Origin of the sequence: Streptomyces sp. NPDC006314 (genome assembly GCF_040613075.1) — a bacterium.
GTDB lineage: Bacteria > Actinomycetota > Actinomycetes > Streptomycetales > Streptomycetaceae > Streptomyces.
In genome coordinates, this window is record NZ_JBEXRL010000005.1 from 1 (window position 1) to 230686 (window position 230686).

The 230686-nt window shown below is 71.5% G+C and carries 200 protein-coding genes, 1 tRNA gene, 2 rRNA genes and 8 pseudogenes (1 of these 211 cut by a window edge); 132 read left to right on the top strand and 79 right to left on the bottom strand.

The window, feature by feature from the left end; all coding sequences use genetic code 11:
* From ABZ079_RS10360 to ABZ079_RS10370, 3 genes are all read left to right on the top strand, one after another.
* Positions 1-90 (top strand): 23S ribosomal RNA (locus ABZ079_RS10360); the annotation flags it as partial.
* 104 nt (positions 91-194) lie between these two features.
* A 5S ribosomal RNA gene (gene rrf / locus ABZ079_RS10365) occupies positions 195-311 on the top strand.
* Positions 312-1662: 1351 nt separating this feature from the next.
* Positions 1663-2448, top strand: coding sequence for a hypothetical protein (locus tag ABZ079_RS10370; protein WP_356939401.1), 786 nt, complete (start codon positions 1663-1665; stop codon positions 2446-2448).
* Positions 2449-2567: 119 nt separating this feature from the next.
* Here the strand turns inward: ABZ079_RS10370 and ABZ079_RS10375 are convergent, their stop codons facing one another.
* Positions 2568-3851 (bottom strand): DUF1015 domain-containing protein, encoded by a 1284-nt coding sequence (locus ABZ079_RS10375; protein ID WP_356939004.1) that lies wholly within the window; start codon positions 3849-3851, stop codon positions 2568-2570.
* Between the two features lie 75 nt (positions 3852-3926).
* On the opposite strand from ABZ079_RS10375, the gene ABZ079_RS10380 reads away from it, so the two are divergent.
* The 4 genes from ABZ079_RS10380 to ABZ079_RS10395 are packed head-to-tail and all read left to right on the top strand — an operon-like array spanning position 3927 to position 7973.
* Positions 3927-4955 (top strand): HAD hydrolase-like protein, encoded by a 1029-nt coding sequence (locus ABZ079_RS10380; protein WP_356939005.1) that lies wholly within the window; start codon positions 3927-3929, stop codon positions 4953-4955.
* A 59-nt stretch (positions 4956-5014) separates the two neighbouring features.
* Positions 5015-6058: an iron chelate uptake ABC transporter family permease subunit gene (locus tag ABZ079_RS10385; RefSeq protein ID WP_356939006.1), complete on the top strand. Its 1044-nt coding sequence runs from the start codon at positions 5015-5017 to the stop codon at positions 6056-6058.
* Positions 6055-7101 carry an iron chelate uptake ABC transporter family permease subunit gene (locus ABZ079_RS10390; RefSeq protein ID WP_356939007.1) on the top strand — a complete coding sequence of 349 codons (1047 nt, stop codon included), beginning with the start codon at positions 6055-6057 and terminating at the stop codon, positions 7099-7101. Before ABZ079_RS10385 ends, ABZ079_RS10390 begins: the two co-directional genes overlap by 4 nt.
* Before the next feature lie 59 nt (positions 7102-7160).
* A complete protein-coding gene (locus tag ABZ079_RS10395; protein ID WP_356939008.1) occupies positions 7161-7973 on the top strand; it encodes an ABC transporter ATP-binding protein in 813 nt (270 codons plus the stop codon).
* Here ABZ079_RS10395 and ABZ079_RS10400 read toward each other — a convergent pair.
* A complete protein-coding gene (locus ABZ079_RS10400) occupies positions 7957-8304 on the bottom strand; it encodes a sterol-binding protein (RefSeq protein ID WP_356939009.1) in 348 nt (115 codons plus the stop codon). The genes ABZ079_RS10395 and ABZ079_RS10400 overlap by 17 nt on opposite strands.
* Before the next feature lie 42 nt (positions 8305-8346).
* Between ABZ079_RS10400 and ABZ079_RS10405 the strand changes: the two genes are divergently transcribed.
* The 6 genes from ABZ079_RS10405 (at position 8347) to ABZ079_RS10430 (ending at position 14556) form a co-directional block, all read left to right on the top strand.
* Positions 8347-8658 carry a hypothetical protein gene (locus tag ABZ079_RS10405; protein ID WP_356939010.1) on the top strand — a complete coding sequence of 104 codons (312 nt, stop codon included), beginning with the start codon at positions 8347-8349 and terminating at the stop codon, positions 8656-8658.
* A gap of 58 nt (positions 8659-8716) precedes the next feature.
* Positions 8717-9532, top strand: coding sequence for a TlyA family RNA methyltransferase (locus tag ABZ079_RS10410; protein ID WP_356939011.1), 816 nt, complete (start codon positions 8717-8719; stop codon positions 9530-9532).
* On the top strand, positions 9529-10446 hold the full coding sequence (locus ABZ079_RS10415) for an NAD kinase (RefSeq protein WP_356939012.1): 918 nt from the start codon (positions 9529-9531) through the stop codon (positions 10444-10446). The genes ABZ079_RS10410 and ABZ079_RS10415 overlap by 4 nt, the downstream gene beginning before the upstream one ends.
* 39 nt (positions 10447-10485) lie before the next feature.
* On the top strand, positions 10486-12228 hold the full coding sequence (gene recN / locus ABZ079_RS10420) for a DNA repair protein RecN (RefSeq protein WP_356939013.1): 1743 nt from the start codon (positions 10486-10488) through the stop codon (positions 12226-12228).
* A 101-nt stretch (positions 12229-12329) separates the two neighbouring features.
* Complete coding sequence (locus tag ABZ079_RS10425) at positions 12330-13031, top strand: hypothetical protein (protein WP_356939014.1); 702 nt, start codon at positions 12330-12332, stop codon at positions 13029-13031.
* A 352-nt stretch (positions 13032-13383) separates the two neighbouring features.
* The gene (locus tag ABZ079_RS10430) at positions 13384-14556 is read left to right on the top strand and encodes a glycosyltransferase family 4 protein (RefSeq protein ID WP_356939015.1); all 1173 of its coding nucleotides are present in this window, start codon (positions 13384-13386) and stop codon (positions 14554-14556) included.
* 167 nt (positions 14557-14723) lie between these two features.
* Here ABZ079_RS10430 and ABZ079_RS10435 read toward each other — a convergent pair whose 3' ends face one another.
* From ABZ079_RS10435 to ABZ079_RS10450, 4 genes are all read right to left on the bottom strand, one after another.
* Positions 14724-15245: a hypothetical protein gene (locus ABZ079_RS10435; RefSeq protein ID WP_356939016.1), complete on the bottom strand. Its 522-nt coding sequence runs from the start codon at positions 15243-15245 to the stop codon at positions 14724-14726.
* A 250-nt stretch (positions 15246-15495) separates the two neighbouring features.
* Positions 15496-17178, bottom strand: a complete 1683-nt coding sequence (locus ABZ079_RS10440; RefSeq protein ID WP_356939017.1) for a PucR family transcriptional regulator — start codon at positions 17176-17178, stop codon at positions 15496-15498.
* A 385-nt stretch (positions 17179-17563) separates the two neighbouring features.
* Positions 17564-18946, bottom strand: coding sequence for an FAD-binding oxidoreductase (locus ABZ079_RS10445; RefSeq protein ID WP_356939018.1), 1383 nt, complete (start codon positions 18944-18946; stop codon positions 17564-17566).
* 69 nt (positions 18947-19015) lie between these two features.
* Entirely contained in the window at positions 19016-20818 is a 1803-nt protein-coding gene (locus ABZ079_RS10450) for a glycoside hydrolase family 15 protein (RefSeq protein ID WP_356939402.1), read from the bottom strand.
* A 505-nt stretch (positions 20819-21323) separates the two neighbouring features.
* Between ABZ079_RS10450 and ABZ079_RS10455 the strand changes: the two genes are divergently transcribed.
* The 11 genes from ABZ079_RS10455 to ABZ079_RS10505 all read left to right on the top strand — a co-directional run bounded on the left by ABZ079_RS10455 (position 21324) and on the right by ABZ079_RS10505 (position 33921).
* On the top strand, positions 21324-22973 hold the full coding sequence (locus tag ABZ079_RS10455; protein ID WP_356939019.1) for a CTP synthase: 1650 nt from the start codon (positions 21324-21326) through the stop codon (positions 22971-22973).
* Between the two features lie 98 nt (positions 22974-23071).
* A complete protein-coding gene (locus ABZ079_RS10460; protein ID WP_356939020.1) occupies positions 23072-23698 on the top strand; it encodes an NUDIX hydrolase in 627 nt (208 codons plus the stop codon).
* A gap of 164 nt (positions 23699-23862) precedes the next feature.
* On the top strand, positions 23863-25929 hold the full coding sequence (locus tag ABZ079_RS10465) for a tetratricopeptide repeat protein (protein ID WP_356939021.1): 2067 nt from the start codon (positions 23863-23865) through the stop codon (positions 25927-25929).
* A 140-nt stretch (positions 25930-26069) separates the two neighbouring features.
* A complete protein-coding gene (ald, locus tag ABZ079_RS10470) occupies positions 26070-27194 on the top strand; it encodes an alanine dehydrogenase (protein WP_356939022.1) in 1125 nt (374 codons plus the stop codon).
* Between the two features lie 414 nt (positions 27195-27608).
* On the top strand, positions 27609-28742 hold the full coding sequence (locus ABZ079_RS10475) for a ParA family protein (protein ID WP_356939023.1): 1134 nt from the start codon (positions 27609-27611) through the stop codon (positions 28740-28742).
* Positions 28727-29275 (top strand): hypothetical protein, encoded by a 549-nt coding sequence (locus tag ABZ079_RS10480; protein WP_356939024.1) that lies wholly within the window; start codon positions 28727-28729, stop codon positions 29273-29275. The genes ABZ079_RS10475 and ABZ079_RS10480 overlap by 16 nt, the downstream gene beginning before the upstream one ends.
* An 18-nt stretch (positions 29276-29293) precedes the next feature.
* Positions 29294-30370 carry a segregation/condensation protein A gene (locus ABZ079_RS10485; RefSeq protein ID WP_356939025.1) on the top strand — a complete coding sequence of 359 codons (1077 nt, stop codon included), beginning with the start codon at positions 29294-29296 and terminating at the stop codon, positions 30368-30370.
* Positions 30367-31017 (top strand): SMC-Scp complex subunit ScpB, encoded by a 651-nt coding sequence (gene scpB / locus ABZ079_RS10490; protein WP_356939026.1) that lies wholly within the window; start codon positions 30367-30369, stop codon positions 31015-31017. Before ABZ079_RS10485 ends, scpB begins: the two co-directional genes overlap by 4 nt.
* Positions 31018-31030: 13 nt before the next feature.
* Positions 31031-32092, top strand: coding sequence for a pseudouridine synthase (locus ABZ079_RS10495; protein WP_356939027.1), 1062 nt, complete (start codon positions 31031-31033; stop codon positions 32090-32092).
* 67 nt (positions 32093-32159) lie between these two features.
* A complete protein-coding gene (locus ABZ079_RS10500; protein WP_356939028.1) occupies positions 32160-33167 on the top strand; it encodes an ADP-ribosylglycohydrolase family protein in 1008 nt (335 codons plus the stop codon).
* Between the two features lie 4 nt (positions 33168-33171).
* The gene (locus ABZ079_RS10505; RefSeq protein WP_356939029.1) at positions 33172-33921 is read left to right on the top strand and encodes a nucleotidyltransferase domain-containing protein; all 750 of its coding nucleotides are present in this window, start codon (positions 33172-33174) and stop codon (positions 33919-33921) included.
* Here ABZ079_RS10505 and ABZ079_RS10510 read toward each other — a convergent pair.
* Together ABZ079_RS10510 and ABZ079_RS10515 are read right to left on the bottom strand one after the other, a co-directional pair.
* Entirely contained in the window at positions 33847-34599 is a 753-nt protein-coding gene (locus tag ABZ079_RS10510; protein ID WP_356939030.1) for a nucleotidyltransferase domain-containing protein, read from the bottom strand. The two genes, ABZ079_RS10505 and ABZ079_RS10510, sit on opposite strands and share 75 nt — an antisense overlap.
* A 22-nt stretch (positions 34600-34621) precedes the next feature.
* Positions 34622-35026 carry a Rieske (2Fe-2S) protein gene (locus tag ABZ079_RS10515; RefSeq protein WP_356939031.1) on the bottom strand — a complete coding sequence of 135 codons (405 nt, stop codon included), beginning with the start codon at positions 35024-35026 and terminating at the stop codon, positions 34622-34624.
* A gap of 157 nt (positions 35027-35183) precedes the next feature.
* Between ABZ079_RS10515 and aroH the strand changes: the two genes are divergently transcribed.
* The 5 genes from aroH to der all read left to right on the top strand — a co-directional run bounded on the left by aroH (position 35184) and on the right by der (position 39638).
* Positions 35184-35546 (top strand): chorismate mutase, encoded by a 363-nt coding sequence (gene aroH / locus ABZ079_RS10520; RefSeq protein ID WP_356939032.1) that lies wholly within the window; start codon positions 35184-35186, stop codon positions 35544-35546.
* On the top strand, positions 35543-36628 hold the full coding sequence (locus tag ABZ079_RS10525) for a prephenate dehydrogenase (protein WP_356939033.1): 1086 nt from the start codon (positions 35543-35545) through the stop codon (positions 36626-36628). Before aroH ends, ABZ079_RS10525 begins: the two co-directional genes overlap by 4 nt.
* 99 nt (positions 36629-36727) lie before the next feature.
* Positions 36728-37423 carry a (d)CMP kinase gene (gene cmk, locus ABZ079_RS10530; RefSeq protein WP_356939034.1) on the top strand — a complete coding sequence of 232 codons (696 nt, stop codon included), beginning with the start codon at positions 36728-36730 and terminating at the stop codon, positions 37421-37423.
* On the top strand, positions 37420-38088 hold the full coding sequence (locus tag ABZ079_RS10535; protein ID WP_356939035.1) for a lysophospholipid acyltransferase family protein: 669 nt from the start codon (positions 37420-37422) through the stop codon (positions 38086-38088). Before cmk ends, ABZ079_RS10535 begins: the two co-directional genes overlap by 4 nt.
* Positions 38089-38156: 68 nt before the next feature.
* The gene (der, locus tag ABZ079_RS10540) at positions 38157-39638 is read left to right on the top strand and encodes a ribosome biogenesis GTPase Der (protein WP_356939036.1); all 1482 of its coding nucleotides are present in this window, start codon (positions 38157-38159) and stop codon (positions 39636-39638) included.
* 62 nt (positions 39639-39700) lie between these two features.
* On the opposite strand, the gene ABZ079_RS10545 is transcribed toward der, so the two are convergent.
* Together ABZ079_RS10545 and ABZ079_RS10550 are read right to left on the bottom strand one after the other, a co-directional pair.
* Positions 39701-40111, bottom strand: coding sequence for a hypothetical protein (locus ABZ079_RS10545; protein ID WP_356939037.1), 411 nt, complete (start codon positions 40109-40111; stop codon positions 39701-39703).
* Positions 40112-40235: 124 nt separating this feature from the next.
* Positions 40236-41027, bottom strand: a complete 792-nt coding sequence (locus ABZ079_RS10550; protein WP_356939038.1) for a hypothetical protein — start codon at positions 41025-41027, stop codon at positions 40236-40238.
* A 540-nt stretch (positions 41028-41567) separates the two neighbouring features.
* On the opposite strand from ABZ079_RS10550, the gene ABZ079_RS10555 reads away from it, so the two are divergent.
* Together ABZ079_RS10555 and ABZ079_RS10560 are read left to right on the top strand one after the other, a co-directional pair.
* A complete protein-coding gene (locus ABZ079_RS10555; RefSeq protein WP_356939039.1) occupies positions 41568-42230 on the top strand; it encodes a transglycosylase family protein in 663 nt (220 codons plus the stop codon).
* Between the two features lie 79 nt (positions 42231-42309).
* Positions 42310-43350, top strand: coding sequence for a YafY family protein (locus tag ABZ079_RS10560; RefSeq protein WP_356939040.1), 1041 nt, complete (start codon positions 42310-42312; stop codon positions 43348-43350).
* Here ABZ079_RS10560 and ctaD read toward each other — a convergent pair.
* A complete protein-coding gene (gene ctaD / locus ABZ079_RS10565) occupies positions 43232-44923 on the bottom strand; it encodes a cytochrome c oxidase subunit I (protein ID WP_356939041.1) in 1692 nt (563 codons plus the stop codon). The genes ABZ079_RS10560 and ctaD overlap by 119 nt on opposite strands.
* 458 nt (positions 44924-45381) lie before the next feature.
* On the opposite strand from ctaD, the gene ABZ079_RS10570 reads away from it, so the two are divergent.
* Positions 45382-45597, top strand: coding sequence for an I78 family peptidase inhibitor (locus ABZ079_RS10570; RefSeq protein ID WP_356939042.1), 216 nt, complete (start codon positions 45382-45384; stop codon positions 45595-45597).
* 112 nt (positions 45598-45709) lie between these two features.
* Here ABZ079_RS10570 and ABZ079_RS10575 read toward each other — a convergent pair whose 3' ends face one another.
* Together ABZ079_RS10575 and ABZ079_RS10580 are read right to left on the bottom strand one after the other, a co-directional pair.
* Positions 45710-46732, bottom strand: coding sequence for a phosphatase PAP2 family protein (locus tag ABZ079_RS10575; protein ID WP_356939043.1), 1023 nt, complete (start codon positions 46730-46732; stop codon positions 45710-45712).
* Positions 46733-46969: 237 nt separating this feature from the next.
* Complete coding sequence (locus tag ABZ079_RS10580) at positions 46970-48328, bottom strand: glycosyltransferase family 39 protein (RefSeq protein ID WP_356939044.1); 1359 nt, start codon at positions 48326-48328, stop codon at positions 46970-46972.
* Positions 48329-48588: 260 nt separating this feature from the next.
* On the opposite strand from ABZ079_RS10580, the gene ABZ079_RS10585 reads away from it, so the two are divergent.
* Positions 48589-50214, top strand: a complete 1626-nt coding sequence (locus tag ABZ079_RS10585; protein WP_356939045.1) for an MFS transporter — start codon at positions 48589-48591, stop codon at positions 50212-50214.
* A 100-nt stretch (positions 50215-50314) separates the two neighbouring features.
* Positions 50315-51505 (top strand): acyl-CoA dehydrogenase family protein, encoded by a 1191-nt coding sequence (locus ABZ079_RS10590; protein ID WP_356939046.1) that lies wholly within the window; start codon positions 50315-50317, stop codon positions 51503-51505.
* Between the two features lie 36 nt (positions 51506-51541).
* Here the strand turns inward: ABZ079_RS10590 and ABZ079_RS10595 are convergent, their stop codons facing one another.
* Positions 51542-51979: a cell division protein SepF gene (locus ABZ079_RS10595; protein ID WP_356939047.1), complete on the bottom strand. Its 438-nt coding sequence runs from the start codon at positions 51977-51979 to the stop codon at positions 51542-51544.
* Positions 51980-52290: 311 nt separating this feature from the next.
* On the opposite strand from ABZ079_RS10595, the gene ABZ079_RS10600 reads away from it, so the two are divergent.
* Positions 52291-53559, top strand: a complete 1269-nt coding sequence (locus tag ABZ079_RS10600) for a DUF5685 family protein (RefSeq protein WP_356939048.1) — start codon at positions 52291-52293, stop codon at positions 53557-53559.
* Between the two features lie 60 nt (positions 53560-53619).
* Here ABZ079_RS10600 and ABZ079_RS10605 read toward each other — a convergent pair.
* A pseudogene (locus ABZ079_RS10605) lies at positions 53620-53738 on the bottom strand (DNA mismatch repair protein MutT); the annotation flags it as partial.
* 20 nt (positions 53739-53758) lie between these two features.
* On the opposite strand from ABZ079_RS10605, the pseudogene ABZ079_RS10610 reads away from it, so the two are divergent.
* The 3 genes and pseudogenes from ABZ079_RS10610 to ABZ079_RS10620 form a co-directional block, all read left to right on the top strand.
* Positions 53759-53935, top strand: a pseudogene (locus ABZ079_RS10610) (tyrosine-type recombinase/integrase); the annotation flags it as partial.
* Positions 53936-53943: 8 nt separating this feature from the next.
* On the top strand, positions 53944-54645 hold the full coding sequence (locus ABZ079_RS10615; RefSeq protein WP_356939049.1) for a hypothetical protein: 702 nt from the start codon (positions 53944-53946) through the stop codon (positions 54643-54645).
* Positions 54646-54714: 69 nt separating this feature from the next.
* Positions 54715-55074: pseudogene (locus tag ABZ079_RS10620) on the top strand (tyrosine-type recombinase/integrase); the annotation flags it as partial.
* Positions 55075-55216: 142 nt separating this feature from the next.
* Here ABZ079_RS10620 and ABZ079_RS10625 read toward each other — a convergent pair.
* The gene (locus tag ABZ079_RS10625; RefSeq protein WP_356939050.1) at positions 55217-55567 is read right to left on the bottom strand and encodes a hypothetical protein; all 351 of its coding nucleotides are present in this window, start codon (positions 55565-55567) and stop codon (positions 55217-55219) included.
* 5 nt (positions 55568-55572) lie between these two features.
* A complete protein-coding gene (locus ABZ079_RS10630) occupies positions 55573-62412 on the bottom strand; it encodes a polymorphic toxin-type HINT domain-containing protein (RefSeq protein WP_356939051.1) in 6840 nt (2279 codons plus the stop codon).
* A 408-nt stretch (positions 62413-62820) separates the two neighbouring features.
* Here ABZ079_RS10630 and ABZ079_RS10635 point away from each other — a divergent pair, with 408 nt between their 5' ends.
* The 4 genes from ABZ079_RS10635 (at position 62821) to ABZ079_RS10650 (ending at position 70798) form a co-directional block, all read left to right on the top strand.
* Positions 62821-63891 (top strand): twin-arginine translocation signal domain-containing protein, encoded by a 1071-nt coding sequence (locus tag ABZ079_RS10635; RefSeq protein WP_356939052.1) that lies wholly within the window; start codon positions 62821-62823, stop codon positions 63889-63891.
* Between the two features lie 1033 nt (positions 63892-64924).
* Positions 64925-65827, top strand: a complete 903-nt coding sequence (locus ABZ079_RS10640) for a S1 family peptidase (protein WP_356939053.1) — start codon at positions 64925-64927, stop codon at positions 65825-65827.
* A 484-nt stretch (positions 65828-66311) separates the two neighbouring features.
* Positions 66312-69827, top strand: coding sequence for a DNA polymerase III subunit alpha (gene dnaE, locus ABZ079_RS10645; RefSeq protein ID WP_356939054.1), 3516 nt, complete (start codon positions 66312-66314; stop codon positions 69825-69827).
* On the top strand, positions 69824-70798 hold the full coding sequence (locus ABZ079_RS10650; protein ID WP_356939055.1) for a hypothetical protein: 975 nt from the start codon (positions 69824-69826) through the stop codon (positions 70796-70798). The genes dnaE and ABZ079_RS10650 overlap by 4 nt, the downstream gene beginning before the upstream one ends.
* Before the next feature lie 15 nt (positions 70799-70813).
* Here ABZ079_RS10650 and ABZ079_RS10655 read toward each other — a convergent pair whose 3' ends face one another.
* Positions 70814-71188: a cupin domain-containing protein gene (locus ABZ079_RS10655; RefSeq protein ID WP_356939056.1), complete on the bottom strand. Its 375-nt coding sequence runs from the start codon at positions 71186-71188 to the stop codon at positions 70814-70816.
* Between the two features lie 95 nt (positions 71189-71283).
* On the opposite strand from ABZ079_RS10655, the gene ABZ079_RS10660 reads away from it, so the two are divergent.
* Both ABZ079_RS10660 and ABZ079_RS10665 read left to right on the top strand, forming a co-directional pair.
* A complete protein-coding gene (locus tag ABZ079_RS10660) occupies positions 71284-71730 on the top strand; it encodes a MarR family winged helix-turn-helix transcriptional regulator (RefSeq protein WP_356939057.1) in 447 nt (148 codons plus the stop codon).
* A 169-nt stretch (positions 71731-71899) separates the two neighbouring features.
* On the top strand, positions 71900-72766 hold the full coding sequence (locus ABZ079_RS10665) for an alpha/beta fold hydrolase (RefSeq protein WP_356939058.1): 867 nt from the start codon (positions 71900-71902) through the stop codon (positions 72764-72766).
* 65 nt (positions 72767-72831) lie between these two features.
* On the opposite strand, the pseudogene ABZ079_RS10670 reads toward ABZ079_RS10665, so the two are convergent.
* A pseudogene (locus ABZ079_RS10670) lies at positions 72832-73023 on the bottom strand (lytic polysaccharide monooxygenase); the annotation flags it as partial.
* 161 nt (positions 73024-73184) lie between these two features.
* Between ABZ079_RS10670 and ABZ079_RS10675 the strand changes: the two are divergent.
* The gene (locus ABZ079_RS10675) at positions 73185-73643 is read left to right on the top strand and encodes a GNAT family N-acetyltransferase (protein ID WP_356939059.1); all 459 of its coding nucleotides are present in this window, start codon (positions 73185-73187) and stop codon (positions 73641-73643) included.
* Positions 73644-73714: 71 nt separating this feature from the next.
* Here ABZ079_RS10675 and ABZ079_RS10680 read toward each other — a convergent pair whose 3' ends face one another.
* On the bottom strand, positions 73715-73849 hold the full coding sequence (locus tag ABZ079_RS10680) for a hypothetical protein (protein ID WP_356939060.1): 135 nt from the start codon (positions 73847-73849) through the stop codon (positions 73715-73717).
* A gap of 138 nt (positions 73850-73987) precedes the next feature.
* Between ABZ079_RS10680 and ABZ079_RS10685 the strand changes: the two genes are divergently transcribed.
* Complete coding sequence (locus ABZ079_RS10685) at positions 73988-74608, top strand: class I SAM-dependent methyltransferase (protein WP_356939061.1); 621 nt, start codon at positions 73988-73990, stop codon at positions 74606-74608.
* A gap of 19 nt (positions 74609-74627) precedes the next feature.
* On the opposite strand, the gene ABZ079_RS10690 is transcribed toward ABZ079_RS10685, so the two are convergent.
* Together ABZ079_RS10690 and ABZ079_RS10695 are read right to left on the bottom strand one after the other, a co-directional pair.
* Positions 74628-75128 carry a DUF402 domain-containing protein gene (locus ABZ079_RS10690; RefSeq protein WP_356939062.1) on the bottom strand — a complete coding sequence of 167 codons (501 nt, stop codon included), beginning with the start codon at positions 75126-75128 and terminating at the stop codon, positions 74628-74630.
* Entirely contained in the window at positions 75109-76038 is a 930-nt protein-coding gene (locus ABZ079_RS10695; RefSeq protein WP_356939063.1) for a GNAT family N-acetyltransferase, read from the bottom strand. Before ABZ079_RS10695 ends, ABZ079_RS10690 begins: the two co-directional genes overlap by 20 nt.
* A 71-nt stretch (positions 76039-76109) precedes the next feature.
* Between ABZ079_RS10695 and ABZ079_RS10700 the strand changes: the two genes are divergently transcribed.
* Positions 76110-76481 carry a GntR family transcriptional regulator gene (locus tag ABZ079_RS10700; protein WP_356939064.1) on the top strand — a complete coding sequence of 124 codons (372 nt, stop codon included), beginning with the start codon at positions 76110-76112 and terminating at the stop codon, positions 76479-76481.
* Positions 76482-76573: 92 nt separating this feature from the next.
* Here ABZ079_RS10700 and ABZ079_RS10705 read toward each other — a convergent pair whose 3' ends face one another.
* Complete coding sequence (locus ABZ079_RS10705; RefSeq protein ID WP_356939065.1) at positions 76574-77344, bottom strand: DUF72 domain-containing protein; 771 nt, start codon at positions 77342-77344, stop codon at positions 76574-76576.
* Positions 77345-77359: 15 nt separating this feature from the next.
* Positions 77360-78454: a DUF5925 domain-containing protein gene (locus tag ABZ079_RS10710; RefSeq protein ID WP_356939066.1), complete on the bottom strand. Its 1095-nt coding sequence runs from the start codon at positions 78452-78454 to the stop codon at positions 77360-77362.
* A 130-nt stretch (positions 78455-78584) separates the two neighbouring features.
* On the opposite strand from ABZ079_RS10710, the gene ABZ079_RS10715 reads away from it, so the two are divergent.
* Positions 78585-80000: a xylan 1,4-beta-xylosidase gene (locus tag ABZ079_RS10715; protein ID WP_356939067.1), complete on the top strand. Its 1416-nt coding sequence runs from the start codon at positions 78585-78587 to the stop codon at positions 79998-80000.
* Between the two features lie 15 nt (positions 80001-80015).
* On the opposite strand, the gene ABZ079_RS10720 is transcribed toward ABZ079_RS10715, so the two are convergent.
* The 5 genes from ABZ079_RS10720 to ABZ079_RS10740 all read right to left on the bottom strand — a co-directional run bounded on the left by ABZ079_RS10720 (position 80016) and on the right by ABZ079_RS10740 (position 87202).
* Positions 80016-83786, bottom strand: coding sequence for a polysaccharide biosynthesis C-terminal domain-containing protein (locus tag ABZ079_RS10720; protein ID WP_356939068.1), 3771 nt, complete (start codon positions 83784-83786; stop codon positions 80016-80018).
* Positions 83779-84579 (bottom strand): polysaccharide deacetylase family protein, encoded by an 801-nt coding sequence (locus tag ABZ079_RS10725; RefSeq protein ID WP_356939069.1) that lies wholly within the window; start codon positions 84577-84579, stop codon positions 83779-83781. The genes ABZ079_RS10720 and ABZ079_RS10725 overlap by 8 nt, the downstream gene beginning before the upstream one ends.
* Entirely contained in the window at positions 84572-85561 is a 990-nt protein-coding gene (locus ABZ079_RS10730) for a glycosyltransferase family 2 protein (RefSeq protein WP_356939070.1), read from the bottom strand. The genes ABZ079_RS10725 and ABZ079_RS10730 overlap by 8 nt, the downstream gene beginning before the upstream one ends.
* Complete coding sequence (locus ABZ079_RS10735) at positions 85558-86379, bottom strand: glycosyltransferase family 2 protein (RefSeq protein WP_356939071.1); 822 nt, start codon at positions 86377-86379, stop codon at positions 85558-85560. The genes ABZ079_RS10730 and ABZ079_RS10735 overlap by 4 nt, the downstream gene beginning before the upstream one ends.
* Positions 86380-86770: 391 nt before the next feature.
* Positions 86771-87202, bottom strand: a complete 432-nt coding sequence (locus ABZ079_RS10740) for a hypothetical protein (RefSeq protein ID WP_356939072.1) — start codon at positions 87200-87202, stop codon at positions 86771-86773.
* A gap of 276 nt (positions 87203-87478) precedes the next feature.
* Between ABZ079_RS10740 and ABZ079_RS10745 the strand changes: the two genes are divergently transcribed.
* A complete protein-coding gene (locus tag ABZ079_RS10745; RefSeq protein ID WP_356939073.1) occupies positions 87479-88285 on the top strand; it encodes an SGNH/GDSL hydrolase family protein in 807 nt (268 codons plus the stop codon).
* 17 nt (positions 88286-88302) lie between these two features.
* Here ABZ079_RS10745 and ABZ079_RS10750 read toward each other — a convergent pair whose 3' ends face one another.
* From ABZ079_RS10750 to ABZ079_RS10765, 4 genes are all read right to left on the bottom strand, one after another.
* Positions 88303-89931, bottom strand: a complete 1629-nt coding sequence (locus tag ABZ079_RS10750) for a protein kinase (protein WP_356939074.1) — start codon at positions 89929-89931, stop codon at positions 88303-88305.
* Positions 89932-89975: 44 nt separating this feature from the next.
* Positions 89976-91583 carry a sulfite exporter TauE/SafE family protein gene (locus ABZ079_RS10755; protein WP_356939075.1) on the bottom strand — a complete coding sequence of 536 codons (1608 nt, stop codon included), beginning with the start codon at positions 91581-91583 and terminating at the stop codon, positions 89976-89978.
* Positions 91580-93223: a tetratricopeptide repeat protein gene (locus ABZ079_RS10760; protein WP_356939076.1), complete on the bottom strand. Its 1644-nt coding sequence runs from the start codon at positions 93221-93223 to the stop codon at positions 91580-91582. Before ABZ079_RS10760 ends, ABZ079_RS10755 begins: the two co-directional genes overlap by 4 nt.
* 98 nt (positions 93224-93321) lie before the next feature.
* Positions 93322-94863, bottom strand: coding sequence for a DUF4331 domain-containing protein (locus tag ABZ079_RS10765; protein WP_356939077.1), 1542 nt, complete (start codon positions 94861-94863; stop codon positions 93322-93324).
* Positions 94864-95071: 208 nt separating this feature from the next.
* On the opposite strand from ABZ079_RS10765, the gene ABZ079_RS10770 reads away from it, so the two are divergent.
* The 3 genes from ABZ079_RS10770 (at position 95072) to ABZ079_RS10780 (ending at position 96819) form a co-directional block, all read left to right on the top strand.
* On the top strand, positions 95072-95614 hold the full coding sequence (locus tag ABZ079_RS10770) for a sigma-70 family RNA polymerase sigma factor (RefSeq protein ID WP_356939078.1): 543 nt from the start codon (positions 95072-95074) through the stop codon (positions 95612-95614).
* On the top strand, positions 95611-96423 hold the full coding sequence (locus tag ABZ079_RS10775) for an anti-sigma factor (protein WP_356939079.1): 813 nt from the start codon (positions 95611-95613) through the stop codon (positions 96421-96423). Before ABZ079_RS10770 ends, ABZ079_RS10775 begins: the two co-directional genes overlap by 4 nt.
* A 126-nt stretch (positions 96424-96549) precedes the next feature.
* Positions 96550-96819: a hypothetical protein gene (locus ABZ079_RS10780; protein WP_356939080.1), complete on the top strand. Its 270-nt coding sequence runs from the start codon at positions 96550-96552 to the stop codon at positions 96817-96819.
* 88 nt (positions 96820-96907) lie between these two features.
* Here ABZ079_RS10780 and ABZ079_RS10785 read toward each other — a convergent pair whose 3' ends face one another.
* Positions 96908-98107, bottom strand: coding sequence for a CaiB/BaiF CoA-transferase family protein (locus ABZ079_RS10785; protein ID WP_356939081.1), 1200 nt, complete (start codon positions 98105-98107; stop codon positions 96908-96910).
* Positions 98108-98283: 176 nt separating this feature from the next.
* Between ABZ079_RS10785 and ABZ079_RS10790 the strand changes: the two genes are divergently transcribed.
* Positions 98284-98553 carry a hypothetical protein gene (locus ABZ079_RS10790; RefSeq protein ID WP_356939082.1) on the top strand — a complete coding sequence of 90 codons (270 nt, stop codon included), beginning with the start codon at positions 98284-98286 and terminating at the stop codon, positions 98551-98553.
* Here the strand turns inward: ABZ079_RS10790 and ABZ079_RS10795 are convergent.
* The 3 genes from ABZ079_RS10795 to hmgA are packed head-to-tail and all read right to left on the bottom strand — an operon-like array spanning position 98535 to position 101820.
* A complete protein-coding gene (locus tag ABZ079_RS10795; protein ID WP_356939083.1) occupies positions 98535-99686 on the bottom strand; it encodes a type ISP restriction/modification enzyme in 1152 nt (383 codons plus the stop codon). The genes ABZ079_RS10790 and ABZ079_RS10795 overlap by 19 nt on opposite strands.
* A gap of 25 nt (positions 99687-99711) precedes the next feature.
* Positions 99712-100461: a GntR family transcriptional regulator gene (locus tag ABZ079_RS10800; protein ID WP_356939084.1), complete on the bottom strand. Its 750-nt coding sequence runs from the start codon at positions 100459-100461 to the stop codon at positions 99712-99714.
* Between the two features lie 48 nt (positions 100462-100509).
* Positions 100510-101820: a homogentisate 1,2-dioxygenase gene (gene hmgA, locus ABZ079_RS10805; RefSeq protein WP_356939085.1), complete on the bottom strand. Its 1311-nt coding sequence runs from the start codon at positions 101818-101820 to the stop codon at positions 100510-100512.
* A 160-nt stretch (positions 101821-101980) separates the two neighbouring features.
* Between hmgA and ABZ079_RS10810 the strand changes: the two genes are divergently transcribed.
* The 10 genes and pseudogenes from ABZ079_RS10810 (at position 101981) to ABZ079_RS10855 (ending at position 112804) form a co-directional block, all read left to right on the top strand.
* Complete coding sequence (locus tag ABZ079_RS10810; protein ID WP_356939403.1) at positions 101981-102532, top strand: hypothetical protein; 552 nt, start codon at positions 101981-101983, stop codon at positions 102530-102532.
* 64 nt (positions 102533-102596) lie between these two features.
* Positions 102597-103214: a TetR/AcrR family transcriptional regulator gene (locus tag ABZ079_RS10815; protein ID WP_356939086.1), complete on the top strand. Its 618-nt coding sequence runs from the start codon at positions 102597-102599 to the stop codon at positions 103212-103214.
* Between the two features lie 124 nt (positions 103215-103338).
* Positions 103339-105570: a molybdopterin oxidoreductase family protein gene (locus tag ABZ079_RS10820; protein ID WP_356939087.1), complete on the top strand. Its 2232-nt coding sequence runs from the start codon at positions 103339-103341 to the stop codon at positions 105568-105570.
* A 124-nt stretch (positions 105571-105694) separates the two neighbouring features.
* The gene (locus ABZ079_RS10825; RefSeq protein WP_356939088.1) at positions 105695-107128 is read left to right on the top strand and encodes a CitMHS family transporter; all 1434 of its coding nucleotides are present in this window, start codon (positions 105695-105697) and stop codon (positions 107126-107128) included.
* A 27-nt stretch (positions 107129-107155) separates the two neighbouring features.
* Positions 107156-108474, top strand: a pseudogene (locus ABZ079_RS10830) (MFS transporter).
* Positions 108462-109220, top strand: a complete 759-nt coding sequence (locus tag ABZ079_RS10835) for a hypothetical protein (RefSeq protein WP_356939089.1) — start codon at positions 108462-108464, stop codon at positions 109218-109220. The pseudogene ABZ079_RS10830 and the gene ABZ079_RS10835 overlap by 13 nt, the downstream one beginning before the upstream one ends.
* Complete coding sequence (locus ABZ079_RS10840) at positions 109207-109920, top strand: class F sortase (protein ID WP_356939090.1); 714 nt, start codon at positions 109207-109209, stop codon at positions 109918-109920. The genes ABZ079_RS10835 and ABZ079_RS10840 overlap by 14 nt, the downstream gene beginning before the upstream one ends.
* A 66-nt stretch (positions 109921-109986) precedes the next feature.
* Positions 109987-110162: pseudogene (locus tag ABZ079_RS10845) on the top strand (sugar ABC transporter ATP-binding protein); the annotation flags it as partial.
* A gap of 155 nt (positions 110163-110317) precedes the next feature.
* Positions 110318-111706 (top strand): aldehyde dehydrogenase family protein, encoded by a 1389-nt coding sequence (locus ABZ079_RS10850; protein ID WP_356939091.1) that lies wholly within the window; start codon positions 110318-110320, stop codon positions 111704-111706.
* Positions 111707-111721: 15 nt separating this feature from the next.
* Positions 111722-112804, top strand: a complete 1083-nt coding sequence (locus tag ABZ079_RS10855) for a Zn-dependent alcohol dehydrogenase (RefSeq protein ID WP_356939092.1) — start codon at positions 111722-111724, stop codon at positions 112802-112804.
* Between the two features lie 3 nt (positions 112805-112807).
* On the opposite strand, the gene ABZ079_RS10860 is transcribed toward ABZ079_RS10855, so the two are convergent.
* The 3 genes from ABZ079_RS10860 to ABZ079_RS10870 all read right to left on the bottom strand — a co-directional run bounded on the left by ABZ079_RS10860 (position 112808) and on the right by ABZ079_RS10870 (position 115344).
* Positions 112808-113746, bottom strand: coding sequence for a DMT family transporter (locus ABZ079_RS10860; RefSeq protein ID WP_356939093.1), 939 nt, complete (start codon positions 113744-113746; stop codon positions 112808-112810).
* 188 nt (positions 113747-113934) lie between these two features.
* On the bottom strand, positions 113935-114648 hold the full coding sequence (locus tag ABZ079_RS10865) for a winged helix-turn-helix domain-containing protein (protein WP_356939094.1): 714 nt from the start codon (positions 114646-114648) through the stop codon (positions 113935-113937).
* A gap of 54 nt (positions 114649-114702) precedes the next feature.
* Complete coding sequence (locus ABZ079_RS10870; protein ID WP_356939095.1) at positions 114703-115344, bottom strand: TetR/AcrR family transcriptional regulator; 642 nt, start codon at positions 115342-115344, stop codon at positions 114703-114705.
* An 89-nt stretch (positions 115345-115433) separates the two neighbouring features.
* Between ABZ079_RS10870 and ABZ079_RS10875 the strand changes: the two genes are divergently transcribed.
* From ABZ079_RS10875 to ABZ079_RS10885, 3 genes are all read left to right on the top strand, one after another.
* Entirely contained in the window at positions 115434-116585 is a 1152-nt protein-coding gene (locus ABZ079_RS10875; RefSeq protein WP_356939404.1) for an acyl-CoA dehydrogenase family protein, read from the top strand.
* Positions 116586-116644: 59 nt separating this feature from the next.
* Entirely contained in the window at positions 116645-116890 is a 246-nt protein-coding gene (locus ABZ079_RS10880; RefSeq protein WP_356939096.1) for a YiaA/YiaB family inner membrane protein, read from the top strand.
* Between the two features lie 92 nt (positions 116891-116982).
* Positions 116983-117606 (top strand): TetR/AcrR family transcriptional regulator, encoded by a 624-nt coding sequence (locus ABZ079_RS10885; protein WP_356939097.1) that lies wholly within the window; start codon positions 116983-116985, stop codon positions 117604-117606.
* 13 nt (positions 117607-117619) lie between these two features.
* Here ABZ079_RS10885 and ABZ079_RS10890 read toward each other — a convergent pair whose 3' ends face one another.
* Positions 117620-118081, bottom strand: a complete 462-nt coding sequence (locus tag ABZ079_RS10890) for a MaoC family dehydratase (protein ID WP_356939098.1) — start codon at positions 118079-118081, stop codon at positions 117620-117622.
* A gap of 105 nt (positions 118082-118186) precedes the next feature.
* On the opposite strand from ABZ079_RS10890, the gene soxR reads away from it, so the two are divergent.
* The gene (soxR, locus tag ABZ079_RS10895) at positions 118187-118645 is read left to right on the top strand and encodes a redox-sensitive transcriptional activator SoxR (RefSeq protein ID WP_356939099.1); all 459 of its coding nucleotides are present in this window, start codon (positions 118187-118189) and stop codon (positions 118643-118645) included.
* 196 nt (positions 118646-118841) lie between these two features.
* Here soxR and ABZ079_RS10900 read toward each other — a convergent pair whose 3' ends face one another.
* Positions 118842-119942 carry an RNA ligase (ATP) gene (locus ABZ079_RS10900; protein WP_356939100.1) on the bottom strand — a complete coding sequence of 367 codons (1101 nt, stop codon included), beginning with the start codon at positions 119940-119942 and terminating at the stop codon, positions 118842-118844.
* Positions 119943-120108: 166 nt separating this feature from the next.
* On the opposite strand from ABZ079_RS10900, the gene ABZ079_RS10905 reads away from it, so the two are divergent.
* A complete protein-coding gene (locus ABZ079_RS10905; RefSeq protein WP_356939101.1) occupies positions 120109-120843 on the top strand; it encodes a hypothetical protein in 735 nt (244 codons plus the stop codon).
* Here the strand turns inward: ABZ079_RS10905 and ABZ079_RS10910 are convergent.
* Both ABZ079_RS10910 and ABZ079_RS10915 read right to left on the bottom strand, forming a co-directional pair.
* A complete protein-coding gene (locus tag ABZ079_RS10910; RefSeq protein ID WP_356939102.1) occupies positions 120813-121517 on the bottom strand; it encodes a 3-keto-5-aminohexanoate cleavage protein in 705 nt (234 codons plus the stop codon). The genes ABZ079_RS10905 and ABZ079_RS10910 overlap by 31 nt on opposite strands.
* Before the next feature lie 104 nt (positions 121518-121621).
* Entirely contained in the window at positions 121622-122224 is a 603-nt protein-coding gene (locus tag ABZ079_RS10915) for a hypothetical protein (RefSeq protein ID WP_356939103.1), read from the bottom strand.
* A 208-nt stretch (positions 122225-122432) separates the two neighbouring features.
* Here ABZ079_RS10915 and ABZ079_RS10920 point away from each other — a divergent pair, with 208 nt between their 5' ends.
* Positions 122433-125219 (top strand): penicillin acylase family protein, encoded by a 2787-nt coding sequence (locus tag ABZ079_RS10920; RefSeq protein ID WP_356939104.1) that lies wholly within the window; start codon positions 122433-122435, stop codon positions 125217-125219.
* An 18-nt stretch (positions 125220-125237) separates the two neighbouring features.
* On the opposite strand, the gene ABZ079_RS10925 is transcribed toward ABZ079_RS10920, so the two are convergent.
* Both ABZ079_RS10925 and ABZ079_RS10930 read right to left on the bottom strand, forming a co-directional pair.
* Positions 125238-126539, bottom strand: a complete 1302-nt coding sequence (locus ABZ079_RS10925) for a serine-threonine protein kinase (RefSeq protein ID WP_356939105.1) — start codon at positions 126537-126539, stop codon at positions 125238-125240.
* 82 nt (positions 126540-126621) lie between these two features.
* Entirely contained in the window at positions 126622-127851 is a 1230-nt protein-coding gene (locus ABZ079_RS10930; protein ID WP_356939106.1) for a DUF1343 domain-containing protein, read from the bottom strand.
* A 165-nt stretch (positions 127852-128016) separates the two neighbouring features.
* On the opposite strand from ABZ079_RS10930, the gene ABZ079_RS10935 reads away from it, so the two are divergent.
* From ABZ079_RS10935 to ABZ079_RS10945, 3 genes are read left to right on the top strand one after another with little or no spacing between them, the layout of a single operon-like run.
* Positions 128017-128790 (top strand): SDR family NAD(P)-dependent oxidoreductase, encoded by a 774-nt coding sequence (locus tag ABZ079_RS10935; protein ID WP_356939107.1) that lies wholly within the window; start codon positions 128017-128019, stop codon positions 128788-128790.
* On the top strand, positions 128787-130466 hold the full coding sequence (locus tag ABZ079_RS10940) for an AMP-binding protein (RefSeq protein WP_356939108.1): 1680 nt from the start codon (positions 128787-128789) through the stop codon (positions 130464-130466). The genes ABZ079_RS10935 and ABZ079_RS10940 overlap by 4 nt, the downstream gene beginning before the upstream one ends.
* A 26-nt stretch (positions 130467-130492) precedes the next feature.
* Positions 130493-131086: a TetR/AcrR family transcriptional regulator gene (locus ABZ079_RS10945; protein ID WP_356939405.1), complete on the top strand. Its 594-nt coding sequence runs from the start codon at positions 130493-130495 to the stop codon at positions 131084-131086.
* Between the two features lie 531 nt (positions 131087-131617).
* On the opposite strand, the gene ABZ079_RS10950 is transcribed toward ABZ079_RS10945, so the two are convergent.
* From ABZ079_RS10950 to ABZ079_RS10960, 3 genes are all read right to left on the bottom strand, one after another.
* A complete protein-coding gene (locus tag ABZ079_RS10950; RefSeq protein ID WP_356939109.1) occupies positions 131618-132832 on the bottom strand; it encodes an acyl-CoA dehydrogenase family protein in 1215 nt (404 codons plus the stop codon).
* Positions 132833-132838: 6 nt separating this feature from the next.
* Positions 132839-133861, bottom strand: a complete 1023-nt coding sequence (locus ABZ079_RS10955) for a phosphotransferase family protein (RefSeq protein ID WP_356939110.1) — start codon at positions 133859-133861, stop codon at positions 132839-132841.
* A 170-nt stretch (positions 133862-134031) separates the two neighbouring features.
* Positions 134032-134331 (bottom strand): hypothetical protein, encoded by a 300-nt coding sequence (locus ABZ079_RS10960; protein ID WP_356939111.1) that lies wholly within the window; start codon positions 134329-134331, stop codon positions 134032-134034.
* A gap of 112 nt (positions 134332-134443) precedes the next feature.
* Between ABZ079_RS10960 and ABZ079_RS10965 the strand changes: the two genes are divergently transcribed.
* Positions 134444-135394: an NADP-dependent oxidoreductase gene (locus ABZ079_RS10965; RefSeq protein ID WP_356939112.1), complete on the top strand. Its 951-nt coding sequence runs from the start codon at positions 134444-134446 to the stop codon at positions 135392-135394.
* A gap of 212 nt (positions 135395-135606) precedes the next feature.
* Here the strand turns inward: ABZ079_RS10965 and ABZ079_RS10970 are convergent, their stop codons facing one another.
* Genes ABZ079_RS10970 through ABZ079_RS10985 form a run of 4 tightly spaced genes read right to left on the bottom strand, consistent with a single transcriptional unit; the run spans position 135607 to position 137790 of the window.
* Positions 135607-135927, bottom strand: coding sequence for a DUF202 domain-containing protein (locus ABZ079_RS10970; RefSeq protein WP_356939113.1), 321 nt, complete (start codon positions 135925-135927; stop codon positions 135607-135609).
* Positions 135915-136307 carry a DUF202 domain-containing protein gene (locus ABZ079_RS10975; protein WP_356939114.1) on the bottom strand — a complete coding sequence of 131 codons (393 nt, stop codon included), beginning with the start codon at positions 136305-136307 and terminating at the stop codon, positions 135915-135917. The genes ABZ079_RS10970 and ABZ079_RS10975 overlap by 13 nt, the downstream gene beginning before the upstream one ends.
* Positions 136308-136328: 21 nt before the next feature.
* Complete coding sequence (locus ABZ079_RS10980) at positions 136329-136844, bottom strand: NUDIX domain-containing protein (protein WP_356939115.1); 516 nt, start codon at positions 136842-136844, stop codon at positions 136329-136331.
* Positions 136845-136893: 49 nt separating this feature from the next.
* A complete protein-coding gene (locus ABZ079_RS10985) occupies positions 136894-137790 on the bottom strand; it encodes a DMT family transporter (protein ID WP_356939116.1) in 897 nt (298 codons plus the stop codon).
* 384 nt (positions 137791-138174) lie between these two features.
* Here ABZ079_RS10985 and ABZ079_RS10990 point away from each other — a divergent pair, with 384 nt between their 5' ends.
* The 3 genes from ABZ079_RS10990 (at position 138175) to ABZ079_RS11000 (ending at position 140644) form a co-directional block, all read left to right on the top strand.
* Positions 138175-139185, top strand: coding sequence for a hypothetical protein (locus tag ABZ079_RS10990; RefSeq protein ID WP_356939117.1), 1011 nt, complete (start codon positions 138175-138177; stop codon positions 139183-139185).
* 120 nt (positions 139186-139305) lie between these two features.
* Positions 139306-140034: a molybdopterin-dependent oxidoreductase gene (locus ABZ079_RS10995; RefSeq protein ID WP_356939118.1), complete on the top strand. Its 729-nt coding sequence runs from the start codon at positions 139306-139308 to the stop codon at positions 140032-140034.
* Positions 140018-140644 carry a cytochrome b/b6 domain-containing protein gene (locus ABZ079_RS11000; protein ID WP_356939119.1) on the top strand — a complete coding sequence of 209 codons (627 nt, stop codon included), beginning with the start codon at positions 140018-140020 and terminating at the stop codon, positions 140642-140644. Before ABZ079_RS10995 ends, ABZ079_RS11000 begins: the two co-directional genes overlap by 17 nt.
* 185 nt (positions 140645-140829) lie before the next feature.
* Here the strand turns inward: ABZ079_RS11000 and ABZ079_RS11005 are convergent, their stop codons facing one another.
* Positions 140830-142227, bottom strand: a complete 1398-nt coding sequence (locus tag ABZ079_RS11005; RefSeq protein WP_356939120.1) for a gluconate:H+ symporter — start codon at positions 142225-142227, stop codon at positions 140830-140832.
* 40 nt (positions 142228-142267) lie between these two features.
* On the bottom strand, positions 142268-142786 hold the full coding sequence (locus ABZ079_RS11010) for a gluconokinase (protein ID WP_356939121.1): 519 nt from the start codon (positions 142784-142786) through the stop codon (positions 142268-142270).
* Between the two features lie 140 nt (positions 142787-142926).
* Between ABZ079_RS11010 and ABZ079_RS11015 the strand changes: the two genes are divergently transcribed.
* Positions 142927-143628: a FadR/GntR family transcriptional regulator gene (locus ABZ079_RS11015; RefSeq protein WP_356939122.1), complete on the top strand. Its 702-nt coding sequence runs from the start codon at positions 142927-142929 to the stop codon at positions 143626-143628.
* On the opposite strand, the gene ABZ079_RS11020 is transcribed toward ABZ079_RS11015, so the two are convergent.
* Entirely contained in the window at positions 143625-144017 is a 393-nt protein-coding gene (locus tag ABZ079_RS11020; protein ID WP_356939123.1) for a YchJ family metal-binding protein, read from the bottom strand. The two genes, ABZ079_RS11015 and ABZ079_RS11020, sit on opposite strands and share 4 nt — an antisense overlap.
* Positions 144018-144129: 112 nt before the next feature.
* On the opposite strand from ABZ079_RS11020, the gene ABZ079_RS11025 reads away from it, so the two are divergent.
* Genes ABZ079_RS11025 through ABZ079_RS11035 form a run of 3 tightly spaced genes read left to right on the top strand, consistent with a single transcriptional unit; the run spans position 144130 to position 146899 of the window.
* Positions 144130-144441: a dsRBD fold-containing protein gene (locus tag ABZ079_RS11025; RefSeq protein WP_356939124.1), complete on the top strand. Its 312-nt coding sequence runs from the start codon at positions 144130-144132 to the stop codon at positions 144439-144441.
* Between the two features lie 12 nt (positions 144442-144453).
* Positions 144454-145758 (top strand): phosphoribosyltransferase family protein, encoded by a 1305-nt coding sequence (locus ABZ079_RS11030; RefSeq protein WP_356939125.1) that lies wholly within the window; start codon positions 144454-144456, stop codon positions 145756-145758.
* A gap of 10 nt (positions 145759-145768) precedes the next feature.
* Positions 145769-146899, top strand: coding sequence for a CapA family protein (locus ABZ079_RS11035; protein ID WP_356939126.1), 1131 nt, complete (start codon positions 145769-145771; stop codon positions 146897-146899).
* Positions 146900-146908: 9 nt separating this feature from the next.
* Here ABZ079_RS11035 and polX read toward each other — a convergent pair whose 3' ends face one another.
* Both polX and ABZ079_RS11045 read right to left on the bottom strand, forming a co-directional pair.
* Positions 146909-148636 carry a DNA polymerase/3'-5' exonuclease PolX gene (gene polX, locus ABZ079_RS11040; RefSeq protein ID WP_356939127.1) on the bottom strand — a complete coding sequence of 576 codons (1728 nt, stop codon included), beginning with the start codon at positions 148634-148636 and terminating at the stop codon, positions 146909-146911.
* A gap of 66 nt (positions 148637-148702) precedes the next feature.
* A tRNA-Leu gene (locus ABZ079_RS11045) sits at positions 148703-148790 on the bottom strand.
* 261 nt (positions 148791-149051) lie between these two features.
* Here ABZ079_RS11045 and ABZ079_RS11050 point away from each other — a divergent pair.
* The 3 genes from ABZ079_RS11050 to ABZ079_RS11060 all read left to right on the top strand — a co-directional run bounded on the left by ABZ079_RS11050 (position 149052) and on the right by ABZ079_RS11060 (position 151829).
* Positions 149052-150377, top strand: coding sequence for a M20/M25/M40 family metallo-hydrolase (locus ABZ079_RS11050; protein WP_356939128.1), 1326 nt, complete (start codon positions 149052-149054; stop codon positions 150375-150377).
* Between the two features lie 146 nt (positions 150378-150523).
* A complete protein-coding gene (locus tag ABZ079_RS11055; protein WP_356939129.1) occupies positions 150524-150757 on the top strand; it encodes a chaplin in 234 nt (77 codons plus the stop codon).
* 148 nt (positions 150758-150905) lie between these two features.
* Entirely contained in the window at positions 150906-151829 is a 924-nt protein-coding gene (locus ABZ079_RS11060; RefSeq protein ID WP_356939130.1) for a chaplin family protein, read from the top strand.
* 113 nt (positions 151830-151942) lie between these two features.
* Here the strand turns inward: ABZ079_RS11060 and ABZ079_RS11065 are convergent, their stop codons facing one another.
* Positions 151943-152131: a DUF5703 family protein gene (locus ABZ079_RS11065; RefSeq protein WP_014671721.1), complete on the bottom strand. Its 189-nt coding sequence runs from the start codon at positions 152129-152131 to the stop codon at positions 151943-151945.
* A 47-nt stretch (positions 152132-152178) separates the two neighbouring features.
* Here ABZ079_RS11065 and ABZ079_RS11070 point away from each other — a divergent pair, with 47 nt between their 5' ends.
* Positions 152179-152865: a hypothetical protein gene (locus ABZ079_RS11070; protein WP_356939131.1), complete on the top strand. Its 687-nt coding sequence runs from the start codon at positions 152179-152181 to the stop codon at positions 152863-152865.
* Between the two features lie 141 nt (positions 152866-153006).
* Here the strand turns inward: ABZ079_RS11070 and ABZ079_RS11075 are convergent, their stop codons facing one another.
* Entirely contained in the window at positions 153007-155346 is a 2340-nt protein-coding gene (locus tag ABZ079_RS11075) for a helix-hairpin-helix domain-containing protein (RefSeq protein ID WP_356939132.1), read from the bottom strand.
* Positions 155343-156326, bottom strand: a complete 984-nt coding sequence (locus ABZ079_RS11080; RefSeq protein ID WP_356939133.1) for an aldo/keto reductase — start codon at positions 156324-156326, stop codon at positions 155343-155345. The genes ABZ079_RS11075 and ABZ079_RS11080 overlap by 4 nt, the downstream gene beginning before the upstream one ends.
* A 244-nt stretch (positions 156327-156570) precedes the next feature.
* Here ABZ079_RS11080 and ABZ079_RS11085 point away from each other — a divergent pair, with 244 nt between their 5' ends.
* The gene (locus ABZ079_RS11085) at positions 156571-157626 is read left to right on the top strand and encodes an LLM class F420-dependent oxidoreductase (protein ID WP_356939134.1); all 1056 of its coding nucleotides are present in this window, start codon (positions 156571-156573) and stop codon (positions 157624-157626) included.
* A 202-nt stretch (positions 157627-157828) separates the two neighbouring features.
* Positions 157829-158617: a ferritin-like domain-containing protein gene (locus tag ABZ079_RS11090; protein ID WP_356939135.1), complete on the top strand. Its 789-nt coding sequence runs from the start codon at positions 157829-157831 to the stop codon at positions 158615-158617.
* Between the two features lie 7 nt (positions 158618-158624).
* Here ABZ079_RS11090 and corA read toward each other — a convergent pair whose 3' ends face one another.
* Positions 158625-159620, bottom strand: a complete 996-nt coding sequence (corA, locus tag ABZ079_RS11095) for a magnesium/cobalt transporter CorA (RefSeq protein WP_356939136.1) — start codon at positions 159618-159620, stop codon at positions 158625-158627.
* Between the two features lie 61 nt (positions 159621-159681).
* On the opposite strand from corA, the gene ABZ079_RS11100 reads away from it, so the two are divergent.
* The 4 genes from ABZ079_RS11100 (at position 159682) to mshC (ending at position 163192) form a co-directional block, all read left to right on the top strand.
* A complete protein-coding gene (locus tag ABZ079_RS11100) occupies positions 159682-160368 on the top strand; it encodes a histidine phosphatase family protein (RefSeq protein WP_356939137.1) in 687 nt (228 codons plus the stop codon).
* A 92-nt stretch (positions 160369-160460) separates the two neighbouring features.
* A complete protein-coding gene (locus ABZ079_RS11105) occupies positions 160461-161051 on the top strand; it encodes a DUF3090 domain-containing protein (RefSeq protein ID WP_356939138.1) in 591 nt (196 codons plus the stop codon).
* Positions 161015-161854, top strand: coding sequence for an SCO1664 family protein (locus tag ABZ079_RS11110; protein ID WP_356939139.1), 840 nt, complete (start codon positions 161015-161017; stop codon positions 161852-161854). Before ABZ079_RS11105 ends, ABZ079_RS11110 begins: the two co-directional genes overlap by 37 nt.
* A gap of 108 nt (positions 161855-161962) precedes the next feature.
* Entirely contained in the window at positions 161963-163192 is a 1230-nt protein-coding gene (gene mshC / locus ABZ079_RS11115; RefSeq protein WP_356939140.1) for a cysteine--1-D-myo-inosityl 2-amino-2-deoxy-alpha-D-glucopyranoside ligase, read from the top strand.
* An 80-nt stretch (positions 163193-163272) separates the two neighbouring features.
* Here mshC and ABZ079_RS11120 read toward each other — a convergent pair whose 3' ends face one another.
* The 6 genes and pseudogenes from ABZ079_RS11120 to ABZ079_RS11145 form a co-directional block, all read right to left on the bottom strand.
* Positions 163273-164268 carry a PAC2 family protein gene (locus ABZ079_RS11120; RefSeq protein ID WP_356939141.1) on the bottom strand — a complete coding sequence of 332 codons (996 nt, stop codon included), beginning with the start codon at positions 164266-164268 and terminating at the stop codon, positions 163273-163275.
* Between the two features lie 129 nt (positions 164269-164397).
* Positions 164398-164839 (bottom strand): annotated as a pseudogene (locus tag ABZ079_RS11125) (GntR family transcriptional regulator).
* A 208-nt stretch (positions 164840-165047) separates the two neighbouring features.
* Positions 165048-166664, bottom strand: coding sequence for a glycerol-3-phosphate dehydrogenase/oxidase (locus tag ABZ079_RS11130; RefSeq protein WP_356939142.1), 1617 nt, complete (start codon positions 166662-166664; stop codon positions 165048-165050).
* Between the two features lie 48 nt (positions 166665-166712).
* On the bottom strand, positions 166713-168251 hold the full coding sequence (glpK, locus tag ABZ079_RS11135; RefSeq protein ID WP_356939143.1) for a glycerol kinase GlpK: 1539 nt from the start codon (positions 168249-168251) through the stop codon (positions 166713-166715).
* A gap of 72 nt (positions 168252-168323) precedes the next feature.
* Positions 168324-169118, bottom strand: a complete 795-nt coding sequence (locus ABZ079_RS11140) for an MIP/aquaporin family protein (protein ID WP_356939144.1) — start codon at positions 169116-169118, stop codon at positions 168324-168326.
* A gap of 346 nt (positions 169119-169464) precedes the next feature.
* Positions 169465-170229, bottom strand: coding sequence for an IclR family transcriptional regulator (locus tag ABZ079_RS11145; protein WP_356939145.1), 765 nt, complete (start codon positions 170227-170229; stop codon positions 169465-169467).
* A 329-nt stretch (positions 170230-170558) separates the two neighbouring features.
* Between ABZ079_RS11145 and metH the strand changes: the two genes are divergently transcribed.
* The 4 genes from metH (at position 170559) to ABZ079_RS11165 (ending at position 178760) form a co-directional block, all read left to right on the top strand.
* A complete protein-coding gene (metH, locus tag ABZ079_RS11150; RefSeq protein WP_356939146.1) occupies positions 170559-174074 on the top strand; it encodes a methionine synthase in 3516 nt (1171 codons plus the stop codon).
* A 200-nt stretch (positions 174075-174274) separates the two neighbouring features.
* A complete protein-coding gene (locus tag ABZ079_RS11155) occupies positions 174275-175015 on the top strand; it encodes an HAD family phosphatase (RefSeq protein ID WP_356939147.1) in 741 nt (246 codons plus the stop codon).
* A gap of 460 nt (positions 175016-175475) precedes the next feature.
* On the top strand, positions 175476-177080 hold the full coding sequence (locus ABZ079_RS11160) for an ABC transporter substrate-binding protein (RefSeq protein ID WP_356939148.1): 1605 nt from the start codon (positions 175476-175478) through the stop codon (positions 177078-177080).
* Positions 177081-177179: 99 nt separating this feature from the next.
* Positions 177180-178760 carry an ABC transporter substrate-binding protein gene (locus tag ABZ079_RS11165; RefSeq protein ID WP_356939149.1) on the top strand — a complete coding sequence of 527 codons (1581 nt, stop codon included), beginning with the start codon at positions 177180-177182 and terminating at the stop codon, positions 178758-178760.
* Positions 178761-178820: 60 nt separating this feature from the next.
* Here the strand turns inward: ABZ079_RS11165 and ABZ079_RS11170 are convergent, their stop codons facing one another.
* Both ABZ079_RS11170 and ABZ079_RS11175 read right to left on the bottom strand, forming a co-directional pair.
* Positions 178821-179492, bottom strand: a complete 672-nt coding sequence (locus ABZ079_RS11170) for a response regulator transcription factor (RefSeq protein WP_356939150.1) — start codon at positions 179490-179492, stop codon at positions 178821-178823.
* An 83-nt stretch (positions 179493-179575) separates the two neighbouring features.
* On the bottom strand, positions 179576-180694 hold the full coding sequence (locus tag ABZ079_RS11175; protein WP_356939406.1) for a RecB family exonuclease: 1119 nt from the start codon (positions 180692-180694) through the stop codon (positions 179576-179578).
* Positions 180695-180988: 294 nt separating this feature from the next.
* Here ABZ079_RS11175 and ABZ079_RS11180 point away from each other — a divergent pair, with 294 nt between their 5' ends.
* From ABZ079_RS11180 to ABZ079_RS11190, 3 genes are all read left to right on the top strand, one after another.
* The gene (locus ABZ079_RS11180) at positions 180989-182500 is read left to right on the top strand and encodes a site-2 protease family protein (protein WP_356939151.1); all 1512 of its coding nucleotides are present in this window, start codon (positions 180989-180991) and stop codon (positions 182498-182500) included.
* 38 nt (positions 182501-182538) lie between these two features.
* Complete coding sequence (locus ABZ079_RS11185) at positions 182539-183441, top strand: tRNA (adenine-N1)-methyltransferase (RefSeq protein ID WP_356939152.1); 903 nt, start codon at positions 182539-182541, stop codon at positions 183439-183441.
* A gap of 232 nt (positions 183442-183673) precedes the next feature.
* Entirely contained in the window at positions 183674-184255 is a 582-nt protein-coding gene (locus ABZ079_RS11190) for a hypothetical protein (protein ID WP_356939153.1), read from the top strand.
* Positions 184256-184262: 7 nt separating this feature from the next.
* Here the strand turns inward: ABZ079_RS11190 and ABZ079_RS11195 are convergent, their stop codons facing one another.
* Positions 184263-184565, bottom strand: coding sequence for a ferredoxin (locus tag ABZ079_RS11195; protein ID WP_356939154.1), 303 nt, complete (start codon positions 184563-184565; stop codon positions 184263-184265).
* A 521-nt stretch (positions 184566-185086) separates the two neighbouring features.
* Here ABZ079_RS11195 and arc point away from each other — a divergent pair.
* The 6 genes and pseudogenes from arc (at position 185087) to prcA (ending at position 190900) form a co-directional block, all read left to right on the top strand.
* Positions 185087-186853, top strand: coding sequence for a proteasome ATPase (gene arc / locus ABZ079_RS11200; RefSeq protein ID WP_356939155.1), 1767 nt, complete (start codon positions 185087-185089; stop codon positions 186851-186853).
* Positions 186854-187085: 232 nt separating this feature from the next.
* Positions 187086-188597: a depupylase/deamidase Dop gene (gene dop / locus ABZ079_RS11205; protein WP_356939156.1), complete on the top strand. Its 1512-nt coding sequence runs from the start codon at positions 187086-187088 to the stop codon at positions 188595-188597.
* A 172-nt stretch (positions 188598-188769) separates the two neighbouring features.
* Positions 188770-188988 carry a ubiquitin-like protein Pup gene (locus ABZ079_RS11210; protein ID WP_030608326.1) on the top strand — a complete coding sequence of 73 codons (219 nt, stop codon included), beginning with the start codon at positions 188770-188772 and terminating at the stop codon, positions 188986-188988.
* A gap of 126 nt (positions 188989-189114) precedes the next feature.
* Positions 189115-189307: pseudogene (locus ABZ079_RS11215) on the top strand (endonuclease domain-containing protein); the annotation flags it as partial.
* On the top strand, positions 189259-190104 hold the full coding sequence (prcB, locus tag ABZ079_RS11220) for a proteasome subunit beta (protein WP_356939157.1): 846 nt from the start codon (positions 189259-189261) through the stop codon (positions 190102-190104). The pseudogene ABZ079_RS11215 and the gene prcB, both read left to right, overlap by 49 nt.
* A 58-nt stretch (positions 190105-190162) precedes the next feature.
* On the top strand, positions 190163-190900 hold the full coding sequence (gene prcA, locus ABZ079_RS11225) for a proteasome subunit alpha (RefSeq protein WP_356939158.1): 738 nt from the start codon (positions 190163-190165) through the stop codon (positions 190898-190900).
* 65 nt (positions 190901-190965) lie between these two features.
* Here the strand turns inward: prcA and ABZ079_RS11230 are convergent, their stop codons facing one another.
* The gene (locus ABZ079_RS11230; RefSeq protein ID WP_356939159.1) at positions 190966-191982 is read right to left on the bottom strand and encodes a LacI family DNA-binding transcriptional regulator; all 1017 of its coding nucleotides are present in this window, start codon (positions 191980-191982) and stop codon (positions 190966-190968) included.
* A gap of 248 nt (positions 191983-192230) precedes the next feature.
* Between ABZ079_RS11230 and ABZ079_RS11235 the strand changes: the two genes are divergently transcribed.
* The 16 genes from ABZ079_RS11235 to ABZ079_RS11310 all read left to right on the top strand — a co-directional run bounded on the left by ABZ079_RS11235 (position 192231) and on the right by ABZ079_RS11310 (position 208887).
* The gene (locus ABZ079_RS11235; protein WP_356939160.1) at positions 192231-193490 is read left to right on the top strand and encodes an MFS transporter; all 1260 of its coding nucleotides are present in this window, start codon (positions 192231-192233) and stop codon (positions 193488-193490) included.
* Positions 193491-193499: 9 nt separating this feature from the next.
* Positions 193500-194861, top strand: a complete 1362-nt coding sequence (gene pafA, locus ABZ079_RS11240; RefSeq protein ID WP_356939161.1) for a Pup--protein ligase — start codon at positions 193500-193502, stop codon at positions 194859-194861.
* A 143-nt stretch (positions 194862-195004) separates the two neighbouring features.
* Entirely contained in the window at positions 195005-196003 is a 999-nt protein-coding gene (locus ABZ079_RS11245) for an FKBP-type peptidyl-prolyl cis-trans isomerase (RefSeq protein WP_356939162.1), read from the top strand.
* Between the two features lie 87 nt (positions 196004-196090).
* Positions 196091-196462, top strand: coding sequence for an FKBP-type peptidyl-prolyl cis-trans isomerase (locus tag ABZ079_RS11250; RefSeq protein WP_356939163.1), 372 nt, complete (start codon positions 196091-196093; stop codon positions 196460-196462).
* A gap of 136 nt (positions 196463-196598) precedes the next feature.
* Complete coding sequence (locus tag ABZ079_RS11255) at positions 196599-197600, top strand: WYL domain-containing protein (RefSeq protein WP_356939164.1); 1002 nt, start codon at positions 196599-196601, stop codon at positions 197598-197600.
* A gap of 14 nt (positions 197601-197614) precedes the next feature.
* Positions 197615-198643 carry a WYL domain-containing protein gene (locus ABZ079_RS11260; RefSeq protein ID WP_356939165.1) on the top strand — a complete coding sequence of 343 codons (1029 nt, stop codon included), beginning with the start codon at positions 197615-197617 and terminating at the stop codon, positions 198641-198643.
* Between the two features lie 150 nt (positions 198644-198793).
* Positions 198794-199087 (top strand): hypothetical protein, encoded by a 294-nt coding sequence (locus tag ABZ079_RS11265; RefSeq protein ID WP_356939166.1) that lies wholly within the window; start codon positions 198794-198796, stop codon positions 199085-199087.
* Between the two features lie 20 nt (positions 199088-199107).
* A complete protein-coding gene (locus ABZ079_RS11270; protein ID WP_356939167.1) occupies positions 199108-199302 on the top strand; it encodes a hypothetical protein in 195 nt (64 codons plus the stop codon).
* 249 nt (positions 199303-199551) lie between these two features.
* On the top strand, positions 199552-199836 hold the full coding sequence (gene tatA / locus ABZ079_RS11275) for a Sec-independent protein translocase subunit TatA (protein ID WP_356939168.1): 285 nt from the start codon (positions 199552-199554) through the stop codon (positions 199834-199836).
* Positions 199837-199884: 48 nt separating this feature from the next.
* Positions 199885-200826: a twin-arginine translocase subunit TatC gene (gene tatC, locus ABZ079_RS11280; RefSeq protein ID WP_356939169.1), complete on the top strand. Its 942-nt coding sequence runs from the start codon at positions 199885-199887 to the stop codon at positions 200824-200826.
* A gap of 83 nt (positions 200827-200909) precedes the next feature.
* Positions 200910-203762: a DEAD/DEAH box helicase gene (locus tag ABZ079_RS11285; RefSeq protein ID WP_356939170.1), complete on the top strand. Its 2853-nt coding sequence runs from the start codon at positions 200910-200912 to the stop codon at positions 203760-203762.
* 517 nt (positions 203763-204279) lie between these two features.
* A complete protein-coding gene (locus tag ABZ079_RS11290) occupies positions 204280-205950 on the top strand; it encodes an ATP-binding protein (protein ID WP_356939171.1) in 1671 nt (556 codons plus the stop codon).
* Positions 205947-206351 carry a roadblock/LC7 domain-containing protein gene (locus ABZ079_RS11295; RefSeq protein ID WP_356939172.1) on the top strand — a complete coding sequence of 135 codons (405 nt, stop codon included), beginning with the start codon at positions 205947-205949 and terminating at the stop codon, positions 206349-206351. Before ABZ079_RS11290 ends, ABZ079_RS11295 begins: the two co-directional genes overlap by 4 nt.
* Positions 206348-206758, top strand: coding sequence for a DUF742 domain-containing protein (locus ABZ079_RS11300; protein WP_356939173.1), 411 nt, complete (start codon positions 206348-206350; stop codon positions 206756-206758). The genes ABZ079_RS11295 and ABZ079_RS11300 overlap by 4 nt, the downstream gene beginning before the upstream one ends.
* Positions 206739-207359 carry an ATP/GTP-binding protein gene (locus tag ABZ079_RS11305; RefSeq protein WP_356939174.1) on the top strand — a complete coding sequence of 207 codons (621 nt, stop codon included), beginning with the start codon at positions 206739-206741 and terminating at the stop codon, positions 207357-207359. The genes ABZ079_RS11300 and ABZ079_RS11305 overlap by 20 nt, the downstream gene beginning before the upstream one ends.
* Positions 207360-207405: 46 nt before the next feature.
* Positions 207406-208887: a cytochrome P450 gene (locus ABZ079_RS11310; protein WP_356939175.1), complete on the top strand. Its 1482-nt coding sequence runs from the start codon at positions 207406-207408 to the stop codon at positions 208885-208887.
* 7 nt (positions 208888-208894) lie between these two features.
* Here ABZ079_RS11310 and ABZ079_RS11315 read toward each other — a convergent pair whose 3' ends face one another.
* Entirely contained in the window at positions 208895-209845 is a 951-nt protein-coding gene (locus tag ABZ079_RS11315) for an RluA family pseudouridine synthase (protein WP_356939176.1), read from the bottom strand.
* A 65-nt stretch (positions 209846-209910) separates the two neighbouring features.
* Between ABZ079_RS11315 and ABZ079_RS11320 the strand changes: the two genes are divergently transcribed.
* Together ABZ079_RS11320 and ABZ079_RS11325 are read left to right on the top strand one after the other, a co-directional pair.
* Positions 209911-210492, top strand: coding sequence for a GNAT family N-acetyltransferase (locus ABZ079_RS11320; protein WP_356939177.1), 582 nt, complete (start codon positions 209911-209913; stop codon positions 210490-210492).
* A 77-nt stretch (positions 210493-210569) separates the two neighbouring features.
* A complete protein-coding gene (locus ABZ079_RS11325; protein ID WP_356939178.1) occupies positions 210570-211508 on the top strand; it encodes a 5'-nucleotidase in 939 nt (312 codons plus the stop codon).
* A gap of 60 nt (positions 211509-211568) precedes the next feature.
* Here the strand turns inward: ABZ079_RS11325 and ABZ079_RS11330 are convergent, their stop codons facing one another.
* Together ABZ079_RS11330 and ABZ079_RS11335 are read right to left on the bottom strand one after the other, a co-directional pair.
* The gene (locus ABZ079_RS11330) at positions 211569-212414 is read right to left on the bottom strand and encodes a siderophore-interacting protein (RefSeq protein ID WP_356939179.1); all 846 of its coding nucleotides are present in this window, start codon (positions 212412-212414) and stop codon (positions 211569-211571) included.
* Between the two features lie 113 nt (positions 212415-212527).
* Complete coding sequence (locus ABZ079_RS11335; protein WP_356939180.1) at positions 212528-213448, bottom strand: 5'-3' exonuclease; 921 nt, start codon at positions 213446-213448, stop codon at positions 212528-212530.
* 207 nt (positions 213449-213655) lie between these two features.
* Here ABZ079_RS11335 and ABZ079_RS11340 point away from each other — a divergent pair, with 207 nt between their 5' ends.
* The 4 genes from ABZ079_RS11340 to ABZ079_RS11355 all read left to right on the top strand — a co-directional run bounded on the left by ABZ079_RS11340 (position 213656) and on the right by ABZ079_RS11355 (position 218352).
* The gene (locus ABZ079_RS11340) at positions 213656-214732 is read left to right on the top strand and encodes a glycine betaine/L-proline ABC transporter ATP-binding protein (RefSeq protein WP_356939181.1); all 1077 of its coding nucleotides are present in this window, start codon (positions 213656-213658) and stop codon (positions 214730-214732) included.
* On the top strand, positions 214725-216539 hold the full coding sequence (locus tag ABZ079_RS11345) for an ABC transporter permease/substrate binding protein (protein ID WP_356939182.1): 1815 nt from the start codon (positions 214725-214727) through the stop codon (positions 216537-216539). The genes ABZ079_RS11340 and ABZ079_RS11345 overlap by 8 nt, the downstream gene beginning before the upstream one ends.
* Before the next feature lie 385 nt (positions 216540-216924).
* Positions 216925-217497: an XRE family transcriptional regulator gene (locus ABZ079_RS11350; RefSeq protein WP_356939183.1), complete on the top strand. Its 573-nt coding sequence runs from the start codon at positions 216925-216927 to the stop codon at positions 217495-217497.
* Positions 217498-217632: 135 nt separating this feature from the next.
* The gene (locus ABZ079_RS11355) at positions 217633-218352 is read left to right on the top strand and encodes a helical backbone metal receptor (RefSeq protein ID WP_356939184.1); all 720 of its coding nucleotides are present in this window, start codon (positions 217633-217635) and stop codon (positions 218350-218352) included.
* Here the strand turns inward: ABZ079_RS11355 and ABZ079_RS11360 are convergent.
* Positions 218264-219433 carry a TDT family transporter gene (locus ABZ079_RS11360; protein WP_356939185.1) on the bottom strand — a complete coding sequence of 390 codons (1170 nt, stop codon included), beginning with the start codon at positions 219431-219433 and terminating at the stop codon, positions 218264-218266. The genes ABZ079_RS11355 and ABZ079_RS11360 overlap by 89 nt on opposite strands.
* Before the next feature lie 70 nt (positions 219434-219503).
* Between ABZ079_RS11360 and ABZ079_RS11365 the strand changes: the two genes are divergently transcribed.
* Together ABZ079_RS11365 and ABZ079_RS11370 are read left to right on the top strand one after the other, a co-directional pair.
* Positions 219504-220427, top strand: a complete 924-nt coding sequence (locus ABZ079_RS11365) for a LysR family transcriptional regulator (protein WP_356939186.1) — start codon at positions 219504-219506, stop codon at positions 220425-220427.
* Between the two features lie 342 nt (positions 220428-220769).
* Positions 220770-221366, top strand: a complete 597-nt coding sequence (locus ABZ079_RS11370; protein ID WP_356939187.1) for a phosphotransferase — start codon at positions 220770-220772, stop codon at positions 221364-221366.
* On the opposite strand, the gene ABZ079_RS11375 is transcribed toward ABZ079_RS11370, so the two are convergent.
* Positions 221350-222036 (bottom strand): gamma-glutamyl-gamma-aminobutyrate hydrolase family protein, encoded by a 687-nt coding sequence (locus ABZ079_RS11375; protein WP_356939188.1) that lies wholly within the window; start codon positions 222034-222036, stop codon positions 221350-221352. The genes ABZ079_RS11370 and ABZ079_RS11375 overlap by 17 nt on opposite strands.
* A gap of 52 nt (positions 222037-222088) precedes the next feature.
* The gene (locus ABZ079_RS11380; RefSeq protein ID WP_356939189.1) at positions 222089-222841 is read right to left on the bottom strand and encodes an FCD domain-containing protein; all 753 of its coding nucleotides are present in this window, start codon (positions 222839-222841) and stop codon (positions 222089-222091) included.
* Positions 222842-222936: 95 nt separating this feature from the next.
* On the opposite strand from ABZ079_RS11380, the gene ABZ079_RS11385 reads away from it, so the two are divergent.
* Genes ABZ079_RS11385 through ABZ079_RS11395 form a run of 3 tightly spaced genes read left to right on the top strand, consistent with a single transcriptional unit; the run spans position 222937 to position 226471 of the window.
* Complete coding sequence (locus tag ABZ079_RS11385) at positions 222937-224307, top strand: glutamine synthetase family protein (protein ID WP_356939190.1); 1371 nt, start codon at positions 222937-222939, stop codon at positions 224305-224307.
* A gap of 11 nt (positions 224308-224318) precedes the next feature.
* Positions 224319-225692 (top strand): aldehyde dehydrogenase family protein, encoded by a 1374-nt coding sequence (locus ABZ079_RS11390; protein ID WP_356939191.1) that lies wholly within the window; start codon positions 224319-224321, stop codon positions 225690-225692.
* Positions 225689-226471, top strand: a complete 783-nt coding sequence (locus tag ABZ079_RS11395) for a 3-oxoacyl-ACP reductase (RefSeq protein ID WP_356939192.1) — start codon at positions 225689-225691, stop codon at positions 226469-226471. Before ABZ079_RS11390 ends, ABZ079_RS11395 begins: the two co-directional genes overlap by 4 nt.
* 165 nt (positions 226472-226636) lie before the next feature.
* On the opposite strand, the gene ABZ079_RS11400 is transcribed toward ABZ079_RS11395, so the two are convergent.
* Positions 226637-227839, bottom strand: coding sequence for an amino acid deaminase/aldolase (locus ABZ079_RS11400; RefSeq protein ID WP_356939193.1), 1203 nt, complete (start codon positions 227837-227839; stop codon positions 226637-226639).
* Between the two features lie 1292 nt (positions 227840-229131).
* Here ABZ079_RS11400 and ABZ079_RS11405 point away from each other — a divergent pair.
* Positions 229132-230037, top strand: a complete 906-nt coding sequence (locus ABZ079_RS11405) for a hypothetical protein (RefSeq protein WP_356939194.1) — start codon at positions 229132-229134, stop codon at positions 230035-230037.
* Positions 230034-230686, top strand: the 5' portion of a protein-coding gene (gene mycP, locus ABZ079_RS11410) for a type VII secretion-associated serine protease mycosin (protein WP_356939195.1). The gene runs 535 nt beyond the window's last position; 653 of the gene's 1188 nt are visible here — the first part of the coding sequence; the start codon lies at positions 230034-230036; its stop codon lies off the right edge, out of view. Before ABZ079_RS11405 ends, mycP begins: the two co-directional genes overlap by 4 nt.

Here is a 230686-nt window from a genome sequence, read left to right on the forward strand (position 1 = left end):
TCCCAGTAGACGACTGGGTTGATAGGCCAGATATGGAAGCCTGGTAACGGGTGGAGTTGACTGGTACTAATAGGCCGAGGGCTTGTCCTCAGTTGTTCGCGTCCACTGTGTTAGTTCTGAGGCAACGACCGTTGCCGGCTTTGAGTAGAACGCATAAAAGAAAAGTGTGCTTGTTCGCTCGAAACCATTAGGGTTTCGGTGGCCATAGCGTGAGGGAAACGCCCGGTTACATTTCGAACCCGGAAGCTAAGCCTCACAGCGCCGATGGTACTGCAGGGGGGACCCTGTGGGAGAGTAGGACGCCGCCGAACAATCTTTGGGAGGACCCCTGGTCACCAGCGTTCAGCTGGGACCAGGGGTCCTTTCGTTTTTACAATGCTTGCGGTACCGATGACAGGAGTCACCATGTCCACCAACTCTCCCGACGACCGACCGGAGCGCGACCAGCGGCGACGGGACAGTGGTGACCGCGGTGGCGACCGCGGCGGCTTCCGTCGCGACAACGACCGTCGCGACAACGACCGTGGTGGTCACGGTCGGCGTGACGACAACCGCGGTGGGTTCGGCCGGCGTGACGACCGGCGTGACGACCGTGACCGTGGTGAGCGCGGCGGTTTCCGCCGTGACGACCGTCGGGATGACCGGCGTGACGACAGCCGTGGTGGCGGGTACCGCCGTGAGGGCGACCGGGGTTCGCGTCCCGGGTTCCAGCGTGACGACCGTGACCGTGGTGAGCGCGGCGGTTTCCGTCGCGACGACCGTCGGGACGACCGTGGGGACCGCGGCTTCCGTCGCGACGACCGCGGCGGCGACCGCCCGTCCTACAGGCGTGACGACGACCGGCGTGACGACCGTGACCGTGGTGAGCGCGGCGGTTTCCGCCGTGACGACCGTCGGGATGACCGGCGTGACGACAGCCGTGGTGGCGGGTACCGCCGTGAGGGCGACCGGGGTTCGCGTCCCGGGTTCCAGCGTGACGACCGCGGGGACCGCGGCTTCCGGCGCGATGACCGCAGCGGTGGTGACCGTCCTGCGTTCCGTCGTGATGACCGTCGTGATGACCGTGGCGGTGACCGTCCCGCGTTCCGTCGTGATGACCGGCGCGATGACCGCAGCGGTGGTGACCGTCCCGCGTTCCGTCGTGATGACCGTCGTGACGACCGTCGTGGTGACCGTCCCGCGTTCCGTCGTGATGACCGTCGTGACGACCGTGGCGGTGACCGTCCCGCGTTCCGTCGTGATGACCGTCGTGACGACCGTGGCGGTGACCGTCCCGCGTTCCGTCGTGATGACCGTCGTGACGACCGTGGTGGTGACCGTCCCGCGTTCCGTCGTGACGACCGTCGTGACGACCGTGGCGGTGACCGTCCCGCGTTCCGTCGTGACGACCGCGGTGGTGACCGTCCCGCGTTCCGCCGTGACGACCGTCGTGACGACCGGGGTGGCTTCCGGGGCCGCGACGACCGCGGTGACCGCGGTGAGCGCGGGGGCTTCCAGGGTCGCGACGACCGCGGCGGCCGTGGGCCCCGTCGGGACGACCGTGGCGGTCGACCCGGTGGCTTCCGTGGGCGTGACGGGCGTGACGGGCGTGACGACCGCCGTGGCGGTGGCCGCTTCCGCGACGACCGCGACCGCGACCGTGACCGGGAGCCGATCAAGCGGCTGCCGATCCCGGAGGACGTCACCGGCGAGGAGATCGACAAGGACGTCCGGCAGGAGCTGCAGAGTCTGCCCAAGACGCTCGCGGACGATGTCGCGAAGAACCTGGTGATGGTCGCCCGGCTGATCGACGAGGACCCCGAGGGCGCGTACGGCTACTCCAGGGTGGCCCTGCGCCTGGCGTCCCGCGTGGCCGCCGTACGCGAGGCCGCCGGCTTCGCCGCGTACGCGAACCAGAAGTACAGCGAGGCCCTCGCCGAGTTCCGGGCCGCCCGGCGTATGACCGGCGGCGTGGACCTGTGGCCGGTGATGGCCGACTGTGAGCGCGGGCTCGGGCGGCCGGAGAAGGCGCTGGACATGGCCGGCGCCCCGGAGGTGCAGAAGCTGGACAAGGCCGGGCAGGTCGAGATGCGGCTCGTCGCGGCCGGCGCCCGGCGTGACATGGAGCAACTGGACGCGGCCATCGTGACCCTGCAGAGCCCCGAGCTGGCCTCCAACTCCGTACAGCCGTGGACCGCGCGTCTGCGGTACGCCTACGCCGACGCCCTGCTGGCCGCGGGCCGGGAGCGCGAGGCCCGGGAGTGGTTCGCGAAGGCCGTCGAGGCCGACCGGGACGGCAGCACGGACGCGTCCGACCGGCTCGCCGAGATGGACGGTGTGGAGTTCGTCGACGCCCTCGACGAGAGCGAGAGCGAGAGCGAGAGCGAGAACGAGGGCAACGGCGAGGGTGAGTCCCCGAGCGCCTCCCAGGAGGACGGCGCCTCCCAGGAGGACGGCGACGAGGACTGACGTCAGCCACAGACAAGAAAGAGGGCAGGCCCCGCCCGGGGCCTGCCCTCTTTCTTATCTGTCTCTTGTCTGTCTCTTCGGTGTCCGTATCGGGTCTCGAGCACACGGTTCTCCGGCGCTCAGATCTCCAGCGCCCGCAGCACCAGACCCGACGCCGGCTTCGGTCCGAAGGACGTCGACTTGCGCGGCATCGTGACGCCTTGGCGGGCCAGTTCGCGTACGACCTCCTCGCGGACCGGGTGCATCAGGACCGCCGTTCCGCCGTCGCGTTCGGCCTTCTCCACCGTGGCGGCCGTGTCATGGATGTAGGCGACATGGGCGGGGGAGTCCTCGGGGATGTGCCAGACATGGTCGAGGAGAGCGGCGTGCAGGACCGTGGCGTCCAGGGAACGCCAGGCGGCCGGGCGGTCCGCCGGGATCGTCCGGGCCAGCAGGGCCGGGTCGGGGCGGTCGAGCAGGTGGAAGGCGCCGTCGCCGGCCAGCAGGAAGGCGTTGCCCGCGCAGGACGCGTCCGCCAGTGCCTCCAGTGCCTCGGCCAGCGGCGCGTCGAGGCGCCGTACCCGGAACAGGCCGTGCACGGCGGCCAGCGCGTCCGCGACCGGCAGGCCGTGCAGCAGCCGGTGGATGGCGCGGACGCGCAACGGGTAGCGGGCGGTGTCGACCAGCAGGACCAGGCCGTGGTCCCAGGGGCTGGGGGAGGGGTGTTCCGCGCGCAGCCGGCGGTAGGTGGCCCAGCGGTGGTGGCCGTCGGCGATCAGCGCCTGGTGATGGGCCAGCTCGGACTGGATGAGCGACATGTCGGCCGGCTCGGTGACCGACCACAGGCGGTGCCGGAAACCGTCCTCGGTGGTCGTGGCCAGCAGGGGCGGGCGTTTCGCCGTACGTTCGACGACCTCGGCAGCCGTGCCGTTGCCGCGGTAGGTCAGCAGCAGCGGTTCCAGGTTCGCCCGGGTGGCGCGCATCAGGGCCGCACGGTCCGCGACCACCGGCGGCATGATGTCCTCGTGCGGCAGCACCACGCCCTCCTCGGGCTCCGAGACGCGCAGGGCGCCGATGACGCCGCGCTGGATCATCCCGTTGCCGTCCCGCTGCTCGTACACGTACAGCCCCGGCTCGGGGTCCGCGGTGAGGATGCCCTCGTCCAGCCAGCGGCGCAGGGTGTCCGCCGCCTGTTCGGTGCGGGCACTGGGGGTGCCGGCCTGGGGCAGGATCAGACGGACGATGTTGTGCGGGTCGGCCGACTGAAGATGGTGCACCCCGTCGGGACGTACGACGACGTCGTACGGCGGAGAGGTGACGGAGGCCAGGCTGCCGACCCGGTCGGGGTCGTAACGGAGGCCGCGGAACGGGGTGAGTTCCAGGCCTCGGCGCTCCGTTGCTTCCGAGTGACCTGCAGTGTTCATCCCGGCATCGTACGTGTGTCGGTGGCATGCGGGATGATCGGGGGAAAAGGCGAGTCAGCGAGGAGCGATGTGGACATGAGCCAGGGCGTCAGGACGAGGCCCGAGGGTAGTGGGCAGCCCCTGAGCGAGGCGTACGACACGGCGCTGCTCGATCTGGACGGGGTGGTGTACGCGGGCGGGAACGCGATCGCGCACGCGGCGGACTCGCTGGCGGTGGCGCGCGCGGGCGGGATGCGTCTCGCGTACGTCACCAACAACGCTCTGCGGACGCCGGACACCGTGGCCGGGCATCTGACGGAGCTGGGCATACCGACGGGGGCCGAGGACGTCATCACCTCCGCTCAGGCCGTGGCGCGGCTGATCAGCGAGCAGATACCGACCGGAGCGCGGGTGTTGGTGATCGGCGGTGAGGGCCTGCGGGTGGCGCTGCGTGAGCGGGGCCTGACCCCGGTGGAGTCGGCGGACGACGATCCGGCGGCGGTGGTGCAGGGGTTCGGCGGACCCGATCTGCCCTGGGGACGGTTCGCGGAGGCGTCGTACGCCGTCGCGCGTGGGGTGCCGTGGTTCGCGTCCAACACCGATCTGACGATTCCGAGCGGGCGGGGCATCGCGCCGGGCAACGGAGCGGCCGTGGAGGTCGTACGGATCGCGACCGGCGCCGAGCCGCAGGTGGCGGGCAAGCCGCTGCCGCCCATGCACAAGGAGACGATCATCCGGACGGGTGCCAAGCGGCCGCTGGTCGTCGGGGACCGGCTGGACACGGACATCGAGGGCGCGTTCAACGGCCATGTCGACTCGCTGCTGGTGCTGACCGGGGTCACCGACGGGCCCCAGCTGCTCGCCGCGCCGCCGCGGCACCGGCCGACGTACGTGGACGCGGATCTGCGCGGGCTGCTCACCGCGCAGCCGGAGGTCACCCAGGAGGGTGAGGGGTTCCGCTGCGGTGGGTGGACGGCGACCGCCGGTGCGGACCGGCTGGAGCTGGACGGCGACGGCGGGACGCTGGACGGGCTGCGGGCGCTGTGTGCGGCGGCCTGGACGGCGGCGGGGCAGGACTCCTGCCGGCTGGACGGGGGGAAGGCGCTGGCCCGGCTCGGACTGTGAACCGCACTGCGGGTACCTGGGGATCGAGATTCGATGCGAGGGTAGGCTAACCTAACCTGGTGTTGGTCGACAGTCCTCCAGAACAGCGCGCGGAGAGCGCCCCCGCGCCCCCAACCCGCCGGGCGGTCAGGGCCTTTGGGCTCCTGCTCGCCGTCGCGATGCTGGTGCTCGTCGCCCTGGCGAGCATCGCGATCGGGGCGAAAGCGCTGTCGTATGACCAGGTCTGGCACGGCCTGTTCCACGACACGGGTACGTACGGTGACGTCGTCGTGAACGAGCGGCTCTCACGCACGGTCCTCGGACTGCTGGTCGGTGCCGCCCTCGGCCTGTCGGGCGCGGTCCTGCAGGCACTCACCCGGAACCCCCTGGCCGACCCCGGACTGCTCGGGATCAACGCCGGCGCCTCCGCGGCCGTCGTCACGGCCGTCACCTGCTTCGGCGTCACCAGCCTCACCGGCTATGTGTGGTTCGCCTTCCTGGGAGCCGCGGCGGTCGGCGCGCTGGTGTGGTTCCTCGGCGGCGGCAGGGGCGCCACCCCGGTACGGCTCGCGCTCGCCGGTACGGCGATCAGCGCGGCCCTCTACGGCTATCTCCAGGCCGCGATGATCCTGGACGACGCGGCGCTGGGCAAGATGCGCTTCTGGACGGTGGGTTCGCTGGCCTCGGCCACCGACACGACCATCACGCAGGTGCTGCCGTTCCTCGCGGTCGGCACGGTCCTCGCGCTCGCGCTGGCCCGGCCGCTGAACGCGGTGGAGATGGGCGACGACACCGCCCGCGCCCTCGGCGCCAACCTCAACCGCACGCGCGCCCTGGCCATGCTGGCCGCCACCGTGCTGTGCGGTGCCGCCACCGCCGCCTGCGGCCCGATCATGTTCGTCGGCCTGATGATCCCGCACGTGGTGCGCTCCTTCACGGGCCCCGACCTGCGCTGGATCCTGCCGTACGCCACGGTCCTGTCGCCCGTGCTGCTGCTCGGCGCCGACATCATCGGCCGGGTCGTGGCCCGCCCCGCGGAGCTCCAGGTCGGCATCGTCACCGCGATCATCGGCGGCCCGGTCTTCATCTTTCTCGTACGACGGCGGAGGACGGCCCAGCTGTGAAGACACACTCCAGGAGCCGTGCCGTACGCACTCCCGGTGGGCTCTCCCTGCGCCTGGACCTGCGTGCCCTGATCGTCGTCGGGCTCCTCCTGGCCGCCGCGCTCGCCGCCGGTGTCGCGCTGATCGGCACCGGCGACGCCGCGATCCCCGCGGCCGACGTGCTCAGGACGCTCGCCGGGAACGGCACCGCGTACCAGGACTTCATCGTCAACGAGCTGCGGCTGCCGCGCGTCCTCGTCGGCCTGCTGGTCGGCGCCTCGCTCGGCCTCGGCGGCGCGCTGTTCCAGACCATCTCCCGCAATCCGCTGGGCAGTCCGGACGTGCTCGGCCTGTCACAGGGCTCGACGGCCGGCGCGCTGATCGTGATCGTGCTGATGTCCGGCGGCTCCACGCAGGTCACCGTCGGCGCGCTGATCGGCGGACTCGCGACCGGTCTCGCGATCTATCTGCTCGCCTGGAAGCAGGGCGTGCACGGCTACCGGCTGGTCCTGGTCGGCATCGGTGTCTCCGCCGTCGTCACCGCGGTCAACGGCTATCTGCTCACCAAGGCCGACCTGGTCGACGCGGCCCGTGCGGTCGTGTGGATGACCGGCTCGCTCAACGGCCGTGACTGGGAGCAGGTCTGGCCGCTGCTCGCTCTGTGCGCGGTCCTCGTCCCGCTGGTCCTCGCCCACGCGCGCGGCCTGAGGATGATGGAGATGGGCGACGACATCGCAGGCGCGCTCGGCGTGCGCGTCCAGCGCGTCCGGCTGGTGCTGATGGTCTGCGCCGTGCTGCTCACCGCGGCGGCCACCGCCGCCGCCGGACCCGTCAGCTTCGTGGCCCTCACCGCCCCGCAGCTCGCCCGGCGCCTGACCCGCTCGCCGGGCCCGAACCTGGTGCCCTCGCTCTGCATGGGCGCCGCCCTGCTGGTCGCCGCCGACTGGGCTTCGCAGCGCGTCTTCGGGGCCGACCAGCTGCCCGTCGGCGTGGTCACGGGCGTCGTCGGCGGCGGCTATCTGCTGTGGCTGCTGGTCACCGAGCGCAGGGCGGGCCGGATATGAGGCGCACACAGGCCGGGCCGGACACGAGCGGCACGAACCCGAACACGACGAGGAGCACTGTGAACCGCCTGTCCGCCGAGAACGTCACCCTCGCCTACGACCAGCGCGTGATCGCCGAGCAGTTGTCGGTGCAGATCCCCGACAACTCCTTCACGGTGATCGTCGGCCCGAACGCGTGCGGCAAGTCGACTCTGCTGCGGGCGCTGTCGCGGATGCTCAAGCCCCGCCGGGGCCGCGTGCTGCTCGATGGGCAGGCCATCCAGTCGATGCCCGCGAAGGCGGTTGCGCGGACCCTCGGCCTGCTCCCGCAGTCGTCCGTCGCGCCCGACGGCATCACGGTCGCCGACCTGGTCGGGCGGGGCCGCTACCCGCACCAGGGCCTGCTGCGGCAGTGGTCCGCGGAGGACGAACGGGTCGTCCAGGAGTCGATGCGGCAGACCGGGGTCGCCGAGCTGGCCGACCGGTACGTGGACGAGCTGTCCGGCGGACAGCGGCAGCGCGTGTGGATCGCCATGGCACTGGCCCAGCAGACACCGCTGCTGCTCCTGGACGAGCCGACCACCTACCTCGACATCCAGCACCAGATCGACGTCCTGGACCTGTGCGCCGAGCTGCACGAGACCCAGGGCCGCACCCTGGTCGCCGTCCTGCACGACCTGAACCACGCCGCCCGCTACGCCACCCACCTCGTCGCCCTGCGCGGCGGCGAGGTGATCGCCGAGGGCGCGCCGAACGACATCGTCACGGCGGAGCTGGTCGAGGAGGTGTTCGGGCTGCGCTGCCAGGTCATCGACGACCCGGAGACGGGGACCCCGCTGGTGGTGCCGGCCGCGCGCAAGGCACGGGCGGAGAAGGTCACAGCAGCTTCCTGAGCCGGAACAGGTCGACCAGGCTCGCCTCCAGCCTCACCCGGCCCCTGCCCCAGGCGGTCGCGAAGTTCAGTTCGCCGTCCACCAGGGCCACCAGGTCGTCACCGGCCAGGGCGAGCCTGATCTGCGCCGTCTGGCGCGGTGGCCCCGGACGGGTCTCGTCGACCTCGATCCGGCCGCCGGTCATACGGCCCGCGAAGGTCACGTCGAGATCGGTGATGTGGCAACTCACCGAGCGGTCCAGGGCGGCGGCCGAGCGGACCTCGCCCTCGGCCCCCTGCATGTTGTCCGAAAGCTTCCCCAGCGCGGCGCGGCACTCCTCGATCGTGGCCATCGCCACCGACGGTACCCCAGTGGTTCGGGGTAGCGTCTGGGCATGAGCGAGTCCGTGTCCGAGGCCGAGATCGTCCCGCAGGCCGCCGCGTTCGCCGCAGGGCCCGAGCGCGAGCCCGAGCCCGCGGACGACCCCGCCGCCCCGGCCCCCCTGAACGTCCCGCGCACCCCGACCGGCAACGCCGAGGTCGACGCCCAGCTGGAGCGGCTGGCCGACGCCGACCACCTCGCCACCGACGGACACGTCGAGGTGTACGAGGATGTACACCGGGGGCTGCGCGACGCGCTCACCGCGCTCGACGCCCGCCCGGGACCGCCGGTTCCCACCCGTCACCCGACCGCCGCCCCTCGATGAGACCCTTCGGGTCGCACCATTCGATCGCCGTACCACCAGAGCAGGAGCTGAACCGAACGTGGCAGGAGTCGCACGCCGCCGTCTGGACGCGGAGCTGGTCCACCGGAAGCTCGCGCGCTCGCGCGAGCACGCCAGCCAGCTGATCGCCGCCGGACGGGTCACCGTCGGCAAGATCGTCGCGACCAAGCCGGCCACCCAGGTGGAGACCGCCGCGGCGATCGTGGTCCAGGCCGACGACAGCGATCCGGGTTACGTCTCCCGGGGCGGGCACAAACTCGCCGGCGCGCTGGAGGTCTTCGTACCGCGGGGGCTCGTCGTCCGGGGCCGGCGCGCGCTGGACGCCGGCGCGTCCACCGGAGGCTTCACCGACGTCCTGCTGCGTGCGGGCGCCGCCCATGTCGTCGCGGTGGACGTCGGATACGGACAGCTCGCCTGGTCTCTCCGGAGCGATGAACGCGTCACCGTCAAGGACCGTACGAACGTACGCGAGTTGACACTCGAGGCGATCGATGGGGAACCTGTGGATCTTGTCGTGGGCGATCTGTCCTTCATCCCGCTCGGGCTGGTGCTGCCCGCCCTGAAGCGGTGCGTGAAGCCGGACGCCGACCTGGTGATGATGGTCAAGCCGCAGTTCGAGGTGGGCCGGGAACGGCTCGGCAGCGGGGGTGTCGTACGGAGTCCGCAGCTGCGGGCGGAGGCCGTACGGGGAGTGGCCGAGAAGGCCTGGGAGCTGGGGCTCGGGGTGCGTGGCGTCACCGCGAGCCCACTGCCCGGGCCCTCGGGCAATGTCGAGTACTTTCTCTGGCTGCGGTCCGGGGCCCCCGCACTGGCCCCGGCCGACGTCGACCGTGCAGTGACGGAGGGGCCGCGTTGACACAGAACCTGGCGCGTACTGTTTTCCTGCTGGCCCACACCGGGCGGCCCGCGGCGATCCGCAGCGCGGAACTCGTCGTCAAGGGGCTGCTGCGGCACGGCATCGGAGTGCGGGTGCTGGAGGAGGAGGCGCGCGATCTGCCGCTGCCGGACGAGGTGCAGCTGGTCAAGGAGGCGACTCCGCAGTGCCTCGACGGCTGCGAGCTGCTGATCGTCCTCGGCGGCGACGGCACGCTGCTGCGGGGGGCCGAGTTCGCGCGGGCCTCCGGGGTGCCGATGCTCGGCGTCAACCTCGGGCGCGTCGGGTTCCTCGCGGAGGCCGAGCGGGACGACCTCGACCGGGTCGTGGACCGGGTGGTGGCGCGGTCGTACGAGGTCGAGGAGCGGATGACCGTCGACGTCGTCGTGCACCGCAACGGGGACATCGTGCACACCGACTGGGCGCTGAACGAGGCGGCCGTACAGAAGGCGGGCGCCGAGAAGCTGCTGGAAGTCGTGCTGGAGATCGACGGACGCCCGGTGACGGGGTTCGGGTGTGACGGGGTCGTCCTGTCCACGCCGACCGGTTCCACGGCGTATGCGTTCTCTGCCGGGGGGCCTGTGGTGTGGCCCGAGGTGGAGGCGCTGCTGATGGTGCCGATCAGCGCGCACGCGCTGTTCGCGAAGCCGCTGGTCACGTCTCCGGATTCGGTGCTCGCCGTGGAGGTTCTGCCGCATATTCCGCCCGGGGTGCTGTGGTGTGACGGGCGGCGGACCGTGGAGTTGCCGCCCGGGGCGCGGGTGGAGGTGCGGCGGGGGGCTGTGCCGGTGCGGCTTGCCCGGCTGCATCACTCGTCCTTCACCGACCGGCTCGTGGCGAAGTTCGCGCTGCCGACCACTGGGTGGCGGGGGGCGCCGCACCACTCGGCGGAGTGACATGGGCGGGCCATGTGCGCTCCCCGCCCCGGACCTCGTATGGTCTGTTCCGTGTTGGAGGAGATGCGGATACGGTCGCTCGGGGTCATCGACGATGCCGTCGTCGAGCTGTCGCCGGGGTTCACAGCCGTCACCGGTGAGACGGGTGCGGGCAAGACCATGGTGGTCACCAGCCTGGGGCTGCTGCTCGGTGGCCGGGCGGACCCGGCGCTCGTGCGGATCGGGGCCGGGAAGGCGGTCGTGGAGGGGCGGATCGCCGTGCCCGCGGACGCCGCCGCCGTCGTACGCGCCGAGGAGGCCGGGGCCGAGCTGGACGACGGGGCCCTGCTGATCAGCCGTACCGTTTCCGCCGAGGGCCGCTCGCGGGCACACCTGGGCGGACGCAGCGTGCCCGTGGGGCTGCTCGCCGAGCTGGCCGACGATCTGGTGGCCGTGCACGGGCAGACCGACCAGCAGGGGCTGCTGAAGCTGTCCCGGCAGCGGCAGGCGCTCGACCGGTACGCCGGGGACGCGGTCACCGGGCCGCTCGCCAAGTACACGGGGGCCTACCGGCGGCTGCGGGCCGTCTCCGCCGAGCTGGAGGAGATCACCACGCGTGCGCGTGAGCGGGCGCAGGAAGCCGACATGCTGCGGTACGGGCTCGACGAGATCGCCGCCGTGGAACCTCGGGGCGGGGAGGACGCCGAGCTGGCCGAGGAGGCGGAGCGGCTGGGGCACGCCGAGGCCCTGGCGTCCGCCGCGACGGCCGCGCACGCCGCTCTCGCGGGCATTCCCGAGGACCCCGAGGGCATCGACGCCTCGACCCTCGTCGCGGGCGCTCACCGGGCCCTGGAGACCGTGCGCTCGCACGATCCGGCGCTGGCCGCGCTCGCCGACCGGATCGGGGAGATCGGGATCCTGCTGGCCGATGTCGCCGGTGAGCTGGCGGGGTACGCCGACGATCTCGACGCCGATCCGCTGCGCCTGGCCGCGGTGGAGGAGCGGCGGGCCGCGCTGACCGCCCTCACCCGCAAGTACGGGGAGGACGTGGGCGCCGTCCTGGCCTGGGCCGAGCAGAGCGCCGCGCGGCTCACCGAGCTGGACGGCGATGACGAGCGGATCGAGGAGCTGACCGCCGAGCGGGACGCGCTGCGCGTCGAACTGGGCGGTCTCGCACAGGCGTTGACGGACGCGCGGACGGAGGCCGCCGAACGGTTCGCCGCCGCCGTGACCGCCGAGCTGGCCTCCCTCGCCATGCCCCACGCCCGCGTGTCGTTCGACATCCGGCAGACCGAGGACCCCGAGGGCGTCGAGGTCGGCGGACGTACGGTCGCGTACGGATCCTCTGGTGTCGACGAGGTCGAGCTGCTGCTCGCCCCGCACCCCGGCGCCCCGCCCCGGCCCATCGCCAAGGGCGCGTCCGGCGGTGAGCTGTCCCGCGTGATGCTGGCCGTGGAGGTCGTGTTCGCGGGCACCGACCCCGTGCCGACGTACCTCTTCGACGAGGTCGACGCCGGTGTCGGTGGCAAGGCGGCGGTCGAGATCGGGCGGCGCCTGGCGAAGCTCGCCAAGACCGCGCAGGTCGTCGTGGTCACCCACCTGCCCCAGGTCGCCGCCTTCGCCGACCGGCAGCTGCTGGTCGAGAAGACCGACGACGGCTCCGTCACCCGGTCCGGTGTGAAGGTGCTGGAGGGCGAGGACCGCGTCCGCGAGCTGTCCCGCATGCTTGCCGGCCAGGAGGACTCCGAGACCGCCCGCGCGCATGCGGAGGAGCTGCTGGCCACGGCTCGGGCGGACGGGTAGGAGTGCGGCCGGCCGCCGGGCGGGCGCCCTGGCTGGGCCTCCAGGGTGGGCGCAGGATCAGGGGTGCGGGCAGGAAGACCGGCTTCGCCCTCGCTGCCGGTGTGACGCGTGCGGGCGTGGCCGTCCTGCGGAGGACCGCGCCCGGCGGGCGGGCGCGGTGGGAGCGGAGGAACTACGCCGGGCGGACGGTCGGGATGTATGCCGGGCCGGCGTCGGCCGCGGCGGCGGCGGTGGGGGCCGCGCGGGTTCACCCCGGTGCCGGGCTCGCGGTGCTGGCGGCCGGGGTCTGCGGGGCGTACGACGATGTCGCCGGCGATCACCGGCGCGGTTTCCGGGCGCACCTGGGGGCGCTGCGGGACGGCGAGGTCACCAGCGGCGCCGTCAAGTTGTTCGGGATGTCGGCCGCGGGGCTGGTGGCGGGGGCCCTGATGAAGGAGCGGCCGGTCGACAAGGTGCTGGCCGGTGTCGTGATCGCCGGGGCCGCGCACGTCGTCAATCTCCTCGACGTACGCCCCGGGCGTGCGGTGGGCGCGGTGCTCGCGCTCGGGGCTCCCGGACTGCTGCGGAAGGGGCCGGGCGGCGAACTGACCGCGGCCGCCATGGGTGCCGCCGCGGCCGTGCTGCCCGACGACCTCGGCGAGCGCGTGATGATCGGAGACACGGGGGCGCACGCGCTCGGGGCGGCGCTCGGTACCGCCGTGGTCGCGTGCAACCGGCGCGCGGGGCTGCTCGCGCACGCCGTCGCCGTCGTGGCCGCCGCCGTGTACGGGGACCGGGTGACCGCGTGGGCGCGGGCGTTGTGAGGGACCGCTCCGGCGGTACGGGCGCCGTGAGGGACTGAGCCGGTCGTATGTGGGTGCCGCGAGCGTCCGACCTCACCGGACCGGTCGCGCAGCACTCGGCCGCGCCGGGAATGCTCTCACCCGTGTGGGTGACGTGCTCCGGCGCATTGCCCCGGGCCGCCGCACGGTGCGCCCACCGGGGTTTCCCGGAACGGCCGTACGTCCTGGCATGCTTGGCAGGAACCCGGGGTGGGCGGCGGCTCGGGACGGTGCGCGCCGGAGGCGCGGGGCACGTCCTTTCACCCCGCTGACCCCGCTACCTTCTGTACGTTTCCTCGTGACCACACCACGCCGAACCAGGAGCCCCGGCCCCGTGAGCCCCGTGAGCAGCAGCGCACCGCACGGCCAGTGGCCGCTGCGCACCGTGCAGGTGCTGGGCGGAGGCAACGCCGGCAGCAGCGCGCACGTACGTTCCCTTACCGAGGGGCTCGTGGCGAGGGGCGTACGGGTCACGGTCTGCGCCCCCGTCGAGGCCGATCGCGCCTACGACTTCACCGGGGCCGGCGCCGAGCACGTACACGTGCCACGCAGCAGCGACCCGGCCGCCGTGGCCGCACTCCGGGCCGCCTGCGCCGACGCCGACCTGGTGCACGCGCACGGTCTGCACGCCTCCTTCCGTGCCGTGCTCGCACTCGGCGGGCGCACCACCCCGCTGGTCGTCACCTGGCACAACCGGGCGCGGGCGGAGGGGGCACGGGCGCATCTGCTGCGGCTGCTGGAGCGGCGGGTGGTGAAGACGGCGGCCGTCGTCCTCGGCACCAGCTCCGACCTGGTCGACCGGGCCCGCCGGAGCGGCGCGCGGGACGCCCGGCTCGCGGCCGTCGGCCTGCCCGGGCAGCGCCGGCCCTCCCTCACTCTCGGCTGTGCTCGAGCGGGGGGACCCCCGTCCCACGACGACCCCGACCGGCTGCGGTCCAAGGTCCGGGCCGAACTCGGCACCATCGGCCGCCCGTTGCTCATCGCGGTCGGCTCCCTCGACCGGCACCGCGGCTACGACGTCCTGCTCGACGCGGCCCGTGCCTGGCGGGAGCTGGACCCCCTGCCGCTGGTCGTCGTCGCCGGGGAGGGCCCGCTGCGTCCGGTGCTGCAGCGTCGGATCGAGGACGAGGAACTGCCGGTGCGGCTCATCGGCCACCGCGAGGACGTGCCGGAGCTGCTGGCCGCCGCCGATCTGGCGCTGGTCACCAGCAGTTGGGAGTCGCGGTCCGTCCTCGCCCAGGAGGCGCTGCACGCGCGCGTGCCGCTCGTCGCGACCCGCGTCGGCGGCATCCCGGACCTCGTCGGCGACGCCGCCGACCTCGTCCCGTACGGCGATGCGCAGGCGCTCGCCGAAAGCGTCGTACGACTGCTCGCCGATCCGGAGCGGCGCGAACTGCTGCGGGAGCGGGGCGCACGGCAGGCCGCCACCTGGCCGACGGAGGACGAGACCGTCGCCCAGGTGCTCAGCGTGTACGACGAGTTGACCCAGCCCCGGCCGCTCGCCTAGGCGGCCTTCTGGATCAGGTCGGCGGATGGCCGGGGTGCCTGACCGGCCCGCCCGCGCGGCCGGCGTCGATCGTCGCTCGGACGCCTCTACCGCTCCAGACGGTGTGTGGTGAGGGCCCGGAGGCGCCGGAAGGAACCGTTCGTGAAACGGCGAGCGGCCTGACCTACTCAGCGGATGAGGTGAACGGTGAGCTGTGTTTCGGCGGAATTGGTGTTGACGGCGTGGATGAAGCCGTGGGCCGTGCGGTAGAGCCCCGTGCCTCCGGTGATGGCCAGGGTGATGTCACCGGGGCCGGCACTGCCGATGGCGAACACGCCCTGCACGGTGATCTGTCCCCCGGGCAGCGAAAGGGTGAGCTGACACTGCAGGTCGCTCGTATCGGTGGGGCCGGTGCGGGTTACGGTGCAGACCTCGTCGAACCGACCCACCGTGGCGCTGGACCGAATGAGGTCCCCTGTGACGATGAGCTCGTCCCCTTGGCTGTTGCCAGGAGGCGGCACATCAACGTTGTTGATCTGGGTCGGCCTCGCCGTCAGACCGAAGACCTCTTCGCTCTGCTGGGGATGGGGAGGCGGGGGGTTGGTAGCGCCGACGGTCGCTGTGGCGGCCGACGCCACAGAGGCGCAGCAGAGGGCAGTGGCCAGGCCGGTGACCGCGCTCAGACCAAGACGTTTGACGTGCTTCATCATGCGTCTCCTGGGAGGGATACAAGGCGGTTAAGTGACCTTGTGTCACTTAAGGTGCCGCTTGCCAGGCCAGCATCCGGTGGACGGCGCGCCACAGCCACCCCAGCCGGGCATCCAGGTGAGCGGCACGGCGCGTGGACGAAGTCGCGGTGGCCGTAGGGCATCCCGGTCACCCGTGGGCACCGGGCGGCCCGTCATGGCGTGGTGAAGATGACGCCGACGAGGGCCGGCCCGCTTGCGGTGGCCCTCGGGGCTAAGGGACGTGGCGGCGGGCGCGGAGGGCCAGGCTCAACGCCAGGACCGTCTGCGGGTCGTCGAGGTCGGTCCCGAGCAACTCCCCGATGCGGGCGAGGCGGTTGTAGAGCGTCTGGCGGTTGAGGTGCAGTTCGCGGGCCGTCTCGGCCTTGCGGCCGGCGTGTGCCAGGTAGGTCTCCAGGGTCGGCAGCAGCGGTGGCCTGGAGCGGTGGTCGTGGTCACGCAGCGGGCCGATCGCGCGGTCCACGAAGGCCGCCAGGTCCGGGTGGCCGCGCAGCCGCCACAGCAGCAGGTCGATGTCGAGACGGCGGGCGTCGTACCAGGGCCGGTCGGTCAGGCCCTGTGCCGCCGTCGCCGTCTCCGCCGCGTGCCGCAGCCCCGCCGACGCGGCCGCCCAGCCGCCCGCCACGCCGACGACCACCACCGGCGGCGAAGAGCCCGCCCGCCGCACCCCGGCCCGCTCCACACCCGCGCGCAGCGCCGCCGCCACCCGGTCCGCGACCGCCGGCCGCTCCGACTCCGAGCGCAGCCCCAGCAGCACCAGCACCCGGCCCTCCACCGGCCGCACACCCAGCAGCACCGGTACCCCCACCGCGGCCAGCTCCTCCGAGACCGCCCTGGCCAGTACCGCCCAACCGCCCCCACGCTCGGCTCCGCTCGCACGGGCGGCACCCCCCTCGGGGGAGAGGGAGTCGCCGACCCGCATCACCACGGGCAGCAGTCTGCCGTCCCCGGGCTTGAAGCCGAGGACGCGGGCCTGCGCGGGTGCGTCCTCCGCCGTGACGCGGCCCTCGGCGAGATCGGTGAGGAAGTCACCGCGCCCGCGTGCCGCCAGCTCCTCCTCCTGCCGGGCCTGCATCAGCACCACGGCCAGGATGCCCGCCGCCCGCTCGGTGGCGATCCGGTGCACCGGAGCCAGCGGTGAGCGGACCGGCAGAAGGACGAGCCGGGCGCGTACCGAGCCCGCCGTACCGGGTCCGCCGCCGGGCACGTCCACCAGCATCGAACCGGCCGGCGGCGGCGCGTCCTTCTGCGGGCCGCGCAGCCCCTCCCACACCTGCAGCGGATCGGCGCCCTCCGGGCCGGACCCGGCGGCGTACAGCAGCCGGCCGTCCGCCGTCTCCAGGAACACCGGATTGGCGCTGAAGTCGGCCAGGATGCCCAGCACCTGCGGCACCCCGCCACCGCTCAGCAGGGCCTCGGTGCAGCGCCGGTGCACCTCCTCAGCCCGCTGCAGCAGCGCGTAGTGGCCGTTGACGATCTCGGTGTGGATCTCCTCGGTCACCGTCACGAACGGCACCTCGCGGTGCAGCTGGACCAGCGGCAGCCCGGCGCTGCGGGCGGTGTCCACCAGGGCGGCGGGCAGCCGGTCGAAGCGCGGTCCCAGCTCCACCACCAAGGCGGCGATCCCGCGCTCGGCGAGGGTCCGTACGAAGGCCCGCTGTTCTGCGGGGCGGGTGCCGAGGCCGTAGCCGGTGGTCAGCAGCAGCTCGCCGCCCTTGAGCAGCGAGGCGATGTTCGGCACCTCGCCCGCGTGCACCCAGCGCACGGTGCGCCCCAGCCGGTCGGCGCCCGCCAGGATCTCCGGCAGCCCACTGCGCAGGCCGGGCAGCTCCAGTGCCCGCTGAACGGTGATCCCCGCGCCCTGGGTGTCGAATCGGTGGTCCGTACGGCTGTCCATGCAGCGGACGCTACCCGCGGAAACGTTCCGGCGACATCTCCGCGCATGATCGCACCATCCACCTCCTGCTTGGAGCCGAAGAGCGCGAACACTCCGCTCTTGCTCAGCTCCAGCTGCCCCGTTCGGCGCGGCTCACCGTCACCGCCCCTCCCCGACCACCGGCGGCCGCCGCAACGTTTGCCCCGCGTCAGCTGCACGGCACGCTCCACGTCGTCGCCCGGGGCCACGGTGACCAGCTCGCTGCTGCACGCCTCGGCCACCGTCCGCCCGGTGACGTCTCCCCCCTCGGCCAGGATCCGCACGGTCAGATACCCGGTCCGTGACCAGCCCGCGCTCAGCGGTGAGGCGGTGCTCGCAGGAGTTCCGGGGCTGACGGGCGGCCGGCTCAGACGGGCCTGATGTTGTGGTTGAAGCGGAACACGTTGTCCGGGTCGTACCGCCGCTTCAGCTTCTCCAAACGCAGGGTGTTCCCCTCGCCCAGGCCCGCCCTGACCCGCTCCGGGCCCTCGTCGCCGATGAGGTTCAGGTGCACGGCGCCGGTGCTCCACGGCCGGACGTCGGCGCGGACGTCCCGCACCCAGGCGATCGCCCGCTCGTCGTCGGCCGGGTCCTCCCAGACGGCGAACGGGTGCGCGGCCCAGGCCGCGTCCCGGTACGCCACCGGGTAGGCGTGCGGGCCGGCGGCGATCGCCCCGCCCTGCGGGAACAGCAGATGCCGGGTGCTGGTCGGCACCGGCATGCTGTCCGCGCGGGTGCAGAACACCTCCACGAGGTCGTCCGGGAGGCCGGCCAGGGCCTCCGCCGACCAGTGGTTCCGCATCCCGGGCGGCTGGTCGAGCATGCACTGCAGGTCGGCATACGGCACATCGCCGGCCAGCTCCACCTCGTGCGGCAGCGCGAGCATCGGCTCGGCGAGCTTGCGCAGGTCGTCCTCGCCGCCCACGTACGTCAGCAGGCCGGCGCACAGCAGCCTGCCCACCAGCTCCGGGGGCGTGAACTCCTCGGGCGGACCGGTCAGGTACAGCACCGCGCCGCTCACCTCGTCCGGTCCCATACGGATGATCTCGCGGAAGGTGCGGATCACCTCCGGCCCGAACTCCGGCAGGAACATCAGCAGGACGATCGAGAACTCGGGCACCTCGTGCAGCCGCAGGGTCAGCGCGGTGGCGATGCCGAAATTGCCGCCCCCGCCGTGCAGGGCCCAGAACAGTTCGGGGTTCTCGTCGGCGTTCGCGTGCACCCGCTCGGCGTCGGCGGTCACCAGTTCCACACCCAGCAGATTGTCGGCGGCGAGGCCGAAGGCCCGGTCCAGCCAGCCGGTGCCGCCGCCGAGGACGAAGCCGCCGACCCCGGTGGTGGAGGCGCGTCCACCGGTGGTCGCGAGGCCGTGGGGCTCGGTCGCCCGGTCCAGATGGCTCATCGTGGCGCCGCCCTCGACCCGGACCGCCTCGGCCGCCGGGTCCACGGTCACCCGGTGCATCCGGCGCAGGTCCACCACGAGCGCGCCGTCGCCCAGCGCCGTCCCTGCCACGCCGTGCCCGCCACCGCGCACCGCGATGTGCAGATCCAGCTCCCTGCCGAAGCGCACGGCGCGCACCACATCGGTGGCGTCCGCGCACTGGGCGATCACGGCCGGCCGCCGGTCGATCATCGCGTTGAAGACGGTCCGGGCCTCGTCGTAGCCCGGGTCGCCCGGGGCGAACACGTCGCCGACCAGATCCTCGCGCAACGCGGCGAGGGCCGCGGCCGCCTTCGATGGGGGAGCCATGGCCGCCCCCTTCCGTGCAGGGGCTGGGTGACTCTCCCAGCGTAGGCGCGCGCGGTCCGCTGCTCCCGCTCAGCCGCCGTACGCCCCGGAGGCCGTCAGCCGCAGCGCGGTGTCGATCAGTGGAACGTGGCTGAAGGCCTGCGGGAAGTTGCCGACCTGGCGCTGCAGGCGCGGGTCCCACTCCTCGGCGAGCAGACCGAGGTCGTTGCGCAGCGCGAGGAGCTTCTCGAACAGCCTACGGGCCTCGTCCACCCGGCCGATCATCGCCAGGTCGTCCGCCATCCAGAACGAGCAGGCCAGGAAGGCACCCTCGTCGCCGGGCAGGCCGTCGACGCCCTCGTCCTCGCCCTCCGTCGGGTAGCGCAGGATGAACCCGTCCGAGGTGGACAGCTCGCGCTGGATCGCCTCGATCGTGCCGATCACCCGCTTGTCGTCCGGTGGCAGGAAGCCCATCTGCGGAATCAGCAGCAGCGAGGCGTCCAGCTCCTGGGAGCCGTAGGACTGGGTGAAGGTGTTGCGCTCCTTGTCGTAGCCCTTCTCGCACACGTCCCGGTGGATGTCGTCGCGCAGCTCCTTCCAGCGCTCCAGCGGGCCGTCCGCGTCACCGGACTCGATCAGCTTGATGGTGCGGTCCACCGCCACCCAGGCCATCACCTTGGAGTGCACGAAGTGACGGCGCGGGCCGCGCACCTCCCAGATGCCCTCGTCCGGCTCCTGCCAGTGGTCCTCCAGGTAGCGGATCAGCTTCAGCTGGAGGAGGGAGGCGTAGTCGTTGCGGGCCAGACCGGTCATGTGGCCCAGGTGCAGGGCCTCGGTGACCTCGCCGTACACATCCAGCTGGAGCTGGTGCGCGGCGCCGTTGCCGACCCGGACCGGGGCGGAGCTCTCGTAGCCAGGCAGCCAGTCCAGCTCGGCCTCGCCCAGCTCGCGCTCGCCGGCGATGCCATACATGATCTGCAGGTTCTCCGGGTCGCCGGCGACCGCGCGCAACAGCCACTCACGCCAGGCGCGGGCCTCCTCGCGGTAGCCGGTGCGCAGCAGCGAGGACAGGGTGATCGCCGCGTCCCGCAGCCAGGTGTAGCGGTAGTCCCAGTTGCGCACACCCCCGATGTCCTCCGGCAGGGAGGTGGTGGGGGCCGCGACGATGCCGCCGGTGGGGGCGTACGTCAGCGCTTTCAGGGTGATCAGGGAGCGGACCACCGCCTCGCGGTACGGGCCGTGGTACGTACAGTGCTCGACCCACTCGCGCCAGAAGTCCTCGGTCGCCTCCAGCGAGGCCTCCGGCTCGGGCAGCGGCGGCGGCTCCTTGTGCGAGGGCTGCCACGAGATGGTGAACGCGATCCGGTCGCCCGGAGCGACGGTGAAGTCGGCGTAGGTGGTCAGCGACTTGCCGTAGGTCTCGGCCTCCGTGTCGAACCACACCGAGTCGGGACCGGCGACCGCCACCGTCCGGCCCTCGTGCCTGTGCACCCACGGCACGACCCGGCCGTAGGAGAACCGCATCCTGAGGGCCGAGCGCATCGGCACGCGCCCGGTGACGCCCTCCACGATCCGGATCAGCTGCGGGGCGCCGTCACGCGGGGGCATGAAATCGGTCACGCGGACGGTGCCGCGCGGGGTGTCCCACTCCGACTCCAGGATCAGCGAGTCGCCGCGGTAGCTTCGCCGGGCGGCGGTGGGAGGCTTGGCATCGACGGCGTGCGCCGGGCCGAGCCGCCAGAAGCCGTGCTCCTCGGTGCCCAGCAGGCCGGCGAAGACGGCATGCGAGTCGAAGCGGGGCAGGCACAGCCAGTCCACCGTGCCGTCCCGGCAGACCAGCGCGGCGGTCTGCATGTCTCCGATGAGTGCGTAGTCTTCGATGCGCCCGGCCACGTGCAACTCCAGTCGAACGGCCACGTCGCCCCCGCACAGGGGGCTGTCGCTAGTGCGGTCAAGGGGTCGTTGTTATGCGTCGTTGAGCTGTGAAGCAAAGCAGCCCGCCGAGCCCTGAGGCAACACGACAGTCCTTGCTCAACGAACTGCCGCGCTCTCGTTGTTCCGGGTGATGGTGGCGGGGGTGTGCCGTCGTTCCGGCCGGGCTCGGCAGCGAGTGTCCGAGCAGGATACGACGCACGTAGATGATGTGCGTGCCGCTCCGGACAACCTGTGTGGGCCGAACGAGTGAGCAGCGGGTGATAGCCCTGTGTACTCCACACACCCGTGCCGAGGCCAGTGCGGAGCGTGGCCGGAAGCCATCTCGTCCGGGCGCTGATACCCTGGTAGCCCGTGGACCGGTGGGAGACAAACCCCCGAACCGCAGCGACGGCACCCCCGGAAATCTCCGGGCGGGAAGCCGCCCGGCATCACAGACAGCGACCACGGGAGCCCCCTCTTGGCCATGCCGCCCAAATCCTCGACGACCAAGCACATCTTCGTCACCGGGGGTGTCGCCTCCTCTCTCGGCAAGGGCCTCACCGCCTCCAGCCTGGGCATGCTGCTCAAGGCCCGCGGTCTGCGCGTCGTCATGCAGAAGCTCGACCCGTACCTGAACGTCGACCCGGGCACGATGAACCCCTTCCAGCACGGTGAGGTGTTCGTCACCAACGACGGCGCCGAGACCGACCTGGACATCGGCCACTACGAGCGCTTCCTCGACCGGGACCTGGACGGCTCCGCCAACGTCACCACCGGTCAGGTCTACTCGACCGTGATCGCCAAGGAGCGGCGCGGCGAGTACCTGGGCGACACCGTGCAGGTCATCCCGCACATCACCAACGAGATCAAGCATCGCATCCGGCGCATGGCCACCGACGAGGTGGACGTCGTCATCACCGAGGTCGGCGGCACCGTCGGCGACATCGAGTCGCTGCCGTTCCTGGAGACCGTCCGCCAGGTCCGCCACGAGGTCGGCCGGGACAACGTCTTCGTGGTGCACATCTCGCTGCTGCCGTACATCGGCCCCTCCGGCGAGCTGAAGACCAAGCCGACCCAGCACTCCGTCGCCGCGCTGCGCAACATCGGTATCCAGCCCGACGCGATCGTGCTGCGCTGCGACCGAGAGGTCCCCACCGCCATCAAGCGCAAGATCTCCCTGATGTGCGACGTGGACGAAGCCGCGGTGGTCGCCTGCCCCGACGCCCGCTCGATCTACGACATCCCGAAGACCGTGCACGGCGAGGGCCTGGACGCCTACGTCGTCCGCAAGCTCGACCTGCCCTTCCGGGACGTCGACTGGACGACCTGGGACGACCTGCTCGACCGCGTCCACAACCCCGACCACGAGATCACCCTCGCCCTGGTCGGCAAGTACATCGACCTGCCCGACGCCTACCTGTCGGTCACCGAGGCGCTGCGCGCCGGAGGATTCGCCAACAAGGCCCGCGTCAAGATCAAGTGGGTCACCTCCGACGACTGCAAGACCCCGGCCGGCGCCAGGGCCCAGCTCGGGGACGTCGACGGCATCTGCATCCCGGGTGGTTTCGGTGACCGCGGTGTGCTCGGCAAGGTCGGCGCCATCCGCTACGCCCGTGAGAACAAGATCCCGCTGCTCGGCCTCTGCCTCGGCCTGCAGTGCATCGTGATCGAGGCCGCGCGCAACCTGGCCGACATCCCGGACGCGAACTCCACCGAGTTCGACCCGGCCACCGCCCACCCGGTCATCTCCACCATGGCCGAGCAGATGGACATCGTCGCCGGTGAGGGCGACATGGGCGGAACGATGCGCCTGGGCATGTACCCCGCCAAGCTGGCCGAGGGCTCGATCGTGCGTGAGGTGTACGACGGCAAGGAGTACGTCGAGGAGCGGCACCGCCACCGCTACGAGGTGAACAACGCCTACCGCGCGGAGCTGGAGAAGAAGGCGAACATCCTGTTCTCCGGCACCTCCCCGGACGGCAAGCTCGTCGAGTACGTGGAGTACCCGCGTGACGTCCACCCGTACCTGGTCGCCACGCAGGCGCACCCCGAGCTGCGCTCGCGGCCGACGCGTCCTCACCCGCTGTTCGCCGGCCTCGTGAAGGCCTCGGTCGAGCGGAAGAATTCCAAGTAACACACCGGTTGTACGGTGGCCGGGGTGCATACCTTCAAAGGTGGGCACCCCGGCTTTCGTATGGGCCGGTTTTTTACGCGCACGTGGAAGGACAGGGCATGACGATCAAGGACACCCCCGAGGGCTGGGAGATCCGGGCGACCGAGACCCCCTTCGTGGGCAACAAGACCTCCGTGCGCACGGACGACGTGGTCATGCCCGACGGCTCGGTGGTCCGCCGGGACTACCAGGTGCACCCGGGCTCGGTCGCCGTCCTCGCCCTGGACGAGGAGGACCGCGTCCTGCTGATCAACCAGTACCGCCACCCCGTGCGGCACAAGCTGTGGGAGATCCCGGCCGGCCTGCTCGACGTGCCCGGCGAGAACCCGCTGCACGCGGCCCAGCGGGAGCTGTACGAGGAGGCGCACGTCAAGGCCGGGGACTGGCGGGTGCTGACCGACGTCTACACCACCCCCGGCGGCTGCGACGAGGCCGTACGGATCTTCCTCGCCCGCGATCTGTCCGAGGCCGAGGGGGAGCGCTTCGAGGCGGAGCACGAGGAGACCGACATGGAGCACGCGCGCGTGCCGGCCGACGAGCTGGTGCGCCGGGTGCTGGCCGGTGACGTGCACAACAACTGCCTGGTGGTGGGCGTGCTGTCCCTGGTCGCCGCCCGCGGCGGGGACGGGCTGGACGCCCTGCGGCCCGCCGACGCGCCCTGGCCGGCGCGCCCGTTCGAGTCCTGAGCCACCCCGTCCGGCGTACTGGTGTGACCATCGCCTGATCCGATCGGGCGATGCGCCCGCCGCGCTCCTCACGGAACGTCGCAGAGCGTGAACTAGGCTCTGGAAAACGCCCGTACCGGAAGATCCGGCGGGCTTGCGCGTGCGGTGGGACGGGAGTGTGGCCCGTGACGGATCAGGCGGTGGACACAGACGATGTGCGGCTGTCCGCACACCCGGCCGCGAACGGTCATTTCCTGGGCCGCACGCGGGAGTTGAAGGAGCTGCGTGCCGACATCGAGCGCGCGGGCCTGGACACCCTCTCCGGCCGCAAGGTGCCCCGCGCGCGTGTGCTGCTCATCGCCGGCCGCCCCGGTTCCGGCCGGACCGCGCTCGCCGAGGAACTCGTCCGGCAGGTCGCCGAGCGTTACCCCGACGGGGTGCTGCGGGCCCGGCTCAGCGAACCCGACGGCACTCCCGTCCCGGTCGAGCGCACCGCCCGCGAGCTGCTCGCCGCGCTGGATCTGCCCGCCCCGGCCGGGGCCGCCGAGGACGAGCTGACCGAGGCGCTGCGCACGGCCCTCGCCGGCCGGCGGGCGCTGCTCCTGCTGGACGACGCGGCCGGCACCGACCAGGTCGACGCGCTGCTCCCGGAAGCCCCCGACTGCCTGGTGGTGGCCGTCTCCGGTGGCCCGCTCACCGGTATCGCCGACGTCCGCCCCTGCACCCTGGGCGGTCTCGACACCAAGTCCGCGGTGGAACTGCTCACCGGTTTCACCGGCTCGGTCCGCGTCACCGTCGACCCGCGCTCCGCGGAGACCCTGGTCGAGGCCTGCGGCGGCCACCCGGCCGCACTGGTCCTGGCCGGCGGCTGGCTTGCCGCGCGCCCCCAGGCCGCCGTCTCCGACCTCGCCAAACGGCTGCGCGCCGGCACCGACGACAGCAACGACGGCACCCCGCTGGCCCGCGTCCTCCGGCTCGTGTACGCCCAGCTGCCCGGCTCGGCCGCCCGGCTACTGCGCCTGCTCTCCCTCGCCCCGGCCGGCCTGGTCGACCCGCACACCGCCTCGTCCCTCGCCGGCTGCTCGGTCGACGCCGCCCGCGCCATCCTGGACGACCTCGTCGCCCTCGGCCTGCTGCGCGCGATGGACTCCCCGCTGCCCCAGTACGACGTCCCCGGCTGCCTGCACCCGCTCCTGCGCGCCCTCGCCGAGAGCCAGGAACGGCCCGCGGAGCTGCAGCTGGCCCGGGCCCGGATGCTGGAGCGGACGGTACGGCTCCTGCAGTCCTGCCGGGCGATCACCGAGACGGACAGCCCACAGGCCCGGGAGAAGCTGAGCGCGATGCCCCGCGAGGTGCGCTTCCCGACCCCCAGGGCCGCCGCCGACTGGCTGCGCATCCGGCGGCCCGCCCTGCTGGCCTCCGCGCGTCTCGCGGTGGCCGACGGAGAGCTGGACACCCTGGCCAGGCGGCTGCTGTCACAGCTGGTCAGGGCCATCGTGGCGCACGTCGGCACCCAGGCCGCGGCCCCCGATCTGTACGGCGTCCACGGCCTCGTGCTCGATGTCGCCGAGCGCCGCGGCCTGCCCCGGGAGAAGGCCGCGGCCCTGCTGAACCTGGGCGATCTGGACGCGCAGACCGGCCGTACCCGGGACGCGCTGGCCCGCTACCGGGCCGCGCTGGACGCCGGACGCGAGGCACACGACCCGTACGCGACCGGCCGCGCGATGGAATCCGTAGGCGGCGCGTACCAGGAGCTGGGGGACTACGACCGGGCCGCCGACTGGTTCGGCCGGGCACTGGCCGAGCGGCTGGCCCGGGGCGAGCGTGGACAGGCGGCCCGGCTGTACGGCCGGATCGCCACCGCCCACACCTACGCGGGCCGCTACGGCGAGGCGCTCAGGAACTGGCGGGCCGCCGTCGCCTGCCACCGCAAGGGCGGCGATGTCCCCGCCCACGCGCGGGCGTTGAGCGAACTGGCCCGGGTGCAGGAGTACGCGGGGCGGCCCGAGGAGTCGCTGCGCACCTGCCGGGAGGCGGTGGAGTGGGCGCGGCGCGCCGAGGACGCCCGCCTGCAGGCCGCGCTCCAGCTGCGGCTGGCCGACACCCTGGAGCGCCTCGGCGACCCCGCGTCGGCCCACCTGCACCGCGCGGCGGCCGCGCGCATGCTGGAGGAGGAGCCACCGGAGAGTGACGAACGGCTGGAAGGCGACGTGAGTGCCTGCGAAATCCGCAGTACATCCAACGAAGATTGATGCAATGAAAGGCTAGACAGTCGGAACGCCTTCATTAAACTGGCTCTGCCGCACGTTCTCCTGCGGTGTCTCCCGGTGTGCCCATGCATGCCTGGGTATGTCACGCAATGACACCCCCCATACCCTCTGAGCCAAGGACCGTGATCGACGTGAAGGTCGGCATCCCCCGCGAGGTCAAGAACAACGAGTTCCGGGTGGCCATCACCCCCGCCGGCGTGCACGAGCTGGTGCGCAACGGCCACCAGGTCGTCATCGAGCGGGGTGCCGGTCTCGGCTCCTCGATCACGGACGAGGAGTACGTCTCCGCCGGTGCCGCCCTCCTCGACACCGCCGACGAGGTGTGGGCCACCGCCGACCTGCTGCTGAAGGTCAAGGAGCCCATCGCGGAGGAGTACCACCGCCTCCGCAAGGACCAGACCCTCTTCACCTACCTGCACCTGGCCGCCTCCAAGGAGTGCACGGACGCGCTCATCGAGTCCGGCACCACGGCCATCGCCTACGAGACGGTGGAGCTGCCGAACCGCGCGCTGCCGCTGCTCGCCCCGATGTCCGAGGTCGCGGGCCGCCTGGCCCCGCAGGTCGGCGCCTACCACCTGATGCGCGCGGCCGGCGGCCGTGGCGTGCTGCCGGGCGGCGTCCCGGGCGTGACCCCGGCCAAGGCCGTGGTCATCGGCGGCGGTGTCTCCGGCTGGAACGCCACCCAGGTCGCCGTCGGCATGGGCTTCGACGTGACCCTGCTCGACCGCGACATCAACAAGCTGCGCGAGGCCGACAAGATCTTCGGTACGAAGGTCAAGGCGATCATGTCCAACTCCTTCGAGCTGGAGAAGGCCGTCCTCGACGCCGACCTCGTCATCGGCGCGGTCCTCATCCCGGGCGCCAAGGCCCCGAAGCTGGTCACCAACGAGCTGGTGTCCCGCATGAAGCCCGGAAGTGTCCTTGTCGACATCGCGATCGACCAGGGCGGCTGCTTCGAGGACTCCCGTCCCACCACGCACGCCGAGCCGACCTTCCGCGTGCACAACTCGGTCTTCTACTGCGTCGCCAATATGCCGGGCGCGGTACCGAACACCTCCACCAACGCCCTCACCAACGCCACGCTGCCGTACATCGTCTCGCTGGCCAACAACGGCTGGGTGGAGGCGCTGCGCCGCGACCCCGCGCTCGCCAAGGGTCTCAACACCCATGACGGCAAGGTCGTTTACAGGGAGGTCGCCGAGGCGCACGGCCTGGAGCACGTCGAGCTGGACTCGCTGCTCGGCTGACCCCTGTGACCTGGTGAGTCGCTAAGTCGCCCACCGGCAAAAGGTGATTCGTCAACACGACTCGTCAACATCGCGCGTCCGGCCGGACCTTGCCCGACAAGGTCCGGCCGGGTGTGTGTATGGTCACTTTGCGACTCTCGGTCAACTCGCCTCGAACGTGACCCTTCGACCGATTCGCACACCGGTGAAACCTGCTGCGCGACGGCCGTACGCCCTTGACAGCGAGATGTTTCATTGCCGACACATCCTGCCGGGTCCAGCGGATTGTGTTGCTGCGGACCGCTGACACGCCATAGAGTCGCCAACCGTCGGCATGGTGCCACGCTGACCTTGTCTAGAAGTTTCCTGGTCACCAAGGAGGTAAGACGACTTGTGAATGAGTCGACATTTTCTCCCGGGGGTGGTCAACCAGGAATGCCGGTACGGGGCCAGGACCCCACGGGATTCGAGGCTGTCGGCTCCGTAGCTGTGCGCACCTTCGCAGCCCACCAGAGTCCGGGGCCGCAACCGGCCCGGACAGCACACCAGAGCATGGATGGCCATCACGTGAACGCCATGGCCGGCGACGGAAGTGGCGCGCCCCACAACCAATTCGCCGACTACGACGAACTGCCCGAGGGGCACTTCTACGACCCCGACGCCGAGTACGAGCCCGATCCCGAGTACGCGGCCACGCTCGCGCCCGACGCTGCCCGCCAGCGCCGTGAGCGCGTCGGTCCGACCGGACGCCCGCTGCCGTACTTCCCGATCCCGGGCCCGCTGACCGACCACGGCCCCGCGAAGATCATCGCGATGTGCAACCAGAAGGGCGGCGTCGGCAAGACGACGTCGACCATCAACCTGGGTGCCGCGCTCGCGGAGTACGGCCGGCGCGTGCTGCTCGTGGACTTCGACCCGCAGGGCGCGCTGTCGGTCGGTCTCGGCGTCAACCCCATGGAGCTGGACCTCACCGTCTACAACCTGCTCATGGAGCGGGGCATGTCCGCGGACGAGGTGCTCCTCAAGACGGCGGTCCCCAACATGGACCTGCTGCCCTCCAACATCGACCTGTCGGCCGCCGAGGTCCAGCTGGTCTCCGAGGTCGCCCGCGAGTCGACGCTGCAGCGCGCCCTCAAGCCGCTGATGGACGACTACGACTACATCGTGATCGACTGCCAGCCCTCGCTCGGCCTGCTCACGGTCAACGCGCTGACGGCCGCGCACAAGGTGATCGTGCCGCTGGAGTGCGAGTTCTTCGCCCTGCGCGGTGTGGCCCTGCTGACCGAGACCATCGAGAAGGTCCAGGAGCGGCTCAACCCCGAGCTGGAACTGGACGGCATCCTCGCCACGATGTACGACTCGCGCACCGTGCACAGCCGTGAGGTGCTCGCGCGTGTCGTCGAGGCGTTCGACGACCACGTCTACCACACGGTCATCGGGCGCACGGTCCGCTTCCCGGAGACCACGGTCGCCGGTGAGCCGATCACCACGTACGCCTCCAACTCCGTCGGTGCCGCCGCCTATCGCCAGCTCGCCAGGGAGGTGCTCGCCCGGTGTCACGCCGAGTGAGTCTGCCCGGGGCCGACGAACTGTTCCGTACGACGGGGGGGACGGCGCTCCAGCCGTCCAGTCCCCGGCGCGGGACCAACGGTGAGGCCCGGGTGCCGGCTCCCGCGGGGGAGAGCGACGATGTGGCCGCCGCCGAGGACGCACCCCAGGCGGTGCCCGTCCAGGGCGGTGACGGAGAGGGCGCGGAGCATGCCGCGGCGGAGGCCGGACAGGCCGAGGCCGGCGAGTCCCGCACCCGCCCGGCGCGCCGGCAGGCGGCGCAGGAAGGTTCTGCCGCGGCCCAGCCGCGCAAGCGCGGGCGGGCGGCGTCCCGGCGGCCCAGCGGGCGTGAGCGGCACGACGAGAAGATCACGGTGTACGTGTCGGCCGAGGAGCTGATGGACCTGGAGCACGCCCGTCTCGTGCTCCGCGGCGAGCACGGTCTGGCCGTCGACCGCGGTCGGATCGTCCGCGAGGCGGTGGCCGTGGTCCTGGCCGACCTGGAGTCCCGCGGGGACGCGAGCATCCTCGTACGACGGCTGCGCGGGCGGTAGCGGTAGCCTGCGGGGGCCATGACCTCGAACGACGTTCCCGCACCTGCCCCCGGCGCCGGCGCCGGTCGCCGGCGTGCGCTGGGGCGGGGGCCGGGGGCTCCGCGGGTGGCTCCGCCGGTTGAGCCGGCTGTGGAGGTTCCGGAGCCGGCGCCGGAGGTCGCCGGGCCCGCGACTCCCGAGATCGTGGTCCCGGAACCCGAAGCCGCTGAACCAGAGCCGGAGCCGGAGCCCGAACCAGAGCCGGAGCCGGAGCCCGAACCGTCCCCCGGTGACCCGGCCCCGTCCGACGGCGTCTTCAAGGTCCGCCTCGCCAACTTCGAGGGCCCCTTCGACCTCCTCCTCCAGCTGATCTCCAAGCACAAGCTGGACGTCACCGAGGTCGCCCTGTCCCGGGTCACCGACGAGTTCATGGCGCACATCCGGGCCATGGGGCCGGACTGGGACCTGGACCAGACGACCGAGTTCCTGGTCGTGGCCGCCACCCTGCTCGACCTGAAGGCGGCCCGGCTGCTGCCCGCCGCCGAGGTCGAGGACGAGGCCGACCTCGCGCTGCTGGAGGCGCGGGACCTGCTGTTCGCGCGGCTGCTCCAGTACCGCGCCTACAAGCGGATCGCGGACATCTTCAACGAGCGCCTCGACGAGGAGGCCCGCCGCTGGCCCCGTACCGTCGGCCTGGAACCCGAGCACGCCGAGCTGCTGCCCGAGGTCGTCATCAGCATCGGCCCCGAGGGCTTCGCCAGGCTCGCGGTCAAGGCGATGCAGCCCAAGCCCAAGCCGCAGGTCTACGTCGACCACATCCACGCCCCGCTGGTCAGTGTCCAGGAGCAGGCGGGGATCGTGGTGGCACGGCTGAAGGAGCTGGGCGAGGCGAGCTTCCGGGCTCTCGTCGAGGACACCGACGACACCCTGACCGTCGTGGCGCGGTTCCTCGCGCTGCTGGAGCTGTACCGGGAGAAGGCCGTCGCCCTGGAGCAGGAGGCCGCGCTCGGGGAGCTGACCGTGCGCTGGACGGGCGGCGACACGGACGCGGCGCCGATGGTCACCGACGAGTTCGACCGGCCGCCCGAGGAGCCCAAGGAGGACGAGAAGGCATGAGCGAGGAGACAGCGGAACGGCCCGGGGGGCTCCATGCCGTCGCCGGCCTCGACCTCAAGCCCGCCCTGGAGGCGATGCTCATGGTCGTGGACGAGCCCGCGACCGAGGAGCACCTGGCCAGGATCCTCGAGCGGCCCAGGCGGCAGATCGCGGACGCGCTGCGCGAGCTGGCCGACGAGTACACCGTGCAGGGCCGCGGCTTCGAGCTGCGCTTCGTCGCGGGCGGCTGGCGTTTCTACACCCGTGCCGCGTACGCGCCCGCCGTCGAGCGGCTCGTCCTGGACGGCCAGACGGCGCGCCTCACCCAGGCCGCGCTGGAGACGCTCGCGGTCGTCGCCTACCGCCAGCCGGTCAGCCGCAGCCGCGTCTCCGTGGTGCGCGGAGTCAACTGCGACGGCGTCATGCGCACCCTCCTGCAGCGCGGTCTGGTCGAGGAGGCGGGCACGGAACCCGAAACAGGTGCGATCCTGTACAGGACGACGAACTACTTCCTGGAGCGGATGGGCCTGCGCGGCCTGGACGAACTCCCGGAACTCGCGCCCTTCCTCCCGGAGGCGGAGGCGATCGAGGCCGAGACCCAGGAGGGAGTCCCGTCGTTCGACCCGGACGCGCCCGACGCGCCCGGCGGTCAGGACGCAGACGACTAAGACGGAAACCTTGATGCGAAGCAGCGGCAGCGGCAAGAGCGGCGGGCGCGGTAACTACCGCGGTGCCGGCAACGACAGGGACCAGAAGCAGGGGCAGGGTCGTCCCCGCAAGCCCCGCCCCGAGGAGCGCCGCTACGACGTGGGCCCCGGGGCCACCAAGGACGGCCCCAAGGCCGGACGCGGCGGTGCCGCGCGGGGTGGCGCCAAGGGCGGGCCCAAGAAGCCCCAGCAGAGCGGCCGTACGGCCCCCGCGCGCTCCCGCGAGTACGAGACGCGGGTGGAGGAGCGCAACCGGGAGCGGTACGCGGGCAAGAAGGACGTCAAGCTGCCCAAGACCTTCCCGGGCGCCGAGCAGGAGGGCGAGCGGCTGCAGAAGGTCCTCGCGCGCGCCGGCTACGGCTCCCGGCGCGCCTGCGAGGAGCTGATCGAGCAGGCCCGTGTGGAGGTCAACGGTGAGATCGTGCTCGAGCAGGGCCGCCGCGTGGACCCCGAGAAGGACGAGGTCAAGGTCGACGGCCTGACGGTCGCGACCCAGTCGTACCAGTTCTTCTCGCTGAACAAGCCCGCCGGTGTCGTCTCCACCATGGAGGACCCGGAGGGCCGTCAGTGCCTCGGGGACTACGTCACCAACCGTGAGACGCGGCTCTTCCACGTCGGCCGGCTGGACACCGAGACCGAGGGGGTCATCCTGCTCACCAACCACGGCGAGCTGGCGCACCGCCTCACGCACCCGAAGTACGGCGTGAAGAAGACCTACCTCGCGCACATCGTCGGCCCGATCCCGCGTGATCTCGGCAAGCGTCTGAAGGACGGCATCCAGCTGGAGGACGGTTACGCGCGCGCGGACCACTTCCGGGTCGTGGAGCAGACCGGCAAGAACTACCTGGTCGAGGTGACCCTGCACGAGGGCCGCAAGCACATCGTGCGGCGCATGCTCGCCGAGGCCGGATTCCCGGTCGACAAGCTGGTGCGCACCGCCTTCGGGCCGATCACCCTGGGCGACCAGAAGTCCGGCTGGCTGCGGCGCCTGTCGAACACCGAGGTCGGCATGCTGATGAACGAAGTCGATCTCTAGAACGCACTTGCCGTGATCGCCACCCCCCTTTATTGTCAAGGTGACGATAAAAGGGGATGGTGATCGCGTGTCCAAACGTGCCGCAACGGGAGCCCTGTTCGGTCTCGCCCTCGGGGACGCCCTCGGCTACCCGACCGAGTTCAAGACCGTGCCGTCGATCCTCTCGACGTTCGGGCCCTGGCGGGAGAGGGAGCTGCCCCAGCGGGCCCGTGTCTCCGACGACACGCAGATGACCCTCGCCCTAGGGCGGGCGCTCCGGACGGCCATGGAGCGCGGAGACCTCGCGCCGCAGCGGCTGGGGCGGCCGCTGCGCGAGGAGTTCGTGGACTGGTACCAGTCGCCGGAGAACAACCGGGCCCCGGGCAACACCTGCCTGACCGCCTGCGGTCTGCTCAAGGAGGAAGGGCGGGCCTGGCAGGACGCCAGCCGGCTCGGCTCCAAGGGCTGCGGTGCCAACATGCGCGTCGCCCCCATCGGGCTCGCCCCGGGCCTGAGCGAGGAACAGCGCGCCGGCGCCGCCCAGTTGCAGTCCGCGCTCACCCACGGCCACCCCACCGCGCTGGCCGCCTCCGACCTCACCGCACGCGCCGTCCACCTGCTCGCGCGGGGCGTCGACCCGACGGGCCTGGTCGGCCGTTTGCGGTCCTACGCGCTGGACCACCGCACCCGCTACGACCACACCTGGCTCGGCGACCTCTGGACCCGCTCCCAGGACCCCAGCCCCGAGCACTTCATCGCGCGCGGCTGGGACGAGTGCCTGGTGATCCTCGACCGCCTCCAGGAGGCCGTGCGGACCGCCTCCCCGGAGACCGACCCGTGCCGGGCCACCGGGGAGGGCTGGATCGCCGAGGAGGCCCTCGCGACCGGACTGCTGTGCTTCCTGCTCTTCCCGGACGAACCCGTCACCGCCCTGCGCCGGGCCGCCTGCACCGCCGGCGACTCCGACTCCATCGCCTGCCTCACCGGCGCCTTCGCGGGCGCCTGGCTGGGCGCGGACGCCTGGCCCGCCGACTGGACCGAGCGGATCGAGTACCGGGGCGACCTGTCGGCCCTGGGATCGCTCTGGGACGCTTAGGCCCATGATCGAAGACCTCGACATCGACCTCGCACCCGTGGTCGCGGAACAGCCCGACCCCCTGCTGTTCGCGACCGTCTCCGGAGCCCACCTGTACGGCTTCCCCTCGCAGGACTCGGACGTGGACCTGCGCGGCGTCCACCTGCTGCCGACGGCCGAACTCGTCGGGCTTCGCGAACCGGAGGAGACCCGGTCCCGGGCCTGGGTGCGGTTCGGTGTCGAGCTGGACCTCGTCACCCACGACTTGCGCAAGTTCGCACGGCTGATGCTCCGCCGCAACGGCTACGTCCTGGAGCAGCTGCTCTCCCCCCTGGTCGTGCACAGCACTGAGGCGCACCGGGAACTGGCGTCGCTGGTGCCGGGCGTCCTCACCAGTCACCATGCCCACCACTACCGCGGATTCGCGGTCACCCAGTGGCGGCTGTTCGAGAAGACCGGCGAACTCAAGCCGCTGCTCTACACGTTCCGGGTGCTGCTCACCGGCACCCACCTCATGCGCAGCGGTGAGATCCAGGCCCATCTGCCCACGCTCCTCGAGGAGGTGGACGCGCCCGGCTATCTGCCCGAGCTGATGGCCGCCAAGGCGAAGCGGGAGCACGGGGCGGCCGATGTCGACCCCGCACGCGTGCGGGCCGACGTGGAGCGGCTGCACGTGCTGCTCGACGAGGCGCAGGCCACCTCAGCCCTCCCCGACGCGCCCACCGCCTACGACGCCCTGCACGACTTGGTCGTACGGCTGCGCCGACAGGGCTGAGGAGCGGCGCACCCGGAAGAGGAAGGCCGCCACGCGCGCGTGGTCCGGCTCCGGCGGCAGGGGGGTGCCCCGCACGGCTTCCTCCGTCTCGCCCGCCAGCCGGACCATCCACGCCTCTGCCTCCGCCCACGGCACCTCGCCGCGCTTCACCGCGAGCAAGGGCTCCCGCCGGTCTCCCACGTCGATGCGCAGTTCCCCGGTGCGCAGCAGGTCACGGGCGCTCATCAGCAGCCGCAGCAGGTGCATCGCGTGCTTCCAGCGCGGGGCCCCCGTCGTGCGGACGTCGGCCTCGAGCTTCTTGCGCTGGCCGAGGGCGTAGCGGGTGAAGGTGTCGTGGACCTGGCGGGAGAGGAAGGCGCCGCGCAGGGACAGCAGCTCGCGGCCGGTGTCGTCCAGGTGTTCCACCAGCGGGGAGTGCAGGCACTCCAGGATGTTCGGGTTGCCTCGCAGCGCCAGCTCGCAGAACCGCTCCAGCTCCCAGGAGAACCGCTCCTCGCCGGGCCCCTCCACATGGGTCGGTGGCTTCTCGAACCGCCAGTAGAGGGGAGTGGGGGCGAGGAACACCCCCCGCCGGTCGGTGTCGCTCGTGTCCGTCGCCAGGCCGAAGGCCCGGGAACCCATGACACAGGCGTAGATCGTGTGGTCGCGTACCAGGTGCTCGGGGTTCTCGGGCTGCATGCCCGGAGCGTACGCGGGCGCCTCACGCCAGACGGATCGAATTTCCCTCCACCTTGATCGTCTCGGCGGGCAGCGGCCTGGTCGCCGGGCCGTGCGCCACCGAGCCGTCGGCGATGTGGAACCTGCTGCCGTGGCAGGGGCAGTCGATGGTGCCGTCCGCCACCTGGTTCACCGTGCACCCCCGGTGTGTGCAGACCGCCGAGAACGCCTTGAAGTCACCCTTCTTCGGCTGGGTGACCACGATCTTCCGCTCCTTGAAGACCTTGCCCCCTCCCTCCGGGATGTCACCGGTCTTCGCCAGCTCCTTCTTGTCGGAGGAGCCGGAAGCCGAGGAACTCTTGTCGTTGCCGCCGCATCCCACACAGGGCGCGGCGAGCGCCACAGCGCCCGTCGCCAGAACCGTGCGCCGCGTCGCGGGCTGGGTCATGTCACCACTCCGAACAGAGTTTGGGGGCAGGGATCAAACCGGTGGATACCGGTACGTTCGCATCGTCTCAGTGATCGGGCGCCGCGCGCCCCGGCCGCGCGGGCTGACTACGCTGGACGGGCCAGCACAGACACACATGTCAGCGAGGAGCAGCGCCGTGGCGGTACGAGCGGTCCGGGGGGCCGTCCAACTGGATCGGGACGAGGCCGGACACATGGACGAGCAGGTCGGGGCGCTGCTCACCGCCATCCTGGAACGGAACGGGCTGACCACCGACGACCTGATCAGCATCTGGTTCACGGCCACCCCCGACCTGCACAGCGACTTCCCGGCCGCCGCCGCCCGCAAGCTCGGCATCGTCGACGTCCCCCTGATCTGCGCCCAGGAGCTCGACATCGAGGGCGCCCTGCCACGGGTCGTGCGCGTCCTCGCCCATATCGAGTCGGACCGGCCCCGCGCCGACATCGCCCACGTCTACCTCGGCGCCGCGGCCGCCCTGCGCAAGGACATCGCCCAGTGAGAACCGCCCTCGTCATCGGAACCGGCCTGATCGGCACCTCCGCCGCCCTCGCCCTCACCCAGCGCGGGGTCACCGTGCACCTCGCCGACCACGACCCCGAGCAGGCCCGTACGGCCGCCGCGCTGGGAGCCGGCACCGACGAGGCCCCCGAGGGCCCCGTCGACCTGGCGATCGTGGCCGCCCCGCCCGCGCACGTGGCCGGCGTGCTCGCCGACGCCATGAGCCGGGGCCTGGCCCGCGGCTACCTGGACGTGGCCAGCGTCAAGGGCGCCCCGCGGCGCGAGCTGGAGGAGCTCGGCCTGGACCTCACGGCGTACATCGGCACGCACCCCATGTCCGGCCGCGAGAAGTCCGGCCCGCTGGCCGCGACCGGGGACCTCTTCGAGGGCCGCCCCTGGGTGCTCACCCCGAGCCGGGACACCGACACCGAGGTGCTGAACCTCGCCCTGGAACTGGTCTCGCACTGCCGGGCCGTCCCGGTCGTGATGGACGCCGACGCCCACGACCGCGCCGTCGCCCTGGTCTCCCACATGCCCCACCTGGTCTCCAGCATGGTCGCCGCACGCCTGGAGCACGCCGAGGAGGCGGCCGTACGGCTGTGCGGACAGGGCATCCGGGACGTGACCCGGATCGCCGCCTCCGACCCGCGCATGTGGATCGACATCCTGTCCGCGAACCCGGGCCCGGTCGCCGACCTGCTCTCCGACGTCGCCGCCGACCTCGACGAGACCGTGCGGGCCCTGCGCGCCCTGCAGTCCTCCGACGAGGCCAAGCGGAACGAGGGCAGCGCCGGCATCGAGGACGTGCTGCGCCGCGGGAACCTGGGACAGGTGCGGGTACCCGGAAAGCACGGCACCGCGCCGCGCGTGTACGAGACCGTCGCCGTGCTCATCGACGACCAGCCCGGCCAGCTGGCGCGGATCTTCGCGGACGCGGGCCGGGCCGGCGTCAACGTCGAGGATGTACGGATCGAGCACGCGACCGGGCAGCAGGCCGGTCTGGTGCAGCTGATGGTGGAGCCGGAGGGCGCACCGGTCCTGAAGGAGGCGCTGCGCGAGCGGGGCTGGGCCCTGCGGCAGTAATGCACGGCGAGGGCGCCTCCCGCGAGCCAGTAACCTTGTGCGGGGCGCCCTCGCGTCCCACACCCCGCCCACCACCCTTCACCAGGAAGGTGCCCTCCCGTGGAAAACGGCGCCGCCCCGACCGCCAAGCCCGTGATCGTCGCCATCGACGGTCCCTCCGGCACGGGCAAGTCGAGCACGTCGAAGGCCGTGGCCGCGCAGCTCGGCCTGAGCTACCTCGACACCGGTGCCCAGTACCGGGCGATCACCTGGTGGATGGTGAACAACGGCATAGACCTCGACGACCCGACCGCCATCGCCGCCGTCGCCGGCAAGCCGGAGATCGTCTCCGGCACCGACCCGGCCGCCCCGGCCATCACGGTCGACGGCGTGGACGTGGCCGGTCCGATCCGCACCCAGGAGGTCACCTCCAAGGTCAGCGCGGTCAGCGCGGTGCCCGAGGTGCGCGCCCGGATCACCGAGCTGCAGCGCTCGCTGGCCACCGGCGCGGAGAACGGCATCGTGGTCGAGGGCCGTGACATCGGTACGACCGTGCTGCCGGACGCCGACCTGAAGATCTTCCTCACCGCCTCCCCGGAGGCCCGGGCGGCCCGCCGCAGCGGCGAGCTGAAGGGCGCCGACATCCACGCCACCCGTGAGGCACTGATCAAGCGGGACGCGGCCGACTCCAGCCGCAAGACCTCGCCGCTGGCCAAGGCCGACGACGCGGTCGAGGTGGACACCACCGAGCTGACCCTCGCCCAGGTCATCGAGTGCGTCGTCACCCTGGTCGAGGAGAAGCGGGCCGGGAAGTGACCCAGCCGTCCCTCCCCTCGGAGCGGGGTGCCGAGGTCGGTCGGCGCATCGGCGTCGGCCTGATGTACGGGCTGTGGAAGCCGCGTGTGTTCGGCGCCTGGAAGGTGCCCGCGACCGGCCCGGTGATCTTCGCCGTGAACCACTCCCACAACATCGATGGCCCGATGGTCATGGGCGTGGCGCCGCGGCCGACACACTTCCTGATCAAAAAGGAGGCGTTCGTCGGCCCGCTGGACCCCTTCCTGACCGGCATCGGGCAGCTGAAGGTGGACCGCGCCTCCGCCGACCGCACCGCCATCACCCAGGCCCTCGGCGTGCTCGCGGCCGGGGGAGTGCTGGGCATCTTCCCGGAGGGCACCCGGGGCGAAGGCGACTTCGCCTCCCTGCGCGCCGGGCTCGCCTACTTCGCGGTCCGTAGCGGGGCGCCGATCGTGCCCATCGCCGTACTGGGAAGCTCCCGGCGGCCCGGACGGTTGATAAAGGCGCTGCCCCCGCTGCGCTCCCGCGTGGACGTCGTCTTCGGCGACCCCTTCGACGCGGGCGACGGCAGCGGGCGGCGCACGCGCAAGGCGCTGGACGAGGCGACCGAGCGCATCCAGAAGCAGCTCACCAGCCACCTGGAAAACGCCAGGCGCCTGACCGGGCGCCGGGCGACACTTGAGTAGTGGATCAGCCGGGAGAAAACCGGACCGATCCACCGACCACCACGAATGAACGACGAGGTACGCACTTCATGAACGACGACATCCAGCCCGACGGCCCGGCCGAGCACCAGTACGAGCACGGGGCTCTCGGCGACGTCGAGTACGCGGAGTTCATGGAGCTCGCCGCGGAAGAGGGCTTCGACATCGAGGACGTCGAGGGAGCCATCGAGGCGGCGGGTCACGGCCCGCTGCCCGTGCTCGCCGTCGTCGGCCGCCCCAATGTCGGTAAGTCGACCCTGGTGAACCGGATCATCGGCCGCCGCGAGGCGGTCGTCGAGGACAAGCCGGGCGTCACCCGCGACCGCGTCACCTACGAGGCCGAGTGGGCCGGCCGCCGTTTCAAGGTCGTCGACACCGGTGGCTGGGAGCAGGACGTCCTCGGTATCGACGCCTCCGTGGCCGCCCAGGCCGAGTACGCGATCGAGGCGGCCGACGCGGTCGTCTTCGTCGTGGACGCCAAGGTGGGCGCGACCGACACCGACGAGGCGGTCGTACGGCTGCTGCGCAAGGCCGGCAAGCCGGTCGTGCTGTGCGCCAACAAGGTCGACGGCCCGAGCGGTGAGGCCGACGCTGCCTACCTGTGGAACCTCGGCCTCGGTGAGCCGCACCCCGTCTCGGCCCTGCACGGCCGCGGCACCGGCGACATGCTGGACTCCGTCCTGGACGCGCTGCCGGACGCGCCCGAGCAGAGCTTCGGCACCGGCGTCGGCGGCCCGCGCCGCATCGCGCTGATCGGCCGCCCGAACGTGGGCAAGTCCTCGCTGCTGAACAAGGTGGCCGGCGAGGAGCGCGTCGTCGTCAACGAGATGGCGGGCACCACCCGCGACCCGGTCGACGAGATGATCGAACTCGGTGGCACGACGTGGAAGTTCGTCGACACCGCCGGCATCCGCAAGCGCGTCCACCTGCAGCAGGGCGCCGACTACTACGCCTCCCTGCGCACGGCCGCCGCCGTGGAGAAGGCCGAGGTCGCGGTCGTCCTGATCGACGCCTCCGAGAACATCTCCGTGCAGGACCAGCGGATCATCACCATGGCCGTCGAGGCGGGCCGCGCGCTGGTCATCGCCTACAACAAGTGGGACACCCTCGACGAGGAGCGCCGCTACTACCTGGAGCGGGAGATCGAGACCGAGCTGGGCCAGGTCGCCTGGGCGCCCCGCGTCAACGTCTCGGCCCGCACCGGCCGTCACATGGAGAAGCTGGTCCCGGCGATCGAGACCGCCCTCGCCGGCTGGGAGACCCGCGTCCCCACCGGCCGCCTCAACGCCTTCCTCGGCGAGCTGGTCTCGGCCCACCCGCACCCGGTCCGGGGCGGCAAGCAGCCGCGTATCCTCTTCGGGACCCAGGCCGGCACCAAGCCCCCGCGGTTCGTGCTCTTCGCCTCCGGCTTCATCGAGGCGGGCTACCGCCGCTTCATCGAGCGCCGGCTGCGCGAGGAGTTCGGCTTCGCGGGCACCCCGATCCACATCTCGGTGCGGGTGCGCGAGAAGCGCGGCGCCAAGAAGAAGTAACAGCCGTACGACGTGAAGGGCGGCCTCCGGTTCTCCGGGAGGCCGCCCTTCACGTTTGTCCGTCAGGCACCCCGGCGCGGTCCCGGCGGCAGCGGCAGCGCCGCCGGGACATGGTGCATCCCGGTGTCCTGCTGCCGCCCGAGCGTGCCGACCCGCTGCCACTGCGAGGGCGACTGCTGTCGCGCGCTGTACGCCCCGGCGCTGTAGGCGCCGTACGAGCTGCTGAACGACCCCGCCCGATGCCCGCCGTACGACTCGGCACCGTCCGGGATATCCCCGAAGGCGCTGAACCGCAGGTCCTCCTCACCGCTGCGGTCACCCGGCAGCGTACGGAAGGTCCTGACCCACTCCGCGTAGAGCGTGTCGTAGATCGGCGTGGCCGATGGCCCGTCCGAAGACTCGTGTGCCGACCTGGCGGACGGCACGGAGGAGAAGGCGGACCGGCGGGGAGAAGGAGTGTCGTATGCGTGCACGTATGTCCAAACGACCGGGGCCCCGAAGAGATGCGGTCACCGCGTCAGGGGCGCGGGGAACTGCGCGAAGGGCCACGGCGAACCCGCAACCGCCCGCCTACGCGCAGCCCCCCGACAGGTGAACTCACGTACCGGCGAGAGGAAGTGCCGCGGCCACCAGCATGCCGTTCGCCGCCGCCCTGTCCAGTGCGTCCCGCAGCAGATCCTCCCGCGGCTGCCGCCCGATCGATCCCACCGGCGCCGCGAACAGCAGCACCTGCTGGTGCTTGTTGGCCGCCGCCCGCCAGCCGTCCGTCACCTGCAGCGGCTGATGCGCCTGCCACCAGGCGACCGACTGTCCCCCGTGGGCGCTCGGCTGGAGCACCGCATGCAGCTGGCCCACCGCGAGCAGTACCGACCAGCCGTGCAGCACCGGCGGCACCGAGGCCAGATCGGTCACCGGCGTGTAACCCTGCTCGATGAGCAGCGGGAGGAAGTCGTCACCGGCCCCGGTGGTGCCCGGGCGCACGATCGGCGAGGTCGGCTCGACCACGAGCGCGGGGTGCAACTCGCCCTCGATCAGGACGAGTCCGCTCGTCACACCGAGCACCGCCTGCTCGGGCACGGCCTTCGGCGGGGCGGCGCCGGCGAAGTCACCGCCGGCGCCGCCGATGGATCGGACGGCACCCTGCAACTGCTCCTCGGTGACCTGGACGACCTGCGAGGGCAGGCAGCCGGCGTGGGCGAAGGCGAGGACGGCGGTCTCGTCGCCGACGAACAGAACGGTGCTGGTGCGCTCCTGCTCGGAGTCGCCCGGGGTGCGACAGGACGTGCAGTCGTAACTGCCCGGGGCGTTCTCTCCGGCGAGCAGCCGGTCGGCTTCTTCGTCGCCGATCTCGGCGCGTACGGCGTCACTGACGTCGAGCATGCGCGGCACGGGTGGCTCCCTCGGGATGCGGTGCTGGGTCGGCCGGGTGGCTCCCGTCCGATGAGCCCCGGGGTTCCGGGCTCATGAAGAAGACAACGGACGTCCTGTGGTGGGAGTCACGCCCCGAACCGATCCGGTTCGAACCTTCCACCGCACAGCGTCACCTTCGGTGCGGCACTGGCAACTCACCGTCAACTACCTTGCCGGTCAAGGGACTTGAGTGCGTGAAGTGGGTCACAGATCGCTTGACCCGTTGGTCGACAAATACTGAAATCGCTGGATGAAATGGGTGGCCGAAAATCGTCGATACTCGCGGTAACCGGCAACTGGCCTGGAGGGACGAGCGGTTGGTTGATTCCGGCCGCTCCCCCTCCTTACATTCCTCCGCCGTGTGCAACGAGCACCGCTCGGGTACGTTCGCCGGCCGGCAAGGCAGAGCACGATCGCCGACTCCGGTCGCGGTGGACGGGGCGGACGCGAGGAACCGCGGTCATCCGCGGCGAGGCGCGTTCCGCCTGGGGGAGCCCGGGTTCGTGGAGAGGGAATCACATGTCCGAGTGTGCCGATACCACCCGCACCACCGCCCGTCCCGACAGCGCCCGCAAGGGCCGTACGGCGGCCGCGCTCGCCGGGGCCGCTCTGCTGGCCCCGCTGGGACTGCTGGCCGCGACCGGCAACGCCACCGCGGCGGACAACGGAGTGTGGGACCGCATCGCCCAGTGCGAGAGCGGCGGCAACTGGCACATCAACACCGGCAACGGCTACTACGGCGGACTCCAGTTCTCCGCCGGCACCTGGCGCGCGTACGGCGGCACCGCCTACGCCCCGACGGCCGACCAGGCCTCCAGGAGCGCGCAGATCGCCGTCGCCACCAAGGTCCAGCAGGCCCAGGGCTGGGGCGCCTGGCCGGTCTGTTCGGCCCGCGCCGGAGCTTCCGGTGCGGCACCTGCGGCGACTTCCACGGGCTCTTCCGGCGGCACCGCGTCGAAGGGCGTGACGACGAAGTCCGCACCGGCGAAGACGCCACCACGCCCCCCGGTACACGCCGACCGCAGTGCCTCCCGCGGTGACTACACGGTCCGTGAGGGCGACACACTGAGCATCATCGCGGCCCGGCACGGGACCACCTGGCAGCGGGTCTACGCCGCCAACAAGGCCGTCATCGGCGGGGATCCCGACCTGATCGTGCCCGGCCAGCGCCTGACACTCTGAGCGACGGTCGTCCAGCACCGGACAGCCGCTGTTCCGACGAGGACAGCGGCTGTCCGCATCCGCTGGCAGACTCGGGCCCATGTTGGAGACCTCGGCACGACTGCTGCGCCTGCTCTCGCTGTTCCAGGCCCACCGTGAGTGGTCCGGCGCCGAACTCGCCGAACAGCTCGGCGTCACGGCGCGCACGGTCCGCCGGGACGTGGACCGGCTGCGCGAGCTGGGCTACCCGGTCAACGCCAGGCCCGGGACCGGCGGCGGCTACCAGCTGGGCGCGGGCGCCGAACTCCCGCCGCTGCTGCTGGACGACGACGAGGCCGTCGCGGTGGCCGTGGGCCTGCGCACCGCCGCCGGGCACGGCATCGAGGGCATCGGGGAGACCTCCGTACGCGCCCTCGCCAAGCTGGAGCAGGTGCTGCCCGGCCGGCTGCGCCGCCGGGTGAGCGCCCTCAACGCCTTCACCGTGCCGATGCTGCGCGGCGGCCCGCCGGTGGCCCGCGTCGACCCGGCCGTGCTCACGGAACTCGCCCACCTGTGCCGGGACGCCGAGCGGCTGCGGTTCGCGTACGAGAGCCACGAGGGCACATCGAGCCGCCGTACCGTCGAGCCCTACCGGCTGGTGTGCACCGAGCGGCGCTGGTACCTGGTCGCCTGGGACGTCGACCGGGCGGACTGGCGGACCTTCCGCGTCGACCGCATCACCCCCACGCCCCCGCACGGCCCGCGCTTCACCCCGCGGGAGCCTCCCGCCGAGGACCTCGCCGCCTATGTGTCGAAGGGCGTCTCCACGCGCGCGTACGCCACGCACTCCGCCGTCCGGCTGCTGGTGCCGCTGCACCAGGCCGCCGAGCGGATCTCACTGTCCGCCGGGACGCTGGAGGCCGACGGGGAGGAGGCGTGCATCCTGCGCAGCGGGGCCACGAGCCCGGACATGATGGTCGTGCACATCATGATGCTGGGCTTTCCCTTCGAGGTGCTGGAGCCCGCCGAGCTGACCGAGGCGGTCAGGAGGATTCGCGATCGGCTTGATGCCGCTCTGGCTCGGGCTGGGGAGCCTGGCCCGCGTACTCCGGGTGGTGCAGGTCGAACGCCGGGGACTCCGAGCGGATCCGGGGCAGGGTGACGAAGTTGTGCCGGGGCGGTGGGCAGGAGGTCGCCCACTCCAGGGAACGGCCGTAGCCCCAGGGGTCGTCGGTCCCGACCTTCTCGCCGTGCTGGGCGGTCTTCCAGACGTTGTACAGGAACGGCAGCGTCGACAGGCCGAGCAGGAAGGCGCCGATCGACGAGACCGTGTTGAGCGTGGTGAAGCCGTCGGCCGCCAGGTAGTCGGCGTACCGGCGGGGCATGCCCTCGGCGCCCAGCCAGTGCTGCACCAGGAACGTGGTGTGGAAGCCCACGAACAACGTCCAGAACTGGATCTTCCCGAGCCGCTCGTCGAGCATCTTCCCGGTGAACTTCGGCCACCAGAAGAAGAAGCCGCCGAAGACCGCGAAGACGACCGTGCCGAAGACGACGTAGTGGAAGTGCGCGACGACGAAGTACGAGTCCGTGACGTGGAAGTCCATCGGCGGCGACGCAAGGATCACTCCGGTCAGCCCGCCGAACAGGAACGTCACCAGGAAGCCCAGTGCCCACAGCATCGGCGTCTCGAAGGACAGCGAGCCCTTGATCATCGTGCCGGTCCAGTTGAAGAACTTCACGCCCGTCGGCACCGCGATCAGGAACGACATAAAGGAGAAGAACGGCAGCAGCACCGCGCCGGTCGCGAACATGTGGTGCGCCCACACCACGATCGACAGACCGGTGATGGCCATGGTCGCGCCGATCAGCGTCAGATAACCGAAGATCGGCTTGCGGCTGAACACCGGAATGATCTCCGTGACGATCCCGAAGAACGGCAGCGCGATGATGTACACCTCGGGGTGCCCGAAGAACCAGAACAGGTGCTGCCACAACAGCGCCCCGCCGTTGCCCGCCTGGAACACCTGCGAGCCGAAGCGCCGGTCCGACTCCAGCACCAGCAGCGCCGCCGCCAGCACCGGGAACGCCATCAGGATCAGGATCGACGTGAACAGCGTGTTCCAGGTGAAGATCGGCATCCGGAACATCGTCATGCCCGGCGCGCGCATCCCGATGATCGTGGTGATGAAGTTGACCGCGCCGAGGATCGTCCCGAAGCCCGCCAGCGCCAGCCCCGTGATCCACAGGTCCGGACCGATGCCGGGGGAGTGCGCGGTGTCGTTGAGCGGCGCGTAGGCGAACCAGCCGAAGGCGGCCGGCCCGTCGGGCATCAGCAGCGAGCCCAGCACGATCAGCCCGCCGAAGGCGAACAACCAGTACGACAGCATGTTCAGCCGCGGGAAGGCCACGTCCGGGGCGCCGATCTGCAACGGCATCAGCTCGTTGGCGAAGCCCGCGAAGCTGGGGGTCGCGAACAGCAGCAGCATGATCGTGCCGTGCAGGGTGAACAACTGGTTGAACTGGTTGTTGTCCAGGAGCTGCAGTCCCGGCCGGGCCAGTTCGGCCCGCATCAGCAGCGCCATGATCCCTCCGGCCAGGAAGAAGCCGAACGCCGTGACCAGGTACAGATGGCCGATCTTCTTGTGGTCGGTGGTGGTGAGCCAGTCGACGACCAGCCGGCCGCCCCGGCTGCCCCGCACCGGTCGTGCCGCCGCCCCTAGGGTCTGGGTCCCCATCGCTCGCTCGCCCCTTCGCTCGTCGCGCCCGGGACCGCCACAGCCCGCACCACGCCTCCTCGCGAGCGCCGTCAGGATGCTCGCGGGGCCGTGGGCTCCGGCAGGTGGCGTACGGCGGTGGTGTGCTGAATCCGTGAAATTCCTCTGCGGCGTCAGCTGCCGGGACACCGCACCGGATTGCCGGGGGAATCGCGCCCCGGGCCCGCCCCGATCCCCACTGCGGCACTTTCCGCCGGGCAATTCGAGGAGGCACTCCGACACGCGTGAATTCTGTTCGATTACCCCGGTAAGCCGTACGGAAACCCCCGTACGTGTGACGGCGCTTCGACGGCAGTTGATGACATGGCGGCGGAAAGAGGGCCGGGAAGCTGTGACAGAAGTGTGACCGGGGGCGGATGCTTCTCTTACCCGGCCGTGCCCGGCTTCCGTCGCCGCCGGATGCGGCCTAGCGTGGCGGCATGGCACCGATTCCCACTCCGCCAGCGGAGCCCCAGGACAGTCCGGACGGGTACGTCGGCCTCGACGCCGCGCACGCCGAGCGGCTCGCCCGGCAGCGGGGGTGGTCGACGGTACGGTCGCTGCCGCCGGGCGCGATCATCACCATGGAGTACCGGGTCGGGCGGCTGAACTTCGAGGTGCGGGACGGCCGGGTGGCCCGCGCCTGGAAGGGCTGACCGCCGCACTCGGGCGTGTGCGCGACGAAGGCCCCGCTCCCGGGAGGGAGACGGGGCCTTCGTCGTGGCGCGGGCCGGCTGTGCGTACCGGGGCCCGCTGCCTCTCCCGCCGTCAGCCGCCTGTCAGGGGGCGGGCCGGCTGGGACGTGCCGCGCGGGAGGCGGTCGGCGTGCGGTGGGCGACGGCTGCCCACGGGGGTGACCGGGGTGCGTTCGGAGCGGGTCGTGTGCGGTCCGGGAGCCAGGTGTATCGGGCCCCGGGAGACGCGCGTCAAGGAGACCGGCTCGCGTACCGGTGCCGCCTCGGGGGGCACGCCGCGCGGCTTGAGCACCACCGGTGTGACGGGGACGAGCGGTTCGGCGACGGGCCGGCTGCGGCGGTCGCGCCAGCGGTCGCGCAGGTCGAAGAGCCATCCCTCCGCCCTGGCGATCAGCGGCTCGAACCACGGCAGGGCCAGCAGGATCAGCAGGCCGGCGGCCCAGCCCAGCAGTACGTCGCTCAGCCAGTGCGTACCGAGGTAGACGGTGGTGAGGCCGACGCCGAGCGAGGTGACCGCCGACAGCGCCGACAGCCAGCGGCGCGCTCTCGCAGTGGAGGCCAGATAGGCCAGGATGCCCCAGGTCACCACGGCGTTGGCGGTGTGGCCGCTGGGGAATATATCGCCGCCGAGACCCATCTCGTTCGAGCCGATCACGGTCGCGTAGTGCGGACCGAGCCGCCCCATGCCGATCTTGGCGGCGCCGACCGTGATGTTCAGCAGCAGCAGCGAGGCGGCCAGGGTCAGCAGCGGGCGGAGGGTGTGCTGCCGCCAGGAGCGCCAGCCGAGCCAGGCGGCGACCATCACGGCGGTGGGGCCACGCTGGCCGAGCACCACGTAGTAGTCGAGGAACGCGTGGATCTGCGGCCACTGCTGGTACGGCCGGAAGAACATGACCTGCCAGTCCAGCCGGACCAGCCAGGAGGTGGTCACCACGGCCCACACGATCGCCAGGTAGAAAGCCAGGGTCGCGGAGAACAGAACGACCCGGTGCCGGCTCATCCTCGGCACATCGATGTGGGCCGGTCGTTCCGGCTCACGGTCCAGCCTGGCGAACACCCGGTCCAGACGCCGGGTGAGGTTTCGTTCGGTACGCACCCAATCGACGTTACAGCGAGTGAGCTGGGGTCCCGGTCGAAACAGGGGCTTTGTGATGACGATGTGATGTGGGAAACCTCTCAAGGCCGGTACGAATTACCGGGATTCCGCAATCCTGCGACGCCCCTCTCCTCAATTCCTCTGATCATGCCGGGTGTTGTTTATATGGCGCTTATGAATGCGTTAACCCGGTCCTGGTGCGGAATTCTCCGGAGCGTCATCGGGCGGCGAAATCGATCACGGTGGACCGGAGCCGTTCAGCCAGAACGCCCCGTAGACCGCCGACGCGACCGCCAACCCCGCCACCACCGGCACGGATCGGGACGTGCGCAGCCGGGCGAGGGCACAGGCGAGCGGCAGCAGCACCGGGAAGGCGGGCATCAGCAGCCGCGGCTTGGAACCGAAGTAGCTCGAGGCGCACAGGGCGAGCGCGAGCACGACACCCGTGTACACCAGCAGTTCGACCGGCTGACGTCCGCGGACACCGGTGACGTACAGCCAGATCAGCAGAGCGACCCCGGTGACCAGTCCGGCGCCGGCGAAGGCGGCCGGGAAGGAGGTGAACTTGTCGGCCACGAAGCGGGCGAAGGCGTACCCGCCGTCGAAGCCATTGCGCCATCCGGCCTGGACGTCCAGGTATCCGAGCGGCCCCTTGCCGGTGTGACGGCCGACCCAGAGGACATAACCGGCGGTACCGAGCGGAGCGAGCGCCAGCCCGAGGGCGCGGCGCCAGCAGGGGGCGTGCGGGGTGGGGCGTGCGCCGGGGGCGGGTGGGGGGACAGGTGGGGTGCAGGGAACGTATGTGCCCGAGGCGAGCGAGGGGGCTTCCGGTGCCTGGGGGGCGTACGCCTTCTGATGAGCGCTGCCCGTTGCCTCCTCGCTCCCCGAGTGTGCGTTGCGCTCCTGCGCCGGGGCGTGTTCGTCGTGACGCGCGCCGTGCGTGCCGTGCGCGCTTCGGTCCCGCACGAACGAGGCCACGCCCGCCACCCACACCGCCGCGACCACCGCCGCCCCGACCGGCCGGGTCAGCCCCGCGAGCGACGCCAGCAGACCCGCGCTCACCCACCGCCCGGTCAGCACCGCGTACAGCGACCAGGCCGCCAGTGCCGTGAACAACGACTCGCTGTACGCCATCGACTGCACGATTCCGACCGGCAGCACCGCCCAGAGCAGCACCGCACAGATGCCCGCCCGGAACCCGTACACCCGGTCGGCGACCGCGAAGATCCCCGCCGCGGCGGCCAGTGAGGCGAGCAGGCTGACGACGAAACCGGCGTCCGCGTACGACAGCGGTGCGACCGCGTGCAGCAGCCGCTCCAGCCATGGCAGCAGCGGGAAGAACGCCAGATCGGAGTGGACGTCCCCGTTCGGCAGCCGCACCTCGTGGCCGTACCCCGGCCCGGCGACCCGGGCGTACCACAGCGAGTCCCAGCGCGCGGTCAGCAGCGTGTACGCGCTCTTGCCGCGCGCGGCGCTCCATGCCGCCAGCACGAGCAGCCCCAGGACGCGGACCGCCGCGTAGCCGAGGAGGGCCGGCACCGCCCGGCGCGGGAGGGGGACGCGGGAGGGGGCCACGCGCGTTTCAAGAGCGGTCACGGGCTCGATTATCGACCGGGCGGGGAACCGCACCGGTCGCCGGGTCATGCTCGGGAAGGGGCGACGTGGCGTACGCCACACGGGTTCCGTCACACGTGTGAGAGGTCCGCCACGTGTCCGCGCGGTGAACTCGCGTACGCTGACGAGTCACCCGCGTGGGTTTGCGCGGGCCGGAGACACCGCTCCTCTCCGGCCGTACGACAGGGAGTCCCCACCCCGTCGCTCCGCCCCACGCGAGGGATCATCTGGGAGGTACGTACATGTCCGGGACGACCACGGCTGCCGTACGGCCGCGCCGTCGGACGGCCGGGGCCGGTGCCAACCGCTGGGTCGTCCTCGTCGTCCTCTGTGTGAGCCTGCTGCTCGTCGCCCTCGACGCGACCGTGCTGCACGTGGCGGTCCCCGCCGTCACCGAGGACCTCAGGCCCGGAGCCGTGGAGCTGCTCTGGATCGTCGACGTCTACCCCTTGGTCTGCGCCTCGCTGCTGATCCTCTTCGGTACCCTGGGCGACCGCGTCGGCCGCAGACGCGTCCTGCTGCTCGGCTACGCCCTCTTCGGTGTCGCCTCCGCCGTGGCCGCCCTCGCGCCCAGCGCCCAGACGCTGATCCTCGCCCGCGCGCTGCTCGGCGTCGGCGGCGCCATGATCATGCCCGCGACCCTCTCGATCCTCCGCCAGGTCTTCCCCGACCGGCGCGAGCGCGCGCTCGCCATCGGCATCTGGAGCGCGGTAGCCGCCGTCGGCGCGGCTGTCGGCCCGCTGCTGGGCGGCTTCCTGCTTGAGCACTTCTGGTGGGGCGCGGTCTTCCTGGTCAACATCCCGCTGATGCTGGTCAGCCTGCCGGTGGGCCGGATCCTGCTCCCCGAGTCGCGGGGGGACGGCAGCGGCCCCTGGGACGTGACCGGCGCCCTGATGGCGGCGGCCGGACTCTTCGGCGTCGTCCTCGGGGTGAAGCGGCTCGGTGGCGGCGAGGGGGCTGGGAGCCCCTTCACCGTGCTGCCGCTGCTGGTGGGCGCGGCCCTCCTCTTCTTCTTCGTACGGCGCCAGCGCCGGCTCCCGCATCCGCTGGTGGACCTGCGGATGTTCCGCAGGCCCGCGTTCAGCACCTCCGTGGGCTGCATCGTGCTGGCGATGCTCGCGCTGGTCGGCCTGGAGCTGATCGCCGCCCAGTACCTGCAACTGGTGCTCGGCCTCTCGCCCCTGCAGACCGGTCTCAGGCTGCTGCCCCTGACCATCGCCGCGATGGCGGCGGGCCTGGCGGGCGCGCGGATGCTGCGCCGCTTCGGACCGCGCCGCATGGTGTGCTCCGGCTTCTGCCTGACGGCGGCCGCGGTGCTGACCCTGACGGCGATGGGCGGCGCCGACAACGCGACGCTGCTGGTGACCGGGTTCGTGCTGCTGGGCTTCGGCCTGGAGACCACGCTCTTCGGCGCCTATGAGTCGATGCTCAGCGAGGCCCCGGCGGACCAGGCCGGCGGTGCGGCGGCGATCGGCGAGACGTCGTACCAGCTCGGTGCCGGCATCGGCATCGCGCTGCTCGGCAGCGTGATGAACGCGGTCTACGCGCCGGGGCTGCGGTCGGTGCCGGGCGTTCCGCGCCCCGCGTCGGACGCGGCGGGACACTCGCTCGGTGAGGCCTACGAGGTTGCCGGACGCCTCGGCGGGTCCGCCGGTGACGCGCTGCGCCGGGCGGCGCGGGACTCTTTCGTGCACGGGCTGCATATGACGCTGCTGGTGAGCGCGGGGCTGTTGCTGCTGGGTGCGGTGATGGCGCTGCGGCTGCCGTGGATCATGCAGTGCGGCGAGGAGCCGGCCGGGGCCGAGGTGGGGCTGCCGGCGCCGCGGGAAGCGCATGCGGCGGCCGGGAAGCGGCGGGTCTCCGCCTGACCTCCTCTGGACGTGCGGAACGCTGCGCCGTAACGTCGGCTGGAGAGTCGTAACTAGCGCTGCTAGTTTTGCTGCGTTCCCGTGTCCCGGAGGGTGTCCCATGTCCGCGTCCGCGAAGCTGCCCCCGTTCGATGCCGCCGACCCGCTCGGGGTCGACGACCTGCTGGACCCGGAGGACCTGGCCGTCCGGGAGACCGTCCGCGGCTGGGCGGCCGACCGGGTGCTGCCGTACGTCGCCGACTGGTACGAGAAGGGCGAGCTGCCGCAGATCCGGGAACTCGCGCGGGAGCTGGGCGGCATCGGCGCCCTCGGGATGTCCCTCACCGGATACGGCTGCACGGGGGCGACGGCCGTGCAGTACGGGCTGGCCTGCCTGGAGCTGGAGGCGGCCGACTCGGGCATCCGGTCCCTGGTCTCCGTGCAGGGCTCCCTCGCCATGTACGCGATCCACCGGTTCGGCAGCGAGGAGCAGAAGCAGGAGTGGCTGCCGCGTATGGCCGCCGGCGAGGTGATCGGCTGCTTCGGCCTGACCGAGCCCGACCACGGCTCCGACCCCGCCTCCATGCGCACCCACGCCAAGCGTGACGGCGACGACTGGGTGCTCAACGGCCGCAAGATGTGGATCACCAACGGGTCGGTCGCCGGGGTGGCCGTCGTCTGGGCGCAGACCGAGGAGGGCATCCGCGGCTTCGTCGTCCCCACCGGGAGCCCCGGCTTCTCGGCGCCCGAGATCAAGCACAAGTGGTCCCTGCGCGCCTCCGTCACCAGCGAACTCGTCCTCGATGACGTACGGCTGCCCCGGACGGCCGTCCTGCCGGAGGTCACCGGACTGCGCGGACCGCTCAGCTGTCTCTCGCACGCCCGCTACGGCATCGTCTGGGGCGCGATGGGCGCCGCGCGCAGCAGCTTCGAGGCGGCCGTGGAGTACGCGAAGACACGGGAGCAGTTCGGGCGGCCCATCGGCGGCTTCCAGCTCACCCAGGCCAAGCTCGCCGACATGGCGGTCGAACTGCACAAGGGAATCCTGCTCGCCCACCATCTGGGGCGCCGGATGGACGCCGGCCGCCTGCGTCCCGAGCAGGTCAGCTTCGGCAAGCTCAACAATGTCCGCGAGGCCATCGAAATCTGCCGTACGGCGCGCACGATCCTCGGCGCCAACGGGATCTCCCTCGAATACCCCGTGATGCGGCACGCGACCAATCTGGAGTCGGTGCTCACCTACGAGGGCACCGTCGAGATGCACCAGCTCGTGCTGGGCAAGGCGCTCACCGGGCTCGATGCCTTCCGGTGAGCCCCCGAGGGGGCGGGGCCGGTGAGCGGCCCTGCCTCAGCTCTGGTTGAAGAATCCGTCCTCGCGGCGTGAGGCCGGCTCGCCGCTGATGATCTCCGTGTTCGCGGGCGTCAGCAGGAAGACGCGGTTCGCGACCCGCTCGATGGTGCCCCGCAGACCGAAGGTGAGCCCCGCCGCGAAGTCCACGACGCGCTTGGCGTCGGCGGGCTCCATCGCCGTGAGGTTCATGATGACCGGGACCCCGTCCCGGAACAGCTCGCCGATGGCGCGGGCGTCCCGGAAGCTGTCCGGGGTGACCGTGCCGATCCGGCGGCCCTTCTCCTCGGCCGTGTCCGTGGCCACCTTCACCCGGGGGTCCGTGACCCAGGCGTCCCCGGACTCGGTGCCCTCGGAGTAGTCGTCGTCGTAGTAGCGCTCGTCATCGTTGTCGTCGACGAGGCCGAGCCACGCACTCGCCTTGCGTACCGATCCCATGGACGCCTCCTCTCACAGCGGTCTTCTTGCTTTCCGTATCCCTATGGTCATCCATGATGCGGACGGCGCGCCAAGTGGATAGACGCCGCGCGGGGGGTTTGTGACGGTACTGGTGCACGGGGGATCCGTCGAGAGACCTTGTGCCCCAAGGGTCGTGACTCATACGGCTGCTGACTGTGAGTGAAATATGATTGTCAGCTGCGGATGGGTGATGCGTCGTGCGTACGGGTGAACGGTGACCTTGATACGAACCGACAGTCGGCCGATACGATGCCGCAGCTCAACGTCGCATCACGGCACGGGGGATCATCGTGTTCGGAATCGTCAGACCCTGCTCCCACCGGCTCGGGGAGAACCTCAAGACCCAGTGGATGGCCCACTTGTGCGGGCTGTGTCTCGCCTTGCGCCGGGACCACGGGCAATTCGCACGAATCGTGACGAACTATGACGGATTGCTCATATCGGTTTTGACGGAGGCTCAGGCCGGTGTGGTGAGCGGGGCGCGACGTACGGCCGGCCCGTGTGCCCTGCGCGGGATGCGAACGGCGTCCGTCGCGCAGGGCGAGGGTGCGCGGCTCGCCGCCGCGGTCTCGCTGGTGCTCGCCTCGGCCAAGGTGCGGGACCATGTCGCCGACCGGGACGGGCTGCTGGCGCGGAAGCCGGTGGCGGCCGCGGCGCGCCGGGTCGCGGCGGGCTGGGGGCGGGCCGGGGCGCGTGGCGGATCGGCGGTCGGATTCGACACCGGTGTCCTCGTCGATGCCGTGGACCGGCAGCTCGGCCTGGAGACCCTGGCCGGGCCCGGAACCCCGATCCTCACGGTCACCGAGCCGACCGAGACCGCCACCGCGGCCGCCTTCGCGTACACCGCCGTGCTGGCGGGGCGGCCGGGCAACGCCGAGCCGCTCGCCGAGGCGGGCCGTCTGTTCGGGCGGCTGGCGCACCTGCTGGACGCCGTGGAGGACAGGCACGCTGACACCGTGTCAGGCGCCTGGAACCCGCTCACCGCCACCGGGACATCGCTGACGGAGGCCCGCCGGCTGGCCGACGACGCCCTGCACGGCATCCGGCTGGCGCTGCGGGAGGCGGAGTTCGCCGACGGCAAGCTGGTCCATCTGCTGCTGGTGCACGAACTGCGGCGCTCGGTGGACCGGGCGTTCGGGACGGTACCGGGGTGCGCGGCGCACCAGCCGGGGCCGGGGGCGGCACCGGGGCCGGGGCCGTACGGGCCGCCCCGGCAGGAGGCGCCGCACGGGCCGTACGCCGGTGGGAACCCGTACGCGGGAGACAATCCGTACGCCGGTGACGGGAGTGGCGGTTACAGCGGTGGGGGTGGCGGCTTCGGACCCCCGATCCCCTTGCCGCCCAAGGGCAGGCGCGGGTTCTGGGCGGGCTGTGGGGTGTTCCTCACGCTGTGCTGCACCTGCAAGATGTGCTGCGCCGAGGAGTACGAGGGGCCCTGGTCGCGGAAGAAGCGCAACGGCTGCTGCCAGTACTGCGACTGCTGTCCGAGCGGTGGCTGCGGGGGATGTGACTGCGGCTGTGACGGCTGCGACTGTTGCTGCCCTTGCGACGGTTGCTGAGCGGCCGAACACACAGCCGACAGCCGGTTGAGCCCAGGTACGGTTTCTCGCGTTGTCTAGGTGCATCGGCAGTTGCTCCATGTCTTCCGGGGCTCGAACCGAAGCTCGGTGAACCCGTCGGACATCTCCAGCCGGCCGCCGGCGATACGGGCGGTGAAGCAGACGTGGAACCGTCGCCGGGGAGCGCCCACAGATCGTTGTCGTCTTCACCACGCCGGCTGGACGGCCTCTCGATCCGGCGAATCTCCCCCGCCGCTTCCGCAGCTTCCTCCACCGGGCCAGGCTCCGGCGCTTCCGCTTCCACGACCTCCGCCACTCGACCACTACCCTGCTCCTGGAACATGGTGTCGACCTCGCCGTGATCAAGGAACTCCTCGCATCCGGGTGATCGACCGGGCCCTGTGCGACCTCGCCGGGCAGGAGGCGCGTCGTCCGGCAGGCGTTGAGGCGGTGCGGGGCGTGATGCAGTTGCGGGCTGCGGTGATCGCGGGCCGGATGAAGGACCGGAACCATGCGGACGCCCGCCTGGCCGAAGCCCGGGCCCTCGCCCGGGTCACGGGTGAACTGCCCGACTTCGGCGTCACCTGGGGGCCGACCAATGTCGGTGTGCATGCGGTGGCCATCGCCGCCGAGATGGACGACTTCGGGCGGGCGATTGAACTCGCCGAGGACGTACACATTCCGCGCGGTTGGACCCGTTCCCGGGCGGGGCATCACTGGATGGATCACCGGGCGAACGGTCCGGGGGCATGGCCAACGCCGACAAGGAGCGTCGACGTGCCGCACTGTATCGTCCGCATCTTCGAGCCGCTGCTGCGGCCGCTGTGGCCCGCGCCGGGCCGCCATCGCAGCCCCGATCAGCCACCCGGCCTCTGTGTGGAGGCGCCGACCGTGTGTCCGTCCCGCGCATCGGCTCCCCCGGTACTGCGAGGTGAGGAGATCGGGCTGGTTCGCCCGTACCTGGTCGCGCACGAGCGCCGGGAGCAACAGCGCCGACGGGCACGGCGACGCGTGGTGCGGCTGGCCGTGCACGGCATCGACATCGATGCCCGGCTGGTCGGCGGAGTGGAGGTACGGGCATGGTGAGCCCGGCGGATCAGCTGCGTCTGCTGCCCTGGGCCGGGCCGGAGGGCAAGCCGTGCTACCTCGGGGGCGAAGGAAGAACGCCTGATCGCCGGAACGGCCTGGACGGACCGCGGGCTCGTCTTCACCACCGCGACAGGCAGCCCCCTCGACCCCAGTGATCTCACCCGTCGCTTCAACCGACTTTTCGGCGGGGCAGGGCTCCGCCGCATCCGCTTCACGACCTCCGCCACTCGACCGCCACTCCCTTGTGATCAAGGAGCTGCTGGATCATGCCGCATCGTCACCGCCGGCGTCTACGCCCACGTCCGACTCCGCCTCCAGGGTGAGGCCATCGACACCCTCAGCACCGCACTCGACAGCCCGGAGAACACCAAGACGGCACGCTCCGAAGGCGACGAACCGCCACCCTGCACCACACTCGTCCGCTGACGTTGCCGTCAACTACTGCCGTCACCCACCGCAGAAGCCCCGCCAGGACGCACCTGACGGGGCTTCATTTTTGCTGAGGCTATCTGAGTTGCGCTGAAACCGCTCTGCGCAACCACGTCTTGCGACGCAGCATTCGCAGGGATTAACGCTCCGAAAATATCCTGCGGAGATTCCCCGTCAAGTGCTCATGAATTCGGAAACCCTCTTGACCAGAGTAAGGCAGGTTTTCAACAAACGAAACCCTGATCAATTCCCTGACTGCGCAATCGCCATGAACGTACGCACCCTCGATGAAGTTGATCAACCGAAGCCCGATGGCCTCCTCAGCCAAACCCTGGCCAGCCTCGCCGAACAAACTCACCGTCCATCGGACGACGTCTGCGAGGAAAACATGGGAGAGGAACTCCTCATAGAACTCCACATGCTCGGCACACAAGCTCTCAAGCTGTGGAAATTCCTGGAGGATGCCCTGAAAAAACTGCTCTTCGTCCATCTCCATCAATTCCCTGCGAGGGCCGACTTAAGGTCGGCAAGTAGACTTCTCGCCACTATCAAGTCGTGCGGGTCGCCGTCTCTATGATTTCTTCCTATCCACTTATTCAGCGCCTTAGCGTACTGATTTCCCTTGGCTACGTGGTTACGGCCGTGCACGAGTTGACCTGAGCTGAGCTCATCGCGAATCGCCGACATCGTCGTACCATCTCCAGTTCGGGCCGGATTGGTCGTCCCCTTATAGAGGTCGTTAACCAAGTTCTGAAGCTTGGAATCAGAGACGCTTGGCGTTGGCAGGATGCAGCCGTTGCTGTTGTGAACGAGTACCGGCGTCGCCCCCGCCAGCACATAGTACGTGTGCACGTTCTCGATGGTGAGGTTGTACGTGCGCGCCCGGTCGGTGAAAGGCCGGTTGCCCGTGACGATGACCGTGTGGCCGTCGTCCGTGCGCAGGGTCATGCCCGCCTTGAGATTCCCGGCCTGGACCCAGTCGTGCTGTGATGGTGACCAGAAGGGGTGTTCGTGCGTCGCGGTGAGCTTGTCGATGCCCTTGTCGGTGGCGATCGACAGCTCGTTGAAGTACTTGTCCCTGTCCGTGGTGATGAGGCGGGTCACCCGCTGGGCGGACGTCCTGCCGGTTTCCGGGTCGGTGGCGAGGACCTTGTCTCCGACCTTGATGTCTTCGATGCCCTTGGTCTTGCCGTCGGACATCAGGACGTCGGTGCCGGCGAGGAAGCAGTTGCAGCCCTTGGTGAGCTTCGTGATCCATTCCTCGGCGGCCTTGGCCCCCTTCTTGAGAACGGAGTGGGGGACCAGCTTCAGGGCCTTGCCCCATGGGAGGTCGGTTCCAGCGATGAGGCAGCTGGACACTCCTGAGCCGGAGAGGCAGTCCTTCCAGGCCTTCGGGTCGGGGAGGAAAGCAGAGGCGAGAGCCTTGATGACCGTCTTCTGAACGGTGAGGTCGTAGGGCTTGTACACGGTCTTCTTGCCGAGTGCCGGCAAGTCGCTACCCCACCTGATGACGCTGTGAACGTCCCCCTGTGCGTCATACAGGTACTGGGAGTTCTCGTAGTGGTAGGACCAGGTGCCGTCGCCGTTCGGGGACATCCAGTCCCGATAGCTCTCGCCACCGCTGTCACAACCGTATTCGCACGGAGTGATCGGCCTGAGGCCATCGGGGTCGCTGTAGAGGATGGGATTGTTGGCGGAGTACGAGTAGGCGTTGAGGTTCTGCGGGGCGTACGGAGTGGCCAGCGGGTCCGGGCTGAGGAATCGGCCGAGTTTCGCGTCGTACATACGGGCGCCCAGCACCGACAGGCCCGTCGCGTCGTCCTCGGTCTGGCCCAGGAAGCCTCGGTCCGTGCCGGCGGGCAGGGACGTCTTGCCGTTCTGGGCTCCGAAGGGCAGGTAGTGGCGGCGCTGCGCGGTACCCGTGGCGGCGTCGATGGTCACCTGGGTCGATGCCTGGTTGTCCGACATGAGCCAGCTCAGCTTGCTGCTGGTCTTGTCCACGGCGGTGCGCATGGCCACGGTCGAGGTGCCGTCGCTGTAGTAGCGAGTGGCCTTCGGGGTGGCACCGGGTGCCTTGTGGATCTCCTGACCCGACAGGTACAGGACGGTCTCGTCCGCGGACTTGCGCTCCAGGAGATCACCGGTGGCGTCATACACGTAGGCGGTGGTCACGGCGCCGCTCGCAGCCGTCACCTGGTGCAGTTCGTTCCAGACGAGAGTGGTCGTCTTGCCGCTGACGATGCGGCTCTTCATCTGGCCGACGTCGTCGTAGTCGTAGCTGTCCGTGCCGGTGGGAGTCTTCACCGAGGCGACGGCGTGCGGGCGTGGGGCGCCGGCGGTGTAGGTCGACTGGTCGGCGGAGTAGCCGGGGTAGACGTAGTCGTCGACCTGGGCGCCTGTGGCGGTGGTGTTGGTGACCTTCTGCAGGTTGCCGATGCCGTCGTAGCTGTAGTCGAGCTGGTAGGCGTCCTGGCCGGTGGCCAGGTCGGGTGCGAAGGGACCGGAGCAGCCGGTGGTGGCCGCTGTGGTCCAGGCGCGGCTGATGCGGTCCAGCTCGTCATAGGTGTAGCACTGGTGCTGGCCGGTGACGCCATCCGTCAGGTCGGTGGTCTGACCGGCGTTGTCGCGGAGGTAGTCGTCGTTCTGGACGGGGCCCTTCGTGCTGCTGGTGGTGGTGATGTTCTTCAGCCAGCCCGAACCGTTGGTGTCGTCGTAGGTGTACGCGCGGCGCGCCGTCGTTGCGGTCGTGGCTGTGGTGCCGTAGGTGCGGTCGATCAGCCGGCCGAGTCTGTCGAAGCCGGTGGAGTCGACGTAGACCGTGTTGTTGAGGTCGCTGGTGAGCCTCTCCGGCTTACCGAAGGTGTCGTACTGCGCGGTGACGGTCTCTTCCGGTAGGTCCCCGACAGCCGGGTACGTGATGCTGATCGGCTGGCCGGCGGCGTTGTAGGTGGACTTCGTCCTGTAGGTGCCCTCGAAACCCGTGCCGTCTGCCGGGACGGTCGTCTGCTGCTCGGTGACGTTGCCGTCGGCGTCGTAGGAGTTGACCTTGTCGGTGTAGGCGTAACTGCCCACGTACGAGGTCGCGGTGGCCAGCTGGCCGATGCCGCCCGGGGCGGTGTCGTAGGTGTTGCGGGTCAACACCTTCGATCCGTTCTGCACGGTCAGCGGGCGGTCGAGGTTGTCGTAGGTGTAGGTCAGGACCGTGCCGTTGGCGTCCTTCGTCGACTGGATGTTGCCGTTGCCGTCGTAAGTGGTGGTGCCTGTGCCGGTCAGGTCGGTGTCGGGGTCCTTGCCACCGGTGCGCTCGCCCAGCCAGTTGTAGGTGTAGGTGGTGATGTTGCCCTTCGAGTCCGTGATCTGCTTGAGCCGGCCACTGCGGTCGTAGTCGTACGAGGTCGTGTAGGTCGAGGGACCGAATTCGACGACCTTGGTGACCTGGCCGAACACGTCGGTGTAGGTGTTGCTGCGCTCACCGACGGCGGGAATCGTGGTGGTGTAGTCGCCGTGGTAGTTGGTGCTCGTCCGGCCCTGCGCCTGGGCGTCGCCCTTCACCAGGATCTGGGACTCGGTGGTGCGGCCCGCGTAGTCGATGACCAGGTCGGTGTAGGAGGGCAGGGTGTCAACGGTGGGCAGGACCATGCCGTCCGTCTTGGGGTCCCCGGAGTTGTAGAAGGCGCCGCTGGTGCCGGTGACATTGCCTGAGGTGTCGTAGCGGGTCGAGACGACGGTCCGACCGGTGCCGGTCGGGGCCGGGGTCTGGGTCTCGCGGGCGCGGCCGAGACCGTCGACGTAGTTGTAAGTGGTGACGAACGTGCCGCTGGACTGCAGCGTGGTCGTGGTGGTCTTCGGCGGCGTGTTGGTGACCAGGTCGGGAACGCCTTCGCTGTTGTCCGACGTGATGACCTCGTACTTGTATTCGATCGAGGGAGTGCCGTCGGGGTAGGCGGCGATCTGCGAGGGCCTGAACACCTTCGACATGCGGCCCACGGCGTCCAGGACGATTCGGGTCGTCCGACCGTTGACGTCCTCGGTCCGGTACGGGGTCCCCCACAGGCGGGAATACCAGGTGGTGGTGGACTGAGGCGTGGCCGGCCCGCCGTCGTCCGGATCCGGCGTGGTCACCTTGACGCCGTCGATCGGCCAGGAGGTGGCCGGCTGGTACGTCGTGGTGGTGGTGTGGTGTCTGCCGTCGGTCGCGGAGATCTGTCGACCGGCCCCGTCGAACTTGGCCGTCGACTCCCGGTAGTTGTCCTTGTCCGTGTAGGCGCGCACGGTGGTCGGGTGGCCGTCGGTGGGCTTGTTGGTGTCGACCGAGGTGGCGTCGTCGTACAGGGTGACTTCGTAGGAGTCCTGGTTGTCCGACGTGCGCTTGGCGCAGTCCTCGGCGTAGTGCCGGGTCTCGTCGGGAAGCACCATCCAGCGCTGGACGGGGGAGTCGGTGAAGTAGTCGGTGTTGTAGGCGCGGCCGTAGGTGGTGCACCGGTTGTCGAGCCCGTAGTCCTTCAGACCCCAGTCGTTGGTGCGCATCGGCAGGCCGTACTTGGTGCTGGCCGGCTCTGCCTCGTCGTACTCGTCCTTGACGGTGTGCTCGCGCCAGCCGCTGGACGTCAGCTCGTCCGTGGTGGTCTGCGAGTCACGTACGAACCGTGCGTCGGGCAGGCCCACGTACTGGGCGGTGTCGTAGACCCAGTACTTGTGCCAGGTCCGCTTGTGTGACTGGCCGGAGCCGTCGCGGTCGCTGGATTCGAGGATCTTGCCGTTCAGCCAGGCGGAGTCGGGCACCGCCGCACTGCCGCTGTCACCGTCGTCGACCGTGACGCTGCGGGTCTTGGACGGGTCGTCCTTGTCCGTGCGGTCGCCGTCCATGCCGCGGTAGAGCCAGTAATAGGTCGACGCGGCGTTGGACTTGGTACCGGTGTGTACCTCGACCTGCTGGTAGCCCCGCCAGTCCGTCCAGGACTCGTCCTTGTCCTTGGCCAGCGGGTCGTTGGGGAACGCCCAGGCCGGCTTGCCAACGTAGTCGTACGTGGTGGTCATGACCGGGTCGCCGTCGTTGTTCGCGCCCGCGCCGGGGCCCGGATCGACGCTGACCTTGGCGACGACGTACTTCTTGAACCAGCCGGTCTTCTCGTCCGTGGAGCCCTCCGGCACCCAGCGCTGCTTGAAGCAGGCCTGGGTGTTGTTCGACTCCGTGGGCGGGTTGTCGATGTCGCAGGTGTCCTGCGTGTCGTAGTCGCGGTAGGTGACGTTGACGAACGAGCCCAGGTCCCCGTGGATCTGGGTGACCCGGCGGAAGTTGAGGGTGCCGCCGCCGAGCTGGTTGTCCCGCCACTCACCGTTGATGTTGATGGTGGGCAGGGTGATGTCGTCACCGTCGCCGTAACCCCGGCGCTGGACGTAGTCCAGCCACAGGGTGTTGTCGACGGTGCCCTCGGGATTGGGCAGCCCGTACTTCATCTGGTACTGCATCGCCGGGTCCCACGCCGAGGAGTCGTTGTCCCGGACGAAGGTCTTGACGTCCCACAGCATCTTCGTGGCGAAGAACGTCGGGGAGTACGTCTCACCCTTGATCGTCTTGCAGCCGTCGTCGGCGGACGTGCCGTCGCACATCAGGTCCGTGGGCACATCCGGATACGAGTCCGGGTGATCTGAGATCGACGGGCACGGATCGGGCTCCTTGGCCAGCGGATCCGTGTCCGACATCCGTTCCACACACCGGCCTACATAGCGCAGGTCCACCTTCGCGGGCAGCTGCGCGCCGGATATCTGCGCGGCCCAGCCGTACTCGACGCGCACCGGGTAGGCGGCCGAGTCGTAGGAGCGGGCCTGGTCGCTCAGCAGCACCGAGCGGTAGTGGTTCCGCTCCTTGTCGTAGAAGTAGGAGGTCTCCACCTCGTCCGGGTCCACGACCCGGTCCAGGCCCCAGCGGTAGGCCTGGGTGCTCACGCCGACGCCGTTGTCGTAGCCGGGCTCACCCGGGTTGTTGCCGAAGACGGGCACCGTCAGCACCGAATCCGTGGCGGCGTTGGTGCGCTCGGAGCGGCCCCAGCCGAAGTAGTAGCGCATACCGTCCTGGGTGGAGATCACCCAGTACTCGTCGTCCGAGCCGTGACCGCCGGTCAGGTGCTGCACCCGCCAGCCCGGGTCGTCCTGCACGTGGTACGAACCGGTGCCGTTGTTGTCCTGGACGAGCGTGGAACTGATGCCGTTGAAGTTGATGACGTAGACGGCGCCGTCATGTTCCTTGTCGTAGTTCGGCGAGGCCCAGCAAAGGTCACCGACCCAGCCGGTTCCGGTGCCGTCGTCCTGGCAGCCCCGGTAGCGGCGCTCGATGAAGCCGGTACCGCCCAGCTCCCAGCCCAGACCCGCCCAGCCCGCCTGGGTGTTCTGGGCCGAGGTGAGTGCGTCCACGGACTGCGAGTTGTATGCCAGCGACAGCGAAGGCGCACTGCCCGTGGGCGGCTTGGGCGCCTGGATCGGCAGGTTGTAGGAGAAGGCGCCCGAGCCGATGGAGACGTTCCAGGAACCGGACGGCTTCAGCGAGGACGCCCGGTAGTCGCCGGCGTCGGAGGAGGCGGTGGCCGCCAGCGCGTACACCGTTCCGTCCGACGTTGCTGCAGCGGTCAGTGCCGACGACTGGAAGGAGGACTTGGGCTGCTGGTCGGGCTGGATGACCGAGATCTCGGTCTTGGGGTCGCCGTCGGCCTGGACGGTCGCGGTGATGGTGCCCCTGGCCTGGTCGTTGGTGACCGGCACGGGGCGGGGGTTGGCCGTCGAGCAGCCCTTCGCCTTCGGCGTGGTCAGGGCGCAGGCGGGCAGGGCCACCACTCGCAGGCGGGAGGCGAAGTTGCCGCCGTAGGCGTACCTGAACTTGGAGTAGTCGAAGGAGACGTTCACCGGGCCGGGGGTGCCCCGGCCGTCGCGGCGGGTGAGCTGAGCGCCCACTCCGATGCCGCCCACGCGCTTGAGCTGGGTGCGGTCCAGGACCTTGACGTCGACGTCCGTGGGCGCCGGGGTGGCGATGGCGGAGCGCTGCTTGGCCAGGGCCGTTGCGGGAGCCGGGCCCACCTGGACGGTGGCCTTGCCGCCGCCGGACGGTGTCACGGGCAGCTTCCCGCCCGGCTTCAGGCCGGACAGAGCCAGACGCGCGTGGGCCGCCTTCGGCCACACCGGGCGTATCGGTTTGGTCTGCGTCGGCTCCGCGCCGTCACGCGGAACACCGCCGGCCGCCTGCGCGGGCACGTTCACCGGCTGCTTGCGCCCCGCCGAGACGGCCTCCGCCGTACCCGCGGCCTCGGCCACCGGCGCGGCCAGCAGTGACGCGGCCAGCGCCATGGCCAACGTCCATGACGCGCTTCTTCCTTGTCTGTGCGCGAGTCGCACGGACCATCCCCAACCCAAAGAAGGCCGGGACCCGGTCCCGGCACATGTGCAAGGCAAAGGCCGTGGCTCGCGGCTGTCGGTGAAGTTGAGAGACGCATGAAAACCAGACCAACGCCGGACGGTAAGCGGAATCTGCTCTCCGGGACAGCCCCTCAAAAAGGACCATGGACGACAACCGTCTCTTCACGTCACCTTTACGTAAGTGTTGTGCGTCACATTCGCTGTCTGGTCGCGGTCAAATCGCTGAGCTGGGCAAACGAGTCTGGCGCCCGGGGCGGTTGAGGTGATTCAATCCTGCGTCGCACACACCGTGAACACATCGATGCCCGTCTCGGGTCGACGAAAGGTCCCGGAGAACAGATGAAGCGTGAGACGCCCGGCCACCTGAGCCGACGACAGGTCCTGCGGCGAGCGGGGGGACTGACGGCGGCGGCACTCGTCGGGTCCGCGGCCCTCACGCAGGCGGGTACGGCGTCCGCGGCCGTGGCCGCGTCCAAGCGCTTCGACCTCACCGACCCCTCCGACGAGTGGTTCCGGGAGATCCCGCTCAACGAGACCCGGATCCTGCAGTCGTTCGCGTTCGACAACACCAACAAGCACCTGTACACAGCCCAGTTGGTGCAGGACGGGCGCGTCCTGCCCGGTGAGACGCGGACCTACACCGGCACCGAGCGTGCCACGAACGGTGATCTGTGCATCACCCGCCTGGACTGGCAGGGCTACATCATCGGCCGGATGTACCTCAAGGGCTTCGGGCACGGTGTGTCCATCGGTGTGGAGCCCTCCGGCAACAGCGCCTACCTGTGGACCGAGAGCGACTCCGTCCCCGACAGCAAGAACAACGGCTACGGCACGAAGATCGCCCGCTTCAAGTTCGCCAACGGCGCCGTCATCCGGCCCGACTCACCCCAGGTCACCCGCTACACCCCGGTGGCCGGCTCGGACCACAACACCGTCGCCATCGACCCCGTCACCAACCGCATCGCGCACCGCTACCGGATCAACGGCACCACGTGGAAGTACAGCCTGTACGACCTGGCCACCTTCAAGGCCGGCACCTTCACCCCGCTGGCCACCATCACCCAACCGTCCGTGCTCACCGGCCCGACCTTCCAGGGCTACACCAGCATGGGCCAGTACCTCTACACGCTCGACGGCGACGCCTACACCTACGACGACACCGGCAAGCAGACGAGCACCGGCAACACCTACGTCACCTCCATCGACTGGAACACCGGCACCGTCTACGAGCGGCGGCAGAGCAAGGCCGGCGAAAGCCTTTTCTACCGCGAGCCGGAAGGCCTGGCCATCCAGATCCCTGACATGAGCACCCCCACCGTCGCCCGCCTCCACCTCGGCTTCGGATCCGAGGAAAGCCTCTCCCAGACCGACAAGAAGGCCAGCTTCTACTACAAGGACCTCCTCGTCTGACGACTCGGCGAAGGGGCTCGGTCCTTGAGTTCCGGCGGTGACACACCCGACGCGTGGAAGCAGGGGCACGAGAAGGGCGTGGAGATGGTCTCGGCTCCCCACAGTCCGTTCGCGCGATCGCCACGCACTGGGACGAGGGCTATCCGGAGAGGCGACTTCCGGACATTCCCGGGATCTGGGTGGCGGATGGTGCGGGAATCGTGCTCACCGCCGCCGAGGCCGCCGGCCTGACCGTGGTCGACCGGCTCTTGCCGGCGAAGTCCGCCTCGCCGCCGACCGCGGCCCGGAGGCGAGGACGTGTTTCCCGCTCGGCGCGAAGCGGCTGTTCGTGCTGGTCCGTGAGGGCGTCCGGGCGTACGGGGCTACGCCCCCGAGTCCGCGGCCCGCCGTGCCTTCCGGGGCATCGAGGCCGCGCGGTACGAGTCGCGCTGGTCGGTGCCGGGGCGTGTCACATCGTGCGGCGACACGCGCACCGTCCGGGCCGGCCGGCCACGTGGACGGCCGCGAACGCGGGCTCGCCCGCGCCGGCGAATCTTCCTTCATCCTCGCCGCGCAGGAGCGGACACCGCGGGTAGCAGGGCGACGGGCTGCTGTGGGCGGTGTTCGACGACACCGCCGGCTGCGCCACCGGCCTCCGGTTCCGCTCTCCGTTTCCGCAGGCACCGGATGTCGAGGACCGCGCACCGCCGACTGCGACCGCGCCGGCTCGCACCGTGCGCCTTCGCCGGTCACTTCACCCTGCCCCGCCCCACCACCCGGCAACACGCTGGACGTGGCGATCGATGCGGGGGGACGTGCGCTGAGCTAACGTCAGGACGCCACCGTGCGGGGTCGGGTGTGCTACGAGGCGCACCGAGGTAGTTCAAAGTCCGACGGCCGAAAGGCACCCTTGTGTCGATCGGCCGTTCGGCCGAATACTCCCCCTCAGCGCTTGTCAGGGGCATGCGTGTTCGGATTCCCGCGGCACCCCTGGCTGCGCCTCACGGGCCCCGACCCCACGCGGGCCCCCGACTTCCCTTGGAGGGAACGAAACGTGAGGATCAAGCGCACCACTCCCCACCGCGGCACCGCCAGACAGACCCGGCTGATCGCCGTGGCCACCGGCTTCCTGGCCGCAGCGGCGTTCGCCGCCCCCACCGCGAACGCCGGCGACACCGACACGTTCAGCGCCGCCCAGCTCGCCAAGGCGAGCGACTCCGTCCTCAAGGCCGACATCCCCGGCACCGCCTGGGCGGTGGACAGCAAGACCAACCGCGTCGTCGTCACCGTCGACAGCACGGTCTCCCGGGCCGAGATCACCAAGATCAAGAAGCAGGCCGGCGCCAACGCCGACGCGCTCACCATCAAGCACACCCCCGGCAAGTTCAACAAGCTGATCTCCGGTGGTGACGCCATCTACGCGAGCAGCTGGCGCTGCTCCCTGGGCTTCAACGTCCAGGACTCCAGCGGCAACTACTACTTCCTGACCGCCGGGCACTGCACCGACGGCGCGGGCACCTGGTGGTCGAACTCCTCTCACACGACCACGCTCGGCACCACGGCCGGCTCGAGCTTCCCCGGCAACGACTACGGCATCGTGCGCTACACCAACGGCTCGGTGACCAAGTCGGGCGCCGTGGGCGGCCAGGACATCACCGGTGCGGCCACGCCCTCCGTGGGCACGACCGTCTACCGCCGCGGTTCCACGACCGGTACGCACAGCGGCCGTGTGACCGCGCTCAACGCGACGGTCAACTACGGCGGCGGCGACATCGTCTCCGGCCTGATCCAGACCACGGTCTGCGCCGAGCCCGGTGACTCCGGCGGCCCGCTGTACGGCGGCACCACCGCGTACGGCCTCACCTCCGGCGGCAGCGGCAACTGCAGCTCCGGTGGTACGACGTTCTTCCAGCCGGTCACCGAGGCGCTGAGCGCTTATGGAGTCCACGTCTACTGACGCACTCCGCCACGTCCTCGGCCGGTGACGGCACCACGCCCCCGCACGCGACCCGCGTGCGGGGGCTTCCGCTTCTCCTCGGCGGACGCGGCGGCATTCGGACCGGGGTGCAGTTCGGTGCCGTCGGTGGTGCGGGCGTAGACGTCGGCGGGGTGGTGCCGCGCGGTCGATCGGCAGGGCACCGTCGATGCCCCGGTTCAGGACCCGGTGGCGCGCCGCCGCCTCGGCGGCGGTGTGTGGGGGTCGAGGGGTGTGCCGGGCAGCTGCTCGAGGTCCGGGTCGGCTCGGCGAGGAGGAGGGGTGGGAGGGCCGGCCCGGGTTGTCCGTGCCCTGTCCTCACGGCCCGGGTTACAGGATGTTTGCGCAGGTGGGACGCGGCCGAACGGGGATCGTACACATGTTCGGAAATGGGGGTATGGTGGGTGAGGAAGTAGGGAACTGATGTTCGAGAGCCGTTCGGGGCTCACGAGTGCGGGAGGTGCGTGTGCCGGGCTTCGCGCATCTGCACACCGTCTCCGGGTTCTCCCTGAGGTACGGGGCCTCCCACCCGGAGCGGCTGGCCGAGCGCGCCTCGGAACGGGGCATGGACGCCCTCGCCCTCACCGACCGCGACACCCTCGCCGGTACGGTCCGCTTCGCCAAGGCCTGCGCCAAGGTGGGCGTCCGCCCGCTGTTCGGGGTGAACCTGGCGGTGGAGGCGGCGGAATCCGTACGGCGTGAGAGGCGTCGTACACCGGTGCGGGGCGGTGCCTTCGTGGACGAGTCGGCCCCCCGGGTGACCTTCCTCGCCCGGGACGGTGCGCGGGGGTGGGCCGGCCTGTGCCGGATCGTCACGGCGGCGCACGCGGGAGAGGGCACACCGCTGCTGCCCTGGTCCGACCACCAGGGCGATGGCCTGCTCGTGCTGCTCGGCCCCGGCTCCGATGTGGGACGCGCGCTCGCCGCGGGGCGTCCCGACCGGGCCGCGACGCTTCTCGCCCCGTGGCGCGAGGTCTACGGCGACGCCCTGCGGCTGGAGGCCGTCTGGCACGGTCGTACGGGTACGGGGGCCGGCTCCCTGCGGCTCGCCGCCCGTACCGTCGGCTTCGCCGCCGAGCACGGGGTACGGCCCGTGCTGAGCAACGCCGTGCGGTACGCCGATCCCGGCCAGGGGCCCGTGGCCGACGTGCTGGACGCCGCGCGGCGCCTGGTCCCGATCGACCCGCGCGGGGAGCTGGACTCCGGCGAGGCCTGGCTGAAGGACGCGCAGGCCATGCTCCAGGCCGCCGAGCGGGTGGTGGAGGCGGCCGGCTACCGGCGCGACACCGCCCACCGGCTGCTGGAGCAGACCCGGGCCACCGCCGCCGAGTGCCGGGTCGACCCCGAGGACGACCTCGGCATCGGCACCGTCCACTTCCCCGAACCGCACCTCGTCGGCGCCGGCCGCCGCACCGCACAGCGGGCACTCGCCTCGCGGGCGGCGGCGGCGATGATGCGGCTCGGCTACGGCGGCCGGCGCGCGTACTGGGAACGGATGCATCACGAGCTGGACATCATCGCCCACCACGGCTTCGCCTCCTACTTCCTGACGGTCGCCCAAGTGGTGGACGACGTAAGGGAGATGGGGATCCGGGTGGCCGCGCGCGGCTCCGGTGCCGGCTCGCTCGTCAACCATCTCCTCGGCATCGCGCATGCCGATCCGGTCGAGCACGGGCTGCTGATGGAGCGCTTCCTGTCCAAGGAGCGCGTGGTGCTGCCCGATATCGACATCGACGTGGAGTCCGCGCGCCGGCTCGAGGTGTACCGGGCGATCATCGACCGGTTCGGCGGTGAGCGGGTCGCCACCGTCTCGATGCCGGAGACCTATCGGGTCCGGCACGCGATCCGGGACGTGGGTGCCGCCCTGTCCATGGCCCCGGCCGAGATCGACCGGGTCGCCAAGTCCTTTCCGCACATCCGGGCGCGGGACGCCCGTGCGGCCCTGGAGGAGCTGCCCGAGCTGAAGGAGCTGGCTGGGGAGCTTCAGCGGAAAGGTGCGAAGTACGGCAGGCTCTGGGAACTGGTCGAGGCGCTGGACGCCCTGCCGCGCGGGGTCGCCATGCATCCGTGCGGGGTGCTGCTCTCCGACGCCTCCCTGCTCGCCCGTACGCCGGTGGTGCCGACCAGCGGCGAGGGGCTGCCGATGTCGCAGTTCGACAAGGAGGACGTGGAGGACCTCGGACTGCTCAAGCTGGATGTGCTGGGCGTGCGGATGCAGTCGGCGATGGCGCACGCGGTCGCCGAGGTGGAGCGGGCGACGGGCGAGCGGGTCGACCTGGACGGACTGGCGCCGGGCGACCCGGCGACGTACGGGCTCATCCGGTCCACCGAGACCCTGGGCTGCTTCCAGATCGAGTCGCCGGGCCAGCGGGACCTGGTGGGGCGGCTGCAGCCGAGCACCTTCCACGATCTGGTCGTCGACATCTCCCTCTTCCGGCCCGGTCCGGTCGCCGCCGACATGGTGCGGCCGTTCATCGAGGCGCGGCACGGACGGGCGCCGGTGCGCTATCCGCACCCGGACCTGGCGGAACCGCTGAAGGGGACGTACGGGGTCGTCGTCTTCCACGAGCAGGTCATCGACATCGTCGCCCTCATGACCGGCTGCGGTCGGGGCGAGGCCGACCGGATCCGGCGCGGGCTGTCCGACCCGGAGTCGCAAGCGCAGATCAAGGTGTGGTTCGCGCAGCACGCGGCGGCCAGGGGATACAGCGCGGAAACGATCCAGCAGACCTGGGAGATCGTCGAGGCCTTCGGATCGTACGGCTTCTGCAAGGCGCACGCGGTCGCCTTCGCGGTGCCGACGTACCAGTCGGCGTGGCTGAAGGTCCATCACCCCGCCGCCTTCTACGCGGGGCTGCTCACGCACGACCCCGGGATGTATCCGAAGCGGCTGCTGCTGGCGGACGCGCGGCGGCGCGGGGTGCCGATCCTGCCGCTGGACGTGAATGTCTCCGGAGTCGCACACAGGATCGAACTGGTGTCTGAATCCCCCGCGGTGTGGGGGCTGCGGCTCGCCCTCTCCGACGTGCACGGCATCAGTGAGGCGGAGGCGAAGCGGATCGAGGACGGTCAGCCGTACTCCTCCCTGCTGGACTTCTGGGAGCGGGCCCGGCCGAGCCGGCCGCTCGCCGGGCGGCTCGCGCAAGTGGGCGCGCTGGACGCCTTCGGCGCCAACCGGCGTGATCTGCAACTGCACCTGACCGAGCTGCACCGGGGCGCCCGGAGTGGCGGCGGGGGCCAACTCCCGCTGGCGGGAGGCCGGAAGACGGCACCGGCCGGTCTGCCGGATCTGTCGCCGGCGGAACGGCTCAGCGCCGAGCTGAGCGTGCTGTCCATGGACGCCTCGCGCAATCTGATGGACGACCACCGGGAGTTCCTCAAGGAGCTGGGCGTGGTCTCGGCGCGGCGGCTGCGCGAGGCCCGGCACGGCGAGACCGTGCTGGTCGCGGGCGCCAAGGCGGCCACCCAGACCCCGCCGATCCGCTCCGGCAAGCGGGTCATCTTCTCCACGCTCGACGACGGCACGGGCCTGGTCGACCTCGCCTTCTTCGACGACTCCCACGACGCCTGCGCGCACACCGTCTTCCACTCCTGGCTGCTGCTGGTGCGCGGAGTGGTGCAGCGGCGCGGCCCGCGCAGCCTGAGCGTGGTGGGCTCCGCCGCCTGGAACCTCGCCGAACTGGTGGACGTGCGCCTCACGGAGGGGCTCGACGGGGTCGCGGCCCGGCTGGCCGAACCGTCCGGCACGGCCGGGGACGGATCCACACCGGGGGGTGACGGCGGCCCGTCCCGGGCTCGGCTCACCGGGTCCGACGGGCTTCCCCCACCGGCCGGCTCCGCGGCCCGCGACCCGATGGAGGGCCGGACGATCCGCATGCCCACGGGATACGAGATGCACCCCTGGGCGGATCTGCGCCCCGCGGGCGAGGGGCCCGCGGTGGGGAGGAAGTTGTGGCACCAGAGTCCGGGGAGTGCGGGATGACCATCCTCTGCGTACGTTTCCAGCTGCCGCCGATGGACGAGGCGGCCCTGCCGGGGCTGCTCGGACTGCTGGAGGAGTTCACGCCGGTCGTCGAGGCGCTGCCACCCGACGGGGCGCTGGCCGATCTCCGGGGCGCCGAACGGTACTTCGGGCGCACCGCCGTGGAACTGGCCTCGGTGATCCGGGTCCGCGCCCTCGCCCGGTACGGCGTCGACTGTGTGATCGGCGCCGGTCCGGGCCCGATGCTGGCCCGCATGGCGCTGCGTGACGCCCGGCCCGGGGTCACCTGCGCGGTGCCCGGGGACCCGGACGGCATCGCGGGGTTCCTCGCCGAGCGGCCGGTGTCCGCGCTGCCCGGCGTCGGCACGGCGACCGCCCGCACCCTGTGCGAGTACGGCCTGGACACCCTCGGCCTGGTCGCCGCCGCGCCGCTGTCCACGCTCCAGCGGCTGATCGGCGCGAAGGCGGGCCGCGAGCTGCGCGAGAAGGCGAGCGGTGTCGACCGGGGCCGGGTCGTCCCGAACGCCGTCTCGCGTTCTCTGGTCGCCGAACGCCCCTTCCACCTCGACGAGTTGGACCCCGACCGGCACCGCAGGGCGCTGCTGTCGGCCGCCGAGGAAATCGGCGCCCGGCTGCGCGCGGTGGAGAAGGTCTGCCGCACCCTGACCCTCACCGTGCGCTACGCCGACCGCTCCTCCACCACCCGCAGCCGTACCCTGAAGGAGCCGACCGCCCACTCGGCGGCCCTGACCGAGGTGGCCTACGGCATGTACGAGGCGCTCGGCCTGCAGCGCGCCCGGGTCCGCGCGCTCGTCCTGCGCGCCGAGGGTCTGACCCCGGCCGACCAGGCCTCCTACCAGCTCACCTTCGACCCCCTGGACGAGAAGGTCCGCCGCATCGAGGAGGTCGCGGACCGTGCGCGGGCGAAGTTCGGGCCACGGGCGGTGATGCCGGGGGCGCTGGCGGCGTAACGCGGTCCTCGTACGTCAGTTGGCCCACGGTGGAGTGATGCGCGTGCCGTCGGCGAGCTGTGCCTCCAGGCCGACGGAGGTGGTGACCCAGGAGATCGCGGTGTGGTCGGTGGGATTCTCGACGGCCAGGGTCGCACCGGGGTTGACGATCACCGTGTCGCCCGCGGAGATCCGCTCGGTGTGACCGTCGAGAGTCATCAGCAGCTCGCCGACGAGCAGATGGAAGATCTCCTCCCGGTTGACCGTGTGGGCGGGTGCCCTGGTGCCGGGCGGAATCTCGCCGCGCCAGGCGCACAGCTCCTTGCTGCCGGTGAGCGGGGTGGCGTACGAGACGAACCGGGCGCCGTGGATCTCGTGGGCGACGGCTTGTGAGGAGCGGACGACGGGCATGGTGGTGATCTCCGTCCATGAAGGAAAGTGGTCAAGTAACTTGACTATATGGTCAAGCCGCTTGACCGGTTCGTCAAGGGTGTTTCAATGCCTCCGTGCAGAACTCCGAAGCCATGGCCCTGTCCGCCGCCCTGCTCGCCGTAGCGGGTGACCTCACGCAACGCATCCATGACGGGGTGGTCGCCCGTGGCTTCGCGGATCTCCGGCCCGCCCACGGCTTCGCCTTCGCGCGACTCGCCCCGGACGGGGCCACCGCCACCGACCTCGCCGCGCACCTCGGGGTGACCAAGCAGGCGGCGAGTCAGCTGGTGGACGAGGTCGTACGCAAGGGGTACGCCGAGCGCCGGCCGCATCCCGAGGATGCGCGGGCCCGGCTGATCGTGCTGACCGAGCGCGGCTGGGCCTGCACCCGAGCGGCGGAGGAGGCGGCCACCGAGGTGGTCGGGCGATGGGCCGACCTGCTGGGCGAGGGGGAAGTGCGCGCGTTGCGGGACCGTTTGGCGCGGATCGCCCCCCATGGTCCGATCCGGCCTGCCTGGTGACGCTCCGTCAGGCTTCCATGAGGCGCTGGTTATCACTGGAAGTTTTTACTGACACGTAACTTCACACTTGCACTACCCGCTCGTAACTTGACGAGTGAACAGCATCCTCGTGATCCGGATCACAGGGTTAGGCCGTCGCACCTCCCTTGAGCCGCAAGGAGATCACACGATGCTGCCCTGGAAGCGAGTGCTCAGACCCCTCGCCGCGCTGCTCCTGACAGCCGCCGTCGCCGCCGTGCCCGCCGCCACCGCCCACGCCTCCGACACCGCCGCTCCCAGCCGCGGCTGGAACGACTTCTCCTGCAAGCCCTCCGCCGCCCATCCCCGCCCCGTCGTCCTGGTCCACGGCACCCTGGGCAACTCCATCGACAACTGGCTGTCCCTCGCCCCTTATCTGAAGGACCGCGGGTACTGCGTCTACTCCCTCGACTACGGCCGGCTGACCGGCGTTCCGCTCTTCCACGGTCTCGGTCCCATCGACAAGTCGGCCGAGCAGTTGTCCGCCTACGTCGACACGGTGCTCGCGGCCACCGGAGCCGCCGAGGCCGACCTGGTCGGACACTCCCAGGGCGGAATGATGCCCCGCTACTACCTGAAGTTCCTCGGCGGGGCGGACAAGGTGAACGCCCTCGTCGGCATCGCCCCCGACAACCACGGCACCGACCTGGACGGCCTCACCCACCTGCTGCCGTACTTCCCCGGCGCCGAGGCCCTGATCAAGGCCACCACCCCCGGCCTCGCCGACCAGATCACCGGCTCCGCGTTCCTCACCAAGCTCAACGCGGGCGGCGACACCGTCCCCGGGGTGCACTACACGGTCCTCGCCACCAGGTACGACGAGGTCGTCACCCCGTGGCGCAACCAGTACCTGAACGGCTCGGACGTCCGCAACGTCCTGCTGCAGGACCTGTGCCCGCTCGACCTCTCCGAACACGTCGCGATCGGCCTGTTCGACCGGATCGCCTTCCACGAGGTGGCCAACGCGCTCGACCCGGCCCACGCCACCGCCACCACCTGCGCGTCGGCCTTCAGCTGACCACCGCCGGGGCCTGTCCGGCCTGAGCCGCCGGACAGGCCCCGGAACCCTCACCGGCGGTGGCCGCCGGCCGCCACGGCCGCCTTGCACGCGGCCGAGCCGGGGCTCTCCGGTCCCTCCGCGTAGCACTGCGAGACACGGCTGACCGGGTCGCCCATCGAGCCGTGCGCGGACGCGGGGGCGGTGGCGAGCGCGGCCAGGGCGAGCGGCGTCAGACCGAGTACGGCGGCGGCCTTGCGGCGGGCGCGAGCGGGCATGCGGAACTCCTCCGAACGGTCCGTGGGGTGGACTGGATCCCGCGGGGTGATCAGAAACTAGCCCCAAGAAACCGTGGAATCGCCTGCTGGAGGCGGGTGGGAGAGATCCTTATGGTGCCGTTAAGGGGGTGCTCAGACTGCGCTCAGGTAGCGTGCGCAGCATGATCGACGAGGACACGGAGCGCGTCCGGGCGGCCGTCGCCGACGACGTACCGGCCGTGCGAGCGGTCACGGACGCCGCCTACCAGCCCTACATCGAGCGCATCGGCGTGGTGCCGCAGCCCATGGAGGCCGACCACGCGGCGAACGTGGCCGCCGGGAAGGTGTTCGTCACCGAGGAGCCCGTCATCGGGCTTGTGGTGATCGAGGCGTTCTCCGACCACCTCTTCCTGGACAGCATCGCCGTCCGTCCCGACGCCCACGGCACGGGCGTCGGACGGCGGCTGCTGCACTTCGTCGACGCACGCGCGCGTGAGCTGGGCCTCGATGAGATCAGGCTCTACACGAACGCGATGATGTGGGAGAACCAGAAGATCTACCCGAGGTACGGGTACGAGGTGGTGGAGCGCCGCGTCGACGGCCCCTACGACCGGATCCACTACCGCAAGCGGCTGGACTGACGGATCCGGACTGACGGATCCGGACTGGCGGATCCGGACTGGCGGATGTGGGCTGGCGGATCCCGGCGGCGTCAGCCGTCGGGCCACCAGGTGCGTGCGATGTCCTTGCGCACTTCCGGACGCCCCGAGGGGCGCTCCTCCACCTCTTCGCGGATCCGGCGGCTGTCCGTCCTCTTCAGGGGCTTCTGCACGGTGGTGCGGCGCATGGCTGCCTCCTTCAGGGTCTACCGAGTTCCGCGTTGTCACGGAGATAGACGCTTTTGGGGAGAGTTCCTCATCGGTGCCGGTCTGTCAGTGGTGGCTGTCACGTCCGCACTGTCAGTGGTCCGTGTCACTCTCTGGGGATGACGAGGGACAGTGAACACATCGTTGCGGTTGCCCCGATCGAGGACTGGGATGCACGGGCCTCCGCCTTCGACGACGAGCCGGACCACGGCCTGCGCGACCCGGAGGTCCGCGCGGCCTGGGCCGGCAGGCTCCGGACCTGGTTGCCGGAGCACCCCGCCGATCTCCTGGACGTCGGCTGCGGTACCGCAAGTCTGTCGCTCCTCGCGGCCGAGCAGGGACACCGAGTGACGGGTGTCGACTCCTCCCCGGCCATGGTCGAACGCGCCCGCGCCAAGCTCGCAGGACGCGACGCCGTGGTGCTGCGCGGGGACGCCGCCGCCCCGCCGGTGGGGGATCGGTGCTTCGACGTGGTCCTCGTACGGCATGTCCTGTGGGCGCTGCCGGATCCCGCCCGAGTCCTGCGGCGCTGGCGGGACCTGCTGCGGCCCGGCGGCCGTTTCGTGCTGGTCGAGGGCGTCTGGGGGGCACTGAACCCCGTCGGCATGCCCGCCGGCCGGCTCACCGCCCTGCTGGAGCCGCTGACGGCCGATGTGCGCGTGGAGCGACTGACCGGTGACTCACTGCTGTGGGGGAAGGCGGTGAACGACGAGCGGTACGCGGTGGTGGCGACGGTGTAGCCGGCGGGCGGCGAAGGCCTCAGTCCAGCAGGTCCTCGAAGCCGCCCTCGCGGGCCAGCGACTCCAGCCCGTCCAGGGCGGCCACGGCGGCGGACGCGGCTTCCGGATCGGTCTGCGCCAGCCCGCTCTCGGCGAACTCGTCCTCGTCCAGGCGCCGTACGTCCGAGCCGTCGGCGGAGCGCCACAGATCCAGGTCGAGGTCCTCCACGACCACTTCCGTCCCGGAAACGACCGCGGGCCGGGTGATGTCGCAGTACCAGCCCTTGACGGAACCGTCCGCGGCACGGACCTCCTTCACCGAGTACCAGCGGTTCCGCCAGTAGTACTCGGTGAACACATCACCCGGTTCGAAGCGCACGAAGCCGAAGTCGCGGACCCCCTCGCCCGCCCACGGGGCGCGGACCGAGACGCGGACGCCGTCGTCGCTCAGCAGCTCCGCCGGGTAACGGATCTTCGTGCGGCCGCCCTTGACCAGGACCACCTCCACCCGGGGCCCGGGCTCAGCCGAGTTCGCGGACATAGCGCACCTCCGTGGCGCAGGTCTCGTACCCGAGCCACTTGTTGATCGCGATCATGGGGTCGTTGCTGGCGTCGTTGCCCGTGAAGGCCTCGGTGACGCCGGCGGCGCGGGCCCGGTACAGGGAGTGGATCTTGGCGAGTTTGGCCAGGCCGCGGCCGCGGTGGGCGCGGGCGGTTCCGGTCATCGCGGTGGAGTAGCGGGTGCCGCCGTCGGTGTAGGCCACGCTGAAGGCGACCGGACGGCCGTCGACACACGCGGCCACCGTCAGGTCGCGGTCCAGCAGCGGATGCTTCCAGTTCTGTTCGACCCAGGCGTCATAGTCCGTGAACTCGGAGCCGATGTCGCCCGGTTCGTCCAGCAGCGTCTCGGCGTCCAGCTCGAACAACGGGCGCGGGTCGTCCGCGAAGTCCGCCGCGGTGCGCAGCTCGACGCCCGGCGGGGGCGCAGGGAGCGGCGGGAGGGGAGCGTTCGCCAGGTCGAGACGGAGGAAGTGGGCGCAACGGCTGCTGCGGTAGCCGTGCCGTTCCGCGAAGGCGCGGTTGCCCGGCTCGTCGAGGACCCAGCTGAGCAGCCTGGTCGCCCCCTGCGCGGCGAGGTGCTCCTCGGCTGCCCGCCGCAGCAGCCCGCCGGCGCCGCGCCGGGTCCGGTCCGGCCGGACGTAGATGTTCAGCAGGCCCTGGCCGGGCTCGGGGCTCTCGTGGGCCAGATGGACCTGGGCCGTGCCGATCACCTCCCCGTCCTCCTCCGCGATCAGCGGCCGGTAACGGGCATCGGGGTGCGTGTGGGTGGCGTGGTGACGGACCGATTCCGCGGTGAACAGGATGTACGGAAGGGCGAGCTGGCGGACCCGGGCGAAGCCCTCGGTGTCGGCCGGGGCGTCGGGGCGGAGGTCACGCACGATCACTGTCATGGGCAGGCACCGTACGCGGCGGCGACACCGGAGTGCCTCTCATTTTCCGGCGGGTGCGGGACAATCGCCCCGTGAGCCTGAAGATCCGCATCGATGACAGCGCGCCCCCGTACGAGCAGGTGCGGGCGCAGATTTCCGAGCAGGCACGGTCCGGGGCGCTGCCGGTGGGGTACCGGCTGCCGACCGTGCGGGGGCTGGCCGAGTCCCTGGGCCTCGCGGTGAACACGGTGGCCAAGGCCTACCGGGCGCTGGAGAGTGACGGGGTGATCGAGACGCGGGGGCGCAACGGCACGTTCGTGGCTGCCGCCGGCTCGGCCGCGGAGCGTGAGGCATCCTCGGCTGCGCAGGCCTATGTCGAGCGGGTGCGGCGGCTCGGGCTGGGGGAGCCGGAGGCGCTGGCCGCGGTGCGGGAAGCCCTGCGGGCGGCTTACGGGGACGGCTGAGGAGAGTTCGGGACCTCCCCCACTGCCCTCAGGGCGTGCGGCGACCGCCGGCTGAGCCGTCGTGGCTGAGCGCCGTCGCCGCGGAAAGAAAGCTACGGGAGTCCGGCAGGCTCGGGCGTACGGGTCACCGCCAGTCCCGCCCGCCGTGCCGTCCGGCCGAACACCACCGCGTCCTGTACCGCCGCGCCCCCGGGATCGTTGTTGAAGTACGCGTACACGTCCTCCGCTTCGGCCCAGGTCGTCGCGATGCGGTCCACCCAGGTCTCCAGGGAGCGGCGGCCGTAGCGCGGCCAGGGCCGGGCGCGGCCCTGGTGGAAGCGGACGTAGCCCCAGTCGGCGGTGCGCCACAGCGGGGTGACCGGGCGGGCCAGGACGTCCGCCCAGCACAGGGCCGCGCCACGGGATTCCAGGACCTGCCGGACCTCCGGCGTCCACCAGGAGTCATGGCGGGGCTCGACGGCGACCCTCGTACCGGGCGGGAAGCAGGCCAGGCAGGCGTCCAGCAGGGGCGGGTCGGCACGCAGGGTGGGCGGGAGCTGGAGGAGGACCGGGCCCAGCCGGTCGCCGAGGGCCGCCGCGTGGGTCATCAGGCGGTGGACGGGTTCCTCGGGCTCCTTGAGGCGCTTGATGTGCGTGAGGTAGCGGCTGGCCTTGACCGTGACCACGAAGTCCGGCGGGACCCGCTCGCGCCAGGCTTCGAAGTTCTCCCGTGAGGGCAGCCGGTAGAACGCGTTGTTGATCTCCACGGTCGCGAAGAGCCGGGTGTACTCCTCCAGCCACAACCGCGCCGGGACCCCGGCCGGGTAGACGAGGTCCCGCCAGTCCTTGTACTGCCACCCCGAAGTGCCGACGAACAAGGTCATAGCACCATCAAAGCACTACAGATACAGGCCCGCGTCCGCCCCGTCCCGGGCGCCCGGCACCGAGGTCGGTGTCGTGCCCCGGCGCAGCGCGTACAACTCGGCGAGGGTCGCTCCCTCCCGGCCGACGCCCTCCTCGGTGCCGAGCCAGTTCACGGCCTCCTGGCGGGTCAGCGGGCCCACCTCGATACGGGCCAGGCAGCGGCCGGGCCGGACCACGGCCGGGTGCAGGCGCTCCAGGTCCTCGTTGGTGGTGACGCCCACCAGGACGTTGCGGCCCTGGCCGAGCAGGCCGTCGGTGAGGTTCAGCAGCCGGGACAGGGCCTGGCCCGCCGTGTGCCGGGCCTCACCGCGGATCAGCTCGTCGCAGTCCTCCAGCAGCAGAAGCCGCCAGCGGCCCTTGCCGGCGCCGTCGTCCTCGCCGATCGCGATGTCCATCAGATAGCCGACGTCGGAGAAGAGGCGTTCCGGGTCGAGCACACAGTCCACCTGGCACCAGTCCCGCCAGGAGCGGGCCAGGGTGCGCAGCGCCGAGGTCTTGCCGGTGCCGGGCGGTCCGTGCAGCAGGAGCAGCCGGCCCGCGATGTCCTCGGGGGTCGTCTTCATCAGGCTGTCCATCGCGTCCGCCACCGGCGCGGTGTAGTTGGGCCGGACCTCGTCCCAGGTGCCCGCGGAGATCTGCCGGGTGGTGCGGTGCGGGCCGCGCCTCGGGGAGACGTACCAGAAGCCCATCGCCACGTTCTCGGGCTGCGGTTCGGGCTCGTCGGCCGCGCCGTCCGTGGCCTGGTCGAGGATCCGCTTCGCCAACTCGGCGGTGGTCGCGGTGACCGTGACGTCCGCGCCACGGTTCCAGCGGGAGACCAGCAGGGTCCAGCCGTCGCCCTCGGCGAGGGTGGCGCTGCGGTCGTCGTCGCGGGCGACCCGCAGCACGCGGGCGCCGTCCGGCACCAGGGTCGCGCCGGAGCGCACGCGGTCGATGTTCACCGCGTGCGAGTACGGCTGCTCGCCCGTCGCGAAGCGGCCGAGGAACAGCGCGTCGACGACGTCGGACGGCGAGTCGGAGTCGTCGACGTGGAGCCGGATCGGCAGAGCGTCGTATGGGTTCGCAGACATGCCGCCATGATCCGGCACGGACGCGCTCCGCGCACGGCATTTCCGCCGCTTGTCCCGGGTGTTCCAGGACTGTTCCGGGTGTTCCCAAGACCTGCCCGCTGCCCGGCTTCCCCCATTACTGTTGTCCTCGATGGGACGTCATGGGTGGGATGTGCGGACTCGGCGGTGGCGGCTCACCGCCCTGCTCGGTGTGGGCGTGGCCGCGCTGGCCCTGGCCGTGACCCTGTTCAGCACGCTGTCCGGCGGCCCCAGTACCGCCGGCACCACACGCGACGGCGACAAGGTGCACGGCACCCCGGCGACGCCCGCCACCACCCCGGAACCGTACGTCGGCTGGGGCTTCACGCACACCCAGTACAGCGCGGACCAGGGCGCCACGGCCGCCGTCCGGCGGGTGGAGCGACTGCTCGGGCAGAGCCCCGGCCTGCCGCAGAACCACCACATCATGGGCTGGGGCGCCGACAACCCCGAACCGGTCGAGGGGCACTACGACTTCGGCGCGCTGGACCGCCGTATCGATTTCGTCCGCGCCTCCGGCGGCACCCCGGTGATCACACTGTGCTGCTCCCCGGACTGGATGAAGGGCGGCAAGGCCGGGGCGGGCTCCACGGACTGGAGCCAGGCCGCCCTGGAGACCGCCCCCACCCCCGGCCACTACCAGGACTTCGCCGACCTCGCCGCGACCGTCGCCCGGCGCTATCCGGACGTGAAGCACTTCATCGTCTGGAACGAGTTCAAGGGATTCTGGAACGACGCCGAGTCCCGCTGGGACTACGAGGGCTACACAAGGATGTACAACCTCGTGTACAAGGCACTCAAGAAGGCCGGCAAGGACCTCATGGTCGGCGGCCCCTACCTGGTGATGGACAGCGTCGACCCGCGCGATCCGAACGCCTCCACCGTGCTCAAGGGCCCCTGGGGCGCCATGGACCAGCGGGTCCTGGACGCCTTCGCGTACTGGAACGCCCACAAGGCGGGCGCCGACTTCGCCGTCGTCGACGGCTCCAGCTACACCCGCGACGACGACCTGCTGCCGAACGAGTTCGCGGCCACCGGCAAACTCACCGCGGTCGGCGAGTGGGTACGGCGGCAGACCCACGACCTGCCCCTGTGGTGGGCCGAGTACTACGTCGAGCCCGGTGACGGCGACGACGACCGCAAGGGCTGGTCGGAACCGCACCGCGTGGCCGTCCAGGCCACCGGGATGATCGCCATGGCGAAGGGCGGCGCCGACTCCGGCTTCTACTGGAACCCGGAGGAGAAGACGGGCGCCTGCGCCGGCTGCCTGTGGACACCGACCGACAGCGCGGGCGGCGGCCGGAAGCTGCCCATGTACGACCTGGTCTCCAGGTTCGCGAAGGCGTTCCCGCCGGGGACGAGGTACGCGTCCGTGTCCGTCGCCGCGGACGACAGGCCCAACGTCCGCGTCCTCGCCACCGACAGGACGGTCCTGGTGGTCAACACCCTCGACCGGACGATCAGCGCCCAGGTCGACGGCAAGCGGTTCGACATGCACGCCTACGAGGTGAAGTGGCTCGACCGCTGAGCCGGCCCACACCCGTCACTTCATGGTCAGGAACCGCTGCACCAGAGAGGCCAGCACCACCGCGAGCAGCGGCAGCGAGAACCAGAAAGCACCCTGCAGCAGCCGTAGTCGGCGCACGCTCGGCCGCACCGCGACCCGCACGACCTCACGGGCGGCCAGCAGCAGGATCAGGACGACGGCGGCCAGCGCGCCGACCATCGACCACGGCGTCCACGTCACCTGCGGACCGATCGGCCCCGGATCGGGCTCCGGCACCGGGCCCGCCGGCTGCTGGCGCAACGCGTACACGGTGACGTCGTCGTTGACCAGGACCTTCGTCAGCTGCTGGCGGTGGTCCAGGTTCTCGATCAACCGGGACTCCCAGGCCGCGGAGTAGCCCGCGTCCAGCTCCAGGTAGGTCACCTGGCTCCGGTTGATCATCAGGTACGAGTGTGGGCCGGCGTCCTTGAGCGCCTTGACCAGGCCGGACACCAGCACCGGGTCGGTCGGCGCCAGGGTGGGCACGTAGTTGACCCGCTCCATGTCCCGCGCGCCCCACGGCATCGCCGGGGTCACGTCGTTGACCGGGTCCTGGCTCAGCCACAGCAGCCGTACGGTCGGCTCGTCGTGGGCGTACACCCAGTCCATGGCCGCGACCTCGCCCGGCCGGATCCGTTCGAACGGCTCGTTGCCCCAGCGGGCCAGCAGGAAGCCGCCCATCAGCAGCAGCCCGGCGAGCAGTGCGGCCACCGGGGCGAGACTCACCCGTTCTCCGGCGCGTTCCCCGGCGGTGGCGCCGGTGCGCGGGAAGAGGGCGAGGGCACCGAGCAGGGCAGCCCCCGGTACGGCGAACATGAAGACGCGCAGCGCCATCTCACCGCCGTACGACTGCATGCCGAAGCCCAGGAAGGGCACGAAGGTGAGGATCAGCAGGGACCGCTCGCGGTACTTGTGGAAGCGCCGCCGCCACCAGCCCCAGCAGGCGAGACCCAGAACCGAGCCGGCCAGCAGCACCCGGGTGTACAGGACCAGTTTGTGCGTCGAATTCCCGCCCTCGATACGGCCGGAGACCGAGGTCGAGACGTTGCCGCCGACCCCGCCGACCCCGCCGAAGAGGTCGTCGAAGTGCCCGGACCAGTACGGCTCGGCCATGAAGCCGACCCAGACCGCGACCAGCACCGCGAACAGCAGCGGCAGGCCGCGCAGATCGGACCGGCCGCACAGCACCAGGGCGGCCAGCACGCCGAGCATCACGAACGGGGTGAGCTGGTGAGCTGGCACGCTCGCCGCGTACAGGCCGACCAGCACCAGCAGCAGTACGGCCTGCTGACGCCGGTCGGTGGGCTCCACCTCGGCCTCGCCGGGCCGGAACCTGCTCCAGATGACGCGTGGCGGCCGGAACCAGACCAGCAGGATCGCCACGAAGACCAGGTACAGCAGATAGGTGAAGCCCTGCGGGGAGAAGTAGTCCTGGCCGACCCAGCCGCTCAGTACGAAGATCCAGACACCGGTCCACTTCGCCCGCCAGCTCGCCCGCAGCGACCTGGTGAGCAGGAACATCGGGGCCAGATAGGCGAGTTGGATGACGGTCGGCCACCAGCGGATGATCTCCGTGAAGTCGGTGATCCCGCATGCCCTGCCGACGAACGCGGCCACGGCGAAGAAGCCCGGCCAGCTCCAGCGGGCGTCCAGGTCCGGCACGGCGGAGCCGGTGCGGTCGATGTGGTCGATGAAGCCGAGGTGCTGCCAGGCCGTGGGGAACCGCGGCACGGTCTCGATCACCGCGGGCAGCGCGTGCAGGGACACCACGGTCGCCAGCAGGGAGACCAGCAGCAGTGTCCGGTGCTCGTGGCGCAGCCAGAGCAGCGAGGCGAAGACCGCGATCAGCAGCGCCGCACCCAGCAGGGTGGGCAGCGGCAGCACCGAGATCAGCCCGAGGCCGCCCATCCGGTCCAGGTCGGCCTCGCCGAGCCGGAGCGCGGGCACCCAGTACAGCAGCAGCGCGGTGATCAGCAGACAGCCCAGGACGACACCCGAGCGGGTGGGCAGCAGCCGCTCCCGCAACGGCACGGGGGCCGGCGGCTCCTCGGGCACGAGGTCCTCCGCCATGGCCTCGTCCAGTGCGACGGCTTGGGGCGCGGCCTTGGTGAAGCGGGTGCGGACCTCGGCGAAGGGCGCGTCGATCTGCGCGAAGGGGAGTTCCCCCTCCGCGAAAGGTGCGTCGACCTCTGGCGCCTCCGCCCCCGGCGCGGGCACCGGTGTGCCCGCGGGTGGTGTGCCGGGGCCCGGCCGGACGTCCGGCCGCCGCTCCACATGGTCGAAGTCCACGTGGATGCCGAGGGCCAGGGTGTCGGAGTCCCGTGCCCAGGCCGGGCCGTGCCCCCGCGCCGGGGAGGCGGCCGGGACCTCGTGCGCCCCGAGGTCGGCGAGGTCCCCGTCCGGTGCCGCCGTCTCGGGTACGGCGGCGGGCGCGGAGCGTACCGTCTTCCACAGCTTCCGCGCGGCGATCGCCACGAGCACCGCGAGGCTGGAGACCTCGGCGACACCCGCGCCGGTCAGCCCCATCCGGGGCAGGAGCAGCAGGGTCAGACCCAGCACCAGTACACACAACAGGCCCTGCATCCAGGCGAGTCCGGCGGTACGGCTCTGCGCGCGCAGCACGGCGAAACAGGTCTCCATCACCACGCGCAGCACCGCGCCGACCGCGAACCAGCGCAGTAGCGGGGTGGCCGCGTCCGCGTAGCCGTCGCCGAACACGCCCAGGATCCAGGGGGCGCCGATGAACAGCAGGCCCGCGATGGGCAGCATGATCCGGGCCATCCGCCTGAGCGCGGCCCGGGTGTTGGCGGCCAGCCGGGCCGGGTCGTGCGAGCCCTCGACCGTGAGGGACGCGCCCATGTTGATGGCAAGCAGGTTGGTCGTGCCGCCGATGGTGGTGGTGATGTAGAAGTAGGCGTTCTCCTCGGCGCTGACCTGCGCGGCGATGATCACCGGCACGAGGTAGACCACCGCGAGGGAGAACAGGGAGCCGGTGTAGTCCCCGGCCAGGAACCTGCCGATCTGCTTGAGGGCCGGCGGGTCGGCGTGGCCCTCGGTCGCCTCGATGTGCCGGGGCACCAGCCGGCGGAACACCAGCCAGCCCAGCGGCACCACCGAGGTGGCGATCGCGGCCACCCAGGACACGAACACACCGGTGGTCGGGATGGCGACGGCGAACGCGACGAGCAGGGCCAGCTTCACCGCCGAGAACACGGTGTTGCCGACCGGCACCCAGGGCGCGCTGCGCAGTCCGGTCAGCACGCCGTCCTGCAGGGTGAGCAGGTTCCAGGCGGCGACGGCCACGATGAAGCCGAGCCCGTTGAGCGTGCCGTGCAGGAACCGGTACGACGGCCCCCACACGTCCAGCGTCAGCAGAAAGACACCGGCGGCCAGCGCGACGATCAGCGAACTGCCCGCATACGTACGGAAGATGAGCCGGCCGGTGCGCTCCCCGCACACCGGGATGAAGCGGGCCAGGGCGCCGGTCAGGGTCACCGCGGTGAGCCCGGCGAGCAGCTTCATCGCGGCGATGGCGGCCGAGCCCTGGCCGACCGCCGACTCGGAGTAGTAGCGCGCCGCGGCCAGCCAGAAGCCGAGCCCGAGGACGGCGGAGATGCCGGTGTTGAGCATCAGCGCGTAGGCGTTGCGGAACAGCGGGCTGCCGCCGGAGGGCCGGCCCGTCCCGGGCAGCCGCAGCCGGCGCGGGGTCTTCACGGGCGCCTCGGCGTCGGGCGTCTCGGCCTCGGTTGTGGTGGTCGTGTCAGACACGGGAACGGATGGCCTTCCGGCGGACCTGACGGGCTCTGCGGACCAGGGCGTACCCCTTGGTGAGGGCGCGGTCCCCGGCGAAGGTGCGGGCGACGGCGCGGCCTTCGAGCAGCCGCCCGAACTCCTCGACACCCGTGTCGCGGCGGACCGTGACACGCTGCAGCGCGTACGGTCCCTGGCGGCGGCGGGCAAGACCGTTGCCGACGGCGAGCGCCTGGGCGTACCCGGTCGCACGCACGGCCTGGCGGACCCGGCGGCTGGAGTAGCCGTACGGGTAGGCGAACGACACCGGGCGGGCACCGAGTTCGTCCGCGACGATCCGCGTGCAGCGGGTCAACTCCGTGCGCAGCTCCCCGTCGCCGAGCTGGTCGAGCTGCGGGTGGGTGTGGCTGTGCCCGCCGATCTCGACACCGGCGGAGGCCAGTTCGCTCACCTGCCGCCAGTCGAGCATGGTGTCGAGGCCGCCCCCGGTGTCGTACGCGCCCCTGATCCAGCCGGTGGAGACGAACAGCGTGGCCGCGAAGCCGTGCTCGGCGAGCACGGGCAGGGCGTGCCGGTGCACGCCCTCGTAGCCGTCGTCGAAGGTGATCAGCACGGGGCGGACGGGCAGCGGGCGGCCGGAGCGCCAGCGGGCCGCGAGATCGGCGGTGGTGACCGGGGTCAGGCCCAGGTCGCCGATGAGCGCCATCTGTTCCGCGAACGCCTCCGGTGCGACCGACAGGGCACGGGTGGCGTCGTTGGGGGCGGCCGCGACGGAGTGGTACATGAGGATGGGCACGGGCGCGTCACTCATGCGCGTCCCCCTGGAGCGGAGCGATGGAGAACGTGGCCGCTCCCCGCCGCGCCCGCACGCTGCCCACCACGTATCCGCCGGCCGCCGTGAGCACGCCCGCGACGATCGCGCCGGCGCGTCCGGCCCCGCCCGGCCGGCCGAGCAGGGTGTCCCGCAGGCCCCGGGCGACGCCGGCCGGCAACACCCGGGTGGTGTAGCGGCGTTCGGACTCAAGGCCCCTACCGGCGCCGACGCTGCACGCCACCAGGGCCTTGGACAGGCCCTCGGCGTAGGTGCGGGTGCGGAAGTAGGCGAAGCGCTCGCGGGGGCCGGGCACCCGGTGGTGGATCACCGCGCGGTCGTCGATGAGCAGGACGGCGTCGGGGCGGGCCCGGGTGAGGCGGATGCACAGCTCCGTCTCCTCGCAGCCCAGCGGGCGGCGGTCGCCGTCGCGGCCGATGCCGGTGGCGAAGCCGCCCGCCGCCTCGAACGCCGTACGCCGGAAGGAGGCGTTCCCGCCCAGGACGTTGCGGACCCGGACCCGGCCCGGTGGCAGCCCCTTGTAGGTGCAGCCCACCACCCAGTCGAACTCCTCCGGGAACCACACGGGCCGCCGGCCCGAAGCCCACACCGGCACCGTCCGGCCGCCGACCGCCATCACGCGCGGGTCGGCGTACCCCTCGGCGAAGCGGCGCAGCCAGTCGCGTTCGGCTACGGCGTCGTCGTCCAGGAAGGCGATCACCTCGCCGTGGGAGGCGGCGATGCCGGTGTTGCGCCCGGCGGACAGGCCGCGCGGGCCCGCGTTGGTCAGGACCCGGACGGCCCCGGTCTCCTTGTACTCCCGGGCCAGCCGGTCCTTCAGGGCCGGGTTGTGGTCCACGACCAGGAGCGTCTCCAGCGCCGGATACGACTGCGCGCGCACCGAGGAGACCGCCGCGAGGATGTCCTCCCAGCGGTCCTCGGTGTACACGCAGATCACGACGGAGATGCCGGGATCTCTCAAGACACCTCTCCCCGCCCGGTGTGCAGCAGCGGCGAGCGGTGCGTGCGCCGGCGCAGGTCACGCCGGTTGGAGCGCTCCTTGAGGATCACCCTCAGCACCCGCAGCCCGTCCCGGACGGCCCGCAGGTTGCTCGTGCCGTGGATGCGCAGGTACTCGTGGCTCGGGATCTCCTGCACCTTCAGCCCCGCCTTGACCACTCTGATGTTCATCAGCGTCTCGACCTCGAAGCCGGTGCAGTCGAGGTCGATCTTGTCCAGGCAGTGCCGCCAGAAGGCGTTGTATCCGTAGCAGAGATCGGTGTAGCGAGCGCCGAACTTGCGGTTGACGACGGTGCACAGCGCCCAGTTGCCGAGCTTGCGGATGAAGGTCATGTCGTCCGTGCCGCCGCCGTTGGCGAAGCGTGAACCCTTGGCGAAGTCGGCGCCGGAGACCAGCGCGGAGACGTACGACACGATCTCGTTGCCGTCGGCCGAGCCGTCCGCGTCGACCATCACGATGATGTCGCCGCTGCACGTCTCGAACCCGGTGATCAGGGCATCCCCCTTGCCCTTGCCACGCTGTTCGACGACCTTGACGTCCGGCCGCAGGGAACGGGCCACTTCGACCGTGTCGTCCGTGGAATTGCCGTCCACGAGCACGACTTCGTGGATCCAGTCGGGAAGCGTCTTGAAGACGTAGGGCAGGTTCTCCGCCTCGTTCAGGGCGGGAATCACCACGCTCACCGGCGGTCTGATCGCCAGGTGGGAGGAGATGGGCCGGTAGTGGGCGGCGATCAAGGGATCTTGGCCCGAACTCGGCGGGCGCAGAACGGAACTCATGAGTCTTTTCCCTCTCGTCCGGTGGACCGCCCGCCCCCGGGCGGCCCGGCTGTGGGTCCGGTTCGAAAGGGGGGTTCTCATCTTCGGTACGGTGCATTGATCTCCGTGCCCGGAGACGAGCTGGCAAAGCTGGCCGGCCCGCCGGAGAGCAACGGCAGCCGGTCGCGCGGCACGGCTCGGTCACCGTTGCGGTCACCGAGCACGGCACCCCCCTACCGCGCCCCGCGCCGGAAACGCCGCGGCCCTGAGCCCTCCCCTGGAGCCGTGGTTCGACGTGCCGATGCGGGTGAGATGTATGACGGTATTGACGATTGAAGCCGAAAGGCAAGACCTGGAAGGCTGCCTCACGTTTTTGTTGGTTTGGCCGTTACACAACTTTGGCCCAGGTCGTTCACTCCTGTGTGTGTTTTCCGTAAATCCGTTCCCGGATCAGGACCAGGAGCAGAGCAGCCAGGCTCAGCACGGTGACCGCGACCACCCCACCGCGGACCGACCAGCGGTGCACGGCCAGCATGCCCTGCGCCACCAGCATGTTGACGACCACCGCGCCCGCAAGGGCGCAGAGTGCCCGACCGAAGGGATCCAGCCCCCGCAAGGCTGCGGCGATCGCCATGGCCGGCGCCATGAGCAGGAAGAACAGCGTGCATGGGCCGCGCACCGGAGAAGTGGAATCGATGAACGCGAGCAGTGCGCCGACCGATCCGACGGCGGTCGCGGCGCCCGCGAGCAGCGGCGACAGGCCCCTCCCCGGACCCGGCCGCGCGCCCTCGGCATCCGCTGCGGCGCCGCCGGGTGAAGGTGTCTTGATGCCTAAGGTCTGCATTGGCGACTTTGCCCCCCGACGCGCCGGATGTCGGGCTTCAATGTGGCGCAGGCCGCTAGGGGCCGTCAAGACGACGGTCTCCCCTTGAACCTTTGTTCCCCCCGGGGGCTCTTGTGACGGAGCGTCAGCACATATGTCATGTGCACGCAATACGGGAACCGTGAACGTCTCGGGTCGATCCTGTTGAGGCCGCAAAAGTTTTGGCATGGACACTTCCCGTCAACACGCGTAGTTGCTACGACAGTTGTGGCAGAGATCCTGCTAAAGGGAGGTTCCATGAGACGTTCCCGACTTACCGGATTCGTGACCTCGCTCCTCCTTGCCGCCGGCCTCGGTCTCACCGGGGCCGGCTCGGCACAGGCGTCCTCGACGGCCGCGACCGGTGGCTATGTGGCTCTCGGCGACTCCTACTCCTCCGGAGTGGGCTCGGGCAGCTACATCAGCTCCAGCGGCAGCTGTAACCGCAGCACGAAGGCGTACCCGTACCTGTGGAACGCCAACCACGGCCCGTCCTCGTTCGCCTTCAACGCCTGTTCGGGCGCCAAGACGGGCGACGTGCTCGCAAACCAGCTCGGCTCGCTGAACTCCTCCACCTCACTGGTGTCCCTCACCATCGGCGGCAACGACGCCGGCTTCGCCGACGTCATGACGACCTGTGTGATCCAGTCCGACAGCACCTGCCTCTCCAAGATCAACACAGCGAGGGCGTACGTCGCCAACACGCTCCCCGGCAAGCTGGACACCGTCTACGACACGATCAGCGCCAAAGCCCCGTCAGCCCGGGTGGTCGTCATCGGCTACCCCCGCTTCTACCTGCTCGGCCAGAGCTGCCTCGGCCTCTCCGAGACCAAGCGGTCCGCGATCAACGACGCGGCCGACTACCTCAACGCCACCATCAAGACCCGCGCCACCGCGCACAACTTCGTCTTCGGCGACGTCCGCACCCCGTTCTCCGGCCACGAGATCTGCTCCGGAAACTCCTGGCTGCACAGCGTCAACTGGCTCAACATCGGCGAGTCGTACCACCCCACCGCGGGTGGTCAGTCCGGCGGCTATCTGCCGGTGCTCACGAACGCGGCATGACCCGTACGGCTCACCCGTCAGGGTGAACTGCCGGGCGAGCCCGAGGCGGAAGCGGAGGCCCCGTCCGACGGGGTCTCCGTCGGCGCGCAGGTCACCGAGAACGGCACGGAGTCCGTCGTGGTCCGCAGCGGGCTGCGCACCTCCACGCCGACCTCGTTCTCGATCGTCCCGCCGGCCGAGCCCTCGGGGTATGCCGTCACGGTCACCCGCACCTGCTTGGTCCTTCCGCCGCCGGCCGGAAAGGACAGCGTCTTCCACCCCGGGTCCGGCACCGACCCGTGCGCCAGTACCCATCGGTACTCGACTTCCGCCGGCACCCGCCCCACGGTGAACGTCGCCGTGAAGGCGGGCGCCTGGGCGGTGGGCGGCGGACAGGTCCCGGCGTACGTCGTGTGCGCGCCGGTCAGGGTGACGTGCACGGACTGGGCCGGCGCGCTGCTCGCCGACGCGCCGCTGGGCGTGGGCGAGGGCGCTCCGGTTTCCGGCCCGGCGGAGCCGCTCGCCGAGGGGGAGTGCGCGCCACCGCTCGCCCGGCCGGTGCTCGCGGTGCCCTTCCCCTTGTCGCTCCCGCTGTTCCGGTGCAGCAGCGCGTACGTCAGCCCGGCCAGCGCCAGGACGACCGCGAGGACACCCGCGACCAGGACGAGGGCCGCACGCCGGCCGCGCTCCGGCCGTGGACCCGGCTCCGCGGCCGTGGTCCCGGGGTGCGGGTAACCCGTGGGCAGCGGCATCGCAGGCGTCCGCGACGGCTGCGGCGACCGGGCCGCCACCGTCGGAGCGTACGGCGACCCGGCGGCCGGCGTGTCCGCCCCGAGCGCCCCACCCGCCGCGACCACCCGCAACTCCCGCTCCGCCCGCTCGGCGGACAGCCGTTCGGCCGGGTCCTTGCGCAGCAGCCCGGCGATCACCGGCGCGAGCGGCCCGGCCCGGCGCGGCGGCGGCAACTCCTCGTCCACCACGGCCCGCAGGGTGCTCAGCGGGGTGTCCTGCCGGAATGGGGAGACCCCCTCGGCCGCCGCGTACAGCAGCACACCCAGCGACCACAGATCCGACTCGGGCCCCGGCGTACGCCCCAACGCCCGCTCGGGCGCCAGGAACTCGGGCGAACCGATCACCTCGCCGGTCATGGTCAGAGCTGAGCTGCCCTCGACCGTGGCGATCCCGAAATCGGTGAGGACCACCCGGCCGTCGTTGGCGAGCAGCACATTGGCCGGCTTCACGTCCCGGTGCAGCACCCCGGCGGCGTGGGCACCGCGCAGCGCGGACAGCACCTCGGCACCGATGTGCGCGGCCCGTTGCGGGGGCAGGGGGCCTTCCGCCTCCAACTGGTCGGCCAGGGACAGCCCGCGCACCAGTTCCATCACGATCCAGGGGCGGCCGCCCTCCATCGCCACGTCGTACACGGTGACCACGTTGCGGTTCGCGACCCGGGCCGCCGCCCAGGCCTCGCGCTCCAGACGCGCGTACATCCGCTCGACGTCCGCGGCGGGCAGCCCGGCCGGGGCCCGCACCTCCTTGACGGCCACCTCGCGGTGCAGCACCTCGTCACGGGCGCGCCACACGGTCCCCATGCCGCCCTCGCCCAGCGGGGACAGCAGACGGTAGCGGCCCGCGATCACACGTTCACGGCCCGGCTCTTCGGACACGGGCGCCCCCAAGGCATCTCGCGTGAATTCTCCACAAAAGTAGCTCAGCCGAGCACGGATGCGGCCCCCTTGAGCACCAATCCGGTACCCAGGGCGACGACGATCAACGCGGAGGCGAGCGGCAGCGTCCGGCGCATCAGGGTGGCCACCGGATGCGCGGTCCAGCGCGGGCGCCGCTCCAGCACCCGGGTCACCCCCGAACCCAGCCGGACGACGGCGAACCCGGCCGCGGTGAGTGTCAGCGCGAGACCGGCCCCGTACGCCACGACGAGGAGCAGCCCGAACCAGGCCTTGCCGAGTGCCGCCGCGCCGACCAGGACGACCACGGCGGACGGGCTCGGCACCAGACCGCCGGCGAACCCGAGCAGGATCGTGCCGCGGAGCGTGGGCGCGGTGGCGTGCGTGTGGGTGTGGCCTCCGTGGGTGTGGGTGTGGCCTCCGGTGTGGGTGTGGGTGTGGGGATGCTCTTCCTGGGAGTGGGGAGGGGTGGCGGTGTGGCCGTGGTCCCCATGGGTGTGCTCCACACCGTCGTGGTGGTGACGGTGGTGGCTTGATCCATGGGGTGCGCCCACACCGGCCAACTGGCGCTGCTCGGCCTCCTCCGGCGCGTGCGCAGGCGCGTGGGCGGTCTCGTGGGCACGGTTGGGCCAGGCCCGGCGTACGAGGCCGGCGCCGGCCAGCAGCACCAGGGCGCCGCTTGCGATGCCCAGCCAGGCGATCACCGAGGGCGTGGCGGCGGACCCGGCCGTGACGAGCAGGCCCAGGGCGACCACGCCGAGGGTGTGGGTCACCGTGACCGAGGCGGCCAGGGGCAGCACGTCCCGCAGCCGGGCCCGGCCCCCGCGCGCCGCCGCGGTCGCGGCCATCAGGGTCTTGCCGTGGCCCGGAGCGAGGGCGTGCATCGCGCCCAGACCGACCGCGATGAGCAGCGCGAGCGCGGCGAAACCGACGGTGAGGTCATGGCGGGACACCAGGTCGTCCAGGGCCCGGGTCCAGCGGTCGGCACCCCGGGGCAGCACTCCGGCACCCGGGGCGTGCCGCCGTTCCTCGGCGAGTGCCGGGCCGCCGGGGCGCACCCGCAGGGAGGCGGCTGTGGCGTCGGTGGGGGAGGACAGCAAGTCCGCCGGATATGTGGTCAGTTCGCGCGAGACGGACTTCTTCGGTACGTCCGTCGCGGTAAGCGTCATCCGGTCGCCGCGCGCGGTGATCTCCCGCCAACCGGGCCCACCGGTCGCGCCCGCGCTGCGGAAGCCGAGCGTCACGGGGCCCCGGGGGAGCGGAGCGGTCAGCCGGCACTCCACGCGGAGGGTGTGCAGGCCGGCCTGACCGGCGCGCAGGTGCGCCGTGCCACCGGCGGCGGTCAGCGGGGCCGGACGTCCGCCGACGGTGAGCCTGCTGTCCTCGGCGGCCCTGGCGCACCGCTGCCGGGCCCACGCGGTCAGGCCCAGCCGCTCCAGCTCGGGCCTGGCCTGGGTCGCCGGGATCTCGGCGAGGTCCTCCACATGGTCGACGCGAAGCTGACCAGGAGCGGCTACCAGGCCGTCATAGCGGTTGACGGTGAAGTTGCCGAGGGGGTGCGCGCTCGCGGTGCCGGCCGGCAGGAGCGCGAGGGCGCACACGGCGAGGAGGACGAAGAGCGCACGCGGCTTCACTTCGCGCCCCCCAGAGCCTTGCGGGCCTGCACGGCACCGAGCGGGGAGAAGCCGGGGTTCAGTTCCAGCGCGGCGGCCAGTGAGGCGCGGCCGGCCGTGCGGTGGCCCGTGGCCAGCTCGATCACGCCGCGGTGATAGAGGAAGGCGGCACTGCGGTAGCCGGTGGCCGTGGCCCGGCGGGCGTACGACAGGGCCTCGGCGTCGCGGCCGTTGACGTGGAGCGCCCAGGCGAGGGCGTCCGCCGTGTGCACGGTGTGCCGGCGGGTCCACTCGGCGCGGGCCGCCCGCAGCGCGGCCGCCCTGTCGCCGTGGTCGGCGGCGGCCAGCGCCGTGTCCAGGTCCGCGTTGACGCCGTTGGCGCGGGCCAGAGCGATCCACGCGTCCACCAGGGCGTACTGCCGCCTGGCCCGCGCCCGGTCGCCGGCCGCGCCCCGCGCCTCGTACAGCTCGCCCAGTTCGACGAGCGGGCCGGGCAGTGGATACCGGGAGACCACCGCCTCCAGTCCCTTGATCGCCGCCGCACGGTCACCGCTCGCCGCCTGCGCGCGGGCCCGGCCCTCCAGCGCCGGAAGGTAGCCGTCGTCCGCGGCGAGGGCGCGGGCGTAGTAGGTGAGCGCCGACTTGTGGTCTCCCTGGTTCCAGGCGAGCTGACCGAGCTGCGCGGCCACGTAGGCCGTGTCGCCCGGCGAAGTGGCCACGGACAGCGCCTGCTCGAGAACCCGGCGTGCCGTGGTCCCGTCCCCGCGCAGCTCGCGCACGTACGCGTACCGCGTGAAGACCGGCACGCCCGGCTTGCGGGCGTCGGCGGTCTCGGCGGCCTTCGACGCCTCGGCGTACCGGCCGAGTTCGACCAGAGCGTCGATGCGGGAGGACAGCGCGCGCTCGCTGTACGGGTTCTGCCGAAGGGCCTGCTCCGCGTAGGCCAGGGCGCCCGTGAAGTCGTGCCGGGCCGCGGCGAGGGCGGCACGGCCGGCCAGCGCCTGGTCGTTGTCCGGAGCGAGGGACAGGGACCGCCGCAGCGCCTTCTCCGCCTGCTGGTACCGGGAGGGGTCGCCCTTGGTCCGCGCCTGTTCGACGTAGGCCAGCCCGAGGGTGGCCCAGCTGCCGGAGTCCTTGGGCTGGGACCGCAGATGCGTTTGGAGGGCGGCGATGCTCGCGTCCAGGTTCCCGCCGCCGAGGACACCGGGGTCCACGGCACTGGAGACGGCCGGCACCGCGGCCGGCGCCGGGCCCGTGCCGAGGGCGACCGCACCCCCGGTCAGCGCGATCGCCAGCAGCACCACGGAGCCGGCGAGTCGCCCGGCCCGCCAACGCCGCCCGGCCGTACCGACCCGCCGCACGGCGGCCACGCGGTCGTCGGAGCCGCAGGGCGCGCGGTGGTCCGAGGGGGAGGGTGCGCGTTCCTCCGGGTGGGAGGCCGCGCGGAGGCCGGAGCCGGAGGGCGCGTGGTCGGCGGAGTGGGTGAGGGCGTGTTCGCCGGTGCCGGAGTCAGCGGACTTCTCCGCCGGCTCGGTCTCGCTCATGACGTCGCCCGGAGCCGCGGCCGGGGTGTCCGATGTGCCAGGCACCCCGGTCTCGTCCCGCTCCGCGCTGCTCACCCGCCGCTCGCCGGTCTCGTCGTCATTCGTACGCGGGGACATGCCCTCTCCTCGGTCGCCTGGTGATGTCGAAAGGGAAGGCGCGGCCCGCCGTGGGGGAGGGGAGTACGGGCCGCGCCGGTCTCGGTGGGGGTGCGGTGTCAGTACGCGCGCTGCATGCGCCGGCGCCACCACGCGAAGGCGGTCCCGATCAGCAGGATGCCGGCCGCGCCGGAGGCCGCCGAGGCGGCGATCAGCATGGTGTCGTTCGAGCCGCCCGAGGAGGAGCCGGCCGGCTGCAGGGCGTCACCGAGCTGGCTGCGCACGTCCGCACCCGCGGTCGTACCCTTGGCGAGCCGGCCGCGCGAGCCGGCCGTGGGCTCCGCGACGTACGGGAAGTACTTCTCGAACTTCTTGTCGTTCTCGTCGACCGCGTCACCCAAGTCGTTCTTGGCGCCGACCAGTTCGCCCTCGACGACCTGCAGCGCCTCGTCGATCACGTCGTCGGTGAGCCGGCGTCCGTTCGGGAAGCCCGCGTTGTCGCCGTCCAGCACGCCCAGCCGCTTGGGATGCATGCTCGGCTTGATCGAGGTGTTCAGCCGCAGCTCCTCCGAAGGCTTCCCGTTGGGCGGCTGGTTGAGGCCCTTGACGCCCTTGAGGAAGACGTCGACGAGGTCGTTGCGCGGCTCGGCGGGCGCCTTGATCTTGTAGATGGACTCGATGAGCTTCGGCAGCTCGGGGTTGGTGACGTTCTTCAGGAACTGCCCGTCGTAGGCCGGCTGCGACGCGTTGAACTTGTCCTTGTCCTTCTGCGGGTTGACGACCTCGTTGACCAGCGGGTTGCCGAGGCGCGAGACCTGCGCGTAGTAGCCCTGCGCGTTACGGCGCTGGGTCGTGGACCAGATGCCGACGACGGGCTGGTGGGAGGACTCGCGGATCAGGTCGTTGGGCACCTGGAGGGCGATGGTGTTGACGTTGTAGCCCTTGAGGGTGTCCCGGCCGACCTCGCTGAGGTTCCCTCCGTACAGCAGGTCGAAGACGCGCAGGTCCAGGAAGAACGGGTCGTCGGCCTGCCCGGCGAAGGTCGTGGTGCCGCCCGCCGTCTTGTAGATGGCCTGCCGGCGCAGCTTGCCGTAGTCCGGCATGGAGGCCTTGCCGACGTTCGACGGCGCCACCGGCACGTCGTCGGCGAGCTTCGTCTTCGACACCTCGTGCTCGTTCTTCAGCCGGATGAGGTCGAGGTCGTAGGTCTGCGTGACGTTGAGATCCGGGTCGGCCAGGTTGGTGACCGGGCCCGTGTTGTACAGGAACGTCTCGCCGTTCTTCGTCTGCGTCTTGAAGGTGTAACGGAACACCAGCTCGCCCTGCGCGTCACCGTTGTTGTCGATGTGGAGGTCGTACTGGGCGTCGTCCGCGAACGTGTAGAAGTTCGGTCCGCCCGCGGGTTCCTCGAACGGGATCCAGTTGGCCACGATCGTCGTCGTGTCGGGCTTGTCCGGGCTGACGAACGCGTACAGGTCCGTGTTGTCGTACTGCGGGGTGCCCGAGATCAGCGGGGCCTCGCGGTGGGAGGAGGCGGAGGCCGCCCCGGGTGCCAGCGTGGTGACGCCGGCGGCCGCGAGCCCCCCGGCGGCCAGCGCCCCGCAGATGAGCGCGATCAGGCCCGAGCGCCCCGCGCCGCTCCTGGAGTTAAGAGGTGTCATGCCGTCCGTCCTCAATGCCGACTTGCCTTTGACGGACGGGTATACGGAGCGGACCCGCCGATCGGTTTGGTCGGACGGAAAAAAACTTTTCACAGCCCGCGACCCGCGTTTTCGGCCCGCTGATCCGTAAGTCCTCGGGGAGGTGTGTGCGGTGCGGATGCGCGGTGCGCGGGGAAGGGCCGGCTGCGGTCACGGAGAGGGGGCCCGGATGGCGGCCGACGAGCTGCTGGTGCTCGTGGCGGGCGGCGATCAGCGGGCGTTCGAGGAGCTGTACGGACTGGTGTCCGGGCCGGTGTACGGACTCGTACGACGGGTGGTGCGCGACCCCGCCCAGTCCGAGGAGGTCGCCCAGGAGGTGCTGCTCGAACTGTGGCGCTCCGCCGCCCGGTTCGACCCCGGTCGGGGCAGCGCCCTGTCCTGGATCCTCACCCTCGCCCACCGCCGCGCCGTCGACCGGGTGCGCAGCGCCCGCGCGGCCGGCGAACGCGAGCAGCGGGAGGCGCTGCGGGCCGGGGAACCCGCGTTCGACCAGGTCGCCGAGGAGGTGGAGGCGGGCCTGGAACGCGAGTGGGTGCGCCGCTGCCTGAACCGGCTCACCGCCCTGCAACGCCAGTCGGTGACGCTCGCCTACTACGACGGCTACACCTACCGCGAGGTGGCCGAGCGGCTGTCACTGCCGCTCGGTACGGTCAAGACGCGGATGCGCGACGGACTCACCCGGCTGCGCGAGTGCCTGGGAGGTGCCGCATGAGCATGCTCGGTAGACTCCTGCGCCGCGAGGACCTGCACTCCCTCGCCGCGCCCTACGCGCTCGACGCCCTCGAGCCCGCCGAGCGGCGCCGTTTCGACAAACATCTGCAGGGCTGCGGCCGTTGTGCCGCCGAGGTACGGGCCCTGGCCGAGGACGCGGTGCGCCTCGCCTGGTCCGCGGCGGCTCCCGCCCCCGTCGCCCTGCGCGACCGGGTGCTGGCCGCCGTCCGCGCCACCCCGCAGGAGCATGCGCCGGCCCGGGAGCGCACGCCCCGGCTGCCGCCGCACGTCTGGGGCGCCCAGCCCCCGCCGGGCCGCGGCCGCCGGCCCCGGACACGCCCCCTCTTCGTGCCGTTCGCCACGGCCACCGCCGCGGCGGCCCTCGTCGTCGCCTCCCTCTTCGCGGTCCAGGCGAACCGCACCCAGGACCGGCTCGACGCGGAGCAGGCCCGGGCACGTGAGATCGCCCACGTTCTCGCCGCGTCCGACGCCCGCGCCACGAACGGCAAGGACGCACAGGGCCGCAGAATCGGAGTGATCGCTTCCGCGTCGGAGGGGGAAGCCGTCGTCACCCTCCGCGGATACGGCACCCCGTCCGGCGGTCGCGTGCACCAGCTCTGGCTCATGCGCCCCGGTGTGCAACCGCGCTCCCTCGGGCTTTTCGCGGGCGACACACCCTTGGTCGCGAAGGGGCTCGACATGTCCTCGTCGTCACTCGCCGTAACCGTGGAGCCTGACGGGGGATCAGCTCGTCCCACCGGCCAGCCCCTTGTCCAACTCACCCTGAAATCGGTCGGATTCGGAGAGTAGTCAACGTGGGATGGTCAACAGCCTTACGGGGAAGGTGAATCCTGTGGCCGAGATACACGCGTGCCCCGCTGGGGCGATAGGGTTACGCTGCCCGGGCCGGGTGGACTCGTACGGGTGGGGAGTGACATGGAGCAGATAACAGTGCGCAGCAGGGCCAGGGTCCCTGCGATCACCTGCGGGAGCAGCGCGACCAGTTCGCGCCTCGACCGCCATCTGTCGGTACTGGCGGGTCCCGCCATACCGCAGCGGGAGACGGTCGAGGCGACCTCGCTGATGCTTGAGCTGACGGCGCGTGACTCGGTGCACGAGCGCAGCGCCCGGGGCGCCCGGGTCAGCCGTGTCTCGCTCTTCGCACCGCTGCGCCGGCTGCGGCGCTCGCTGTTCGGCGGCCACTGAGGCTCACTCAGCGGTCACCGAGCACCCTCACCGACCACCGTCACCGAGCGAACCGGCGCCCCCGGAGCCCTGTCCGGGGTGCCCGTGCTCAGGCCGCCACGCCGTCCCGGCGTAGTGCTGCGATCTCGTCGCCCGTCATCCCCACGGCACGCAGCAGCGCCTCGGTGTGCTGCCCGAGCGCGGGCACGTCGCCCATCCGCGCCTCGTCCCCGCCCGGCAGTGTGATGGGTGGCAGCAGCGCCTTCAGCGGCCCGACCGGCGACCCCACCTCACGCCACCGCTCCCGGGCCGCCAGCTGTGGATGCTCCGCCAGGTCGTGCAGATCCCTGAGCCGTGCACAGGCGATGCCCGCCTTCTCCAGCCGGGCCAGCGCCTCCTCAACGCCCAGCGCCCCCAGCGCTTCCGCGACCAGCTCGTCGGTCCGCTCCCGGTGCGCCACCCGCGCCGCGTTCGTCGCGTATGCCGGATCCGTCCCCAGTTCGGGGTCGCCTATCACCTGTTCGGCCAGTCGCCGCCACTCCCGGTCGTTCTGCACCGACACCAGCACCCGCCCGCCGTCCGCCGTCGCATAGGCGTCGTACGGCGCGATGACGGCGTGCGCCAGCCCGGTGCGCGCCGGGGGCTCACCTCCGTGCATCGCATGGTGCAGCGGATGTCCCATCCACTCGGCGAGCGCCTCCAGCATGGACACCTCCACCGGGCCGCCCCGCCCGGTCGTCCCGCGCCGGACGAGAGCCGCCAGCACACCCGAGAACGCGTACATGGCCGCAGCGATGTCCGCCGCCGGAACCCCCGCCTTGACGGGCTGCTCGGGCGTCCCCGTCACCGACACCAGTCCCGCCTCGCACTGCACGAGCATGTCGTACGCCCGTTTGTCCGCGTACGGGCCCGAGCCGCCGTAGCCCGAGATGTCCACGGCGATCAGCCGTGGGTGCGCGGCGCACAGGGTGACCGCGTCGAGCCCGAGCCGGGCGGCGGCCCCGTGGGCCAGGTTCTGCACGAACACGTCCGCGTCCGCGATCAGCCGCTGCACGACGTCCAGGCCGCGCGGGTCCTTGAGGTCCAGGGCGAGGGACTCCTTGCCCCGGTTGCACCATACGAAGTGCGAGGCGAGCCCGCCGGCGGCGGTGTCGTAGCCGCGCGCGAAGTCGCCGCCGTCGACCCGCTCCACCTTGATGACCCGGGCGCCCAGGTCGGCGAGCTGCCGGGTCGCGAAGGGCGCGGACACGGCCTGTTCGACGGCGACGACGGTGATGCCCTCCAGGGGCAGGGGCAGGGGATGATCCATGGGTGGATCATGTCCCGTGGCCGGCGGGTTTGTCAGTAGCCGGTCACCGCGGCCACCGGCCAGGCGGCGCCGTCCGGTACGGGCGCGTTGCCAGAGAGGTCCAGCAGGAGGTCGTCACGGCGGACAGGATCGCCGGGCCGCGCCGTCGGGCCGGCCTGATCGGAACGGGGGTTGTGGTGGACCAGAAGCGTGCTCGACGCCAGCTCGACTTGATCGCAGGGGTCCTGGAGGCCGCACCTGTCCATGGCGTGCCGCTGTGGCTGCGCGGTGGCTGGGCCATGGACTTCTTCCTCGGCGAGGTCAGCCGGGATCACGAGGACATCGACTGGTTCGCCTGGGCGCCGGACGCGGCCGTCGTCGCCGATGTCCTCACCCGGCTCGGTCACACGCCCCTGCCCGGACGTCTGGAGGCCGCCCTGCACCGCCGTCAGAGCAGCGCGAACTGACCGTCCGGGCCCTCCTCGGGATGGTCCAGGACCGAGGCGGGACGACGGGACGGCTCCGGTGCCGGAAGGACGCCCGCACGCCGCAGGTCGCCGAACGTGACCGACGACGACACCTGCAAGCGGGCCCGCAGGGGCCGCAGCTCCGCCAGCAGGGCCAGGACCGTGATCAGCTCCAGCAGCTCCGACGTCCAGGTCTGCGGCCAGGCCGCCGGGCGGATCGCGGTCAGCGTGCCCGGCTCGGCCGGGGCGGTGCGGAGAGCGAACCAGGCCGCCAGGACCCGGACTCCGGCCACCTCGTAGTCCCAGGCCTCCGGCGGGACGGGGGAGATACGGCCCTCGTCGAGGTGCAGGGTCTCCTCGTCGCGGTCGTAGTGGAGGGTCACGGGGCGGCTCGGCAGGGGCGCGCGGACGTAGGGGCGGCGGCCGCCCGGCAGCTTGGGGCGTTCGCCGTCGCGGCGCATCAGCCAGAGCATCCGGCGACCCCACTCCACCCCGGAGGACCACAGTTCCCGGTCGTCGGTGAGCGGGACGGTGAGGTCCGGGCGGACCGTCGCCAGGACCCAGGCCAGTACGTCCGGGGCCGTCAGGTGGTCGCCCAGGCGGGCGGACAGGTGGTCCAGCAGGCCGGGAGCCAGGTTCGGCTCCGTGCCGCCGGGGCGCCGGTAGAGCGGGCGGATGCGACCGGCGCGCAGCGTGGGCAGGAGCGATGTCGCCAGCAGCGGAGCGTCGTCGCCCGTCTCCACCGTGAACACCTGGTGCGCGTCCGCCACCCGCCACAGCTCCGGGCGGGCCGTGTCGATCAGCCGGTGGTCCGGGATGAGCCACTGCTCGTCGAAGGGCGCCGCCAGGACCCGTACCGGCTTGGCGCAGGCGCCCTCGGCGCGCGCGAGTCGTTCCGTGCCGGTGGACTGGCCGGGCAGCTGGCCCACGGCCGAGTTCGGAGTACGGGCGCGGGTCGGCTCGAACAGGGCTTCCCGGTCCGGCCCCTCGGCCTTCAACAGGGTGTCCCAACGGGCCTTCAGCGAGGCCGGGTCGGGTGCCGTCGGCCAGGCGCGGCCGGGCCGCAGCGGTGCGACGGACCACGGCATGAGGTCCGCCAGCGGCGGAGCGTCGTCGTGCGTCACGCAGGGCATCGTACGGCCTGACCGGAACCCGGGATCAGGTCGCGTCCAGCGTGACGGTGAACGAGAAGCGGTCGCCCCGGTAGTTGATGACCGCCACGTCCAGCACCCGGCCCTCGGCGTCGTACGTCACGCCCGTGTAGTGCAGGATCGGGCTGAGCAACGGAACCTGGAGCAGCCGTGCGGTCTCCGGGTCCGCGAGCCGGGCCTCCACGGTGTCCGTGATACGGCTGATGTCCGCCTTGACGACGTCCCTCAGCACCTTCGTCATCGGCCAGCGGATCAGATCGTCCGGGTCGATCCCCGCGGCGAGTTCCGGGCGGATGTGGTTGACGGCGTGGTTGGTCGGCTCGCCGGTCTTCTCGTCGCTGCGGAGGCGGTGGTAGGTGGCCACCTCCGTGAGGTCCGGGAAGTACTCGGCGACCCCGGGAGGCACCGGCGCCCGGCCGTGGCCCAGCAGCTCGGTCGTCATGCCGGACTGCTGGGCCACGATCGCGTCCACCGAGCCCAGCAGCCGCACGGGAGCCCCGCGCCGGACCCCGGGCTCGATGAACGTGCCGCGCCGCCGGTGCCGGGTGATCAGCCCCTCGTCCTCCAGCTCCTTCAACGCCTGCCGCATGGTCAGCACGCTGACGCCGTAGTGATCCGCCAGTTGTTCCTCGGTGGGCAGGCGCAGCGGGTCCCGGGGCGAGCGGCCGAGTATCGACGCGCGCAGCGACTGCGACACCTGATACCAGAGCGGCAGCTTGCGGTTCAGGACGATCGAATCCGGAGCGAAGGAGGTCACGCGGCTATCCGTACCTGTCGGGGCCTGTTCGGCGCAACGGAGTCGTCGCTACACCCGGAAGTGGCGCTCCAGACCTTGCCACACGTCGTCGTAGCGCCGCTGGAGATGGTCCGCGCCGGCCGCGTGCGGGGTGAGCGTCACCGGCCAGCGGGTCTCGAACATGAACGCCAGCCCGTCGTCGACCTTCTGCGGCCTCAGCTCGGCCGCGCTCGCCCGGTCGAAGGTCTCCCGGTCCGGGCCGTGCGCCGACATCATGTTGTGCAGCGAGCCGCCGCCGGGCACGAAGCCCTCCGCCTTCGCGTCGTACGCGCCCTCGATGAGTCCCATGTACTCGCTCATCACGTTCCGGTGGAAGTACGGGGGACGGAAGGTGTCCTCGCCCACCAGCCAGCGCGGCGCGAACACCACGAAGTCGACCCCGGCCAGGCCCGGGGTGTCCGACGGGGCGGTCAGGACCGTGAAGATGGACGGATCCGGGTGGTCGTAGGAGATGGTGCCGATCACATTGAAGCGGCGCAGGTCATAGACATAGGGCACATGGTTGCCGTGCCAGGCGACCACATCGAGGGGGGAGTGGTCGTAGGTCGCCGTCCAGAGGTTGCCGCAGAACTTGTTCACCACCTCCACCGGGCCCTCGACGTCCTCGTACGCGGCGACCGGCGCCCGGAAGTCCCGGGCGTTGGCGAGGCCGTTGGCGCCGATGGGCCCGAGATCGGGCAGCTGGAAGGGTGCCCCGTAGTTCTCGCACACATAGCCCCGGGCGGACTCGTCCAGCAGCTCCACACGGAAGCGCACCCCACGTGGAATCAGCGCGACATATGCGGGCTCCACATGGAGCCGGCCGAACTCCGTGTGCAGCAGCAGCCCCCCGCGCTCCGGCACGATCAGCAGCTCCCCGTCGGCGTCCGAGAAGACCCGCTCCATGGAGGCATTGGCGTGGTACAGGTGCACGGCCATGCCGGTGCGCTGGGTCGCGTCGCCGTTGCCGCCCAGGGTCCACAGGCCGGCCAGGAAGTCCGTACCGGCCCGCGGTTCGGGCAGCGGGTTCCAGCGCAGCCGGTTGGGGTCGGGCACCGTCTCGGTGAACGGCGCCGTACGGATCGCGCCGTTGCCGGTGCGGGTGAACGCCGGGTGCGCGGCCGACGGGTGGATGCGGTACAGCCAGGAGCGGCGGTTGTGCGCCCGCGGCTCGGTGAACGCCGTACCGCTCAGCTGCTCCGCGTACAGGCCGAGCGGCGCGCGCTGCGGCGAGTTGCGGCCCTCGGGCAGGGCGCCGGGCACCGCCTCCGAGGCGTGTTCATTGCCGAACCCGGTCAGATACGGCAGTCCCTCGGCGGTCTTCCGCGCGTCCGCGCTCATGCTCGCTCCCTTGCGGTCCTTATTCCTATGCAACACCGTAGGAATGCGCGGGGTGGTGCGCAAGAGGGCTCCGCGTCCTCCGTCTGGGGGACGAGGAGAACCAGACTTCAGGGGGATTCGGGCGCCGGAGCGTTGTCCTAGTGTCCGGAGCATGTCGTGGATGTCGTGGACGCGCAGATCTCTCACCGCGCTCGCGGCCTGTGTTCTGCTGCCCTGTGCAGTGGCGGGCTGCGGGACCGGGGAGGCGCACGAGCGCGGGGGTACGCTCTCGCCGTCGCCGGTGGGCAAGGTCCTGGACGACACCGATGACACCGGCCGCCATCTGCGCGAGGTCGCCCAGACGGACGCGCCGGAGGTCGGCGTCGAGGTCACCCCGGATTCCGGCGGCTGGGACGTCCGGCTGACCTTCCGCCGCTTCCGCTGCTCCGCCCCCGGCACCGAGCCGGCGGCGGTCACCGGGCGCGGGCTCGCCCACCTCTTCGTCGACGGCCGCCGGGTGGCCCGGCTGCGCGCGCCCGACTACCACCTGCCCGACCGCCTCGTCCCGCGTGGCACGCACCACGTCACCGCGCGCCTGTACGCCGACGACGGCACCGTGTGGGCCGTGCGCGGCAAGCCCGTCCAGAGCACCGCCGACATCACGGTGTCGGACGCGGACGTGGAGGTGGGGGAGTCTTCGGCCCGAACCGGGACCCTCGTCGCCGGCGAATGAGTGCAACGGCCACCCTTCTCCGTACTGGCGGGTGAGGTTCACCGGATTCCGGCGGAGAGGCATCATGAAGCCCGTGCCCCACGCGACATCCCTCCGCCGCGCGCCCGTCCAACGGCGCAGCGCCGAACGGCTGACCAGGATCCTCGACGCGTGCGCCGAGCTCCTCGACGAGGTCGGCTACGACGCCCTGAGCACCCGCACGGTCGCCCTCCGCGCCGGCGTGCCGATCGGCTCGGTCTACCGGTTCTTCGGCAACAAGCGGCAGATGGCCGACGCCCTCGCCCAGCGCAACCTCGAGTGGTACACCGAGCGCGTCACCGAGCGGCTGAAGGAGGTCCGCGAGGGGGACTGGCGAGCCGCCATGGACGCCGTCCTGGACGAGTACCTCGCGATGAAGCGCACCGCGCCCGGCTTCTCCCTGGTCGACTTCGGCAACCAGATACCGGTCGGCGCGCGCCAGGCCCAGCCCAACACCCGGGTCGCCGACCGGCTCACCCACCTGCTCTCGGGCCACCTCGGTCGCACTCCCGACGAGGATCTGCGCCGGGTCTTCCTGGTCGCCGTGGAGAGTGCCGACACCCTGGTCCAGCTGGCCTTCCGGATGGACCCGCAGGGGGATGAGGCCATCATCGGCGAGACGCGGGCACTGCTGCGGGCGTACCTCGGCCGCGTGCTCGACTGAGTCCGTGGGTTCTCCTCCGACGCCAAGGGGCTCCCCTCCATGCATACCGGTCGGTATGCTCGCCCTGAGTTCGTCGTGTCCGTCCGCGCTCGCCCGGCGCCCCGCCGACCCTCCAGGAGGACCCGTGTCCCGCACCGCCCTGCGTATCTGCCCCCTGTGCGAGGCCACCTGCGGGCTGACCCTCACCATCGAGGGCACCCGCGTCACCGGTGCCCGCGGCGACCGCGAAGACGTCTTCAGCAAGGGCTTCATCTGTCCCAAGGGTGCCTCCTTCGGCGCCGTGGACGGCGACACCGACCGGCTGCGCACCCCGCTCGTCCGGGAGAACGGCACCCTGCGCGAGGCCACCTGGGAGGAGGCCTTCGACGCGGTCGCCGCGGGCCTGCGCCCGGTCGTGGAGCGGCACGGCCCGAACGCCGTCGGCGTGGTCCTCGGCAACCCCACCGTGCACACCATGGCCGGCGCCCTCTATCCGCCGGTCCTGCTCGGCGCGCTGCGCACCCGCAGCCTGTTCACCGCCTCCACGGTCGACCAGATGCCCAAGCACGTTGCCAGTGGGCTGCTGTTCGGCGACGCCCACGCCATACCGGTGCCCGACCTGGACCGCACCGATCATCTGCTCCTCATCGGAGCCAACCCCCTGGAGTCCAACGGGAGTCTGTGCACCGCCCCCGACTTCCCCGGCAAGCTCAAGGCGCTCAAGGCCCGCGGCGGCCGGCTCACCGTCGTGGACCCACGCCGCACCCGCACCGCCCGGCTCGCCGACCGGCACCTGGCGATCCGCCCCGGTACCGACGCCCTGCTGCTCGCCGCCATGGCGACCGTGCTGTTCGAGGAGGACCTGGTCGACCTCAAGGACCTCGCCCCGCACGTCCAAGGGGTCGAGGAACTCCGGGACTCCCTCCTGGATTTCACCCCCGAGGCCGTGGCCGCGGCCTGCGACCTCGACGCCGGTGTCATCCGCACCCTGGCCCGCGAACTCGCCGCCGCGCCCACCGCCGCCGTCTACGCCCGTATCGGCAGCTGCACCGTCCCGCACGGCACCCTGGCGAGCTGGCTGGTCGACATACTCAACATCCTCACGGGCAACCTCGACCGGCCCGGCGGAGCCCTCTTCCCGCAGGCCGCCACCGACAGGACACCCCGTCCGGCGGGCCCAGGCCGCGGCTTCGCCCTCGGCCGCTGGCGCTCCCGGGTACGGCGACTTCCCGAGGCGAAGGGCGAGTTGCCCCTGTCGGCGCTAGCCGAGGAGATCGACACCGCGACCGACGAGGGAGAACCGGTCCGCGCACTGATCGTCGTCGCCGCCAACCCGGTGCTCTCCGCACCCGACGGCGACCGCCTCGACAAGGCCCTGGACTCCCTGGACTTCATGGTCAGCGTCGACCCGTACCTCAACGAGACCTCGCGCCACGCCCACGTCGTCCTGCCTCCGCCGCCGCCTTCCCAGAGCCCGCACCACGACTTCGCCTTCAACACCCTCGCCGTGCGCAACCAGGTCCGCTACACCCGTCCCGCGGTTCCGCTGGAGCCCGGCCGTATGGCCGAGAGCGAGATCCTCGCCCGGTTGATCCTGGCGGTCACCGGTATGCACGGCGCCGACCCGGCCGCCGTCGACGCGATGGTCATCGACCAGACCCTCGGCAAGGCCGTCCAGGAAGAGCACTCGCCGGTGTACGGCCGCGACCCGCGCGAACTCGCCGCGCTGCTCACCGGCGACAACGGCCCCGAGCGGCGGCTCGACATGATGCTGCGCCTCGGCCCGTACGGCGACGGCTTCGGCGTACGGCCCGACGGGCTGACCCTGGCCAGGCTGCTCGCCCACCCGCACGGCATCGACCTCGGCCCGCTGCGCCCGCGCCTGCCGCAGCCGCTCAGAACCCGCAGCGGCAAGGTCGAGCTGCTGCCCGATCCCATCGCCGGCGACCTGCCCCGGCTCCGCCGGGCCCGTGACGAGCGCCCCGAGGGGCTCGTCCTCGTCGGCCGCCGCCATCTGCGCTCCAACAACAGCTGGATGCACAACGTGCCCGCCCTCACCGGCGGCAGCAACCGCTGCACCCTGCACCTGCACCCCGAGGACGCCGACCGGCTCGGCATACGGGACGGGGCGGACGTACGCGTCAAAGGTGCCGGGGGAGAGGTCGTGGCCCCCGCCGAGGTCACCGACGGCGTCCGGCCGGGAGTGGTGAGCCTGCCGCACGGATGGGGCCACGACCGCCCCGGCACCCGGCTCGGCCACGCCTCCGCGACCCCCGGCGTCAACGTCAACCAGCTCCTCGACGGCAGCCTGCTCGACCCGTTGTCGGGCAACGCGGTCCTCAACGGCGTACCGGTCGAAGTCAGCGCAAGCCTGTGACCTGGAATTTCGCGCTTATTGCTCGCACGTCGACATCTTGTTAACGCCAGACGACGGGACCTAACGTCAACGCACCGCCGACACCCAGGTGGGATGTTCAAGGGCGAACGTTAGGTATCCACTCATGCTGACCATCCTCGGCTTCGCCATGATCGCGACCTTCCTGGTCCTGATCATGCTGAAGAAGATGTCGCCGATCGCGGCGCTCGTGTTGATTCCCGCGCTGTTCTGCGTGTTCGTCGGCAAGGGCGCCAAGCTCGGTGACTACGTCATCGACGGCGTCACCGGCCTCGCCCCCACCGCGGCGATGCTCATGTTCGCGATCGTCTACTTCGGTGTGATGATCGACGTAGGCCTCTTCGACCCGATCGTGCGGGGCATCCTCAGGTTCTGCAAGGCCGACCCGCTGCGCGTCGTCGTCGGCACCGCGGTCCTCGCGGCGATCGTCTCCCTCGACGGCGACGGCTCGACCACCTTCATGATCACGGTCTCGGCGATGTACCCGCTCTACAAGCGCCTGAAGATGTCCCTGGTCGTGATGACCGGCGTCGCCGCCATGGCCAACGGCGTGATGAACACGCTGCCGTGGGGCGGCCCGACCGCCCGTGCCGCCACCGCGCTCAAGGTCGACGCGAGCGACATCTTCGTGCCGATGATCCCGGCGCTGGCCATGGGCCTGCTGTTCGTCCTCGCCCTCTCCTACGTCCTCGGACGCCGCGAGCGCGACCGGCTCGGCGTGCTCACACTGGACGAGGCGCTGGTGGAGGAGCCTGCCGAGCAGGAGACGGTCCTGGCCGGTGCCGGCATCGGCCACGGCACGACGAGCGGCACGGGTTCCGGCAAGGGGACCGACGGCACCGGCGGTTCGGGTTCCGGCACCGACGCGGACCTCCCCGAGGCGTCCGAGGACGACGGATTCCAGGGTCTCGACCCCCACCGCCCCACCCTGCGCCCCAAGCTGTACTGGTTCAACGCACTGCTCACGGTCACGCTGCTCACCGCCATGATCATGGAGTGGCTGCCGATCCCGGTGCTGTTCCTGCTCGGCGCCGCGCTCACCCTGACCGTCAACTTCCCGCACATGCCCGACCAGAAGGCCCGTATCGGCGCCCACGCGGAGAACGTCCTCAACGTCTCCGGCATGGTCTTCGCCGCCGCCGTCTTCACCGGCGTCCTGCAGGGCACCGGCATGGTCGACCACATGGCCACGTGGCTGGTCGACAACATCCCCGACGGCATGGGCCCGCACATGGCCTTCGTCACGGGCGTGCTGAGCATCCCGCTCACGTACTTCATGTCCAACGACGGCTTCTACTTCGGCATCCTGCCGGTGCTCGCCGAGGCGGGCCAGGCGCACGGGATCTCCTCGCTGGAGATCGCCCGCGCCTCGATCATCGGCCAGCCCCTGCACATGTCCAGCCCGCTCGTCCCCGCCGTCTACGTCCTGGTCGGCATGGCCAAGGTCGAGTTCGGCGACCACACCAGGTTCGTGGTGAAGTGGGCCGCGCTCACCTCGCTGGTGGTCCTCGGCGCGGGAATCCTGTTCGGCATCATCTGATCCCGCGGTGCGCGGGAGGATTCGACCATGGCGCCCGGTGGGAACCGCGGCTGGCTGCTCCGCCTCGTCATTCGCCTTCGGCTTCGCGCAGGGGCGGTGTCCTCGGCCCGGCCCGCCGTCTCCTACCGGGCGCTCGCGCTGGGCGCCGACGAGCGGGCGGCCGGCGTCCTCGCGGGCGTGTCCGCCCTGCTCCCGCTCTTCGCCGCCGTGCCGCTCGGCCACCGCACCGACCACGGCCGCTGTGCACCGCTGCTGCCCGCGGGCGTGGTCGTCATCTCCGGTGGCTGCGCCCTCGGCGGACTCGCGACTCCCCCCGGGTGATGGCCCTGTGGAGCGGAGTATGGGACTCGGCCGCCTCTGCTTCGTGATCGGCGCCCAGTCCCTGGTGGCCCGCCGGTCCGCCCCGCACGAACAGGACCGCCACTTCGGGCACTTCACCGTCGGCGCCTCCCTCGGTCAGCTCGTCGGCCCGATCGCCGCGGGCGCCCTGGTCGACGGCCCCGACATGGCCGGCAGCAGCGCCCTCGCCCTCGTCGTGGCGGGCGCGGCGGCCGCCCGCACCTCGCTGTGGAGCATCGAGGACCGTGCGGCCGTCAACTCCCGCCCACGGCAGGGCGAGCGGGTGCCGGCCGGCGGGATCCCGCGCGCACGGGGCGTGCCCGCGGGCATGCTCATCAGCCTGTCCGTGTTGTCCGCCACCGACATCCCCACCGCCTATCTCCCGGTCGTCGGCGAGCACCGGGGCATCCCGCCCTGGGTGGTCGGAACCCCGCTCAGCCTGCCGGCTCGTCCTCACCCCGCTGCTCCCACTGCTGGGCCGGCCGGCACTGCTCACCGTGACCTGCTTCCCGGCGGCCGTGCGGTGCGCCGGGGTCGCGGTGCCGGTGCCGGTGTGGATGCTGGGTCTGATGCTCACCGTCCTCGGCCTCTGCCTCGGCGCCGGGCAGCCGCTGTCGATGACGACGGTCGTCCAGGCCGCCCCGGCGGACACCCGTTCGACCGCGCTCGCACTGCGCCTGACCGGCAACCGGCTCGGCCAGGTCGCCGCCCCGGCCACCGCGGGTCTGGTCGCGGGCCTGGCGGGTGTGGCCGCGCCGGTCGTGCTGGTCGGCGCGCTGCTGCTGTCGTCGGGGGTGGCGCTGCGCTCCCCGGGGTGGCCTGCGAGTGCTCCGGGACGGGCGGCGCGGGAGGGACCCAAGCGCTCGGGCTGCGCCGCACGGGCGATATCTGACGACGCGCCGGGTGTCGATGCCGCGGGCTGCGCGGCTCATGAAGGAGAGTCCAGGCGAAAGAGCGATTTGTATGAAAATCGTCTGACTTCGGAGGATTGCGCATGCCCACCCTGACACCCCCACGTGCCGTCGGTTCCCGCGCGGGCGCCACAGTCGTCCTCACCGCCCTCGCCGCGGCGGGCGCGTCATGGGTAGCGGCGCCGAACGCGGCTGCCCAGGGCGAGAACGGCGACATCAGGATCCACCGCGCCGAGGCCTTTCCCGCCTTGGGCGGCAAGGACGACCCGCTGGTCTGCAGGTTCTACCTCGACGCGGTCAACTTCGACATCCTCACCAGCATCGGGTACACCATCACGCCGCAGCCCCCGCTGCCCAGCGCGGCCACCGTCACCGGCACCATCCAGCTCGCCGGGGGCGCCGGCCACACCGACCCGCTGGGGCTGGCGGACGGACAGTACAAGATCACCTGGGTCGCGGGGGGTGCCACCAAGGAGAAGATCTTCCGGGTCAACTGCCGCGACGGCCGGCAGGACGGCCGGTACGACGGCCGGCAGGACGGCCGGTACGACGGCCGGCAGGACGGCCGGTACGACGGCCGGCAGGACGGCCAGCACGACGGCCGGCAGGACGGGGCGCATGGTCCGGGCGGACAGATCGAGGACCACCAGCAGGACAACGGGGCCTGGGGCCACAACGACCACGACGGCCCGAAGGGCGGTGTGCACGCGGGCGGCGGTGGTCTCGTCGACACGGCGGCCGCCTACTCGCCGGTGACCGCCGCGGCGGCGGTGGGCCTGGTCGCGGTCTGCGGTGCCGTGTACTTCCGGCTGATCCGCCGGCGGCCCCATGGTGCCGCGTAGGCGCAGACGCAGGCCCTGGTACCGGACCCGTGCCTACCGCCTCACCAGGACGGCCCTGCTCGTGGTCGTCCTGGTGACGGTGGGGACGCGGTGCGGCGGACGCGGCACGCCGACCGTGCCCGGCCGGCCGGGTGGCCCGGGCGCCGAGGCGGCCGCCGACCCGCACTCCGCCCGTGCGGACGGACGCGGTCCGAGCCTGGGGGAGCCCGGCGCGGCTCCCGCCCCGCCCCCGCCCCGCCCGCTGCCCCGGTCCCGGCCCACGTCCTTCCGTATTCCCTCGCTGGGGGTCGACGCCCCGATCACGGGTATCCGGCTCGACCGCGGCCAGCAGTTGGAGACCCCGCCCGTCGACAAGCCGAAGCTGGTCGGCTGGTACCAGGGCGGTCCCACACCGGGCGAGTCCGGCACCGCGGTCGCCGTCGGTCACCGCGACACCACGACCGGCCGTGCGGTGTTCGCCGCGCTCCCCCAGATCAAGCCCGGCAAACCCATCGAGGTCAAGCGGGCGGACGGCCGTACCGCCGTCTACACCGTGGACCGGTTGCAGGTCTTCGACAAGGCGGGCTTCCCCGACAAGGAGGTCTACGGCCCGACCCGGCGCCCGGAACTCCGCGTGATCACCTGCGGTGGTCTCTTCAGCCGGCGGACCGGCTACACCAGCAACGTGGTGGTCTTCGCCCACCTGACCGCGACGAAGTGACCGGGCGGTGCGGGCCCCCCCGCACCGCCCGTCCCACCCGGCCCGCCCTCCCAGGCGGCGTCGTCCGCTTCGCCCCGGGGGCGGCTGCCGGGCGACCTGGTCGTGCGCACCGCCCCGGACGTCCGGCTGCACCGCGATGTGCGGGTCCCGCTCCTCGTGGCCTGGCCCGCCTGTTCGTCTTCGACCGGCGTGGCGACCGCATCTGCCCGTCTTCCGGCCGGCTGCCCGACCTGGACGAGTGAGCACCCGCCGGGGCGGCGATGATGTCCCGGTGCGCCTGGCGCCCACGGCTGCCTGACGCCCGGCTATCTCTGATGGCCAAAGGTATGTCTGGCGCGCGAAAACTAACACCGCTAGTTTGTGTTGGACGACGCAGCCCCGCCGGGAGGAAAGCAGCATGAAGGCACACGACGGCCTGTACATCGACGGCGCCTGGCGCCCCGCCGGGAGCAGGGACGAGACCGAGGTGGTGAACCCGGCCGACGAGCAGGTCATCGCCCGGGTCCCGGCGGGCGGCGCCCTGGACGTCGACACCGCCGTACGCGCCGCGCGCGCCGCCCTTCCCGCCTGGTCCGCCACACTTCCGGCCGAACGCGCCGCGCGCCTCACCGCTCTCCGGGACGTCCTCGTGGCCCGCAAGGACGAGATCGCCGAGACGGTCACCGCCGAACTCGGTTCCCCGCTCGCGTTCTCCCAGGCCGTGCACGCGGCCGTGCCGATCGCGGTCGCGGGCTCCTACGCCGAGCTGGCCGCCACCCACTCCTTCGAGGAGAAGGTCGGCAACTCCACCATCCTGCACGAGCCGATCGGCGTGGTCGGCGCGATCACTCCCTGGAACTACCCCCTCCACCAGATCGTCGCCAAGGTCGCCCCGGCACTCGCCGCGGGCTGCACCGTCGTCCTCAAGCCGGCCGAGGACACCCCGCTCACCGCCCAGCTGTTCGCCGAGGCGGTGCACGAGGCGAACGTACCGGCGGGCGTGTTCAACCTGGTCACCGGCCTCGGCCCGGTCGCCGGGCAAGCCCTGGCCGAGCACCCGGGCGTGGATCTGGTCTCCTTCACCGGTTCCACGGCGGTCGGCCGGCGGATCGGCGCGGTGGCCGGTGCCGCCGTCAAGAAGGTGGCCCTCGAACTCGGCGGCAAGTCCGCCAACGTCATCCTGCCGAGCGCCGACCTCGCCAGGGCGGTGGGTGTCGGCGTCGCCAACGTGATGTCCAACTCCGGCCAGACGTGCAGCGCCTGGACCCGCATGCTGGTCCACCGCGACCAGTACGACGAGGCGGTGGAACTGGCCGCCGCGGCCGCCGCCAAGTACGGCGACCGCATCGGTCCGGTCGTCAACGCCAAGCAGCAGGCACGGGTGCGCGGTTACATCGAGAAGGGCATCGCCGAGGGCGCACGCCTGGTCGCAGGCGGCCCCGAATCCCCCCGCGGCCAGGGCTACTTCATCAGCCCGACCGTCTTCGCCGACGTCACCCCGGAGATGACCATCGCCCAGGAGGAGATCTTCGGCCCGGTCCTCTCCCTCCTGCGCTACGAGGACGAGGAGGACGCCCTGCGCATCGCCAACGGCACGGTGTACGGCCTCGCCGGTGCGGTCTGGGCCGGTGACGAGGCCGAGGCGGTCGCCTTCGCCCGCCGCATGGACACCGGCCAGGTCGACATCAACGGCGGCCGGTTCAACCCTCTCGCGCCCTTCGGCGGCTACAAGCAGTCCGGCGTCGGCCGGGAACTCGGCACGCACGGACTCGCCGAGTACCTCCAGACCAAGTCCCTCCAGTTCTAAGGAAGTCCGTCAGTCATGGCCGTACGAGCCGCCGTCCTGCCCGCCATCGGCGCCCCCCTGGAGATCACCGGCATCGAGCTGCCCGAGCCGGGCCCCGGGCAGGTCCGTATCCGCCTCGCCGCCGCCGGCGTCTGCCACTCCGACCTGTCGCTGTCCGACGGCACCATGCGGGTTCCCGTACCGGCCGTCCTCGGTCACGAGGGCGCCGGTACGGTCGTCGCCGTGGGGGAGGGCGTCACCCACATCTCACCCGGCGCCCCGGTCGTCCTCAACTGGGCGCCCTCCTGTGGAAGCTGCCACGCCTGCACGCTCGGCGAGGTCTGGCTGTGCGCCAACGCCCTGGGCGGCGCCGCCGACGTCTACGCCCGCACCACCGACGGCACCGAACTGCACCCCGGTCTCAACGTCGCCGCGTTCGCCGAGGAGACGGTGGTCTCCGCCTCCTGCGTGCTGCCCCTCCCGGAGGGCATCCCGCTCACCGACGCGGCCCTCCTCGGCTGTGCCGTCCTCACCGGCTACGGGGCGGTCCACAACTCCGCGAAGGTGCAGGCCGGTGAGACGGTCGCCGTGTTCGGCGCCGGCGGAGTCGGCCTCGCCACCCTCCAGGCGGCGCGGATCGCGGGCGCCTCCCGGATCATCGCCGTCGACGTCTCGCCCGAGAAGCAGGAACTGGCCCGCGCGGCCGGCGCCACCGACTACGTCCTCGCCTCCGAGGGCACCCCCCGCGAGATCCGCGCCCTCACCGGCAAACAGGGCGTCGACGTCTCGATCGAGTGCGTGGGCCGGGCCGTGACCATCCGTGCGGCCTGGGAGTCCACCCGCCGGGGCGGCCGTACGACGGTGGTCGGCATCGGCGGCAAGGACGAGCAGGTCACCTTCAACGCCCTGGAGATCTTCCACTGGGGCCGCACCCTGTCCGGCTGCGTCTACGGCAACACCGACCCGGCCCGCGACCTGCCGGTGCTGGCCGAGCACGTCCGTGGGGGACGCCTGGACCTGTCCGCGCTGGTCACCGAGCGGATCGCCCTGGAGGGCATCCCGGCCGCCTTCGACAACATGCTCGCGGGCAGGGGCGGCCGGGCACTCGTCGTCTTCTGACGCTCAGGGCACCTTCTCGGGTCGCGGCTCCACAGCCGCGACCCGGGCCGTGCGTGCGCCGCGCGCCCGGGACCGCGACACCGCCACACCCGCGAGACACAGCGCCCCGCCCACCAGCGTGAGCGCTCCGGGCACCTCGCCGAGCACCAGCCATGACATCAGCACCACCAGCGCGGGCACGGCGTACGTCGTCGCCGCCATCCGGCCGGCGGTGGTGCGGGTGAGGGCGTAGGCCCAGGTGGTGAAGGCGACGGCGGTCGGAAAGACGCCCAGGTAGACCATGTTCAGGGTGGCCGGCACGGGCGCGTGGGCGGCCTCGCGCACCAGCTGCCCGGTGAACGGCAGGCAGGCCACGGCACCGACCAGACACCCGAACGTCGTCACCTGCAACGTGCTCGCCTGCCCCAGGGCGGGCTTCTGAGCGACGACCCCGGAGGCGTAGGCGACGGCCGCGAGCAGACACAGCACCACGCCGAGCAGGGAGGACCCGCCTCCGCCCGACATCGACAGTCCCACGGTCACCGCGCCGGCGAAGGACACGGCCATGCCCGCCAGCAGCCTCGGCGGCATCGGATCACCGAGCAGCCGGGCGCCCAGCAGGGCGATCAGCAGCGGGCCGACGTTCACGACCAGCGCCGCCGTGCCCGCGTTCACCTGCTGCTCACCCCAGTTGAGAACGACCATGTAGAACCCGAACCACAGCAGCCCCGAGAGCAGGATGCCGCGCCAGGCGGCCCTGGGGGGCATTCCTTCACGGCGTATGGCCCAGATGACTCCCAGAGCGAGCAGACCCGACGCGAGCCGGCCGAGGGCCAGCGCCCCGGGGGAGTAGGCCTGCCCCGCACTCCGGATCGACACGAAGGCGGAGGCCCACAGGAGCACGGTGACGGCGGCGGCAGCGGTGGCGAGTGCGTGAGGTCGGTTCCGAGTGGCGTTCATCATGTCCTTCGAGGTAGGCGGCGTTCGGGCGCGGGCCGGCGGAAATCGGCCGCGGCGCGCGGGGCTGCGGCCGCGGTGGGATGCGAGTGCGGTGACGGCAGCGACCCACGGGCTGCGGGGAACCGCGCGACCGGCCGCCGACGGACCCGCACCCCGCACCCGACCGCCGTACCCTCCCCCGTGGCCGAAGTTCAGCGCAGAGCACTGGGCGGGATGCCCAGCAACGACGACAGCGTCCGCTCCCCCGACGGGGTCACCTTCACCGCACGCCGCGAGCCGATGCGAACGCACCACCCCGCCTCCAGCGCATGCCGGCACAACGCCGCCCCCGCCGCACCCGCGAGGTGAGCGCGCCGCTCCGTCCAGTCGAGGCACGCGCGGGCCAGTGGACGCCGACTCGAGAGGTCCAGGGAGATACCCGCCGTGCCGAACCACTCAAGCCCCGCGTCCGTCAGCGCGAACCCGGTGTCCTGCCGCAGCAGCCCCCGCTCGGTCAGCGCGTCCGTGACCGCGATGCCCAGCCGCCCGGCGAGATGGTCGTAACAGGTACGGCCCCGGGCCATCGCGGCCTCGGTGCTCGACTCCCGCAGGGTACGAGGAGCGTGCCGTACAGCCGCCGCGGGCACCCCCGCCGCGAGATCCTCGACGAGCTGTGCCACGCGCGCGTCGGCCAGCCGGACGTACCGGTGTCTCCCCTGGCGCTCCTGTGTGAGCAGGCCGCCCGCGACCAGCTTGCCGAGGTGCTCGCTCAGCGTGGACGCGGCGACCCCGGCGTGCCGGGCCAGCTCCCCGGCGGTCCAGGCCCGCCCGTCGAGCAGTGCCAGCAGACACGCGGCCCGGGTCTCGTCCGCGACCAGCGCGGCGAGGGAGGCGAGTCCGGCGGCCCGGGCGTCCTTGATGCTCATGCACCCAGCATGCGCCATCGACACTTCGGTGACGGCCGAAGCGTCGACGCGGCCTCACGCACTCTGCCGCACCTGCTCGTACTGCTGCGCCAGCCCGTCCAGCAGCGCCGAAAGGCCGGTCTCGAAGGCCCGTTCGTCGATCTTCCCTTGCTGCTCGGCGAGCAGATGGGCCTGGCCGAGGTGGGGGTAGTCGGCGGGGTCGTAGGCACTCGCGTCGTCCACGAAGCCCCCGGCGAACGAACCGAGGGCGGAGCCCATGATGAAGTAGCGCATCAGCGCGCCGATGGAGGTCGCCTGCGGCGGCGGCCAGCCCGCGCCGACCATCGCGCCGTACACCGCGTCGGCCAGCCGCAGCGCGGCGGGGCGGCGACCGGGGCCGCGGGCCAGGACGGGGACGATGTTCGGATGGTCGCGCAGCGCGGCCCGGTAGGAGACGGCCCAGTCGTGCAGCGCGGTCCGCCAGTCCCGGCCGTCCTCGAACATCGACAGGTCCACCAGCCCGCTCACCGAGTCCGCGACCGCCTCCAGGATCTCGTCCTTGGTGCGGAAGTGGTTGTAGAGGGAGGGCCCGCTCACCCCCAGCTCGGCGGCGAGCCGGCGGGTGGAGACGGCCGCCAGACCCTCTCGGTCCACGAGGTCCCGGGCCGTCTCGACGATCCGGTCGGTGCTGAGGAGGGGCTTGCGCGGTCGGGCCATGGCGCACATAGTAGGGCTGCGCCTGGAAACTAGCAGTGCTAATTTAAAGGTACGGCTTTCAAGATTTATCTGTGTGGGGTGATCTCGTGGTGAACCTGGGGCTCAGCGACGAGCAGGCGGCCGTACGGCAGCTCGCCCGGGACTTCGTGGAGCGCGAGATCGCCCCGCACGTGGTCGCCTGGGACCGCGCCGAGGAGGTCGGCCGGGGCATCGTCAAGAAGCTCGGCGAGGTCGGCTTCCTCGGTCTGACCGTCGACGAGGAGTACGGCGGCTCCGGCGGCGACCACCTCGCATACTGCCTGGTCACCGAGGAGCTGGGGCGCGGTGACTCCTCGGTCCGCGGGATCGTCTCCGTGTCCCTGGGGCTGGTCGCCAAGTCGATCGCCGCCTGGGGGAGCGAGGAGCAGAAGCGGCACTGGCTGCCGGGGCTGACCGCCGGCGAGTACGTCGGCTGCTTCGGCCTCACGGAGCCGGGCACCGGCTCCGACGCGGGCAACCTCACCACCCGGGCCGTGCGCGACGGCGACGACTACGTCATCAGCGGCACGAAGATGTTCATCACGAACGGGACCTGGGCCGACGTCGTCCTGCTCTTCGCCCGCTCCACCGAGGCCCCCGGCCACAAGGGTGTCTCCGCCTTCCTCGTGCCCACCGACACCCCCGGCCTGACCCGCCGCACCATCCATGGCAAGCTGGGCCTGCGCGGCCAGGCCACCGCCGAACTGGTCCTGGAGGGCGTCCGCGTCCCCGCCTCGGCGATGCTGGGCGAGGAGGGCAAGGGCTTCTCCGTCGCGATGTCCGCGCTCGCCAAGGGGCGCATGTCGGTGGCCGCCGGATGCGTCGGCATCGCCCAGGCCGCGCTGGACGCGGCCGTCGAGTACGCCGGTGAGCGCGAGCAGTTCGGCAAGCCGATCGCCCATCACCAGCTGGTGCAGGAGCTGATCAGCGACATCGCCGTCGACGTCGACGCGGCCCGGCTGCTGACCTGGCGGGTCGCCGACCTCATCGACCGCGGCCGGCCGTTCGCCGTCGAGTCGTCCAAGGCCAAGCTCTTCGCCTCCGAGGCCGCCGTCCGCGCCGCCAACAACGCCCTCCAGGTCTTCGGTGGCTACGGCTACATCGACGAGTACCCGGCCGGCAAACTCCTGCGCGACGCCCGCGTGATGACCCTGTACGAGGGCACCAGCCAGATCCAGAAACTGCTCATCGGGCGTGCCCTGACCGGGGTTTCGGCGTTCTGAGTATCCCCTGAGTATCCCGGCGGATGTGGCAGGGGCCGCGTCCGCCGATCCTGGACGGCATGAGCGAGACATCGGGCAAGCCCCAGAACACGGCGGCCTTCTACGGCCAGGCCGTCGCCTCTTTCTCCGTCGCCATGGCCGCGACGGCCATCGGCATCTTCAAGCTCCACGCCGACGCCTGGGTCCGGTCCTTCCTGGGCATCGCCGTCCTGTACCTGGTCACGTCGGCCTTCACCCTGGCGAAGGTGATCAGGGACCGGCAGGAGGCGGCGCGGCCCGCGTACCACCCGTTCGAGAAGCTCTGAGCCCGGACGCACCTCGATGAGCGGCCACGCTAAGCGCCCGCTCACCGTCGGCGGTATGGTGGTGGTCCTGTCACGAGAGGGGCCAACAAGCGATGAGTACGGCGGAGGAGACGACCGGCGGCGAAGTGGAGCCGTGGGAAGAGGTCACCCCTGACGCGGCCCGGCGGCTCCTCGTCGCCGCCGTGGAGGCCTTCGCCGAGCGCGGCTACCACGCGACGACGACCCGCGACATCGCGGGTCGCGCCGGCATGAGCCCGGCCGCGCTCTACATCCACTACAAGACCAAGGAAGAGCTGCTCCACCGGATCAGCCGGATCGGCCACGACAAGGCCCTCGGGATCCTGCGCACGGCGGCCCGCCGCGAGGGCAGCGCCAAGGAGCGGCTGGCCGACGCCGTCAGCTCCTTCGTCCGCTGGCACGCGGGGCGGCGCACCACCGCCCGGGTGGTGCAGTACGAACTCGACGCCCTCGGCCCCGAGGCCCGCGCCGAGATCGTCGCGCTGCGCCATCAGGTGGACGCCGAGGTGCGCGGGATCGTCGAGGACGGCGTGGCCGCGGGCGAGTTCGACGTGCTGGACGTCCAGGGCACCACGCTCGCCGTACTGTCGCTGTGCATCGACGTGGCCCGCTGGTTCAACGTGGACGGCCCGCGCACCCCCGAGGAGGTCGGCGCGCTCTACGCCGACCTGGTGCTCCGGATGGTGGGCGCCAAGTAGGACGCCCCGGCGTTCAGAGGTAGTACCGGGCGACCGACTCCGCGACGCACACCGGCTTGTCGCCGCCCTCGCGCTCCACGGTGAAGGCGACCGTGACCTGGACACCGCCGGTGACGTCCTCGACGCCGGTGATCTTCGCGGTGGCGCGCACCCGGGAGCCGACCGGGACGGGGGCGGGGAAGCGCACCTTGTTCGTGCCGTAGTTGACGCCCATCTTCACGCCCTCGACCTTGATCAGCTGCGGCCCGAAGAGCGGGATCAGCGACAGGGTGAGGTAGCCGTGCGCGATGGTGGTCTTGAACGGGCCCGCGGCGGCTTTCTCCGGGTCCACGTGGATCCACTGGTGGTCCCCGGTGGCCTCGGCGAACAGATCGATCCGCTTCTGGTCGACCTCCAGCCAGTCGGTGTGACCCAGCTGCTCACCCACGGCCGCCTTCAGCTCGTCGGGGGAGGTGAAGGTCCTCGGTTCTGCCATGTTCCCAGCCTCTCGCTCGCATCTCTAAGCGACTGCTTAGCATGCTCGGGTCGGGGGGCGATGTCAACGGATGGCGGGACCTGCTGGGTGGGTAATCTCTGAGGAGTGCCCCAGATTCCCGTGAAGATCCACGAGCTGACCGTCGGCCAGTTGTCCGCGCGCAGCGGCGCCGCCGTCTCCGCCCTCCACTTCTACGAGTCCAAGGGCCTGATCAGCAGCCGCCGCACGCCCGGCAACCAGCGCCGCTACAGCCGTGACACCCTGCGCCGGGTCGCCTTCATCCGAGCGGCCCAGCGGGTCGGCATTCCGCTGGCCACGATCCGCGAGGCCCTGGCCGGGCTTCCCGAGGAACGCACGCCGACCCGTGAGGACTGGGCGCGGCTGTCGGAGAGGTGGCGCTCGGAGCTGGATGAGCGCATCAAGCACCTCAACCGCCTGCGCGACCACCTGACCGACTGCATCGGGTGCGGCTGCCTGTCCATGGAGAACTGCGTGCTGTCCAACCCGGACGATGTGTTCGGCGAGCGGCTGACGGGGTCGAGGCTGCTGGCGGAGGGCGGCTGACCGCTGCGCGGCTACGACCGTGGCGGGTCCGGTCTGTCGCGAGCTGCTCCCCGCGCCCCTGTGAACTGCGGCCCCGTCGGCCGCCCAGACGCCGTGACTGCGGGCGGTCGTGCCGCTCGGGCGGCACGGGTGGGCGCAGCGGCACCCATGCCGGCGCCGGTGCGCGCCCCCCCGCCCGGCCGCAGCCGGCCCTGCCTCACTCGTACTCGGTGCCGCCCTTGCGCGTCAGGTAGGCCGGGCTCACCGCCTTGGCGATGGCCCGGCCCCCGGTCACCGCGCTGTACCGCTCCACGGCGGGCCGTATCACCACGCCCTCCCGCAGGTGCAGCCCCCGCCCGGACACCGTCTCCCGCCCGCTCGCGAACTGAAGTACCCGCGCGATGTCGTACGGCCCCGCGTACAGCCGAGGCACCACCGGCAGCTCCCCCTCCAGCAGCGCCGCCGCGTCCAGCCAGCGCACCGCGCCGTCCACCTCCGCCGAGACGTCGAACGCCGCGTACCCCAGCGTGTGCCGCCGCCCGTCGGCCCCGTTGGTCAGGTCCTGCACACCGGCCCCGTACACCTCCCCGAAGATGCCGATCCGCCGCGCGCCCAGCCGCTCGCAGAGCCTCGCCGCCACCTCGGCGACACCGTGCCCCCGCACGGCCCGCCAGTACAGGTTCCGCGGGTCCTCCTTCAGTGCCAGGGACCTGGCGCCGAAACCCTTGGAGGACACGTACACCCTCCCCCGAGCTCCCGACTTCGCTCGAACCGGGCCCATCTCACCGGCGACATACGTCAGCAGGCATGCCGAACCGTGGAGCTTCTCCGTCAGGACGACCGGCTCGCCCGGCGTGAAGATGTCCGGGTACCGCTGGACGTTCTCGATGTCGGCCCAGGGCAGCAGATCCGGCGCCGACTCCACCTCCCCGCCCATCGTCGGCGGGATCGGCGGCACCCACTTGGTGATGCCCAGCAGCTCCGCGAAGTCGCTCCCCTCGGCCGCCGCCCGCGCCAGGTCGACGTCCGCCAGCGCCTTCGGCCGGCACACGATGCCCTGCGACAGCTCACCGCGCAGCCGTACCGCCTTGACCCGGTTGGCGTCACCGCCCGTTAGCCGCCCGGTCAGCCCCAGCTCCTCGATCAGCCCGGGCGGGAGCACGGCCTGCTCGGGGATGTACACGGCGGCCTCTCCGGTGCGGTAGACGCCCTTGGCGACGACGGCCCGGTACAGGCCCACCTGGGCCAACTCGAGCGCGTCGGCGTTCGGATGCTCGTGGACGGTCAGCACTTCGGCGGTGACGCGCAGCGTCGACATCGGTGACTCCTCGGTGGATGGGCGGATCGATGCCCGTCAGGCGTGTTTCATCACCGTCAACTGTCCGTACGGGAAAGCGGTGGAGCGACCGGATTCGGGTCTGCTAACGTCGCGATCTTCGGCCGGCGGCGACGTCGTGCACGGAGTCACGACGGGATGGACTCTCATGTCCTCAACCGCCCTTGACGCCGCCCTGGCGGACATCGACACGGTCTTCAACGGATTTGCGAGCCCGCAGGAGACCGGCTGCGGCTACTGTCACGCCCCCGAGGAGACCGCGTATCTGCGCACGCCGCATGTGCGCGTCCCCACGGACGTCGTGCAGTACTACCTCTTCGAGGTGCCCGACCACTTCGACGACCACGCGGCCGCGATGCGCCGCCTGCTTCCGCAGGCCGCACGGGCGATGGCGGAGGGCACCCTGGGGGCGATCGGTTATGGGGCCCACGGATTGTCACGGGTGGACTGGCGTTCCTGGCCCGCCGAGCAGGCCGCCGCGATCGACGCCTTCCTGCGCGCCTGGTGGCGGGACGTCCTGTCGACACCCGACCCGCCGTACAGTGTGGACGAGGTCTTCGACACCTGCGTCACCATCGCCAGGAGCGTGGCCCCCTTCCTGGACGACTGGGTCCGTGGCCCGGTCGCCGACGCCCATCTCGTGCACTGCGCCGACGTCTGGCTCTACGACCTGCTGTCCGACTCCTCCCCCTTCTCCTGGTGGTACGACGACAGCGAGGAGGCGGGCGTCACGGAGTTGCGTACCTGGCTGTCGGGTCCCGGTGCCGTCCGCCTGCACGCCCTGGGCGAGCGCGACCTCGCCATCCGTTCCGCACTCCTCGTCCTGCCCTACGGCGACCGCTGGGAGCACCCCTACTGGGACACCGCCTCCGCCACCAACTGAGCGTTGGACCTTGCCGGTCGGCCGTCCGGCAGCAGCAGCGTGTCCTCCAGGCCGATGCGTGTGGCAAAGCCCAGCCGGACGGCCAGCCGCAGCACCGGCCAGGTGCCGCCCTCCTCGCCGTGCAGCAGGATCGGGCGGCCGGCCGCCGTGCCCAGTCCGTCCAGCAGCGCCCTCGCCGAGGCCGCGGCGGTGGCCGGGTCCGGGTCGGTCACCTCGGCCAGCACCCGCAGCACCCTCGGCCCGAGAGGTGAGGCCGCGAACCGGGCCGCGCCGTCGGTGCCCGACCAGATGCCCGCCTCGACGCCCACGCCTGTCTCGAGCAGGCGTTCGGCGATCTCCTCGGCGCCCGGCTCATGCCAGTTGACCGAGGCGAAGTCGGGCCGCACCGGCCAGTCGCGCACCAGGGCGAGCCGGGCCGCCGGATCGGGCTCTGTCCAGGCACCGGTGGTCACCCCGACCGGGACCCGCACCTGCGCGCGTATCGCCTCCAGCGTCGGTGCGAGCACGCGCGGAGAGAGACTGTCCTGACCGCACGGAGTCTTCGGGTGGACATGGACGGACGTGGCCCCGGCCGCGACGGCTTCGGCCGCGGACCGTGCCAGATCCTCGGGGGACATCGGTACTGCGGCGCCGTCGGCTGCCGAGCGGCGCCCGTTGAGACACACCTGCATCATGCTCCGATGGTGCCGGACGCCACCGACAACGGCTGCGAGCCGGGAGCCGGGCCGCAGCCGGGGGTGCGGCATCCCCTGCACACCCCCCGGTGAACTCCCCTCTCTCAGGCCGACATCAGCAGTCGTTCCCGCCGGGCGTACTCCAGTGCCCGGTGGGTGAGCACGGGCCGCGGCACGAGGATCCCGCAGTCCGTGCAGACCGGGCCGGACGACGGCTCGTGGTCCAGGCCGTACCGCCAGACCAGGCGTTCTCCGTCGCACACCGGGCAGGAGGAGCCCGGTGACCGCTCCAGGGCGGCGATCAGCCGGCGCAGCACCTCGGCCAGTGGCCCGTCCGGGTGGACCCGCGGGTCGTCGCACCAGGCGACCCCGAAGCCGCCCCAGGTCAGCCGGTGCCAGTCGTCCACCGTGCCCGGCCGGCGCAGCCCGTCGTGCTTCTCCTTCTTCCGCCGCTCGGTGAACTCCGACTCGTACGCGAGCCAGACCGAACGGGCCTCCTCCAGTTCCTCCAGTGCGGCCACGAGCCGCGCGGGTTCGGGGGAGCGGTCCTCGGGGCCGAACCCCGCCCGGGAGCACAGATGGTCCCATGTCGCCCGATGTCCGTAAGGGGCGAATTTCTCAAGGCACTTGCGCAGCGAGTACCGCCGCAGTGCCAGATCACAGCGCGGATCTCGTACTTGTCTCGCCAGACTCCGGAAACCTGCCATCGCCTTGCACCTCCGTCACACCTGCACCTGTACTTCGGTCACTTCGGCGTCGTCGCACGGACGTCGTCGAATAGACGTATCGACAGGCGAATCGGCTCCATCTCTTCTCGGGCCTCTGCTCGGGTACTTGAGAAAGTGACGCGTGTTCATCTTTGAACCTGCGGATACCGGCGGTAACGTTCGCCCACCCCTGTCGCTAGGAGCTGCCATGCCACGGCGAACCCCACGTATCGCACTTGACGGAGTGAGAACGTCCCGCCGCCTCTTCGGGTTCCTGAAGACGGCGTCGGTATGCGTCCTGATCGCCGGTCTTCTCTCACCGCTCACCCAGACCGCGGCGGCGGCCGGCGCGACCGCCTCCGACGACTACTGCGGCGGCCAGTGCTCGGACATCCTGCCGCCCGGCGAGAACGGCAACGCCACACTCGCGCAGATCCTGCTCAACCAGGCCTTCGGCACCCAGCCCGCGCACGCCGAGGACCAGCTCGGCCCGTACGCCAACCTCGCCACCGGCTACCCGGGCCTCACCGACGCGACGATCAACACCTTCTTCAACGACGCCTCGTTCGGCGTCCCGTCCGACCAGGTCGCCTCCACCGAGAAGCCGGCCGGCCGCGGCGACGTCACGATCGTCCGTGACAAGAAGACCGGTGTGCCGCACATCACGGGCACCACCCGGTACGGCACCGAGTTCGGCGCGGGGTACGCGGCGGCCGAGGACCGGCTGTGGCTGATGGACGTCTTCCGGCACGTGGGCCGCGGCCGGCTGACCTCCTTCGCCGGCGGCGCGCCCGCCAACCAGGGCCTGGAGCAGCAGTTCTACCGCAACGCGCCCTACACCGAGGCCGACCTCCAGGCGCAGATCGACAGCGCCGTCGCGAAGAACGGCGCCCGCGGTCGGCAGGCCCTCGCCGACGTCAACGCCTACCTCGCCGGCGTCAACGCCTACATCGACGCCTCCGACAGCGGCCGTTACTTCCCCGGCGAGTACGTCCTCACCGGTCACAAGGACTCCATCACCAACGCCGGCACGATAGAGCACTTCAAGGTCACCGACCTCGTGGCGCTGGCCTCCGTGATCGGCTCGCTGTTCGGCTCCGGCGGTGGCGGCGAGGTCAGCAACGCCCTGTCCCTGATGGCCGCCCAGGCCAAGTACGGCGTCGAGGAGGGCACCAGGGTCTGGGAGTCCTTCCGCGAGCGCAACGACCCCGAGGCCGTCCTCACCGTCCACGACGGCGAGAGCTTCCCCTACGGTGCCAGGCCCGCCGACGCCCAGGGCGAGGCCCTGCCCGACGCCGGCTCGGTCACGCAGGAACCACTCGTCCACGACCGCACGGGCAGCGCGGGGAGCGCGGCCGCCAAGAGCATGTCCGGCTCGGCCGCCAGGACGGCTCTCAGCTCCGCCAGGCGCGGCATGTCCAACGCCCTGGTGGTGAGCGGGAAGTACACCGCGAGCGGCCACCCCATCGCCGTCTTCGGGCCGCAAACCGGCTACTTCGCCCCGCAGCTGCTCATGCTCCAGGAGATCCAGGGCCCCGGCATCAGCGCCCGCGGCGCCTCCTTCGCGGGTTTGAGCATGTACGTCGAACTCGGCCGCGGCCAGGACTACTCCTGGAGCGCGACCACCTCCGGCCAGGACATCATCGACACCTACGCCGTCGAGCTGTGCCAGGACGACTACCACTACCTGTACCACGGCACCTGCACCGCCATGGACAAGGTCGAGCAGAAGAACGCCTGGAAGCCGACCGTGGCCGACGGCACGGCGGCAGGGTCGTACACCATGCGCGCGTGGCGCACGAAGTACGGGCCGGTGGAGTACCGCGCGACCGTCGGCGGCAAGAAGGTCGCCTACACCACCCTGCGCTCCTCGTACCTGCACGAGGCCGACTCGATCATCGGCTTCCAGATGCTGAACGACCCGGACTACATCAAGGGCCCCCAGGACTTCCGGAACGCGGCGCAGCACATCAACTACACCTTCAACTGGTTCTACGCCGACTCCCAGCACACCGCCTACCACAACAGCGGTGACAACCCCGTCCGGGCGAGCGGTGTCGACGCCGAGTTCCCGGTGTGGGCGCAGCAGGCGTACGAGTGGCGGAACTGGGACCCGGCCTCCAACACGGCCGACTACACCCCGGCCGCCGCCCACCCCCACTCCGTCGACCAGGACTACTACGTCTCCTGGAACAACAAGCAGGCCAAGGACTACACGACCGCCTCCTGGGGCGACGGCTCCGTGCACCGCGGCAATCTGCTGGACGACCGGGTGAAGAAGCTGGTCGCGGCCGGCGGGGTGACCCGCGCGAAGCTGGTGAAGGCCATGGCCGACGCGGCCGTCGCCGATCTGCGCGCGGAGGACGTGCTGCCCAAGCTGCTCAAGGTGATCGACTCGTCCCCGGTGACCGACTCCACGGCCGCCGCGGCGGTGAGCAGGCTCCAGGCGTGGGTGACCGCGGGCGCCAAGCGCACGGAGACGTCTGCCGGTTCGAGGACGTACGCGAACGCCGACGCGATCCGCATTCTGGACGCCTGGTGGCCGCTGCTGGTCAGGGCGGAGTTCGAGCCCGGCCTCGGCAGCGATCTGTACAGCGCCTTCACCGCCAGCCTGCCGATCGACGAAGTCCCGTCCGCCGGGCACGGCCCGACCGGCTCGCACGCCGGAAGCTCCTTCCAGTACGGCTGGTGGAGCTATGTCGACAAGGACATCCGGGCGGTGCTCGGGGAGCCCGTGCAGGGCGGGCCGGCGCGGCAGTACTGCGGTGGCGGCAGTCTCACCGCCTGCCGGGACATCCTGATCAGCACCCTGAAGCAGGCGGCCGGCCTGACCGCCGCCCAGGTCTATCCGGGCGACGACCAGTGCTCGGCGGGCGACCAGTGGTGCGCCGACTCGATCGCCCAGCGCACCCTGGGCGGCATCAAGCACGGCAGGATCGGCTGGCAGAACCGGCCGACCTTCCAGCAGGTCGTGGAGTACACCTCGCATCGCTGAGGCGACGCGGGCGGCGGGTCAGGCGATACGGCCCGCCGCCAGCACCACCCGCAGCAGTTCGGGATGCACGATGTCGCTGTGCGCCCCGGCCGGCGGACCCCCTCGCCTGACGACGGCCGCCGCGTCCACGTTCACGCACCCCGACTCCGGCAGCGCTCCGCTCAGGGCCGCCGCGAGGTCCAGCCGGGCGGTGCCCGGCACCGCCTGCACCCCGTCATGGCCCAGGGCGCCCCACTCCGGACCGAGTACGGCCGCGATCTCGCCCCCCACGCAGGACCGGTCGTCCCCGCACAGCCGGGAGGCGAGCGGGTAGAGAGTGCCGAGTGCCGAGTCGAAGCGCGAGTGGCAGCACACCAGCGGGCCGTCGATCCGCCGCTGCAGGTCCTTGAGCACCCCGGCCCGGCCCGGCTCGTGCGGCAGCCGGGCGGCGAACGCGTAGTGCGAGAAAGCGCCTTGCAGGAGTGTCACCGACTTCACCGCCCTCACCCCGGCGGGCAGCCCGCGCAGCGCGAACGCCACCAGCCGCCCGCCGAAGCTGTGCCCGACCAGATGCACCCGCACCCCCGGCGCCGCGTCGGCCAGCCGCCCCACCAGCGGCCCGAGCCCGCGCTCGCCGACCGTCCCGGCCCGCCGTTTCATCGTGTAGTACGTCGCCTGCCTGAGCAGCTCCTTGGCGCCGTCCCACGGGTTCGGGACGCTGAACCGTGCCGTCGATCCAGCCGAGTGGAGCGCGGCCAGCGCCTCGGCGAACTCCTCGCAGGCGGTCGCCGGGTCCTGCGCGAACACGGCCGGTTCGCCCTCCTCCTCCGTGTCGGCCGCACCGAGCCGCCGCTCCCCGTCCACCAGCAGCCGTACCAGCCGCCCGAACTCCGTCAGTCCCGCGGTCCCGTCCGGCCGTTCGTCCAGCAGCCGGGCCAGTCGGCCGACCACGGTCGTCCGGCTCGGAAAGGCCACCAGCAGCGCGCGCCGGGTGTCCTTGTCCAGCGCAGGGCGCGGTGCCGCCTCCGCCTCCGCGGCCGCCACGGACCTGGGGAAGTCCGGGATCGGCTCGTCGCTGAACCGCATCGACGGCCAGATGACGCCCACGTACCCGAGCCGGGCCCTGGGGACGAGCTTGGGGCCCGGTGCGAAGAAACGGCGGTACAGCGCGGTCGCACCCGAGCGGTCGTTGTTCCAGCCGTGCGCGAAGACGATCAGGTCACGGACGCCATGATCCGTGACCTGCGCCACCAGCCGGTCGCGTTCGGGTCCGTCCACGTCCCCGTCCGCGTCGAAGGTCAGCTCCCAGTAGGGAGTCACGCTCATGCCAGGATCCGCCATGCCAGGCTCCCTCGTCCCCCTGAAACGATGTGTCGCGGACGCATCGTCCTGCTGGGGGGCAAGATTGGCCATACACCGCGCCTCACCTGTAGAGGAGATATTCCTTTCGAATCCGCTGAAACGCCGACAGCTCCTCCTGCCAGGCGCCGGTCACCTCCTCGGTGCCGGCGCCCGCGTCGATCATCGTGCGTACCCGGGTGGAGCCGGTGAGCTTGTCGATCCAGTTGTCCGACCGCCAGGCGAAGCCGTCCCAGACCTTCCTCGCGGTCACCAGCAGCGCGATCCCGGTGCGCACGGGGTCGTAGGCCGCCCGGTCGAGGACGTGGATCTGCACCCCGCCGACGGTCCTGCCCTGGAACTTGGAGAAGGTGGGCGCGAAGTACGCCTCCCGGAACCGGACGCCCGGCAGCCCGAGGTCGCCCATGGCGGCGGCCCAGCGTCCGTCGATGCCCTCCGCGCCGAGGAGTTCGAAGGGTCTGGTCGTGCCCCGCCCCTCCGAGAGGTTGGTGCCCTCGAACATGCAGGTGCCGGAGTACACCAACGCCGTGTCCGGGGTCGGCATGTTCGGGCTGGGCGGCACCCAGGGCAGTCCGGAGGCGTCGTAGAAGTGGGTGCGCTTCCAGCCCGTCATCAGGACGGTCTCCAGCGGCACGGGCGTGCTCAGGAACTCCCCGTTGAACAGCCGGGCCAGCTCCGCGACCGTCATGCCGTGCGCCTGCGCGATGGGCTGCCGGCCGACGAAGGTGGCGAACTCCCGGTGCAGGACCGGCCCCTGGGCCGAGCGGCCGGTCACCGGGTTGGGCCGGTCGAGGACGACGAACCTCTTGCCCGCGAGCTGGGCCGCCTCCATGCAGTCGTAGAGCGTCCAGATGTACGTGTAGAAGCGGGCGCCCACGTCCTGGATGTCGAAGACGATCGTGTCGACGCCGGAGCGGGTGAACACGTCGGCCAGCGGGCGGCCGCTCTTGAGGTACGTGTCGTAGACCGGCAGGCCGGTCGCCGGGTCGTCGTAGCGGCCCTCGGAACCGCCTGCCTGGGCCGTGCCGCGGAAGCCGTGCTCCGGGCCGAAGACGGCGGTCAGTTTCACCCGGGGGTCGGCGTGCATGACGTCGACGATGTGGCGTGCGTCCCGGGTGATGCCGGTGGGGTTGGTGACGATGCCGGCCTTTCGGCCGGAGAGGAGGGCGTAGCCGTCGGCTGACAGGCGCTCGAAGCCGGTGTGCGGGCGATGGCCGGCCGCGGCGGCGACCGGCGCCGAAGACACGGCTGCCATCGTGGCCGATGCGAGCAGGCTCCGTCTGGACAGGCGCATGGGTGACCTCCGAGCGGGTGGAAGGACAGGCCGAGTGGGGCTGGTCGCGCAGTTCCCCGTGCCCCTTAGGTTGGTGCGGTTGCCCTTCCCTCACACATACCGACTGGTTAGTCTGACCCGGCGGAGCCGACGCGCGCCGCGCGAGAGCCGTGTCGAAGGAGACCGATGGTGGAAGCCGTGCAGGATGCGGGAGTGGTCGTCACCGGAGCGGGCGGTGGGATCGGGGCCGCGCTGGCCCGCAGGTTCGCCGCCGAGGGAGCCCGGGTGGTCGTCAACGACCTGGACGCCGCGAAGGCCAAGGCGGTGGCCGGGGAGATCGGCGGGATCGCCGTGCCGGGCGACGCCTCCGCGATCACCCGCGACGCCCGCGACGCGCTCGGCGGGACCGTGGACGTCTACTGCGCCAACGCCGGCGTCGCCTTCGAGGACGCGAGTGCCGGTGAGCCCCTCGACGAGAAGTCCTGGGCGCTGTCCTGGGACGTCAATGTCATGGCGCACGTCCGCGCGGCCCACGCGCTGCTGCCGGACTGGCTGGAGCGCGGTCGTGGACGGTTCGTCTCCACCGTCTCGGCCGCGGGGCTGCTCACCATGATCGGTGCCCCCTCGTACAGTGTCACCAAGCACGGCGCGCTGGCCTTCGCGGAGTGGCTGTCGCTGACCTACCACCACCGGGGTGTGAAAGTGCATGCCATCTGCCCCCAGGGCGTCCGTACCGACATGCTGGCCGCCACCGGCAGCGCGGGCGACCTGGTGCTCCAGCCGAACGCGATCGAGCCCGAAGCCGTCGCGGACGCCCTGTTCCGGGGCATCGAGGAGGACCGCTTCCTGATCCTGCCGCACCCCGAGGTCGCCGAGTATTACCAGGCGCGGGCCACCACCCCCGACCGCTGGCTGGCCGGTATGAACCACATCCAGCAGAAGTGGGAGGCCGCCCGGTGACCACCTCCCGGTACGCGGCCCGGCCCTGGCTGGCCCTCCTCGACGAGGCCCGGCGCGGACCGGTCGACCCCGCCGACTCGCTCGTGCACGCCCTGCGCCGTGCCGTCGCCGAGGCGCCCGACCGGACCTTCCTCACCTACTTCGACGCCCGGCTGAGCTACCGCGAGGTGGACGAGCTGAGCGACTCCGTCGCCGCCCACCTCGCCGTGCGCGGACTGGAGCGCGGCGACCGGGTCGCCGTGCTGCTGCAGAACTCCCCGCACTTCGTCCTGGCGCTCCTCGGCGCCTGGAAGGCGGGCGCGACCGTCGTCCCGGTCAACCCCATGTACAAGTCGGCCGAGGTGGCGCACGTCCTGCGGGACGGCGAGGTGGCGGCGCTGATCTGCTCCGACCGGGCCTGGCAGGCGTATCTCAGGGACACGGCCGCCGACTCGCCGGTGCGGATCGTGCTGACCGGCTGCGAACTCGACTTCCAGACGCGCGACGACCCGCGCGTGCTGACCTTCGAGCGGCTGCCCCAGGCTCCCGACGCCGACGACCTCGTGGCCGTCGCCCGGCAGGGCGGCAAGGCGCCCGAGGGCCGCGACCCGCGCCCCGGCGACATCGCGCTGATCGGCTACACCTCGGGCACCAGCGGCACCCCCAAGGGCGCCACCAACACGCACGGCAACATCATGCACAACGCGGAGCGGCAGCGCACCGGGCTCGGCCTGCCCGAGGCACCCGTCTACTACGCGCTCGCACCCCTGTTCCACATCACCGGCATGGTCTGCCAGTTCGGTGCCTGCCTGAACAGCGCGGGCACCCTGGTGCTCACCTACCGCTTCGAGCCCGGGGTCGTCCTGGAGGCGTTCGCCGAGCACCACCCGCACTACACGGTCGGCCCGTCCACCGCCTACATGGCGCTCGCGGCCCACCCGGACGTCACCCGCGAGCACTTCGCCTCCTTCGTGAACATCTCCTCGGGTGGCGCCCCCGTGCCCCCGGCCCTGGTGGAGCGGTTCCGGGAGCGCTTCGGGCCGTACATCCGGGTCGGCTACGGCCTCACCGAGTGCACCGCCCCGTGCGCCTCCGTCCCGCCCGGTCTGGAGGCGCCCGTGGACCCCGTCTCCGGGACACTGTCCGTGGGCCTGCCGGGTGTGGACACGCTCGTGCGGATCGTGGACGAACAGGGCGAGGAGGTGCCGTTCGGCGAGCAGGGCGAGATCGTCGTCCGCGGGCCCCAGGTGGTCCCCGGCTACTGGCGCCGTCCCGAGGCCACCGCCGAGACCTTCCCGGACGGGGAGCTGCGCACCGGCGACATCGGCTTCATGGACGAGCAGGGCTGGCTGTACGTCGTCGACCGCAAGAAGGACATGATCAACGCGTCCGGCTTCAAGGTATGGCCGCGCGAGGTGGAGGACGTCCTGTACACCCACCCGGCGGTGCGTGAGGCGGCCGTCGTCGGTGTCCCCGACGGCTACCGTGGGGAGACCGTCAAGGCCTACATCAGCCTGCGTCCCGGCGACGAGACGGCCCCGGATGACCTGGCGGCGTACTGCAAGGAGAGACTGGCCGCCTACAAATACCCGCGCCAGGTGGAGATCCTGCCCGACCTGCCCAAGACGGCGAGTGGGAAGATCCTCCGTCGGGAACTGCGTTCCCACGCGGACGACAACAGCGACGCCGGTCAGTAGGCGACGAGGAAAGGCAGGTGGCGGCAGTGCCCAGGACGACGGACGGAGACGGGACGCCCGTTCCGCAGCGGCTGCTGGCCGCGGCCACCCGCCTCTTCGCCGAGCAGGGCTACGACCGTACCTCCGTGCAGGAGATCGTGGAGGCGGCCGGCGTCACCAAGGGGGCGCTGTACCACTACTTCGGCTCCAAGGACGACCTCCTGCACGAGGTGTACGCGCGCGTGCTGCGCATCCAGCAGGAGCGGCTGGACGCCTTCGCGAACGCGGACGAGCCGGTCGAGGAGCGGCTCAGAGGCGCGGCGGCGGACGTCGTCGTCACGACGATCGAGAACCTCGACGACGCGATGATCTTCTTCCGCTCCATGCACCACCTGAGCCCGGAGAAGAACAAGCAGGTCCGCGCCGAGCGCCGCCGCTACCACGAGCGCTTCCGCGCGCTCATCGAGGAGGGCCAGAAGACGGGCGTCTTCTCCACGGCCACCCCGGCCGACCTGATCGTGGACTACCACTTCGGCTCGGTCCACCACCTGTCGACCTGGTACCGCCCGGACGGCCCCCTCACCCCCCAGCAGGTCGCCGACCACCTCGCCGACCTGCTGCTGCGGGCGCTGCGGCCGTAGCACCGGTTCCCGCCCCGCCGTGCAGCCGATGATCTCCCTGAAGAACAGGACGGCGGTGGCAGCCGCGCCGCAGCCGACGCTCACCGCGACCGGCCACGCGCTGTCCGCCGGCGCTGCCAGGACGGTGGCACCGACGCCGGCCAGCGCGGCCGGCAGGAACACGAGGGCGGCGCGCTGATTGAGGAGCGGCCCGTCCCGTCCGGGCCGCGTGGGGTCGGGCCGGGACACCCGCGGACTCCTCACCCGGCGCCGCGGGCTGGGGCGCCCACCGGTTTCCCGGGCAGCGTGCTCACGCCGTCCTGGTCCGAAGCTGCCACGGGTCCTGCCCGGGACGGATATGCGTGGAGTCGATCCGGCCGCCCGCGCGTACGCGGGGGTCCATCGCGTCCAGTATGCCGACGCCGACGCCGACGCCGCTGACGGGCACGGCTGGTCCGGCCGGTGCAGGCGCGACGGCTCACGGCAGCGTGGAACGAGACCGAGGGCACCGTGCAGGGGGCGGCCCTCCCTGAGGCCGCCCCCTGCCGGCCCTCAGAGATGCTTCTTCAACTCCCTGCGCGCCAGTGACCGCTGGTGCACCTCGTCCGGGCCGTCGGCGAGCATCAGGGTGCGGGCGCTCGCGTACAGCTCGGCCAGCGGGAAGTCCTGGCTCACGCCGCCCGCGCCGTGCAGCTGGATGGCGCGGTCCAGGATGCCGACCACCGCACGCGGAGTGGCGATCTTGATCGCCTGGATCTCGGCGTGGGCGCCCTTGTTGCCGACGGTGTCCATGAGCCAGGCCGTCTTCAGCACCAGCAGCCGCAACTGCTCGACGGTGACCCGGGCGTCGGCGATCCAGTTCTGGACCACGCCCTGCTGCGCAAGCGCCTTGCCGAACGCGGTGCGGGACACGGCCCGCCGGCACATCAGCTCGATCGCCCGCTCGGCCATGCCGATCAGCCGCATGCAGTGGTGGATCCGGCCGGGGCCGAGCCGGGCCTGCGCGATGGCGAAGCCGCCGCCCTCCTCGCCGATCAGGTTGGCCACCGGCACGCGCGCGTGGTCGAAGACCACCTCGGCGTGGCCGCCGTGCGAGTGGTCCTCGTAGCCGAACACCTGCATCGCGCGCTGGACGGTGACGCCCGGGGTGTCGCGTGGGACCAGGACCATGGACTGCTGGCGGCGGATGTCCGCACCCTCCGGGTCCGTCTTGCCCATCACGATGAAGATCTTGCAATCCGGGTTCATCGCCCCGGAGATGTACCACTTGCGGCCGGTGATGACGTACTCGTCGCCGTCCCGCTCGATGTGCGTGGTGATGTTCGTGGCGTCCGAGGAGGCCACCTCCGGCTCGGTCATCGCGAAGGCCGAGCGGATCTCCCCCGCCAGCAGCGGCTCCAGCCACTGCTTCTTCTGCCGGTCGTCGCCGAACTGCGCCAGCACTTCCATGTTCCCGGTGTCGGGCGCGGCACAGTTCGTCGCGGTCGGCGCCAGGTGCGGGGAGCGGCCGGTGATCTCGGCCAGCGGCGCGTACTGGAGGTTCGTCAGCCCGGCCCCGTACCCGGCGTCGGGGAGGAAGAGGTTCCACAGGCCCTGCCTGCGCGCCTCGGCCTTCAACTCCTCGACCACGGCCGGGGTGTCCCACGGCGAGGCCAGCGCGGCCCGCTGCTCCTCGGCGACCGCCTCGGCCGGGTAGACGTGCTCGTCCATGAAGGCGAGAAGCTTGGCGCGCAGTTCCTCGGTGCGCGCGTCGAACGCGAAGTCCATGTCCGGTCAGCCTTCCTGAAGGGTCGTCAGCCCGTGGTCGATGAAGAGCGGTACGAGTTCGCCGATGCGGTCGAAGCCCTGCCCGACCGTCTGGCCGAGCGTGTACCGGTAGTGGATGCCCTCCAGGATCACGGCGAGCTTGAACCAGGCGAACGCCGTGTACCAGGAGACCGCGGAGACATCGCGCCCCGAGCGCGCGGCGTAGCGCTCGATCAGCTCCTGCGGGGAGGGGTGGCCCGGTGCCTCGGCGGTCGTGGAGACGGGGGACTCGGGCATGTGGAGCGGCTGGCTGTACATCACCAGCAGCCCCAGGTCGGTCAGCGGATCGCCGAGCGTCGACATCTCCCAGTCGAGGATCGCCTTGATCTTGTCGCCGGCGCCGATCAGGACGTTGTCCAGCCGGTAGTCGCCGTGGACGACGGCGGGCGCGGGGGAGCGGGGCAGGTCCCGGCCCAGGGCCGCGTGCAGCTCGTCGATGCCGGGCAGTTCGCGGTTGCGGGAGGCGTCCAGCTGCTTGCCCCAGCGGCGCAGCTGCCGGTCCAGGAAGCCCTCCGGGCGGCCGAAGTCCGACAGGCCCACCTCGGCGGGGTCCACCGCGTGCAGCTCCACGAGGGTGTCGACCAGGGACAGCACCGCGTTGCGGGTGCGCTCCTCACCCAGCGGGGCGAGCTGCTGGGCGGTGCGGTACGGGGTGCCTTCGACGAACTCCATGACGTAGAACGGCGCCCCGAGCACCTCCTCGTCCTCGCACAGCAGCACCGGCCGCGGGACCGGCACCGGTGTGGGAGCCAGGGCGCTGATCACCCGGTACTCGCGCTTCATGTCGTGCGCGGTGGCCAGGACATGGCCGAGTGGGGGCCGCCGTACGACCCACTTCGAGGTGCCGTCGGAGAGTGCGTAGGTGAGGTTGGACCGTCCGCCCTCGATCAGCCGGCCGGCCAGGGGGCCGTGCACCAGACCGGGGCGCTCGCGGTCGAGCAGGGCGCGCAGCCGGTCCAGGTCGAGTCCGGGCGGGTGGTCGGCGCTCATACATCACTCCTACGAACGGGTGAACAAGTCCCCACTCATGATGCCGACCGGTCGGTATGTCGTCCAGTGGGTGTGCCGAACGAGGCGCGAAACGTGACCGGAGCCACCCTAGGCCGACGGCTTCCCGGGCGCGCCGCCCGGGAAGCCGTCGCCTCTGGGTCCCGGCGGGGTCAGTGGTCGTCCCAGTGGTCGCCGTGCTCGGCGTGCCGGTGGCCGTCGTGCAGATAGTCGACATGGTCGCCGTGCCGCACCTGCGCATGCCCGCACTCGTCGTGGTGGACGTGCTCATGTCCCGCGTGTGCGGTGTGCCCGGCCGGCTCGCACTCGTCCCAGTGGCCCTCGTGCTCCCGGTGCAGATGACCGTCGTGCGCGTAGTCGAGGTGGTCGCCGTGCGGTACGGCCGTGTGCCCGCAGTCCGGGCCGTGGCGGTGTGTCCCGTGCTCGGTGTGTTCCTGGTGAAGGGTGGTCATGCTGCCCGCCTTCGGGGTACGGGGTGTGGACGACGGACAGGCTGCCACGCGAACGGTATATATCGGGTCATCCCGAGTGCGTGGCGCAGGAGTACCCCGGAGGGGCGAGGGCATGAAGGGCATCAGTTACAGCCGCTACGGCGGACCTGAGGTGCTGGAGTACGGCGAGGTGCGCGACCCCAAGGTCGGCCCCGACCAGGTGCTGGTCAAGGTGCGTGCGGCGGCGGTCAACCCGGTCGACTGGAAGTGCCGCGAGGGCTATCTCGACGCGATCCTGGACCCCGTGTTCCCGGTGATCCCCGGCTGGGACGTCAGCGGGACCGTCGTCCGGCCCGGTGCCTCGGTCACCGAGTTCTCCGCCGGAGACGAGGTCATCGGTTATGTCCGCGAGGACTTCCTGTCCCGGGGCACCTTCGCCGAGTACGTCGCCGCGCCCGTCCGCACGCTGGCCCGCAAGCCGCGCAACCTGTCCTTCGAGGAGGCCGCCGGACTCCCGCTGGCCGGGCTCACCGCCTACCAGGTGCTCGTCGGGGCGCTGGAGATCGAGCGTGGCGAGACCGTGCTGGTGCACGCGGCGGCCGGCGGGGTCGGCTCCCTGGCCGTCCAGATCGCCACCCACCTCGGTGCCCGGGTGATCGGCACGGCGAGCGAGCGCAACCACGACCACGTCCGCGGACTCGGCGCCGAGCCCGTGACCTACGGCGAGGGCCTGGCCGAACGGGTGCGCGAACGCGCCCCGGACGGGGTGGACGCGGTCTTCGACACCATCGGCGGCGACACCCTCCAGACCTCCGCCGGCCTGCTCGCTCCCGAGGGCCGCCTGGCGTCGATCGCCGACCCGGAGGTGGTGAGCCACGGCGGCCGCTATTGCTTCGTCCGGCCGGACCCCGAGGACCTGGGGAAACTCGCCGAGCTGGCCGAACAGGGGGTGCTCTCCGTGCACGTCCAGGAGGCGTTCCCGCTGGAGCGGGCGGCGGACGCGTACCGGCTGAACCAGGAGGGCCGTACCCGCGGCAAGATCGTGGTGACGGTGGACCGGGAGACGGAGGAGGACGGCGCCTAGTGCCGTGACCGGAAAGGTTCACCGGTGCGGCATCCTCTGGCAGTGTTCTTGTCGAGTGGCGGACCGTTGATGCTGTGATCGCGTTAGTTCGCCGGGTTGGTCGAACCGCGCATACGCAGGCTTGGCCACCGCGCCTCCAGCGGTCGGACCGGACGTCACCACACATCCAACCGCCGCGACCGCCAACCCGGCGAACCTGTGAGGTCACAGCACTAGACCACCAGCACGGCCGCGCACGCCGCCATCGCCACCGCGCACAGGACCGCCGCCGTCGCCTGGCGGGGGGCGAGCGGGGGTGGTGGGGTGCCGGAGGACAGGGCCCGGATGCGGTGGTGGGCGACCCGGAGGAAGCCCAGCCACAGCGCACAGCACACCGCGCACACGATGATCGCGATGGCCGACCCGCCGTGCAGCGCCGTCTTCACGGCGAGTACGGCGGCCACGGCGGCGGACAGGGTCGTGCGGCGCCAGGCCAGCCGGGTGCGCTCGGGCTGCAGCCCCGGGTCCCGGCCCGCCGGGCTCACCCCTCCCATCCGAGCAGCACCACGAGGACCATCGCGACGGCCACCACCGCGACGGCCAGGCTCAGCAGCGCCGGGAACCGGGACGTGGGCAGGTCCTCGCCGCGACGCATCGCGCGCTCGCAGCGCACCCAGTGGTTCACCGCACGCAGCGAACACAGCGCACCGGCCCCCAGCAGTGCGAGCGCGAGACCGACCCGCCACGCCCAGCGCAGGTCCGGCAGGAACTGGTCCACCGCGAATCCGCCGCCGATCAGGGCCAGCGCGGTCCGCAGCCAGGCGAGGAAGGTGCGCTCGTTGGCCAGCGAGAACCGGTAGTCGGGCGTGCCACCCTCTTCCCGCACCTGGTCCGGCGCGAACCACAGCCGGATGTTCCTTACGAATCCGCTCACGCCGACGACCCTACCGGCGCCTCACCGGCCGGCCCGGAACGCCCGCAGCCTCTCGTACGCGGCCAGCCCGTCCGGCACCCACTCCCACTCCCCGAGCCTCTCTCGGACCTCCTCCTCGGGCAGGAAGCCGTACCACTGGACCTCCTCCGCCTGGGGTCGCACCGGCACCTCGCAGCACACCTCGTACACCGCCGACCACCAGCTGTTCCCGGCGCCGTCGTCGTACAGGAACTTGAAGAGGAAGGCCGGCCGGGGCAGTCCGCTCACACCCAGCTCCTCCTCGGCCTCCCGCAGGGCCGCCTCGTCGTAGGACTCACCCGCCCCGACGACTCCGCCGACGAACATGTCGTACAGGGCGGGGAACACCAGCTTGGTCGCCGTGCGCCGGTGTACGAAGAGCCGGCCGGCCGCGTCCCGGGCCTGGATGAACACGCAGCGGTGGCGCAGCCCGCGGGCGTACGCCTCGCCGCGCGGGTACTGGGCGATGACCTGGTCGTTCTCGTCGACGATGTCGAGGATCTCGTCAGCAGGGTTCATGCCCTCATCCAAGCAGGCACGTCCGGCGCCGGTGATCGGGCAGGCCTGCTCAGCGCCGCTGAAGGTCCCGGGCCAACGGCGCCGGCTCCGCCGCGCCGGACGGCATCGCCGGGTGCAGTCCGAGCACCACGATGCCCGCGACCACGGCCGCGAGCCCGGCCGCCTCCCAGGCCAGCGCCCCGGTGTCCGTGCGCAGCCGGTCACCGAGGAAGCCCACTCCGCACAGGATCCCGGCGAGCGGCTCGGCCGCGGTGAGCGCGGGCAGCGACATGCGCAGGGATGCCGTCTCGAACGCGCTCTGCACCAGGATCAGCCCGGTGACCCCGCACACCAGCACACCGTACGGCTGCCAGCCGGTGAACAGTTCCATGAGGCCGCCCTCGGAGAAGCGTGTGCCGCTCACCCGGGTCAGCGCGTCCTGCACGCCGTACAGCAGCCCGGCGGCGGTGGCCAGCAGCACCGGACCCCAGCTCAGCCGGGAGCGCTTGGCGTACGTCGTGAGCACGAGCGCCACGCCCACCATGGCGCCGATGATCAGCCAGTGCCGCACCGGGTCGCCGACGGCGCTGCCGCCGCGCGGCTCGCCCGCCACGATGAACGCGCTCACGCCTCCCGCGAGCATCAGCAGACCCGCCCAGCCCTGGCGCCCCAGTGGCTGTCCGGTCTGGTGGCGGGAGAGGGCGAGCGCGAACAGCAGATTGGTCGCGAGCAGCGGCTCGACCAGGGAGATCTCCCCCTTGCCGAGAGCGAGCGCGCCGAGCACCATGCCGGCGATCATCAGACCGAGCCCGCCCAGCCAGCGCGGCACCCGCATCAGGTCGAGCAGCAGCCGGGGCGAGAGGAAGTCGTTGAGCGGCGCCCGCTGGGCGGCGTTCTGCTGGAGCACGAACCCGAAACCCAGACAGCAGGCCGCACCCACGGCGAGAAGGAGAACCAGAACGGACACGCTGCGTACCTCGATCATCCGGCCGGACCACCGACGCGTAGTGGCCGACTGTAGCGCTCCCGGGACGGCATCGACCCGGACGGCCCGGAACCGGGCAGTTGACTCGGTCACGTCGCCCGGCCGGTCACAGGGCGGGCCGGGGGTGGCGGCGGGACCGTCCGGCCATCGTCGGACGCCGGGCCGCCCGGCGCCATGGCGTACGCCACAGAAACCCGCCCGGAACCTGGGGCGGGGACCGCCGGCCTGCCCTCCGGTTCCTCAAGTTCCGCGCGCGGTACGGAAGTTGAAGCCATCAACACTCCGGTTCCGCTTGACGTGATCCTTGACTGCGGGTTTGCTGTGAGTGATCGGTCGATGGCAGCCCGAGAAACAGGAAGTCCCGCGGTGCCCCCAATCCCGCCTCTGCTCGGCACCCGCCGGGCCCCCACGGACCCGTCCGGCGACACCGCCCCGGACGACCGCGGCGCCTTCGACGACGCCCTCGACGACGTGGAACTGCGCACCGCCCGGGCCGCGTTGACCCAGGGCCGCCGGCAGGCCGCCCGCTCCCTGCTGCTGCACACCGGCGACGACTGGGACCGCCGCGGCCACCGCCTCACCGTGCTCGCGCGGGAGCCGTACGCCGCCGCCTGGGCACACGACTGGGTGCGGGCCGAGCCCGGGTCCGCCGACGCCGCCGCGCTGTACGCGCTGGCCCTGGTCCAGCGCACCCTGCGCGGCAAGGAGGACCCCGACCGGGCCCGCGAGGCCTGCACCACGGCCGCCGCGCTCGCCCCCGCCGACCCCACCCCCTGGCTCGGCCTGCTCCTGCTCGGCCGCGCCCTCGGCCCGGACCGCGAGGTGCTCGGCGCCTTCGCGGAGCTGTGCCGCCGCCACCCCGAGCACCACCACGCGCACCACCTGCTCATCGCCCGTCTCGCCGAACGGCCCCCGGGGGGCCGCGCCGAGGCCCACGAGGTGTACGACCTCGCCGAGCTGGCCGCCGCGGAGGCCCCCGCCGACTCCCCGCTGGCCGTCCTGCCGGTCGTCGCCTATGCCGAGCGCTACCGGGTCCTCGCCGCCACCGGCCTGGCCCCGGCCGACCCGGCCGCCTCCGGGCACTGGTCCGGCCCCCGGGCCCGCCGGATCCTGCGCGCCGGCTTCGACTGGTGGCTGGAGTGGGAGCACGACGACCACCCCCGCCGCCACCTCGACCTCAACCACCTCGCCTTCGCCCTGTCCTGCGCCGGCCGCCCGGCCGAGGCGGCGGCCCTCTTCCAGCGCATCGGCGAGCACGCCACCCCGGCGCCCTGGTCGTACGCGCACCGCGACCCCCTGGCGGCCTTCCACACGGCCCGCGCCCGCGCGCTCGGGCAGGGAGGGACCCGGCTTGCCGACAGCCCGGCGGGTCACTGAGACAAACGGCTTTCCGGAACGTACGTGACGAGTGACGACGTACGCGAGAAATGGTTACGGAACCCTGACCGGCGACCCGATTCCCTGGCCCCACGAGGCCCCGAGTGCTCGAATGAACACGTGAACCCCGAACCATCCGAGGAGCAGGACGGCCGGCCGATCGGCCGCCGCGTCCTCCTCGGCACCCTCGGCCTGGGCGCGCTCGGCGTGGCCGCCGCGCCCACGCTGCAGCGCGGCCTCGAAGGCTTCCTCGGCACCGTCGCCGGCAAGGACCCCACCGGTCTGACCGGTCTGCTGCCCAACGGCGGCGGCTTCCGCTACTACTCCGTCGCCACCTCCGTCCCGCACAAGGACGCCGCGGACTACCGCCTCACCATCGACGGCCTGGTCGACCACCCGCGCAGCTACACCCTCGCCGAGCTGCGCGCCCTGCCCCAGACCCGGCTGGTCAAGGACGTCCAGTGCGTCACCGGATGGCGCGTCCCGGGCACCCCTTTCCAGGGCGTACGGCTCTCCCATCTGCTGGACGCGGCGGGCGTCCGCTCCTCCGCCAGGGCGCTCCGCTTCACCTGCTTCGACGGCACCTACACCGAGAGCCTCACCCTCGGCCAGGCCCGCCGCCCCGACGTCCTGGCCGCCCTGCGTATGCAGGACAAGGACATCGGCCACGACCACGGCGGCCCGGTCCGCCTCTACGTCGCCCCGATGTACTTCTACAAGTCGGCCAAATGGCTCTCCGGGATCACGGTCACCGACCGGGTGGAACCCGGCTACTGGGAGGACCTCGGTTACGACGTCGACGCCTGGGTCGGCCGCTCGAACGGACGGACCGATGAGCCTACGAGCTGAGACCGCGGCGCCGCCGAGCGCCCGGATCCACCGCTTCGGCCGGGCCGAACGGTGGGTGCACCGCACGACGGCGGCGCTGATGGGCGTGTGCGTGGTGACCGCGGCCGTCCTCTACATCCCGCAGCTGGCGGTCATGGTCGGCCGCCGCGCCCTGGTCGTCCGCGTCCACGAGTGGGCGGGCCTGACGCTGCCGGTGCCGGTCCTGCTGGGCCTGGCCTCCCGCGCCTTCCGCGCCGACCTGGGCTTCCTCAACCGCTTCGGCCCCCACGACCGGCTCTGGCTGCGCGCCGCCCTCCGCCGCGACAAGCGGCACACCGCGCGCCCGGCCGGCAAGTTCAACGCCGGCCAGAAGCTCTACGCGGCCTGGATCGCGGGGGCGGCGCTGGTCATGCTCGGCACCGGCCTGATGATGTGGTTCACCCACCTCGCGCCGCTGATGTGGCGCACCTCGGCGACCTTCGTCCACGACTGGCTGGCCCTGACGATCGGTGTGGTCCTCGCGGGCCACGTCGGCATGGCCCTGGGCGACCCGGAGGCGAGAAGAGGGCTGCGGACCGGGACGGTGAGCGAGGAGTGGGCGCGGCGGGAGCACCCGCTATGGCGTCCCTGACCGCCTCCCCGGTTTCCGCCCCCTCCTCGGCCGGCTCCGGGAAGGCGCTGGGGAGGTCGGTACCCAGGGCTCGGTGCCGGTCGGAGCCGGTGAACTCCGGCAGCGGGGCGCGCAGTGCATGCCCGCGCGGTTGAGGAGGATGTCGAGTGGGGCCGCGGAGGGGAGCCGTCATCGCCGTACCGCTCCTAGAGCACGAGGGACAACAGCAGGACCAGGCCACCGGCGACCACCGAGATGATCGTCTCCATCACCGACCAGGTCTTGACGGTCTGTCCGACGGTGAGCCCGAAGTACTCCTTCACCAGCCAGAATCCGGCGTCGTTGACATGGCTGAAGAAGAGTGACCCGGCGCCGATGGCGAGGACGAGCAGGGCGGTATGGGTGGTCGACATGTCGGCCGCGAGCGGTGCCACCAGGCCCGCCGCCGAGACCGTCGCCACCGTCGCCGAGCCGGTCGCCAGCCGGATCGCCACCGCGATCAGCCAGGCCAGCAGCAGCGCCGGTATCGACCAGTCCTTGGAGATGTCCAGGATCATCTGGCCCACACCGGAGTCGATCAGCGTCTGCTTGAAGCCGCCGCCCGCGCCGACGATCAGCAGGATGCCGGCGATGGGCATCAGACCCTTCTCGACGGTCTGCTGCAGGCGCTCCTTGGTGAACCCGGCGGGCCGGCCCAGCGTGAAGAAGCCGACGATCACGGCGGCGAGCAGGGCGATCAGCGGGGAACCGATGACGTCGAAGACCCGCTGGGTCCCGTTCGCCGGGTCGTCGATGACGATGTCCACCAGCGCCTTCGCCAGCATCAGCACCACCGGCAGCAGCACGGTGACCAGCGTCGCGCCGAAGCCCGGACGGCGCTCCAGCTCGTCCGAGGCGCGCTGCGGCAGCATCCGGTCGGGCGCCGGGACGTCCACCCAGCGGGCCGCGACCGTCGAGAACAGCGGACCGGCGATGATCACCGTCGGTACGGCGACCAGGATGCCGAGCGCCAGGGTCACGCCCAGGTTGGCCTTGACCGCGTCGATCGCGACCAGCGGGCCGGGGTGCGGCGGGATCAGGCCGTGCATCACGGACAGACCGGCCAGGGCCGGGATGCCGATGCGCATCAGAGAGTAGTTGCCGCGCTTGGCGACCATCAGCACGACCGGGATCAGCAGCACGATGCCGACCTCGAAGAACAGCGGCAGACCGATCACGGAGGCGATCAGCACCATCGCCCAGGGCATGGCGCGCCCTCCCGCCTTGGCGAGGATCGTGTCGACGATCTGGTCGGCGCCGCCGGAGTCCGCCAGGAGCTTGCCCAGGATCGCCCCGAGCGCGATCAGGACGCCGACGCCGGCCACCGTGGAGCCGAGCCCGGTGGTGAAGCTGGTGATCGCCTTGTCGAGCGGTGCTCCGGCGACCGCGCCGAGCACCAGTGACCCGATGGTCAGGGCCAGGAAGGCATGGAGCCTGAACTTGGTGATGAGCAGGACGATCACGGCGATGCCCACCAGGACGGCGATGCCCAGCTGGGCGTGTCCGGCGGAGGTGATCGGCGCAGGCGCGTCCGCTGCCAGCATCTCGACGCTGAGTCTGGTCACGGGGGTTCCCTTGTGATGACGGGGGGACGGGGGTGAGGTGCTACTCGGATGCGACGGGAAGCGCGTCCAGCGCCTGCGCGGCGCGTTCGGTGATCTCCTGGGGGCTGCCGTCGACGTCGACGGCGACGCCTGCCTCGTCCGGCTCCAGGGGCTGCAGCGTTGCGAACTGGGAGTCCAGCAGCGCGGTCGGCATGAAATGCCCCTGCCGCTGCGTCATCCGGTCCTCGATCAGCTTCCGGTCGCCCGTGAGATGCACGAACACGATCCCGGGGGCGACGGCCCTGAGCCGGTCGCGGTACGACCGCTTCAGCGCCGAGCTGCTGACCACCCCGCCGAGCCCGGCCCGCCCGTGCGCCCAGTGCCCGATGGCGTCAAGCCACGGCCACCGGTCGCTGTCGTCGAGCGGGGTCCCGGCCGACATCTTGTCGATGTTGGCCCTCGGGTGGAAGTCGTCGCCCTCGGCGTACGGGACGCCCAGCCGCGCGGCGAGCAGGGGACCGATCGTGGTCTTGCCCGTCCCGGCGACGCCCATCACGACGACGACCTGGGGGGTACGCATGACTGCCTCGCTGTCTTCCTCGGCATCCGACGCCACATCGGCGTCACCACACTGAAACCCATTAGATAGGACTAATTCAAGAGGCCGTGACATTTAAGTCTGACCTTTTGGCACTGTGATCCAGGCCGTACGCTGAGTGCATGAGCACACCGGGCCGGGGGCTGCACGGCCGCGTACTGGACACCCTCGGCCCCGCGATCACGGCGGGCGAGTACCCGCCCGGCAGCGTCCTGCGAACGGACGAACTCGCCCAGCACTTCGAGGTGTCACGGTCCGTGATGCGCGAGGCGGTCCGCGTCCTGGAATCCATGCACCTGGTCGAGTCCCGCCGCCGCGTGGGCGTGACGGTGCGCCCCAAGGCCGAGTGGAACGTCTACGACCCGCAGGTCATCCGCTGGCGCCTCGCGGGCGCCGACCGCCCGCACCAACTGCGCTCCCTGACCGTGCTGCGGTCCGCGATCGAACCGGTCGCGGCGGGCCTCGCCGCGAAGAACGCCAGCGCGGAGCAGTGCGCCGAACTCACCGAGTGCGCGCTCGGCATGGTGGCCAACTCGCGCGGCCACAGACTAAAGGCGTACCTGATCCACGACGTCGCCTTCCACCGGGTCGTCCTCACCGCCTCGGGCAACGAGATGTTCGCCCGTCTCGGTGACGTCGTCGCGGAGGTCCTGGCCGGCCGCACCCACCACGAGGTCATGTTCGAGGACCCCGACCCGGCGGCCGTCACCCTGCACGTACAGGTGGCCGAAGCGGTCCGCGCGGGCGACGCGGCCCGCGCGGAGGAACTGACCAGGGAGATCACCGTGGGCGCCCTCCACGAGCTGGACATCCTGGCGCCCTAGCCCGCGTCACCCGCCTCTTCGGGAAAGTCCCCGTCCACGTACACCCACGCCCCGTCCACCCGCTCGAACCGGCTCCGCTCGAGCAGCGAACCGCCCTGGTAGGAGGCCCGGAAGGTCACCGTCCCCGTGGCGTGGAAGGCGGACCCGCCGGTGGTGCCGAGGATCTCCAGACCGGTCCACCGCATCCGGGGATCGAGGTCCAGCCGCTCCGGCCGGGTCCGGCGATGCCACGTCCGCAGCAGATACCCCGCCTCCCCCTTCACGAACGCGGTGTACCGCGAGCGCATGAGCAGCTCGGCGGTCGGCGCGCTCGCGGATCCCGCGTGGAAACGGCCGCAGCAGGCGTCGTAGGGCCGGGGGAGTCCGCAGGGGCAGGTGCGCGTGGTCATGGCCCTCATTCTGCCCGCAGCAGGGGAGGCGCCCACCGCCGGCCGGGTGCACAGTGGAAGGGCCGAACGACGTGCCCCGACGGGCTCGTGGCGCAGGGAGGAGAGACGGACGATGACCCGACCCGTGAGCAGCCGTCCTCCGGCCGTCAAGGAGTGGCGGCTGAACCTGTACCTCTCCGAGCACGACCCGGACACCACGGCCCGGATCGTCCTCGACACCGGCGACAACGTCCTGGAGAGCCACGCGGAGGCCCGCCGGAACCCCTACGACCCGGCGATGCCGGACATCGGCGACGAACTCGCCGCCGGACGCGCCCTCATCGCCATGGGCCGCATGCTGCTGCGCGCCGCCGACGGAGACATGAAGGCGACGGGGGCCGCCGAGACGGAGGGCCCGGCGCCCCTGTGGCTGACCCGGGAGTGAAGGAGCCCCACCGTGCACTTCAGGAACCGCCTCGAAGCGGGACGGCGGCTGGGTGCTCGCCTGGAGTACCTCAGGGGCCAGGACCTGGTGGTGCTCGGGCTGCCGCGGGGAGGGGTGCCCGTCGCCGCGGCGGTCGCCGAGGCGCTCGACGCACCGCTGGACGTGTGCCTGGTCCGCAAACTCGGCGTGCCGTACCAGCCGGAGCTGGGAATGGGGGCGATCGGTGAGGACGGCGTGCGCGTGATCAACCAGGAGGTGCTGAGGGGGACCGGGGTCTCGGCGGCGGACCTCGCACGGGTCGAGGAAGCCGAGCGCCGGGTGCTTCACGAGCGGGCCGCGCGCTACCGGCGTGAGGCATCCCCCGTCTCCGTCGCCGGCCGGACCGCTGTGGTGGTGGACGACGGAGTGGCCACCGGCTCCACCGCGCGGGTCGCCTGCCGGATCGCCCGGGAACGGGGCGCGGCCCGCGTCGTGCTGGCGGTCCCCGTGGCCCCGCGCGACTTCACCCGCCGGCTGGGCGTGGACGCCGACGAACTGGTCTGCCTGGACACCCCGTGGGACTTCGCCGCCGTCGGCCAGTTCTACGCCGACTTCACCCAGGTCGACGACGAGGAGGTCACCGCCTGTCTGCGCCGGGCCACAGGCCGCCGCCTGCGCGCGGCGGGCGCCGGAGCCACCGACCGGGAGGTGACGGTGACGGCCGGCGCCGTGCGGCTGGGCGGGCGGCTCACCGTGCCCGACGGCGCCACCGGCGTCGTGGCCTTCGCCCACGGCAGCGGCAGCAGCCGGCACAGCCCGCGCAACCGGTTCGTGGCCGAGGGACTGCGCCGGGCCGGGCTCGCCACCCTGCTGTTCGATCTGCTCACCGACGAGGAGGAGCACGACCGGGGCAACGTGTTCGACATCGGACTGCTGGCCGGCCGGCTGCTGGACGCCACCCGCTGGCTGCGCGAGGAACCCGGCGTCGAGGGGCTCGCCATCGGCTGGTTCGGCGCCAGCACCGGCGCGGCCGCCGCCCTGTGGGCCGCCGCCGAACCCTCCGCACCACCCGCCGCGGTCGTCTCCCGCGGTGGGCGGCCCGATCTCGCCGGACCACGGCTTGCCGCGGTGACGGCGCCCACCCTGCTCGTCGTCGGCGGTGCCGATCCACTGGTGCTCGAACTCAACCGGGACGCCCAGGCACAACTGCGGTGCGAGAACCGGCTCGAGGTGGTCCCCCGCGCCACCCACCTCTTCGAGGAGCCAGGAACGCTGGAGAGGGTGACCGAGTTGGCTCGCGACTGGTTCACGGACCACATGGCACCCGCGCCCGTATGACGCGGCAGCCATGCGCGAGGAAACCGTCACCCTGTTCCTCGCGGGTGACGTCATGCTCGGGCGGGGCGTCGACCAGATCCTCCCGCACCCCGGCGATCCGGTCCTGCGGGAGGACCACGTGCGCGACGCCCGGTACTACGTCGCCCTGGCGGAGGCCGCGAACGGCCCGATACCCCGGCCCGTGGACCACGCGTGGCCCTGGGGTGAGGCGCTGCCCGTCCTGGAACGTGCCGCGCCGGACGCGCGGGTGATCAACCTGGAGACCGCCGTCACCCGGGACGGCGACTTCGCGCCCGGCAAGGGCGTCCACTACCGGATGCACCCGGCCAACCTGCCCTGCCTCGCCGCGGCCCGCCCGGATGTCTGCGTCCTCGCCAACAACCACGTGCTCGACTTCGGGCCGTCCGGCCTCGAGGAGACGCTGGAGTCCCTCGCGGCGGCCGGGCTGCGCGCCGCCGGGGCGGGCCCGGACGCGGTCGCGGCCTGGCGCCCGGCGATCGTTCCGCTGCGGCCGGGCGGACGCGTCCTGGTCTTCTCCTTCGGGATGCCGTCCAGTGGGATCCCGCACGGCTGGGCCGCGACCGCCGATCGGCCCGGCGTGGCCCTCGTCACCGCACCCACCGTGGCCGCCGCCACGGAGTTCGCCGGCCGCCTGCGGCAGGTCGAGCGGCCCGGCGACATCGTCGTCGCGTCCGTCCACTGGGGCCCCAACTGGGGCTACGCCGTCTCCCGCGCCGAGATCCGCTTCGCCCACGCGCTCGTCGACGCGGGCGCCGACGTCGTCCACGGGCACTCCTCGCACCATCCGCGCCCCCTGGAGGTGTACCGGGGCAGGCTCGTCCTGTACGGCAGCGGCGACCTCGTCGACGACTACGAGGGCATCGGCGGCTACGAGCGCTACCGCGACGACCTGCGGCTGCTGTATTTGGTGTCGGCCGAGCCCGGCACCGGCCGGCTGACCGGTCTGCGGATGGTGCCCCTCCGGGCGCGCCGCCTGCGCTTGGAGCACGCCTCGGCCGAGGACACCGCCTGGCTGCGCACGGTCCTCGACAGGTATGCCCGCGACCTCGGCACCCGGGTCGAGCACGGGGACGGCGGCACACTCACGGTAAGGCCCCTGCGCGCGGGCGCGCCGCGCTGAGGCCAGGGTTCAGCGCCGCCCGCTCTTGCGCAGGAACCGGCGCAGCCGCGGCAGCGGCCAGGTGTTGATCACGTCGTCCCGGGTGAGCCAGCCGCGCTGCGCGGTGCCGACGCCGTAACGCAGCTGCGCGAGGTGCGGGACGGAGTGGGCGTCGGAGTCCACGGCGAACCTCACCCCGTACGCCTTGGCGCGCAGGATGTCCTCGTCGCACAGGTCCAGCCGGTCCGGCTGGGCGTTGACCTCCAGCGCGGTGCCGGTGCGCGCGCAGGCCGCGAACACCTCCTCCCAGTCGGCGTCGACCCCCGGCCGTTTGCCGATCAGCCGGGTCGTCGGATGCCCGATGATGTTGACGTACGGGTTCTCGCAGGCGCGCACCAGCCGCCCGGTCATGGCCGCGCGGTCCTGGTCGAAGTGGGAGTGCAGCGAGGCCACGCACAGATCGAAACCGGCCAGGAACTCCTCCGGCCAGTCCACCTCGCCGTCCGGACCGATGTTCAGCTCCGTGCCGTGCAGCAGCCGCATCCGGTGATGGGTGCCGTCCAGTGCGCGCAGCCGCTCCCGCTGGGCGAGGATCTTCTCCTCCGTCATGCGCTGCATGTACAGGTTGGGGGCGTGGTCGGTGACCGCGTAGTAGGCGTGACCGCGCTCGGCGGCGGCCTCCACCATCGCCTCCAGCGGGGCGAGCCCGTCCGTGAGGTCGGTGTGGGTGTGCAGGTCGCCGCGGATGTCCCGCTCCGTCACCAGCTCGGGCAGCTCACCGTGCAGGGCCGCCTCGATCTCCCCGCGGTCCTCCCGCAGCGTCGGCGGGATCCACGGCAGCCCCAGCCGGGCGTACACCTCCTCCTCGGTGCGGGACGCGACCGACTCCCCGCTCTCGATGTCGAACAGGCCGTATTCGGACAGCTTCAGCCCCTGGTGCACGGCGATGGTGCGGGTGCGGATGTTGTGCGCCTTGGAACCGGTGAAGTACTGCATGCCGGCCCCCCACGACTCCGCCGGCAGCACCCGCAGGTCGACCTGGAGCCCCTCGGCCGTGCGCACCGATGTCTTCTTCGTGCCCCGCGCGACGACCTCGGCGGTGACCGGCAGCGCGCACAGCGCCTCCATGAACGGCGCCGACCGCTCCGCAGCGACCAGGACGTCGAGATCCCCGACCGTCTCCCGCATCCGGCGCAGGGAGCCGGCGTAGGCGCAGCGCTCGCAGCCCGCCACCCCGGACAGCGCGGCGACGATCTCCTCGGCCGTGTCCAGCGCCGGCGGCAGCGGCACCCGGGCGCCCGCCCGCTGCAGCAGCTCGATGCCGTGCCGGATGTTCTCCTGCGTCTTCTCGCCGAAGCCCTTCAGGTCGGCCAGCGCGTCCGCCTCGATGGCCGCGGCCAGCTCGTTCACCGACGAGATGTGCAGATCCTCGTAGAGCCGCAGCGCCTTCTTGGGACCCAGGGTGGGGATCGTGATCAGCTCCCGCACCCCGGCGGGGATCGCGGCCCTGCGCTCCTCGACCACCGCCATCTTCCCGGTGCGCAGGTACTCGACCACCTTCTCGGCGATCGACCGGCCCACGTTCGGGATCTCCCTGAGCCCGTCGGCGTCCATCCGCGAGATGTCGGCGGGGTGGCCGCCGATGGCACGCGCCGCCTTCTCGTAGGCGCGCGCCTTGAACGCGTCGCCTCCCGTGATCGCCACGAGGTCGGCGTACTCCCGCAGGAGCGCCTCGACCTCCTCGTTGCGCCGGGCCATCCCTCAAGTCTAGGAAGGCCCGGTCGCCGGGGCATGCAAAAGGCCCCCGCAGAGCAGGGGCCTCGCTGGTGTCCGAGGGGGGACTTGAACCCCCACGCCCGATAAAGGGCACTAGCACCTCAAGCTAGCGCGTCTGCCATTCCGCCACCCGGACAAGGTGTCTGTCGTGCGAACTTTCCCTTCGGTGGGGTTTCGCTCGCGGCGACGAAGGAAACATTACCAGGCTTTCGGGGGTGGCTGATCACCCCCCGTCCCCGGGGCCGGTCGGGCGTGAACGGCGTGTGACGGGCCGTCGCCGGTCTTGGGCCGGGGCGCGGGTGGAGAGAGGATGAGGAGACCACGGCAGGACGGCTCCGGCACGACGGCGGGCGGGACGGCCGGCGGACAGCCGGCAGGGACAGCGGGAGGAAGCAGCGTGAGCGAGACGGACACGACCAGGAGCGTCACCGGCGAGGCCGAGGTCGTGGACCTCTGCCGCGAGCTGATCCGGTTCGACACCAGCAACTACGGCGACCACTCCGGGCCCGGTGAGCGCAAGGCCGCCGAGTGGGTCGCCGAGAAGCTCGCCGAGGTCGGGCTGGAGCCGGAGATCTTCGAGTCGCACCCGGGCCGCGCCTCGACGGTGGCCCGCATCGAGGGTGAGGACCCGTCCCGGCCCGCGCTGCTGATCCACGGCCACCTCGACGTCGTACCGGCCAACGCCGACGACTGGACCCACCACCCGTTCTCCGGTGAGGTCACCGACGGGTGCGTGTGGGGGCGCGGGGCCGTCGACATGAAGGACATGGACGCCATGACCCTCGCGGTCGTGCGCGACCGGCTGCGCAGCGGGCGCCGGCCTCCGCGGGACATCGTGGTCGCCTTCCTCGCGGACGAGGAGGCGGGCGGCACGTACGGTGCCCGCTACCTGGTCGACAACCACCCCGAGCTGTTCGAGGGCGTCACCGAGGCGATCAGCGAGGTGGGCGGCTTCTCCTTCACCGTGAACGAGCAGCGGCGGCTCTACCTGATCCAGACGGCCGAGAAGGGCATGCACTGGATGAAGCTGACCGTGGCCGGCACCGCCGGGCACGGGTCGATGATCCACCGCGACAACGCCATCACCGAGCTGTCGGAGGCCGTCGCCCGGGTCGGCCGGCACAGGTTCCCGGTGCGGGTCACCAAGACCACGCGGGCCTTCCTCGACGAGCTGGGCGACGCGCTCGGCACCGAGCTGGACCCGGAGGACATGGAGTCCACCCTCGCCAAGCTCGGGGGCATCGCCAAGCTGATCGGCGCGACCCTCGGCAACACCGCCAACCCCACCCAGCTGAACGCCGGGTACAAGGTCAACGTAATCCCGGGCGAGGCCACCGCGCACATCGACGGACGGTTCCTGCCGGGCCACGAGGAGGAGTTCCTCGGCGACCTCGACCGGCTGCTCGGGCCGAACGTCCGCCGCGAGGACGTGCACGCCGACAAGGCGCTGGAGACCAGCTTCGACGGGGCGCTGGTGGAGGCCATGCAGTCCGCGCTGCTGGCCGAGGACCCCACCGCCAAGGCGATCCCGTACATGCTCTCCGGTGGCACCGACGCCAAGTCCTTCGACGACCTCGGCATCCGCGGCTTCGGCTTCGCGCCGCTGAAACTGCCGCCGGAGCTGGACTTCGCGGGCATGTTCCACGGCGTGGACGAGCGGGTGCCGGTGGACGGGCTGCAGTTCGGTGTGCGGGTGCTCGACCGCTTCATCGACGCGTCGTGAGGCCCTGCCCTCAGGTAATCGGGCAGCCGTACGAGATCGACTGAGAAGGGTGAATGCGACGATAGGTTCGTAGCTTCATTAGTTCCTCCTCGTTACAGGTGATGTGACCCCGCACCTTGGGGTCGCATTGCCAATGAGGAGGAATAATGATCAAGAAGGTCGTCGCGGCTGCGGCTGTCACTGGTGGGCTGGTTCTCGCGGGCGCGGGCCTGGCCGTCGCCGACTCCGGTGCGCAGGGTGCCGCCGTGCAGTCCCCGGGCGTCGTCTCCGGCAACGTCATCCAGGTGCCCGTGCACGTCCCGGTGAACGCCTGCGGCAACACGGTCACCGTGATCGGGCTCCTGAACCCCACCTTCGACAACTCCTGCGCCAACCAGTGACGTCGGCTGTCTGAGGGGGCGTCTTTTTACCAGCCGTCGGCCGCGGAGCGCGCGCCATTCGCTCCGAGGCCGACCGGCCTTTTCGACACCGGTCCCTTTCCCGGACCGGTCGTTCTTCTGGGAAATCGAAGGCAGGGGGGAACTCAGCATGCGACAGGGCACCCGCAAGGGTCTGATGACCATGGCCGCAGCGACCGGTGTGATCGCCGCCGCGAGCGGCTACGCCTACGCCGACTCGGGCGCGCACGGCACCGCCGCCGGCTCGCCCGGCGTACTGTCCGGCAACACGGTGCAGGCTCCGGTGCACGCGCCGGTGAATGTCTGCGGCAACACGGTGAACGTCGTCGGGCTCCTCAACCCGTCGGCGGGCAACACCTGCGCCGGCCACGCCGGCTCCGGCGGCTCGCACGCGGACGGTCACACCGGCGCATCGCCGGGCGTCGGCTCCGGCAACACGGTGCAGGCTCCGGTGCACGCGCCGGTCAATGTCTGCGGCAACACGGTGAACGTCGTCGGGCTCCTCAACCCGTCGGCGGGCAACACCTGCGCCGGCCACGCCGGCTCCGGCGGCTCGCACGCGGACGGTCACACCGGCGCATCGCCGGGCGTCGGCTCCGGCAACACCGTTCAGGTGCCGATCGACGTCCCGGTGAACGTCTGCGGCAACAGCGTGAACGTCATCGGCGCCGGGAACGCCACCGCGGGCAACGACTGCGCCGCCGGCGGCGGGCACCACACCCAGCCGCCGGGCGACGGACAGGGCAACCCGCCCGGGAAGCCGGGCCAGCCAGGGCATCCGGGACAGCCCGGTCACCCGGGCCAGCCCGGCACGCCGCACCACCCGGGCCGGCCGGGCCACCCCGGCACGGGCACCCCGCCCGCCAAGGGCGGCCCCACGTCCCACGGTTCGTCCCAGGTCAAGGCGCAGGGCGGCAGCTCGGCCGGGTCCCTGACCACCGACCAGCTCGCGCACACGGGCAGCGATGTGCCGCTGGGCCTCGCGCTGCCGGTCGGCGCGGGCGCACTGCTCGCGGGCACGATGCTCTACCGCAAGGCGCGGGCCGCGGCGTAACGGCGACGCCGGTCACGAAGGCGGTACGGCCCCGGCAACAGGGCTGTACCGCCCGGCACAACGGAGCGGGCCCCGCCATGCCGGCGGGGCCCGCTCCGTTCATGTGTCCTGCCTCACCATGTGGCACGCACCTGGCGGATGATCCGCCGGCGCAACCGCACCCTGCGGCTGCCATCGCGCAGCAGGCTCAGTCGGTCCAACTCCCAGTGTCCGTACTCGGCATGGTCCGTGAGTAGACGTGTGGCCTCCTTGCGGGACACCCCACGAGGCACGTACACGTCGACGAATTCGTATTCCGGCATCGCATCTATTGTGCGGGCTGGTGCCCGGTACGGATAGCGTCTGCACTATGTCTGATGCTGCGCAGCCCACCGCTGCCGAGGTACGCGCCGCCGCCGAGGCGATCAAGACCGCGCTCGACCGTCATCTGGCGGCGGTCGAACGCAGGTCGGGGGAGGACGACCCGGCCGTGTCCGAGGCGTTCAACCAGCTGGCCGCGGCCGCCGAGGCGTACGACGAGCTGCTCTACGACCGCTACGACGAGGTCACCCCCTTCGAGATCCCGGGTGCGGAGGACACGCTGCCGCCGTACGCGGGCCCCGAGGAACCGAACGCGATCAGCGTGCTGATCCGCCGCGACTACACCGTGGCGGAACCCCAGCGGCTGCTGGCGCAGGCCCAGCGGGTCGAGGCGGCGGAGTACGAGGAGGCCGGCGGCGGTGACGACGGTGCCGCCGGTACGGTCCCCGGGGCGCTGGCCACCCTCTTCGGCGAGTTCGAACCGGACGAGATCGCCTCGCGGCACAAGGAGTTCGGCCTGGAGGAGGGCGACTCCACGCTCTGGGTCACCGCGGCGGACGAGACTCCCGAGGCCGGGGAGTGGCTGGACGCGCCGTTCGAGCACATCGACCCGCAGCAGGTCGTGTGCCGGTTCGACGTCAGCGCCGTTTTCGACGACGAGGACGAGTCCGACGAGGAGGACGATCTCGAGTTCGTCGAGGACGAGGACTCGGAGCCGCTGGACACCGAGAAGTGAGGCGGGGCCCCGGGTGCCGTGGGCACCCGGGGCCGGTACGGCCACCGCCGTCTTCCGCTGCGGTGACTGATCGCCCCCGCGGCGGTGACAGGGAGCCGCCGCCGGTGGGCACGGCGGCGGTGAGCGGTGAGTGGGTGCTGGTCAGCCCGCCGTCGGCACCTGGGCGCGCAGCAGCGTCTGGAGCCGGGTGGTGCGGGACTTGGCCGGGGTCTCCGCGACCGCCTTCGGCAGGGCCTGTTCCACCCCGTGGACCACGGACAGATGCCTTTCCGCCCGGCCGAACGCCGTATACACCCAGGGCCTGCTGAGCGCCTGCGCGGCGTCGCCGGGCAGCACCACGACCGCCGCCGGCCAGCGGGCGCCCACCGCCTGGTGCGCGGTCAGTGCCCAGCCGTGCCGTACGTGGCTCTCCACCCGCTCCCGCGGCACGACGACGGCAACGCCCGCGCACGCCAGGTGCAGCCCGTCGGCGTCGGCCTGCACCACCACACCCGGCACCGAACGGCCGGGCGCGGGGGAGTAGACGATCCGGTCGCCCGGGTCGAAGCCGCCGAAGCGGCCCGGGCCGGGATTGAGACGTTCCTTCAGGGCGGAGTTGAGGGCGCGGGTGCCCGCGGCGCCGCCGTGCCCCGGGGTGATCACCACGGTCTGCCCGGCAGGGACGCCGATCGCCCGCGGAACCGAGTCCGCGACCAGCTGCACCGTCCGGTGCACGGCCTCGCCCGCGTCCCGCACCGGGACGATGACGACCTCCTTGCCCGGCGCGTCCACCTGGTTCAGCTCACCGACGCCGACACCGGAGACCAGCTCGCCGACCGGACCGGGGTCGGGGACCCGGGAGGCGATCTGGGGGCAGGCGCGGGCGGCGAGGAGATCCGCGAAGACCCGGCCGGGTCCGGCCGACCACAGCACCGCGGGGTCGCCGCTGAGCACCAGCCGGGCGCCGTCGGGCAGCGACTCCACCAGCATCGCGGCGACCTCCACGTCCAGCTGGGGTGCGTCCAGAACGATCAGCAGGTCGAGTTGCAGCGCGCCGTCCGTGTCCCGGCCGGGGCCCTCGGCGCCGGACAGGAGACCGGCGACCGTGCCCACGCTCTGCTCCGCCGGCTCCCTGCCCAGCAGCGCCGCGAGGCGGTGGCGGCCGTCGGGCGTGTGGCAGGCGGCGAAGACCCGCAGACCCGCGGCGCCGGCGGCATCGAGCAGCGCGGCCGGCTCGGCGCGGGCCGCCTCTCCGCCGGTGTGCAGCACCAGGCCGTGCCCGGCGACCGCGCGGACCAGCTCGGCCGCGCCGCCGGACACCCCGGAGGCGGCTGCCTCCCAGGCCTGCTCGGCGTCCGTGGACAGCGAGTTGACCAGCCGGGCCAGGCCGTCGGCGAGGCTCTCCTCCGCCAGCGCGTACCGCTCCAGGCCGACGAGGACCCGGACCGGCCGCTCAACGTCGCCGTCTTCGGCGTCCTCTTCCTGGGGGGCCGGGGCACCGGGCTCGTCCAGCGCGTCCTGGAACATCAGGGCCTCGCCCTCCGCGAGCGTGCTCTGCACCGCCGCGTCCGGGTCGGGTACGACGTGCCGGCCCAGTGCCGCGATGAGCGTGGGCAGGTCCAGTGCGGTGTGGCCCGCCACGGCGGCCTGCTCCAGCAGCCAGACGGTCATCGCGCGGCCCCGCCGCTCGTCGTCCGGGCCGCAGGCGGCGCCGAGCAGCGCCCGCGCGAAGCCGTCGGCCTGCTCGGGCCGTACCCCGCCGACGCGGAGCAGCCGCCACGGGTCCTCCCGGAGCGCGCTGCCCGCGCCCTCGCCCAGAGCCTCGGCCACCCGTGGGGCCAGCGCGTCGGGCGCGCCGCCCTCGGCCAGCACCCGGCGCACGGCCTCCACGGCCTCCGGGGCGGGCGCGCCGGGGACGACGGAGGCAGGGGCCGGCTGCGGCCGGCGCACGGGCTCCGGCGCCGGGCGGCGCGGGGCCGGGGCGGGCTCGGCGAACACCGTGGCCACCGGCTTCTCGCCGCTCTCCACCGCCCGTACCGCGGCGAGCAGGTCGGCCGCCTTGCCGCTGAGCTTGGTGCCGCTCTCGACCGGGCCCTTCTTCTCGGCCTTGCGTCGCTCGATCCGCTCCCGCTCCACCTGCTGCGCGGCCAACTCGGCCTCCGCCTCGGACAACTCGGCCGCGGCGGCACCGGCACCGGCAGAGACACTCTCCGCGCTCTTTCCGCCGCCCGTGCCGCTCGCGTCCTCCGCGCCGTCCGCGTTCTCCGTAGTGTCCCGCTCGCCGGCATCGCCGGCGGTGTCCTCGGCCCTCTCAGCCGCTTCGGTGCTCTCGGTCGCCTCGGTCGCCTCGGTCGCCTCGGTCGCCTCGGTCGCCTCGGCGTCGTCCGCCGTACCGCCGCCGTCCGCACGGCTCTCCCCGGGCTCGGCTTCCCGACCCCCGGCCTCCGGGATGTCCGGCGTCCCCGGCCCGGCTTCCTCCGTGGTCTCCGGCTCCGTGCTCACAGCGTGCTCCAGTCGTGATCGGGATAGCGGTGCACGGGCGCCGACACATCGTCCAGCGCCCGGCAGATCTCGTCAGGAAGACTAAGGGCCTCCACTGACAATGCCGCCGTGAGCTGCTGCGCGTTGCGCGCGCCGACGATCGGCGCGGCCACGCCCGGCCGGTCCCGGACCCAGGCGAGGGCCACCTGCAGCGGGGTGACCGCGAGCCCGTCGGCGGCCGTCGTCACCGCGTCCACGATGCGCGTCGCCGTGTCGTCCAGGTACGGCTCGACGAACGGCGCCAGGTGCTCGGAGGCGCCGCGCGAGTCCTGGGGAGTGGTGTGCCGGTACTTGCCGGTCAGCACGCCCCGGCCGAGCGGGGAGGAGGGCAGCAGACCGATCCCCAGGTCGAGCGCGGCGGGCAGCACCTCGCGCTCCACGCCCCGCTGGAGCAGCGAGTACTCCATCTGGGTGCTGGCCAGCCGGGTGCGGGTGCCCGGCGCCGCGAGCTGCCAGGTGGCCGCCTTGGCGAGCTGCCAGCCGCAGAAGTTGGCGACGCCGGCGTAGCGGGCCCGGCCACTGCTGACCGCCAGGTCGAGGGCCTGGAGCGTCTCCTCGAGCGGGGTCTGGGGGTCGAAGGCGTGGATGTGCCACAGGTCGACATAGTCCGTGCCCAGCCGGGCGAGGGAGGCGTCGAGCGCGGCGAGCAGATGGCCGCGGGAGCCGTCGAAGCGGCGGTCGGGGTCGGGGACGCTGCCCGCCTTGGTGGAGATCACCAGGTCCCGGCGCGGCACCAACCCCTCTATGAGCTGTCCGAGCAGGTACTCCGCCTCTCCGTCGCCGTACACGTCGGCGGTGTCGACGAGGGTGCCGCCGACCTCCCAGAACGCCTTCAGCATGTCCGCGGCGTCGTGCTCGTCGGTGTCCCGGCCCCAGGTGAGGGTGCCGAGTCCGATGCGGGACACGCGCAGGCCGGTGCGGCCGAGATGCCTCTGCTCCATGCCCGCGAGATTACTGGCCAGAACTGCTGCCGTGGGTTGCCTGTGGATAACTTGTCCGGCCCGCCCCGGAGAACTCGTCAGGCCTGCTCCGGAGGGCTCCTCAGGCCTGCACCGGACGGCTCGGCAGGCCTGTTCAGGACGTGTGATCCCGCCCCCTGTCCCGGCCGCGCCCTGCCCCCGGCCCGTGCCCCCGCGCTAAGGTCTCCGCCACAGGAGCGTTACTCACGGGTAAGGGGAATCGGCCATGCAGCTCGGTATCAACCTCGGCTACTGGGGTGCCGGAATGGACGGGGACAATCTGGCCGTGGCACAGGAGGCCGAGCGGCTGGGTTACTCCGTGTGCTGGGCCGCCGAGGCGTACGGCTCCGACGCGGCCACGGTGCTCAGCTGGGTCGCCGCACAGACCGAGCGCATCGACGTCGGCTCGGCCATCTTCCAGATCCCGGCCCGGCAGCCGGCGATGACCGCGATGACGGCGGCGACGTTGGACTCCCTGTCCGGCGGCCGGTTCCGGCTCGGCCTCGGCGTCTCCGGGCCGCAGGTCTCCGAGGGCTGGTACGGCGTCAAGTTCGACAAACCGCTGGCCCGCACGCGCGAGTACGTGGAGATCGTCCGCAGGGCGATGACCCGGGAGCGGCTGACGTACGAGGGCCGGCACTGGACGCTGCCGCTGCCCGGCGGCCCGGGCAAGCCGATCAAGCTGACCGTGCACCCGCAGCGCGAGCACATCCCGCTGTACATCGCCGCGATCGGCCCGAAGAACCTGGAGCAGACCGGTGAGATCGCCGACGGCGCGCTGCTGATCTTCCCCGCCGCCGACCACCTCGAGGACACCACTCTGAAGTACCTGCGCGCGGGCCGGGAGAAGGCGGGCAAGACCCTCGACGGCTTCGACGTGTGCCCCACCCTGCCGATCGCCGTCGGCGACGACGAGGACGTGGCCCGCCTCGCGGACACCTTCCGCCCCTACACCGCGCTGTACGTCGGTGGAATGGGCAGCGCCAAGCAGAACTTCTACAACCAGCTCGCGCAGCGCATGGGGTACGAGAAGGAGGCCGCCGAGATCCAGCAGAAGTACCTGTCCGGGGACAGGCAGGGGGCCGCGGCCGCGATCCCGCAGGACCTCATCGACAAGACCACCCTGCTGGGCTCCATCGACCGCATCGCCGACCGGATGAAGACCTACGCGGCCGCCGGGGTCACCACCCTCAGCCTCGCCCCCGCCGGCTTCACGCTCGACGAGCGGATCGCCTCCCTGCGGGCCGGCAGCGAGGCGCTGGAGCGCGCCGGTCTCGCCTAGTACGGAGGGATTTCCAGCGGCCGTGGTGGGGGCTCGGGGGTCTTCCCCGCCACGGCCGTCACCGGGAACAACGCGCCCGGCGCCGCGCGGTTACGACCCCCGTGGTCCTTCATTCGGCCGAGTGGGCCCGTACTCCTGTTGCAGCTCCTCTCTGTCCGCATTTGACTCGTTCTTTGCGGGATCCTGCAGAGAGGTGTCTGCCATGCTTTCGGCCAAGAGTCTGTTCCAGGAGATCCTCGAGAACGACGAGTCCTTCCGGCTCTTCTGCTCCATCGCCGCCGGCGGCGAGGCCCAGGGCGGCTGGGAGAACGGACGGATCGCCGCGCTGGTCCCGCACAGTGAACGGGCGCTGGCCCCGAAGATCGCCCGTCACGGCGCCGACGAGGACAAGCACGGCCGTATCTTCAACGCCCTGATGAAGAAGCGCGGACTCACCCCCGCCCCCGTCCCGCCCGAGACCGACTACACGATGCTCCTGGAACGGCGCGGCATCGGCCTCGCCCACGACAAGCTCAAGCGGGACGAGCCGCTCACCGAGCGGGACATCATCGTCTACCTCGTGCACAGCCGGGTCACCGAACAGCGCGCCTCCGAGCAGATGAGGCTGCTCCTGAAGCACGTCACCGGCCACCACGAGATCGGCAGGGCCGTCCGCATCATCTCGAACGACGAGGACGACCACCTCGCCTACACGCACGAGGAACTCCTGCGCTTCGCCGCCGCCGGCCACGGCCGGCTGATCCAGCGCACCCTGCGCGAGTGCGCCCTCGCCGAGATCCGCGTCTACCGGGACGTCAGCCTCGCCGTGATGGCCCACATGGGCCGCATTCTCGGCTGGCCGGAGGCCAAGTCCGCCCTGCTCGCGGCAGGCATCCACGCCGTGTACGCCTACGAGCGCCTCGCCGGCTGGCGCCGCATGGCCGCCCTCACCATGCCCGAACGCCGCGACGCCCTGGGCGGGCCCGCGACGACCGCCCCCGAGTACGCCTGAGGCGGGCTCACAGCCAGCCGCGCCGTTTGAACAGGCCGTACAGCAGCATCTCCAAGACGGCCATCACGAGGATCACCGCCGGGTACGACCACTGCCAGTGCAGCTCGGGCATGTGGTCGAAGTTCATGCCGTAGATCCCCGCGATCATCGTGGGGACCGCGGCCATCGCCGCCCACGCGGAGATCTTCCGCATGTCGTCGTTCTGCCGCACGCTCATCTGCGCCAGGTGCGCCGAGAGGATGTCCGACACCAGCCGGTCCAGGCCGTCCACGGACTCGTTCACGCGCGCGAGGTGGTCGTTCACGTCCCGGAAGAAGGGCCGCGCCTTGTCGTGCACGAACGGCACGTCGCCGCCGAGCTGCCCGGTGCCGGCCAGCCGGGTCATCGGTACGGTCAGTGGCCCGGTGGCCCGGCGGAACTTCAGGACCTGCCGTTTGAAGGTGTAGATCCGGGACGCGGTGTTGCGCGAGCCGCCGGTCTCCGGCTGGAACACCTCCGTCTCCAGCTCCTCCAGGTCGGTCTGCAGCTCCGTCGCCACCTCCAGATAGTGGTCGACGACGGCGTCGGAGACCGCGTACAGCACCGCGGTGGGGCCCTTGTCCAGCAGCTCGGGCTCCTCCTCCAGCCGGCGCCGTACCGCGGCGAGCGGCGAGCCCGCACCGTGGCGGACGGTCACCACGAAACAGTCCCCGATGAAGATCATGATCTCGCCGGTCGAGACGGTGTCGTCCTCGGGTTCGTACACCACCGGCTTGAGCACCAGGAACAACGAGTCGTCGTACACCTCCAGCTTGGGCCGCTGATGCGCCTTGAGCGCGTCCTCGACGGCCAGCGGATGCAGCCCGAACTCCTGGGTGACCAGGTCGAACTCCCGCTCGGACGGCTCATGCAGGCCGATCCACACGAATCCGCCCGCCGCCCGCGCCTCATCCAGCGCGTCGGACAGGTCCTCCGGGCCCTCGGCACGGTGCCCGTGCCGGTAGACGGCGCAGTCCACGATCACGCGGCGCATTCTCCCTTCGCCCCGCCACCGCCGTACAGCGGTGAACACCTACTCTTGCCGCATGCCCACGCTGATCCTCGTAAGGCACGGACGTTCCACCGCCAACACCTCGGGCGTGCTCGCCGGGTGGACGCCGGGCGTCGCCCTCGACGAGCGCGGCGCCGCGCAGGCCGCCGCGCTGCCCGGCCGGCTCGCGGGCCTGCCGATCTCCGAGGTCGTCGCCAGCCCCCTCCAGCGCTGCCAGGAGACCGTCCGCCCGCTGCTGGAAGCCCGCCCGGAACTGCGCGCCCACACCGAAGAACGGATCGGTGAGTGCGACTACGGCGACTGGACCGGCCGCAAGCTCGCCGAACTGAAGGACGAGCCGCTGATGGAGGTCGTCCAGGCCCACCCGTCGGCCGCCGCCTTCCCGGGCGGGGAGTCCATGCGGGCCATGCAGACCCGCGCCGCCGAGGCCGTGCGCGAGTGGAACGCGCGCGTGGAGCGCGCTCACGGCACCGACGCCGTCTACCTCATGTGCTCTCACGGTGACATCATCAAGTCCCTCGTCGCCGACGCCCTCGGACTCCATCTCGACCTCTTCCAGCGGATCTCCGTGGAACCGTGTTCCATCACCGTGATCCGTTACACCCGCCTGAGGCCGTTTCTCGTTCGCCTCGGCGACACCGGGGATCTCGCCTCGCTCGCCCCGCGCGAGGACCCCGGCGAGGGCGACGCACCGGTCGGGGGTGGTGCGGGCGCACCGTGATCGTCGGCCGCAGTAGGGTGAAGCGGTCCACACAGTCGTCGTATCCGCGTGGCCCGCATCGCTGAAACTCTCGAATCCAATGGAGACAGGACGTGTCCCGTCAGGTGTTCCTCTACGACCAGCCGGACCGCTTCGTGGCCGGCACGGTCGGACTGCCCGGGCGCCGTACCTTCTTCCTCCAGGCCACCGCAGGCCCCCGGGTGACCAGCGTGGTCCTGGAGAAGACCCAGGTCGCCGCGCTCGCCGAGCGCATGGACGAACTGCTCGACGAGGTCGTACGGCGTAGTGGCGGCAGCGCGGCCGTCCCCGCCGTGGCGCCGTCGGAGATCACCGACACCGCCCCGCTGGAGACCCCCATCGAGGAGGAGTTCCGCGTCGGCACCATGGCCCTCGCCTGGGACGGCGAGGACCAGCGCATGATCGTCGAGGCGCAGGCCCTCGTCGAGCTGGACGCCGACACCGAGGAAGACCTCGCCGAGGCCGAGGAGCGGCTGCTCCAGGACGAGGAGAACGGGCCCCCGATGCTGCGGGTCCGGCTGACCGGCGCGCAGGCACGGGCCTTCGCCAAGCGCGCCCTCGACGTCGTCAACGCCGGGCGGCCGCCGTGCCCGCTGTGCAGCCTCCCGCTCGATCCGGAAGGACACGTATGTCCGCGCCAGAACGGATACCGCCGCGGAGCGTGACGGCCGCCGACGCGGGGGCCGGCACGGACCTCGCCGAGCTGCTCGCGCGGGGTGAGCTGACCGTGCGCGGCCGGATCCGCGAGGCGTCCAACGCCGCTCTGTTCTGCACGGTCGCCCTCGACGGCCGCGAAGCCACCTGCGTGTACAAGCCGGTGGCCGGGGAGCGCCCGCTGTGGGACTTCCCCGACGGCACCCTGGCCGGCCGGGAGGTGGCCGCCTACGAGGTGTCCGAGGCCACCGGCTGGGGGCTCGTACCGCCGACCGTGCTGCGCGACGGCCCGTACGGCGAGGGCATGTGCCAGCTCTGGATCGACGTGAGCCCCGAGGCGGAGCTGCTCGCCCTGGTCGACGGCGAGGAGCCGGAGCCGGGCTGGAGGGCGATCGGGTTCGCCGAGGTCGGCGAGGACCGTACCGCGCTGCTCGTGCACGCCGACGACGAGCGGCTGCGCCGGCTCGCCGTCCTCGACGCGGTGATCAACAACGCCGACCGCAAGGGCGGTCATCTGCTGCCCACCACCGACGGCCGGCTCTACGGCATCGACCACGGCGTCACCTTCAACGTCGAGAACAAGCTGCGCACGCTGCTGTGGGGATGGGCCGGGGAGCCGCTCACCCCGGAGGCCGCCGACGTCCTCAAGGGGCTGCGGGACGCCCTGGGCGGACGGCTGGGCGAGCGGCTGGCCCCGCTGATCACGGCGGCCGAGATCGACGCCACGCGCGCCCGTGTCGACGCGCTGCTCACCTCGGGCCGGCATCCCGAGCCGAGCGGGGAGTGGCCCGCCGTCCCCTGGCCACCGGTGTGAGGGCCACTGCCGCGAGCACAACTCGGCCCGATGTTCAAGAATGCACGACCGGCCATCCGGTCCGATCCCGTTCGTATGCGCGGCCGACCGCCGGTTAGGCTCATGTACATGCATGCCTGGCCCGCTTCCGAGGTCCCCGCCCTGCCTGGTCAGGGCCGCGACCTGAGGATCCACGACACCGCGACCGGTGGTCCGGTCACCCTCGACCCCGGTCCTGTCGCCCGTATCTACGTCTGCGGCATCACGCCGTACGACGCGACCCACATGGGTCACGCGGCGACCTACAACGCGTTCGATCTCGTTCAGCGCGTGTGGCTCGACACCAAGCGGCAGGTCCACTACGTCCAGAACGTCACCGACGTCGACGATCCGCTGCTGGCGCGCGCGGACCGGGACGGCGTCGACTGGGTCGCCCTCGCCGAGAAGGAGACGGCCCTCTTCCGCGAGGACATGACCGCCCTGCGGATGCTCCCGCCCCAGCAGTACATAGGCGCCGTCGAGGCGATACCCGGCATCGTCCCGCTCGTGGAACGGCTGCGTGAACTCGGCGCCGCCTACGAGCTGGAGGGCGACATCTACTTCTCCGTCGAGTCCGACCCGCACTTCGGCCAGGTCTCGAACCTCGACGCGGCCGCCATGCGGCTGCTCTCCGCCGAGCGCGGCGGCGACCCGGACCGCCCGGGCAAGAAGAACCCGCTCGACCCGATGCTGTGGATGGCGGCCCGCGAGGGCGAACCCAGCTGGGACGGCGGCACCCTCGGCCGTGGCCGGCCCGGCTGGCACATCGAGTGCGTGGCCATCGCCCTCGACCATCTCGGCATGGGCTTCGACGTCCAGGGCGGCGGCTCCGACCTGGCCTTCCCGCACCACGAGATGGGTGCCTCGCACGCCCAGGTGCTGACCGGCGAGTTCCCCATGGCCAAGGCGTACGTGCACGCCGGCATGGTCGCGCTGAACGGCGAGAAGATGTCCAAGTCCAAGGGCAACCTGGTCTTCGTCTCGCGGCTGCGCCGCGACGGCGTCGACCCGGCCGCCATCCGGCTCTCGCTGCTGGGCCACCACTACCGCGACGACTGGGAGTGGACCGACCAGATCCTCCAGGACGCCGTCGACCGCCTCGGCCGCTGGCGCGCGGCCGTCTCCCGGCCCGACGGCCCGTCCGCTGACGCGCTCGTCGAGGAGATCCGCGAGGCGCTCGCGAACGACCTCGACGCACCCGCGGCCCTCGCCGCCGTCGACCGCTGGGCGGCCCGTCAGGAGCAGGCGGGCGGCACGGACACCGCCGCCCCCGGCCTGGTCACCCGTGCCGTGGACGCTCTGCTGGGAGTGGCGCTCTAGCGCTCCGTCGAAGGCGACGGTCAGGGGCGGCTCCCGTTCGGGAACCGCCCCTTTCGGCAGTGCCCCGGAGGGCGGAGCCCTCAGTCCTCCGAGCCGTCCTCGTCATCGCCCTTCGCACCGCTGCCCGTGGAACCGCCGGAGGCGTCCGGCTTCGGCGGTCGGGTCCGGCCGCTCGGGTTGTCCCGCAGGTACGAGCCGTCCCCGCCGTCCGCCGTCGCGTGGCCGCCCGGCGGGCTGACGTCCCGGCGCCGCAGGTACCGCTCGAACTCGCGGGCGATCGCCTCGCCCGAGGCCTCCGGCAGTTCGGCGGTGTCCCGGGCTTCCTCCAGCGTCTGGACGTACTCGGCGACCTCGCTGTCCTCGGCGGCCAGCTGGTCGACGCCCACCTGCCAGGCGCGCGCGTCCTCGGGCAGCTCGCCCTGCGGGATGCGCAGGTCCAGCAGGTCCTCCAGGCGGTTGAGCAGCGCCAGGGTGGCCTTCGGGTTGGGCGGCTGGGAGACGTAGTGCGGGACGGCCGCCCACAGCGACACCGCCGGGACACCGGCGTGCGTGCATGCCTCCTGCAGGACGCCGACGATGCCCGTCGGACCCTCGTACTTGGTCTCCTCCAGGTCCATCCGGCGGGCCAGGTCCGGGTCGGACGTCACCCCGCTGACCGGCACCGGACGCGTGTGCGGGGTGTCCCCGAGCAGGGCGCCCAGGATGACCACCAGCTCCACGCCCAGCTCATGCGCGAAGCCGAGCAGCTCGTTGCAGAACGAGCGCCAGCGCATGGACGGTTCGATGCCCCGGACCAGCACCAGGTCGCGCGGCTTCTCACCGCCGACGCGGACCACCGACAGCCGGGTCGTCGGCCAGGTGATCTTGCGCACACCGCCGTCCATGAACACCGTGGGGCGGTTCACCTGGAAGTCGTAGTAGTCCTCGGCGTCCAGCGCCGCGAACACCTCGCCCTTCCACTCCCGTTCCAGATGCGCGACCGCCGTGGAGGCGGCGTCACCGGCATCGTTCCAGCCCTCGAACGCGGCCACCATGACTGGGTCGATCAGCTCGGGAACCCCCTCCAGCTCGATCACCCAGTGCCTCCTTCCGACGTGCCCTCGCTTGACTCACCAACCTTACGGCGTCCGGCGGGGGCGCCCGCAGCCCCCTTGCAGGGCGGTGAACGGATCACTGCCCCGTTCGCCACCGCGGAACACCCCCGGTCAACCGCGAGTCCCGCCCCCCGGCACGCAGATGCACAGGGTGCTGCGCAGCCACTGCTCCACGCTCGCGATGTGCACCGTCGCCCGGGAACGCGCCGCCTCCGCGTCCGGTCGCGCAGTGCGCCCAGGACCGCCCGGGGTTCGTGCAGGGTCCGGCCGACCGCGTCCTCCTGGGTCTGTCGTCACGGTGGAATTCCACGGCGAAGCCCAGCGCCTCCAGCAGCAGTTGGGGATCGAGGCTGGTCACGTACGTGCCGTCGCCCTGGCGCACAGCGAGGACACGGATCAGCGACAGCGCCCGTACGGCCTCCCGCAGGCAGCCGCGGGACAGGCCCGGCTCGGCGGCGAACGCACTCTCCCTCGGCAGCCGGTCACCGGGCCCCAGCGCACCGGAGACGATCATGCCCTTGATCTTCTCGGTCGCCTCGTCGGTGACTGCCATGACCGGCCTCCCTGTCCCCCGGACATCGGATGTCTCAGCCCGTCATGTGGGCGCGTCCGGGGGGGGAACTGTCCGGGGCGGGCGCGCGAGAGAAAGGGGCGGCTCCGTCGGTGCGGAGCCGCCCCTCCCGGTTCCCGGCCCCGGTGCGGCGGGGGCCGGTCCGCGGCGGTCACCGGCCCTGGTCAGGGAAAGGGCCGGTGGCCGTGGCCTACTTCTTGTCGAGCAGGTCCTGGACCTTGGCGCGGACCTCGTCCGTGGCCAGGCCCCGGATGGTCAGCGTCGTACGGCGGCGCAGCACGTCGTCCGCCGTCTCGGCCCACTCGTGATCACGGGCCCAGACGACCTGCGCCCAGATCTCCGGGGCCTCCGGGTGGACCCGGTCGGCCAGCTCCGGGTTCTCGTTGGCCAGGCGGGCGATGTCGAAGGCCAGGGAGCCGTAGTGGGTGGCCAGGTGCTTTGCGGTGTCGGCCGCCATGCGCGGACCCGGTGCCGGGTGGTCCACCAGGAGGCGGTGCGCGACCGCGCGCGGGTTGGCGACACCGGGCAGCGGCAGCTTCTTCGGCAGCGAGGAGATCGGCTCGAAGTCGTCACCGAGCGGGTGGCCCGGCAGCGCCTCCAGCTTCTGCATCACCGTACGGCCGATGTGCCGGAAGGTGGTCCACTTGCCGCCCGCGACGGACAGCATGCCGCCCTTGCCCTCGGTGACGACCGTCTCGCGCTTGGCCTTGGCGGTGTCGCCGGGGCCGCCCGGCAGCACGCGCAGACCGGCGAAGGCGTAGGTGATCAGGTCGCGCTGGAGCTGCTGGTCCCGGACGGAGAACGCGGCCTCGTCCAGGATCTGGGCTATGTCCTTCTCGCTGACGGACACGTCCGCCGGGTCGCCCTCGTACTCCTCGTCGGTGGTGCCGAGCAGCAGCATGTCCTCCCAGGGGAGGGCGAAGGTGATGCGGTACTTGTCGATCGGGGTGGCCAGCGCGGCCTTCCAGGGGGAGGTGCGCTTCAGCACCAGGTGCGCGCCCTTGGACAGACGGATGGACGGCGCCGCGTTCGGGTCCTCCATCCGGCGCAGGTGGTCGACCCACGGGCCGGTCGCGTTCAGGACGAGACGGGCGTTGACGCCGAACTCGTCGCCGGACGTCCGGTCCTTCAGGTCGGCACCCGTCACGCGGCCCCGGGTGAAGCGCAGGCCGGTGACCTCGGCGTGGTTGAGGACGACCGCGCCCGCCTCGACCGCCGCGCGGACCGTCATCAGCGCCATGCGCGCGTCGTTCATCTGGTCGTCGCCGTACACGGCCACGGCCTTGAGGTTCTCGGTGCGCAGCTCGGGCACGTCCTGCGCCGCCTTGGAGGGGGAGAGCAGGTGGCCGACGCCGTCACCGAAAGCGGAGAGCGCGGAGTAGGCGAAGACGCCCGCGCCGAGCTTCGCCGCGCCGTGCGGCCCGCCCTTGTACACGGGGAGGTAGAACGTGAGCGGGTTCGCCAGGTGGGGGGCCACCTGGCGGGAGACCGCACGGCGCTCGAAGTGGTTCTCCGCCACCAGCTTCACCGCGCCGGTCTGCAGGTAGCGCAGACCGCCGTGGAGCAGCTTGGAGGAGGCGGAGGACGTGGCACCGGCGAAGTCACCGGCGTCGATCAGCGCCACCCTGAGCCCGGACTGCGCGGCGTGCCAGGCGGTGGAGATGCCCAGGATGCCGCCGCCGATCACCAGAAGGTCGTACGACGCCTTGGAAAGCTGCTCCCTGGTCTCGGCCCGGCTCGGGTTGGAGCCGGAGGCCGGGTGCGTCCCCAGGGCAGGCACGGACTGCAGGGTGGACTGACTGGTCATGTCGGGTACTTACTCCTCGTCAGAGATGTCTGAGCCGTCTTGAGCCGCTCAGCTCTCGTCCTCGATCCAGCCCATGGTCCGCTCGACGGCCTTGAGCCAGTTCTTGTACTCACGGTCGCGGGTCTCCGCGTCCATGTGGGGGGTCCATTCGGCGGCCCGGCGCCAGTTGGCGCGCAGCTCGTCGGTGCTGGACCAGAAGCCGACGGCGAGACCGGCGGCGTAGGCGGCGCCGAGGCAGGTGGTCTCGGCGACCATCGGGCGCACCACGGGTGCGTCCAGGACGTCGGAGAGCGTCTGCATCAGCAGGTTGTTCGAGGTCATCCCGCCGTCGACCTTGAGGGTGACCAGCTCGTCGCCGGAGTCCTTGACCATGGCGTCGGCGATCTCCCGGGTCTGCCAGGCGGTGGCCTCCAGGACGGCGCGCGCGAGGTGCGCCTTGGTGACGTACCGGGTCAGGCCGGCGATCACACCGCGGGCGTCGGAGCGCCAGTGCGGGGCGAACAGTCCGGAGAAGGCCGGCACGAAGTAGGCGCCGCCGTTGTCCTCGACCGAGAGCGCGAGCGTCTCGATCTCGGCGGCGGTGGAGATCAGGCCCATCTGGTCGCGCATCCACTGCACCAGCGAGCCGGTGACGGCGATCGAGCCCTCCAGGGCGTAGACCGTCGGCTGGTCGCCGATCTTGTAGCCGACGGTGGTCAGCAGTCCGGCGTAGGAGTTGATGATCTTGCTGCCGGTGTTCATCACCATGAAGGTGCCGGTGCCGTAGGTCGACTTGGTCTCGCCCTCGGAGAAGCAGGTCTGGCCGAACAGGGCCGCCTGCTGGTCGCCGAGCGCCGAGGCGACCGGGATGCCGCCGAGCAGGTCGCCCAGCTTGCCGCCGGTGACCTCGCCGTACACCTCGGCGGAGGGGCGGATCTCGGGCAGGATCTGCATCGGCACGCCGATGGACTCGCAGATCTTCTCGTCCCACTGCATCGTGTGCAGGTTCATCAGCAGGGTGCGCGAGGCGTTGGTGACGTCGGTGACGTGCCGGCCGCCGTTGACACCGCCGGTCAGGTTCCAGATGACCCAGCTGTCCATGGTGCCGAAGAGGATGTCGCCCGCCTCGGCGCGCTCGTGGAGGCCCTCGACGTTGTCGAGCAGCCAGCGGGCCTTGGGCCCGGCGAAGTAGGCCGCCAGCGGCAGACCGGTCTCGCGGCGGAAGCGGTCCTGGCCGACGTTGCGGCCCAGCTCCCGGCAGAGGGCGTCGGTGCGGGTGTCCTGCCAGACGATGGCGTTGTGGACGGGCTCACCGGTGTTCTTGTCCCACAGCACGGTCGTCTCGCGCTGGTTGGTGATGCCGATGGCCTTGATGTCGTCGCGGGTGATGCCGGCCTTCTGGACGGCTCCGGCGACGACTTCCTGGACGTTGGTCCAGATCTCGTTGGCGTTGTGCTCGACCCAGCCCGGCTTCGGGAAGATCTGCTCGTGCTCCTTCTGGTCGACGGAGACGATCCGGCCGTCCCGGTCGAAGACGATGCAGCGCGAGGAGGTCGTGCCCTGGTCGATAGCCGCGATGAACGGGCCTGCGGTGTGGGCGTCGGTCACTGTGTGCTCCTGAAAGGTCCGTGGTGATGGGGCTTTACGTACGGCGCGTGCGCGAAGTCTCGGTGCTTCTTCTTAAGCGAATGCGACGTTGTAGATGCCTGCAGCGATCGCGCCGCCGATCAGCGGACCGACCACCGGGATCCAGGCGTAGCTCCAGTCGGAACCGCCCTTGTTGGGCAGGGGCAGCAGGGCGTGCACGATGCGCGGACCCAGGTCACGGGCCGGGTTGATCGCGTACCCCGTCGGGCCGCCCAGGGAGAGACCGATCGACACCACCACGAGCGCGGTGATCAGTCCGCCGAGGATGCCGAGGCCGTTGCCCTTGTCGTTCAGGCCCTGCGTGAGGACCGCGAGGATCAGCACGACCGTGCCGATGATCTCCGTGGCCAGGTTCTGCACCACGTTCCGGATCTCCGGACCGGTGGAGAAGACGCCGAGGACCGGGCCGGCGCCCTTCTCCTGCGCCTCGACGGCCTTGGCCGTGGTGGCCTGCGCGCCCGGACCGCCGACGATCTCCTTGTCGGTGAGGTGCGCGTGGAACTGGCCGTAGTAGGTGACCCACACCAGGGCCGCGCCGATCATCGCGCCGAGCAGCTGGCCGGCGATGTAGGTCGGAACGTTGGTCCAGGCGCCGTCCTTGATGGCCAGGGCGACGGTGACGGCCGGGTTGAGGTGGGCTCCGGAGAGCGGTCCGGAGATGTAGACGGCCGTAAGGACGGCGAAGCCCCACCCGAAGGTGATGGCGAGCCAACCGGCGTTACGGGCCTTGGAGGCCTTGAGCGTCACGGCGGCGCAGACGCCGCCGCCGAGCAGGATGAGTATGGCGGTACCGATGGTCTCGCCGATGAAGATGTCGGAGCTGGACACCCGCGACTCCTTTGTCCTTCGTCCAGGGGTAGCCGAACCCCGGGTCCCTCCGGGGGTCTGGCGCCCTCGGGGGTGAGAGCGATGAGCTGGCCCTTGGCGTTGTCACACTCTAGCGCGTATTGCCGGTAGGTGTTCGACAATGCCGACCGATGGACGGGAGTCTTGCTTCGGCGTTACGCGTGCGTCAAGAGTTCTGTTATCGAAAACAGGATCGTTATTGATCGCTGCCGGTTATCGCTCTTCATGCGCTGACGTACTTTTCGCCTCATTTGTCCATTTCAGGGTAGGGCGAGAACCGGGACGCCGCCCGGCGTCCCGGTCTTCCCTCGGGGAGAGCGCGCAGCGCTCAGAAGCGGCCCGCGCCCAGGTCCCTGGACACGGCGCGGGCGCAGTCGCGCACCGCGGCGATCAGTTCGGGGCGCAACTCGCCCTCCCGGCACAGCCGCTCCACGGCACCGGCGATACCGACCGCGCCCACGGGCATCCGGCGCCGGTCGTGGATAGGTGCGGCGATGGACGCCACCCCCTCCCAGGTCTCCTCCACGTCGGCCGCGTACCCACGCGCGCGCGTGATGTCGAGGAGGTGCTCGAAGTCTCCCGTGTCGCACACCGTGCGGTCCGTGAAGGCCTTGCGGTCGGCATCCAGCGCCTCGCTGTGCGCCACCGGGTCGTAGGCGGAGAGCACCTTGCCGAGCGCGGTGGAGTGCAGCGGCTGCATGGCCCCGATCTCCAGCACCTGCCGGCTGTCGTCCGGCCGGAAGACGTGGTGCACGATGAGCACGCCCTGCTGGTGCAGGACACCCAGGTACACGCTCTCCCCGCTGGACCGGGCCAGGTCGTCGGTCCATACCAGGGCCCGCGCCCGCAGCTCGTGCACGTCGAGGTAGGTGGTGCCGAGGCGCAGCAGCTCCGCGCCCAGCTGATAACGCCCGGAGGCGTCGTCCTGCTCCACGAACCCCTCCTGCTGGAGGGTGCGCAGGATGCCGTGGGCGGTGCCCTTGGCGAGGCCCAGTGACGAGGCGATGTCCGACAGGCCGAGCCGCCGCTCGCCGCCCCCGAGCAGCCGCAGCATCGCGGCCGCCCGTTCGAGCGACTGGATGTTCCGTGCCATCGCCGTCCTGCCTCCGTCCCCTTCGACTGCCACCAACGCCGGTCGACGCCGTCCACCGGTGTCGACCGCTGCCGGACACCCGTCGTAAGTCCCTAAAGTGCGTTCGGCAATGCCGAACACTACCGGTCCATGTCGACCTCTCGCTAATGCTCGGACGTCACCTGTTACATCGCACGTGGCCCGAGCGTGGCGCGAGAGTCACCCGAGTCCGCCTCGTGGACGCCGCTGCCCATCCAAGCCGACTCCCGGTTACTCTGGCGCCGTGCGGCATCCCCGCCCGCCGGGGAGACCGCATAGCCGACAGCCGTCGCATTCCAGGGAGCCCCTTCATGGCCTCGTTGCCCACGTCCCCGTCCGCCGACAGCCGGACCCGTGCGTCCGCGCTCCGAGACGCGCTCGCCACCCGTGTGGTGGTCGCCGACGGAGCCATGGGCACCATGCTCCAGGCCCAGGACCCGACACTCGACGACTTCCAGCAGCTCGAGGGCTGCAACGAGATCCTCAATCTCACCCGCCCCGACATCGTCCGCTCCGTCCACGAGGCGTACTACTCCGTGGGCGTCGACTGCGTCGAGACCAACACCTTCGGGGCCAACCACTCCGCGCTCGGCGAGTACGACATCCCCGACCGCGTGTACGAACTGTCCGAGGCCGGCGCCCGGGTGGCCCGCGAGGTCGCCGACGAGTTCACCGCGAAGGACGGCCGTCCCCGCTGGGTCCTCGGCTCCATCGGCCCCGGCACCAAACTGCCCACCCTCGGTCACGCTCCCTACACCACCCTGCGCGACGCCTATCAGCGCAACGCCGAGGGTCTGGTCACCGGCGGTGCCGACGCGCTGCTCGTGGAGACCACCCAGGACCTGCTGCAGACCAAGGCGGCCGTCCTCGGTGCCCGCCGCGGCCTCGAAGCGCTCGGCCTGGACCTCCCAGTGATCGTTTCGGTGACCGTCGAGACCACCGGCACCATGCTGCTGGGCTCTGAGATCGGCGCCGCCCTCACCGCGCTCGAGCCGCTCGGCATCGACATGATCGGCCTGAACTGCGCCACCGGCCCGGCCGAGATGAGCGAGCACCTGCGCTACCTCGCCCGCAACGCCCGCATCCCGCTGTCCTGCATGCCCAACGCGGGCCTGCCGGTCCTCGGCAAGGACGGCGCCCACTACCCGCTGAGCGCGCCGGAGCTGGCCGACGCCCAGGAGACCTTCGTCCGCGAGTACGGCCTCTCGCTCGTCGGGGGCTGCTGCGGCACCACCCCGGAGCACCTGCGCCAGGTCGTGGAGCGCGTCCAGGGCCTCACCCCGACCGAGCGCGACCCGCGCCCCGAGCCCGGCGCGGCCTCCCTCTACCAGTCGGTCCCCTTCCGGCAGGACACCTCCTACCTGGCCATCGGCGAGCGCACCAACGCCAACGGCTCCAAGAAGTTCCGCGAGGCCATGCTGGAGGGCCGCTGGGACGACTGTGTGGAGATGGCGCGGGAGCAGATCCGCGAGGGCGCGCACCTGCTCGACCTGTGCGTGGACTACGTCGGCCGCGACGGCGTGGCGGACATGGAGGAACTGGCCGGCCGCTTCGCCACCGCCTCGACCCTGCCGATCGTCCTGGACTCCACCGAGGTCGACGTCATCCAGGCGGGCCTGGAGAAGCTCGGCGGCCGCGCGGTGATCAACTCGGTGAACTACGAGGACGGCGACGGGCCTGACTCCCGGTTCGCCAAGGTCACCAAGCTGGCCAAGGAGCACGGCGCCGCCCTGATCGCGCTGACCATCGACGAGGAGGGCCAGGCCCGCACCCCGGAGAAGAAGGTCGAGATCGCCGAACGGCTGATCGACGACCTGACCGGGAACTGGGGCATCCGCGAGGAGGACATCCTCATCGACACCCTGACCTTCACCATCTGCACCGGTCAGGAGGAGTCCCGCAAGGACGGCATCGCCACCATCGAGGCGATCCGCGAGCTGAAGAAGCGGCACCCGGCCGTGCAGACCACCCTCGGCCTGTCGAACATCTCCTTCGGCCTCAACCCGGCCGCCCGCATCCTGCTCAACTCCGTCTTCCTCGACGAGTGCGTCAAGGCGGGCCTGGACTCGGCGATCGTGCACGCCTCCAAGATCCTGCCGATCGCCCGGTTCAGCGAGGAAGAGGTCCGGACGGCCCTCGACCTGATCCACGACCGCCGCAGCGAGGGCTACGACCCCCTGCAGAAGCTGATGCAGCTCTTCGAGGGCGCCACGGCGAAGTCCCTGAAGGCCGGCAAGGCCGAGGAGCTGGCCGCGCTGCCGCTGGAGGAGCGCCTCAAGCGCCGGATCATCGACGGCGAGCGCAACGGCCTGGAGGCCGACCTGGGTGAGGCACTCCAGGACCGGCCCGCCCTCGACATCGTCAACGAAACCCTCCTGGACGGCATGAAGGTCGTCGGCGAGCTGTTCGGCTCCGGCCAGATGCAGCTGCCGTTCGTCCTCCAGTCCGCCGAGGTCATGAAGGCCGCCGTGGCCTACCTCGAGCCGCACATGGAGAAGTCGGACACCGAGGGCAAGGGCACGATCGTGCTGGCCACCGTGCGCGGCGACGTGCACGACATCGGCAAGAACCTGGTCGACATCATCCTGTCCAACAACGGCTACAACGTCGTCAACCTCGGCATCAAGCAGCCGGTCTCCGCGATCCTGGAGGCGGCCGAGGAGCACCGGGCCGACGTCATCGGCATGTCCGGGCTGCTGGTGAAGTCCACGGTGATCATGAAGGAGAACCTGGAGGAGCTGAACCAGCGCGGCCTCGCCGTCCGCTTCCCGGTCATCCTCGGCGGTGCCGCCCTGACCCGTGCCTACGTCGAGCAGGATCTGCACGAGATCTACGAGGGCGAGGTCCGCTACGCCCGCGACGCCTTCGAGGGCCTGCGCCTGATGGACGCCCTGATCGGCGTCAAGCGGGGCGTGCCGGGCGCGAAGCTGCCCGAGCTGAAGCAGCGCCGGGTCCGTACGACCGCCGCCGCCGAGGTCGAGGAGCGCCCGCAGGAGGGCCACGTCCGCTCCGACGTCGCCACCGACAACCCGGTCCCGGCCCCGCCCTTCTGGGACACCCGCGTCATCAAGGGCATCCAGCTCAAGGAGTACGCGAGCTGGCTGGACGAGGGCGCGCTGTTCAAGGGCCAGTGGGGGCTCAAGCAGGCCCGCACCGGCGAGGGGCCGACCTACGAGGAACTGGTCGAGACCGAGGGCCGTCCCCGGCTGCGCGGTCTGCTCGACCGGCTCCAGACCGAGAACCTCCTCGAAGCGGCCGTCGTCTACGGCTACTTTCCCTGCGTGTCCAAGGACGACGACCTGATCATCCTGGACGAGCAGGGCAACGAGCGCACCCGCTTCACCTTCCCGCGCCAGCGCCGCGGCCGCCGCCTGTGTCTGGCCGACTTCTTCCGCCCGGAGGAGTCGGGGGAGACGGACGTGGTCGGCTTCCAGGTCGTCACCGTCGGCTCACGCATCGGCGAGGAGACCGCCAAGCTCTTCGAGGCCAACGCCTACCGTGACTACCTCGAACTGCACGGCCTGTCCGTCCAGTTGGCCGAGGCGCTCGCCGAGTACTGGCACGCCCGCGTGCGCGCCGAGCTCGGCTTCGCCGGCGAGGACCCGGCCGACGTCGAGGACATGTTCGCCCTCAAGTACCGGGGGGCCCGTTTCTCCCTGGGCTACGGCGCCTGCCCCGACCTGGAGGACCGCGCCAAGATCGCCGAACTGCTCGGGCCAGAGCGGATCGGCGTCCACCTGTCCGAGGAGTTCCAGTTGCACCCCGAGCAGTCCACGGACGCCATCGTGATCCACCACCCGGAGGCGAAGTACTTCAACGCCCGCTGAGCCCTCCGGGGGCTCGGCGCACAAACCCGGGCATGCCGGAGGACCTCCTGGCCCGCGCTGGGGGTGTTTCAGGGATACCCCCGGCGTCCGAGTGATAAACGAGGCGCTTCGGGCGCCGGAGTCGTACACTGGTCGGTCCATTGCAGGCCGGTTCCCCGTGCGGGAACCGGCCTGATCGTCCCTCAAGGAGGTGTGCCCGGATGACCAGTACGGTCCCCGCGCCAGGAAGCCTTCCCCAAGCTCTCGACTCCGCTCGAGCAGGGGAGGCCCCCAAGGTCGGAGGCTCCGCCCTGCAGGCGGTGCTCCTCGACATGGACGGCACCCTGGTGGACACCGAGGGCTTCTGGTGGGACGTCGAGGTCGAGGTCTTCGCACGCCTCGGACACACCCTGGACGAGTCCTGGCGGCACGTCGTGGTCGGCGGCCCCATGACCCGGAGCGCCGGCTTCCTCATCGAGGCCACCGGCGCCGACATCACACTCGCCGAACTCGCGGTGCTGCTCAACGACGGCTTCGAGGACCGTATCGGCCAGGCCCTGCCGCTGATGCCCGGCGCCGCCCGGCTGCTCGCGGAACTCCACGAGCACGCCATCCCCACCGCCCTGGTCTCCGCCTCCCACCGGCGCATCATCGACCGCGTGCTGACCGTGCTGGGCCCGCACCACTTCGACCTGTCCGTGGCCGGTGACGAGGTCTCACGCACCAAGCCCTTCCCGGACCCGTATCTGCTGGCGGCCGCCAAGCTCGGCGCGCACCCGGCCAGATGCGCCGTCGTCGAGGACACCGCGACCGGTGTCGCCGCCGCCGAGGCCGCGGGCTGCCGGGTGGTCGCCGTACCCTCCCTGGCACCCATCACCCCGGCCGACGGGCGCACCGTGGTCACGTCTCTGGAAGAGGTCGACCTGGCATTTCTGCGCGGTGTGATGACGGAAATGCGCTAGCCGTTCACTGGGGGTACCCCCTGCTCGAAGAGCTCGGGGGAGTGCAAAGTCCATTGGCCGGGTTGGACATATTTCCGGGGAAGTACACCCACGTGGAATTCCGGGCCGGTCATCCGACCGTAACTCCACTGACCCGCCGCACAGTTGGAGTGTGACGTTTCCCACGCCCATGGGTCTGGACAACGTTGGCCAACTGTGCTGGCAGGTGCTGTTCGGCTGCGCTCGCCGGGTCTATGTGTCCCGATTGGTGGGAAGCTGCACTAATCCTACCGCTGTCGGGTTTTCGGTGTGTCCGCGCCTGGTTCCCCTGCGTGATGGCGGGTCAACTCACGCGGCCGCGAACCCTCCTGCGGGCGCGGACTAATCTCATCGCGAGAACATCGCCGCAACCCCCGTGATCCGCCGCACCACCCATGCATGCCGGATACACGGACACGAACAGCTCTGGAGAAACCCCCGCATGAACCGCAAGACTCTGGTGCTGCCGGCGGTGGCCGGCCTGCTCACCCCGGTTCTCGCCGCGTGCGGCGGATCCGACGGCGGGAGCACGGGCGGCGACGCCATCGTCGTCGGCACCACGGACCGGTTCACCGCCACCACCGACGCCCCGGCGCCCCTCGACCCGGCCTACGCCTACGACGTCGGCACCTGGAACATCCTGCGCCAGAGCGTGCAGACCCTGATGGCCCAGCCCAAGGGCGAGGGCGACCCCGCCCCGGACGCCGCCGAGAGCTGCACCTTCACCGACAGCGGCAGCGAGCGCTACGCCTGCAAGCTGCGTGAGGGCCTGAAGTTCGCGAGCGGCGACCCGGTGACCGCCGGGGACGTCAAGTACTCCATCGAGCGTGCGCTGCGCATCGACGCCGACAGCGGTGTCTCCGCCCTGCTGAACACCATCGACACCATCGAGACGCAGGGCGACCGCGAGGTCATCTTCCACCTGAAGACGGCCGACGCCACCTTCCCGTACAAGCTGTCCACCCCGGTGGCGGGCATCATCAACCCGAAGGACTACCAGAAGGACAAGCTGCGCGACGGCTTCGAGGTGGACGGCTCCGGCCCCTACACCTTCCAGGCCGACGTCAAGGACAACGCGATCGTCAGCGCCACCTTCACGAAGAACCCCTCGTACAAGGGCAGCGTGACGGTGAACAACGACAAGGTCGAGCTGCGCGCCTACGACGACGCGGACGCCATGGGCATCGCGGTCGACAAGGGTGACATCGACGTCATGACCCGCACCATGTCGCCCGCGCAGATCCAGAAGCTGGACGCCGGCTCCGGCAGCAAGGTCGACCTGGTCGACATGCCGGGCCTGGAGATCCGCTACCTGGCCTTCAACACCGACGCGTCCACCGTGAAGTCCAAGGCGGTACGCCAGGCCATGGCCCAGGTCGTCGACCGCGGCGAACTGGTCTCCAAGGTCTACGGCACCCAGGCCGAGCCGCTGTACTCGCTGGTCCCGGCGACCGTGACCGGCCACTCCAACTCGTTCTTCAACAAGTACGGCAACCCCAGTGTCGAGAAGGCCAAGAGCCTGCTCGCCAAGGCCGGCGTCACCACCCCGGTGAAGCTGACCCTGCACTACACCACCGACCACTACGGCTCGGCCACCAAGCAGGAGTTCGAGATCCTGCAGAAGCAGCTCAACGGCAGCGGCCTGTTCGACGTCTCCATCCAGGGCCACCCCTGGGAGACCTTCCGCCCCGCCGAGCGGAAGGGCCGGTACGACGTCTACGGCATGGGCTGGTTCCCCGACTTCGCGGACGCCGACAACTTCCTCGCGCCCTTCCTCGACAAGGACAACTTCCTCGGCTCGCCGTACTCCAACAGCACGATCCAGCACAACCTGATCCCGCAGTCCCGCCGCGAGGCCGACCGGCTCGGCGCCGCCAACAGCCTGACCGAGATCCAGGACACCGTCGCCGAGGACGTCCCCGTCCTGCCGCTGTGGCAGGGCAAGCAGTACATCGCCGCACGCGACGACATCACGGGCGTCGCCTACGCTCTCAACTCCTCCTCGACGCTCCAGCTGTGGGAGCTCGGCCGCGGTGTGAGCGGCTGACGGCTCTCCTCAACCCGGGGGCCAGGGACGGCTGCCCCGGGTACCCGGGGTCAGGACCACGGCCCCGGGTTGACGAACCGACGACAAGGCACATTTCAAGTGAACATGCGCAACCAGTGGCCAGTCCTGCCCATCGTGGCGGGTCTGGCCTCCGGCCTGTTGACCGGCTGCGGCTCGGAGACCGGTGATTCCGGGGGTACCGGCTCCTCCGTCGTGATGGGGATGTCCGACGACGTCCTCGCCACGGACCCGTCATCCGGCTATGACCCCGGTTCCTGGCTGTTGTTCAACAACGTCTTCCAGTCGCTGCTCAGCTTCCCCAAGGGAGCGACCGAACCCCAGCCCGAACTGGCGAAGCAGTGCGCCTTCACCGACACCCGCGCCATGGTCTACAAGTGCGAGCTGAGGGACGGCCTGAAGTTCAGCAACGGTGACGCCCTCACCTCCGAGGACGTGAAGTTCTCCTTCGAGCGCATGATGAAGATCGACGACCCCGCCGGTCCCGCCATCATCTTCCCGATGCTCGGCTCGGTCGGGACACCGGACGCCAAGACGGTCGTCTTCCATCTGAAGGTCCCCGACGCCACCTTCCCCAGCAAGATCGCCTCCGGCGCCGGCTCGATCGTGGACCACCGCGAGTACGACGCCGACGGTCTGCGCACCGACCACAAGGCCGTCGGCTCCGGCCCCTACAAGCTGGACTCCTTCGACAAGGACCAGGCGGTCTTCTCCGTCAACGACAACTACAAGGGCACCGCCAAGGTCAGCAACTCCGGCGTCACCCTCAAGTTCTTCCACGGTGACCGCACCGCCCTGAAGCAGTCCCTCCTCGACGGCGGCATCGACATCGCCTACCGAGGCCTGACCGCGACGGACATCGCCGACCTCGACCAGCAGGACGACAGCAAGGGCGTCGACGTCATCGAGGGCGGCAGCGCCGAGGTCCAGCACCTGGTCTTCAACATGAAGGACCCGGTCGCCGGCAAGCTCGGCGTCCGCAAGGCCATGGCCTACCTCATCGACCGCGACGCCCTGATCAAGGACATCTACCAGGGCACCGCCGCCCCGTTGTACTCGATCGTCCCGGCGGGCATAGCGGGCCACAACACCGCCTTCTTCGACACCTACGGCGCCCGCCCCTCCCGTGCCAAGGCCGCCGCCGCGCTGCGCGCCGACGGCATCACCGGCAAGGTCAAGCTCACCCTGTGGTCCACGCCGTCCCGCTACGGTCCCGCCACCGACGAGGAGCTGAAGGCCATCGCCGGCCAGCTCAACGCCAGCGGACTGTTCGACGCCGACGTGCAGTCGGTCGCCTTCGACCAGTACGAGAAGGACATCGCCAAGGGCCGGTACGGCGTCTACGTCAAGGGCTGGGTGCCCGACTACCCGGATGCCGACAACTTCACGGCACCCTTCTTCGGCAAGGGCAACGTGCTGGGCAACAACTACAGCAACAGCACCATCACCGGCTCCCTCATCCCCAACACGGCCGCGCAGAGTGACCGTGGCGCGACCGACAAGGAGTTCGGCAGGCTGCAGGACATCGTCGCGGCCGAGCTGCCCGTCCTGCCGGTCTGGCAGGCCAAGCAGTACGCGGTGGTCCGCGACGGCGTCTACGGCCTGGAGTACTGCCTGGACGCCTCGACGGTGTTCCGGTTCTGGGAACTCAGCAAGAGCTGACGCCGGTCACGGCGAAGGGCGCCCCTCCATGCGCGAGGGGCGCCCTTCGCCTCATACGGTCTACTGCGCGCCGGGACGCACCAAGCCGCTCTCGTACGCGTACACGGCGGCCTGCACGCGGTCCCTGAGACCCAGCTTGGTGAGGACATGCCCCACGTGGGTCTTCACCGTCGTCTCGCTGACGAACAGGTCGGCCGCGATCTCGGCGTTGGACAGCCCGCGCGCCACCAGTTTCAGCACCTCCACCTCACGGTCGGTGAGGGTGTGCAGGGTGTCCGGCACCGGGTCCTCGCCGGAGGGCAGGTGCGTGGCGTACTTGTCCAGCAGGCGGCGGGTGATGCTCGGCGCCAGCATGGCCTCGCCGGCCGCGACGACCCGGATCGCCTGCACCAGCTCGTTGGCGGGCGCGTCCTTCAGCAGGAAGCCGCTGGCACCGGCCCGCAGCGCCTCGACCACGTACTCGTCCAGATCGAACGTGGTCAGCACGAGCACCTTGGCCGGACCGTCCCGCCCGGGACCGGTGATCTGCCGGGTGGCTTCGACCCCGTCCATCCGGGGCATCCGGATGTCCATCAGCACGACGTCCGGCTGCAGGGCCCGTACCTGGTCGAGGGCCTGCAGACCGTCACCGGCCTCGCCGACGACCGCGATGTCCTGCTCGGCCTCCAGGATCATCCGGAATCCGGTACGCAGCAGCGGCTGGTCGTCGACCAGTAGGACGCGGATGGCCACGTGACACTCCTTCGCTAGTCCGGCCCCATTCTGCCCTGCGCGTGTTTTCCGCTGTGCCTCCGGGGCGCTCCAGCGGTGCCGGCTCACACCCCGCCGGGCCCGGGGACCCTGACGGGCAGCGGATAGGGCGGGGGAGTGCCGCCGAACTCGGGGCAGTGCGCCTGGTGGTCGCACCAGCCGCACAGCTTGGTCGGCCGGGGCCGCCAGACCCCCGTCTCCGTGGCCTGTCCGATGGCCTCCCACAGTGCGTGCAACTTGCGCTCCACCCGCTCCAGGTCGGCGAGGGCCGGGTCGTACGTCAGCACGTCCCCGCTGCCGAGATAGACCAGCTGGAGCCGGCGCGGAATCACCCGCTTCAGCCGCCACACGACGAGGGCGTAGAACTTCATCTGGAACAGGGCGCCCTCGGCGTACTCGGGCCGCGGCGCCTTCCCCGTCTTGTAGTCGACGATCCGCACCTCGCCGGTCGGCGCCACGTCCACCCGGTCGATGATCCCGCGCAGCCGCAGCCCCGACTCCAGCTCGGCCTCGACGAACAGCTCCCGCTCGGCCGGCTCCAGCCGCGTGGGGTCTTCCAGCGTGAACCAGCGCTCCACCAGCCGCTCGGCCTCGTCGAGCCAGCGGGCCAGCCGCTCGCCGTCCGGATCCTCGGCGAACAGCTCGGTCACCTCGGGCCGGCTCTCCCGCAGCCGGTCCCACTGCCCCGGGATCAGCGCCTTGGCCCGCGGCGCGGTCCGCTCCCCGGCCGGTGCGTCGAACAGCCGCTCCAGCACCGCGTGCACCAGCGTCCCCCGGGTCGCGGCCTCGCTCGGCTTCTCCGGCAGCCGGTCGATCACCCGGAACCGGTACAGCAACGGACACTGCATGAAGTCGCTGGCCCGGGAGGGAGACAACGAGGTGGGCGGAACCGCGGCCCGCTCGGCGACGGCCCGTGGGCCCGCACCGACGGTGCCGCCGCCCGGCGCGGCCACCGCCACAGGGGCCGCGGCTTCGGCCGTCCCGTCCCGCTCCGTGTCCGTGGCCGTACCGGCCGTCCCGTCCGGGCCCGTGCCCGTGGCCGTACCGGCCGTCCCGTCCGGGCCCGTGTCCGTGGCCGTACCGGCCGTCCCGCCCGAGGCCCCCCCGGCAGCGGGTCCCGCCGCGTCCGCCGGCGTCCCGGCTCCCGGCCCGGCGGCCGGCTCCCGTTCCGTCACCGCAGCCATCGGAGGGCTCGCCACGGACGCCGGGTCCGACACGGTCGTCGGCTGTGACGGGTCGGCCGGGTGCGTCCGCTCGGCTGCGCCCGGCGGGGCTCCCGCCTCCTCGATGCTGCTGTCCATGCCCACAGACCTTACGGCCCACCACTGACAGTGACCCAGGCACCGCCCGCGTGACCCGTGCGCGCGCGGGGCAAACACAAGGGGTGCCGAGGCGAAACGTGCCACCACGGCCGCATACCATCGACCAGAGACCTTCCGCCCGGCAGGCGCGGAAGACGCTTCGAACGAGGGGACACCGTGGACGTGAGCGGCGGGAGCGGGCAGCCGCGGTCCGGCAACGACGAGCCGGCCGAGCACCCCGCAGGTCCTACGGCCCCGGCGACCGGCCCCACCGACCACCCCGGCCCCGAGCCCGACCGCCACGAGGAGCCGGCGGCCCCGCAGGACCGGCCGCACGCGGACCGGGACCCGGACGGCGACGGAGACAGCCGCGCGGGCACTCCCCGGCCCGAGCCCGGCACCACCGGGCCCACCGACACCCACGGCCCCGATGGCCGGGCCCCCGGCACAGCCCCCCACCCCGACCCCTCCGAACACCGTTCCCTCGCCCACTCCGGCATCGCCAAGGGCGAGCCGCCCCAGCCCCGGCCCAAGGAACCCGGCGGCGGCATCCTCATGGGCCGCCCCTTCGGCGTGCCGGTGTACGTGGCGCCGAGCTGGTTCCTCGTCGCCGCCCTGATCACCTGGGTCTTCGGCGGCCAGCTCGAGCGTGTACTGCCGGAGCTGGGGGCCGCCCGCTACCTGGTGTCCCTCTTCTTCGCGGTCGCCTTCTACGCCTCCGTCCTGGTCCACGAACTGGCCCACACGGTCGCCGCGATCCGTTTCAGGCTTCCGGTCCGCCGCATCCAGCTGCAGTTCTTCGGCGGTGTCTCCGAGATCGAGAAGGAGGCCGAGACCCCGGGCCGGGAGTTCCTCCTGGCCTTCGTCGGCCCCCTGCTCTCCCTTGTCCTCGCCGGCCTGTTCTACCTGGCCCTGAAGCCCGTCGAGCCCGGCACCGTGCCCGGCGTGCTGCTGGCCGGGCTGATGGCCTCCAACCTCATCGTTGCGATCTTCAACCTCCTGCCCGGTCTGCCCCTCGACGGCGGCCGCATGCTCCGCGCCGTCGTCTGGAAGATCACCGGCAAGCCGATGACCGGCACCGTCGCCGCCGCCTGGGTCGGCCGCGCCCTCGCCGTCTGCGTCCTGATCGGGCTGCCGCTGCTCAACCAGTCCGGCGCCCTCGGGGGCGGCGGCGAGGAAACGGGCGGCATGGACACCGTCACCGACGCCCTGCTCGCCGCCATCCTCGCGGCGATCATCTGGACCGGGGCCGGCAACAGCCTGCGCATGGCCCGGCTGCGCGAACACCTCCCCGAGCTGCGCGCCCGCACCCTCACCCGGCGGGCCGTACCCGTCGAGACCGACACCCCGCTCTCCGAGGCCCTGCGCCGCGCCAATGCCGCCGGTGCCCGCGCCCTGGTCGTCGTCGACGCCGACGGCCACCCGCTCTCCCTCGTCCGCGAGGCCGCCATCGTCGGCGTACCCGAACACCGCCGGCCCTGGGTGGCCGTCAGCGGTCTCGCCCAGGACCTGACCGACGGCATGCGCGTCTCCGCCGAGCTGGCGGGCGAGGAACTGCTGGACGCGCTGCGCGCCACCCCGGCCACCGAGTACCTGGTCGTCGAGGAGACCGGCGAGATCTACGGCGTGCTGTCCGCCGCGGACGTCGAGCGGGCCTTCGTCAAGGCCATGGCCAGGCCCACGCCGTAGTGGTCGGCGGCCCCGGCAACTGCCGGTAGTCTGTTCACATGTCCGAACCGACCGGTGCCGCCCGCAGGCGCGGGCCCTTCAAGGTCGGGGACCAGGTACAGCTGACCGACCCCAAGGGCCGCCACTACACGTTCACGCTCGAAGCCGGGAAGAACTTCCACACCCACAAGGGCTCCTTCCCGCACGACGAACTGATCGGTGCTCCCGAGGGCAGCGTTGTCCGCACCACCGGCAACGTGGCCTACCTCGCGCTGCGCCCCCTGCTCCCCGACTACGTCCTGTCCATGCCCCGCGGGGCAGCCGTCGTCTACCCCAAGGACGCGGGGCAGATCCTGGCCTTCGCCGACATCTTCCCCGGCGCACGCGTCGTGGAGGCCGGCGTCGGCTCCGGCTCGCTCAGCAGCTTCCTGCTGCGGGCCATCGGCGACCAGGGCATGCTGCACTCCTACGAGCGCCGCGAGGACTTCGCCGAGATCGCGAAGCAGAACGTGGAGCGCTACTTCGGCGGCCCGCACCCCGCCTGGCAGCTCACCGTCGGCGACCTCCAGGACAACCTGTCCGACACCGACGTCGACCGCGTCATCCTCGACATGCTCGCCCCCTGGGAGTGCCTGGAGGCCGTCTCCAAGGCCCTCGTCCCGGGCGGCATCCTGTGCTGCTACGTGGCCACCACCACCCAGCTCGCCCGGACCGTGGAGTCCATCCGGGAGATCGGCTGCTTCAACGAGCCGACGGCCTGGGAGTCCATGATCCGCAACTGGCACATCGAGGGGCTGGCCGTCCGCCCCGACCACCGGATGATCGGCCACACCGGCTTCCTGCTCACCGCCCGCCGCCTCGCGGACGGCGTCGAGCCGCCCATGCGCCGTCGCCGTCCCGCCAAGGGCGCCTACGGCGAGGACTACGCCGGACCCAACGCCGACGGCGGCGCCGGCCGCTGACCGGCCACGCACGCATACAACGCATCGGCGCCGTGGCCGAGTTCCCGACCGACTGACGGAACTCGGCCACGGCGCCCGTCCGTTGGCAGGGCACCAGGATTCCCACGACCCCTGGGCCCCGCGCGCGGGCGTGCCGACTGCGGGAATTCCGGACCCCGCCGTTCCCCCGCACTGTGACGTGTGGCACCATGCTGGCCACCCACCGGCACAGCCCTCACAGGAGACACTCCTAGTGCAGCAATCCGCCGTTCCGGAACTCGCCCACGCCCAGACCCGGCCCATCCACTGGGTCGCCACCGCCACCGCCGTCGCGGGCGTCGTGGCCCTCTCCTGCGTCGTCCAGCCCGGGTCGGCCACGGCCGCCCAGTCCGCCACCGGCACACAGACCGAGTCCGTCCCCGCTGCCGTCGCTCCGCCCGGCACGACCGGCGTGGACTTCCCGCTGGAATGCGGTCCGGTGAAGGCGGTGGTCGTGAAGAAGGCCACCGGCGACCTGGACGGCGACGGCAGGCCGGAGACCGTCGCGGTGGTGCACTGCGACGCCGCCATGGGCACCCCGCCGGACGGGGTCTACGTCCTCACCCGCTCCGCGGACGGTGCCAAGCCCCGCGTGGTCGCCACCCTCGTGGACCCCAAGGACCGGCTCACCGTCACCGACTTCGCCCTCCGCACGCGTGCCATCACCGCCACCCTGCTCGGCTACTCCTCGGACGCCGTGCCCAGTTGCTGCCCCGACACGAAGACCCCGGCCAAGTGGCAGTGGAACGGCAGCGCCTTCGTCCGCTCCACACCGGCCGGGGCCCACAGCGTCTGAACCGGACTCATTCCGCGTCGGGCCCGTAGACCTCGACCCTGTCCGAAACCCGGCGCACATGGATGCACTCGCCGGGACACTCCTTCGCCGAGTCCACCACGTCCGTGAGTAGCGGCAACGGCACCGGCGTCGTCGCCCCCGGGTCCTGGAGCAGCACGTCGTCCGCGCCCTTCACATAGGCCAGCCCGTCGATGTCCAGCTCGAACACCTCAGGGGCGTACTGGGCGCAGATCCCGTCGCCGGTACACAGGTCCTGGTCGATCCAGACCTCCAGCGCCTCGCCGCCCGGGGCCTCCTGCTGCACGGTCATCTCTCCTGCCGTCGGTTCGCCGGGCGGTCCCGGTGCCGCGAGGGCCAGCCGGGTCCGCTTCAGCGGCTGTTGAACACCCTCGACCCTACCTCCGCGGGGTTTCCGGTCGTGTTCCCCCGGTTCCGGGTTTCCATCCGGGTCCCCTCGGGTACGAGCGCCCGGGTCGGGAGAGGGGTACCCCGGCCCCGGGCCCGGCCACTTCAGGCCGGACAGGCGGTGACAGCTGCCGTCCGCGCCGTCGCTCTACGTGATGACCGTGCGAGCGCTCTGCGGGCTGCCCACGTACGGGCCGACCGGCTCGCAACGGACAACTCCGGCCAGTACGGAAGGGTTTTGACCACACCCCGCACGGAACAAGCTGCTTCCACATCACGTTGAGTGGGTATCCCCTCCGTGCGAGGGAGAGCGCACCGGGTGACCGACGACACACCTTGACAGTCTTTGTGATCTAGGGGTTTCAATCGACACCCACCCAGGTAGGGTCTGGAAGCGTCCAGCTCCCCTTGGAGGAGGTGAGGACCGTGGCAGCCCACGACGACGACATGAACCGCGGCATCCGCCCGGGACGAGGGTCCGACGACCCGGCCGGGCAGATTGCCTACCTTGAGCAGGAGATCGCCGTCCTGCGACGCAAGCTCGCCGACTCTCCGCGACACACGAGGATTCTCGAAGAGCGGATCGTCGAGCTGCAGACCAACCTGGCCGGCGTGTCCGCCCAGAACGAACGACTGGCCAACACCCTCCGCGAGGCCCGCGACCAGATCGTGGCCCTCAAGGAAGAGGTCGACCGGCTCGCTCAGCCGCCGGCCGGCTTCGGGGTCTTCCTGCAGGCGAACGAGGACGGCACCGCCGACATCTTCACCGGCGGCCGCAAGCTCCGGGTGAACGTCAGCCCGAGCGTCGAGCTGGAAGAGCTGCGGCGCGGCCAGGAAGTCATGCTCAACGAAGCGCTCAACGTGGTCGACGCCATGGAGTTCGAGCGTGTCGGCGACATCGTCACCCTCAAGGAGATCCTCGAGGACGGCGAGCGTGCCCTCGTGCTGGGGCACACCGACGAGGAACGGGTGGTACGGCTCGCCGAGCCGCTGCTGGACGTCACCATCCGCGCCGGCGACGCCCTCTTGCTCGAACCCCGCTCCGGCTACGTCTACGAGGTCGTACCCAAGAGCGAGGTCGAGGAGCTCGTCCTCGAAGAGGTCCCCGACATCGGTTACGAGCAGATCGGCGGCCTCGGCAACCAGATCGAGGCCATCCGCGACGCGGTCGAGCTGCCGTACCTCTACCCGGACCTGTTCAAGGAGCACGAGCTGCGCCCGCCCAAGGGCGTCCTGCTCTACGGCCCGCCCGGATGCGGCAAGACGCTCATCGCCAAGGCCGTCGCCAACTCGCTGGCCAAGAAGGTCGCCGAGGTCACCGGTCAGGCCGCCGGCAAGAGCTTCTTCCTGAACATCAAGGGTCCCGAGCTGCTCAACAAGTACGTCGGCGAGACCGAGCGGCAGATCCGCCTGGTCTTCCAGCGTGCACGTGAGAAGGCCAGCGAGGGCACCCCCGTGATCGTCTTCTTCGACGAGATGGAGTCCCTCTTCCGTACCCGCGGCTCCGGTGTCAGCTCGGACGTGGAGAACACCATCGTCCCGCAGCTGCTCGCCGAGATCGACGGCGTGGAAGGCCTGCAGAACGTGGTCGTGATCGGCGCCTCGAACCGTGAGGACATGATCGACCCCGCCATCCTGCGGCCCGGCCGGCTCGACGTGAAGATCAAGATCGAGCGCCCCGACGCCGAGGCGGCCAAGGACATCTTCGGCAAGTACCTCACCGAGCGTCTCCCGCTGCACGCCGACGACCTCGGTGAGCACGGCGGCGACAAGGCCACCACCGTCCAGAGCATGATCCAGACGGCCGTGGAGCACATGTACGCCGAATCCGAGGAGAACCGCTTCCTGGAGGTCACCTACGCCAACGGCGACAAGGAAGTCCTCTACTTCAAGGACTTCAACTCCGGCGCCATGATCGAGAACATCGTGGGCCGCGCCAAGAAGATGGCGATCAAGGACTTCCTGGAGAAGACCCAGAAGGGCCTCCGCGTCTCCCACCTCCTCCAGGCCTGCGTGGACGAGTTCAAGGAGAACGAGGACCTGCCCAACACCACCAACCCGGACGACTGGGCCCGCATCTCCGGAAAGAAGGGCGAGCGGATCGTGTACATCCGTACCCTCATCACCGGAAAGCAGGGCGCCGACACCGGACGCTCCATCGACACGGTGGCGAACACCGGTCAGTACCTGTAACGGCAGGGCGGCTGCGGGTGCCCTCAGCGGGTACCCGCAGCCCTCTGTTTTTCAGGCCACGACCGGAGCAGCCAATGACGCAAATGATCTCCCCACCAGCGCAAAGGCGTTCTAGGCTCGTTCCTGCCGCCGAGTCGCGCAGTGCGGGGACGGGCACCGCACATGCACCGAAGCGCCGGCGGTACTTGAGCGGCGCCCACGACCGAGGGTGCCGCCGGGCAAGGAGGGCCGCATGACCGTACGGCGAGTAATGGGCATCGAGACGGAGTACGGGATCTCCGTCCCCGGCCACCCGAACGCCAATGCCATGCTCACCTCGTCCCAGATCGTCAACGCCTACGCGGCGGCGATGCACCGGGCCCGCCGGGCCCGCTGGGACTTCGAGGAGGAGAATCCGCTGCGGGACGCGCGAGGATTCGACCTCGCCCGGGAGGTCGCCGACGCCAGCCAGCTCACCGATGAGGACATCGGCCTCGCCAACGTGATCCTCACCAACGGCGCACGCCTCTACGTGGACCATGCCCACCCGGAATACAGCGCCCCCGAGGTCACCAACCCCCGCGACGCCGTCCTGTGGGACAAGGCCGGCGAGCGGATCATGGCCGAGGCCGCCGAGCGGGCCGCACAGCTCCCCGGCGCCCAGCCGATCCACCTCTACAAGAACAACACCGACAACAAGGGCGCCTCCTACGGCACGCACGAGAACTACCTGATGAAGCGGGAGACCCCCTTCTCGGACATCGTGCGCCACCTCACGCCCTTCTTCGTCTCCCGCCAGGTCTTCGCGGGCGCCGGCCGCGTCGGCATCGGCCAGGACGGCCACGAACACGGTTTCCAGCTCAGTCAGCGAGCGGACTACTTCGAGGTCGAGGTCGGCCTGGAGACCACGCTCAAGCGCCCGATCATCAACACCCGCGACGAACCGCACGCGGACGCGGAGAAGTACCGCCGCCTGCACGTCATCATCGGCGACGCCAACCTCTCCGAGATCTCCACGTACCTCAAGCTGGGCACGACCGCCCTGGTCCTGTCCATGATCGAGGACGGATTCATCGCGGTGGACCTCGCGGTCGACCAGCCGGTGCGCACCTTGCACCAGGTCTCCCACGACCCCTCGCTGAAGCGCCTGGTCAGCCTGCGCAGCGGCCGCACCCTGACCGCGGTCCAGCTGCAGATGGAGTACTTCGAGCTGGCCCGCAAGTACGTCGAGGAGCGCTACGGCGCCGACGCCGACGACCAGACCAAGGACGTCCTCAGCCGCTGGGAGGACACCCTCACCCGGCTGGAGAACGACCCCATGAGCCTGGCCGGCGAACTGGACTGGGTCGCCAAGCGAGAACTCATGGAGGGCTACCGCCGCCGCGACGACCTCGACTGGGACGCCGCCCGGCTGCACCTGGTCGACCTCCAGTACGCCGACGTGCGGGCCGAGAAGGGCCTCTACAACCGCCTGGTGGCCCGCGGGCGCATCAAGCGCCTCCTGGACGAGGCCGAGGTCGAGCGGGCCCGCACGAAGCCGCCGGAGGACACGCGCGCGTACTTCCGCGGCCGCTGCCTGGAGCAGTACGCGGACGATGTCGCCGCGGCGAGCTGGGACTCGGTGATCTTCGACCTGCCCGGCCGGGATTCGCTGCAGCGCGTTCCAACCCTGGAACCGCTACGCGGAACGCGAAATCACGTCAAGGAGCTGCTGGACCGCTGCCGTACCGCGGAAGACCTGGTCAGGGTCCTGTCCGGCAGCTGAAGGCGATCAGCGGGTACCCGTACCGCCCCGGGCGGACAGGGTGGAAAACCCACCGCCCGGGAATCATCGAGGTGGCCCCCGCACGTTGTGGAAACTGCGGGGCCGATGTCGGACCCGGCTTGTAGGGTCTGATCATCACCGATCGGCAGGCGAACTGAGCGGGGTGAGGGTTATGGCAACCAAGGACACGGGCGGCGGCCAGCAGAAGGCGACGCGCTCCACCGAGGAGGTCGAGGAGCAGGCGCAGGACGCGCAGGCTTCGGAGGACCTCAAGGAGCGGCACGAGAAGCTGAGTGACGACGTGGATTCCGTCCTGGACGAGATCGATGACGTCCTGGAGGAGAACGCGGAGGACTTCGTGCGTTCCTTCGTGCAAAAGGGTGGGCAGTAAGCCTCTTCCGCCTTCGGATCCAGGGTTCGAGGGTGCGGGAGTCGTGAGTGGCCAACGAGCGGTCGAGGGAGTACTGCTCGCGGCCGGAGAAGTCCGGGCCGCGGGCGGTCTTCGTCGCGGGGAAAGGCCTTGGCCGGGCATGTGGATCACCGCCACGAGCCGGGTAAGGTCCGTGGCATACCGTGCTTCAGCTGCAATTCGGCCATCGGCAGGTTCGGAGAGAAGTCCCGGGCCCGTCCGCCGGACTGCTGCCTATGTGGAAGGAAACTTGTGGAAGCCAATACTCGTGGCACCGGGCGTCTACCAGCTGCCTTCCTGACGCCAGGGTCCTCCTCCTTCATGGACTTCCTCTCCGAGCACCAGCCCGAGCTGCTGCCCGGCAACCGGCAGCTGCCGCCCACGCAGGGCGTGATCGAGGCGCCGCACGGGACGACGATCGTCGCCACCACGTTCCCCGGGGGCGTGGTGCTCGCCGGTGACCGGCGGGCGACCATGGGGAACGTCATCGCCCAGCGGGACATCGAGAAGGTCTTCCCGGCGGACGAGTACTCGGCCGTCGGTATCGCCGGCACCGCGGGTCTCGCCGTGGAGATGGTCAAGCTCTTCCAGCTGGAGCTGGAGCACTTCGAGAAGGTCGAGGGTGCCCAGCTGTCGCTGGAGGGCAAGGCGAACCGGTTGTCGACGATGATCCGTTCCAACCTCGGCATGGCCATGCAGGGACTGGCCGTCGTCCCGCTCTTCGCCGGGTACGACGTGGACCGGGGGAAGGGCCGCATCTTCTCCTACGACGTCACGGGTGGCCGTTCCGAGGAGCACAACTTCGCGGCGACGGGTTCCGGTTCGATCTTCGCGCGTGGTGCGATGAAGAAAATGTTCCGCGAGGACCTGACCGAGGAGCAGGCCACCACGCTGGTGGTCCAGGCCCTCTATGACGCGGCAGACGACGACTCGGCGACCGGTGGTCCCGATGTCGCCCGCCGGATCTACCCGATCATCACCGTGATCACCGAGGACGGCTTCCGCCGGCTCTCGGAGGGCGAGTCCTCCGAGCTCTCCCGTGCGGTGCTCCAGCGGCGTCTGGAGGAGCCGGACGGCCCGAAGGCCGCCCTGCTCTGAGGGCGGGCCCGGTTCTCAAGGTGATCCAGTGACCATGACAGAAAGGGACGGATAACCGGTGTCGACGCCGTTCTATGTCTCACCTCAGCAGGCCATGGCCGACCGGGCGGAGTACGCCCGCAAGGGCATCGCCCGGGGCCGCAGCCTGGTCGTGCTGCAGTACGCCGACGGCATCGTGTTCGTCGGGGAGAACCCGTCCCGCGCGCTGCACAAGTTCAGCGAGATCTACGACCGGATCGGCTTCGCGGCCGCCGGCAAGTACAACGAGTACGAGAACCTCCGCATCGGCGGCGTCCGTTACGCCGACCTGCGGGGCTACACCTATGACCGTGACGATGTGACAGCCCGCGGCCTGGCGAACGTCTACGCCCAGACGCTGGGCACCATCTTCTCCTCGGCGGCCGAGAAGCCGTACGAGGTGGAGCTGGTGGTGGCCGAGGTGGGGGAGACCCCCGAGGGCGACCAGATCTACCGGCTGCCGCACGACGGTTCCATCGTGGACGAGCACGGTTCGGTCGCGGTGGGGGGCAACGCCGAGCAGATCAGCAGCTTCCTGGACCAGCGTCACCGCGACGGCATGAGCCTGGCGGAGGCGCTCAAGCTGGCCGTGCAGGCTCTGTCCCGGGACACCAACGGCAGTGAGCGGGAGATCCCCGCCGAACGCCTGGAGGTCGCGGTGCTCGACCGAACGCGTCCGCAGAAGCGCAAGTTCAAGCGCATCGTCGGCCGCCAGCTGGGCCGTCTGCTCGAGGCGGGCGGTGCGTCCACCGAGGCGGAGAGCTCCGAGGAGGAGTAACCCGCCACCCCGGCGTCGCGTTTCCGTGTGCCCCGGCCGGTTCCCCCGGCCGGGGCACACGGCGTTCAGGCCGCCGGTGGCGGCGCCGTGGAGCCCCGGACGACCAGTTCGACCGGGATGTCCTCACGCTCGGGCTCCCGGCCGTCGAGGACGGCCAGGAGGGCGTGCATGCCGCGTTCGCCGAACAGCTCGGCGTCCAGTCGCACGGTCGTCAGTTCGGGATCGAGCGCGGTGGCGAGGGCGAGGTCGTCCAGGCCGGTGACGGAGACGTCCTCGGGGACGTGCAGGCCGAGGCGGCGCAGCGCCTTGTAGGCGCCCGCGGCGAGCTTGTCGTCGTCGCAGACGACCGCCGTCGGGCGGGGGCCGGGGGCGGCGAAGGCGGCCTCGGTGGCGGCCAGGGCGCCCTCGATCGAGATGGGGGCGGCGGCCGTACGGACCTCGGTGCCGGGGACCGCGGCCAGGCGCGCGGTCAGCTCCCGCGCGCGGACCTCGAAGGTCCAGGAGGGCACGTCGGCGGCGAGGTGCAGTACGCGGCGGTGGCCCAGGCCCAGCAGGTGCTCGGCGACCTGGCGGACGCCGTCGGTGATGTCCAGGTTCACGGTGGCGGCGCCCAGGCTGCCCTCGGGGTCGCTGTCGAGCATGACCAGGGGCAGTTGGTCGCCGCGGATCGCGGTGAGGGCGTCGGCTGCCATGGAGGAGGCGATGACGCCGTCCAGCGCGGCCTGTGCGGAGGCGAAGGGGTCGCGGGCGGGGCCGACGCCTTCGGGGGAGGGGTAGAGCACGACGCCGAAGCCGTGCGCCGCGGCGACGCGGGCCGCGCCCGTGTAGACGCCGGCGAAGAACTCCGTGGTCAGGGCCGGGACGACGAGCAGGACGGTGCGGGTACGGCCGAGGCGGAGGTTGCGAGCGGCGAGATTGGGGCGGTAGCCCAGGTCACGGGCGGCTTCCCGGACGCGTTCGGCGGTGGCCTCCGAGACCCGGCCGCGCCACTTGTCGCCCAGCACGAGCGAGACGGCGGCCTGGGATACTCCGGCCGCCTGGGCGACGTCACGGCTGGTCGGGCGCATGCTGCTGCGTGCCACCGTGGGCGTGCTCCTCTTCTTGTGGTTCTTCCGGTCGTTCGCCTCCGGCGCTCCAGCCGGTCTCGAGGCCGCGACCGCGCTCAGCCCCTCGGGCATCCGCGCGCTCGCGCCCCGGACACCGGCGCGCCCTCCGGCTCGCTTCCGTCGTCTGGACGGGTGAACAGCGCACATGGTACGTATGGGAGCGGACGTTATACGTAACACTTCGGTTCGTCGAGGCGTCCCGGCGAGCCCCTGGAGGGCAGGACATGGCCACGGGATACCTGGAGATCCTGCGGGCGCGGCACGCGCTGCGGCTGCTCACCGGCACTCTGGTGGGCCGGCTGCCCAACGCCACCGCCGCGATCGCCCTGGTCCTCTTCGTCCGTGCCGAGGGCGGCACCTACAGCCTCGCGGGCGCCCTCGCGGCCGTGTACGGCGTCGCCAACGCGGTCGGCCAGCCGGTGCTGGGCCGGCTCGTGGACCTGTACGGCCAGCCGCGCGTGCAGCTGCCCGCCGCGGTGCTCGCGGCGCTCGCCATGACGGTCTTCGCCCTCTCCGGCACCGACCCGCTCCCGCTCGCCTACGCGGCCGTCGCCGCGGCCGGCCTGTTCACCCCGCCCCTCGAGGGCGGGCTGCGGGCCCTGTGGCCGACCGTGCTGCGCCGCGAGGAGCAGGTGCACACCGCGTACGCCATGGACGCGGTCGCGCAGGAGATCATGTTCACGGTCGGGCCGCTGCTGGTGACCCTGTGCGCGTCGCTGTGGGACGAGCGCGCCGCCCTGCTCGTGCTGAACCTGCTGGGCGTGCTGGGGGCGCTCTGCGTGGTCGTCTCACCGCCCTCGCGCGCGTGGCGCTCGGCTCCGCGCGAGGCGCACTGGCTGGGCGCCCTGCGCTCGCCCGGCCTGCTGGCGCTGCTCGCCGCCTTCCTGTTCGTCGGCATCGCGCTGGGCTCCATCACGGTCGCCTCGGTGTCGTACGCCGACGGCCACGGCGGTGACGCGGTCTACGGCTGGCTGATGGCCGGGCTCGGTCTCGGGGCGCTGGTCGGCGGCACGGTGTACGGTGCCCGCCAGTGGGCCGGTGCGCCCGAGCGGCGACTGCGTGTCCTGGTGGCGCTTCTGGCGGTGTGTTACCTGCCGCTCATGCTGATGCCGGGCGCGGTCGCCATGGTGCTGCTGAGCGTGGTCTCGGGGGTCTTCCTGGCGCCCTGCATCGCCTGTGCGTTCATCATCGTCGACCGGCACGCTCCGACCGGGACCGTCACCGAGGCTTTCTCCTGGCTTGTGACGACGTTCACCGTGGGCGCCTCGGTCGGAACGGGCCTGGCGGGGCCGGTGGTCCAGACCGGTGGCACGCTGTGGGGTTTCGCGCTGCCGGGGGCGGCGGGGGCCGTGTCCCTGCTGGTCCTGCTCGCCACCGGAGGGGTCCTCGCAGCTCCCGCGCGGGGCGCGGTCGTTGCGGCTTCATCGGAAAATGATCCAAATCGTGCTGCCGAACCCCGTTTCAGCTCAGGGGATCGGGCGTAATGTTCACTCATGGACCGCCGCATTTTCGGGCTGGAGAACGAGTACGGCGTCACATGCACGTTCAGGGGACAGCGCCGCCTGTCTCCTGACGAGGTGGCGCGGTACCTCTTCCGCCGTGTCGTGTCATGGGGCCGCAGCAGCAATGTTTTTCTGCGAAACGGCGCCCGGCTCTATCTCGACGTGGGTTCACATCCGGAATACGCGACACCCGAATGTGACAACGTGACCGAACTGGTCACCCACGACAAGGCCGGCGAGCGCATTCTCGAAGGACTCCTGGTGGACGCGGAACGACGCCTGCACGAGGAGGGAATCGCGGGCGACGTCTACCTCTTCAAGAACAACACCGACTCGGCGGGCAACTCCTACGGCTGCCACGAGAACTATCTGGTGGCGCGGCACGGGGAGTTCTCCCGGCTCGCGGACATCCTCATCCCCTTCCTGGTGACCAGGCAGCTGCTGTGCGGGGCGGGCAAGGTGCTGCAGACCCCGCGCGGCGCGGTGTACTGCGTCAGCCAGCGCGCGGAGCACATCTGGGAGGGCGTCTCCTCGGCGACGACCCGCTCCCGGCCCATCATCAACACGCGCGACGAACCGCACGCGGACGCCGAGCGCTACCGCCGGCTGCACGTCATCGTCGGCGACTCGAACATGTCCGAGACGACCATGCTGCTCAAGGTCGGCGCCACCGACCTGGTGCTGCGCATGATCGAGGCGGGCACCGTGATGCGCGACCTCACGCTGGAGAACCCGATCCGGGCGATCCGCGAGGTCAGCCACGACATCACCGGCCGGCGCAAGGTGCGCCTGGCCAGCGGCCGGGAGGCCTCCGCGCTGGAGGTGCAGCGCGAATACTTCGACAAGGCCGTGGACTTCTGCGACCGCCGGGGCATCCGCACCGGCACGGTCGCGCAGGTCCTGGAGCTGTGGGGCCGCACCCTCGACGCGATCGAGGCCGAGGAACTGGACCGGATCGCCACCGAGATCGACTGGGTCATGAAGTACAAGCTCATCGAGCGGTACCGGGCCAAGCACAACATGACGATGTCGCATCCGCGGGTCGCTCAGATAGACCTCGCCTACCACGACATCCACCGTCGTCGTGGCCTGTACTACCTGCTGGAGAAGAAGGGCCAAGCCGCTCGGATCTGCAACGACTTGAAGATCTTCGAGGGCAAGTCGGTTCCGCCGCAGACCACACGCGCCCGGCTGCGCGGCGACTTCATCCGGCGGGCGCAGGAACAGCGCAGGGACTTCACCGTCGACTGGGTACATCTGAAGCTCAACGACCAGGCACAGCGCACCGTGTTGTGCAAGGACCCCTTCCGTTCGGTGGACGACCGGGTGGAGAAGCTGATCGCCGGAATGTAGTGAAAAGCGGGTGAGTCAAGCGTTTGGGCACCGAAATGCCGGAACGCCACACGGGCGCCGTACGTTTCCGGTACGGCGCCCTCCCTACGCCGTAGAGTTGCGCGCACGCCATCCACAAGATCGACCGATAACGAGGCTCTTCCGTGCGCCGACGCTCACTCCTCCTCGCCGCCCTCCCCGCCGGACTGGTCACACTCGCCGGATGCGGAGACGACAAGTCCGGATCCAGCAAGGTCAGCGCCTCGCCGTCGCCCTCGAGCGCACCCCCGCCGAAGATCGTGGACGGGCCGTTGCCGGCGATCACGGCGGGCCCGAAGTTCGGCGAGAAGCCGACCATCGCCAAGGGGACGGGGGAGCCGTCGAAGAACCTCGCGGTGAAGACGCTGATCGCGGGCAGTGGCCGCACGGTCGCGCAGAACGAGTTCATCCTGGCGAACTACCTGGGCCAGATCTGGGACACCGGCAAGGTCTTCGACAACTCCTACGACCGGGGGCGCCCGCTGCTCATGCAGCTCGCCCAGGGCACCATCATCGACGGCTGGCGGTACGCCCTGACGGGCAAGAAGACCGGCAGCCGGATCGAGATCGCCGTACCGCCCACCTACGGCTACGGCACGTCGGGCCAGCCGCAGGCGGGCATCAAGGGCACCGACACTCTGGTGTTCGTCATCGATCTGGTCGAGTCCTTCAACTCCCAGAGCTCCGCCAAGGGCAAGCCGGCCGCACAGAGCGACGCGGTGCTGCCGAAGGTGGCCACCAACACCGACGGCAAGGTGCCCAAGGTCACCGTCCCCAAGACGGACCCGCCGAAGAAGCTCGTGTCGGCCTACGTCCTGGAAGGCGACGGCGCCGAGGTGAAGGCCGAACAGACGGTCCTGTGCCAGTTCCAGGGCCTGGTCTGGGACAGCGGCAAGACGTTTCAGCAGACCTATGGCTCGGGCCGGCTCAGCCAGTTCTCGATCGAACAGATGCAGCAGACGGTCAAGGGGCTGGCGCAGGGCCTGACCGGCAAGAAGGTCGGCAGCCGGATCCTGGTCGTCGTACCGCCGGAGCTGGGCTACGGCGACACCCCGCCGACCGGCGGAGTGATCAAGAAGGGCTCCACCCTCGTGTTCACCGTGGACATCCTCGCCGCGATGTAGGGCGCGGGCCGGCCGTGGCGGGCGGAAGCGCTGCGGGGATGAAAGACTGTCGGCGTTTCGTGTCGTACACAAGCAGGAGCTTTTGACGTGAGCATCGAGAAGCCTGAGATCGACTTCCCGGGCGGCGAGCCCCCGGCGGACCTCGAGATCAAGGACATCTGGGAGGGCGACGGGCCGGTTGCGCAGGCGGGCCAGACCGTCACCGTCCACTACGTGGGTGTCGCCTTCAGCACCGGCGAGGAGTTCGATGCCAGCTGGAACCGGGGCACCCCGTTCCGTTTCCCGCTGGGCGCGGGCCGAGTCATCCAGGGCTGGGACAAGGGTGTGCAGGGCATGAAGGTCGGCGGCCGCCGCCAGCTGACCATCCCCGCCCACCTCGCCTACGGCAACCAGAGCCCGACCCCGGCGATCAAGCCCGGCGAGACCCTGATCTTCGTGGTGGACCTGCTCGGGGTCTGATCCACCGGCGGGGTCCGACCGGATCCGATCAGCTGGGGCCCATGCCTGTTCGGGCATGGGCCCTCGGCTTTGCCACCGCACTGCGGAGCGGTACGGTCATCGGTCGTAAGCACCATAGGGGAGGCGAAGGGCGTCGATGGCCATTGCCAAGGCCGAGCGGCTGATGAACCTCGCGCTGTGCCTGCTCGGCACCCGGCGGCCGCTCAGCAAGCGCGAGCTGCGCGATTCCATTGAGGCATACGTCGAGGCCTCCAGGCCGGACAAGGGTGCGGCCTCCAGGCCGGACAAGGGTGCGGCCGCTTCCGACGACTCCTTCAACCGCATGTTCGAGCGGGACAAGGACGACCTGCGCGAGCTGGGCCTGGTCATCGAGACCGTCGAGAATATCGACGGCGAGGTCGGCTATCTCGCCCGCCGTGGCAGCAACCGGTTGCCGCCCATCACCCTGGACGCCGAGGAAGCCGCCGCCCTGGGCCTGGCCGCCAAGGTGTGGCAGCAGGCCCGCCTGGCCGGCGCGGCCAGCGGCGCCCTGCAGAAGCTGCGCGCCGCGGGCCTCCCCGAGGACGTCGACCCGTACGAGGCGCACGGTGCCCTGGAACCGCGCATCCCGGTGCACGAGGCCGCCTTCGAGCCGCTGATGCTGGCCTGCCGTGACCGCCGCCCGGTCGTCTTCGACTACCGCAAGGCCTCCGCCGCCCACCCCGAGCCCCGGCACGTCGAGCCGTGGGCGCTGGAGTGCTGGCGCGGCCACTGGTACCTGGCCGGCTTCGACCGCGACCGGGGTGCCGAGCGTGTGTTCCGGCTCTCCCGGATCACCGGCAGGGTCCGCTCCCGTGGTACGGGCTTCACCGCACCCGTGCCGGACGTCGTCACCGTGCGTGAGACCGTCGCTGGCTGGGCGGGTGAGATCGCCGACCGCTCGGCGCTGATCCGGCTCCGCTGCGGCGCCGGTTTCCCCCTTCGGGCGAAGGCCACCAGGGTGCGGGACCTCGGCGACGGCTGGGACGAGTTGGAGATTCCGTACGGGCACGGCCTGGACGCCTGGCTGGTGGAGTTCGGGCCGGACGTGGTGGTCCTGGAGCCGGCCGAGCTGCGGGCCGATGTGGTGGACCGGCTGCGTGCCGTGGCCAAGGGCTGAGGGGGAGCAGAACTGTGGCAGGCAAACCGGTCAGGCCCGCGAACGCCATCGACCAGACCCGGCGGATGCTGTCCCTGGTGACCTACCTCCGGGAGCGCCCCGGCGCCCGGATCGCGGACGTCGCGCGGGCCTTCGGCATCACCGAGGACGAGCTGGTCGCCGACCTCGATCTGCTGCCGATGTGCGGCACCAGCTTCCGTGGCGGCGACCTGCTGGACATCGACACAGACGGCGAGCGCATCTGGTGGCACAACCCGGCCGCGCTCGGCGAGGAGGCGGCCGAGCCGCTGCGGCTCGCCGCCGACGAGGCCACCGCGCTACTGGTGGCCGCCCGTGCGGTCTCCACGCTGCCGGGCCTGCGTGAAGGCGACCGCCAGGCCCTGCTGCGGGCCACCGCCAAGGTGGAGGCCGCTGCCGGTGAAGCCGCCGGCGCCAGCTCCCGCCTGTCGGTGACCTTCGAGTCCGAGGGCGGGGTGTTCGCCGACGTCGACCGGGCCATCTCCGAGCGCCGTCGGCTGTGGATCCGCTACTACTCTCCGGCCCGCGACGAGGTCACCGAGCGCGAGATCGACCCGATCCGCCTGGTCAGTGTCGGCCACACCTACGTCGAGGCCTGGTGCCGGCGCTCGGAGGCCCGGCGCACCTTCCGGCTCGACCGGGTCGCCGAGATCAAGGTCCTCGACGAGCCGTCCGCGCCGCCGGAGATAGAGCTGCGCGACCTCTCCGAGGGCCTGGTGCAGCCGGCCGCCGAGGATCCGGAGGTCGTGGTCGAGGTCGGCCCCGGCGGCCGCTGGGTCGCCGAGTACTACCCGCACGACAGCGCCGATGAGCTTCCCGACGGCGGGCTCCGTATCACTCTGCGCACCCCCGATCCGGCCTCCCTGCGCCGGCTGGCGCTGCGGCTCGGCCGCGACGGCCGGATCGTCTCCCCGCCCGAGCTGGCCGACAGCGCCCGCCGGTCGGCCCGCGAGGCACTGGCGGCGTACGACGGCCCGCCGGACACGGTGTGGGGTGGCGATGGCCGACACGAGGGTCGGGAGTGAGCCGCAGGGGCGCGCCGGTGCCGAGGCGCATGGGGGTTGCCCGCGTGTGCGTGGAGGAGCGCGGAGGCACGAAGGGCTGAGCGCCGTCGCCCCTCGACTCAGGCTGCGGCGCCCCGAAGGCGAACGACCAGGGAATGAGGAGCGAGGGCTGTGAGCGAGTCTCCGGTGTCCGGTGCGGGTGAGATGACGGTGGCGGCCGCCTTCGCCGGCATGAGGAGAGTGGTCCCCGTGGTGTTCCGGGCCGGCTGCCCGGACTGCCGGGGCCGCTTCGAACTCGCCGCGAGCGCCTTGCGCCTCGCCATCGGTGCCACCAGCCGGACGACGTTCTACTCGTTCACCTGCCCCCAGTGCGGTGCCGCCGTGCGCAAGCCCGCGGGGGAGCGCATCGTCGAACTGCTCACCGGCGGCGGTGTCAGGACCCTGCGGCTGCACTCCACGGTCTAGGACGGTCTAGGCTCGACGTCATGTTCTGGCCGATGTTCGCGGTAGCCGTGGGTTTCCTGGGTCTCGCCGTCCTCGGCGTGCTCGCCGTCCGGGTCTTCCTGGAGGCGCGACGCCTCGGGCAGCAGGTGGAGGCCTCCGCGCGCCGCATCAACAGGGCGGCAGAGGATCTGGAGCGGGCGGCCCTGAGCGCGGCGCGCGCCGTGGACACGCTGTGAGGGCCGCCCCGCATGGCCGGCGCGTCCCCGGTGCCCGTGCGCTGTCGGTCACTTCGCCCTGTCACCTTGCCCACCCGGCCAGGTACGCTGCTGGTCGCGGCCCGAGAAAGAGGCGCGGTCCGCAGAGCAGGAGTACGCCCTGGGATTGTCCCGCGTTCACCCCCAGGCGTTACGATCGCAGCCAGCATGACGTTCGGACAACTGTCCGACCTGCCGGACATGCCCGCCTCGATGAGAAGGTGAAGATTTATGTTCCGCAACGGACTTGAGCCGTGGCACCTGCTGGTCCTCGTTCTGGTGATCGTCCTTGTGTTCGGCTCCAAGAAGCTCCCGGAGATGGCGCGCTCGCTCGGCAAGTCCGCCCGCATCCTGAAGAGCGAGGCGAAGGCGATGAAGGACGACGGCAAGCAGTCCGCCGGCACCGCCCAGTCCGCCGAGGAGCCCGCTCCGGCTCAGCGCACGATCCAGGCCGCCCCCGGCGACGTGACCAGCTCCCGCCCGGTCAGCGAGCCGACGGACACGACCCAGCGCTGACGCGAGGGCCGGGGGCATCCGGTCCGCTGCACGAGATGAGGATGTGGGTTGCTCAAGTCTGCCCGCAAGAAGGAGAGGGATCCCGAGGGGCGGATGCCGCTCGCGGATCACTTGCGTGAGCTGCGTAACCGGCTCGCGAAGGGTGTTCTGGCGATCCTGGTCGTCACGATCGCGGCGGCGTTCTTCTACAGGGACATCGTCAACTTCATCACCGAGCCGGTGCTCAACGAGATCGGCTGTCACCAGTCCTTCGGTGAGCTTGTCAAGGCCAAGAACGCCCACTGCGCGCACATCACCGTCAGCGGCCTGCTGGCGCCGTTCACCCTGGCCCTGAAGGTCTCCCTGATGGCCGGTGTCGTGCTCGCGTCGCCGGTCTGGCTCTACCAGCTGTGGGCGTTCGTCGCGCCGGGCCTGCACCGCAACGAGAAGAAGTACGCCTACGCCTTCGTCGGTTTCGGCTTCCCGCTCTTCCTCGGCGGCGGCTACCTGGCCTTCCACGTGCTGCCCACCACGGCGCGGGTGATGATCGACCTCACGCCGAGCGGCGCCGAGAACCTGCTGCCGCTGGACGACCTGCTGGATCTGGTCACCCGCATGATCGTCGTCTTCGGCCTCGCCTTCGAGATGCCGTTGCTGCTGGTCATGCTCAACCTCACCGGCGTCCTGTCCGGCCAGCGCATGCTGGGCTGGTGGCGCGGCATGGTCGTCGGCATCACCGCCTTCGCGGCCGTGGCCACGCCCAGCCCCGACCCGATGACGATGCTGGCGCTGGCGGCGCCGATCTGGGCGCTCTACTTCGTCGCCGTGGCCATCGCGCTGCTCAACGACCGGCGCAGGGCCCGCCGCGAGGCCGTGGGCCCGGGGGACGACGAGGCGTCCGAGCTGGACCTCACGCCCGAGGAGATCGGCGAGGTGGAGGCGGTGACCGCGAGCACGGCCCCCGAACTGCCCGGCACGGGCCGGGTCAACGGCTACGACGACGTGACCTGATCGCTCACCGAGCCGCTGCGCGATGCCCCCGTCCCCAGGGACGGGGGCATTCGTCTGCCGTCGCTCAGCCCGGGTTCCGGATAATGATCGTCCTGTTGTCGGTGGGGCCCGGTACGCTCGAACGTACGATGACAGAGGATCTCTCACCGGCCGAGCGGTACGCGGCGGCCCGCAGGCGGGCAGCCGAGCAGGCCACCGCGCTCGCGTCCTTCCGCGAGATGTACGACTTCGGCCTCGACCCCTTCCAGATCGAGGCCTGCCAGGCACTCGAGGCGGGGAAGGGCGTGCTGGTGGCCGCCCCCACCGGTTCGGGCAAGACGATCGTGGGCGAGTTCGCCGTCCACCTCGCCCTCAAGCAGGGCAAGAAGTGCTTCTACACGACACCCATCAAGGCGCTGTCGAACCAGAAGTACGCCGACCTGTGCCGCCGCTACGGCGCCGAGAAGGTCGGCCTGCTCACCGGCGACAACAGCGTGAACTCCGGCGCCCCCGTGGTCGTGATGACCACCGAGGTGCTGCGGAACATGCTCTACGCCGGCTCGCAGACCCTCCTCGGCCTCGGCTATGTGGTCATGGACGAGGTGCACTACCTCTCCGACCGCTTCCGTGGCGCCGTCTGGGAGGAAGTGATCATCCACCTGCCCGAGTCGGTGACCCTGGTGTCGCTCTCGGCGACCGTGTCCAACGCCGAGGAGTTCGGTGACTGGCTGGACACCGTCCGTGGCGACACCGAGGTGATCGTCTCCGAGCACCGGCCCGTGCCGCTGTTCCAGCACGTGCTCGCCGGGCGCCGGATGTACGACCTGTTCGAGGAGGGCGAGGGCCACAGGAAGGCCGTCAACCCCGACCTCGTACGCCTCGCCCGCATGGAGGCCACCCGGCCGTCGTACCAGGACCGCCGACGCGGCCGGTCGATGCGCGAGGCCGATCGGGAGCGGGAGCGCAGACAGCGCTCGCGCGTGTGGACGCCGGGCCGGCCCGAGGTCATCGAGCGCCTCGACTCCGAGGGTCTGCTGCCCGCCATCACCTTCATCTTCAGCCGTGCCGCCTGCGAGGCCGCCGTCCAGCAGTGCCTGTACGCGGGCCTCAGGCTCAACGACGAGGAGGCGCGGGAACAGGTCCGCGCCCTGGTCGAGGAGCGGACCGCATCCATTCCGCCGGAGGACCTGCACGTCCTCGGCTACTACGAGTGGCTGGAGGGCCTGGAGCGCGGCATCGCCGCCCACCACGCGGGCATGCTGCCCACCTTCAAGGAGGTCGTCGAGGAGCTGTTCGTACGCGGCCTGGTCAAGGCCGTGTTCGCCACCGAGACCCTCGCCCTCGGCATCAACATGCCCGCCCGCTCCGTGGTGCTGGAGAAACTCGTCAAGTGGAACGGCGAGCAGCACGCCGACATCACCCCCGGCGAGTACACCCAGCTGACCGGCCGCGCGGGCCGGCGGGGCATCGACATCGAGGGCCACGCCGTCGTGCTGTGGCAGCGCGGGATGAGCCCCGAGCACCTCGCCGGTCTCGCGGGCACGCGCACGTACCCGCTGCGCTCCAGCTTCAAGCCGTCGTACAACATGGCGGTCAACCTGGTCGAGCAGTTCGGGCGGCACCGCTCGCGCGAGCTGCTGGAGACCTCCTTCGCGCAGTTCCAGGCCGACAAGTCGGTCGTCGGGATCTCCCGGCAGGTGCAGCGCAACGAGGAGGGTCTGGAGGGTTACAAGGCCTCCATGAACTGCCACCTCGGCGACTTCGAGGAATACGCGCGGCTGCGCCGCGAGCTGAAGGACCGGGAGACCGAGCTGGTCCGGCAGGGCGCGAACCAGCGGCGGGCCGAGGCGGCCGTCGCCCTGGAGAAGCTCAAGCCGGGCGATGTCATCCACGTGCCCACGGGCAAGTACGCCGGCCTGGCCCTGGTGCTCGACCCAGGCCTGCCCGCCGGGCGCTCCAACGGCCACCGGGACTTCGACCACCATGACGGACCGCGCCCGCTGGTGCTGACCGCCGAACGGCAGGTCAAGCGGCTGGCGTCCATGGACTTCCCGGTGCCGGTGGAGCCGCTGGACCGGATGCGGATCCCGAAGTCCTTCAACCCGCGTTCCCCGCAGTCCCGCCGGGACCTCGCCTCCGCGCTGCGGACCAAGGCCGGGCACGTCCCGCCGGAGCGGGCCCGCAAGAAGCGGTCGCAGGCCGCCGACGACCGCGAGATCGCGCGGCTGCGCACCGCCATCCGGGCCCATCCCTGCCACGGGTGCAACGACCGGGAGGATCACGCGCGTTGGGCCGAGCGCTACCACCGGCTGCTGCGCGACACCTCGCAACTGGAGCGGCGCATCGAGGGCCGCACGAACACCATCGCGCGCACCTTCGACCGGATCGTGGCCCTGCTGACCGAGATGGACTACCTGCGCGGCGACGAGGTCACCGAGCACGGCAAGCGGCTCGCGCGGCTGTACGGCGAACTCGACCTGCTGTCCAGCGAATGCCTGCGCGAGGGTGTCTGGGAGGGGCTCGCTCCCGCCGAACTGGCTGCATGCGTCTCGGCGTTGGTGTACGAGGCGCGGGTCGGTGACGACGCGCTGGCACCCAAGCTGCCCTCGGGCAAGGCGAAGGCCGCGCTTGCTGAGATGGTCCGGATCTGGGGCCGGCTCGACGCTCTGGAGGAGGACTTCCGGATCAGCCAGACCGAGGGTGTCGGGCAGCGGGAGCCGGATCTCGGGTTCGCCTGGGCCGCGTACATGTGGGCTTCCGGAAAGGGGCTCGACGAGGTGCTGCGGGAGGCGGACATGCCCGCGGGCGACTTCGTGCGGTGGTGCAAGCAGGTGATCGACGTGCTCGGACAGATCTCGGCGGCGGCGTCCTCCGAGGGCTCGACCGTGGCCAAGAGCGCGCGTAAGGCCGTGGATCAGTTGCTGCGGGGTGTGGTCGCCTACTCGTCGGTGGGGTGATCCCCGGGTCCGCGGGTGCGGGGACGCTGCGGCTGGAAGCGTAGTTCCCCGCGCCCCTGGCCGAGTTGCCCCGAGCGGTGCAGCGAGAAGCACCGCCGGCCGGCCGGGCTGCGTGATGTCCTCGTCCCGTACCGGGGACGCGGAGCCCTCGGGTGAGGGACGTTCGCGGTCAGAAGTGCGACGTCAAGTGTGACGTCCTGTCCCGCCCGGACATCTGAGACTCTTTGCCCCTTCACGGTGAGTGACTTTCGCACGCCCGTGCGCCGTGACCGAACGTGTGCGAATGAACGCGTGGCGTGTAAATGCAGTCGAGCGTACTCCTGTTGCGCGGGCGATTTCAGGTGCTTGCCGAATATGACACGGCGATGATCCGGTCGGACTAGGCTCGCCCGCGGCGCACCGAGTTGAGGTGAATTCGTGCGCTTGTTCCCAAACATCCGGAAGATCCCGTCAGTTCCATGAACCTTCCCCCCAAACGCCTCCCCGACACCCAGCCGACTCGTCTCAGAAGGCATCCATGGTGAGTGTTCAGAAGCCTCCCGGTCGCCGTGAACGTCCCTACACGCGCGTGCTGTTGCCCCCGGCCATATTGATGGCCGCCGCGAGCGGAGCCGCCGTGGCCCTCGTACCGGCGCCGGCCCGGCTCGCCGTCGGCCTGTGCGGGGGGCTGGCCGTGCTGCTGGTGCTCGTCACGGGTGCGGAAGCCGCCCGCCGCGGCCGCAGGATCCGCGAGGCGCAGACCGAGCACGCCCGTCACGCCGCGTATCTGGAGCACCGGCTCGCCGCCCATGACGAGCTGATCGACCGCTTCGCCACCGACATCCTGCCCACCGGTCTGCTCCGGCTGCGCGCCGGAGAGCCGCTTCGGGAGGTGCTGCTCAACGTCTACGACGTGGACCCCGAGCTGCGCGGCCTGCCCGAGTCGTACCGCGAGATGTTCCGCATCGCGCTGCGCGGCGCCGACCACGAGATCTCGATGCGCGACGCCACCGAACGCTCCTTCGTGAGCATCGCCCGCCGCGTCCAGGCCATCGTCCACCAACAGGCCAAGGAACTACGGGAGATGGAGGAGGACCACGGCCGCAACCCCGAGGTCTTCGACGACCTGCTCCGGCTCGACCACGGCACCTCGCTGATCGGCCGGCTCGCCGACACCATCTCGGTCCTCGGCGGCGGCCGCCCCGGCCGTCAGTGGCCCCTGCCGGTCTCCCTCTACAGCGTGCTGCGCGGCGCCATGTCCCGCATCCTCGAGTACCGCCGCATCGAGCTGAGCTCGATCGTCAACATCAACATCAAGGGCACCGCCGTCGAGCCGGTCATCCACGCCGCCGCCGAACTCCTCGACAACGCCACCCGCTACTCGCCGCCCTCGACCAAGGTGCACGTCACCGCCGTCGAGGTGCAGGCAGGCATCGCCGTCGAGATCGAGGACGCCGGCGTCAGCCTGACCGAGGAGTCCCGCGCCCGCATCGAGCGGATGATCGAGGACGCCAAGAACGGCGACGACGCGCAGAACCTCGGCGAGAACCCGCGGCTCGGCCTCGCCGTCGTCGGCCGGCTCTGCAAGCACTTCGACATGGAGGTCTCGCTGCGTGCCTCCGCCTATGGTGGCGTCCGCGCGATCCTCATCATCCCGCGCGTCATGACCACCACCGAGCCGGGCGTCGGCGCCGCGCACGGCATCGGCGCCACCGGTGTACCGCAGCCCGAACTCGGTGCCGTCGAGGGCCCCAAGCGCCCGCCCAAGAAGCGCCGCCCCACCAGCCCCAAGATTCCCGCCGGGATCTCCATGGAGGACGACGTCCCCGAGGTCACCGAGTGGACCGCGGGCGGTCTGCCGCAGCGCCGCAGCCGCGTGAAGACCCCGCTCAGCCAGCGGTACGCCGAACAGGCCGCCATCGAGCGCGCCGAGCGTGAGGGCAGGCCGACCATCTGGTCCCAGACCAGGACCGAGCCGGAACCCGAGCCCGAGATCGACCCCGAGCGCAGGAAACTCATGGACCGGCCGCCGGGCATGTGGATGGAAGCGTTCTGGGACGGACTGCGGAAGGGCATGCCCGAGGACGCCACCGCGTCCGAACTGACCGACTTCACGCTCCACCCGACCAAGTACGTGCATCTGCTCAACGATTCGGACGACCCCGCCGAGGGCGCCACCGAGGCCGACGACGAGGGGAACCTCAAGTGATCCAGCAGCGTGCGAACCTGGACTGGATGCTCAAGCAGCTCAACGACGGTGTGCCGGGCATCGAGATGATCGTGGTCCTGTCCGCCGACGGACTGCGCATCGCCCGCTACGGCGGCGAACCCGACGCCGCGGACCGTGTGGCCGCCGCCTGCGCGGGCGTGCAGAGCCTGGCCGGTGCCATCATCCAGGAGATCCCCGGCGCCGGCGAGATGAAGGTCGTCGTCATCGAGATCGACGGCGGCTACTTCTACCTCATGAACGCCGGTGCCAACGCCTACCTCGCCGTGCTCGCCGACGTGACCTGCGAGCCGGGCCGGATGAGCGGAATGATGCGCGACCTCGTCGTCCGGATCGGCGCCCACCTCACCAGTCCGCCCCGGCGGAACGGGCAGACCGTATGACTCCTCCACGACGCAAACGGCGGCGGTCGCCGCAACCGCCGCCCCCGCCGCCCCCCAAACCGGCGGACGGCGAGGAGACGCCCAGAAACCCCGAACGGCTGTACACCATCGCCGGATCCGCTGACGGGGGCCGGGCCGAACTCGACCTCGTGACGTTGATCGTGGCACGTTCCGCGCCTCCGCCTGCCGCCTCACCGGAGCAGGCGGTGGTGCTCCGGCTCTGTACCACCCCCCTGTCCGTGGCCGAGCTCTCGGCCTATCTCCAACTGCCGTTCAGCGCGATGACCGTACTGATCACCGAGCTGATCGCGGCCGAGCTGGTGCAGGCGCGCGCCCCGATCGTCCGCCAGGCGCTCCCCGACCGTTCACTCCTCGAAGCGGTGATGCATGGACTTCAAAGGCTCTGACACCCTCCCCGGCCCGCGCACCGAGGACCAGCTGCCGCACACGGCCCAGGCCGCGGTGAAGATCGTGATCGTGGGCGGGTTCGGCGTCGGCAAGACCACCATGGTCGGTTCCGTCAGCGAGATCAGACCGCTGACCACCGAGGAGACGATGACCCAGGCCGGCATCGGCGTCGACGACAACTACGGCTCGGAATCCAAGACGGCCACCACCGTGGCCATGGACTTCGGCCGCATCAGCATCACCGACAAGCTGGTGCTCTACCTCTTCGGCACCCCCGGCCAGGAGCGCTTCTGGTTCCTGTGGAACGGCCTCTTCGAAGGCGCCCTCGGGGCGGTCGTCCTGGTCGACACCCGGCGCCTGGAAGTCAGCTTCGACGTCATGGGCCGGCTGGAGGAACGCGGCGTGCCGTTCGTCGTCGCCGTCAACTCCTTCCCGGACGCCCCCCGTTACCCCGTCGAGGAACTGCGCACCGCGCTGGACCTGGCCCCGGGTATCCCGATCATCGACTGCGACGTGCGCCGCCGGGCCTCCAGCAAGGACGTACTGATGACCCTCATGCGCTTCCTGCACTCCCTCGCCCTGTCCGGCGCCCTCACCTGACCCGCAGCCGACCCACCGCCACACCATCCGTTCCGGAGCGATCACTGTGACGCCTGAATCCTCGTCCCTCACCGGCACAGACCCCACTGCCGGCCCGCCCCCGGGCTGTCCGGCGCACGGCCTCGGCCCCGGGGGACTGCACCGGCTCTACGGCCCCGACGCGGGTGACCTCGGCGACCTCTACGAGCGTCTGCGCGAGCAGCACGGCCCCGTGGCCCCCGTACTGCTTCACGAGGACGTACCGATGTGGGTGGTCCTCGGGCACGCCGAGAACCTGCAACTGGTGCGCAGCCCCTCGCAGTACACCCGCGACAGCCGGATCTGGACCCCGCTGCTGGACGGCACGGTCAAGCCCGACCACCCGCTCATGCCGCACATCGCCTGGCAGCCCATCTGCTCCCACGCCGAAGGCGACGAGCACCAGCGGCTGCGCGCCGCGGTCACCGCGGCCATGTCCACGATCGACCACCGCAGCGTCCGCCGCCACATCGGCCGCTCCACCCAGAGCCTGGTCAACGGCTTCTGCGAGCGGGGCCGGGCCGACCTGGTCTCCCAGTTCGCCGAGCACCTGCCGATGGCCGTCATGTGCGAGATCCTCGGCATGCCCGAGGAGTACGACGACCGGATGGTGCACGCCGCCCGCGACGCCCTCAAGGGCACCGAGACCGCCATCCAGAGCCACACCTACGTCATGGACGCGCTGAGCCGGCTCACCACCCGGCGCCGTGCCCGGCCCGAGGACGACTTCACCAGTCACCTCATCACCCACCAGGCCGGACTCACCGACGACGAGGTCCGCGAGCACCTGCGCCTCGTCCTCTTCGCCGCCTACGAGGCCACCGCCAACCTCCTCGCCAACGCGCTGCGCATGGTCCTCACCGAGCCCGGCTTCCGCGCCCAGCTCAACGGCGGCCAGATGACCGTGCCGGAGGCGATCGAGCAGTCCCTGTGGGACGAGCCGCCGTTCAGCACCGTCCTCGGCTACTACGCCAAGCAGGACACCGAGCTGGGCGGCCGGCGCATCCGCAAGGGCGACGGGCTGCTGTTCGCCCCCGCGCCGGGCAACCTCGACCCGCGCATCCGCCCGGACCTGTCGGCCGGCATGCAGGGCAACCGCTCCCACCTGGCCTTCGGTGGCGGCCCGCACGAGTGCCCCGGCCAGGACATCGGCCGCGCCATCGCCGACGTCGGTGTGGACGCCCTGCTGACCCGGCTGCCGGACATCCACCTCGACTGTGCGCAGGAGGAGTTGCAATGGCGGGCGTCCATCGCCTCCCGGCACCTGGTGGCCCTGCCGGTGCGCTTCGAACCCAAGCCGCAGCAGGACGTCGACCTCCCGCCCCGGCCCATGGCCCTGCCGTCGCAGCGCGCCGGCCGGCAGGTCGGCGCCCCGGGCGGCGAGCCCACTCGGGCCGCCGAATCGCGGCCCGCCCCGCGCCCCGCCCCCGAGCCCGTCCTCGCGAGGCCGGAGCCGGCCCGGCCCCGGGGCGTCTGGCAGCGCCTGCTGCGCTGGTGGCGCGGCGAGTGACCGGAGGCTAACCCTCGCCGGCCCATGTGTCGTACGACGACCAGGCCTGGAGCACGCGGCCGCTGACGAACGCGTGCCCCGCCCCGGTGACCGGATCGGTGAACTCCAGCCGCCGCGCGAGCAGTTGCAGCGGACGACGGAAGTCACCGGCCGGCGCCGGGCCGGTCACCTCCGGATACAGCGGATCGCCGAGGATGGGCACACCGAGCGCGTTCAGATGCACCCGGAGCTGATGGGTCTGCCCGGTCGCGGGGAGGAGCCGGTACCGGCCCAGCCCGTCCCGGTGTCCCACCTGTTCCACATACGTCTCGGCGTTCGGCTCGCCCTCGACCTCCCGCGCGGCCTGCACCCCGCGCTCCTTCACGATCCGGCTGCGCACGGTCCGGGGGAGGCGGAGCGAGGGGTCGTACGGCCCGATCGCCTCGTACTCCTTGCGCACCCGCCGGTCCTGGAACAGCGTCTGGTACGCGCCGCGCTCCTCGGGCCGCACCGTGAACAGCACCAGCCCCGCCGTCAACCGGTCCAGGCGGTGCGCGGCCGTCAGCGTCGGGATGCCCAGCTCGTGCCGCAGCCGGGCCAGCGCGGTCTCGGCGACATGCGTGCCGCGCGGGGTCGTGGCCAGGAAGTGCGGCTTGTCGGCCACGACGATGTGCGCGTCCCGGTACACCACCTCCACCGTGAAGGGCACCGGCACCTCGTCGGGCAGCTCGCGGTGGAACCACACGAACATCCCCGGCTCGTACGGCGCGTCCGGCGCCACCGGCCGCCCGTCGGCCCCGACGACCAGCCCCGAGTCGAACAACCCCTCGACCACCCCGGGGCCGGCCCCCGTCAGCCGCTCCACCAGATGCTCCCTGACGGTGGCCCAGGCCCCGCCGACGGGCAGCCGCACCCGCACGGGGTCCACACCCAGGCGCTGGGGGAGCGGGGCGGGCGGGGGCGGGGTACGGCGTCTCATCGGGTCAAGAGTACGAGGCCGAAAACGGGTGGGGTGCCGACCGCGCACTCGGCAGGATGTGGACCATGCCGTTTCTCATCAGCCCGGTGCTGACGCCCGGAGCCCTCGCCCGCACCCCGCAGCCCGCCCTCCCCACCGCAGACGGCCTGCTGCTGCGCCCCTGGCGGGCGGGCGACGCGCCCGCCGTCCACGCCGCCTTCCAGGACCCGGTGATGCACCAATGGCACATCAGGGCCTGCGACTCCGAGGAGGAGGCCGCCGGCTGGATCGCGCAGTGGCAGCAGGCGTGGGAGGGCGAGGGCGAGGCCCAGTGGGCCGTGGTGGACGAGGGGACGGACGAACTGATGGGCCGGGTCGCCCTGCGCCAGATCCTGCTCGGGGACGGCATCGCCGAGGTCGCGTACTGGACGGTGGCGCGGGCGCGCGGCCGGGGCGTCGCGTTCCGGGCCGCCACCACCCTGAGCCACTGGGCCTTCGAGGAGGTCGGCTTCCACCGCCTCGAACTCCACCACGCCACCGCCAACGAAGCCTCGTGCCGCGTGGCCGCCAAAGCCGGCTTCGCCCTGGAGGGCACCAGGCGCAGCGCCCTCCTCCACCCCGACGGCTGGCACGACATGCACCTCCACGCGCGCGTGCGCGGCGACTGAGCGGCACGGCCTCGAACGGCGGCCGTGCCCCGTGACATGATGGCGGGCCACTTCCCGCCCCACCGAGGTGCCACCGCATGCCGGCCTTCGAACTCGCCGACCGACTCGTCATCGGTGTCGCGTCCAGCGCCCTGTTCGACCTGCGGGAGTCCGACGCGGTCTTCCGGGAGCAGGGCGAGGAGGCCTACCGGGCCCACCAGGAAGAGAACGTGGACAACACGCTCCGGCCGGGGGTCGCCTTCGCCTTCATCCGGCGGCTGCTGTCGCTGAACGACCTGAGCGATCCCGGGGACCCCCTCGTCGAGGTCATCATCCTCTCCCGCAACGACCCCGACACCGGCCTGCGGGTCATGCGGTCGATCCAGACCCATGAACTGCCGATCAGCCGGGCCATCTTCCGGCAGGGACGCTCGCCGTATCCGTTCATGACGGCGCTGAACATGTCCCTGTTCCTGTCCGCCGACGGGCGTGATGTGCGCGAGGCCGTCGCCGCCGGGCTGCCGGCCGGGCATGTGCTCGGTTCGGCGTACGCGGACGACCCCACCGACCGGGATCTGCGGATCGCCTTCGACTTCGACGGGGTGCTCGCCGGCGATGCCGCGGAGCGGGTGTACCAGTCCGGCGGTCTGGAGGAGTTCCGCGCGCACGAAGCCCGGAACGCGGCCACCCCGCACGACCCGGGACCGCTGCGCGACTTCCTCGCCGGTGTGAACCGGATACAACTGCGCGAAGAGGAGCGGCGCAAGAGCGATCCCGGCTACCAGATCCGCGTCCACGTCTCCATCGTGACCGCCCGCAACGCGCCCGCACACGAGCGCGCCGTGCGCAGCCTCAAGGAGTGGGGGGTGCGGGTCAACGACGCCTTCTTCCTCGGCGGCATAGACAAGGGCGCGGTCATGAAGGTGCTGAACCCGCACATCTTCTTCGACGACCAGGTGACCCACCTGGAGAGCACGTCGCGGACCACGCCCAGCGTGCACATCCCGTTCGGCGAGATCAACGAGACTCCACCCTGAGCGCGGTCCACACAGCGGAAAGCGGCGGCACCCCTGCCGGGTGCCGCCGCTTCGGCGTTCTCACGCGGCCGCCGCGCCGCTCTCCTGCTCCGCCTCGATGCGGGCGTTCCACTCCCGCTTGGAGGCCTGCCAGCCGTCCTCGTTGTGGCCGAGGCGCCAGTAGCCGGAGATGGAAAGGTCCTCGCGCGGGATGTGCAGCTCGACGCGCAGCAGCCGGCGCAGCTCCTTCACGAAACCCGCCTCGCCGTGCACGAACGCGTGCAGCCGGCCCTCGGGGAACTCCAGCGACCGTACGGCCTCCAGCAGTGCCTCGCCGACCGGGCGGTCCCCGCGGTGCAGCCAGACGACCTCCACCTCGGAGTCGATCTTCTGCTCCTCCCCGGGGCCCGAGACCTCGACGAAGGCGTGCGTACGGGCGCCGGCAGGCAGCGTCTCCAGGGCGCGGGCGATCGCGGGCAGCGCGCTCTCGTCACCGGCGAGCAGATGCCAGTCGGCGTCCGGGTCGGGCGCGTAGGCGCCGCCGGGACCCATGAAGCGGACCGTCTCCCCGGGCTGTGCGCGGGCGGCCCACGGTCCGGCCAGGCCCTCGTCGCCGTGGATCACGAAGTCCAGGGTCAGCTCCCGGTGCTCGGGGTCCCAGGCGCGCACGGTGTAGGTCCGGGTCACCGGCCACTGCTCGCGCGGGAACTCCGCCCGGATCAGCTCCAGGTCGAAGGGCTCCGGGTAGATGACGCCCGGAGGGCCGAACAGCAGCTTCACATAGTGGTCGGTGCAGGTGTCCGCCGCGAATCCGGCAAGCCCCTCGCCGCCGAGCACCACGCGCTGCATATGGGGGGTGAGCCGTTCGGTGCGCACCACTTGGGCGGTATGGGGCTTGCGCGGCTTTCGTCCCGGGCGCTCTGCCATCGCGGCCTCCTGCGAAGTCGGTTAGGGTTACCTAAGTTAGCACCTCGTTCCGGGGGAACACCTCTCTCCCGGAGGCTCGATGAGAGAGCCGCGCCGGGACGTCCCGGTCGAGGTCACTCCGCGAGCGTGCCGAGCAGCCGCTGCAGGGAGCCGCCCAGACCCCACCGTTCCGCCAGGTCCTCCAGTGCCGCCGGGTCGCGCGGGGCGTGCGGCAGGGCGGTGTCGACGTCCGGCAGCGGCACGTCGCCGGCCACCCGCACCACCTTCGGCGCGACCGCGACATACGGCCGGGCCTCGGTGAGCCGCTTGCGCTGGGACGGCGTGAGCCTCGCCCTCGGGTCGTCGACCGCCGCCATGATCCCGGCCAGGTCGCCGAACTCGGCGAGCAGCTTGGCGGCCGTCTTCTCCCCGATGCCGGCCACGCCCGGCAGGCCGTCGCTCGGGTCGCCGCGCAGCAGCGCGAGATCCGCGTACCCGCGTCCGTCGACCCCATACTTCCCGCGCAGCACCGCCTCGTCGGTCAGCTGCAGCGTGCCGACGCCCTTGAGCGGGTACAGCACGCGGATCCCGCGCTCGTCGTCGACCAGCTGGTACAGGTCGCGGTCGCCGGTGACGATGTCCACCGGGCCGTCCGCGCGCGCGGTGAACGTGCCGATCACGTCGTCCGCCTCGTACCCCGCGACCCCGACGCGCGCGATCCCGATCGCGTCCAGCACGTCCTCGATGACCGGCACCTGCGGGGAGAGCGTGTCCGGCACCTCCTCCTCGTCCGGTGCGCCCTCGTGCTCCTCGGCGACCCGGTGCGCCTTGTAGGTGGGGATGAGGTCCACCCGCCACTGCGGCCGCCAGTCGGCGTCCATGCAGGCCACCAGCCGGTCCGGCCGATGGTCCCTGACCAGCCGGTCGATGAAGTCCAGCAACCCGCGCACGGCGTTCACGGGCGTGCCGTCCGGTGCCTTCACGGAGTCCGGCACACCGAAGTAGGCACGGAAGTACAGCGAGGCGGTGTCGAGGAGCATGAGTCGTCCGGTCACGCTCGCATCATGCCGTACGGCACCGACAGTGACCTCGCGCGCCGGAACGCGTTGCGTGATGCGCATCGCCGTGAGCCCGGCCACCTGGGCGTTTGCCACGGCCCGACCTGGGGAGGTGCCGCCTCGGAGCGAGGTGGGTTGCTCTTTTCAACCGTCGGCGACTCTTCGTCTCCCGTTCCTGTCCTGTCCCCGAGACGAGAGGTACGCGTGCAATCGAGGCTTGAGGCGGAGCACCTGTTCAAGGTGTTCGGCAGACGACCGGACGAAGCAGTGGAGCGCCTGCGGCGGGGAGCCGGCCGGGAGGAGCTGCGCGCCGACGGCAGCACCGCGGCCGTGATCGACGCCTCCTTCCGTGTGGAGGCGGGCGAGATCTTCGTCGTCATGGGGCTGTCGGGCTCCGGCAAGTCCACTCTCCTGCGCATGCTCAACGGCCTGCTGGAGCCGACCGCGGGCAGCGTGCGTTTCGACGGCCAGGACCTCACCGCGCTCACCGACCGCGCGTTGCGTGAGCTGCGCTCCAGGAAGATCAGCATGGTCTTCCAGCACTTCGCGCTCTTCCCGCACCGCAGCGTCCGCGACAACGCCGCCTACGGCCTGGAGGTGCAGGGCGTGCCCCGCGCCGAGCGCCAGCGCCGCGCCGACGAGGCGCTCGCCCTGTGCGGCCTGGCCGGCTGGGAGACGTCCTGGCCCGACGAGCTGTCCGGCGGCATGCAGCAGCGCGTCGGTCTCGCCCGCGCTCTCGCCACCGACGCCGACCTGCTGCTGATGGACGAGTCCTTCAGCGCCCTGGACCCGCTGATCCGCCGGGACATGCAGGATCAGCTCCTGGAGCTGCAGAAGACCCTCAGGAAGACCATCGTCTTCATCACCCACGACCTCAACGAGGCCATGCGGCTCGGCGACCGCATCGCCGTCATGCGCGACGGCCGTATCGTTCAGACCGGCACCGCCGAGGACATCCTGCTGCGCCCAGCGAACGACTACGTGGCCTCCTTCATCCAGGACGTCGACCGCTCCCGCGTACTGACCGCCGCCGCCGTGATGGACACCGACCTGCGCGGCGACGAGGCCGACTGCGGCTGCGAGACCGCGACCCCCGAGACGCCGTTCACCGAGTTGTGCGCGATCAGCGCCCGCCTCACCCACCCGGTCGCCGTCCTCGACGCCGACCGTGCCCTCGTCGGCGTCGTACCCCGGCAGCGCCTGGTCGGCTTCCTCGGTGACGAAGAGGGCGAACCCACCGCGTGCGACGACAACGGCGGGCAGGTGATCGCCCGTGCCTAGGATCCACCTCGGCGACTGGGTCGACTCCGGCGTGAGCTGGCTGGTCGACCACCTCTCCTGGCTCTTCGACGCCATCAAGGCGGTCATGGAGGGCATGTACGACGGCATCGACGCCGTGCTCACCGCCCCCCAGCCGCTGCTGACGGCCGGCGTCCTCGCCGTCATCGCCTGGTGGCTGCGCGGCCTCCTCGCCGGTGTCCTCGCCTTCGCCGGGTTCGCGCTGGTGGACTCGCTCGACCTGTGGGACCGGGCCATGTCGACCCTCGCCCTGGTCCTCGTGGCGACCCTGATCGCCCTGGTGATCTCTCTCCCGCTGGGCATCTGGGCGGCCCGTTCCAAGGCGGTCAGCGCCGCCGTGCGGCCCGTGCTGGACCTGCTCCAGACGATGCCGTCGATGGTCCTGCTGATCCCGGCGATGCTCTTCTTCGGCCTGGGCACCGCCGCCGGCGTGGTCGCCACCCTGATCTTCGCGCTCGCCCCCGGCGTCCGCATGACCGAGCTGGGCATCCGCCAGGTCGACGCCGAGCTGGTCGAGGCCGCCGAGGCGTTCGGCACCACCCCGCGCAACATCCTCTGGCGTGTCCAGCTGCCGCTCGCCCTGCCGACCATCATGGCCGGCGTCAACCAGGTGATCATGCTGGGCCTGTCCATGGTGGTCATCGCCGGCATGGTCGGCACCGGCGGCCTCGGTGGGGCCGTCAACGAGGCCATCGGCCAGTTGGACATCGGTTACGGCTTCGAGGCGGGCGTCGGCATCGTCGTCCTCGCCATCTACCTGGACCGCATCACCGGCGCACTCGGCACCCAGCTCTCCCCGCTGGGCCGCAGGGCCGCCGCCAAGGACCGCACGCGCGCGTGGTCGTACCGCCCGCGCCCGGCCGTCGCCGTGGTCGGCGTGGTCGTCCTCGCCCTCGTCGCGGGCGGACTCGCGGTCTTCGGCTCCTCCGCCGGCACCTCCGAGGCCTCCGGCACGGACGTCGGCAAGGGCAAGGAGATCAGGATCGGCTACATCCCCTGGGACGAGGGCATCGCCTCCACCTTCCTCTGGAAGGAGATCCTTCGGCAGCGCGGCTTCAAGGTGACCACCACCCAGTACGCCGCCGGCCCCCTCTACACCGGCCTCGCCACCGGCCAGCTCGACTTCCAGACCGACTCCTGGCTGCCCACCACGCACGCCGAGTACTGGGCGAAGTACGGCAAGCGGCTCGAGGACCTCGGCAAGTGGTACGGCCCCACCTCCCTGGAGCTGACCGTCCCGTCCTATGTCAAGGACGTGAACTCCCTGGCGGACCTCGAGGACCACGCCTCCGAGTTCGGCGGGAAGATCGTCGGCATCGAACCCAGCGCGGGCATGATGGGCCTGCTCAGGAGCAGGGTGCTGAAGGAGTACGGCCTGCAGGGCAGGTACGACGTGGTCGACGGCTCCACCCCGGCCATGCTCGCCGAGCTGAAGCGCGCCTACGCCAGGAAGCAGCCGGTCGTCGTCACCCTGTGGTCGCCGCACTGGGCGTACAGCGACTACGGACTGAAGAAGCTCGAGGACCCCAGGGGTGCCTGGGGCAAGGGCGACGGTGTGCACACCCTGGCCCGCAAGGGCTTCGCCGCCGACAACCCCCGGGTCGGGCGCTGGCTGAAGGACTTCTCCATGACCGAGAAGCAGCTCACGAGCCTGGAGGCGCAGATCCAGAGGGCCGGCAAGGGCAGCGAGCAGGACGCCGTCCGCACCTGGCTGAAGCGGCATCCCGGCCTGCTCGACAGGTGGGCGCCGGTCGCCCCGGAGAGCGGCGAGAGCCAGGCGGCCGGGTGACCTGACCGGCCCGGACCGCCGCCCGAGGGGCGGGCGGCACCGTACGACGATGGGTGTACGGGGCCGTCCGCCCCTCGTGGCTTTCCGCCTAGGGGAGCAATTCGGCCATTCACGGTGCGTGATGATCCTTGGCCTGGGGCGGGGGTCCCGGCCCAGTTGGTCGGCATCTTCATCCCCAGGGGGGACCGAGTTGTGAGGGGGTCCGCACCCCCGGCAGGCTGGCGTGAACCGTGGGGGTGCCGGCCTGTGGGCGTGTCAGGGATGTGACAGCCGCGTGAAACGGTTTGCCGAACATGCGTAGGGTGCAGAGAAGCCATCGGAAGAGGTGTGCCCACGAGCGGGCACCCGTACAACGGCACGACGAGCGAGGGAGGGAGCCGGAGCGATGGGCGACCACAAAGAGCAGCAGCCCGTGCGGGTGGGCGCGGCAGTCCGGCGACGCCGCCGTGCGCTGGAACTGACCCTCGCGGTCGTGGCGGAGCGCACCGGCCTGTCGGTGCCCTTCCTCAGCCAGGTCGAGAACGACAAGGCCCGCCCCAGCCGCGGCTCCCTGGAGAAGCTGGCCGACGCCCTGCGCACCACGGCCGTCGAACTCCTCGCCGCCGCGGATCCGGCCGCCAGCGTGGACGTCGTCCGCGCCGAGCCCGTCACCGAGGGCGACTTCGACCCCCGGACCCGCTCCCTGGTCCGCGGCCACCATCAGCTGCACGCCTCCGAATTCATCGGCGACCACGACGCCGGCCGCGAATTCCAGCACCGCAACGACGAGTTGATGTACGTCGCCGACGGTGCCGTGGAGATCGAGGCCGAGGGCCGCGCCTACCGCCTCGGCCGCGGCGACACCCTGTACCTGACCGGCGGGGTCCGGCACCGCTGGCGGGCCACGGTTCCGGACACCCGGATCATCGTGGTCGCGGTCGCCGAACACATCGAGGCGGTCCAGGACCGGTCCCGCTGAGAGTTCCACAGGAGGACGCATGGTGGACCGTCGCTCGTGCGCTGGTCCGTTGTGGCTGGCCGTGCCCCGCGGCGCAGCCGCACATCGGCACAGCGCCGCGCCCCTTGGGGGCGCTGACCACGCCGGGGCTGCCTAGTGCGAGTCGTCTCCCTGGTCCCCTCCCTCACCGAAGCGGTCGCCCTGACGCTGCCCGGGGTTCTCGTCGGCGCCACGGACTGGTGCAGCCATCCGGCGGACCTGCCCGTCGCCCGGATCGACGGGACGAAGAATCCGGCGGTCGACCGCATCCTCGCCCTCGCTCCCGACCTGGTGATCGCGAACGAGGAGGAGAACCGCGCTCCCGACCTGGACGCCCTGCGCGCGGCGGGCCTGGAGGTGCTGGTCACCGAGGTACGCAGCGTCCCGCAGGCCCTGACGGAGCTGGAGCGGGTGCTGATCGCGTGCGGCGCACCGGGACGCCCGCGCTGGCTGGACGCGGCGGAGGAGGCCTGGACCTCGTTGCCGGAGCCGGAGGAGCGCACCACGGCGGTCGTACCGATCTGGCGCCGCCCCTGGATGGTCCTCGGCCGCGACACCTTCGCCGGCGACCTCCTGACCCGCCTGGGCGTCGACCACCTCTACGCCGGCCACCCCGAGCGCTACCCCCGCATCCCCCTTCAGGCGCTGTGCGCGGCGGCCCCGGGCCTGGTGGTCCTGCCCGACGAGCCGTACCGCTTCACCGACGACGACGGCCCGGAAGCCTTCCCCGACCTGCCCTGCGCGCTGGTCAGCGGACGGCACCTGACCTGGTACGGCCCGTCGCTGACCCAGGCGCCACGGGTGCTGGCCGGTGCCCTGCGAGCAGCTCGCCGCTGAGCAGGCCGCGCACGGTCCCGGTGGCGGCCGCGAGCCAGGCCGCGACGAGCACGGCGTACAGCCCGACGGCCAGGGCCTCGTACATCGCGAGCCCGGTGTGCCGGTCGAGCGCCGCGGCGCCGGTGACACAGGTCCCGACCGGGAAGGTGAACGCCCACCAGGTCATCGCGAACCCCATGCCCCGTCGCCGGGCCCGCACCACGTGCGCGGTCGCGAGCCCCAGCCACAGCAGCGCGAACCCCATGACCGGCACCCCGTACAGCACGGCGAACACCCCGAGACCACGGTCGTACGGAGCCGGTACGACTCCGGGAGCGCCGTCCGCGATCAGTCCGACCGCGGTGGTGGACTGCCCGAGCGGGCCCAGGACCAGGAACAGGGTCGGGGTGAGCGTGAGCGGCAGCGGCCCCGAGGTGATCAGCCGGCCGAAGACCAGCGGCAGCATCAGCAGCGTGGCGAACAGGCTCAGCCCGAACAGCGCGAAGCAGGCCAGCAGCAGGGACTCCCGGGGCTGGCCCGGCGGCAGATGCGGCACGAGCAGCGGGCCGAGCGCGGCCGACACCATGGGCGCGACCAGCGGCAGCAGCCACACCGGGGTGGCCTGGGACGGGTCGACGCGATGCCGAACGGCCATCAGGTACGGGACGGCGACGGCGGCCGCCAGCCCGACCGCCGTACCGGCGGTGAACAGCACGGCGTCCAGGACGACGGCCGTCTCCGGGCCGAGCAGGGGCTGCCCGGCCGTCATGGCACCGCCGCCCACCGCCAGCAGGGCCATTGCCAGGCAGCCGTAGAAGGGAGCCGTGCCCGGGTCGAGGATATGGGCGCGGGCCTGGTCGCGATGGTGGGTCCAGTGCAGCGCCCGGGCCGCCAGCAGGGCCACCAGCGCGAGCAGCGACAGCGCCCAGAACCCCGCGAGGACACCTCGCGGCAGCCCGTCCGCGTGCCCGGGCAGCGCGGCTCCGGCCGAGCCGACGACGGCGGTGCCCATGACGGAGGCGTACCAGTGGGGGCCGAGGTGCCGGACCTGGGCGGCGCGGGGAACGGCGGGAGCGGGCAGAGGCTGGGCTGCGGTGACCATGACTCCACCGTCCCGCCCCCAGCCTCCCCTGACCAGGGAGTTCCCCTCTATGAGGGCATAAGCTGGTCTTATGAGCGAGGCGGAGGGGCAGCGAGAGCGCACCGAATCACTGGCACACCGGGTCCCGGACCTGGCGGCACTGGAGCTGCTGCTGGCGGTGGCGCGGCTCGGGAGCCTCGGCGCGGCGGCGCGGGAGGTCGGCATCACCCAGCCGGCCGCCAGCAGCCGGCTGCGCTCCATGGAACGGCAGCTGGGCGTCGCCCTGGTCGACCGGTCGCCGCGCGGCTCCCGGCTCACCGACGCGGGCGCCCTGGTGACGGACTGGGCCCGCCGGGTGGTGGAGGCCGCGGCGGCCTTCGACGCGGGCGCGCGGGCGCTGCGGGACCGGCGTGACTCGCGCCTCAGGGTCGCGGCGAGCATGACCATCGCCGAGTATCTGCTGCCCGGCTGGCTCCTCGCGCTGCACGCCGAGCGCCCCGACACGGCCGTCTCACTGCTCGCGGGCAACTCGGCGAAGGTCGCGGAACTCCTGCTGGCCGGCGAAGCGGACCTCGGCTTCGTGGAGGGCCTGTCGGTGCCGACCGGCCTGGACTCAGCGGTGATCGCCCGCGACCGGCTGATCGTCGTCACCGCACCCGGCCACCCATGGGCCCGCCGCGGGCGCGCGCTGACAGCGGGGGAACTGGCGGCGACCCCGCTCATCCTCCGCGAGCGCGGCTCCGGCACCCGGCAGGTCCTGGACGCGGCCCTCGGCGGCCTGGCCCGCCCCCTGATCGAGCTGTCCTCGACCACGGCGGTCAAGGCCTCCGCGGTCAGCGGCGCGGGCCCCTCCGTGCTGAGCGAACTGGCGGTGGGGGAGGAGCTGGCGATGCGGCGGCTGGTGAGTATCCCGGTGGAGGGCGTCTCCCTGCGCCGCGACCTGCGCGCGGTGTGGCCGACGGGGCACCGGCCCACAGGGCCGGCGCGGGAGCTGCTGTCGCTGACGAGGGGATGACCGGGGCCGTCACCGGGGCGGAAAACCCTTGGCCCGGGGGCAGCCACGCCCGCCGTCATGGCCGCGGCATGAGGCTTACCGCCCCGCCCGCCACAGGCGTCCGCGCCCCCTGGGAAGACCTTCCGCGCGCCGTGCGCGAGGCGGTCGGTGAGCTGCTCGGGGCGCCGGTCGTCCGGGCCGTGACCCAGAGCGGCGGCTTCTCGCCGGCCGGGTGCGCACCGCGGCCGGCGGCCCCGGCTTCGTCAAGGCGGTGAGCGCCGAGACCAACCGCACAGCCCCGGCCTGCACCGCCTCCGGGAGCGCTGCGGTGGTCGTACGACGACGGCGGGACGCCAGCCGCGCGTGCCCTGGCGGCCGGCGGAGCTGCGCCGGGTACTCGACGTCGTCACCGTGCGCGCCCGCACCGGCACACCGTCCGCTGTCCACGCCCCGCCGGTCGCCGGGGACCTGGCGGACGACTTCGCCGGCTGGCGCCGACTCGGCGACGGCGAGGCCGGCGACGTGCGCGGCCGCCTCGGTGAGTGGGCCGCGGCCCACCTTCCCGCGCTCGCCGTGCTGGAAGCCCGCTGGGCCGAGGGCGCGTCCGGGGACACGCTGGCCCACGGTGATCTGCACGCGGACAACGTGCTGCTCACGGCCGACGGAGGCGACGTCTTCGTGGACTGGCCGCACGCCGTGCGCGCCGCGCCCTGGTTCGGCCTGCCCGTGCTGCTGCCGTGCGTCCGGGCACAGGGCGGACCCGATCCGGAGGAGGTGTCCACCGCGCACCCGCTGGGCCGGACCGCGGACCCGGACGCCGTGACGGCCGCCCTGGACGCCCTCACGGGGTACTTCCTGCGCAGTTCGCTGAGGCCGGCACCGCCGGGCCCGCCCACCCTGCGCCCCTTTCAGCGCGTCCAGGGCGAGGCCGCCCTGGCCTGGCTCAGGAAGCGGCTGTGACCAGCGCCCGCATCACCCGCGGGTCCTCGCCCATCTCCGGGTGCCACTGCACGCCGAGTGCCCAGCCCTGATCCGGCGGCAGCTCGACCGCCTCCACGGTGCCGTCCGCCGCGTAGGCCGACGGCAGGAGCCCCGCACCGAGCCGCTCCACCGCCTGATGGTGATACGTCGGCACCGTCAGCTCCTCCGGGACGATCCCGGCGTACCGCGTGCCCGGTACCGGCTTCACCGGGTGCCCGCCGAACACCCCGACCGCCTCCGCGTGCCCGTCCAGGTGCTGGACGAGGGTCCCGCCGAGGGCCACGTTCAACAGCTGCATGCCCCGGCAGATCCCCAGCAACGGCACCCCCGCCGCCAGGGCCGCGCCGATCAGGGCCAGCTCCCAGCTGTCCCGCCGCGGCGCCGGCGGCCCGGTACGAGGGGAGCGTTCGGCGCCGTACCGCGCCGGATCGACGTCCGGCCCACCCGCGATCACCAGCCCGTCGAGCCGGGCGACCGTGGCCTCGGCCTGCTCGGTCGCGTCCGGTGGCAGCATCACCGCCAGCCCTCCGGCCCGCTGCACCAGCCGGGGATACGCGGCCGGCAGCAACGCCGCCTCCAGCTCCCACACGCCCCAGCGCGCACCCGCCTCCAGATACGTGCTCACACCGATCAGCGGTCGTACGGTCATGCCGCTCTCCCCGGAAGTCAAAGGTTTGTATCCATACCTTTCCAGAACCGGGCTACGCCAGGAAGCCCCGCAGCAGGGCCGCCGTACCCGCGCAGTGCTCGCGCATCATCTCCCGCGCCCCGTCCGCGTCCCCGTCCAGCACCGCCTCCACCAGCGCGGCGTGCTGCCGCTGGGAGTGCTCGAGGTTGCGCACCAGCAGCGGGATGCAGTCGAGCAGGTCGTTGACCGTCGCCCGGACCGCCGCGTACTGCGCGGTCAGCGACGGTGAACCGCACAGCTCGGCGATCGTCAGATGAAGCAGTGTGTCCAGGCGCCGGTAGTCGGCGAGCGGGGCCTCATGGGTGCGGTCCAGTGCCTCCCGCAGCCGGCCGGCCTGTTCGTCCGTCAGCCCGTGCGCCGCGCACAGCCCGGCCGCGCCCACCTCCAGCACCTCCCGGAAGCGCAGCACGTCCTCGATGTCGACCTCGGCGATGCGCCGCCGCAGCTCGTCCTCGCCACCCGCGTCCGTGCGCGGCAGCACGAACGTGCCGCCGTACCGTCCGCGCCGCGCCTCCACCAGCCCCTGGTCCTGCAGGACCTTCAGTACCTCGCGCAGCGTCACCCGGCTGATCCCGAGCCGCTCCGCCAGCTCCCGTTCGGCCGGCAGCCGTTCGCCGCCCGGCACCAGCCCGAGCCGGACGACCTGCAGTATCTGCTCCAGCGCCTCTTCGAAGCCGTTGCCCGCCCGCACCGGCCGCAGCACCGGAGCGAGCCGGTCGCCGACCCCCTGCGCGTGGGCCCGTCGCCACTCCGTCTCCCGCGACATCCGCCGTACCCCCTTCCCAAGCAATGGTCCTCCGCAATACCTTATGGCTCCCGGCCCGGCCGAAGAAGCGCGAAGGCGCCCAAGGAGGCTCTCCCGTGGCAGACCGCACAGCCCCGCTCAGCATCGAGGAACTGCACACCCTCGTCGCGAGCGGTGAGATCGACACTGTCGTCCTGGCCTTTCCCGACATGCAAGGGCGGCTCCAGGGCAAGCGGTTCGCCGCCCGTTTCTTCCTCGACGAGGTCCTGCACCACGGCACCGAGGGCTGCAACTACCTTCTCGCCGTCGACACCGAGATGAACACGGTCGACGGCTACGCGATGTCCTCCTGGGACCGCGGCTACGGCGACTTCGCCATGCACCCCGACCTGTCCACCCTGCGCCGCCTGCCCTGGCACCCCGGCACCGCCCTGCTCATCGCCGACCTCGCCTGGAACGACGGCTCCCCGGTGGTCGCCGCCCCGCGGCAGATCCTGCGCCGCCAGCTCGAGAGGCTCGCCGAACTCGGCTACACCGCCCAGGTCGGCACCGAGCTGGAGTTCATCGTCTTCAAGGACAGCTACGAACAGGCCTGGGACGCGAACTACCGCGGCCTCACCCCGGCCAATCAGTACAACATCGACTACTCGATCCTCGGCACCGGCCGCATCGAGCCGCTGCTGCGCCGCCTGCGCAACGACATGGCGGGCGCCGGCCTCACCGTGGAGTCCGCCAAGGGCGAGTGCAACCCCGGCCAGCACGAGATCGTCTTCCGCTACGACGAGGCCCTGCGCACCTGCGACCAGCACGCCCTGTACAAGACCGGCGCCAAGGAGATCGCCGCCCAGGAAGGCGTCTCGATCACCTTCATGGCGAAGTACAACGAGCGCGAGGGCAACTCCTGCCACATCCACCTCTCGCTCGCCGACGCCGACGGCGACAACGCCATGGCCGGGTCCCCGGACGACCCCGGCGGCATGTCCGAGGTCATGCGGCACTTCCTCGCCGGACAACTCGCCGCCCTGCGCGACTTCTCCCTCCTCTACGCCCCCACCATCAACTCCTACAAGCGGTTCCAGCCGGGCTCCTTCGCCCCCACCGCCGTCGCCTGGGGCCACGACAACCGCACCTGCGCCCTTCGCGTGGTCGGCCACGGCCGCTCCCTGCGCTTCGAGAACCGCCTCCCCGGCGGCGACGTGAACCCGCATCTCGCCGTGGCCGGGCTGATCGCGGCCGGCCTGTACGGCGTCGAGCAGAAGCTGGAACTCCCCGAGCCCTGCCCCGGCAACGCCTACACCGCCGGCTTCGCGCACGTCCCGGCCACCCTCCGCGAGGCAGCGGAACTCTGGGAGCACAGCCCCATCGCCCAGGCCGCCTTCGGCGACGAGGTCGTGGCCCACTACCGCAACATGGCGCGCGTCGAGCTGGAGGCCTTCGACGCCGCGGTCACCGACTGGGAGCTGCGCCGCTCCTTCGAACGCCTGTGAAAGGTCACCACGTGTCCGACCCGCACGAGCTGAAGGTCCTCAACCCCGCCACCGAGGAAGTCGTCGCCACCGTCCCCGCCGCCACCGCGCAGGACGTGGACGCCGCCGTCGTACGGGCCGCACGCGCCCAGACCAGGTGGGCCGCCCTGGGCCCCGCCGACCGGGCCCGGCTGCTCCGCCGTTTCGCCGACACCGTCGACGCCCACATCGAGGAACTCGCCCGGCTGGAGGTCCGCGAGGCCGGCCACACCGCCGGCAACGCCCGCTGGGAGGCCGGCAACGCCCGGGACCTGCTGCTGTACGCCGCCGGCGGCGCCGAACGCCTCCTCGGCAGGCAGATCCCGGCCCCCGGCGGCTGGGACGTGACCTTCCACGAACCCCTGGGCGTGATCGGCGTGATCGCCCCGTGGAACTTCCCGATGCCCATCGCCGCCTGGGGCTCCTTCCCAGCGCTCGCGGCCGGCAACGCGGTCGTCCTCAAGCCCGCCGAGACCACCCCGCTCACCGCACTCCGCCTCGCCGAACTCGCCCTGGAGGCGGGCCTGCCCGAACACGTCCTCCAGGTGCTGCCCGGCTACGGCCACACCGCCGGACGCGCCCTGGTGGACCACCCGGACGTGGCCAAGATCGTGTTCACCGGCTCCACGAGCACCGGCCGCGAGGTCATGGAGCGCTGCGCCCGCCTGGTCAAGCCGGTCACCCTCGAACTCGGCGGCAAGAGCCCCAACGTGGTCTTCGCCGACGCCGACCTCAAGGCCGCCCTCGACCCCTTCTCCTTCCTGGACAACTCCGGCCAGGACTGCTGCGCCCGCACCCGCATCCTCGTCCAGAGGCCGGTGTTCGAGGAGGCCCGTGACTTCCTCGCCGACGCACTGGCCGCCGTCGTCGTGGGCGACCCGGCCGACGACAGGACCCAGATGGGTCCGCTGATCTCCCGGCAGCAGCTCGACCGCGTACGGTCGTACGTCCCCGAGGACATCCCGGCGCTGCGCGGGACCGCCCCCGACGGGCCCGGCTTCTGGTTCCCGCCGACCGTGCTCACGGGGGAGCCGCACGACGGCCGGGCGGCCCGCGAGGAGATCTTCGGCCCCGTCGCCGTGCTCCTGCCCTTCACCGACGAGGAGGACGCCGTCCGTCTCGCCAACGACACCCCCTACGGCCTCTCCGGCTCCATCTGGACCCGGGACGTCGGCCGCGCCCTGCGCGTCTCCCAGGCCGTCCGCGCGGGCAACCTGTCCGTCAACTCGCACTCCAGCGTCCGCTACTGGACCCCGTTCGGCGGCTTCAAGCAGTCCGGCCTCGGCCGCGAACTCGGCCCCGACGCCCTGACCGCCTTCACCGAAACCAAGAACGTCTTCATCAGCACGGAGGGCCCCGCACAGTGACCGACACCACCGTTTGCCGCCGCCTGGTCGGCCGTACCGCCGTCGTCACCGGAGCCGGCAGCGGCATCGGTCTCGCCGCCGCCCGCCGGCTCGCCGCCGAAGGGGCCCACGTGGTCTGCGCAGACATCGACGAGACCGCGGGCAAGGCCGCCGCCGAGGAGGTCGGCGGACTGTTCGTCAAGGTCGACGTCACCGACCCCGAGCAGGTCGAGGCGCTGTTCAAGGCGGCCTACGACACCTACGGCAGCGTCGACGTCGCCTTCAACAACGCCGGCATCTCGCCGCCCGACGACGACTCCATCCTGGAGACCGGCCTGGAGGCCTGGAAGCGGGTCCAGGAGGTCAACCTCACCTCCGTCTATCTGTGCTGCAAGGCGGCCATCCCCTACATGCGCCGCCAGGGCAGGGGCTCCATCATCAACACCGCGTCCTTCGTGGCCCGGATGGGCGCGGCCACCTCCCAGATCTCGTACACGGCCTCCAAGGGCGGGGTGCTCGCCATGTCCCGTGAACTGGGCGTGCAGTTCGCGAGGGAGGGCATCCGGGTGAACGCCCTGTGCCCCGGCCCGGTCAACACCCCGCTCCTGCAGGAGCTGTTCGCCAAGGACCCGGAGCGCGCCGCCCGCCGCCTGGTCCACATCCCGGTCGGCCGGTTCGCCGAGGCCGAGGAGATCGCCGCCGCCGTCGCCTTCCTGGCCAGCGACGACTCCTCCTTCGTCAACGCCACCGACTTCCTGGTGGACGGCGGAATCTCCGGCGCGTACGTCACGCCCCTGTAGGCAAGGCCCACGCGCGTATGCGACAGCACCTCGTGCGGACCCTGGCGGCGGCCGCCACCCCTGCTCGGCCACGGCCTGCACGACCCCGGGGGCACCCAGTGGCGCTCCGCCGCCCTCACGGCTCGGTGGTACCGGACCGGGCGGACGCCGCTCGCTGACCGGCGTTCAGAGGAAGGTGTGCCCCTCACCCCGGTAGGTGGGCACGGTCGCCGTCACCGTGTCCCCCTCGACCAGGTGCAGCAGCTCGAACCGCTCGCACAGCTCGCCCGCCTTGGCGTGCCGGAACCACACCTTGTCACCGATGAGCAGGTCGTCGGCGGGCGAGCCGAGCAGCGGGGTCTGCACCTCGCCGGGGCCTTCCTGCGGGTCGTACGCCAGCCCCTCCGGCAGGTACGGCACCGGGAGCCGGTCGGGACCGGCGGCGCCGGAGGCCGGGTAGCCGCCACCGAGCACGGTGACGACACCCACGCCGGGCCGCCGTACGACCGGCTGGGCGAAGAGGGCGGCCGGCCGGCCCGTGAAGGACGTGTAGTTGTCGAAGAGACGCGGAACGTACAGCCCCGAACCGGCCGCTATCTCCGTCACCGCGTCCTCGGCGGCGGTGTGCTGCACACTGCCGGTGCCACCGCCGTTGACGAACTCCAGGCCGGGGACGACCGCGCGGACCGCGCGCACCACGGCCGCCCGCCGCTCGGTCAGCTCCCGCCGGGCCGCGGACTGCATCAACCGGATCGCCCGCGAGCGCAGCGGCCGCCCGGCCACCGCGTCCCCGACCCCGGCGATGTGCCCCTCGTACGCCATGATCCCCACCAGCCTGAAACCCGGCCGCCGGGCAACGGACCGCGCCAGCTCGGCGAGTTGGGCGGGGGAGCGCAGGGGCGAGCGCCGTGCCCCCACCCGCACCCGGCCGCCGAGCAGTTTCAGCGAGGTGTCCAACTCCAGACAGACACGCACCACTTCACGCCCACCGCCGCGGGCGGCATCGATGAGATCGAGCTGGGCCGGGTCGTCCACCATCACGGTGACGGCACCGGCGAGCTTGGGATCGGCGGCCAGTTCCGCGAAACCGGCGCGATCGGCCGACGGGTAGGCGAGCAGGATGTCCCCGAACCCGGAACGCGCGAGCCACAGCGACTCGGCCAGGGTGAACGACATGATGCCCTGGAAGCCGTCCCTGGCCAGGACGCGTTCCAGCAGCGCGCGGCAGCGCACCGACTTGCTGGCGACCCGGACCGGCTTGCCGCCGGCCCGGCGGACGAGATCCTCCGCGTTGGCGTCGAAGGCGTCCAGATCCACGAGCGCGAGAGGGGCGTCGAGATGGGCGGTGGCCCGGTCGTAACGGGCCCGGTCGGCGGCGAGCGCAGTCATGACGGAAGCCTGCCAGACAGGATTACCGCAGGGTAGGGGGACGTTCCGGGCAGATACCCCGGGGTCGTGCACTGGTTCTCTGTCATCCCCCGGCAACCCGTAGAGTGACGCGCACGTACGGCGGAACGCGCCCGGCGCACCAGTTGAACCGGGACGCCGGCCCGGCCGTACGGGTATGCGTGCCCGGGAGGGAGCTTCCGCACCGGGCGCGGCCAGCGGCAGGACGGCCCGCGTACGAGCAGACGGCCCGGGCACGAGGAAACGGGGGGTGCATGAGCACGGAAGCGCGCCACGCTCCCATCCCGCCGCGCCCCTCGACCCCACCCGCCGCCTCCGAGCCGCACCGGCAGGGCAGCGCCTCCAGGCCGTCCCGGCAGGCCCCGGCACCGGGCGCACCGGCACCTGCGAGGGGCGTACGCCCGGACTCCCGGTCCGCTCACCCCGGAACCGCGCACCCGGCCGGCCCGGCACCGGACGACGACCTCGACGACGAGCCGTCCGTCTTCACCCCACGCGGCCCCCGGCCGCCCGCCCGCTCGACGACCGGCACGGAGCCCGCGACCGGCACGCGGTCTGCGACCGGTACGGAGTCCGTGCCCGGCACCGGGTCCGTGGCCGACCCCGGGTCCGGGACCGGCGCCGGCTTCGTGGCCGACACCGGATCCGGGGCCGGCGCGGGGTCCACGAACGGTTCCGGTCAGGGCCGTGGCACGGCGGCCTTCCGGCACTTCGCCGTGCCCGAGGTCGCCGACCCGGTGGGCCCGCCCCCTCCGCCGGCCTCGGCCCGCTTCCCCGACGCCCCGCCGAGCCCGGGCCGGGAGACACACCGCGCCGGTACCGGTTCAGCCGTTCCGACCGGTCCCGCCGATGCCGGTCCGATCCGCCCTGGCCACCGCCCCGGTGCAGAGCCCGGCCGGCCCGCGGCCCCCGCGGAGGCGGCCGCCGAGACCACGGCCCGGCTTCGTCAGGCCGGGGAGCCCCGCCGGCAGGGACCCCCGGCGGAAACCCCCGCGGAGACGACGACCCGGCTCCGCCCGATTCCGTCGCCTTCGTCGCCTTCGTCGTCTCGGTACCCCCGGCAGCACAGCTCCGTGCCGGGCCGCCCCGCCGCCTCGCCCGCGCCCGCCGGACCGGCCGGTGACCGCCGTACCGGCGTCTCACCCGCGTCCCCGGTCAGCGCTGCGTCGGCCGTGGCCGAGGACGGCGCCCGTGCCGGTTCCGTGTCCCGTCCCGGTGCATCTGCCACCCCCGGGCGTCCGGGATCCGAGCCCGGGGCGACCGCCTGGAGCCCGATGGCACCCGCCCACCCCGCCCACCCCGTCGGCCCCCCGTCGCAGGCCGCGTCCGCCTCCCCGGACCCGGCCCTCGCCTGGAGCGCGGGCTCGGCCGCCCGGCCGTTCGTGTCGTTCGGGGAGCCCGAGGGGTTCGGCGAGCGGGCGCGCCCCCGGGTCCGGCGGCGCACCGCCGCTGCCGCCGCCTGCCTCGTGCTCGGCCTCGGTCTCATCGGCGGTGCCGTGACCGGGAGCTGGCTCACCGGGGACGACGGGGACGTCGCCTCCGGCAGCGCGTACACCACCGCCGGGACGCTCTGGCACGGCACACCCGTCGACCAGCTCTTCCCGCCCACCGTCGAGGGCACCGGCGCCGGCCCCGGCGGCGCCGACCGCACCTGGACCCGGATCGCCGTGGCCCCCGACAGCGGCTGCGCCCACGCCTTCGACCCGCTGCTGCACAAGGTCCTCGCCCCGGTCGGCTGCCAGCGGCTCCTGCGCGCCACCTACACCGACGCCACCCAGAGCCACGTCACCACCGTCGGCCTGCTGTTCACCAAGGCCGACCCCGCCACCATGTCCGCGCTCGCCACGCGCTTCCGCGACGAGCGCCTGGACCGGCGCAGCGATCTGATGCCCCGGCCGTACGCGGCCAAGGGCACCGCCGCCGCCGGCTTCGGCGACGAGCAGCGCGCCACCTGGACCGTGTCCGTCCTCACCGACGCCCCCGTCGTCGCCTACGCCGTCTCCGGCTGGGCCGACGGCCGCACGGTCGACTCGCCCCAGCCCGCCGCGGACGCCGTCCGCTCCGGCGCCACCACGGCACCGGCCCAGGCCGGCCTCGGAAACGAGGCCCAGGGTCTGGGCGACCGCATCGAACGGCGCCTGCGCCAGACCGTCGGCTCGGCCACGGAGAAACCCTCATGAGGCAACCGATGCGCGGCCGCCGCCGCGTGGGGGCGACCGGGGCGGTGGTGAGTCTCCTGCTCGCCGGCTCCCTCGTCCTGCTGCCGTCCGCCGCCGCACACGCCGACAGCATCCGCGGCCAGCAGTGGGGCCTGTCCGCCCTGCACCTGACCGAGGCCTGGCAGACCACCAAGGGCCGCGGCGTCACCGTCGCCGTCCTGGACACCGGTGTCGAGGCCGACCATCCCGACCTCGCCGGCAACGTCCTGCCCGCCAAGGACATGATCGGCTTCGGAGCCGGGCCGGGTGACCGCCCCTGGGCCCGGCACGGCACCGCCATGGCCGGCATCATCGCCGGCCACGGCCACGGTCCTGGCGACACCGACGGCGTGATGGGCGTCGCCCCGGAGGCGAGGATCCTTCCGGTCCGCGTGATCCTGGAGGACGGCGACCCGGCCCGCGCCAAGGCCCGCACCACCCGCGGCAGCGCCCTTGCGGACGGCATCCGCTGGGCCGCCGACCACGGAGCCGATGTCATCAACCTCTCCCTCGGCGACGACTCCGACTCCGCCCACCCCGAGCCGAGTGAGGACGAGGCCGTGCAGTACGCCCTGAAGAAGGGCGTGGTCGTCGTGGCCTCGGCGGGCAACGGCGGCGACAAGGGCGACCA

Coding starts and splice junctions, on each gene's coding strand:
- ABZ079_RS10375 (WP_356939004.1), bottom strand. CDS start 3,851: ATGAACACTGCAGGTCACTCGGAAGCAACGGAGCGCCGAGGCCTGGAA.
- ABZ079_RS10380 (WP_356939005.1), top strand. CDS start 3,927: ATGAGCCAGGGCGTCAGGACGAGGCCCGAGGGTAGTGGGCAGCCCCTG.
- ABZ079_RS10400 (WP_356939009.1), bottom strand. CDS start 8,304: ATGGCCACGATCGAGGAGTGCCGCGCCGCGCTGGGGAAGCTTTCGGAC.
- ABZ079_RS10405 (WP_356939010.1), top strand. CDS start 8,347: ATGAGCGAGTCCGTGTCCGAGGCCGAGATCGTCCCGCAGGCCGCCGCG.
- recN (WP_356939013.1), top strand. CDS start 10,486: ATGGTCTGTTCCGTGTTGGAGGAGATGCGGATACGGTCGCTCGGGGTC.
- ABZ079_RS10435 (WP_356939016.1), bottom strand. CDS start 15,245: ATGATGAAGCACGTCAAACGTCTTGGTCTGAGCGCGGTCACCGGCCTG.
- ABZ079_RS10440 (WP_356939017.1), bottom strand. CDS start 17,178: ATGGACAGCCGTACGGACCACCGATTCGACACCCAGGGCGCGGGGATC.
- ABZ079_RS10445 (WP_356939018.1), bottom strand. CDS start 18,946: ATGGCTCCCCCATCGAAGGCGGCCGCGGCCCTCGCCGCGTTGCGCGAG.
- ABZ079_RS10455 (WP_356939019.1), top strand. CDS start 21,324: ATGCCGCCCAAATCCTCGACGACCAAGCACATCTTCGTCACCGGGGGT.
- ABZ079_RS10460 (WP_356939020.1), top strand. CDS start 23,072: ATGACGATCAAGGACACCCCCGAGGGCTGGGAGATCCGGGCGACCGAG.
- ABZ079_RS10475 (WP_356939023.1), top strand. CDS start 27,609: ATGCCGGTACGGGGCCAGGACCCCACGGGATTCGAGGCTGTCGGCTCC.
- ABZ079_RS10485 (WP_356939025.1), top strand. CDS start 29,294: ATGACCTCGAACGACGTTCCCGCACCTGCCCCCGGCGCCGGCGCCGGT.
- scpB (WP_356939026.1), top strand. CDS start 30,367: ATGAGCGAGGAGACAGCGGAACGGCCCGGGGGGCTCCATGCCGTCGCC.
- ABZ079_RS10495 (WP_356939027.1), top strand. CDS start 31,031: ATGCGAAGCAGCGGCAGCGGCAAGAGCGGCGGGCGCGGTAACTACCGC.
- ABZ079_RS10505 (WP_356939029.1), top strand. CDS start 33,172: ATGATCGAAGACCTCGACATCGACCTCGCACCCGTGGTCGCGGAACAG.
- ABZ079_RS10510 (WP_356939030.1), bottom strand. CDS start 34,599: ATGCAGCCCGAGAACCCCGAGCACCTGGTACGCGACCACACGATCTAC.
- ABZ079_RS10515 (WP_356939031.1), bottom strand. CDS start 35,026: ATGACCCAGCCCGCGACGCGGCGCACGGTTCTGGCGACGGGCGCTGTG.
- der (WP_356939036.1), top strand. CDS start 38,157: ATGAACGACGACATCCAGCCCGACGGCCCGGCCGAGCACCAGTACGAG.
- ABZ079_RS10555 (WP_356939039.1), top strand. CDS start 41,568: ATGTCCGAGTGTGCCGATACCACCCGCACCACCGCCCGTCCCGACAGC.
- ABZ079_RS10560 (WP_356939040.1), top strand. CDS start 42,310: ATGTTGGAGACCTCGGCACGACTGCTGCGCCTGCTCTCGCTGTTCCAG.
- ctaD (WP_356939041.1), bottom strand. CDS start 44,923: ATGGGGACCCAGACCCTAGGGGCGGCGGCACGACCGGTGCGGGGCAGC.
- ABZ079_RS10570 (WP_356939042.1), top strand. CDS start 45,382: ATGGCACCGATTCCCACTCCGCCAGCGGAGCCCCAGGACAGTCCGGAC.
- ABZ079_RS10585 (WP_356939045.1), top strand. CDS start 48,589: ATGTCCGGGACGACCACGGCTGCCGTACGGCCGCGCCGTCGGACGGCC.
- ABZ079_RS10590 (WP_356939046.1), top strand. CDS start 50,315: ATGTCCGCGTCCGCGAAGCTGCCCCCGTTCGATGCCGCCGACCCGCTC.
- ABZ079_RS10595 (WP_356939047.1), bottom strand. CDS start 51,979: ATGGGATCGGTACGCAAGGCGAGTGCGTGGCTCGGCCTCGTCGACGAC.
- ABZ079_RS10625 (WP_356939050.1), bottom strand. CDS start 55,567: ATGGACGAAGAGCAGTTTTTTCAGGGCATCCTCCAGGAATTTCCACAG.
- ABZ079_RS10630 (WP_356939051.1), bottom strand. CDS start 62,412: ATGGCGCTGGCCGCGTCACTGCTGGCCGCGCCGGTGGCCGAGGCCGCG.
- ABZ079_RS10635 (WP_356939052.1), top strand. CDS start 62,821: ATGAAGCGTGAGACGCCCGGCCACCTGAGCCGACGACAGGTCCTGCGG.
- ABZ079_RS10650 (WP_356939055.1), top strand. CDS start 69,824: ATGACCATCCTCTGCGTACGTTTCCAGCTGCCGCCGATGGACGAGGCG.
- ABZ079_RS10655 (WP_356939056.1), bottom strand. CDS start 71,188: ATGCCCGTCGTCCGCTCCTCACAAGCCGTCGCCCACGAGATCCACGGC.
- ABZ079_RS10665 (WP_356939058.1), top strand. CDS start 71,900: ATGCTGCCCTGGAAGCGAGTGCTCAGACCCCTCGCCGCGCTGCTCCTG.
- ABZ079_RS10675 (WP_356939059.1), top strand. CDS start 73,185: ATGATCGACGAGGACACGGAGCGCGTCCGGGCGGCCGTCGCCGACGAC.
- ABZ079_RS10680 (WP_356939060.1), bottom strand. CDS start 73,849: ATGCGCCGCACCACCGTGCAGAAGCCCCTGAAGAGGACGGACAGCCGC.
- ABZ079_RS10685 (WP_356939061.1), top strand. CDS start 73,988: ATGACGAGGGACAGTGAACACATCGTTGCGGTTGCCCCGATCGAGGAC.
- ABZ079_RS10690 (WP_356939062.1), bottom strand. CDS start 75,128: ATGTCCGCGAACTCGGCTGAGCCCGGGCCCCGGGTGGAGGTGGTCCTG.
- ABZ079_RS10695 (WP_356939063.1), bottom strand. CDS start 76,038: ATGACAGTGATCGTGCGTGACCTCCGCCCCGACGCCCCGGCCGACACC.
- ABZ079_RS10705 (WP_356939065.1), bottom strand. CDS start 77,344: ATGACCTTGTTCGTCGGCACTTCGGGGTGGCAGTACAAGGACTGGCGG.
- ABZ079_RS10710 (WP_356939066.1), bottom strand. CDS start 78,454: ATGTCTGCGAACCCATACGACGCTCTGCCGATCCGGCTCCACGTCGAC.
- ABZ079_RS10715 (WP_356939067.1), top strand. CDS start 78,585: ATGGGACGTCATGGGTGGGATGTGCGGACTCGGCGGTGGCGGCTCACC.
- ABZ079_RS10725 (WP_356939069.1), bottom strand. CDS start 84,579: ATGAGTGACGCGCCCGTGCCCATCCTCATGTACCACTCCGTCGCGGCC.
- ABZ079_RS10735 (WP_356939071.1), bottom strand. CDS start 86,379: ATGAGTTCCGTTCTGCGCCCGCCGAGTTCGGGCCAAGATCCCTTGATC.
- ABZ079_RS10740 (WP_356939072.1), bottom strand. CDS start 87,202: ATGCAGACCTTAGGCATCAAGACACCTTCACCCGGCGGCGCCGCAGCG.
- ABZ079_RS10745 (WP_356939073.1), top strand. CDS start 87,479: ATGAGACGTTCCCGACTTACCGGATTCGTGACCTCGCTCCTCCTTGCC.
- ABZ079_RS10760 (WP_356939076.1), bottom strand. CDS start 93,223: ATGTCCCCGCGTACGAATGACGACGAGACCGGCGAGCGGCGGGTGAGC.
- ABZ079_RS10765 (WP_356939077.1), bottom strand. CDS start 94,863: ATGACACCTCTTAACTCCAGGAGCGGCGCGGGGCGCTCGGGCCTGATC.
- ABZ079_RS10770 (WP_356939078.1), top strand. CDS start 95,072: ATGGCGGCCGACGAGCTGCTGGTGCTCGTGGCGGGCGGCGATCAGCGG.
- ABZ079_RS10775 (WP_356939079.1), top strand. CDS start 95,611: ATGAGCATGCTCGGTAGACTCCTGCGCCGCGAGGACCTGCACTCCCTC.
- ABZ079_RS10780 (WP_356939080.1), top strand. CDS start 96,550: ATGGAGCAGATAACAGTGCGCAGCAGGGCCAGGGTCCCTGCGATCACC.
- ABZ079_RS10785 (WP_356939081.1), bottom strand. CDS start 98,107: ATGGATCATCCCCTGCCCCTGCCCCTGGAGGGCATCACCGTCGTCGCC.
- ABZ079_RS10795 (WP_356939083.1), bottom strand. CDS start 99,686: ATGCCCTGCGTGACGCACGACGACGCTCCGCCGCTGGCGGACCTCATG.
- hmgA (WP_356939085.1), bottom strand. CDS start 101,820: ATGAGCGCGGACGCGCGGAAGACCGCCGAGGGACTGCCGTATCTGACC.
- ABZ079_RS10810 (WP_356939403.1), top strand. CDS start 101,981: ATGTCGTGGACGCGCAGATCTCTCACCGCGCTCGCGGCCTGTGTTCTG.
- ABZ079_RS10815 (WP_356939086.1), top strand. CDS start 102,597: ATGAAGCCCGTGCCCCACGCGACATCCCTCCGCCGCGCGCCCGTCCAA.
- ABZ079_RS10825 (WP_356939088.1), top strand. CDS start 105,695: ATGCTGACCATCCTCGGCTTCGCCATGATCGCGACCTTCCTGGTCCTG.
- ABZ079_RS10835 (WP_356939089.1), top strand. CDS start 108,462: ATGCCCACCCTGACACCCCCACGTGCCGTCGGTTCCCGCGCGGGCGCC.
- ABZ079_RS10840 (WP_356939090.1), top strand. CDS start 109,207: ATGGTGCCGCGTAGGCGCAGACGCAGGCCCTGGTACCGGACCCGTGCC.
- ABZ079_RS10850 (WP_356939091.1), top strand. CDS start 110,318: ATGAAGGCACACGACGGCCTGTACATCGACGGCGCCTGGCGCCCCGCC.
- ABZ079_RS10855 (WP_356939092.1), top strand. CDS start 111,722: ATGGCCGTACGAGCCGCCGTCCTGCCCGCCATCGGCGCCCCCCTGGAG.
- ABZ079_RS10860 (WP_356939093.1), bottom strand. CDS start 113,746: ATGATGAACGCCACTCGGAACCGACCTCACGCACTCGCCACCGCTGCC.
- ABZ079_RS10865 (WP_356939094.1), bottom strand. CDS start 114,648: ATGAGCATCAAGGACGCCCGGGCCGCCGGACTCGCCTCCCTCGCCGCG.
- ABZ079_RS10870 (WP_356939095.1), bottom strand. CDS start 115,344: ATGGCCCGACCGCGCAAGCCCCTCCTCAGCACCGACCGGATCGTCGAG.
- ABZ079_RS10880 (WP_356939096.1), top strand. CDS start 116,645: ATGAGCGAGACATCGGGCAAGCCCCAGAACACGGCGGCCTTCTACGGC.
- ABZ079_RS10885 (WP_356939097.1), top strand. CDS start 116,983: ATGAGTACGGCGGAGGAGACGACCGGCGGCGAAGTGGAGCCGTGGGAA.
- ABZ079_RS10890 (WP_356939098.1), bottom strand. CDS start 118,081: ATGGCAGAACCGAGGACCTTCACCTCCCCCGACGAGCTGAAGGCGGCC.
- ABZ079_RS10900 (WP_356939100.1), bottom strand. CDS start 119,942: ATGTCGACGCTGCGCGTCACCGCCGAAGTGCTGACCGTCCACGAGCAT.
- ABZ079_RS10905 (WP_356939101.1), top strand. CDS start 120,109: ATGTCCTCAACCGCCCTTGACGCCGCCCTGGCGGACATCGACACGGTC.
- ABZ079_RS10910 (WP_356939102.1), bottom strand. CDS start 121,517: ATGATGCAGGTGTGTCTCAACGGGCGCCGCTCGGCAGCCGACGGCGCC.
- ABZ079_RS10915 (WP_356939103.1), bottom strand. CDS start 122,224: ATGGCAGGTTTCCGGAGTCTGGCGAGACAAGTACGAGATCCGCGCTGT.
- ABZ079_RS10920 (WP_356939104.1), top strand. CDS start 122,433: ATGCCACGGCGAACCCCACGTATCGCACTTGACGGAGTGAGAACGTCC.
- ABZ079_RS10925 (WP_356939105.1), bottom strand. CDS start 126,539: ATGGCGGATCCTGGCATGAGCGTGACTCCCTACTGGGAGCTGACCTTC.
- ABZ079_RS10930 (WP_356939106.1), bottom strand. CDS start 127,851: ATGCGCCTGTCCAGACGGAGCCTGCTCGCATCGGCCACGATGGCAGCC.
- ABZ079_RS10935 (WP_356939107.1), top strand. CDS start 128,017: ATGGTGGAAGCCGTGCAGGATGCGGGAGTGGTCGTCACCGGAGCGGGC.
- ABZ079_RS10950 (WP_356939109.1), bottom strand. CDS start 132,832: ATGGACTTCGCGTTCGACGCGCGCACCGAGGAACTGCGCGCCAAGCTT.
- ABZ079_RS10955 (WP_356939110.1), bottom strand. CDS start 133,861: ATGAGCGCCGACCACCCGCCCGGACTCGACCTGGACCGGCTGCGCGCC.
- ABZ079_RS10960 (WP_356939111.1), bottom strand. CDS start 134,331: ATGACCACCCTTCACCAGGAACACACCGAGCACGGGACACACCGCCAC.
- ABZ079_RS10965 (WP_356939112.1), top strand. CDS start 134,444: ATGAAGGGCATCAGTTACAGCCGCTACGGCGGACCTGAGGTGCTGGAG.
- ABZ079_RS10970 (WP_356939113.1), bottom strand. CDS start 135,927: ATGGGAGGGGTGAGCCCGGCGGGCCGGGACCCGGGGCTGCAGCCCGAG.
- ABZ079_RS10980 (WP_356939115.1), bottom strand. CDS start 136,844: ATGAACCCTGCTGACGAGATCCTCGACATCGTCGACGAGAACGACCAG.
- ABZ079_RS11000 (WP_356939119.1), top strand. CDS start 140,018: ATGAGCCTACGAGCTGAGACCGCGGCGCCGCCGAGCGCCCGGATCCAC.
- ABZ079_RS11010 (WP_356939121.1), bottom strand. CDS start 142,786: ATGCGTACCCCCCAGGTCGTCGTCGTGATGGGCGTCGCCGGGACGGGC.
- ABZ079_RS11015 (WP_356939122.1), top strand. CDS start 142,927: ATGAGCACACCGGGCCGGGGGCTGCACGGCCGCGTACTGGACACCCTC.
- ABZ079_RS11020 (WP_356939123.1), bottom strand. CDS start 144,017: ATGACCACGCGCACCTGCCCCTGCGGACTCCCCCGGCCCTACGACGCC.
- ABZ079_RS11025 (WP_356939124.1), top strand. CDS start 144,130: ATGACCCGACCCGTGAGCAGCCGTCCTCCGGCCGTCAAGGAGTGGCGG.
- ABZ079_RS11035 (WP_356939126.1), top strand. CDS start 145,769: ATGCGCGAGGAAACCGTCACCCTGTTCCTCGCGGGTGACGTCATGCTC.
- polX (WP_356939127.1), bottom strand. CDS start 148,636: ATGGCCCGGCGCAACGAGGAGGTCGAGGCGCTCCTGCGGGAGTACGCC.
- ABZ079_RS11055 (WP_356939129.1), top strand. CDS start 150,524: ATGATCAAGAAGGTCGTCGCGGCTGCGGCTGTCACTGGTGGGCTGGTT.
- ABZ079_RS11060 (WP_356939130.1), top strand. CDS start 150,906: ATGCGACAGGGCACCCGCAAGGGTCTGATGACCATGGCCGCAGCGACC.
- ABZ079_RS11065 (WP_014671721.1), bottom strand. CDS start 152,131: ATGCCGGAATACGAATTCGTCGACGTGTACGTGCCTCGTGGGGTGTCC.
- ABZ079_RS11070 (WP_356939131.1), top strand. CDS start 152,179: ATGTCTGATGCTGCGCAGCCCACCGCTGCCGAGGTACGCGCCGCCGCC.
- ABZ079_RS11080 (WP_356939133.1), bottom strand. CDS start 156,326: ATGGAGCAGAGGCATCTCGGCCGCACCGGCCTGCGCGTGTCCCGCATC.
- ABZ079_RS11085 (WP_356939134.1), top strand. CDS start 156,571: ATGCAGCTCGGTATCAACCTCGGCTACTGGGGTGCCGGAATGGACGGG.
- ABZ079_RS11090 (WP_356939135.1), top strand. CDS start 157,829: ATGCTTTCGGCCAAGAGTCTGTTCCAGGAGATCCTCGAGAACGACGAG.
- ABZ079_RS11100 (WP_356939137.1), top strand. CDS start 159,682: ATGCCCACGCTGATCCTCGTAAGGCACGGACGTTCCACCGCCAACACC.
- ABZ079_RS11110 (WP_356939139.1), top strand. CDS start 161,015: ATGTCCGCGCCAGAACGGATACCGCCGCGGAGCGTGACGGCCGCCGAC.
- mshC (WP_356939140.1), top strand. CDS start 161,963: ATGCATGCCTGGCCCGCTTCCGAGGTCCCCGCCCTGCCTGGTCAGGGC.
- ABZ079_RS11130 (WP_356939142.1), bottom strand. CDS start 166,664: ATGACCAGTCAGTCCACCCTGCAGTCCGTGCCTGCCCTGGGGACGCAC.
- ABZ079_RS11145 (WP_356939145.1), bottom strand. CDS start 170,229: ATGGCACGGAACATCCAGTCGCTCGAACGGGCGGCCGCGATGCTGCGG.
- metH (WP_356939146.1), top strand. CDS start 170,559: ATGGCCTCGTTGCCCACGTCCCCGTCCGCCGACAGCCGGACCCGTGCG.
- ABZ079_RS11155 (WP_356939147.1), top strand. CDS start 174,275: ATGACCAGTACGGTCCCCGCGCCAGGAAGCCTTCCCCAAGCTCTCGAC.
- ABZ079_RS11160 (WP_356939148.1), top strand. CDS start 175,476: ATGAACCGCAAGACTCTGGTGCTGCCGGCGGTGGCCGGCCTGCTCACC.
- ABZ079_RS11175 (WP_356939406.1), bottom strand. CDS start 180,694: ATGGCTGCGGTGACGGAACGGGAGCCGGCCGCCGGGCCGGGAGCCGGG.
- ABZ079_RS11185 (WP_356939152.1), top strand. CDS start 182,539: ATGTCCGAACCGACCGGTGCCGCCCGCAGGCGCGGGCCCTTCAAGGTC.
- ABZ079_RS11195 (WP_356939154.1), bottom strand. CDS start 184,565: ATGACCGTGCAGCAGGAGGCCCCGGGCGGCGAGGCGCTGGAGGTCTGG.
- dop (WP_356939156.1), top strand. CDS start 187,086: ATGACCGTACGGCGAGTAATGGGCATCGAGACGGAGTACGGGATCTCC.
- ABZ079_RS11210 (WP_030608326.1), top strand. CDS start 188,770: ATGGCAACCAAGGACACGGGCGGCGGCCAGCAGAAGGCGACGCGCTCC.
- ABZ079_RS11235 (WP_356939160.1), top strand. CDS start 192,231: ATGGCCACGGGATACCTGGAGATCCTGCGGGCGCGGCACGCGCTGCGG.
- pafA (WP_356939161.1), top strand. CDS start 193,500: ATGGACCGCCGCATTTTCGGGCTGGAGAACGAGTACGGCGTCACATGC.
- ABZ079_RS11255 (WP_356939164.1), top strand. CDS start 196,599: ATGGCCATTGCCAAGGCCGAGCGGCTGATGAACCTCGCGCTGTGCCTG.
- ABZ079_RS11270 (WP_356939167.1), top strand. CDS start 199,108: ATGTTCTGGCCGATGTTCGCGGTAGCCGTGGGTTTCCTGGGTCTCGCC.
- tatA (WP_356939168.1), top strand. CDS start 199,552: ATGTTCCGCAACGGACTTGAGCCGTGGCACCTGCTGGTCCTCGTTCTG.
- ABZ079_RS11285 (WP_356939170.1), top strand. CDS start 200,910: ATGATCGTCCTGTTGTCGGTGGGGCCCGGTACGCTCGAACGTACGATG.
- ABZ079_RS11290 (WP_356939171.1), top strand. CDS start 204,280: ATGGTGAGTGTTCAGAAGCCTCCCGGTCGCCGTGAACGTCCCTACACG.
- ABZ079_RS11300 (WP_356939173.1), top strand. CDS start 206,348: ATGACTCCTCCACGACGCAAACGGCGGCGGTCGCCGCAACCGCCGCCC.
- ABZ079_RS11305 (WP_356939174.1), top strand. CDS start 206,739: ATGGACTTCAAAGGCTCTGACACCCTCCCCGGCCCGCGCACCGAGGAC.
- ABZ079_RS11315 (WP_356939176.1), bottom strand. CDS start 209,845: ATGAGACGCCGTACCCCGCCCCCGCCCGCCCCGCTCCCCCAGCGCCTG.
- ABZ079_RS11320 (WP_356939177.1), top strand. CDS start 209,911: ATGCCGTTTCTCATCAGCCCGGTGCTGACGCCCGGAGCCCTCGCCCGC.
- ABZ079_RS11325 (WP_356939178.1), top strand. CDS start 210,570: ATGCCGGCCTTCGAACTCGCCGACCGACTCGTCATCGGTGTCGCGTCC.
- ABZ079_RS11330 (WP_356939179.1), bottom strand. CDS start 212,414: ATGGCAGAGCGCCCGGGACGAAAGCCGCGCAAGCCCCATACCGCCCAA.
- ABZ079_RS11350 (WP_356939183.1), top strand. CDS start 216,925: ATGGGCGACCACAAAGAGCAGCAGCCCGTGCGGGTGGGCGCGGCAGTC.
- ABZ079_RS11360 (WP_356939185.1), bottom strand. CDS start 219,433: ATGGTCACCGCAGCCCAGCCTCTGCCCGCTCCCGCCGTTCCCCGCGCC.
- ABZ079_RS11365 (WP_356939186.1), top strand. CDS start 219,504: ATGAGCGAGGCGGAGGGGCAGCGAGAGCGCACCGAATCACTGGCACAC.
- ABZ079_RS11375 (WP_356939188.1), bottom strand. CDS start 222,036: ATGACCGTACGACCGCTGATCGGTGTGAGCACGTATCTGGAGGCGGGT.
- ABZ079_RS11380 (WP_356939189.1), bottom strand. CDS start 222,841: ATGTCGCGGGAGACGGAGTGGCGACGGGCCCACGCGCAGGGGGTCGGC.
- ABZ079_RS11400 (WP_356939193.1), bottom strand. CDS start 227,839: ATGACTGCGCTCGCCGCCGACCGGGCCCGTTACGACCGGGCCACCGCC.
- ABZ079_RS11405 (WP_356939194.1), top strand. CDS start 229,132: ATGGCACCCGCCCACCCCGCCCACCCCGTCGGCCCCCCGTCGCAGGCC.